Source organism: Fibrivirga algicola, assembly GCF_011742925.1.
GTDB classification, from domain to species: domain Bacteria; phylum Bacteroidota; class Bacteroidia; order Cytophagales; family Spirosomataceae; genus Fibrella; species Fibrella algicola.
This window is the reverse complement of the sequence record NZ_WAEL01000002.1, coordinates 1-230,686: the sequence shown is the minus strand read 5'-3', so window position 1 is coordinate 230,686 and position 230,686 is coordinate 1. Positions and strand designations below refer to the sequence as shown.

At 54.0% G+C, this 230,686-nt stretch carries 174 protein-coding genes (1 of these 174 cut by a window edge); 97 read left to right on the top strand and 77 right to left on the bottom strand.

What is annotated here, in order from left to right:
* A protein-coding gene (locus F7231_RS06200; RefSeq protein WP_085412360.1) for a hybrid sensor histidine kinase/response regulator crosses the window boundary here: on the top strand, window positions 1-949 show its 3' portion. It extends 536 nt beyond the left edge of the window; 949 of the gene's 1,485 nt are visible here — the last part of the coding sequence; the start codon falls outside the window, past its left edge; its stop codon occupies window positions 947-949.
* A 113-nt stretch (window positions 950-1,062) separates the two neighbouring features.
* Here the strand turns inward: F7231_RS06200 and F7231_RS06195 are convergent, their stop codons facing one another.
* Both F7231_RS06195 and F7231_RS06190 read right to left on the bottom strand, forming a co-directional pair.
* Window positions 1,063-1,590, bottom strand: coding sequence for a hypothetical protein (locus F7231_RS06195; protein ID WP_166691307.1), 528 nt, complete (start codon window positions 1,588-1,590; stop codon window positions 1,063-1,065).
* Window positions 1,591-1,599: 9 nt separating this feature from the next.
* Window positions 1,600-3,009 carry a BamA/TamA family outer membrane protein gene (locus F7231_RS06190; RefSeq protein WP_085412362.1) on the bottom strand — a complete coding sequence of 470 codons (1,410 nt, stop codon included), beginning with the start codon at window positions 3,007-3,009 and terminating at the stop codon, window positions 1,600-1,602.
* A gap of 252 nt (window positions 3,010-3,261) precedes the next feature.
* Between F7231_RS06190 and F7231_RS06185 the strand changes: the two genes are divergently transcribed.
* On the top strand, window positions 3,262-4,764 hold the full coding sequence (locus tag F7231_RS06185) for an MFS transporter (RefSeq protein WP_085412363.1): 1,503 nt from the start codon (window positions 3,262-3,264) through the stop codon (window positions 4,762-4,764).
* Window positions 4,765-4,837: 73 nt separating this feature from the next.
* Here the strand turns inward: F7231_RS06185 and F7231_RS06180 are convergent, their stop codons facing one another.
* From F7231_RS06180 to F7231_RS06170, 3 genes are read right to left on the bottom strand one after another with little or no spacing between them, the layout of a single operon-like run.
* Window positions 4,838-6,055 carry a hypothetical protein gene (locus F7231_RS06180; RefSeq protein ID WP_166691306.1) on the bottom strand — a complete coding sequence of 406 codons (1,218 nt, stop codon included), beginning with the start codon at window positions 6,053-6,055 and terminating at the stop codon, window positions 4,838-4,840.
* Complete coding sequence (locus F7231_RS06175) at window positions 6,036-6,614, bottom strand: RNA polymerase sigma factor (protein WP_166691305.1); 579 nt, start codon at window positions 6,612-6,614, stop codon at window positions 6,036-6,038. Before F7231_RS06175 ends, F7231_RS06180 begins: the two co-directional genes overlap by 20 nt.
* On the bottom strand, window positions 6,607-7,710 hold the full coding sequence (locus F7231_RS06170) for a hypothetical protein (protein WP_166691304.1): 1,104 nt from the start codon (window positions 7,708-7,710) through the stop codon (window positions 6,607-6,609). Before F7231_RS06170 ends, F7231_RS06175 begins: the two co-directional genes overlap by 8 nt.
* Window positions 7,711-7,879: 169 nt before the next feature.
* Here F7231_RS06170 and F7231_RS06165 point away from each other — a divergent pair, with 169 nt between their 5' ends.
* Window positions 7,880-8,818, top strand: coding sequence for a carbohydrate kinase family protein (locus F7231_RS06165; protein ID WP_085412367.1), 939 nt, complete (start codon window positions 7,880-7,882; stop codon window positions 8,816-8,818).
* 70 nt (window positions 8,819-8,888) lie between these two features.
* Here the strand turns inward: F7231_RS06165 and F7231_RS06160 are convergent, their stop codons facing one another.
* Both F7231_RS06160 and F7231_RS06155 read right to left on the bottom strand, forming a co-directional pair.
* The gene (locus F7231_RS06160; protein ID WP_166691303.1) at window positions 8,889-9,731 is read right to left on the bottom strand and encodes a hypothetical protein; all 843 of its coding nucleotides are present in this window, start codon (window positions 9,729-9,731) and stop codon (window positions 8,889-8,891) included.
* 410 nt (window positions 9,732-10,141) lie between these two features.
* Complete coding sequence (locus tag F7231_RS06155; RefSeq protein WP_166691302.1) at window positions 10,142-11,344, bottom strand: PQQ-dependent sugar dehydrogenase; 1,203 nt, start codon at window positions 11,342-11,344, stop codon at window positions 10,142-10,144.
* 191 nt (window positions 11,345-11,535) lie between these two features.
* Here F7231_RS06155 and epsC point away from each other — a divergent pair, with 191 nt between their 5' ends.
* Entirely contained in the window at window positions 11,536-12,354 is an 819-nt protein-coding gene (gene epsC / locus F7231_RS06150) for a serine O-acetyltransferase EpsC (RefSeq protein WP_085412371.1), read from the top strand.
* A 103-nt stretch (window positions 12,355-12,457) separates the two neighbouring features.
* Here epsC and F7231_RS06145 read toward each other — a convergent pair whose 3' ends face one another.
* The 3 genes from F7231_RS06145 to F7231_RS27700 are packed head-to-tail and all read right to left on the bottom strand — an operon-like array spanning window position 12,458 to window position 15,604.
* Window positions 12,458-13,489: a glycosyltransferase family 2 protein gene (locus F7231_RS06145; RefSeq protein WP_166691301.1), complete on the bottom strand. Its 1,032-nt coding sequence runs from the start codon at window positions 13,487-13,489 to the stop codon at window positions 12,458-12,460.
* Between the two features lie 4 nt (window positions 13,490-13,493).
* A complete protein-coding gene (locus F7231_RS06140; protein WP_085412373.1) occupies window positions 13,494-13,844 on the bottom strand; it encodes a YbaB/EbfC family nucleoid-associated protein in 351 nt (116 codons plus the stop codon).
* Window positions 13,845-13,900: 56 nt separating this feature from the next.
* Complete coding sequence (locus F7231_RS27700; protein WP_157510597.1) at window positions 13,901-15,604, bottom strand: T9SS type B sorting domain-containing protein; 1,704 nt, start codon at window positions 15,602-15,604, stop codon at window positions 13,901-13,903.
* Window positions 15,605-16,039: 435 nt separating this feature from the next.
* Here F7231_RS27700 and F7231_RS06130 point away from each other — a divergent pair, with 435 nt between their 5' ends.
* The 5 genes from F7231_RS06130 (at window position 16,040) to F7231_RS06110 (ending at window position 22,273) form a co-directional block, all read left to right on the top strand.
* Window positions 16,040-17,278 carry a bifunctional 3,4-dihydroxy-2-butanone-4-phosphate synthase/GTP cyclohydrolase II gene (locus F7231_RS06130; protein ID WP_085412375.1) on the top strand — a complete coding sequence of 413 codons (1,239 nt, stop codon included), beginning with the start codon at window positions 16,040-16,042 and terminating at the stop codon, window positions 17,276-17,278.
* A gap of 144 nt (window positions 17,279-17,422) precedes the next feature.
* Entirely contained in the window at window positions 17,423-19,540 is a 2,118-nt protein-coding gene (locus F7231_RS06125) for a BatA domain-containing protein (RefSeq protein ID WP_166691300.1), read from the top strand.
* 143 nt (window positions 19,541-19,683) lie between these two features.
* Window positions 19,684-20,490 (top strand): TauD/TfdA family dioxygenase, encoded by an 807-nt coding sequence (locus F7231_RS06120; RefSeq protein WP_166691299.1) that lies wholly within the window; start codon window positions 19,684-19,686, stop codon window positions 20,488-20,490.
* Window positions 20,487-21,482 (top strand): aldo/keto reductase, encoded by a 996-nt coding sequence (locus tag F7231_RS06115; RefSeq protein WP_229369684.1) that lies wholly within the window; start codon window positions 20,487-20,489, stop codon window positions 21,480-21,482. The genes F7231_RS06120 and F7231_RS06115 overlap by 4 nt, the downstream gene beginning before the upstream one ends.
* 26 nt (window positions 21,483-21,508) lie before the next feature.
* Window positions 21,509-22,273 (top strand): glycosyltransferase family 2 protein, encoded by a 765-nt coding sequence (locus tag F7231_RS06110; protein ID WP_085412378.1) that lies wholly within the window; start codon window positions 21,509-21,511, stop codon window positions 22,271-22,273.
* A 44-nt stretch (window positions 22,274-22,317) separates the two neighbouring features.
* Here F7231_RS06110 and F7231_RS06105 read toward each other — a convergent pair whose 3' ends face one another.
* Window positions 22,318-22,752: a hypothetical protein gene (locus F7231_RS06105; protein WP_085412379.1), complete on the bottom strand. Its 435-nt coding sequence runs from the start codon at window positions 22,750-22,752 to the stop codon at window positions 22,318-22,320.
* Window positions 22,753-22,834: 82 nt separating this feature from the next.
* Here F7231_RS06105 and F7231_RS06100 point away from each other — a divergent pair, with 82 nt between their 5' ends.
* Window positions 22,835-23,803 (top strand): YheT family hydrolase, encoded by a 969-nt coding sequence (locus F7231_RS06100; RefSeq protein WP_166691298.1) that lies wholly within the window; start codon window positions 22,835-22,837, stop codon window positions 23,801-23,803.
* Window positions 23,804-23,878: 75 nt separating this feature from the next.
* On the opposite strand, the gene acpP is transcribed toward F7231_RS06100, so the two are convergent.
* The 4 genes from acpP to F7231_RS06080 all read right to left on the bottom strand — a co-directional run bounded on the left by acpP (window position 23,879) and on the right by F7231_RS06080 (window position 28,381).
* The gene (acpP, locus tag F7231_RS06095) at window positions 23,879-24,187 is read right to left on the bottom strand and encodes an acyl carrier protein (protein WP_310589286.1); all 309 of its coding nucleotides are present in this window, start codon (window positions 24,185-24,187) and stop codon (window positions 23,879-23,881) included.
* Window positions 24,188-24,254: 67 nt separating this feature from the next.
* Complete coding sequence (locus F7231_RS06090) at window positions 24,255-25,571, bottom strand: TolC family protein (protein WP_166691297.1); 1,317 nt, start codon at window positions 25,569-25,571, stop codon at window positions 24,255-24,257.
* 115 nt (window positions 25,572-25,686) lie between these two features.
* The gene (locus tag F7231_RS06085; protein WP_166691296.1) at window positions 25,687-27,303 is read right to left on the bottom strand and encodes a DHA2 family efflux MFS transporter permease subunit; all 1,617 of its coding nucleotides are present in this window, start codon (window positions 27,301-27,303) and stop codon (window positions 25,687-25,689) included.
* Window positions 27,304-27,316: 13 nt separating this feature from the next.
* The gene (locus tag F7231_RS06080) at window positions 27,317-28,381 is read right to left on the bottom strand and encodes an HlyD family secretion protein (RefSeq protein ID WP_229365084.1); all 1,065 of its coding nucleotides are present in this window, start codon (window positions 28,379-28,381) and stop codon (window positions 27,317-27,319) included.
* A 194-nt stretch (window positions 28,382-28,575) separates the two neighbouring features.
* Here F7231_RS06080 and F7231_RS06075 point away from each other — a divergent pair, with 194 nt between their 5' ends.
* A complete protein-coding gene (locus tag F7231_RS06075; protein ID WP_085412384.1) occupies window positions 28,576-29,058 on the top strand; it encodes a MarR family winged helix-turn-helix transcriptional regulator in 483 nt (160 codons plus the stop codon).
* Window positions 29,059-29,336: 278 nt separating this feature from the next.
* The gene (locus F7231_RS06070) at window positions 29,337-32,555 is read left to right on the top strand and encodes a T9SS type A sorting domain-containing protein (RefSeq protein WP_166691295.1); all 3,219 of its coding nucleotides are present in this window, start codon (window positions 29,337-29,339) and stop codon (window positions 32,553-32,555) included.
* Between the two features lie 60 nt (window positions 32,556-32,615).
* On the opposite strand, the gene F7231_RS06065 is transcribed toward F7231_RS06070, so the two are convergent.
* The 4 genes from F7231_RS06065 to F7231_RS06050 all read right to left on the bottom strand — a co-directional run bounded on the left by F7231_RS06065 (window position 32,616) and on the right by F7231_RS06050 (window position 39,493).
* Window positions 32,616-33,485, bottom strand: coding sequence for a geranylgeranylglycerol-phosphate geranylgeranyltransferase (locus F7231_RS06065; protein ID WP_085412386.1), 870 nt, complete (start codon window positions 33,483-33,485; stop codon window positions 32,616-32,618).
* Window positions 33,486-33,589: 104 nt separating this feature from the next.
* On the bottom strand, window positions 33,590-34,459 hold the full coding sequence (locus F7231_RS06060) for a hypothetical protein (RefSeq protein ID WP_085412387.1): 870 nt from the start codon (window positions 34,457-34,459) through the stop codon (window positions 33,590-33,592).
* 137 nt (window positions 34,460-34,596) lie between these two features.
* A complete protein-coding gene (locus F7231_RS06055; protein WP_166691294.1) occupies window positions 34,597-37,920 on the bottom strand; it encodes a S41 family peptidase in 3,324 nt (1,107 codons plus the stop codon).
* A gap of 58 nt (window positions 37,921-37,978) precedes the next feature.
* Window positions 37,979-39,493 (bottom strand): amidohydrolase, encoded by a 1,515-nt coding sequence (locus tag F7231_RS06050; RefSeq protein ID WP_166691293.1) that lies wholly within the window; start codon window positions 39,491-39,493, stop codon window positions 37,979-37,981.
* A 242-nt stretch (window positions 39,494-39,735) separates the two neighbouring features.
* Between F7231_RS06050 and F7231_RS06045 the strand changes: the two genes are divergently transcribed.
* Complete coding sequence (locus F7231_RS06045) at window positions 39,736-40,704, top strand: HNH endonuclease (RefSeq protein WP_166691292.1); 969 nt, start codon at window positions 39,736-39,738, stop codon at window positions 40,702-40,704.
* Window positions 40,705-40,919: 215 nt separating this feature from the next.
* Here F7231_RS06045 and F7231_RS06040 read toward each other — a convergent pair whose 3' ends face one another.
* Window positions 40,920-41,981, bottom strand: a complete 1,062-nt coding sequence (locus F7231_RS06040) for an alpha/beta fold hydrolase (protein ID WP_166691291.1) — start codon at window positions 41,979-41,981, stop codon at window positions 40,920-40,922.
* A 169-nt stretch (window positions 41,982-42,150) separates the two neighbouring features.
* On the opposite strand from F7231_RS06040, the gene F7231_RS06035 reads away from it, so the two are divergent.
* The 3 genes from F7231_RS06035 to F7231_RS06025 all read left to right on the top strand — a co-directional run bounded on the left by F7231_RS06035 (window position 42,151) and on the right by F7231_RS06025 (window position 44,242).
* Entirely contained in the window at window positions 42,151-42,429 is a 279-nt protein-coding gene (locus F7231_RS06035) for a hypothetical protein (protein WP_166691290.1), read from the top strand.
* 118 nt (window positions 42,430-42,547) lie between these two features.
* Window positions 42,548-43,438: a helix-turn-helix transcriptional regulator gene (locus tag F7231_RS06030; protein WP_166691289.1), complete on the top strand. Its 891-nt coding sequence runs from the start codon at window positions 42,548-42,550 to the stop codon at window positions 43,436-43,438.
* A 66-nt stretch (window positions 43,439-43,504) separates the two neighbouring features.
* Window positions 43,505-44,242, top strand: coding sequence for an SDR family oxidoreductase (locus F7231_RS06025; protein ID WP_166691288.1), 738 nt, complete (start codon window positions 43,505-43,507; stop codon window positions 44,240-44,242).
* Between the two features lie 60 nt (window positions 44,243-44,302).
* Here F7231_RS06025 and F7231_RS06020 read toward each other — a convergent pair whose 3' ends face one another.
* Window positions 44,303-44,764: a GAF domain-containing protein gene (locus F7231_RS06020; protein WP_166691287.1), complete on the bottom strand. Its 462-nt coding sequence runs from the start codon at window positions 44,762-44,764 to the stop codon at window positions 44,303-44,305.
* Between the two features lie 152 nt (window positions 44,765-44,916).
* Here F7231_RS06020 and F7231_RS06015 point away from each other — a divergent pair, with 152 nt between their 5' ends.
* From F7231_RS06015 to F7231_RS06005, 3 genes are all read left to right on the top strand, one after another.
* Window positions 44,917-45,195 (top strand): hypothetical protein, encoded by a 279-nt coding sequence (locus tag F7231_RS06015; protein ID WP_166691286.1) that lies wholly within the window; start codon window positions 44,917-44,919, stop codon window positions 45,193-45,195.
* An 83-nt stretch (window positions 45,196-45,278) separates the two neighbouring features.
* A complete protein-coding gene (locus tag F7231_RS06010) occupies window positions 45,279-46,751 on the top strand; it encodes an MFS transporter (RefSeq protein WP_310589285.1) in 1,473 nt (490 codons plus the stop codon).
* 74 nt (window positions 46,752-46,825) lie between these two features.
* Entirely contained in the window at window positions 46,826-48,001 is a 1,176-nt protein-coding gene (locus F7231_RS06005; RefSeq protein ID WP_166691285.1) for an acetyltransferase domain-containing protein, read from the top strand.
* An 88-nt stretch (window positions 48,002-48,089) separates the two neighbouring features.
* Here F7231_RS06005 and F7231_RS06000 read toward each other — a convergent pair whose 3' ends face one another.
* The 4 genes from F7231_RS06000 to F7231_RS05985 form a co-directional block, all read right to left on the bottom strand.
* Window positions 48,090-48,476: a DUF779 domain-containing protein gene (locus F7231_RS06000; RefSeq protein ID WP_085412397.1), complete on the bottom strand. Its 387-nt coding sequence runs from the start codon at window positions 48,474-48,476 to the stop codon at window positions 48,090-48,092.
* Between the two features lie 39 nt (window positions 48,477-48,515).
* The gene (locus F7231_RS05995) at window positions 48,516-48,827 is read right to left on the bottom strand and encodes an EthD family reductase (RefSeq protein WP_166691284.1); all 312 of its coding nucleotides are present in this window, start codon (window positions 48,825-48,827) and stop codon (window positions 48,516-48,518) included.
* Between the two features lie 147 nt (window positions 48,828-48,974).
* Window positions 48,975-50,489: an aldehyde dehydrogenase family protein gene (locus tag F7231_RS05990; protein ID WP_166691283.1), complete on the bottom strand. Its 1,515-nt coding sequence runs from the start codon at window positions 50,487-50,489 to the stop codon at window positions 48,975-48,977.
* Window positions 50,490-50,608: 119 nt separating this feature from the next.
* Window positions 50,609-51,124 (bottom strand): OsmC family protein, encoded by a 516-nt coding sequence (locus F7231_RS05985; protein WP_166691282.1) that lies wholly within the window; start codon window positions 51,122-51,124, stop codon window positions 50,609-50,611.
* 523 nt (window positions 51,125-51,647) lie between these two features.
* Between F7231_RS05985 and F7231_RS05980 the strand changes: the two genes are divergently transcribed.
* Window positions 51,648-52,580 carry an AraC family transcriptional regulator gene (locus F7231_RS05980; RefSeq protein WP_166691281.1) on the top strand — a complete coding sequence of 311 codons (933 nt, stop codon included), beginning with the start codon at window positions 51,648-51,650 and terminating at the stop codon, window positions 52,578-52,580.
* Between the two features lie 308 nt (window positions 52,581-52,888).
* On the opposite strand, the gene F7231_RS05975 is transcribed toward F7231_RS05980, so the two are convergent.
* Both F7231_RS05975 and recF read right to left on the bottom strand, forming a co-directional pair.
* On the bottom strand, window positions 52,889-54,289 hold the full coding sequence (locus tag F7231_RS05975) for a glycoside hydrolase family 140 protein (protein ID WP_166691280.1): 1,401 nt from the start codon (window positions 54,287-54,289) through the stop codon (window positions 52,889-52,891).
* Window positions 54,290-54,345: 56 nt separating this feature from the next.
* Window positions 54,346-55,440: a DNA replication/repair protein RecF gene (recF, locus tag F7231_RS05970; protein ID WP_085412403.1), complete on the bottom strand. Its 1,095-nt coding sequence runs from the start codon at window positions 55,438-55,440 to the stop codon at window positions 54,346-54,348.
* 273 nt (window positions 55,441-55,713) lie between these two features.
* Between recF and pdhA the strand changes: the two genes are divergently transcribed.
* The 5 genes from pdhA to serS all read left to right on the top strand — a co-directional run bounded on the left by pdhA (window position 55,714) and on the right by serS (window position 61,258).
* Window positions 55,714-56,763, top strand: a complete 1,050-nt coding sequence (gene pdhA, locus F7231_RS05965) for a pyruvate dehydrogenase (acetyl-transferring) E1 component subunit alpha (RefSeq protein WP_166691279.1) — start codon at window positions 55,714-55,716, stop codon at window positions 56,761-56,763.
* Window positions 56,764-56,904: 141 nt separating this feature from the next.
* On the top strand, window positions 56,905-57,597 hold the full coding sequence (locus F7231_RS05960) for a tetratricopeptide repeat protein (protein WP_166691278.1): 693 nt from the start codon (window positions 56,905-56,907) through the stop codon (window positions 57,595-57,597).
* A gap of 173 nt (window positions 57,598-57,770) precedes the next feature.
* Complete coding sequence (gene ribH, locus F7231_RS05955; RefSeq protein WP_085412406.1) at window positions 57,771-58,262, top strand: 6,7-dimethyl-8-ribityllumazine synthase; 492 nt, start codon at window positions 57,771-57,773, stop codon at window positions 58,260-58,262.
* Window positions 58,263-58,381: 119 nt separating this feature from the next.
* Window positions 58,382-59,725 carry an aspartate kinase gene (locus tag F7231_RS05950; RefSeq protein WP_166691277.1) on the top strand — a complete coding sequence of 448 codons (1,344 nt, stop codon included), beginning with the start codon at window positions 58,382-58,384 and terminating at the stop codon, window positions 59,723-59,725.
* Between the two features lie 240 nt (window positions 59,726-59,965).
* Entirely contained in the window at window positions 59,966-61,258 is a 1,293-nt protein-coding gene (serS, locus tag F7231_RS05945) for a serine--tRNA ligase (protein ID WP_166691276.1), read from the top strand.
* A gap of 61 nt (window positions 61,259-61,319) precedes the next feature.
* Here the strand turns inward: serS and F7231_RS05940 are convergent, their stop codons facing one another.
* Window positions 61,320-61,571, bottom strand: coding sequence for a hypothetical protein (locus F7231_RS05940; protein ID WP_085412409.1), 252 nt, complete (start codon window positions 61,569-61,571; stop codon window positions 61,320-61,322).
* A gap of 123 nt (window positions 61,572-61,694) precedes the next feature.
* Window positions 61,695-62,975 carry a DUF349 domain-containing protein gene (locus tag F7231_RS05935; protein ID WP_166691275.1) on the bottom strand — a complete coding sequence of 427 codons (1,281 nt, stop codon included), beginning with the start codon at window positions 62,973-62,975 and terminating at the stop codon, window positions 61,695-61,697.
* A gap of 70 nt (window positions 62,976-63,045) precedes the next feature.
* On the opposite strand from F7231_RS05935, the gene ettA reads away from it, so the two are divergent.
* Window positions 63,046-64,713, top strand: a complete 1,668-nt coding sequence (ettA, locus tag F7231_RS05930) for an energy-dependent translational throttle protein EttA (RefSeq protein WP_085412411.1) — start codon at window positions 63,046-63,048, stop codon at window positions 64,711-64,713.
* 143 nt (window positions 64,714-64,856) lie between these two features.
* On the opposite strand, the gene F7231_RS05925 is transcribed toward ettA, so the two are convergent.
* The gene (locus F7231_RS05925) at window positions 64,857-66,107 is read right to left on the bottom strand and encodes a chorismate-binding protein (protein WP_166691274.1); all 1,251 of its coding nucleotides are present in this window, start codon (window positions 66,105-66,107) and stop codon (window positions 64,857-64,859) included.
* A gap of 141 nt (window positions 66,108-66,248) precedes the next feature.
* Window positions 66,249-66,647, bottom strand: coding sequence for a DUF1573 domain-containing protein (locus F7231_RS05920; protein ID WP_085412413.1), 399 nt, complete (start codon window positions 66,645-66,647; stop codon window positions 66,249-66,251).
* Window positions 66,648-66,928: 281 nt separating this feature from the next.
* Here F7231_RS05920 and F7231_RS05915 point away from each other — a divergent pair, with 281 nt between their 5' ends.
* The 3 genes from F7231_RS05915 to F7231_RS05905 all read left to right on the top strand — a co-directional run bounded on the left by F7231_RS05915 (window position 66,929) and on the right by F7231_RS05905 (window position 70,367).
* Window positions 66,929-68,254, top strand: coding sequence for a sensor histidine kinase (locus F7231_RS05915; RefSeq protein ID WP_166691273.1), 1,326 nt, complete (start codon window positions 66,929-66,931; stop codon window positions 68,252-68,254).
* Window positions 68,226-68,990: a response regulator transcription factor gene (locus F7231_RS05910; RefSeq protein WP_229369683.1), complete on the top strand. Its 765-nt coding sequence runs from the start codon at window positions 68,226-68,228 to the stop codon at window positions 68,988-68,990. The genes F7231_RS05915 and F7231_RS05910 overlap by 29 nt, the downstream gene beginning before the upstream one ends.
* A gap of 87 nt (window positions 68,991-69,077) precedes the next feature.
* A complete protein-coding gene (locus F7231_RS05905) occupies window positions 69,078-70,367 on the top strand; it encodes a WD40 repeat domain-containing protein (protein ID WP_166691272.1) in 1,290 nt (429 codons plus the stop codon).
* A gap of 80 nt (window positions 70,368-70,447) precedes the next feature.
* On the opposite strand, the gene F7231_RS05900 is transcribed toward F7231_RS05905, so the two are convergent.
* The 3 genes from F7231_RS05900 to F7231_RS05890 all read right to left on the bottom strand — a co-directional run bounded on the left by F7231_RS05900 (window position 70,448) and on the right by F7231_RS05890 (window position 77,819).
* Complete coding sequence (locus F7231_RS05900) at window positions 70,448-75,355, bottom strand: Ig-like domain-containing protein (RefSeq protein ID WP_166691271.1); 4,908 nt, start codon at window positions 75,353-75,355, stop codon at window positions 70,448-70,450.
* Window positions 75,356-75,515: 160 nt separating this feature from the next.
* Window positions 75,516-77,066 carry an ABC transporter permease/substrate-binding protein gene (locus F7231_RS05895; RefSeq protein ID WP_166691270.1) on the bottom strand — a complete coding sequence of 517 codons (1,551 nt, stop codon included), beginning with the start codon at window positions 77,064-77,066 and terminating at the stop codon, window positions 75,516-75,518.
* A gap of 12 nt (window positions 77,067-77,078) precedes the next feature.
* Complete coding sequence (locus tag F7231_RS05890; RefSeq protein WP_166691269.1) at window positions 77,079-77,819, bottom strand: ABC transporter ATP-binding protein; 741 nt, start codon at window positions 77,817-77,819, stop codon at window positions 77,079-77,081.
* Window positions 77,820-77,949: 130 nt separating this feature from the next.
* On the opposite strand from F7231_RS05890, the gene F7231_RS05885 reads away from it, so the two are divergent.
* Entirely contained in the window at window positions 77,950-80,988 is a 3,039-nt protein-coding gene (locus F7231_RS05885) for a hypothetical protein (protein ID WP_166691268.1), read from the top strand.
* Between the two features lie 107 nt (window positions 80,989-81,095).
* On the top strand, window positions 81,096-82,184 hold the full coding sequence (gene recA, locus F7231_RS05880) for a recombinase RecA (RefSeq protein ID WP_085412420.1): 1,089 nt from the start codon (window positions 81,096-81,098) through the stop codon (window positions 82,182-82,184).
* 135 nt (window positions 82,185-82,319) lie between these two features.
* On the opposite strand, the gene rnc is transcribed toward recA, so the two are convergent.
* Window positions 82,320-83,087 (bottom strand): ribonuclease III, encoded by a 768-nt coding sequence (gene rnc, locus F7231_RS05875; RefSeq protein WP_374757370.1) that lies wholly within the window; start codon window positions 83,085-83,087, stop codon window positions 82,320-82,322.
* A gap of 153 nt (window positions 83,088-83,240) precedes the next feature.
* Window positions 83,241-83,480 (bottom strand): acyl carrier protein, encoded by a 240-nt coding sequence (locus F7231_RS05870; RefSeq protein WP_085412421.1) that lies wholly within the window; start codon window positions 83,478-83,480, stop codon window positions 83,241-83,243.
* 265 nt (window positions 83,481-83,745) lie between these two features.
* On the opposite strand from F7231_RS05870, the gene kdsA reads away from it, so the two are divergent.
* A complete protein-coding gene (gene kdsA, locus F7231_RS05865; RefSeq protein WP_085412422.1) occupies window positions 83,746-84,570 on the top strand; it encodes a 3-deoxy-8-phosphooctulonate synthase in 825 nt (274 codons plus the stop codon).
* Window positions 84,571-84,638: 68 nt separating this feature from the next.
* On the opposite strand, the gene thrA is transcribed toward kdsA, so the two are convergent.
* Both thrA and F7231_RS05855 read right to left on the bottom strand, forming a co-directional pair.
* A complete protein-coding gene (gene thrA, locus F7231_RS05860; protein ID WP_085412423.1) occupies window positions 84,639-87,107 on the bottom strand; it encodes a bifunctional aspartate kinase/homoserine dehydrogenase I in 2,469 nt (822 codons plus the stop codon).
* 167 nt (window positions 87,108-87,274) lie between these two features.
* Window positions 87,275-87,925 (bottom strand): oxidoreductase, encoded by a 651-nt coding sequence (locus tag F7231_RS05855; protein WP_166691267.1) that lies wholly within the window; start codon window positions 87,923-87,925, stop codon window positions 87,275-87,277.
* 106 nt (window positions 87,926-88,031) lie between these two features.
* On the opposite strand from F7231_RS05855, the gene F7231_RS05850 reads away from it, so the two are divergent.
* From F7231_RS05850 to F7231_RS05815, 8 genes are all read left to right on the top strand, one after another.
* Complete coding sequence (locus F7231_RS05850) at window positions 88,032-90,551, top strand: TonB-dependent receptor plug domain-containing protein (RefSeq protein WP_166691266.1); 2,520 nt, start codon at window positions 88,032-88,034, stop codon at window positions 90,549-90,551.
* Window positions 90,552-90,688: 137 nt separating this feature from the next.
* Complete coding sequence (locus F7231_RS05845; protein WP_085412426.1) at window positions 90,689-93,190, top strand: TonB-dependent receptor plug domain-containing protein; 2,502 nt, start codon at window positions 90,689-90,691, stop codon at window positions 93,188-93,190.
* Between the two features lie 92 nt (window positions 93,191-93,282).
* Window positions 93,283-94,368, top strand: a complete 1,086-nt coding sequence (locus F7231_RS05840) for a complex I subunit 1/NuoH family protein (protein ID WP_166691265.1) — start codon at window positions 93,283-93,285, stop codon at window positions 94,366-94,368.
* 296 nt (window positions 94,369-94,664) lie between these two features.
* The gene (locus F7231_RS05835) at window positions 94,665-95,912 is read left to right on the top strand and encodes an efflux RND transporter periplasmic adaptor subunit (RefSeq protein ID WP_085412428.1); all 1,248 of its coding nucleotides are present in this window, start codon (window positions 94,665-94,667) and stop codon (window positions 95,910-95,912) included.
* A gap of 123 nt (window positions 95,913-96,035) precedes the next feature.
* Window positions 96,036-96,713, top strand: a complete 678-nt coding sequence (locus F7231_RS05830; RefSeq protein ID WP_085412429.1) for an ABC transporter ATP-binding protein — start codon at window positions 96,036-96,038, stop codon at window positions 96,711-96,713.
* 121 nt (window positions 96,714-96,834) lie between these two features.
* Entirely contained in the window at window positions 96,835-99,207 is a 2,373-nt protein-coding gene (locus F7231_RS05825; protein WP_166691264.1) for an ABC transporter permease, read from the top strand.
* A 208-nt stretch (window positions 99,208-99,415) separates the two neighbouring features.
* Complete coding sequence (locus F7231_RS05820) at window positions 99,416-99,787, top strand: BlaI/MecI/CopY family transcriptional regulator (RefSeq protein WP_085412431.1); 372 nt, start codon at window positions 99,416-99,418, stop codon at window positions 99,785-99,787.
* The gene (locus F7231_RS05815) at window positions 99,784-101,232 is read left to right on the top strand and encodes a M56 family metallopeptidase (protein WP_166691263.1); all 1,449 of its coding nucleotides are present in this window, start codon (window positions 99,784-99,786) and stop codon (window positions 101,230-101,232) included. Before F7231_RS05820 ends, F7231_RS05815 begins: the two co-directional genes overlap by 4 nt.
* A gap of 74 nt (window positions 101,233-101,306) precedes the next feature.
* Here the strand turns inward: F7231_RS05815 and F7231_RS05810 are convergent, their stop codons facing one another.
* Window positions 101,307-101,675 carry a DoxX family protein gene (locus tag F7231_RS05810; protein WP_085412434.1) on the bottom strand — a complete coding sequence of 123 codons (369 nt, stop codon included), beginning with the start codon at window positions 101,673-101,675 and terminating at the stop codon, window positions 101,307-101,309.
* 154 nt (window positions 101,676-101,829) lie between these two features.
* Between F7231_RS05810 and F7231_RS05805 the strand changes: the two genes are divergently transcribed.
* Both F7231_RS05805 and F7231_RS05800 read left to right on the top strand, forming a co-directional pair.
* Complete coding sequence (locus F7231_RS05805; protein ID WP_166691262.1) at window positions 101,830-102,225, top strand: winged helix-turn-helix transcriptional regulator; 396 nt, start codon at window positions 101,830-101,832, stop codon at window positions 102,223-102,225.
* A gap of 127 nt (window positions 102,226-102,352) precedes the next feature.
* A complete protein-coding gene (locus tag F7231_RS05800; RefSeq protein WP_166691261.1) occupies window positions 102,353-104,761 on the top strand; it encodes an ABC transporter permease in 2,409 nt (802 codons plus the stop codon).
* 3 nt (window positions 104,762-104,764) lie between these two features.
* On the opposite strand, the gene F7231_RS05795 is transcribed toward F7231_RS05800, so the two are convergent.
* On the bottom strand, window positions 104,765-105,238 hold the full coding sequence (locus tag F7231_RS05795) for a Uma2 family endonuclease (RefSeq protein ID WP_166691260.1): 474 nt from the start codon (window positions 105,236-105,238) through the stop codon (window positions 104,765-104,767).
* A 59-nt stretch (window positions 105,239-105,297) separates the two neighbouring features.
* On the opposite strand from F7231_RS05795, the gene F7231_RS05790 reads away from it, so the two are divergent.
* A complete protein-coding gene (locus F7231_RS05790; protein ID WP_166691259.1) occupies window positions 105,298-107,697 on the top strand; it encodes an ABC transporter permease in 2,400 nt (799 codons plus the stop codon).
* A 190-nt stretch (window positions 107,698-107,887) separates the two neighbouring features.
* On the top strand, window positions 107,888-109,030 hold the full coding sequence (locus tag F7231_RS05785) for a PA14 domain-containing protein (protein ID WP_229369682.1): 1,143 nt from the start codon (window positions 107,888-107,890) through the stop codon (window positions 109,028-109,030).
* A 109-nt stretch (window positions 109,031-109,139) separates the two neighbouring features.
* On the opposite strand, the gene F7231_RS05780 is transcribed toward F7231_RS05785, so the two are convergent.
* Window positions 109,140-109,925 (bottom strand): hypothetical protein, encoded by a 786-nt coding sequence (locus F7231_RS05780; RefSeq protein ID WP_166691258.1) that lies wholly within the window; start codon window positions 109,923-109,925, stop codon window positions 109,140-109,142.
* A 256-nt stretch (window positions 109,926-110,181) separates the two neighbouring features.
* Here F7231_RS05780 and F7231_RS05775 point away from each other — a divergent pair, with 256 nt between their 5' ends.
* The gene (locus F7231_RS05775; protein WP_166691257.1) at window positions 110,182-111,753 is read left to right on the top strand and encodes a sensor histidine kinase; all 1,572 of its coding nucleotides are present in this window, start codon (window positions 110,182-110,184) and stop codon (window positions 111,751-111,753) included.
* On the opposite strand, the gene F7231_RS05770 is transcribed toward F7231_RS05775, so the two are convergent.
* Window positions 111,720-112,211, bottom strand: a complete 492-nt coding sequence (locus tag F7231_RS05770) for a biopolymer transporter ExbD (RefSeq protein ID WP_166691256.1) — start codon at window positions 112,209-112,211, stop codon at window positions 111,720-111,722. The genes F7231_RS05775 and F7231_RS05770 overlap by 34 nt on opposite strands.
* 50 nt (window positions 112,212-112,261) lie before the next feature.
* On the opposite strand from F7231_RS05770, the gene F7231_RS05765 reads away from it, so the two are divergent.
* Together F7231_RS05765 and F7231_RS05760 are read left to right on the top strand one after the other, a co-directional pair.
* The gene (locus tag F7231_RS05765; protein ID WP_166691255.1) at window positions 112,262-112,999 is read left to right on the top strand and encodes a LytR/AlgR family response regulator transcription factor; all 738 of its coding nucleotides are present in this window, start codon (window positions 112,262-112,264) and stop codon (window positions 112,997-112,999) included.
* 275 nt (window positions 113,000-113,274) lie between these two features.
* Window positions 113,275-115,635 carry an outer membrane protein assembly factor BamB family protein gene (locus tag F7231_RS05760; RefSeq protein WP_166691254.1) on the top strand — a complete coding sequence of 787 codons (2,361 nt, stop codon included), beginning with the start codon at window positions 113,275-113,277 and terminating at the stop codon, window positions 115,633-115,635.
* A 16-nt stretch (window positions 115,636-115,651) separates the two neighbouring features.
* Here F7231_RS05760 and F7231_RS05755 read toward each other — a convergent pair whose 3' ends face one another.
* From F7231_RS05755 to katG, 3 genes are all read right to left on the bottom strand, one after another.
* Window positions 115,652-116,752 carry a medium chain dehydrogenase/reductase family protein gene (locus F7231_RS05755; RefSeq protein ID WP_166691253.1) on the bottom strand — a complete coding sequence of 367 codons (1,101 nt, stop codon included), beginning with the start codon at window positions 116,750-116,752 and terminating at the stop codon, window positions 115,652-115,654.
* A gap of 100 nt (window positions 116,753-116,852) precedes the next feature.
* Window positions 116,853-117,455 carry a Crp/Fnr family transcriptional regulator gene (locus F7231_RS05750; protein ID WP_229369680.1) on the bottom strand — a complete coding sequence of 201 codons (603 nt, stop codon included), beginning with the start codon at window positions 117,453-117,455 and terminating at the stop codon, window positions 116,853-116,855.
* Between the two features lie 162 nt (window positions 117,456-117,617).
* Window positions 117,618-119,894, bottom strand: a complete 2,277-nt coding sequence (katG, locus tag F7231_RS05745) for a catalase/peroxidase HPI (protein ID WP_166691252.1) — start codon at window positions 119,892-119,894, stop codon at window positions 117,618-117,620.
* Window positions 119,895-120,264: 370 nt separating this feature from the next.
* On the opposite strand from katG, the gene F7231_RS05740 reads away from it, so the two are divergent.
* From F7231_RS05740 to F7231_RS05715, 6 genes are all read left to right on the top strand, one after another.
* On the top strand, window positions 120,265-120,795 hold the full coding sequence (locus F7231_RS05740) for an RNA polymerase sigma factor (protein WP_085415101.1): 531 nt from the start codon (window positions 120,265-120,267) through the stop codon (window positions 120,793-120,795).
* A complete protein-coding gene (locus F7231_RS05735; RefSeq protein WP_310589283.1) occupies window positions 120,779-121,630 on the top strand; it encodes a zf-HC2 domain-containing protein in 852 nt (283 codons plus the stop codon). The genes F7231_RS05740 and F7231_RS05735 overlap by 17 nt, the downstream gene beginning before the upstream one ends.
* Before the next feature lie 171 nt (window positions 121,631-121,801).
* Window positions 121,802-122,659, top strand: coding sequence for a DUF4097 family beta strand repeat-containing protein (locus F7231_RS05730; protein WP_166691251.1), 858 nt, complete (start codon window positions 121,802-121,804; stop codon window positions 122,657-122,659).
* Window positions 122,660-122,664: 5 nt separating this feature from the next.
* Window positions 122,665-123,573 carry a DUF4097 family beta strand repeat-containing protein gene (locus F7231_RS05725; RefSeq protein ID WP_166691250.1) on the top strand — a complete coding sequence of 303 codons (909 nt, stop codon included), beginning with the start codon at window positions 122,665-122,667 and terminating at the stop codon, window positions 123,571-123,573.
* Window positions 123,574-123,731: 158 nt separating this feature from the next.
* Complete coding sequence (locus tag F7231_RS05720; RefSeq protein ID WP_166691249.1) at window positions 123,732-126,089, top strand: ABC transporter permease; 2,358 nt, start codon at window positions 123,732-123,734, stop codon at window positions 126,087-126,089.
* Between the two features lie 153 nt (window positions 126,090-126,242).
* Window positions 126,243-128,663: an ABC transporter permease gene (locus F7231_RS05715; protein WP_166691248.1), complete on the top strand. Its 2,421-nt coding sequence runs from the start codon at window positions 126,243-126,245 to the stop codon at window positions 128,661-128,663.
* On the opposite strand, the gene F7231_RS05710 is transcribed toward F7231_RS05715, so the two are convergent.
* From F7231_RS05710 to F7231_RS05695, 4 genes are all read right to left on the bottom strand, one after another.
* The gene (locus F7231_RS05710; protein WP_166691247.1) at window positions 128,646-129,077 is read right to left on the bottom strand and encodes a putative toxin-antitoxin system toxin component, PIN family; all 432 of its coding nucleotides are present in this window, start codon (window positions 129,075-129,077) and stop codon (window positions 128,646-128,648) included. The two genes, F7231_RS05715 and F7231_RS05710, sit on opposite strands and share 18 nt — an antisense overlap.
* Window positions 129,070-129,267: a DUF8507 family protein gene (locus F7231_RS05705; RefSeq protein ID WP_166691246.1), complete on the bottom strand. Its 198-nt coding sequence runs from the start codon at window positions 129,265-129,267 to the stop codon at window positions 129,070-129,072. Before F7231_RS05705 ends, F7231_RS05710 begins: the two co-directional genes overlap by 8 nt.
* A gap of 317 nt (window positions 129,268-129,584) precedes the next feature.
* The gene (locus F7231_RS05700; protein WP_166691245.1) at window positions 129,585-130,514 is read right to left on the bottom strand and encodes a DUF5677 domain-containing protein; all 930 of its coding nucleotides are present in this window, start codon (window positions 130,512-130,514) and stop codon (window positions 129,585-129,587) included.
* Window positions 130,515-130,667: 153 nt separating this feature from the next.
* Entirely contained in the window at window positions 130,668-131,780 is a 1,113-nt protein-coding gene (locus F7231_RS05695; RefSeq protein WP_166691244.1) for a Gfo/Idh/MocA family protein, read from the bottom strand.
* Between the two features lie 307 nt (window positions 131,781-132,087).
* Between F7231_RS05695 and F7231_RS05690 the strand changes: the two genes are divergently transcribed.
* The 3 genes from F7231_RS05690 (at window position 132,088) to F7231_RS05680 (ending at window position 135,026) form a co-directional block, all read left to right on the top strand.
* Entirely contained in the window at window positions 132,088-133,719 is a 1,632-nt protein-coding gene (locus tag F7231_RS05690; RefSeq protein ID WP_229369678.1) for a two-component regulator propeller domain-containing protein, read from the top strand.
* A gap of 462 nt (window positions 133,720-134,181) precedes the next feature.
* Window positions 134,182-134,502 (top strand): ArsR/SmtB family transcription factor, encoded by a 321-nt coding sequence (locus F7231_RS05685; RefSeq protein WP_085412452.1) that lies wholly within the window; start codon window positions 134,182-134,184, stop codon window positions 134,500-134,502.
* Window positions 134,499-135,026: an SRPBCC family protein gene (locus F7231_RS05680; RefSeq protein ID WP_166691243.1), complete on the top strand. Its 528-nt coding sequence runs from the start codon at window positions 134,499-134,501 to the stop codon at window positions 135,024-135,026. The genes F7231_RS05685 and F7231_RS05680 overlap by 4 nt, the downstream gene beginning before the upstream one ends.
* Window positions 135,027-135,309: 283 nt before the next feature.
* On the opposite strand, the gene F7231_RS05675 is transcribed toward F7231_RS05680, so the two are convergent.
* Both F7231_RS05675 and F7231_RS05670 read right to left on the bottom strand, forming a co-directional pair.
* Entirely contained in the window at window positions 135,310-135,858 is a 549-nt protein-coding gene (locus F7231_RS05675) for a hypothetical protein (RefSeq protein WP_166691242.1), read from the bottom strand.
* A gap of 156 nt (window positions 135,859-136,014) precedes the next feature.
* Complete coding sequence (locus tag F7231_RS05670; protein WP_166691241.1) at window positions 136,015-136,728, bottom strand: hypothetical protein; 714 nt, start codon at window positions 136,726-136,728, stop codon at window positions 136,015-136,017.
* 433 nt (window positions 136,729-137,161) lie between these two features.
* On the opposite strand from F7231_RS05670, the gene F7231_RS05665 reads away from it, so the two are divergent.
* From F7231_RS05665 to F7231_RS05640, 6 genes are all read left to right on the top strand, one after another.
* A complete protein-coding gene (locus tag F7231_RS05665) occupies window positions 137,162-139,528 on the top strand; it encodes an ABC transporter permease (RefSeq protein ID WP_166691240.1) in 2,367 nt (788 codons plus the stop codon).
* 68 nt (window positions 139,529-139,596) lie between these two features.
* Window positions 139,597-141,963 carry an ABC transporter permease gene (locus F7231_RS05660; protein ID WP_166691239.1) on the top strand — a complete coding sequence of 789 codons (2,367 nt, stop codon included), beginning with the start codon at window positions 139,597-139,599 and terminating at the stop codon, window positions 141,961-141,963.
* 206 nt (window positions 141,964-142,169) lie between these two features.
* The gene (locus F7231_RS05655) at window positions 142,170-142,505 is read left to right on the top strand and encodes a PadR family transcriptional regulator (protein ID WP_166691238.1); all 336 of its coding nucleotides are present in this window, start codon (window positions 142,170-142,172) and stop codon (window positions 142,503-142,505) included.
* Between the two features lie 12 nt (window positions 142,506-142,517).
* Complete coding sequence (locus F7231_RS05650) at window positions 142,518-145,166, top strand: ABC transporter permease (RefSeq protein WP_229369674.1); 2,649 nt, start codon at window positions 142,518-142,520, stop codon at window positions 145,164-145,166.
* 4 nt (window positions 145,167-145,170) lie between these two features.
* Window positions 145,171-147,885, top strand: coding sequence for an FtsX-like permease family protein (locus F7231_RS05645; RefSeq protein WP_166691237.1), 2,715 nt, complete (start codon window positions 145,171-145,173; stop codon window positions 147,883-147,885).
* 116 nt (window positions 147,886-148,001) lie between these two features.
* Window positions 148,002-148,388 (top strand): VOC family protein, encoded by a 387-nt coding sequence (locus F7231_RS05640; RefSeq protein ID WP_085412460.1) that lies wholly within the window; start codon window positions 148,002-148,004, stop codon window positions 148,386-148,388.
* 117 nt (window positions 148,389-148,505) lie between these two features.
* Here F7231_RS05640 and F7231_RS05635 read toward each other — a convergent pair whose 3' ends face one another.
* Window positions 148,506-149,408, bottom strand: coding sequence for a helix-turn-helix domain-containing protein (locus F7231_RS05635; protein WP_166691236.1), 903 nt, complete (start codon window positions 149,406-149,408; stop codon window positions 148,506-148,508).
* Window positions 149,409-149,610: 202 nt separating this feature from the next.
* Between F7231_RS05635 and F7231_RS05630 the strand changes: the two genes are divergently transcribed.
* The 14 genes from F7231_RS05630 to F7231_RS27825 all read left to right on the top strand — a co-directional run bounded on the left by F7231_RS05630 (window position 149,611) and on the right by F7231_RS27825 (window position 161,764).
* Complete coding sequence (locus tag F7231_RS05630; RefSeq protein ID WP_166691235.1) at window positions 149,611-151,209, top strand: carboxylesterase/lipase family protein; 1,599 nt, start codon at window positions 149,611-149,613, stop codon at window positions 151,207-151,209.
* Window positions 151,210-151,317: 108 nt separating this feature from the next.
* The gene (locus F7231_RS05625) at window positions 151,318-152,166 is read left to right on the top strand and encodes an aldo/keto reductase (protein WP_166691234.1); all 849 of its coding nucleotides are present in this window, start codon (window positions 151,318-151,320) and stop codon (window positions 152,164-152,166) included.
* A 23-nt stretch (window positions 152,167-152,189) separates the two neighbouring features.
* Window positions 152,190-152,645, top strand: a complete 456-nt coding sequence (locus F7231_RS05620) for a cupin domain-containing protein (protein WP_229369671.1) — start codon at window positions 152,190-152,192, stop codon at window positions 152,643-152,645.
* 33 nt (window positions 152,646-152,678) lie between these two features.
* Complete coding sequence (locus F7231_RS05615) at window positions 152,679-153,182, top strand: nuclear transport factor 2 family protein (RefSeq protein ID WP_208295546.1); 504 nt, start codon at window positions 152,679-152,681, stop codon at window positions 153,180-153,182.
* 132 nt (window positions 153,183-153,314) lie between these two features.
* Window positions 153,315-154,484: an aldo/keto reductase gene (locus tag F7231_RS05610; protein ID WP_166691232.1), complete on the top strand. Its 1,170-nt coding sequence runs from the start codon at window positions 153,315-153,317 to the stop codon at window positions 154,482-154,484.
* Between the two features lie 88 nt (window positions 154,485-154,572).
* The gene (locus F7231_RS05605; RefSeq protein WP_166691231.1) at window positions 154,573-155,214 is read left to right on the top strand and encodes an NAD(P)H-binding protein; all 642 of its coding nucleotides are present in this window, start codon (window positions 154,573-154,575) and stop codon (window positions 155,212-155,214) included.
* Between the two features lie 415 nt (window positions 155,215-155,629).
* Complete coding sequence (locus F7231_RS05600) at window positions 155,630-156,289, top strand: flavodoxin (protein WP_208295545.1); 660 nt, start codon at window positions 155,630-155,632, stop codon at window positions 156,287-156,289.
* Between the two features lie 82 nt (window positions 156,290-156,371).
* Window positions 156,372-156,854 carry a (2Fe-2S)-binding protein gene (locus F7231_RS05595; protein WP_085412469.1) on the top strand — a complete coding sequence of 161 codons (483 nt, stop codon included), beginning with the start codon at window positions 156,372-156,374 and terminating at the stop codon, window positions 156,852-156,854.
* A gap of 43 nt (window positions 156,855-156,897) precedes the next feature.
* Entirely contained in the window at window positions 156,898-157,551 is a 654-nt protein-coding gene (locus tag F7231_RS05590; RefSeq protein WP_166691230.1) for a hypothetical protein, read from the top strand.
* Window positions 157,552-157,629: 78 nt separating this feature from the next.
* Window positions 157,630-159,795, top strand: coding sequence for a xanthine dehydrogenase family protein molybdopterin-binding subunit (locus F7231_RS05585; protein WP_166691229.1), 2,166 nt, complete (start codon window positions 157,630-157,632; stop codon window positions 159,793-159,795).
* A gap of 46 nt (window positions 159,796-159,841) precedes the next feature.
* Window positions 159,842-160,567, top strand: a complete 726-nt coding sequence (locus F7231_RS05580; protein WP_166691228.1) for a carboxymuconolactone decarboxylase family protein — start codon at window positions 159,842-159,844, stop codon at window positions 160,565-160,567.
* A gap of 34 nt (window positions 160,568-160,601) precedes the next feature.
* Complete coding sequence (locus F7231_RS05575; protein ID WP_166691227.1) at window positions 160,602-161,096, top strand: cupin domain-containing protein; 495 nt, start codon at window positions 160,602-160,604, stop codon at window positions 161,094-161,096.
* A gap of 58 nt (window positions 161,097-161,154) precedes the next feature.
* Window positions 161,155-161,457: a hypothetical protein gene (locus F7231_RS05570; RefSeq protein WP_229365091.1), complete on the top strand. Its 303-nt coding sequence runs from the start codon at window positions 161,155-161,157 to the stop codon at window positions 161,455-161,457.
* Window positions 161,458-161,617: 160 nt separating this feature from the next.
* Window positions 161,618-161,764, top strand: coding sequence for a helix-turn-helix domain-containing protein (locus F7231_RS27825; protein WP_166691226.1), 147 nt, complete (start codon window positions 161,618-161,620; stop codon window positions 161,762-161,764).
* Window positions 161,765-161,788: 24 nt separating this feature from the next.
* On the opposite strand, the gene F7231_RS05560 is transcribed toward F7231_RS27825, so the two are convergent.
* The gene (locus F7231_RS05560; RefSeq protein WP_166691225.1) at window positions 161,789-162,925 is read right to left on the bottom strand and encodes a TonB family protein; all 1,137 of its coding nucleotides are present in this window, start codon (window positions 162,923-162,925) and stop codon (window positions 161,789-161,791) included.
* 284 nt (window positions 162,926-163,209) lie between these two features.
* Here F7231_RS05560 and F7231_RS05555 point away from each other — a divergent pair, with 284 nt between their 5' ends.
* From F7231_RS05555 to F7231_RS05545, 3 genes are all read left to right on the top strand, one after another.
* Window positions 163,210-163,617 carry an RrF2 family transcriptional regulator gene (locus tag F7231_RS05555; protein ID WP_085412474.1) on the top strand — a complete coding sequence of 136 codons (408 nt, stop codon included), beginning with the start codon at window positions 163,210-163,212 and terminating at the stop codon, window positions 163,615-163,617.
* A gap of 69 nt (window positions 163,618-163,686) precedes the next feature.
* Window positions 163,687-164,331, top strand: a complete 645-nt coding sequence (locus tag F7231_RS05550; RefSeq protein ID WP_166691224.1) for an NAD(P)-dependent oxidoreductase — start codon at window positions 163,687-163,689, stop codon at window positions 164,329-164,331.
* 18 nt (window positions 164,332-164,349) lie between these two features.
* Window positions 164,350-164,751 (top strand): hypothetical protein, encoded by a 402-nt coding sequence (locus F7231_RS05545; RefSeq protein WP_166691223.1) that lies wholly within the window; start codon window positions 164,350-164,352, stop codon window positions 164,749-164,751.
* Here the strand turns inward: F7231_RS05545 and F7231_RS05540 are convergent.
* The 4 genes from F7231_RS05540 to F7231_RS05525 all read right to left on the bottom strand — a co-directional run bounded on the left by F7231_RS05540 (window position 164,689) and on the right by F7231_RS05525 (window position 167,921).
* Complete coding sequence (locus F7231_RS05540) at window positions 164,689-165,399, bottom strand: LamG domain-containing protein (RefSeq protein ID WP_229369667.1); 711 nt, start codon at window positions 165,397-165,399, stop codon at window positions 164,689-164,691. The genes F7231_RS05545 and F7231_RS05540 overlap by 63 nt on opposite strands.
* Window positions 165,400-165,405: 6 nt before the next feature.
* A complete protein-coding gene (locus tag F7231_RS05535) occupies window positions 165,406-166,374 on the bottom strand; it encodes a zinc-binding alcohol dehydrogenase family protein (RefSeq protein WP_166691222.1) in 969 nt (322 codons plus the stop codon).
* Between the two features lie 6 nt (window positions 166,375-166,380).
* Entirely contained in the window at window positions 166,381-167,244 is an 864-nt protein-coding gene (locus tag F7231_RS05530; protein WP_166691221.1) for an alpha/beta fold hydrolase, read from the bottom strand.
* Between the two features lie 98 nt (window positions 167,245-167,342).
* Complete coding sequence (locus F7231_RS05525) at window positions 167,343-167,921, bottom strand: Crp/Fnr family transcriptional regulator (protein WP_166691220.1); 579 nt, start codon at window positions 167,919-167,921, stop codon at window positions 167,343-167,345.
* Window positions 167,922-168,259: 338 nt separating this feature from the next.
* Here F7231_RS05525 and F7231_RS05520 point away from each other — a divergent pair, with 338 nt between their 5' ends.
* The 4 genes from F7231_RS05520 to F7231_RS05505 all read left to right on the top strand — a co-directional run bounded on the left by F7231_RS05520 (window position 168,260) and on the right by F7231_RS05505 (window position 174,413).
* The gene (locus F7231_RS05520) at window positions 168,260-168,550 is read left to right on the top strand and encodes a hypothetical protein (RefSeq protein WP_166691219.1); all 291 of its coding nucleotides are present in this window, start codon (window positions 168,260-168,262) and stop codon (window positions 168,548-168,550) included.
* 122 nt (window positions 168,551-168,672) lie between these two features.
* Window positions 168,673-169,755 (top strand): efflux RND transporter periplasmic adaptor subunit, encoded by a 1,083-nt coding sequence (locus F7231_RS05515; protein WP_085412481.1) that lies wholly within the window; start codon window positions 168,673-168,675, stop codon window positions 169,753-169,755.
* A gap of 28 nt (window positions 169,756-169,783) precedes the next feature.
* A complete protein-coding gene (locus tag F7231_RS05510; RefSeq protein WP_085412482.1) occupies window positions 169,784-172,987 on the top strand; it encodes an efflux RND transporter permease subunit in 3,204 nt (1,067 codons plus the stop codon).
* Window positions 172,980-174,413 (top strand): TolC family protein, encoded by a 1,434-nt coding sequence (locus F7231_RS05505; RefSeq protein ID WP_085412483.1) that lies wholly within the window; start codon window positions 172,980-172,982, stop codon window positions 174,411-174,413. The genes F7231_RS05510 and F7231_RS05505 overlap by 8 nt, the downstream gene beginning before the upstream one ends.
* A 131-nt stretch (window positions 174,414-174,544) precedes the next feature.
* Here F7231_RS05505 and F7231_RS05500 read toward each other — a convergent pair whose 3' ends face one another.
* The 4 genes from F7231_RS05500 to F7231_RS05485 form a co-directional block, all read right to left on the bottom strand.
* The gene (locus F7231_RS05500; RefSeq protein WP_085412484.1) at window positions 174,545-175,945 is read right to left on the bottom strand and encodes a glucoamylase family protein; all 1,401 of its coding nucleotides are present in this window, start codon (window positions 175,943-175,945) and stop codon (window positions 174,545-174,547) included.
* 97 nt (window positions 175,946-176,042) lie between these two features.
* The gene (locus F7231_RS05495; protein ID WP_166691217.1) at window positions 176,043-177,560 is read right to left on the bottom strand and encodes a RagB/SusD family nutrient uptake outer membrane protein; all 1,518 of its coding nucleotides are present in this window, start codon (window positions 177,558-177,560) and stop codon (window positions 176,043-176,045) included.
* Window positions 177,561-177,578: 18 nt separating this feature from the next.
* Window positions 177,579-180,638: a SusC/RagA family TonB-linked outer membrane protein gene (locus F7231_RS05490; RefSeq protein ID WP_166691216.1), complete on the bottom strand. Its 3,060-nt coding sequence runs from the start codon at window positions 180,636-180,638 to the stop codon at window positions 177,579-177,581.
* A 323-nt stretch (window positions 180,639-180,961) separates the two neighbouring features.
* Window positions 180,962-182,686, bottom strand: a complete 1,725-nt coding sequence (locus tag F7231_RS05485; RefSeq protein WP_166691215.1) for a M14 family metallopeptidase — start codon at window positions 182,684-182,686, stop codon at window positions 180,962-180,964.
* 233 nt (window positions 182,687-182,919) lie between these two features.
* Here F7231_RS05485 and F7231_RS05480 point away from each other — a divergent pair, with 233 nt between their 5' ends.
* Both F7231_RS05480 and F7231_RS05475 read left to right on the top strand, forming a co-directional pair.
* The gene (locus F7231_RS05480; protein ID WP_085412489.1) at window positions 182,920-183,393 is read left to right on the top strand and encodes a hypothetical protein; all 474 of its coding nucleotides are present in this window, start codon (window positions 182,920-182,922) and stop codon (window positions 183,391-183,393) included.
* The gene (locus F7231_RS05475) at window positions 183,390-183,935 is read left to right on the top strand and encodes a hypothetical protein (RefSeq protein WP_085412490.1); all 546 of its coding nucleotides are present in this window, start codon (window positions 183,390-183,392) and stop codon (window positions 183,933-183,935) included. Before F7231_RS05480 ends, F7231_RS05475 begins: the two co-directional genes overlap by 4 nt.
* A 69-nt stretch (window positions 183,936-184,004) precedes the next feature.
* Here the strand turns inward: F7231_RS05475 and F7231_RS05470 are convergent, their stop codons facing one another.
* Window positions 184,005-184,493 (bottom strand): hypothetical protein, encoded by a 489-nt coding sequence (locus F7231_RS05470; RefSeq protein ID WP_166691214.1) that lies wholly within the window; start codon window positions 184,491-184,493, stop codon window positions 184,005-184,007.
* Window positions 184,494-184,730: 237 nt separating this feature from the next.
* Between F7231_RS05470 and F7231_RS05465 the strand changes: the two genes are divergently transcribed.
* Window positions 184,731-184,934: a hypothetical protein gene (locus F7231_RS05465; RefSeq protein ID WP_166691213.1), complete on the top strand. Its 204-nt coding sequence runs from the start codon at window positions 184,731-184,733 to the stop codon at window positions 184,932-184,934.
* Window positions 184,935-184,941: 7 nt separating this feature from the next.
* Here F7231_RS05465 and F7231_RS05460 read toward each other — a convergent pair whose 3' ends face one another.
* Complete coding sequence (locus F7231_RS05460; RefSeq protein ID WP_166691212.1) at window positions 184,942-187,818, bottom strand: glycosyl hydrolase; 2,877 nt, start codon at window positions 187,816-187,818, stop codon at window positions 184,942-184,944.
* A gap of 362 nt (window positions 187,819-188,180) precedes the next feature.
* Between F7231_RS05460 and F7231_RS05455 the strand changes: the two genes are divergently transcribed.
* The 5 genes from F7231_RS05455 (at window position 188,181) to F7231_RS05435 (ending at window position 192,414) form a co-directional block, all read left to right on the top strand.
* Window positions 188,181-188,597 (top strand): hypothetical protein, encoded by a 417-nt coding sequence (locus tag F7231_RS05455; protein WP_085412493.1) that lies wholly within the window; start codon window positions 188,181-188,183, stop codon window positions 188,595-188,597.
* A 71-nt stretch (window positions 188,598-188,668) separates the two neighbouring features.
* Window positions 188,669-189,250: a hypothetical protein gene (locus F7231_RS05450; protein ID WP_085412494.1), complete on the top strand. Its 582-nt coding sequence runs from the start codon at window positions 188,669-188,671 to the stop codon at window positions 189,248-189,250.
* A 128-nt stretch (window positions 189,251-189,378) separates the two neighbouring features.
* Window positions 189,379-189,834, top strand: a complete 456-nt coding sequence (locus tag F7231_RS05445) for a hypothetical protein (RefSeq protein WP_166691211.1) — start codon at window positions 189,379-189,381, stop codon at window positions 189,832-189,834.
* 15 nt (window positions 189,835-189,849) lie between these two features.
* Window positions 189,850-190,803: a winged helix-turn-helix domain-containing protein gene (locus tag F7231_RS05440; protein WP_229369665.1), complete on the top strand. Its 954-nt coding sequence runs from the start codon at window positions 189,850-189,852 to the stop codon at window positions 190,801-190,803.
* 240 nt (window positions 190,804-191,043) lie between these two features.
* Window positions 191,044-192,414 carry a DUF3300 domain-containing protein gene (locus tag F7231_RS05435; RefSeq protein ID WP_166691210.1) on the top strand — a complete coding sequence of 457 codons (1,371 nt, stop codon included), beginning with the start codon at window positions 191,044-191,046 and terminating at the stop codon, window positions 192,412-192,414.
* 223 nt (window positions 192,415-192,637) lie between these two features.
* Here the strand turns inward: F7231_RS05435 and F7231_RS05430 are convergent, their stop codons facing one another.
* The 10 genes from F7231_RS05430 to F7231_RS05385 form a co-directional block, all read right to left on the bottom strand.
* Window positions 192,638-196,027 (bottom strand): VCBS repeat-containing protein, encoded by a 3,390-nt coding sequence (locus F7231_RS05430; protein WP_166691209.1) that lies wholly within the window; start codon window positions 196,025-196,027, stop codon window positions 192,638-192,640.
* Between the two features lie 41 nt (window positions 196,028-196,068).
* Window positions 196,069-196,797, bottom strand: a complete 729-nt coding sequence (locus F7231_RS05425; RefSeq protein WP_085412499.1) for a hypothetical protein — start codon at window positions 196,795-196,797, stop codon at window positions 196,069-196,071.
* 130 nt (window positions 196,798-196,927) lie between these two features.
* Window positions 196,928-198,787 carry a RagB/SusD family nutrient uptake outer membrane protein gene (locus F7231_RS05420; protein WP_166691208.1) on the bottom strand — a complete coding sequence of 620 codons (1,860 nt, stop codon included), beginning with the start codon at window positions 198,785-198,787 and terminating at the stop codon, window positions 196,928-196,930.
* A gap of 14 nt (window positions 198,788-198,801) precedes the next feature.
* Window positions 198,802-202,026, bottom strand: coding sequence for a SusC/RagA family TonB-linked outer membrane protein (locus F7231_RS05415; protein WP_085412501.1), 3,225 nt, complete (start codon window positions 202,024-202,026; stop codon window positions 198,802-198,804).
* Window positions 202,027-202,334: 308 nt separating this feature from the next.
* Entirely contained in the window at window positions 202,335-205,022 is a 2,688-nt protein-coding gene (locus tag F7231_RS05410) for a bifunctional YncE family protein/alkaline phosphatase family protein (protein WP_166691207.1), read from the bottom strand.
* Between the two features lie 60 nt (window positions 205,023-205,082).
* Window positions 205,083-206,159 carry a phosphatidylinositol-specific phospholipase C1-like protein gene (locus F7231_RS05405; RefSeq protein WP_166691206.1) on the bottom strand — a complete coding sequence of 359 codons (1,077 nt, stop codon included), beginning with the start codon at window positions 206,157-206,159 and terminating at the stop codon, window positions 205,083-205,085.
* 143 nt (window positions 206,160-206,302) lie between these two features.
* On the bottom strand, window positions 206,303-207,976 hold the full coding sequence (locus F7231_RS05400; RefSeq protein WP_166691205.1) for a RagB/SusD family nutrient uptake outer membrane protein: 1,674 nt from the start codon (window positions 207,974-207,976) through the stop codon (window positions 206,303-206,305).
* A gap of 136 nt (window positions 207,977-208,112) precedes the next feature.
* Window positions 208,113-211,157: a SusC/RagA family TonB-linked outer membrane protein gene (locus F7231_RS05395; protein ID WP_166691204.1), complete on the bottom strand. Its 3,045-nt coding sequence runs from the start codon at window positions 211,155-211,157 to the stop codon at window positions 208,113-208,115.
* Between the two features lie 435 nt (window positions 211,158-211,592).
* The gene (locus F7231_RS05390) at window positions 211,593-213,764 is read right to left on the bottom strand and encodes a carbohydrate binding family 9 domain-containing protein (protein ID WP_310589281.1); all 2,172 of its coding nucleotides are present in this window, start codon (window positions 213,762-213,764) and stop codon (window positions 211,593-211,595) included.
* A gap of 80 nt (window positions 213,765-213,844) precedes the next feature.
* A complete protein-coding gene (locus F7231_RS05385) occupies window positions 213,845-215,329 on the bottom strand; it encodes a circularly permuted type 2 ATP-grasp protein (protein WP_085412507.1) in 1,485 nt (494 codons plus the stop codon).
* A gap of 313 nt (window positions 215,330-215,642) precedes the next feature.
* Between F7231_RS05385 and F7231_RS05380 the strand changes: the two genes are divergently transcribed.
* The 3 genes from F7231_RS05380 to F7231_RS05370 are packed head-to-tail and all read left to right on the top strand — an operon-like array spanning window position 215,643 to window position 218,092.
* Window positions 215,643-216,053, top strand: coding sequence for a response regulator (locus F7231_RS05380; RefSeq protein ID WP_085412508.1), 411 nt, complete (start codon window positions 215,643-215,645; stop codon window positions 216,051-216,053).
* 36 nt (window positions 216,054-216,089) lie between these two features.
* Window positions 216,090-216,896: an alpha/beta fold hydrolase gene (locus F7231_RS05375; protein WP_166691203.1), complete on the top strand. Its 807-nt coding sequence runs from the start codon at window positions 216,090-216,092 to the stop codon at window positions 216,894-216,896.
* A gap of 56 nt (window positions 216,897-216,952) precedes the next feature.
* Window positions 216,953-218,092 (top strand): sensor histidine kinase, encoded by a 1,140-nt coding sequence (locus F7231_RS05370; protein ID WP_229369661.1) that lies wholly within the window; start codon window positions 216,953-216,955, stop codon window positions 218,090-218,092.
* 89 nt (window positions 218,093-218,181) lie between these two features.
* On the opposite strand, the gene F7231_RS05365 is transcribed toward F7231_RS05370, so the two are convergent.
* Both F7231_RS05365 and F7231_RS05360 read right to left on the bottom strand, forming a co-directional pair.
* The gene (locus F7231_RS05365; RefSeq protein ID WP_157510601.1) at window positions 218,182-221,079 is read right to left on the bottom strand and encodes a TonB-dependent receptor; all 2,898 of its coding nucleotides are present in this window, start codon (window positions 221,077-221,079) and stop codon (window positions 218,182-218,184) included.
* A gap of 196 nt (window positions 221,080-221,275) precedes the next feature.
* Window positions 221,276-222,028 (bottom strand): SOS response-associated peptidase, encoded by a 753-nt coding sequence (locus tag F7231_RS05360; RefSeq protein ID WP_166691201.1) that lies wholly within the window; start codon window positions 222,026-222,028, stop codon window positions 221,276-221,278.
* Between the two features lie 198 nt (window positions 222,029-222,226).
* Here F7231_RS05360 and hslU point away from each other — a divergent pair, with 198 nt between their 5' ends.
* The gene (gene hslU / locus F7231_RS05355; RefSeq protein ID WP_085412512.1) at window positions 222,227-223,639 is read left to right on the top strand and encodes an ATP-dependent protease ATPase subunit HslU; all 1,413 of its coding nucleotides are present in this window, start codon (window positions 222,227-222,229) and stop codon (window positions 223,637-223,639) included.
* 29 nt (window positions 223,640-223,668) lie between these two features.
* On the opposite strand, the gene F7231_RS05350 is transcribed toward hslU, so the two are convergent.
* Complete coding sequence (locus F7231_RS05350; protein WP_085412513.1) at window positions 223,669-224,364, bottom strand: LytR/AlgR family response regulator transcription factor; 696 nt, start codon at window positions 224,362-224,364, stop codon at window positions 223,669-223,671.
* Window positions 224,365-224,442: 78 nt separating this feature from the next.
* On the bottom strand, window positions 224,443-225,453 hold the full coding sequence (locus tag F7231_RS27695; protein ID WP_166691200.1) for a sensor histidine kinase: 1,011 nt from the start codon (window positions 225,451-225,453) through the stop codon (window positions 224,443-224,445).
* Between the two features lie 911 nt (window positions 225,454-226,364).
* Between F7231_RS27695 and F7231_RS05340 the strand changes: the two genes are divergently transcribed.
* Entirely contained in the window at window positions 226,365-229,541 is a 3,177-nt protein-coding gene (locus F7231_RS05340; RefSeq protein ID WP_166691199.1) for a beta strand repeat-containing protein, read from the top strand.
* Between the two features lie 161 nt (window positions 229,542-229,702).
* On the top strand, window positions 229,703-230,686 hold a 984-nt coding region (locus tag F7231_RS05335), incomplete at its 3' end, for a putative Ig domain-containing protein (protein WP_166691198.1).

The window sequence follows — 230,686 nt, the reverse complement described above, 5'->3', positions numbered from 1 at the left end:
ATCGGTAGAAAAACTGCTGGGATACAGTCGTGATGAACTGTTGCAGATAAACCCCGCCCGCTTATTCGACCGACTCGATGCGTTGCGCCAACTGCGGTTCTCGGTACGGGAGTTTAATCAGATTAAAGATTTCGAGACTACCATTGTCAGCAAGGAAGGGCGTAAACGCATCTGTTTGATCTCGGTTTGGGCCGTTGACGATGCCGCTGGCCGTCCGGTATGGTACCAGGGCATAGTGCGTGACATTACCGAGCAGAAGAAAGCCCAACAGGAGTTGATCATTGCTGAGAAGCTGACTATGACGGGTAAACTGGCCCGCAGCATAGCCCATGAAGTCCGGAATCCGCTGACCAATCTGAGCCTGGCGCTCGATCAACTGCGCGATGAACTGGGTGACAATCAGGAGGAGACAGAACTGTACACAGATATCATCGGTCGTAACGTAGAGCGAATCAGCACCCTGATCACTGATATGCTCAATTCGTCGAAGCCCCGTGAGCTGGATCGTAAGCCGCAGGATTTGAACGATGTAGTAAAAGATACGCTCGGGTTTGTAACCGATCGGATTAAGCTGAAGCAAATGCAGCTGACAACTAACTACTCAACCGACGACTGCACTGCCCCGCTCGACCTCGAGCAGGTACGTATGGCGTTGACCAATATCCTCATCAACGCAGTAGAGGCAATGGAACCTGGCCAGGGTAAACTCTGGATCGATACTTCCTGTATTGACGATACGCAGGTTTGCGTGGTTATCCGCGATAATGGCAGCGGTATTGCTCCCGAAAACATTCAGCGGCTGTTTGATCCCTTCTTTACGGGGAAACAAAGCGGCATGGGGCTGGGTCTGACCGCCACTCAGAATATTGTGACCAGCCACCGTGGTCATATCGACGTTGATAGCGAAATGGGGCAGGGTACCACTTTCCGGATCACGTTCCCAAAATAGAGAGTTAAGAAGAGGCGCTATAACACAGAGGCCCAGCGAGTGGTATTAAGTGCTTTCATTTCTTCAGAAGCACTTAGTACCACTCGCTGGGCCTCTGTGTTATAGCGCCTCTTTTATCCTTTGATCACTAGTTTTAGCCCAAAGTCTTTCCCTTTCGAGACGTCTTTCAGCGTTACGCTGCCGTTTTTCCAAGACGTACCTGTAACAGGGGCACCGTAGCGCGCTGTCAGGTACGTGGTCAGCTCCTGCTGATACGTTTTCACGGCGGCAGCACTGTTCAGGTAAAAATCGACCTGGATGCTGCTAACTTTATTTCCCGACTGAAAATACTGGTGGTCTACCGATTCGAGGTTATCAAATTCCTGCGAGTAGCCAACGTGTTCGGCATCCTGCTCAAACGGGGCTGAAGTTTCGGTGGCTTTAGCGGCGGCGAAATCATCACCCAAATTAACCTGCCGCCAATCGTGGTTGCTGGTGAGACCCAGGTTCGTAAGTGTGGGTGAAAGTGTTGCGGCGACCGGCGTTTCCGTAGGTACGGTGCCGGTGCTGGCCGAATCGGTGCTGGTGGCATCGCTGGTTTGGCGGCTTGTACAGGCAGCCAGAGAGCCAATAAGGCAGACGGAGACAAAAAGGCGTTTCATACCGCGAAACTACAACTCGCGCTGGATGTTGAGGAAAAAACCCGTTTCCCGCTGTGCATTCATGACCGTGCTGAACCGAAATACCATGTTATAATACGTTACCACATCGAGGCTAAGGCCAGTGCTGTAGAGCCATCGGTTGGCCAGGCGGCTCTGGTACTTCTCGGCAATGGTACTGTTAATGTACCCTGCGTCGGCAATCAACGATAGGTAAGCAGCAATGGGAACGGTGCTAAACTGCCGAATCGGAATCCATTTCCACTCCTTTTTTACGTCGAATAGCCGGAAACGGATGTTATTGCGAAATACTCCATAGCGGTTACCCTCAATGACATAAAGCTCGTATCCCCGAATAACGTCATCGCCCACGCCCAACCCCCGAATCCCAAAATACGGTTGGCGAGTTGCCCATACGTTTCGCAGGCGCAACGTATTAGCGGCAAAAAAACGTTTACCAAGAGGATAGTACCGGCTCAGACCAACAAGCAAATCAGTTTGAGTGAGGTCGGCATTTGGCAACCAGCCCGAGTGCGACAACGAAGCCGTCAACAACGTACCCTGAAGGGCATAGGCCACATTATCGCGACGGTCGTACCGGTAATTATAAGTCAGAGTAAGGAATTGCTGCCGGGTGCGTCCATCCAGAAAATAATCGGGATTAAGGTGGGCTACCGTGTCGGCAATGGTATTGTTGGTGTAGCGGGCTTCCAGCTCATGGAAATTATAGAAGCCATCGCGGCGCGTTACGGCGATGCTGGTCGTGAGACGGGTACGTAGGGTGGTCAGTCCCGCCGGTCGAATGTATTCCCATTTGTCGAGGAACGGGCGGTAAGCAATCTCGCGGTTGGTCGCGTAGTAGAAATCAGCATTGACGCCAATTCGTTGGGCCTTGTCGATGTAAGGGCGATCATAGGCCAGAATGTATTTCGGAGTGAAGCCCGTCTGGGCTACAGCCGTCAGTTTATCGTTGCGGCCGGTAAAGTTCTTCCAGTCGAGACGGAGGCCGTAGTTGGTTCGGCGCAGGTCGCGGCCGCGGTCGTACCACCACTCGTTCAGATTACGGTCAGCCAGTTCAAAAATGGGCACCACAAAGATGTACCACCGTTCTTTCATGGTCACCGTTACGTCGACAGGCCGATGCCCCAGTGGGCCAGTAGTATCTTCTACGGCTACTATATCAACAGAAATGAACAGATTGGTATTCCAGATCTTGCGCTGATCCCAGGCTACTTTTTTGTCCAGTTCTGTGCGGCGAAGTGTGTCGCCGGTGCGAAGGGCCATTTCGCGCAGCACAATACGGTCGCGAGTACGTGCATTGCCCACCAGTGTCACCGACCTGACCACCACGGCCGAATCGGCCGGAGACGGTACAGCCGTAGTGAGCTGCCAAAGTGAGAAAACGAACGTAAAAAGCGACATAATGAGCAGGTAAACAGGCCGTAATTAGGCAGTAGGCTATCAATAAACGAAATTCGGCAGCGATTGGATTAAACCTGTCACCAGACAATAGAAAACCTCATTAATACCCTCTAAGGTAAGAAAATAACCCAACTCCTTCGCCGAATCATGCAATGGTCTGTGTATTATTGTTCTTTATTTCGTTACCATATTGGCACGGCCAGACAACCTATTTCCGGTTACAATGTAACGTGCTGATCAACACACAGACCTATGCAAACTGAACGCGCACCGTCTACCGCGCAAGCACCTGCTAAACCGACCCTAAGCTTCTGGCAAATCTGGAACATGAGTTTCGGATTTTTAGGCATTCAATATGGTTTTGGGCTGCAACAAGCCAACATGAGCCCTATTTACCGCTATTTGGGTGCTGATGAATCGTCTATTCCTGGTTTGTGGCTCGCTGGGCCACTTACAGGTCTGCTACTACAGCCAATCATTGGGGCAATATCTGACCGGAGCTGGTCACCAACCTGGGGGCGGCGGAAACCATTTGTGTTGGTTGGCGCGCTGGTGGGTAGTATCGCCATGATTCTGATGCCCAACTCGTCATCGATCTGGATGGCCGCCGGTCTAATGTGGATGCTCGACGCCGGTCTGAACTCGGCCATGGAACCATTTCGCGCCTTTGTGGGCGACATGCTGAATGATAAACAGCGACCAACAGGTTTCGCCGTACAGTCATTCATGGTGGGCTTCGGGCAAACGCTGGCTAACGTAATGCCTTACCTGCTTCCTCTGATCGGTATATCAATGGTCATGTCTGAATCACAACTGACTAATGGTATTCCTAACTCAGTACGGTATCCATTCTATATTGGTGGCGCATCGATCCTGATTTCGGTGTTCTGGACCATGCGCACGACCAAGGAATACCCGCCCGTTAATGAGGATTACAAGAAAGCGCACGTTTTTACGGACGAAGAGAGAAAGTCGATCTCGTTCTGGCATCTGGCGCTAACAGTCGGAGCGGCTGTGTTGGCGTTCTTTTTTGCCTACGGCGCTGGCGGGCTGGCCAATGGACTGAAATGGGGCCTAGGCGTCATGGCTGGTGGATACCTGGTGCTGATGCTGCCCGTTTTCAAAGAAGTGCTGGCCTCGCTGTCGTCGATGCCCACAGTAATGAAACAGCTATGGTGGGTTAAATTCTTTACCTGGTACGGCCTGCCGCTGATGTGGCAATACCTGTCGCTGGCGGTCGCCAAATACGCGTTCGATGCGCCCAATGCCACGTCGAACCCGGCTGGTTTTGAAGCGGGTACCAAGTGGGGCGGCCTCTGCTTTGCCATGTTCAGCATCACCTGTGCCATTATTTCCGTCTTTATTCCGCGTATCGCCAAAGCGATTGGCAGCGCACGGGCCACTCACGCCCTGTTCCTATGTCTGGGTGCGGTTGGCTTCTTCCTGACGCTGACCTCAAACGATAAAATGATCTACCTCATAGGTATGTCGGTGATTGGGTTGGCTTGGGGATCCATTATGTCGATGCCGTACCTGCTGCTGGCAAGTGCTGTTCCCAAAGAGCGGATGGGTGTGTATATGGGCATTTTCAACGGCTTTATCTGCGTGCCGCAGTTCATCGGTATGCTCACGGTGCCACTCTTTTATAAAACGCTGCTGGGCGATGACCCCCGGAATGCGTTGGTGCTGGCTGGCGTATGTATGCTGGCTGCGGCGGCCTCCTGTTTCCTGGTGAAAGAGAATCGCGCGGTCTAGTTGTTCGTCAGTGGGTCATAAAAAAGGAGTCTGGTCGGTCGATCAGGCTCCTTTTTTATGACCTATCGAAGACTTACCAGTTGATACCAAACAACCGTACCGGGCGGTGTTGGAAATTGGTTTTCACGAATCGTTTTTTTCGGGAAACGTACCTATAATAGGCTGAGCCTACCCGTACAAAGTCGTTGTTTGTAAGCTGATCCGGCACCACATCATCATCAAGGGTATGCAGGCTGCCATTGGTCTGTTGAGCAATTTGAAACTGGCCCGGCTCAAACGCGTACTCGTGCCCGGGCTCCGTATCGCAGGCGATGACGTGGACAGGTACGTTAAGGCCCGGCAATAGAGCCATGTCTTTCACGCTGCTTGCATTGTCTGCAATGAGAATCAGGTGCTGCGCCTTGGGAAACTCCCGATGCGCAAATTGCAGGGCCTCCACGACATTCTCCGGGCCAAACTGGTTGTTGAGCGTGTTGCGAGCAGCGGCCAGTAGCGTGGGTAGAGCGCGGCGGGGATCACGTTCGCGGGTAACGAAGAACATTCCCGGTAGTCCGTTTGGTCGGGTCTCGTGACCTGAACTATCGCAGTCTGTGAAGAAGACCGTGCCCTGTATCTGGGGACTCTTACTGTTGTGACGGAACCAGGCATAGATCTGCGCCGCAAAAGCGTCCATGCTGGTTGTAAGGTCACAAACAACGACTGCGTTGGGCCAGCGCCGCAAATTGCGGGTCAGCGCCGCAAACACGGTCGAATCGGCACCAATGTCGCCTGATAGCAACTTTTCCTCCAGGGCTATTTCAACTGGCGACAGCGTACGAAAGGTAACCGCTGGCCATTGCAAATCGGGCTGGACGACTTGCTGAATGGAACGTATCTGAGTAACCATTGGGGACCTTGTTGCAATTTGTTCATGGTGGGTAGTGGGCTCTGCTGACCGCGTTGTGCTTGGCGGCCTCTGTGCTGTTTTCGCCGGGGCCACGCTGGCCAATTGCCGTCTTGGGAAAGAGAGACTAGTATGATTTCCCCGGCTTGGTGAGCAAATGGCGCCTAACGTACCGGAATGCCGAACGGTTAGCCGAGTCTTGGCTGGCCTGTCAACAGAATGTAGGCCGATGAAGTATCCGGTTCCCAGTAGTAGCAGCAGACAACTTGCGAGTAGGCCAGTACGCCACCGCCGCCGCCGAAGTTGTCGACGCAACAGCAGCCAATCCTCCGGGTTATAGGCTGGCTGGTAGCCTTCCAGCGACTGACGTACCCAGTCGTGCAGCGGTTTATCGTCGGTGTTGTTCATGGGGGAGATTCGTTTGTGAAAGCAGTGCGCGGCGTAGCAACCGGTTTGCTTCGGTGAGGTGGGCACGCGAGGTACTTTCGGCGATGTGCAACTGGTCGGCAATGTCGCGATGCGAGAAACCTTCCAGCACGTACAAGCTGAACACCATGCGGTAGGCTGAGGGCAGGCGGTGAATTACGGCCAGAATATGTTCGGCAGAAAGCTGCGCCAGAATAGCCTCATCGTTCTGGTAAGGCTCGGCAACAACCTGCTCAATCTGTTCGGTCGAAACGGTAGGGGCCTGCTTTGTTCGCCGGTATTGGTCAATGGCCGTATTCACCATGATCGTGCGCAGCCAGGGATTCAGCGCGGCTTCATTTTTCAACTCACCGATCCGCCTGAACACCTTCATAAACCCATCATTGAGCAATTCGCGGGCGTCTTCACGATTATCGGCATAGGCCAGACAAACCGACAACGCATACGGATAGAAGCGTTCATAAAACGCGCTCATAGCTGCCTCTTTTCCCCGGCGGCATCCGTCAATCAGGCTCTCGGTTGTGGCTTTGGCGTTAGTCACAAGATCCGTCGTACGTGTAAGTCGTGGTGGTTGCTAACTGGTTCAGGATTGTACCGGCCTCATTCTGGTAGGTAGTGGTTACCTGATCGGATGATTGTAGATACCCCGCACCCGTCAACTTAGGCTGAACCTGCGTACTGCTAGACTTCATAAGCACTCCCGTGGGCGAGAGGTTGTAATTGACCGACGTGTTCATGACGCCAGCCACGCCGGCTATGTCCGCTACCGCTGGAAATCCTTTGAAATTATCAGGCTTCAGGCCAGGGGGTAACTTGACCTGAGCATAGGTATAATCTGTAGACGAGTATAATTGGCCATTCACCCAAAACTCCTGTTTCACCCAGTGCCCCTGGCTATCATATGTGAAAACTGACCGATAATTAGACCCCGTTTGCGTTTGCAGAAGCCCGTTCTGAAAGGTGTATGGACGTACATCGGTACCACCCTGCTTTTCTACAAAATCAACCGCCTTACCATTCTGATATGTCCATACGGCGGTGACGCCAGCAGGGAAAGTGGGTTTTTCGGGTGCGGTCGCTGGAATTGCCGGGTACGTTGTTTCGTCTGTTTTTGTGAGCAACGAGCCAGTTGCATCATACGCGTAGGTGCTGACGATTTTGGTCTGCAGGCCATACTGATTTGTCCGGTTCGTAACCTGCTGAGTTAGTCGGCCATTTGTATAGGCGTAGGTAAACTGCAACGTGTTTGTATTGGTGCTTGTCTGGTTATCGCCGGGCGACCAGCGGGCTTCTGACGATTTCGCCGTCATGAACCCATCAGCGTCATAGACATACCTGGCCGTTTCGGCATAGCTGTACACAACGGCAGACTGCCCAGCTAGCCGTTTTTCATACCGGCGGGCCACCTGATTAACCCGACCCTGATTATCATAGTCATAGATGGTCTGATCAGTCGTTTCTTCGAGTGTCTTGTTCGCTTGCTGTACCGTTGCTTTCTCATCAATCTGCCTAATCCGGCAGGGGCCATCGGCTTGTTTATCCACGGCCTGTTGTGTGCAGCGGCTGCCCAGCCCCACCAGCACGCTCAGTAAAATCACCCGCTGAATAGCTGTCAGTACTTGGTTTGTCGTTTTCATAATCTGTCGAGTAAATCGTAATACAGACAGAGACGACTTCTTACCTGAAAACGCTGGGTACGTTGCCGTTTATTTTTTCGGAACGAGGGTAGGTACGTTAAAAACAAGTCTATTTTCGTACCCTCAACTTCATATATCCGCATTCAATGGCCTTGTTCCTGCTATACCTATGATCCTTACGTCAAAGCAACTTATTCTGTCAGTCGGCGAATTACTGGCCGATTTTATCGGACAAACGTTCTCAGAAAGCCTGTTTGATGCCGCTGAATTTACCCGATTTCAGGGTGGCTCCCCCGCTAACATGGCGGCGAATATGGCTCGCCTTGGCAATCAGGCGGCGTTGGTAGCCTGTGTTGGCAACGACAGCATTGGCCGTTTTCTGGTGCAGAAAGTAGCCGAAACGGGCATCGACGTGAGCCATATCAGCGTGCACGCCAGCCAGCCAACGAGTCTTGTAGTGGTCTCGCGCACCAAGAGCACCCCCGACTTTGTGGCTTACCGTACCGCCGACTGCATGATTTTGCCTGAGCACCTGCCCGACCAGTTACTCGATCAGGTAGCGCTGTTTCACACTACCTGTTTTGCGCTTAGCCGTAGTCCAGCCCAGGAAACGATTATTGATGCCGCTCGTCGGGCTTCCATTGCCGGAGCCCAGATCAGCATTGATGCTAACTATGCCCCTAGCATTTGGCCCGACCGCGACAACGCATGGCAAGTGCTAACCAACTATTGTGCGTCGGGAGCCTTGGTGAAGCTTAGTGAAGATGACGCTGAGCGGCTTTACGGCTCCCCACAGACGCCCGAGCAGGTACGTCAGGACTTTCATAAGATGGGAGCCAAACTGGTTTGCCTGACGCTGGGCGCTGAGGGTAGCATTGTCTCGACTAACCAGGGTGAGAATGTGGTGCGTATACCAGGTAAACCACTGTCTGTTGTGGATGCTACCGGTGCCGGGGATGCGTATTGGGCCGGTTTCCTAACTGCCTGGCTCGACGGCTGCACGCCTGCTGAATGCGCAGGGGCAGGTGCCAATCTGGCGGCCCTAAAACTAATGCGACGTGGATCGCTGCCACCAACTGTGGATCGAAAACTTCTTTACGAAGCTTGATCTCTGTTGACAGCTTGTCTGTACGGTAAACTGGATTCCGCTTCAGAACATGAAGGCACTGTGACAAAACTCATTCATTGCTTAGTCCCCTGACTACCTCCACCACAGGAGTTGACAGTTCCGCTTCCGGCCAGGCGTAGAGTACTTGTTCTTCGGCTAGCTCGTGAATAGGATTGACAAAAGCACGTATCTGTGAATGTACCCCAATATCTGCCTTATCTGAACTTCCAATGTAAATGACGCCCCGCCACGAATGATCATCATTGACGTCGATGGGCCGTTGAACCCAGTACCGTCTACCGCCTACAGCACGGACCACTATCCATACTTTACGGGCATTAGACACTCTACCGACAGCAAGCACTTCCCGAGACACTATTTTCCCGTGTAAAGGATCGTCAATCAGTAAGTCGCTCGGAGGAGACATACGAGCAAAAAATGGTCTGGCTGCATACACTGCGGCAGCAGCAGACAGGACGATACCGGCTAGCCAAGCCTTGTTGCGTAGTATCCAGCTTACAGTAGGTGCAGCAGGCTTATCGGTATATGACGGTACTAGCGGGGTTGTCGATGTGGCTGTAGTTATAGTATGGCTGGACTCAGTGGTTGGTGGCGTTGGGCTACCCCACGCATATAAACAGCAAGTCGTGATGGCTTTCTCATCTTTAAGAACGTACCCATCATGGAAAATCTTGGCAAACGTTTTTATACTGGGGATTGTGGTAAGTGCCTCCTTCATTTCGGCTTGCCCCTGACTGAGCAACTCTTCTTTAAAGGATGTACGGAGGTATTCATACGGAGCAGGATAACTATTAAACTTAATTGGTGGATACTTACCGGGTTTTGCAAACCTATATCCTTCATATTTCTTCCTGATGGCATCTCTAAGATCAACCATTTCATTGTCAGTCATATGCGTCAATTTGTTGGTGTGGGACACAAAGAAGGAATAAATAAGGAACAAAATAGGGATATGTCACTCAGAGTTACCAACGAACAAGTGAATAGTTTTGCTTGGACTTCGACGGATCCCAACGCCTTGCGTAGTGGATCAATTGCTTTCCGCTTCTATATCCACATCAGTTACCTGTATGGGTGAGTAGCTGCGTTACCGGCCGACTAGTTACTGGTAGGGCCTTGGTTCGTAGCACCTTCACTATCGGAGAAGCAACTCAACAGAGTAGCTACGAGTAGCAGGAAGGTTACTACCCTACAAAAAACGCCCCTATTGCTGCCAGTACGTTTGGCAATGCAAAAGGGGCGTTTGTATTAAACTGACAAAATAAGATCCGAAACTACCCAATGGGTAGGCAGATTCGGATCTTATTTTGTCAGTTTAAGGATTTTTCCATCGGCGTGATCACACAAATACAATTCGCCTGTTCGGTCTTCGCCGAAGGCAGAGATTGTGCCAACTCGCTCGGAGATAAGCTGGTTAGTTGCCTTGTTAGTACCAGTAGGAGTTAGGGCCCAGACACGACCACTCACATAGTCGGCGAAAACGTATTTGCCAGCCAGAGCCGGAACAGCCTTTCCTTCATAGACGTACCCACCCGTTACCGACAGGTCACCGTTAGCATGAGTGTAGGTGTGAACGGGTTCTGTTACGGGTGTGGCCGCTTTTTCGCCGGGTTTAAAGTCCGCATTTCCTTCGCGAATCCGCCAGCCATAATTACCGCCTTTCGTGACGATATCGATTTCCTCAATTTCATTTTGGCCAACGTCGCCTGTCCAGAGTTTACCTTGCTTGTCGAAGCTGAACCGCCAGGGATTGCGCAGGCCATACGCATAAATTTCTTCGCGGAAACCGTCTTTATTGCCTTTATAAGGATTATCGGCCGGAATGCCATACTGTCCTTTGTCAGTACCGTTCACGTCGATACGCAGCATTTTACCCAGTAATGTGGTCCGGCTCTGACCATTATTCTGTGGGTCACCACCGCTGCCGCCGTCACCTGTGGCAATGTATAAATACCCGTCGGGACCAAATGCCACTTTGCCGCCATTGTGGTTTGAATAGGGCTGTTTAAAGGTAAACAGCACAACTTCCGAAGCGGGGTCGACCTGATTGGCGTTGGCAGAGCTGGCCTTGAAGCGGCTGATCACGGTTTCGCGGGGGTTATTCTTCGTATAGTTGACGTAGAAAAAACCGTTTTCTTTAAACTTGGGGTGAAAAGCCAGACCCAGCAGGCCCATTTCACCACCGTACCCTACCTTATTCTTAATGTCCAGGTACGTATCCGCTGACTTAGCACCTGTGGCCTGATTGACTACCTTTATTTTCCCGGCCTGTTCAATAACGAACATGCGGTTGGTGCCATCGTTGGCGTAGGTGTATTCAACAGGTGCCTCGAACTTCAGACCGGGGTGTGCATCAACAGTTGAGATCGTTATTGCTGTTGGTTCTTTTGTCACCGTGGTCGACGTGGCTTCGGTAGGCGACGAGCACGCCCACGAGATCAGGAACGAGAAGCCAGAGGTGGCGGCAAGCGAATAAATTAAGGTGATAATCGTTTTATAAATCATGACAATGATAGCTGAATTGCACTTACGCGATGACAAAAGGCAGGCCAGTTCCGGACGACGAACTATTTGGAATGACATTTGTTCGCCAATCAGTTGATTAAGGGTATTTTGCCCTCTCTAGCATGCCTGCTCCGCACAGTGCGGATTGTTGGGTTGCTACCCCATATTGGGGCAGATTAACCACTATACGTATGTCTACCCCGCTCATCGCTTTTTTAAATCGCCTGTCGGCGCAACAGCATAGTTATCAGTACCGATTGCCATCGCGTCCCGACGCGGGGCGATTCATCGACCAGCTGATGCGATTGCTTTTTCCCGTTACGCAGGATTGCCAGTCAGTTACGGCTAACGTTGGCGAAACGTACCAGCGGCTTCACGATCAGTTGCTGTGTTTGCTGCATCCATTGCAACCCAACCTGGTGAACCGGTCTGAAGCAGTGGCGATGCGCTTTTTCGATGAACTGCCCGCCATTCACGATAACCTGCTACTCGACGCGCAGGCTATTGCCGACAATGACCCGGCGGCGGTGAGCATCGAAGAAGTAATTGCTGTGTATCCGGGCTTTTACGCGATTGCCGTTTACCGGATCGCCCACGCGCTCCTCCACGCCGACGTACCCCTGTTGCCACGCATGTTGACCGAGTATGCTCATGGGCAAACAGGGATTGATATTCACCCGGGCGCCAGTATAGGCCCCTCATTTTTTATCGACCACGGCACAGGTGTAGTTATTGGTGAAACAACCGTTATTGGCGAAAATGTGCGCGTGTATCAGGGCGTTACCCTGGGCGCTACGCACGTAGCCAAATCGCTGGCGCAGAAAAAGCGCCATCCGACTATTGAAGACAATGTAGTGATTTATGCCAACGCTACCATTCTCGGCGGGCATACGGTGGTGGGGCACGATTCAATCATTGGCGGCAACGTGTGGCTAACCGAAACAGTCCCTCCGCATTCACTGGTGTATCATCAAAGCCAGATTGACGTAAAGCCAATTTTACAGCAATAAGTTGAAGCTACTGCGTCCGCAGCTGATTCCGGGAGGTACACGACGATTCTTGATCAATGCCAGAAAAGCCCAACGTACCTCCGTGTGTCAGCTGCGAACCACTTTATAACGCGGAGAAACGGCGCACACCTTTGGCGAAATACTGCCAGACAATGCTTTTGGGGAAAAGTCGTACTTCATTGGTTGCCAGCTGAGCCAGGTTGCGACGTTTAATGCGCAACGCCGAAGCGTCGGACCGACCCAGCCAGCCGTAAAACGCGAAATGCGCCCGAATGATCGCCCAGATCGCCGCCCATTCGCCGCGAAGTAGGAGCGGACCCGCCGAGAGGCCGTCGACCACCAGCCTAATCCCCAATACCCGCCACAGGCTGTGATCCGGCAGGTTCTTGTAGAGCATGGCCAGGCTATTGCGGTAATTCAGGTACGTCTTTTTCGGATTCGACTTGGCCAGCGTACCGGCGCCGACGTGCTGTACTACTGCTTCGCCACAGGTCCATACTTCGTAGCCCTGCCGCTGTACACGCCAGCACCAGTCAATCTCTTCCATGTGGGCAAAGAAGTCAGGGTCGAAACCGCCCGTCTGGTGAAATACCGAAGCCCTCACAAACAGACAAGCCCCCGACGCCCAGAAAACAGGCCGGTTATCGTTGTATTGACCAGTATCGGTTTCGAGGGTATCGAACAGGCGGCCCCGGCAAAAGGCAAAGCCCAGCCAGTCGACGTACCCACCAGCCCCGCCCGCGTATTCAAATTGGGTTGGCTGGTGGTAGGCCAGTAGCTTAGGTTGGCAGGCAGCAACGTTGGGATGAGTGTCAAGCAGCGCCAGCACAGGCCGGATCCAGCCGGGGGTGACGGCTACATCCGAATTCAGCAAGCAGTAGTACGTAAACGGGTCCGACTCGTGACGAATGTGCTGAAGGGCCGTGTTATAGCCTCCTGCATACCCCTCATTACGGCTCAGCTGAACCAGCCTGACCGTAGGAAACTCGTCCCGGAGCCAGTCGATCGACCCGTCTGTGCTGCCGTTATCGGCTACGTAGATCGTGGCACCATCGGCATAGGCTACAACGTCGGGCAAAAATTGGGCGAGGAATCCCCGCCCATTATAATTCAGAATAACAACGGCTAAAGACATAGAGCTAGCCCATCATACTACCCAGATCGAGACCGGGAATATTGGGTAAAAGGCCTTCGGTAGCCTGTTGCAGATGCGTTTTGATGATCGGCTCAATGTTTTCCATTGCCTTATTGGTCGCCGCCACAATCAAGTCCTGAAGCATTTCGCGGTCGTCGGCCGACTTCATTAGGTCGGGGTCGATAACCAAAGCGGTAAGTTGTTTCTGGCCGTTCACGGTGGCCCGTACCATTCCTGCTCCTGACTCGCCAGTGGCCGAAAGGGTAGCTAAACTGTCCTGGGCGGATTTCATGCGGGATTGAATTTCCTTCATTTTTCCCATCATGCCCATCATATCTCCGAGGTTGCCAAACATAATATTCTGTTCAAGGTCTGTGTATAGCTACCTAACGACAAAGTGCCTAAACCAGTTTACCGAATCAGCAGTACCTGGCCAGTTCGTTCAAATGCTCTGCCCGACGCATCTGTCAGCCGAATGCGGTAACTGTAATAACCGGACTGGGCAGGATTGCCATTTATGTCGCCATTCCAACCGGTTGTCTCCTTGTCGGTTGTGTTGAACACGACATCGCCCCAGCGGCTATAGATGGTCATCTCGAAGGTGTTCCAGAATGCCCGAACTCCTTCGGCCATGAATGACCGATTCTTCTCCAGTGAACTGCCCGGCGCAAACGCATTGGGCATGAACAGGGATAGGCCCAGCTCCACATCAATTGGGTTCGAATAGCTTTCGATACCGGCACCGTTGAGCGCGGCGATCTGGTATTGAGTCACCTGACTCTGGGGACTGGGCTGAAAAGTTGTTTGGTTACTGAGCGGCTTTTTGTCAGATACACCCGTCGACGGGTCAATAGAAATGACCTGGTACGATTGGGGTGGGCCGTTCGAGTAGGGCGATGCCTGTGTCCAAGTCAGCGAACCATCGCTTGTCTTGGTCAGTAAGATCGTGCAGGTCGGAGGGGTGGGGGCCGACACATTGCCGCAGCCGTTTCTGATGGCGGTCTGGTAGCAATAGCTCTGCCTGTTGGTTTGGGCTGTCTGGTCAACAAAGGAGCGGTCGTTGCTTTCGCCGATAGGGTTGAAGGCACTTCCATTCCCGTCAGAGCGCGTAACGATCAGCGTATAGGGCGATGGCAGGCCAACAGTCGGCAAATTAGACTGCACTTTTACTCCGTCTGTTTGTACCGACACGTAGGCCGATACCGGCGAAACAGGAACCCCATTGTCTTTCCCCGACGTGCAAACAGTAGATGAGCGAATGGTAGTTGGCCCCACAGAGGCTTCTATCACGTAGCAGTCGGTTTTACCGCACGTAATGTCAACGTTGTCCACATAGGGTGAAGTTGGCCCTGCCCAGGCGGGAAATCCATTCTTATAGGCTCTGTACAGCCGCACCGGACCTGTGCCCGTATAAGCTGGCCAGCTGATCGTATTCTGCTTATCTTCTGACTGAGCAACGGGGGCCAGGCTACACACCTCCGACGACCGGCGTTCTGAGCCACCGCAGACATCCGTGGCAACGATTTGGTAGCAGCTGACTGCAAAGGGTGAGGCCGGAACCGCAAAATACCCGCCCGACGTACCCGAAAAGCTGGTTGGCTCGTAAATTCCCGTTCCCGATTTCCGATACAACGTCATGTTATACCCGGTAGGCCCTTGAAACGTAATGGTTGCTTTAGTCGCGTCTGACACCAGCGAGGCAATAGTGGGGTCAGCAGGTACTGTATTCCGAATAGTGACTGGCTGGGCTGAGGTATTGCCTGAACAGCCACCTGTATACGATCCGGTAACTTTGATTGTGAAATTAGTTGCCGTGCCTGCGTAAACATGCCTAAAGGGAGTTGCTGTCGTTGTGCCCGGAGGTGGATAAGCCAGCGTTGTTATGCCGTCGCCCCAGTCAATGGTCACCTGATTGTAACGGCTTGTTTCTGCATCCAGGGTGTAAGTCAGCAGTACTGTTCTATTTGAGCATGTAGTGGTGACAAACGAGATCTCTTTCGTAGGCATCACCTCAATTACCCGGCAAGCCAGCGTACCAACGGAAGTGGCGCTGCTTGATCCTACTTGAAGAATTGTATAACTGCCCGGAGCGGCGTAGGTGAAGGTAGTGGTCACAATACCCGTGTTGGGTATGCTGTTATCTGTACCTCTGTAATTGTACGTATACCTGCTGCTACTACCCAACGCCCCGGGCACGCCTGTAATTGTAAAGGAGTTGCCCGCGCATACCTGAGCCGGGACTGTAAATCCGCCCGTTTCTGATGCGCGTGTCGGACAAACGCCAGGCTGCGAATACGCTGATAATCCATTGATTAACAAACATAAAGCTAGCCAAATGGCCCGCCGTTGTTTGTTCCAGAATCCATTCACGGTGTAATGTTGTTTCGTAGCTACTCCTTTGTTGATCTGATTCCTTAACGCAATTCCCGGCGTTTTCGCACATCCAACGAAACGTATCTTGGCCGGACTGAGTTTTGTGAGTGGATGGATAGCGGTGATACAAACTGGAGCAAATAACTCGCCAAAAGCACTGCCAATTCCAATTATATTATGAACAAAGATACGGGCACCGATTCGGGTAGCAACCAGTTAGATCGAATAGAAGATGCCATCGCCGATATCCGTGCTGGTAAAATTGTGCTGGTGGTCGACGATGAAGATCGTGAGAATGAGGGGGATATGATCTGCGCAGCAGAACTCGTTACTCCCGAAATGGTCAATTTTATGGTAAAAGAGGGTCGTGGCCTGATGTGCGCTCCCCTCACCGACGAACGATGCCATGAACTGGGCCTTGATATGATGGTGTCCAGCAATACATCGGTGCATACCACTCCATTTACGGTATCGGTCGATTTGCTTGGCCATGGCTGTACGACAGGTATATCGGCCTCAGACCGGTCAAAAACAATTCGTGCATTAGTTGATCCCGCCACCGTTCCCGACGATTTGGGGCGGCCGGGTCATATCTTCCCGCTTAAAGCCGTCGATGGGGGCGTTATCCGTCGGGCGGGACATACCGAAGCCGCTGTTGACCTGGCTCGCCTCGCTGGTTTGCAGCCTGCTGGCGTGCTGATCGAAGTGCTTAACGAAGATGGTACCATGGCTCGCCTGCCGCAGTTGCGTATCATGGCCGATCGGTTCGACATGAAGCTGGTTAGTATTCAGGATCTGATTGCCTATCGCCTGCGTACCGAGAGCCTGATCAAGCGGGAGATTGGTGTTGACATGCCCACCGAATGGGGGCACTTCGATCTGATCGCCTACAAACAGAACGATACCGAAGACACCCACCTGGCGTTGATTAAAGGCCAGTGGGAGCCGGGTGAGCCGGTGTTGGTTCGGGTCCACTCATCCTGCGTTACCGGCGACATCTTCGGCTCATGCCGCTGTGATTGTGGCGGTCAACTGCACGCGTCGATGGAAATGGTCGAGCGCGAGGGCAAAGGCGTAGTGTTGTACATGTTTCAGGAAGGCCGCGGTATTGGGCTGATCAACAAATTAAGAGCCTACAAACTACAGGAAAGCGGCCGTGATACGGTAGAGGCCAATCTGGACCTGGGCTTGCCTATGGATGCCCGCGACTATGGCGTAGGTGCTCAGATTCTGCGCGATCTGAACGTACACAAACTCCGGCTTATCTCAAATAATCCGAAAAAGCGGGCGGGCCTGATGGGCTACGGCCTGGAAATTGTAGAGACGGTACCGCTCGAGATGCCGAGCAATCCGTTCAATCAGCGCTACCTGGCCACAAAACGCGACAAAATGGGTCACACCATTATGAAGGGGTAAACCGGTAGAAAGGCAGTAAACGCTCAATATCTGATGGTCAGGAGTACGGTGGCGGACCGGCCTGAACATCAGATATTGCTCTATAAACGTTAACCATTCAACAACCCTGTGCCTTAACTTACGGCCTGAAAGCGTTACGCCTCTATGAGTTTCCTATTTCCGTCGTTTTTGTGGGGATTGCTGGCCCTTGCGGTTCCGATTGCCATCCATTTATTCAACTTTCGGCGTACCCGTCGGGTTTATTTTACCAACGTAGCCCTGCTGCAGACAGTACAGACCACCACGCGGTCGTTTCGGCGGCTGCGCGATTGGCTGATCCTGCTGGCGCGCTGCCTGTTTCTGGCCGCGCTGGTAGCCGCCTTTGCGCAACCGTTCATTCCGTCGAAAAGTAGCCTCGGCCTGTCGCGTCAGGGGGCCACGAGCCTCTACGTTGACAACTCGTTCAGCATGCAGAACGAAGAAGCCAACAACGCGCCCCACCGCCGCTATATCGATATCGCCGTGGGGAAGCTTGATCAACTGCTGACGCTCTTCCGCAACGCGACATCTCTGCAACTGCTGACCAACGATTTCTCGGCCGATGAGCAGCAGACCGCTACGGCTGAAGCCATCCGTGACCGACTGGCCTCCATCAAACTGGCACATACACCGCGCACGCTCGAAGCCGTATATCGGCGGCAGCGCAATCTGCTGGCCAGTACGGGCCGGGGAGGCACGCACCAGCTATTCTGGTTCTCCGATTTTCAGAAAAGTACCGCCGGTGATCTCAGCCGGCTCAAGGTCGACACGGCCGACCGTGTTTTCATCGTTCCCATCACCGCGCAGGCCGAGCGTAACGTCGCCGTTGATTCTGTATGGCTTACCACGCCGTTTGTGCGCGAAATGCAGAACAACAGCCTCAATGTCCGGCTGCGGAATAGTGGCCGCGAAGCGGTACAGAACCTGCCTATCCGCTTGTTTCTCGATGACGTGCAGGTGTCTACCGCTTCGGTGAACGTACCTGCCAACAGCACGGGCGATGTGACGCTGACGGTAAACGTGACCAAAAAAGGATTTCACCGGGGCCGCGTCTTCTTCGACGACCAGCCCATCACGTTCGATAACGACTATTACTTTGTCATCGAAGCGTCGCCTGCTATTCGGGTGCTGCATCTGTACGGCCAGAAACCAGCCGGCCCTGATTACATTCAGGCCGTTTTTGATAACGACAGCCTGTTTGCGTTCCGGCAGTTCTCGGCGCAGAACTTCGACGTTGGGCAGCTGAAAGGTACCGATCTGGTTGTGCTGGAAGGGGTACCTCAGGTGTCAGGTACGTTACGTACTGAGCTCGATCAGTTTGTGAAGCAGGGGGGCAGCATGGTGGTAGTACCGCCTGCCCGGCCCGATGCCGGTAGTTACGGTTCGTTTCTAAGCAGCCTGAACGTACCCGGACTACAGGTAAATCCCGTTGATGCCGCGCCGATCCCGGTCGCTGAACCCGACCGGCGCACGCCATTTTTTGCCGACGTGTTCCAACAGGGCTTTCGGCAGGAAGTGCTGAACATGCCGCAGGCCACTGCGGTCTGGCAATGGAACGGCGGCGATCGGTTATTGGCACTCCGTAGCGGGCAGCCGTTTCTCACTCAGTCGCGGGTGGGGGGTACAGATGGTCGGCAGGGGCAGTTGTATATCCTGGCCAGTCCATTGAGTGCCGATTACGGCAACCTCGCGCAGCATGCTCTTTTCGTGCCGGTCATGTACAAGATGGCGGCACTCAGTGTGCGGCCCCAGCGTACTGCCTATTCATTTGACGATAACGTGCTGACGTTCCCGGCCACCGCCAACGCCGCTAATGCGGCCGACCGGGCGGTGTATAAGTTGAAAAACAAATCGCTGGAGATTATTCCGGTGCAGCGGCTGGTGGGTAACCAACTGGTTCTTGAACTGCCTAAAGCGAATCAGTTATCGGCGGGCCAGTCCGTCGAGGCGGGGTATTACGAGTTGCAACGTACGGCAACGGATGGCTCGTTGCAAACTGAGCGTATCATTGCTCTAAATCATGGACGGGCCGAGTCGCAGATGGCTTTTTACAGCCCCGCCGAACTGCGGCAGGTGTTTGCCAATCAGCCCAACGTCGAGGTGTTTGACAGCATCAAAGACAGTGATTTTGGGCAGGCTCTGGAGCGGGAAAACCTGGGAACCAACCTCTGGCCTTACTTTCTGGTAGCAGCGTTGGCTTTCCTTTTGCTCGAAATTTTGCTTGTTCGCTTCCTGAAAGCCTGATTCCGGGAACAGGCTGTACAATAACTCAGTTTGTTTTTTACCTGCCTCTTCCATTACTTTCAACTATAAAATAAAGTTAGAAGTGGCTTGTAGGTCAGGGATTTACCATATGCCATTTATTACAAACGAAACGTAAGCGTATTATGAACTTCTTTGCTACGGTAGCGTATACCACGCTCGATGAAACTATTCAGAATGTAAAGCAGGCTGTTTTAGCGAATAAGGTTGTCCATCTATCTGATTTCAAGCCTGATCTGCCAGTACACGATTTCTATAGCCGCCTGTCAGAAACCATCGGGAAAATTCACGCCGCCGATGAAGATATCGCAACGGGCCAGCAAACAGGAAACCGCTGGATCGACATTACCTATAATCCTGAAATTCCCGATCGGTACCGGTCGAGCAATACGCGGCAGCCACTGCATACGGATGATTCGTACGTCGAGCTATACGATGAAGTAGCCGTGAATTTCTTCTATTGCGCGTCGAAAGCGAAGCTGGGCGGTGCAACGACCTTTATCGACCTGCCAATGCTGGTAGAGTGCCTGAAGCTGGATGGCGAAACGGAGTTGCTCGATGAGTTGCTGCGCACCGACATTGTTCACTCGAAGGGTGGCCTGCGTAAAGTGAGAAAGCCCCTCGATCAGGACGAAGAAGGCTTCCTCGCCAACTGGAACTACTACTGCCTCGACCGGACGGAAAATTCAGCGGAGGTGCTTGACCTTTGCGAACGGTGGCAGAAATTCCTGGAAACACGCATCATGGAATCGGGCATCATCATGCCTGTTGTGTTGAAGGAGGGGGAGTGCGTGTTCTTCCACGATGACCGTGTAATGCATGGTCGGAATGCGTTCTTCGCCGAATACCCAGGCCAGCGCAGCCTGATCAAAGGTAAAATCATTTTGGCACCCGCCGGGCAGACGACTGACTCGGCAGCGGTAGCAGCATGAGTGACCCGGAACTAACCAACATGGCCTCGTCGGGTTTAGCCCGGCTGGGCATAGGTACGTGGCAACTGGGCGGCCCCAACTACGTTGGCAACAAGCCAACGGGTTGGGGCGCTGTTGACGAGCGCGCAGCGATCAAAGCCATACACCGCGCCCTCGACGAAGGCATTCGTTTTATCGATACCGCCGATAGTTATGGGGCTGGTCAGGCCGAGACCCTGATCGGTCAGGCGCTGGTTGGCCGAACAGAAGAGACAGGTACGTTGCCTATCGAAATCTGCACTAAATTCGGCAACCGCCGCGATGCAAACGGGCAACCTACGCAGGATTACAGCCCTGCATACTTAACCGAGGCCGTTGAGGCTAGCCTTCGCCGCCTTCAGCGCGACTCCCTCGATCTCCTCTTACTGCACAGTCCCCCCGATTCGTTCGATTGGACTACCTATGATCCGGAGCCGTTTGAGGCACTGGTGCGGGCAGGCAAACTGAAGGCCTACGGCGTTAGTTCGCGGTCGGTATACGGAGCTAGGCGAGTGATGGACGCGGGCTTTGGCTCGGTTCTCGAAGTCATCTATAACGCGCTGGATCGACGGGCCGAAACCATATTGTGGAACGACCCCGCCGCATCAGCGTACCGGTTTATCGCGCGTGTACCCCTGGCATCGGGCTTTCTGAAAGCAACGTACCTGGACAAAGACCCCATTTTCCCGCACGACCAGTATCGGCACTACCTGCCCGATCGTGATCGTGACTGGTTGGTGGCCAGTACCCGCCAGCTTGCTTTTCTAAATGAGTTGGAAGGCGGCATCAGTGCCTCGGCACTCCGATTTTGCCTGAGTCATCCGGCGGTGTCGGTCGTGATTCCTGGGGTTCGTTCCGACGAGCAAGTACTGAATCATATAGAAGCCGCGCGGCTAGGGCCGTTACCTAATGAACTAATTGACCAAATAAAAGTGGCTGTACCCGATGTGCCTTCGCACTGGAAACCAGCGTAACTTTGCGCATCACCCAATTTCCGCATATGAAGCTAAGTGTAGTTATACCTGCTTACAACGAAGAAGAGTCGATTTCAGAGACCCTGCGTGCCCTCTATCAGACCCTCGCTAAATACGGTATCGACCATGAAATCTGCGTAACCAACGATAACTCGAAGGATAACACGCTGGCTGTTTTACAAGGATTACAGGCCGAAATTCCCACCCTGGTTATTTTCACCAACCTGGGGCCCAACGGGTTTGGTTATGCCGTTCGGTATGGTCTGGAGCGCTTTTCGGGTGATTGCGTCGCTGTGTTTATGGCCGACATGTCCGACGATCCGGAAGACTTGGTGAAGTACTATAACAAGATGCGTGATACCGGTACCGATGCTGTCTTTGGCTCACGCTGGCAGAAAGGCGGACGCGTAGTAGACTATCCGGCGGTGAAGAAAGTGATCAACCGCGTGGCCAACCTGATTATCCGGGTGATGATGGGCATTCGGTACGACGACACCACAAACGCCTTTAAACTGTACCGTCGCGAGACCATGGAAGGGATCAAGCCATTCCTGTCGCCGCACTTCAACCTTACCGTTGAACTGCCGCTAAAAGCAATGGTGCGCGGCTACAGCTACGAGGTAGTACCCAATAGCTGGACTAACCGGAAATACGGTGAGTCGAAGCTGAAAATCAAAGAGATGGGTAGCCGCTACTTCTTCATCCTACTCTATTGCCTGATCGAGAAGCACTTCTCGCGTGGCGATTTCCGCAAAAAGACAACGAAGCCTGTTGTGGAGGTGAGTCGGTAACACGCCAGTTTCATTCCTTCCTCGTGAGGGGAGGGAATAAGGAGTCACCTGAACAGCCCCGGTATCTGAAATGCGCCCCAGGAGATAACCGCTCCCCAAAAGCTACCGCTCAAGAGCATGGCGACAATGATGCGGAGGTTAGGTACACGAAAAGAGAGGGCCAACGCAGTGCCGCCAATGGGTGTAAGCAAAATGGGCGTTAGAACGGCGATACCCGCTAAGCCTGCGCGCTGCCAGATGCGCACGGCCATCCGGGTACGTTTCGTAAATAGACGTGGTTTCACTTTTCGATAGCGATCCCGAATTTGGTTGATAGCCGTACCGGCGAAGAGTACCAGAAACACACTGGTCATCATGCCAAGTACGGAGCAAATGGCCGTTTCACGCCAGGTTAGGTTCAGCGCCATCCCGGCCAAGGGGCCACCGACGAACTTAAGCATACTGGCCAGCGCTACTGAAATGTATTTGGCGTAATTCATAAAAGGTGGGATTGGGCATTGAACTGCACCGTCACTGGATAGTATTGGTCTGCTGTAAACACGGATTTATCACTAGAAGTTAATGCCAGTTATCGCATCAACCTACCCCGGTCCACCGCGTTATCAGTATAACGCTCATCTACAAACGATTATACCCAGTCTTACGCGGCGCATTCCGGGTATTACGTACATCCGTGAACGGCTGACCCTGGCTGATGGTGACTTCGTTGATCTCGACTGGCTTCGGCAACCCCGCAATAATCGCCTGGTAGTACTCACGCACGGGCTCGAAGGCGACAGCCACCGGCATTACATAATGGGTACAGCCCGGCTGTTTCACGAACAGCAATTCGACGTGCTGGCCTGGAACTGTCGGTCGTGCAGTGGGGAGATGAACCAGGCTTTCCGGCTCTATAATCATGGTGAGATTGGGGATATTCACGAAGTGATTTCCCACGCCCTGCGTTTAAAAGCGTACGAGGAGGTAGTACTGGTTGGCTACAGCATGGGCGGCAATATTTCGCTCAAATACGCCAGTGTGCAGGGAACTGCCTTACCGCCAGCTGTCCGCTCAGTAATCGCTGTTTCTGCCCCGGTTGATCTGAAAGCCAGTGCTTTGCTGCTCGATCTGCCCAGAAATCGATTCTACCGAAACCGGTTTATGAAAAAGCTGCTGGTGAAGATCACCCAGAAAGCGGCGCGCTTTCCGGGGCGGCTCGATATGAGTCGCTTACCGCAGGTACGTGTCTGGAAAGATTTTGACGATTGGTTCTCGGCCCCGGTTAATAGCTACCGCGACGCCGACGATTTCTACGAACAGGCATTGGCTCTCAACTTCATGCCGGGCCTCACCATTCCCGCTCTGCTCCTCAATGCGCAGAACGATCCGTTACTGTCGCCTGAATGTTCGCCGGTCTGGCTGGCAGACGAGTTGCCCCATTTTTTTCTTGAAACCCCCCGTCTGGGTGGACATGTTGGGTTCATGACGCCCCGCAGCCTGTTTACCTATGCCGAACGCCGGGCCTTATCGTTTGCTTTGGGCGAGTGCTGACGTAAACAAAAAACGGTTCCCAGCTTGGTGCTGAGAACCGTTCAGTCAAGGTATGTATTCTGAAAACGAGGTTGATTAGGCGGCAACGGAAACGTGTTGGTCTTCGAGGTAATTCAACACACCCTGAAACGTCAGTAGTTTGGGATAGTCTTCGTCGGGAATGCGAATGCCAAACTCCTGCTCCAACTGCATCACCAGGTCAACCGTGTCCAGGCTGTCGAGGCCAAGATCGCGGGTAAAGTGAACATCATTGGCTACTTGTGACTCCTGAATACCAAAGTTGTTGAGGATCGAAATGACCTGGTTTTTCATAACGCTGCGTTGCTTTTTGTAGTGATAGAAATAGTACGTCTTGAAGAAGGTGTATACTGATTCAACGCTCAAATGCCTGATTTTGTTGCTCCTATACGCTACCGATCAATCACAATTTAGGAGTTTTTAAGGAATTGCCTTAGAGGCTCCCCCCCAGTAATCGCTTCAATTCCAGCTGGTTCAGTACAAGTTGATATTGAAAGGACAATTGAGCCAGTTGAGCTTCTTCAATGCCCGTTTCCGCACTTTGCAATTCCACCGCCGTAATCACCCCGTTACGGAGGCGGGTTTGGGCTAGCTGGAGTGCCTGGCGGGCCTGCGCTACCTGCGTGCTCAAGTTCTGCAGACGCGTCTGATTGGCCGAGATATCGGCATTAAGTTGGGCCAACTGCTGGCGAAGTTGTGCATTGGCATTATCAACGGCGTAGCGGCTGGCATTGAGGTTGATTCTGGCGGCCTGCTGCTGTAGTTTATACCGACCACCGGCGTAGAGCGGTGCCGAAAAGGAGACGCCCGCCGCCACGTTGAATCGCGGATTGTTTACGTCAGGTACGTACCCGTTCCGGAAACCCGTTGACCCAATCGCAACCAAGCTTGGACGCCCTGATAACGCATCGACAAGGATATCTGTCTGGGCCAGTTGAACCCGATCCTGAGCGGCTAGTAGCTCTTTATTGCCAGCCTGCGCCTGTTGGACCTGCCCCTCAAGGTTAAAGGGCTGAATCAGGCCGCTGAACTGCTGGGCATCGGCGCCGATAACCGGATCGGTAGTGCCGGTCAGGTACGTTAGGTAAGCTCGCTGGCGGTCCAGCTGATTCTGCAGATCTATTTTCCGGTTCTGCGCTGTCTTTAACCGGACCTGCTGGGTCACCACATCGTACTGTAGGGCATCACCGTTTTGGAGCCGGGCACTCAGAATGGTCACGTTATTGGCGGCCGTGCGAATCACCGAATCCTGCACAGCCATGCTCCGCTGAATAAAGCCGATGCCGTAATAAGCGGCTGCTACCTGAAAGGCCAGGTTGTGGCGGGTCAGTTCCTGGTTTCGCTGCGCAATACGGAGGTTATCGCCGGCTCGCTGAACCGCCGCGCCTGTCCGGCCAAAATCGTAGATCGACTGCGAGACCGACACGTTGGCGTTGAGGTTGTGGTTGGGCTGAAATTGCAGCTCTACATTCCGGCCATCAACGGGAAGCGTTGCTTTCGGAACGGGGTTGATGTACTGATAGGTACCATTGACAGACACCTGCGGCTTTAGCCCGGTGCGGGCCAGATCGGCCTGCAAACCAGCCGCCTGAATCTGCTGCTCCTGTTGTTTCAGGAGCGGAAAATTGACCGCTGCCTGTTGAATCAGCGTGGCAAGATCGCTGGGTAACGTCTGCGACAACGTCTGTGGCTGCTGCGCCATCAGCAGTGAAGGAAATAGCAGCAGGAAAAAAGTATGGAGTGGTTTCATGAAGACTATGTTTGATGGTCTGAGGTTTCACATTTGACGTTGCCGGATAGCTCACCATACGGTTTATAGAGTGGAGCAACGGCAAACGCGAAACCTCAAACCCAAAACTTATTTGTTAGTGGGCGGCGTCGGCAGCGGCTTTGGCGGTCGCGGCGTCCATTTTTACTGATCGTAGCAGGAATAATAGTGGGAACGAAACGACGAAGAACATCCCTGCCAGCCGGAATGCGTCGAGGTACGCCAACAGGAGCGACTGCTTCTGAACGGCCAGATCGAGCGTTCGGTAAGCACCTGTAACGGCATCGATGGCGTTCATGCCCTTTGCTGCCAGCATTTGCGTCATGCCGTTGATACGCTCAGTAGCCAGCGGATTCTCAGCCGTGATGTTCGAAACCAGATCCACGCGGTGAGCAGCAACGCGCTGGGCCACGTAGGTGTTGGTAATAGCCACCCCAAAAGCACCACCCAACTGCCGCATCATATTGGTGATGGCGATACCCATAGGCAACTGGCTGGGTTTCATGCCTGACACTGACGAGTTGATCAGCGGCACGTTAACGAACGCCAGACCAACCCCCCGGATAAGCAGCGCCTGAACATAGTAGCCGTCCGACGTCTCGGTGGTAAACGTCGACATGATGAAGCAGAACGTGGCAAAGGCAACGTACCCAGCCATAACGACATAACGCGGCGAGACTCCCTTTGCCAGGATGCGGCCCACCAGCGGAAAGCAGATCGCCGCAATGGCACCACCCGGAATCAATAAGCGACCAGTTTGGGTAGCCGTAAACCCCGCCACCCGCTGAACCATCAACGGGTAAAGCAGGACTGAGGTGAACAGACCGTAACCCACAATGAACATCAGTACGGCACCCACGGCCAGGTTTCGACTTTTGAGTACCCGCAGATCAAGCACCGGCGACGAGGTGCCGCGTAGTTGTGACCAGATAAACCAGGGCAGCGTAATGGCAACGGCAATGGTCAGGTACAGAATGGTATTGTTGTCGAACCAGTCGTCTGACTCGCCGCGTTCGAGCACGTACTGCAGGCTGCCCACGCTGACCGCCAGCAGCATAATTCCCAGCCAGTCGATGTTGATGGCTTTACGGTCGATCCCAAACTCGTCGGCTTTTTTGTCAATAAACCGTAGGCTCAATACGGTGGCAGCAATACCCACCGGAATATTGATGTAGAACATCCAGCTCCAGTGGTAATTGTCGATGATGTATCCGCCCAGCGTTGGTCCGAAGGTTGGTCCCAGCACGATACCCAAGCCGAACAGTGCTGAAGCCAGCGCCCGTTGCTGAGGGGGAAATGCATCGAACAACAACCCCTGCGACGTTGACAGCAGCGCGCCACCACCTACACCCTGCAGGAAGCGAAAGAAGACGAGCGTCCAGAGGTCGGGGGCTACACCGCAGCCATACGACGCTATTGTAAACAGGATGATAGAAGCGATGTAGTAGTTCTTTCGGCCAAAATAGCGTTGCAGAAAGCCCGTCATCGGAATCACGATCACGTTGGCGATGCCGTAGGAGGTAACCACCCACGACGCATCTTCAATGGTAGCGCCCAGGCTACCGGCAATATCGGTGAGGCCCACGTTTACGATCGACGTATCGATCAGTTCCATAATAGCCGCTGTTACCGCCGTAATCACGATGATCCAGCGCCGAAGGCCCGTAGGCAGGGCGGGTCCGGGGGCGGGCGGAGCCTTTAGTGTTGTTTCCATGAAGGCGTTGGGTTTACTCAGCAACCCGTACGGCCACATCCACGCTCAGGCCGGCCCGTAGCTTGTCTTTGAATTTCTCGGGGTTCAGAATCTCGATTTTTACCGGAACACGCTGGGTGATCTTCACAAAGTTGCCCGACGCATTATCGGGTGGCAATAAGGCAAAACGAGCACCGGTAGCTTCCGACAATGAGGCTACCCGGCCTTTAACATCCAGGTTTGGATAGGCATCGATCTTGATATCAACGGGTTGTCCAACTACCACTTTCTCCAGCTGCGTTTCTTTCATGTTGGCAATGATCCAGAACGTGCTGTCGTTCACGATGGTCATCAGCGTTTGGCCGGGTTGTACGTACTGGCCAACCACGGCGTTCTTCTTGCCAATTTTGCCGGTAATCGGCGCGGCCATGTTGGCGTAGCTCAGGCGGAGTTTAGCGTTTTCAACGGCGGCAGCTTTCACTTTCAGGACTGCCTGCATTTTCTGAATAGCCGACTGCGCTTTTAAAATGCCCGCTTCGGCCACGCCCTGCTGGGTACGTGCCAGGTTAATCTGTTCCTGACTGCTCTGGTAGGTCTGCGTCTGCACGTCTACGTTGTTGCGCGAATCTTCCAGTTGTTTGCGCGTCAGCGATTGGTCGTTGAATAGGTTTTGATCGCGTTGTAAATCAGACTGCGCTTTATTGCGGCGAACCGCCTGTACAGCGGCCGATGACTGGGTTACCCGCAGGTTTTGCGCCACGTTGCGGCTGTTGGCCCGGGCCGAAGCCAGATCAGCCTGCGCCGTGTTAATGTCAGCCAGCGTCGACTGATAATCGGCCTCCGCCTGTTGCAGGGCTACTTCATATTCTTTGGGGTCGATGGTGAGCAACGGCTGACCACGTTTTACCGTAGCGTAATCGTCGACGTTTACTGCCTGAACGTACCCGGCCACCCGGGCCAGAACCGGGGCAGAGGTGCCTTCGATCTGGGCGTTGTCGGTCGATTCATATTGCTGTCCGCGACGGTAGGCTGTAAAGCCCCAATAGGCGGCGGCTACAAGGACCACCAGACCGATGAGCCTGGGGAGGTATGTTTTCAAAGGAGATGTTGATTCAGATGCCATAGGTGTTAATTGGATGAAGAGACAGGTATATTTCCGTAAATAGATTCGTTTCTGTCAAATGAACGGCTCAAAGGTAAACTTGGTTGACTATAAAAGTCAAACAGGTTGACTATATTTGTGTATTAATTATTCGTTAATCAGTTTGCGAGCCGTACAGGATCGCCGCGACGATGAAATCAGTAGATAGTAAAACCTTCACTTTCGAATTGTTCCGGGAGATTCGGGGGCGTTCAATGGGACGGCTTGCATGGCGATTAAAGCGCTATTTGGATGAGTTTATGGAGCCCCGCCTGCATCAGCGCGGTTTTACCGATTTCAAGCTCAGTTACCTGCGTTTGATCGCCAACATTGAGGAGAACGGCATTACTAACAACGAATTGGCCCGTAAAGCCGACGTAACCAAGCAGATGATGAGCAAGGTGGTTAGTCTGCTTGAGGATAAGGGATACATCTACACCAGGAAAGACGAAACGGATTCACGCGCCAGCCGGATCTTCCTGAATGAACGCGGTTTTGCACTGCTGGTAGGCGTTCACGAATGCATGGAAGAAGCCCACGAGCACTTCCGGAGCATTATTGGTAAAGAACGCCTCAATAATATGATCGACGATCTGAAGGATCTGGTAAACGGCCTTGACGGTGGCGACTGTTAGGCGAGTTCACTGTTTTTGGCGGCTCAGCGTAGGAGTCAGACCCTACGGAACTTCAGCAAGATGGGCCAGGAAAACGCTCTTGTCAACAGGCGCTAGTTACTGAAGAAAGCAGTTAACGGTAGGGTGCATCTGCCTGCGGGCCGTGTACCATCAGTTATTCACTCTACGGCCGCGAGCCAACAAGGTAGAGAAGAGAACAGAACTATGCAACTAACTAATAGGTATCCGTATTATCAGCAAGACGTAGTATATTAGTGACATCACGCCATTGGTTCACTATGCTGCTTCGGTACCGAATTAGCCTCGCGCTGTTTTTCCTCTATTACACGTCGCCTATTCAGGCGCAGGAATGGCATCAGGCTATTCAGGACCCCAACGCCAAGTACGGACAGGTTCGTCGGGCATATGATAAAGAGCAACGACGTGAACAGCGGCGGGCGCGTTGGCGCGTAGTCGGCCGGTCTGAGCCAGAATTAGACGAAAGCAGCGATAACCTTTATTTCCGCTGGGAGGCGTTGATGCGTTTGCGCGGAGCCGACCATCAACCGTATCAGCCAGCGCAGGTGGCTCAAACATACCGGCAACTCCAGCAGTCGGCGGTGATGGCGCGACGAGCGGCGTACCCCGCCTGGAAGAACATCGGTCCTAACGTTCACACGGATAAATACAACGGGTTAGGTCGGGTTGACCGCATAGGCTTTCACCCCACCAATACCAACGTGTTCTACGTTGGCTCGCCTACAGGTGGGCTTTGGAAAACAACAGACGGGGCCAAAACGTGGAGCGACATCAGCACCGACTGGCCCAACCTGAGCGTAGCCGACCTTGTTGTGGATCCGACAAATCCGAATACGCTTTACGTGGCAACCGGCGACCGAAACTCCTATACACTGCCTTCGGTGGGGATACTGAAAAGTGTAGATGGTGGCAACACCTGGACGAATCTGGGGCTTTGCAACGCGCAAAACCGAGCATACCGATTGGTTATGGACCCGGCAAATTCGCAACGACTGCTGGCAGCCTGTGACGATGGGCTGTACGTGACAACCAACGGAGGTCAAACCTGGAGGCTGACCGACTTTCCCAAGCAAAAAACAAACAGTTCATATGTGGCCGTTACCGACCATATCTGGGATCTGGAATTTAAGCCCGGTGACTCTAAACTCGTTTACGCCACCACACCCCAGCGAGTAATGGTTTCAGTTGACGGTGGCCTGACCTTCACCGCGCTGAACCAGGCGTTGAACGATGCCTTCAGGAATCAGGAAACACAACGAATTGAACTGGCTGTCACGCCCGCCGCACCCAACAATCTGTATTTGCTCATCGCCAGCAGAAACCGGCAGTATGGCGGCTATTACGTGTCGACAGACGCTGGCAAAACGTTTGAGATGCCACTGCCGAGGTCGAAGCAGATGATGAGCCAAGAAAAGTTTGTAGATAGCAATGGTACTTATTATACGCCCACCGTTGAGAGTCAGATGCAACAAACCGATTACTGCCTCGACATTGCCGTGTCGCCTACCGATGCCAATCGGGTTTATCTGGGACCAGTGTCTCTGATGCGAACAAACCTTAAAGCAGATAGTGTCTGGGCGGATCGGGCCTTGAACAATACGGTGTTGGCTGGCGAAGTGCAACCCCACGTGGATACACACGCAATAGGCTTTCAGCCGGGCACCAATGCCCTTTTTATCGCTAACGACGGGGGCTTTTACCGATTGGATAAATCAGGTAACCGGCAGTATTGGAAAGCGTTGAGCGATAATATAGCGATTACGCAGGTGTATCATTTAACGAGAGCCGCCTACAACTCGTCGTTGTTGGGGGTAGCCAACCAGGACAATGGCTTCTATCGTCTCGTGAACGGTACCTGGGAAAGTATTATCGTTGGCGATGGTATGTACACGCTGTTTGATCCGGTAGACCCAAACACGGTATACTGCGTTCAGGCCCGCTGCTCCGCCATTGAACGGTTAACCAGACAGAATATCGGTGCGGCAAGTCTGTACACTAATGTGGCCCCCAAGACAGACGAGTCACGGAACTGGGATATGCCATTCTTATTCGACGAAACCAAAAACCGACTTTACGTGGGGCTTCAAAATATCTGGTACTCTGACAACAGGGGCGATCAGTGGCAAAAGCTGACGGATTTCGATCTAAAGAAAGTGCCCTACGGCTTGCAGGAAGTGGCTGTCGCTCCCAGCGATCCAAATCGAATCGTAATCAGCCATTACACTGAATTGATAAGTGTAAACACGGACGGTACCATCAAAAATGACCTGCTCTGCTTCCTGACACTCGATGGTGGTAAAACATGGTCACCGCTGGGCAAGAACCTGAAGAATTTTCTGTTTCACCCCACCGACCCAAACACAGCCTGGGCAAGCTGGGGCAGTAAGCTTTATCAGACTATTGACGGTGGTAAGACATGGAAAGACGTTTCGGGCAACTTGCCCAACCTCGTCATTACCCGCCTGACGCATCAGAGAAATACGCAGAATGGCCTCTATGTAGGGTCAGTACGCGGTGTGTTTTATAAAGACGATCTGATGCCTGAATGGGAATTATTCAGTGAAGGATTACCTAACGTGGAGATTACAGACCTCATTATTGACTATAATCAAAGCAAAATTCGGGCGGCAACATACGGGCGCAGCGTTTGGGAAAACGACTTGATTCGCCCTGTACCCATTCCGAAACTGGTAAGCCTGACTGCCGAAAAAACGGTTTGTAAAAGCCAGCCACAGACAGTGCAGATCAAAGCCGAAAATTTTCCCGTAGGTACGCTGTTTCGCCTTCAACTCTCCGATAGCAATGGTGGGTTTGCCTCGCCCATTGAGTTGGGAACGTCAAAAACCACCGAATTCTCGTACAGCATTCCAGCCTCCGTTGTGGTAGGCAATGGCTACAAGCTACGCGTTATAGCCGACAACGTACCCGCCGCTTCGGTATTGAGCGAAGCCATAACCGTTACCGACCGAGCAACCGGTACGTTGTCGGCCACCGCCACGAGCCTGAGCCTGCTGGCAGGGGAGCCGGTTACGCTCAGGCTGACCTTTACAGGATTGCCCAACTGGACCTATGAGTTAACTGATGGCACAAGGGGTGAAGCTACCACTACACCGCATCTGGTTGTAGTAAAACCAGTTGCCAGCCAGCAGTATGCGCTGAAATCAATCTCCAATGGCTGTGGAGCTGGAACACCGCAGGGCAGCGTAGCCATTACGGTGCTCACGATCACGGCCACCAGCGAACCCGCCGATTGGGTGATGGTATACCCCACACCTACAACAGGGCGATTAGTTGTCAAGCTCAACGTACCGACCGCTCGCCTGGCTATTCGGGTGCTGAATGTGCAGGGCCGACTCATGTTGAATCACACCTCTACTGCATCAGCGGTACTTGATTTGGGCGACTTGCCGGACGGACAATACGTACTGCAAATTGAAGCGGATGAACGTAGAACAACGCGGAACGTACTGAAGCGGTAAGTGTCCACTTATTCGAAGGGTTGCCTGGAGGCCGATCGGGCAGCGTAATGCCCTATGCCGTTATGCCCACACCATCGTCAGCACGCCCATGAGCATGATGAGTTTACAGAGATTGCTGAGGTAACTGTATTCCCGGCGGGTGTCGGCCAGCACAAGGCGGTACACTAGCCATGAAACGGGAATGAGCAGGAGCATAAAAATCCAGCTAAGGCGAGGGTTATTCCACGAGTCGGCGGTGAGGAAGAGCGACATGATAAAGGCCGCAATAATGACGTACAGCAAGGATTTCGTGCGGCGAATTCCCCACACAATGGGTAGTGTGCGGCAGCCATACCGGGCATCGCCCCGTACATCTTCCATGTCTTTGATTACCTCCCGCACTACGGTCACTACAAACGCGAATGCGGCATACATCAGCAGCAGGTTTTCGTTGTGTTTGTAATACACCGCCATCACGATCAGCGACAGGGCCGTCAGGAACGACACCACCAGGTTGCCAATGAAGGGTTGCCGTTTCAGGTTGGCCGAGTAAAACCAGAGCAGCGATACCGACAGTACATCGACGGCGAAGACCCAGCGGCTCAGCAACAAACCCAGCAAGCAACCAATGACGTTGAGCACCTGATGCGCCGTAATGGCCCAGCGCCGTTTCAGGTACCGCCCGATAATGACCCGTTCGGGCTTGTTGACGATGTCTATTTTGACGTCGAAATAATCATTGATGATATAGCCCGCCGCCGCAATACAGACCGTCGAGAGAGTTAGAATGATCATCCGGCCATCGAGCAGTAGTTGAGGCCACTCTTCGCGCGGACCAATCAGCGCGATCCTGGCCAGGTATTGCGTACCAACGACGATCAACAGGTTCTGCACCCGAATCAGGCGTAGAAATCCTTTAATGTAATCGGCAGTTGGAATTGGTCGGGTCATGTGCGGTTGACCTCATTCCTGGCTTGTTCCTGCAAGTAGAAGAAGGAAATAACTTACTTCAGCGGAGCTTCGCCGATGCAGCGCATTTCCTCCTTTTCTGGTTTTCAGAAGAGGGACCGGGGGTGAGGTGAGATTTTTACAAACTTATAGCTGCCCGTGTTATAAATCGGGATATAGCCTAACTCAATAACATTTGTTTGATTAAGGGGTAACGGTAGCCGACTGGGTACGTGCCTGATGCCTTCCTGGGGGTGGAGCCAAAACTGCTGCGGTGCGGTTTCGCCTCGTTGCTCGAAGCCCAGCTTTCGGTAACTGGCCCCGTCCGACCAGTCGCGGTCGGCATAGGTCATCAGATCGTCGGCGGGGTGGTTGGTCAGGTACGTCTTCAGCAGCTTGTCCAGCCCACCCACAACGGTGGTGCCTACGTGGCTGGCTACGCGCAGCAATTCGGCCGAGCGATGGGGCAGACCGTCACGAATCTGGCTCCTTGGTTGGGCAAACGTAGCAACCGCCAAAAGTAACTCACCGGCGGGGCGGTTGGTCAGGTACGTATGAGATGGGTCGGCCGGAAACGATCCAACCGGGGGAAGTATGCGGTAATAGCGTTCGGGCAGGAAAAGACCGTAGCGGATTTTGCCGGGTAGGGAAGGTTGCAAATGATGCTCGTCCAGAAACGCCGTGGCTGTTGCTTTGTCGATGCGCCGAACCTGGGTAAGTCGACCCGGAATTCGGATGGATTGGCCCTGTAAGGCAGCCAGTCGTGAAGCAACTACGGCGGGTTTTTGACGCTCCACATCTTCCCACAGGTGAATGATGCGTTCACCCTGCCGGGCAAACTGGTCAGTCAGGTCACGGAAGAAAAACGTAAAATCCTGTTCCCGCCACAACGACGCATACGTACCCAGATCGATCCGGTGCAGGTACAGGCCCGGTGCCAGGTACGTTAACGTAAAGGGTGTGGGGTATGAGGGCAAGGGGCTTGAGGCTTGGGGTGTTGCTTTCGCCGGCGTAGCCCCCCGCCGGAATGCTGGACCGCCTATAGGGGGCTCGACATTCCGGCGGGGGCTATGCCGGTACCAGTAAATAATAGCGCAGTATAATGACCACTACGTCACTCCCCAACGGCCCGCTGGTCGCCTTTGGGCATAGGACGCGATTGGACCGGCGATTTTTTTAGCTGTTCCTGGACTACTTCAATGGCTTTTTCCAACTGCGGGTCAGCGCCGTTCTGGCTCAGTTTAGGCGTCATCTCTACTTCTACGTCGGGTGCCACACCTTCGTTCTCGATTTCCCATTTCCCATCCGGGCTGTAAATGCCGAAGCTAGGCGACGTGACCGAACCGCCATCGATGAGCGGCGGGTAGCCCGAAATGCCAACCAGACCACCCCAGGTACGTTTCCCGACGATTGTGCCGAGATTCCGGCGACGGAAAAAGGCGGGGAGCGCATCACCACCCGAGCCGGCGTATTCGTTCACGATCATCACCTTAGGGCCGTAGATCGACGCGGCGGGGCTGGTAAAGGGTTTGCCCTCGCGCGGTGCCCAATAGCTGAGCAACGGCCGGTCGAGCATGTCTACAATATAGTCGGCAACGAGGCCACCGCCGTTGAAGCGTTCGTCGACAATAACGGCCTGCTTATCGACCTGGCTGAAATAATACCGGTTGAAATTATCGTACCCTTGCTGGCCTGTGTTGGGCAGGTACACGTAGGCCACTTTCCCACCAGTAGCCGCACTCACCTTGCGGCGGTTGCCTTCAACCCAATCCATCATCCGTAGCCCCGCTTCGTTGGCAACAGGCACCACCGTCACTTTTCGAGAGCCGGTCATGTTGGCATTGGGACCTACCGTGAGCGTGATTTGGCGGTCGACGGTATTTTCCAGTTGCTGGTATACGTTGTCATTGTCGGTCAATGGACGACCGTTGATAGCCAGCAGGTATTCGCCCGCTTTCACGCTGACGCCGGGTTCGGTAAGAGGTGCGCGCAGGGTTGGGTTCCAGTTTTCGCCATTGAACACTTTCCTGAAGCGGTACATACCGTTGGCCAGTTCATAGTCGGCGCCAAGCATGCCAACGGGAACGGGCTTACTGTCGGGAATGTCGCCACCGCTGACGTAATTGTGCCCAACCACCATTTCGCCCATCATTTCACCGATCAGGAAATTCAAGTCAGACCGGTGCGCCACGTGCGCCAGAAAAGGGGTGTACCTGGCTTTGATGGCGTTCCAGTCGGTGCCGTGGTAGTTGGGTACGTAGAAATAATCCCGTTCAATGCGCCAGAACTCGCTGAGCATCTGCGCCCATTCGTGACGAGGATCAATCAGGGCCTGTAACGTGCTTACGTCTACTTTGCCTTCCGTCACGCTGGGTTTGCCTGACACATCGGCGATGTTAAGTTTGTCGGAACCGGTCATGAACAGCAGCTTTTTACCATCGGCCGATACTTCATATTCGGTCACGTCGGCCAGTAACGTTTCGGCTTTGCGTTCCTTGAAATCGAACCGGTAAAGCGTTGGTTTGGCGGCGGCGGGTGTGTAGCCAATGTAAAACAGCCGGTCGCCATCTGCCGACTTCAACTTGTCGATGCCACCCGCGGGAATAGGAAGAGCCACAATGCGCTGGCCAATGTTTTCCAAGTCGATCACCACCTTAGGCGCCTTGCCAATAGCCACGGTCGTCGTGGTTGTTGAGGTAACGGCTGGCTTCTTTACCGGTGCTTTGCGAGTGGTATCGGCCGTTGGTGGAGCGGGGGCATCTTTCTCGTCGTCTGATTCAGGGGCGAACGGGCTCGGGTCTTTGGCGTTCAGTACCACGGCGTAGAGATTCTGCGTCACCAATCCGCGCCGATCCAGACCAGCCATATCGAGCCACGCGAAGGAGGGTCCCACGTTGGTGCTGGCCGTGAAGATCAGGTATTTGCCGTCGCGGCTAAAGGCGAGCGCGTCGGTATGGCTGGCTCCGTCGGTCACGGGTGTAGTGGTGCCCGAAGCTAGTTCGTACAGGTGAATCCGGTTCAGGTAATTGTCCATCTTCCGCGAAAAGCCAACCCATTTCGAGTCGGGTGACCAGTCGGCCTCAATCGTCGAGTTAGGCCCGAATGTGTCGGTGGTGATCTTCACGGGCTTGCGGGTGCCCGCCGACAGGTCCATGTACCATAGATTCAGCTTCTTGTCTTTGTACAGGATCTTTTTTCCGTCGGGCGACCACTTGTCGAGCGTATAAAACGACGGTTCACCCAGCGAAATGGCCTCAGCAGCTTTCTCCCCTTTGGCGTCGCGGACCATCAGCATGTACTCGCCCGTAGCGTCGGATACGTAGGCAATTCGCGCACCATCGGGCGACCAGAGCGGGTTGCGCTCATGTACCCCGTCGGTCAGGGTCAGGTTGCGCCAGTCGCCTTTTTTGGCTGGTAGCGTATAAATGTCGCCGCGCGCTTCAACCACCGCCCGAACGCCCGTTGGCGACAGGTGAAACGAGCGCATCATGCTACCCACCGGCTTCCAGGTTGGGCGCAGGGCCAGTACATCGATGTTGCCCGCCAGTGAAAGCTTAATGGGTTGCCCTTTTCCGGTCGAGGTGGCGGACGGGTCAAGTAAGTGTAACCGGCCGCCCTGTTCGTACACGAGCGTCTGCCCGTCGGTCGCCAGATTCTTTACGTCGAAATCGGTGTGGTTCGTCACCTGACGTACCTGCTTGGTGGCGCGGTCATACGCAAACACGTTCATGGTTCGGGCGCGGTCCGACAGGAAGTACACGGTGTTGCCTGCATACACAGGCTGTACATCCGATGCGTTGACGTGCGGAATCTGCTCGGCATCCAGCGTTTGCAGGTTGAGCAGCCGAATGGGTGTGGTCATACCACCCCGGTACCGCTTCCAGGTAGCGAAAGCGTCGGTAATAATGCTGTAGGCCAGTTCCCGACCATCGGGCGATAGGTTGGCCCAGCTACCAGCCATCGGAACAGGGAGTTGCTGGGGTAATTCGCCCTTCGTCGACACCGTAAACAGCTTGGGCGATCGTGTTACTGCCGATCCGCTGTTCGACAAAAAGAGTACCCGTTGCCCATCGGCCGACCAGCCTTTGGCGGTTTCGGGACTAGGGTGGAAGGTCAATCGCTTTGGCATGCCGCCGTTGATACCCACCAGATAGACGTCAGTGTTTCCATCGTAGGTAGCCGTGAAGGCAATGGTTTGACCATCGGGCGAAAACTGCGGCCCACTTTCGGCACCCGGCCCTACCGTGAGTCGGCGAGGTGATGAGCCGTCGCGGTTGGCTACCCACAGGTCGCCGCCGTAGCTGAACGCCACATGCGTTTTAGAGAGCGACGGTTGCCGCACCAGCAGCGTTTCGCCCGTGGCGTCGGTCTGTGCCTGTGCCACCAACGTACCCAGCCCAAAGGCCAGGAGCGTTGTTAGTTGAGAGAGAGCGTTCATTGAGAAGAAAGAAGAGTGGTTTTGCATAGAGGCTTTACGTGGTAGACCAACTCCCACGCTATTTCCGATAATCCAGTGCGGGTTTGCGGTCGCCGAGCAGGGCTTCGTATTTGAAATCGGCACCGCGTTTCTGTAGCCATTCGGCGCGGGCTTTTTCGATCAGGGTAGGGGTGGTAAAGAGGTCGAGCGCGGTTAAGGCCAGCGTTTTGGCGGCGACCAGCATCCCTTTCTGCCCGATGCTCATGCCGCTGGCGGCCGTCGACTGCCAGCTGTGGGCCGATGAACCCGGTACCCAGGTCGCTGTTTGCAGGCCTACGGTTGGCACTGTCCAGCTCACGTCGCCCACGTCGGTGGAGCCGCCGCTGGTGGCGCTTTCCGAGGCATCGCGGAAATCTTTGATCAGGGTAGCGTTGGTGATGGGCACTTTCTGGTCATCGGCAAACGTCGTCTGAATTTTCTGGGCAAAGGCCGTTTCTTCAGGCGTGTAGGTGATGCCGCCAACGGTCGTCAGATTTTTATGCATCACCTCGGCCAGCGTCACGTTGGGCAATAGGTTGAATACCCCACCCAGCACTTCCCACTCTACTTTGGTGCCCGTTCCTTTGGCGGCTCCTTCGGCGGCATTCTCAATACGCTTCCAGACACTTTGCAGAATGTCGCGGTCTTTGTGCCGGGCGTAGTAATACACTTCGGCAAAGGCAGGCACCACGTTGGGGGCTTCACCGCCTTTCGTGATCACATAGTGAATGCGGGTGTCCTGCGGCACGTGTTCGCGCATCATGTTCACCATGTAGTCCATCGCTTCAACGCCGTCGAGGCCCGACCGGCCGCGTTCGGGTGAAGCGGCGGCGTGGGCGGCAATGCCCCGGAACCGGAACTTGGCGTTCTTGTTGGCCAGCGACGTACCGGCATCAGCGGCGTTCTGCGAACCGGGATGCCAATGCAATACCACGTCGACCCCGTTGAACAGGCCTTCGCGTACCATGTACACCTTACCCGCGCCACCCTCTTCAGCCGGACAGCCATAGATCTTGATCGTACCAGCGTGCCCCGCTTTCAACCAGTTTTTTACTTCGATTGCTGCCGCCATCGACGCCGTACCAAACAGGTTATGACCGCAACCATGCCCGCCTTTCTGCCCGGCGATGGGTGTGAAATCAGGTTTGGCCTCCGTAGCCAGGCCGGGCAGGGCGTCGTATTCGCCCAGAATGCCAATGACGGGTTTGCCGGTTCCGTAGGTGGCCACAAAAGCCGTGGGAATACCCGCTACGCCCGCCTGTACGTCGAACCCTTCTTTTTTCAGCTGTTCCTGAAGCAGCAGCGAGCTTTTTTCCTCCTGGTACCCCAATTCGGCAAAATCCCAGATTTGCTTGGAGATCCCCGCCAACTCCGGGAAACGTTTGTCAAGGTCAGCAATGATCGCCTGTTTGTCTTTGTCGGGCCGCGTTCGGTCGGCGGGAGCGGCGCCCGTCCGATTCGGCGCGTTACCCGCCTTTTTTGATTGGGCCGCACCAGGCTGGCTGAATACCAGCGCGGGCAGAAGTAATGCTACAGCAAGGAGTTGTTTACGCATACAGGTTGTGATGAGTTGGGTACGTGTTGTGTCGGCGAAAACCATCCGGCTACCGTAGAGACGCAAGATTTTGCCGCACCGGCGGACCGGTCTCTACACGCGGTAAGCAAGACGATCCCCCAATGCCTAAAAATAGAGAAAATGTAGCCGTATGATACCGTCAGGCAATTTTTGCAACAACATAGGGCGAAACACGAACATATGAACAATACGCTAACTTGGTAGCGAAATACACTCACGTTATGCCTAGCCCGATTAATCAGGAACGCCTTGCTCACTACGCCCGAAAATTTACGAAGCTAAAACGGGGTGGTACCCAGTATGGACCAGCGCCCCACAAACCGATTTTCCTGCTGACGTTGATCGACCTGATCGACAGGCAGTTCATTAGCGAAAACCGGATCGGTGTTTCGCCGGAACTGGTGGCTACGTTCAAAGAGAATTTTGCGCTGCTGGTGAACACGGCCAATCAGGACGATTTTACGCAGCCGTTCTTTTACCTGAAAAACGAAGGGTTCTGGTTCCTGCAACCTAATCCCGGCTATCTGCTCGATAGCCACATCCGCAGCGTACAAACGCTGAGCGACCGATTGTCTTACGCCTATTTCGCCGATGATCTGTACACGCTTCTGCTGGATGCGCCGGCGCGAACGTACCTGAAAACGCTGTTGCTCGACACCTACTTCCCTGCCACCAAAGCAGCTTACCTGGCTGTGAAAACCGCCGGAAGAAGCTACGTGCAGGATATGGCGACGTACCTGCTAAACGAGAAAGCGGCTCCCTACCAGACCACCCTGTCGCTCACCACCAACGATGACGAAACGCGTTTTGTGCGCGGTGGTCTGTTCAAAAAGCTGGTACCAAAAGTCTATGATTTCACCTGCGCCATTTCAGGCCTGAAAGTAATTGCCACGGACGGGTCCACGCTGGTCGAAGCCTGCCACATCATCCCGATCAGCGTCTCCGGCGATGACCGCGTTACCAACGGCATTGCCCTTTGCCCAACCCTGCACACCGCCTTCGACCGGGGCATGATCGGCGTAGACGACCGGTTCCGCGTCCTCGTGTCCCCCGCCATCGCCGAAGACCTCAACAGCCCCTACAACCTCCGTCAGTTCCACAACAAACCCCTCCGTCTACCCTTCGGCGAAACTTACTACCCAAACCGCGAAGCCTTCACGTGGCATTTACGGGAGAAATTTAGGGGATAGGAACCAATCATTCACTACCGAGCGTGCCGTAGGTATTCGACAATAATTTGGTTGATTACGTACCTACGGCACGCCGTAAGTGGAAGGGGTGATGTCGGTATCTAACGATGCTGCTCTGTTATGGCCCCGATAGGCATTTGGGCTTGGTGTTATGTCATTTCAATGCGGGGAAGACAGGGCACGGTAATCAGTTTTTGGCTTTTCTTGGCGGAGCTTTATTTCAGATTCTCTTTACCACTTCCTGATGCTAGCTTTTCTTTTACGAGGGCGTTGAATTTTTGCGGTTCTTCCCAGCATAGGAGATGGGCCGACTCGTCGAACCAGATGAGCTCTTTGTGAGGCGCTTGCAGGGATTCATAGTAATCGGCTGCCAGGGTAGACGGGCAATTGGTATCGTAGCGCCCCAGACAGAAATAAACAGGTACGTTAACGGCCGGCACCTGTTTTTTTAAGTTGACGGTTGGCCAAAGCGCCTGTATCATTGGCGAATGGAGCTGCTGGATCTTATTGCTCTTCAGAAGAGTAAACAGGCTGTACTCTTTGGAGCGTAAATAGATTTGTGAGCCGGGCATTCTGAGTGACGTGTGCACCACGCCACCATACTTCTGTACCAGCGCCCGCTGCTGTTTCAGGGCGCTTAATCCCTCTCTATATAAACCGTTGTCGGGCGGGCCAATTCGTTGCAGCGTTTCCAGTGCACTTGCATCCTGTTTTTGCTGCGCGTTGGTGAGTGCAAATGCATAGGACAACTGTTCGCTTTCGGGGCCGTTCGGCATGGGTGATACGGCCATGAACGCCTGGTAGTCGTCGGGGTGTTTGGCGATGACGTGCATGCCCAATAGCCCGCCCCAGGAATGGCCTACCAGACTTATTTTGGGTTGATTGAAGCGCTGTTTAAGCCACTTCGTCAATTCATGCGTGTCGGCAACGAACTGATCCAGGGTCATCGTTTCCGGAGGAATCCGCGATGAATAGGACTTCCCCGATCCGCGCTGATCCCAGTAAACGACCGTAAACTGGTCTTCCAGCGCTGCATTGTAATACATGTAAAAGGGCGTCGAGGTACTTCCGGGGCCGCCATGCAGCCAAAGCAGCACCGGATTCCGCCGGTCTTTCCCGCGTATGGTTACGAATTGCCTGACGCCATTGATGCGGACCCGTTGAATCTCGGCAACACTGGTGGTCAGTAGCTGTCCATCGGCATTTTTGAAGGGGCGGGTTGTGCTGCAGGCTCCACAAAATAGGAGCAGAAAAAGGCAAAGGGCTTTCGGGTGCATAGTAGGTAACAGGCAGGATGGTAAAGCCAAGATGGTAAAAGCAGGACATAGGTTGCTTCGGGACAACAAGCGCGTAAGCGTGTACCGATCAACCGGTTAAGGCATAGCCGAAAGTAAACAAATTGCCGGGTACGTTGTCTTAGCTGCACAACACAAACTGACTACGGTTATGAAAACGAATACGATTGATCTGAAATCGTTTTGCTTTGGCGCCATGACGATGGGCGCAGTGCTGTTAATGGCCAATAAACCGGCTAGCCAGCCAGTAGCGCAACCGCAGCCATGCGAAGACAACCGGCGCTATCAGGCGGTTGGCGTTGATAAGTATGCGCTGATCCTAGATACAAAAACGGGCCGGTTCATGTATGAGTACCCAACCAAACCCCGCTGGCGGACCGAAGAGTTTGAAACTGTTCTGGAGGCCGAGCAACGCAAGAAAAGTAACTAGCGCGTGCGGGTAGTCGTGACGTTCTGTTGAGCAACTTAATTGTCGATTTTCGGTTTGTGCCTACAGATTACACCGACCGCAACGGCTGCGGGCCGACAAATATCCCAGGTTTTAGCTTATGAATTTGGTTACCGCCGACCAGCCAGTACCCATCTATACACTCGAGCAAGATGCGCTACTGGCGGGTAAACTGTTTAGCATGGCTCGGTTTGAGGGAACACTGACCCACGAGTCGGATGTGCTGATTCCGCACCGGAAAGACTACTTTCTCTTCGCTTTTGTCCGGCGCGGCGAAAGCCGTCATTGGCTGGATATGACGCAGTACACAATCAGAGAGAATACGTTCTACTTCTTCGTCCCCAACCAACTGGTGGTGAAAGAAGAGCCCAAACCGATGTGGGCCACTGCCTTTGCGTTTACGAAGGAGTTTCTGGCCTTGCAGGAGAACGCGTCGCTGAGCGGGCTGCCGCTTATTCAGAATCCGCATAATGGTCACGAATTGTTACTTACGGATACCGATGTAGCCTTTGTAGCCGATATGATGGATAAGCTCTACGCCGAGCACCAGCGCCCCGGCGAGTGGCAACAGCGCATGCTGACGGCTTACCTGACCGTATTGCTAACGTACCTGAGCCGACTGTATACCGAACAGTTTGTGAGCAAGCCATTTTCGACAGATAAGCTGTTGCTGAAAAACTATCAGGCCAACATCAACGACCACTTTCGCGAGCTGCACCAAGTAAGCGAGTATGCGTCGCTGATCAATGTGTCGGCCGGACATTTGAGCGAGGTCGTGAAAGCCCAGAGTGGCCGACCAGCCATTACGCACATTCATGAACGACTGGTGCTGGAGGCCCGGCGTTTGTTGTTTCATACGCAGCATTCGCTGAAGGAAATCGCCTTTGAGCTTGGCTTTTCGGACGCTTCCTACTTCAATCGCTTCTTTAAGCGCGAAGCAGGCGTGACTCCGGCCGAGTACCGGGCCGCCATCCGTGAAATGTACCAGTAATGCCGGTATATGTGTGTCATCTGCCGGGCGGGGCGGCGGTAGTTTTGCCCCTCAAACAGATGAACTATGAAAAACGTACTTATTACTGGTGCTAACAAAAGCATCGGATTCGAAGCCGCCAGGCAGTTATTGCAACAGGGTTACTACGTGTACCTGGGTAGCCGGGATGAGCAAAAAGGTCAACAGGCGGTCGATCAGCTGAAGGCGGAAGGGCTGACCAATGTGGAGGTACTCGTCATTGATGTAGACAGTATCGACTCGATTAACGCCGCCCGTGAGGCGCTTGGTCAGAAAACGGCTGTGCTGGATGTGCTGATCAACAATGCGGGTATTAGCGGCGGTATGGCGCAACCGGCACTTGGCACAGACAGCAGCGTATACCGGGAAGTATTTAACACCAACTTTTTTGGGGTAGTTGACACCACACAGGCGTTCATCGACTTGCTGAAGCAATCAGCAGCGCCAAGAATCGTTAACGTCACCTCGGGCCTGGGCTCACTGACATTGCATAGCGACCCAAACTGGAAGTACTACCCAGTTAAAACCGCCTGCTATGGCCCGTCTAAATCGGCGCTGAATGCCTACACGATTGTGCTCGCTTACGAACTGCGCGATACCCCGTTCAAGGTAAACGCCGTCGATCCAGGCTATACCGCCACCGATTTCAATCACCATAGCGGTCCCGGTAGTGTGCCCGATGCCGCGGCCCGCCTGGTCAAAGCCGCTACGCTCGGCCCGGATGGCCCAACGGGACAATTTTTCAGCGATGACAATGCACCGGAGACGGGTATCAGTCCGTGGTAAACGCTAATAACGACTGGTTTCACTTACGCCGTATCTCCAGGATACGGCGTAAGTGGTAGTTTATAACTTCCGGCTGATGGCTTCGCCGAGTTGCATCAGGGCGGCTACTTCGTCGTCCGTAAAATCGTAGGGAACGGGTTTGGCGATGCCCAGGGTACCGTGAAGGTCGCCGTTGAGCAGCAGAGGTACGGCAATCGATCCTTCCACTTTGGTGTCGCGGGCAGCAGGCCGGGCCACCCCCGACTCGTCGGTCTGCAGGTTGCAGAGTTGAACGGCTTCGCGGCGCTCGGCGGCAATACCCGCCATGCCTTTGCCAATGGGAATCTGGCTGATTTTTGGCAACAGGAACTCAGGCATACCAGCGTAAGCAACCAGCGTCAGCAGGCCCGACGCGGGGTCAATACGGTGCAGGGTGCCGGTGGTGCAGTCGAACTGGGCGAGGGTCTGAGTCAGCAGCGCAGTCCAATCAGGCGTGTCGGTAGCCACCAGGTCGAGTAGCGAGTGGATGTTGGTCGTTGTCATGAGTTGAAAGTGATTTTAGAGGAAACGTTCTGTGGTCAGGTACGTTCCGGATGTTGAGTCAAAGGTATAGGACGGTAATTTGTGTTGAGTTGATTCAAACCATATTCAGGTACGTTGTATCTTAAGTCGTATTAACTAATCAACGTATTATCATGAAATCACTCACGTTTTCGATCGACCTCAAATCTGTAGCGCTTGGCGTTGTACTCACAGGGGGATTACTCACCCTGGTTAACTTCAAACCATCGGACAACCCCGCACAGGAGCCGGTGAGCCAAAACCGTCGATACCAGGCTATAACAGGTGACAAGGGAACGATTATTCTGGACACTCAGACCGGAAAATTCCTGACGTATCCTTATTCGCTCGTGAAGGTCAAATGGGATAAAGGTGATTTCAACACAATCCAAGAGACGCCGGAGAGAAAGTAGTTGACTAATGCACCCCGTTGCTAATAAGCCAAACAACGGGGCTGATTGGGGGGTTACGAACTAACCCTTTATGTTATCGCTCTGTGGTATCCGACACAACTCTTTCTCTCCCTGCTACACCCAATAAGTGGCTGGTGCTGGCTACGCTGGCTTTTGGCACCTTCATGGCAACGCTCGATAGCAGCATTGTCAATATTGCCCTGCCTACTATCCGGCGCGAACTCACCGCGGGCGACAACGTAGAATGGGTGGTGCTTAGCTACCTGCTCACCACCACCAGCACGCTGCTGATCATGGGGCGACTGTCTGACTGGCTGGGCCGCCGACCCATGTACATTACCGGCTTCGGCATATTCGTGCTGGGGTCGCTGTTGTGCGGGTTGTCGTGGAATGTGCTTTCGCTGGTTTGTTTCCGGGTGGTACAGGGGCTGGGCGCGTCGATGATTTTCGCCATTGCCCCCGCTATTATTTCCGACACGTTTACCCCCAAAGAACGCGGTCAGGCCCTGGGGCTGATGGGTGCTATTGTGGCGGCGGGTTCCAGTACGGGGCCGGTGGTGGGGGGCTTGCTACTGGGAAAATTCGGTTGGTCGAGCATCTTTTTCGTGAACGTACCCATTGGCCTGATCGCCATCTGGCGTGCTTCGGTGGTGCTGCCCAAAAGCCCGAAGTTACCCCGCCAGCCGTTTGATCTGGTGGGTGCCGGGCTGTTTCTGGTGGGCGTAACCACCCTGCTGACCGGTCTCGATTTTGGCCCCGAAGCCGACTACGGCTGGCGACATCCGCTGGTGCTGGGTTTGCTGGGCACTGGCTTTGTGCTGCTGGGCCTGTTTTTCTACTGGGAGGGTCGCACGCCATCGCCCATGCTGCAACTGAGTTTGTTCAGGGTTCGGCCCTATACCACCGCTATCCTGTCGGCCTGGCTGGGCTTCGTAGCGTCGGGCGGCAACCTGTTTATCATCCCCTTTTTCCTGCAACAGCTGCTGGGCTTTTCGCCGCAAACGGCTGGTCTGGTGCTGTTGTCGGGGCCGCTGACGCTGAGTATCGTTGCACCGATTGGCGGCTACCTGTCGAGCCGGGTCAGTACCCGCTGGCTGGCGAGTACCGGGCTGGTGTTGGCGGCAGCGGGCTATTTTTCGTTCTCGTTCCTGCAAACTGACTGGAGCTGGCATAACGTAGTGTGGCGGAGTGCATTGGTCAGTTTCGGCTTTGCGCTGTTTCAATCGCCAAACAGCAGTAGCGCGCTCAACGCGGCGCCACTGGCCCAGCGTGGTATTGCCAGCAGCGTTATTGCCTTTATGCGAAACATGGGGCTAGTAGTTGGTATCGCGCTCTCGGCGGCAGTTTGGTACAGTATCCGGAACTACTACGCGCAAACAAACAACGTTGATCCGGCTAGCCCAATGGCGCAGCTGACGGGGATGCGGTTCGTGTATTGGGTCATGACCGGTCTGGTGCTGACGGCCGCGGCCATTTCGTTTTCGCGGGGAAAAGCCGTTTGCACACCCGAACCCGCCGACGTACCCGGCGAAGGCGTGTCGACGCTGGCGGGGTAATCAGGGCAGTCGTAACCCGCAACAACGTACTGTAGTCAAAACTTTCGCATCTTGTCGGTGCTATTCCTATCGACATGAAACGACTCGCTACCATCGACACGGTACGTGGGCTGGTTATGGTGATTATGGCCCTGGATCATGTCCGTGACCTGCTCCATAGCCCCGCCCTCACCCAAGACCCCACCAATCTATCCACGACCACCGCGCCTGTTTTTCTGACGCGCCTCATTACACACCTGTGTGCCCCGACGTTTGTATTTCTGGCAGGTACATCGGTGTATTTGTCGACGCACAAAGCGGGCAAACCGACAGGCGAGGCGCTGACAGAACGGAGCCGGTTTCTGCTGAAGCGGGGATTGGTATTGATTTTGCTCGAGCTCACCCTGATCAATTTTGCCTTCTGGACTGATCTTCAATTCCGGACAATGATGCTGCAGGTGATCTTCGTGATCGGTGTGGGGCTGGTGCTGCTGTCGTGGCTGATCCGCTTTCAGGTACGTACCCTGCTCATTGTGGGGATAGCCATCATCTGTTTGCACGACCTGTTGCTGCTGGTGCCAACGTTCGCAAGCCCGGCGGCGCGCCTCGGCTGGGCGTTGCTGTTCAGATCTGATTTTCTGCCGATCAGCCCCCAGTTCGGGTTGCTGGTTGCGTATTCCATCGTGCCGTGGTTCGGTATCATGCTGGCTGGCTACGGATGCGGTCCTTTATTCAGCAAATCGTTGGCCGACCGAAAAGCACAGCTTGTCAAACTCGGACTGGGTTCGTTGTTGCTGTTTGCTGTCCTTCGCTTCATCAACGTGTATGGCGATGCAGCGCCATGGTCGGTGCAGAAGAGCACCCTGTTTACAACGTTGTCGTTTTTGAACGTCAGCAAGTACCCGCCGTCGCTACTCTACGCAGCTTTGATGCTGGGCGTCATGTTTTTATTGCTAGCCCTCTGGGATGGGGCCGACAACTGGCTGACCCGGCGGCTGCGCGTTTACGGAAAAGTGCCGCTGTTCTATTACCTCATCCACTGGTATCTGGTGAAAGGGGCTATGATAGGCATGGTACTGATGCAGGGCTATGCCATCAGCGATATGCCCATCGGCACGCTGAGTTTCGGCCGGCCGGCAGGGGCGGGGGTAACGTTGCCCGTTGTGTATGCCGTCTGGCTGGGGTTAGTCATCGCACTCTACCCGATCTGCGCGTGGTATGGCCGCTACAAAGCCGGACATCCGGACGTAGCCTGGACGAGGTATATCTGATTAGTGTATTGGGGATTGGTTGCTGACGCACGTGTTTGGTCCGGCGTCAGCAATCAAGTTCGCACTCTTCTAATTTCCCTCTCTATGATCAATTTCCGCCAAAATGCGTGGGTGTGAGGTGCGCCAGTTCGTCGTCTTCGAAGAGGCGCGAGCGGATCAGAAACCGGATGCCCATCGGAATTTCAAGCGAAAAACTCGCGCCGCGGCCTGGCGTAACGTCGATGGTAAGGTGCGTATGTTGCCAGTACTCAAACTGACTCTCGGCCATCCAGAAGTCGCAGCCCTCAATGTTGCCCAGCCACACATCTGACTGCCCCACGATGAAGTCGCCTTTCTCGAAACACATGGGCGACGAGCCATCGCAGCAACCGCCGCTCTGGTGAAACATCAGCTCGCCGTGGCGCTCCTTAAGCTGGGCAATTACATCAGCCGCCGCCGGCGTAACGTCAATGCGGGATATGGTTTTGGTTGTCATAAGATACTGGGGGCTAACTTCAGCCTGCTTGCTTACTAATTAACGTACCTGGCAAATTTGGGTTTGCGGCTCTACATCGGTGAAATTAGGAATATCACCCAGTAGTTCGGCGCCGTGCTGGTCCATCCCTTTCTGTAGCTCATCCATTGTGTTGAACGTCAGGCTAGTAATCATGGCGTAGGGCGGGAGTGTGCCCGGTGCGCCACCAGCCAGCCCTTCACGCATATCAACGCTGAGCAGACCCATCGTCGAGAGGCGCGCTTTGACCAGTGGCGTATGGGTGTTGAGGTAATACGCCATGTCGAATTGACTATCGGCGGTTTTCGGGTATAAAACAGTGAGCGAGACCATGGGTCAGGATGTAAGGGGTGAACGAACTAACGGGCAAAGTAACACAGGCTTCAATCTGTTTACTGGTGCGAGCGCAACTGATGCTACTGGTTCAGGCTATCGCGTCAGTAAACAGGCTGAAGCCTGTGTTACATACTGAATTATTCGTTAAAAGAAGCCCAGCTTCTGTTTGCTGTAAGAGATCAGCAGGTTCTTCACTTGGCGGTAGTGGTTCAACATCATCAGGTGGTTTTCGCGACCGAAACCTGATTTTTTATAGCCGCCAAACGGCGCGTGGGCTGGGTAGTCGTGGTAGCAGTTCACCCACACACGACCCGCCTGAATCTGCCGGGGAATGGTATACAGCTCGTGCGCATCGCGTGACCAGAAGCCCGCGCCAAGACCGTAAAGCGTGTCGTTGGCGATGGCAACCGCTTCGTCGGCGTCTTTAAACGTCGTTACCGACAACACCGGACCGAAGATCTCTTCCTGGAAAATCCGCATTTTGTTGTGGCCTTTGAAGATCGTTGGCTGAATGTAGTAACCACCCTCAACGCTATCGGCGGGGCCGCCACCGGTCAGCACTTCGGCGCCTTCCTGCTTGCCAATGTCGATATACGACAGAATTTTCTCGTACTGGTCGTTGCTGGCCTGTGCACCCATCATGGTGTCGGCGTCCAGCGGGTGACCCAGCTTGATCGCTTTGGTGCGGGCAATAACGCGCTCGATAAACTTGTCGTAGATGTCTTCGTGGACCAGTAACCGCGAGGGGCAGGTACAGATCTCACCCTGGTTCAGGGCAAACATCACGGCACCCTCTACGCACTTGTCGAAGAAATCATCGTCGGCATCTCCCACTGATTTCATGAAAATGTTCGGCGATTTGCCGCCCAACTCCATCGTTACCGGAATCAGGTTCTCCGAGGCGTACTGCATAATCAGGCGGCCCGTCGTAGTTTCGCCGGTGAACGCCACTTTGTTGATCCGCTTGTGCTGCGCCAGCGGTTTGCCTGCTTCGGGGCCGAAGCCCTGGATGATGTTGATCACGCCCGCCGGAACAATGTCTTCCAGCAGTTCCATCAGTATGGTCAGTGATGTTGGCGTTTGCTCGGCGGGCTTAATCACCACGCAGCAACCGGCTGCCAGCGCCGGGGCTAGTTTCCAGGTAGCCATCAGCAGGGGGAAATTCCAGGGAATGATCTGGCCTACCACGCCAACCGGCTCTTTAATAATCAGGGACAAGGTGTCGGCATTGAGTTCAGTAGCCGATCCTTCTTCGGCCCGAATCACCCCCGCGAAGTACCGGAAGTGGTCAACGCAAAGTGGTAAGTCGGCTGCCATCGTTTCGCGCAGGGCTTTACCGTTTTCAACGGTCTCCACACGAGCTAGGAACTCCAGATTTTTCTCAATTACATCGGCAATCTGCAGCAGCACTTTGCTCCGCTCGGTGGCCGACGTTTTGCCCCAGGTGTCGAAGGCTTTATGGGCGGCATCAACGGCAAGATCAACGTCTGCCGCCTTTGAACGGGGCATTTTCGCGATCAGGCTGCCATCGACAGGCGAGGTATTCTCAAAATATTCACCATCAACGGGTGGTACCCATTTGCCACCGATATAGTTGTCGTAATGTGACTTGAATTTGGGGCGATTAACGTGAGTTTCTACTTGCTCAAGGGTTTCCATGTAGACGATTGAATTTAGTTGATAATTGAATCGTCACAAAGTTTGCTTGAATTGTTCAAAGAAAGTTGAGCGATTGTATCGCCTGTATGCACAATCCTATCAATGTGCAGACCTGCCAATCAAGATGCTGACAGGGTCTCAATGCATAAGGCCAGGGCGGGTGGCTGTTGGAGTGTCTGGTAAATAACGCAGTATTGTTTGGTCAGGCTCACCAGCGTCTCGATCTGTTCCGGACTGGCGTCGGTGTCCAGTTCAAACGTAAGCCGAATGGCCTGAAACCCAACCGGCGCTTCATTGGCAACGCCCAGCGTACCCCGAAAGTCAAGATCCCCCTCTGCCCGCACCACCCCGTAATCGATGGCGATAGTCATAGCTGTGGCTACTGCTTTGAGGGTCACGCCCGCACAGGCTACCAACGCTTCGAGCAGCATATCACCCGAACATGCCTGATTGCCCGTGCCGCCGGTAGCCGGATGCAGCCCTGCTTCAACAAGCGCCCTAGCCGTCGATACGTTGCACGACACTTTGTTTCCTACAGTTCCCTCGGCCCGAAGCGTAAGCAGGGCTGCCTCGGGCTGTTGCTGATACTGCTCTTTTAAGGGTGCCTGAATGGCTCGAAGCTGATTGGTTGTCATGGATTAGAAATAGGTTAGGCAAATCGAGTTTATTAAAACACGGATCAACATGCTGGTTGGTTACCGGGGCTTACTTGGTGTGGTAGAAGCCGTAAGTCGTTATGGTCTACCCCATTACCGGCCATTTTTCTGTTGGTCAGCGCTATTGGAGAAATATTTTGTATCGATAGTATTACTTTCAAAAAAGTATTTAATACTTTTGATGCAGGTTTTACTACTTTCATTTAGGTGGAACACCGCACGAAAACAAGCAAACAAGTAGGGCTGGTATGAACAGGATCGGTCATACCAGCTGGAAATAAGCTTTCTCAAATAGGTTAGTTGTACAGACAAAAGCCATCTTCGTTGAGGATGGCTTTTTTTATACTTGCGTGTTGAACCAGGCAGGTGAATGGGCGACTGGAAAAAGACTTTACATATAATAAATAGAAATATAATGGTAAAGTCGCACGCTTAAACCCTTATATTTCAAGTTATCATCCTAGACGAACAACGCTTCTAAGCCCTTAGTATACGGATATTTATGAAAAGCACACAAGTAGCTCCGTTCGATATTTCCCGTCACTTGCACGCCCGGCGGCTTGAACAGGAAGTAGAGAACCGGACTGCCTATACAATAGATACTGCTGAACTGAATATCTACGAAACCCACCACGTTGCCGAGAAAATTGAGCTGACGTTCAATACGCCGGTGCTGGCGAGCATGATTCGGGGCAAAAAGGTGATGCACTTATCAGGGACGCCCTCGTTCGATTTTTTCCCGGGCGAATCCGTTATTGTGCCTGGTCAGGAAACCATGCGAATCGACTTCCCGGAGGCACGTACCAACAACCCGACACAGTGCTTGGCCCTGGCCATTGCGCCCGATAAAGTGAAGCAGGTGACTGATATGCTCAATGACCGTACGCCCCTGATCGACAATGCGCAGGGCTGGCAGTTTGGGCAGCGCAATTTTTTCCTGACTAACGACGAGCCGATTCACCAACTCATTGCCCGCCTGATTTATATCTTCACAGAAAACAACAAAGCCAAAGAGGTCTTTGCCAATTTCGTATTACAGGAATTAGTGGTCCGCCTGATGCAAACCCAGGCGCGAACGCTCCTGCTGGGGCCCGACACGGCGTCGGCGAGTGTAAACCGGCTGGCCTACGTAGCGCAGTACATCAACAAGCACCTCAACCGGGCCCTACACATTAAGGAACTGGCCGATCAGGCTTGCATGAGCGAGCCTAACTTCTACCGGATTTTTAAGCAGACATTCGGTATAACGCCGGTCGATTACATTAATCAGCAGCGTATTGCTTTGGCTTCCAGGTTGTTACGGACAACTAATCGTTGTCTGGCCGATATAAGCCTGGAATGTGGCTTTAATAACCTGACGTACTTTATGAAGCTATTTCGCCGCGAAATAGGTACGTCGCCCTCGCAATACCGCAAACAGATTCCGTTGGCCTGAGGCCTGGAATGGCTCCGCAGGCTTGTTGAAAAAAGGTGGTTGGGTAGGTACCAATGAAACAGGCACGCAGTATGACTGTGTGCCTGTTTTGTAGTAATCTATAAAGCAATAGTCTCAGATAAACAGATAGTGGTTTGACTCAGCTATCTGTCTCTGATGGATTATGTAGCCAGTTAAGTAGTCGACACAAGATGCGCCTATGTGTATGTACTTAACGGTGGTAAAATTGCTTTTTATCAAGATAAGTTAGACTGGTATAAACCCTAATTTATTGCCTGCTGGGGTTTACACTAGGCTTCGGTTAGGTGTCAGGGAGCCAGGCGCGGAGCGGCGTACTGTTTAGCTGCATCATCGAGCACCAGCACCCAATCTTGCCCGTAACCGGATGAAGGCGGACTGAAACGATACTGCCCTTTGTTGGGCAACGTACCCGCCGCTTTTACCTCGCCCTGCCGGGGGTTAACCCAATAAGCTGTCAGTTGATTACCCGACAACGTACCCAGTTTCACGGTGAATGGTTTGCCGGCCGCTGTGTAGATAAAAGCATAGTCATTGCCCCGCGTTGCCTGAATGCGCTCAGCAGCCGGGTATGTGGCCTCAATGATGAGCGATTGGTCGGGTACACGGTCGAGCAGCGGGCGCGACTCCATCAGTTGCCTTACGAACCGCATCTGGTTGGCGGCGGGTAACTCCAGCGCTTCGGGCCAGTACACATGGGGTCCGTTCACCGCCGGGCGGCTGGCGCTGTACATTTGCCAGATGTCGTGGCAGCCATACGTATGCCCATGTGCCCCCGCAAATAAGTCAAGGTAGGCGTACTTGCGTACGTCGTAGGCATTGGACGTACCCAGGTCTTTGGCATTGAAACAGACCGGATGGTCTTCGTAAATCGGTTCCGCGTCCATCGTTGGGCGGGTAGGTTTCCGGTTGTACGCTGCCGTAATGTGATCGTAGACCGGGGTATCGCGGCAGTGCCCGTTCTGGTGCATGTTGAAATCCAGCCAGTTGTCGTTGGCGAACCACTTCACTGCCCCTCCGTCTGTACCGTTTGGCTGGGGGTGGAAACTAATCAGTGCCCTGTCGGCTCCACCCACGCCTGCCTCGATGCCCTCGGCCATAGCCCGCCAGATCGCCACGTCCTGCGACCCGTCGCGCGGGTTACGGTCGCCGCCAACGATCCAGATAATGTTCCGGCGGTTTTTGTAGCGTTCGCCGATCCAGCGCCCGTAGGTTCGGGCATTTTGCGGGTTGAAAATCTCGGGGCCATTCCCCCACGAGTTTTTGAATACCTTGTCGCCCCAGGTTGGCAACAGACCAATGACCAGTCCGTTTTCAGCGGCTTTGTCAATGATGTAGTCAACGTGCTTAAAATAAGCCTCATTAGGCTTCGTCGGGTCGTTGTTGAGCAGCGGTGTTTCGCCGTAGGGATTTGGCTCTTTCAGCCCGTCGAATTCCGCCAGTGCCACTGCCTGAATAACCGTGAAGCCCTGCTCGGCCCGCCGTTTCAAATACCGATCAGCCTCTTCGCGGTTCAGCCGGTGAAACAGTTCCCAAGCCGTATCGCCCATGTAAAAAAAAGGCGTGCCGTTAGCCTGAACCAAGTATCGCTTGTTGTCCGACACTTTCAGCGGTCCGTTGATCCTGTTTGTCTGCGCAACAGCAACAAGCTGTAAGGCCAGCAACCCAGCCAGAAGAATAGAGCGTTTCACGATAGGAGAAGAGGTCTGGTACACGGCTAAAAGCAGCGCCGGGCCTGTCAATACTACTAGCTAACTTCCTTCCCGATTCGAAAGTAACGAACATCGCTCTGTACCGATGCCAGCAGGTGCTGGGTACGTTCGGGGCGGGCGTCGGTAATGAATAGCTGCCCAAACGCACCTTCATCGACCCGTTGGATGAGTTTGGCAATCCGTCCATCGTCGAGTTTGTCGAATATATCGTCGAGGAGCAGAATGGGACGGGTTTGTTTTTCAGTTTGCAACTGGTCGAACTGGCCGAGTTTGAGAGCGATAACAAATGTTTTTTGCTGCCCCTGCGAGCCAAATCGTTTCAGCGAAATGCCATCGATCAGAAAATCGAAGTCGTCGCGGTGAACGCCCATCGTGGTGCGTTGCATGGCTACATCGCGGCTGCGGTTCTGGACAAACAGGTCGTCGAAGCCCATCTTATCGAGGTCCGAGTCGTACAGGATAGTTACAGCTTCGCGGCCGTCGCTCAGGTACGTATAGTGCGCCTGCACGCTGGGCAGCAGATCGGCGATGAACCGTTTGCGCCGGTCGTGAATCCGCTGACCAATATACAGGAGTGGTTCATCATAAGTATCGAGCAGGTCGTGGTCAACGTTGCGGCGGTCGGCAAAGAGTTTCAGCAGGCTGTTCCGCTGCTTCAGCACGTGCTGGTACTGTAGGTAATCCTGCAAGTAATCGGGATCGAGTTGGGCCAGCACACCATCGACAAACTGACGGCGGTCTTCGCTATGTTCGCGCACCAGGTCAGTATCATTGGGGGCCATCAGAACAACCGGAAAACGGCCAATATGCTCACTGACACGGTCGTACGGTTTTTTGTCGGCCAGAATGGCTTTGCGTTGCCCCCGTTGCAGGCTGATAGTGATCTGCGTAGGCCGGTCGTGTTTCACGAAGGTGCCATCGAGGATAAAATAATCTTCATTATGGGTTACGCTTAGGGCATCAAGCGACTGAAAGGCACTTTTCGAAAGCGCCAGAAAGTAAATAGCGTCGAGAAGGTTGGTCTTGCCGCTTCCGTTTGGCCCCACAATTACGTTTACCTGCCTGCTGAACGTGAAGAGTGCATCTTCGTAGTTTTTAAAATTGGTCAGGCTCAGTTTGTCGAGATACATAGAATGAATCGAAGGAAGTCGGAAGAAGTGCTAAAGCAGGAAAGGCAAATACAGTGGTCTGTAGTGAGTTTGGTAGGGTAGCAGTGTGTTGCGTATCGTCGATACGCGGTTGGATAGCCTTACTTCTGACTTTCCATACTTAGCACTCGGCACTTCTTCCGACTTCGTCCATTTATTCGTACTTTTGCGAGCATTTTGCCCGGAAATAGCAACAAAGATACGTTCCCTTTGTTCGGCAGATAACCGGGTAGCTACCCTCTACTAAGGATACACATGGCAACCGTCAAAGACAAGGCTCCCGCCGCAAAAAGCAACGGAAAGGCAACTCCAACCAAAACACAGCACCCCAAAGAGCGGTACATGTATTGGTACGAGTCAATGCAACTTCAGCGGAAGTTTGAAGAAAAGGCCGGGCAGCTCTACGGGCAACAAAAAATCAAAGGCTTCTGTCACCTCTACATTGGTCAGGAAGCCTGTTCGTCAGGTTCATATTCAGCCCTGACCCCCGACGATAAGTGGATCACCGCATATCGCGACCACGGCATCCCACTTGCCCTTGGCTCTGATCCCAAAGCCGTAATGGCCGAATTGTACGCCAAGCAAACGGGTTCATCGAAAGGAAAAGGCGGATCGATGCACATCTTCGATAAGTCAGTCAATTTTGTGGGCGGACATGGTATCGTTGGCGCACAGATTCCAATGGGTGCTGGTATCGCGTTCTCCGAAAAGTATAACAAGACAGGCAACCTATGCATCTGTTTCTTCGGTGACGGAGCGGTGCGGCAGGGTGCCCTTCACGAGGCGTTCAACATGGCCATGCTGTGGAAACTGCCCGTGATTTTTGTGGTGGAGAACAACGGCTATGCCATGGGTACGTCAGTAGCCCGCACGTCGAACGTAACGGAACTGTATACGATTGGCGAATCGTACGACATGCCGTCTGAGCCTGTCGATGCGATGGAAGTAGAAGCGGTTCACGAAGCAGTTAGCCGCGCCGCAGAACGTGCCCGTGCCGGTGAAGGCCCCACGTTCCTGGAGTTCCGTACGTATCGGTACCGGGGTCACTCTATGTCTGACCCACAGAAATACCGGAGCAAAGACGAAGTTGAGCAGTACAAGCAGCGTGACCCGATCGAAAACGTTCGTCAGCACATTCTGACCAATGGCCTGGCTACTGAAGAGGAGTTGACCGCCATTGATCAGAAGATCAAGGCAACGGTCGATGAGTCGGTGAAATTTGCTGAAGAGTCGCCCTACCCACCTACCGAGGAAGCGTTTAAAGACGTGTATGTACAGAAGGACTATCCATTTTTGATGGAGTAATCAGAAACCTGTATTTCTGGTCTGTTAATTGATAGTATCCTCTTTACGGAGCAATGTGAAAAATAGGGTGCGTTAAGGTCAACTCATTGATACAAAACGTCAAACTTATTTCTTACTTTTGCCCCTCAAATTGCAATTTGTATGAGCAAGAAGAACGCGGGTTTAGAATTTATTGAAGATCCCGACGCACTGGCAGGCCGCCTGGAAAAGGCCGAAGATTTTTTTGAGATGAACCGCAACCTCATTTTTGGGGTGGTTGGTGCGCTTGTACTGGCTGTTGCCGGGTACTTTGCCTACCAGTACTTCCAGGGTGAGAAGAACACGGAGGGGCAGGATAAGCTGTTCAACGCCGTGTACAAATTCGAACAGGATTCGCTGCAACTGGCCCTAAACGGAAAAGGTGCCATGCCTGGCCTGCTGGCCGTTGCCGATGATTATAGCGGAACGAAAGCCGGTAATCTGGCCCACTTCTACGCAGGAACTGCCTTACTGAAAGAAGGAAAGTTCGATCAGGCAATTGAGCAGTTGAAAGATTTCAGTTCATCTGATTTGCTGGTGCAGGCCCGTGCCTACGCGCTGATCGGCGACGCCTACTCTGAGAAGAAAAGCTACGCTGAAGCTGCCGAATATTACGAAAAGGCGGCTGAGTACAAGCCAAACAAGTTTTTCAGTCCTGGCTACCTGCTGAAACTGGCTATTGCCCAGGAGAACGCAAAGGTCAACGATAAAGCCATTGACGCGTATCAGCAGATTCTGGACAAATATCCAGAAACGGCTGAAGCTGTTAGTGCCAAGAAATATAAATCCGTGCTCGAAGCGCAAAGCGGCGAGTAGTCAACCGGGTACGTATTAGTATGAATACACAAAGGGACGAAGCCGTAACAAGGTTCGTCCCTTTTTTAGTTTGATGTTTATGGTTTGAGGTTTGATGTTGCGCTGCCTAGGCACGTAACCAGACCCAGGCAGCGCAACATCAAACCTCAAACCATAAACATCAAACTAGTAAAATGTCTTCTGCCGATAAAAACCTCAGCGTCTTTGCCGTCAATAACCTACCCGACGTTAGCGGACGTCGCTTTGCCCTGGTGGTAGCCGAATGGAACAGTGAGGTGACCGAGGCCTTGTATCAGGGAGCCTACGACACCTTGATCCAGTATGGGGCCACCGCCGATAACGTGTTGCGTGGCAACGTACCTGGCAGCTACGAGCTGACGACAGCCGCCCAATGGTTCGCCGAGCGGACCGACATCGATGCCGTTATCTGTATTGGCTGCGTTATTCAGGGCGAAACCAAGCACAACGACTACATCAATCACGCGGTAGCGCAGGGGCTGACAAACGTGAGCCTGAAGACGGGTAAACCCGTAATTTTTGGGGTACTCACTCCTAATAACCAGCAGCAGGCCCTTGACCGGGCGGGCGGCGTGCATGGCAACAAAGGTGATGAAGCCGCCATGACAGCTATCAAGATGCTGGGATTGAAAGAAACCATTAACTAATAAGAAGTCTTCGAGCTTCTATCTTCCCGTTTCTGTTGCGCTGAAAACGGAGCAATACGTGCCTTTTCAGGGTATTAGGAGACGGAGGAAAGAAGACCAAAGACATAAATTTAACTTTCATGCACGTTTGGAAATTTGGCGGCACCTCGGTTGGAAAGCCGGAGCGGATGCACTCGATTCGTAATTTGATTACAGCCGATTCTACCCGGAAAGTAGTCGTGTTGTCAGCACTGTCGGGTACAACCAATGCGTTATTGTCGATTGGCGAGTCGCTGAAAAGCAACGCCGAAGAAGAGGCATTCGAGAAAATTGAGCATCTGAAAGCGCATTACGACAGTTTTGTGCGGGAACTGTTCAACACGTCGGAAGGACTGGCTGCTGGTCAGCGGATCATTTCGAACGAGTTCTCGTTCCTGCGGTCGCTGACCCGGATCAAGCCGTTCACGCTGAAGCAGGAGAAAGAGCTGGTGGCTGAAGGCGAACTGCTGAGCACTCAAATTTTTGCCGCGTATCTGACCGAAGAAGGTGTACCATCGGTGCTGCTGCCGGCGCTGGAGTTCATGCGCATCGATGCCGACAACGAGCCCGAACTGGGCGTGATCGACCAGAACCTGCGGGAGATGCTGCCACCTCATGCAGATAAGCAGATCATTGTTACCCAGGGTTTCATTTGCCGGAATCCACGCGGCGAAGTTGATAACCTAAAGCGGGGCGGCTCTGATTATACCGCGTCGCTGATTGGTGGGGCTATTCGGGCTGAGGAAATCCAGATCTGGACAGACATCGACGGGATGCACAATAATGATCCACGCATTGTGAAGAAGACGTTCCCGATTCGCGAACTGACCTTCGACGAGGCGGCTGAGTTGGCCTATTTCGGGGCTAAAATCCTGCATCCGTCGACGATCACGCCCGCCAAGATGCGCGGTGTACCCGTTCGGCTGAAAAACACAATGGCTCCCGAAGCCCCCGGTACATTGATCACGGATAAGCTCAGTGAAGGAGCTCAGAACGGGCAGGTATTTAAAGCCATTGCGGCTAAGGATAATATTACGGCCTTGTACATCCATTCAACCCGGATGCTAAATGCCTATGGGTTCCTGCGGCGTATTTTCGAGATTTTCGAGCGTTTCAAAACGCCAATCGATCTGATCGCTACCTCGGAAGTGTCGGTGTCGGTGACGATCGATAATATTGAGAACCTGGCTGCTATTCAGGCTGAGCTTGGTCAATTCTGCGAGATGGAAGAGCCTGACTACGATCAGACGATCATCTGCATTGTGGGTAATTTCAGTTCCGACCATCCGGGCATTGCGTTGAAAGTGCTGAAAGCACTCGAAGGCATTCCGATCCGTATGATTTCGTATGGTGGTACCGAGCATAATATTTCGCTGCTGATTCATGGTCAGTACAAAGCCCAGGCCCTGAATGCATTAAACGACAGTCTGTTTGTAAACGTATAAGTTCGTCAGGCCAACAGGAGTGCAGGTGTTCCGCAGATGCCCCTGTTGGCCTACTCGAACCCATACCCTGACTGGGATTTATGATCCTGACGGCTGTGGCTGTAAGCAAAAGGCAACTGCTGGGATTTTAGCAATCCCCTGACAGCATTCGTTGACTAGACGGCCGACGGTATATTGCCGCTACTTCCCTCAAAATGAAGAATTTATCGACGTGGTCAAGCGTCTGATTACCATAAGCTAATGCTACAAATTCCATTCATCCGCGAGAATAAAGACCTGGTATTGGCCGGGTTGCAGAAACGTCATTTCGCCGGAGCCGATACGGTTGTCGAGCAGTTGCTGGCGCTCGATCAGCAGCGCCGCGATACGCAGAAAGAGCTGGACGATACCCTGGCCCGGCAGAATGCCATCGCCAAAGAGATTGGTCAGCTAATGAAGACCGGTCAGAAAGAAGCCGCCGACGCCGCCAAGGCCGAAACGACCACTCTCAAGGAGTTGTCGAAAGTACTGGGCGAGCAGTTGACCGGCTTTGAACAGCAGGTGCAGGCCATTCTGGTTACGGTACCCAACATTCCCCACAGCAGCGTTCCTGAAGGACGTACCCCAGATGATAACGAGGTGGTTCTGGAATGGGGCAACAAGCCAACATTACACGCTGGTGCCGAGCCGCACTGGGACCTGATCAAACGGTTTGGCCCCGGTAGCAGCCCCATGATCGACTTCGACCTGGGCAACAAGATTGCAGGGGCTGGTTTCCCCGTGTACAAAGGACGGGCGGCCCGTTTGCAACGTGCGCTGATCAATTTTTTCCTGGACCAGGCGCTGGCCGCCGGGTACGCCGAAGTACAGCCGCCGATCGTTATCAACGAAGATTCCGGCTTTGGGACTGGACAATTGCCTGACAAAGAAGGGCAGATGTACTACGCTGATGCCGATAAACTCTATCTTATTCCTACGGCTGAGGTGCCCATTACCAACCTGTATCGTGATGTGATGGTAGCCGAAAGCGATCTGCCCATCCGGAACGTGGCCTATACGCCCTGTTTTCGGCGCGAAGCAGGATCATGGGGTGCCCACGTGCGTGGGTTGAACCGGCTGCATCAGTTTGACAAAGTAGAAATCGTCCGAATCGAGAAGCCGGAGGATTCGTATGCAGTACTCGAAGAGATGAGCCAGCATGTGCAGGGCTTGTTGCAAGTGCTTGGCTTGCCTTACCGCGTGTTGCGTTTATGCGGCGGTGATATGGGCTTCACGTCGGCTCTTACCTATGACATGGAGGTATGGTCGGCCGGGCAGGGGCGCTGGCTGGAGGTAAGTTCGGTGAGTAACTTCGAGACATATCAGGCAAACCGACTCAAGTTGCGCGCAAAACTCGATGGCGCTAAACCAACGCTCTTGCACACCTTGAATGGTTCGGCGCTGGCACTGCCACGTATTTTGGCCGCCATTCTGGAAAACAACCAAACACCCGAAGGCACGATCCGCATCCCTGCGGTGCTGGTACCATACTGCGGGTTTGACGTAATCGATTAACGTAATGCGGACTTTAACCCGTACTACCGCACAAGGAGTACAGGCTGAGGCCCGCGTTATGTCAGCAATCGCATGAATAGTTGGCGTAGCCGGGGTAATTTGGCGAAAGCCGTCCGGCGATGCTGATGACGCGGTCGAGGGGAATGTGTTGGCCATCAGCCAGGTCGAGCGTATCGAAGTCATTTTCGTGACTAACGCCCAGTACCATCGCGTCTGTCTTAATGAACTCGTTCAGATCGGTGAGGTATTCAATGCGGACAAATTTCCGTGGCTCAATGGCGGCGCGGAAATCAGACAGATCAGTGGTTTTCATACCAGTACATGTTTACACTAGCTTCAGGCTTTGTGAAGCCATTCATAGAGTAAACAAAGAGAGCCGGTCGGATAGTTGCGAAGACTATCCGACCGGCTCTTGTATTAAAGTAGCGTACCCAGCCTATTCTGCAGCAGCAAGGGCCCGGTGAAAATCGCGCAGGATCACCTCCTTCATGGCAATTTTCCGTTTCTGGGTATTGATCTTGTTCAGAATCTGCTTGTCTTCGGGGTTCTCGGGGTCAAGGCTGTCAATGTCCTGCATGGAAAACTGGAGGTCGCTTTTCTCCCGCTTGACCAGGTATTCCAGTTCGCGGATTTTGGTCCGTAGCTGTTCGGCCTGGCTCTTCAGGCTGAAAGCCGGGTACTTCCGGTCTAGCACCCGACCGAGGTAGCTAAGCTCAAAAATCTTGTCGCAGGCGGCCCGGAACTTCTCGTTCACGGCTTTATCCTGCATCTTGAATGGCACCTTGATTTCCTTCCAGGCGTTGAGCAGCTCCTTAGCCCGGTTGGCCGAAGCGAAGATCTGCGAATCAGGTACTTTCGATAGCTGTTCGGCCTCATCGGCCATCTTCATTTGTTGCTCAATCCGTGGGTCGATCCGTTTCTGAATAACGATACCCTTCGCATTGTTATACTTCTCGAAGACGTACTGCACCGTGCGCTTGAATCGCTTATGGAGTTTGCCACCTTTCTTGATGGGCACTTCGCCAATGTTTTTCCAGGCGTTGTTTAACCGCCTAACTTCTTGATAAACAACATCGAGGTCAGGGTTGCGAACGGCCCGCTCAACCAGTTTGATCATCTCCTCGTACTGGTCGAGACGCTCCTGGATAACCTTATTCTGCTCGTTGAAAAACTCGCGGCGACGCTGGAAAAAGCCATCGAGTAACCCCTGAAATTGCTCTTCTATTTCCGCCTCGATACTTTTATCTACCGGTCCGGTTTTGATCCATTTCGTTTTGATTTCCTGGAGTGCTTCAGCGGTTGGCTTCCAGTCATCGCTGCTGGCAATCACCTCAGCCTCACCGATTAGCGCCCGCTTAATCTCCAGATTCTTCAGTTGGTTGGTGTGAATCAGGCCCGATAAAATGTCTTCGAGTTGGTCGAGACGATCGAGCAGGGGAGGGAAGTCGCCAATGGCATCAAAACTGATTAATTTGCGCCGTAGCTGAAGCAGTTTGGTCAGGTATGAGCCTTTGTTTTGCGCCTCGGTAACCTCTTCTTCAAGTTGGGCAACCTTACTCTGGGCGATAACAAAGCGGTTTTTAAAGTAATCGAGCGCTTCCTGCTCTGTTCGTTTAACTTCGCCGATCTGGCGGTCTGGATAGTCGAGATAGCCCTTTAAAAATACCTTTCCGTCTTCGACGTAACCGTATTCGTCTACCAATGAAGCATTTTCCATTTTTCCTTACTGAAGGGTTCTTGCGAGGGTTAATTAACGATATTTGCCCAACCACAAACATAGTCAAAAAATGAGCCAGGAAACGATTATCTTTTCTATGGCGGGTGTAAGTAAAATTATTCCCCCCAACCGACAAATCCTAAAGAACATCTACCTTTCATTCTTTTACGGGGCCAAAATAGGCGTGCTGGGACTCAACGGTTCTGGTAAATCTACTCTCTTACGTATCATCGCCGGCATCGATAAAAGTTACAACGGAGAGGTCGTCTTCTCGCCCGGTTACTCGGTCGGAATGCTTGAGCAGGAGCCCCAGTTAGACCCCACCAAAACGGTGCGCGAAGTCGTTGAAGAAGGGGTGCAGGAGATCGTTGACCTGCTGAAAGAATTTGATCAGATCAACGAAGCCTTTGGCGACCCCGATGCCGACTACGAAAAGTTGGGTGCCCGCCAGGCCGATGTGCAGGAGAAACTGGATCATTTCAACGCCTGGGAACTGGACACGCGCCTCGAGCGGGCGATGGATGCCCTGCGCACGCCTCCGTCTGATGCCCTGATTGCCAACCTGTCGGGAGGTGAAAAGCGGCGTGTAGCGTTGTGCCGCCTGCTGCTTCAGGAGCCCGACGTCTTGCTGCTCGACGAACCAACCAACCACCTTGATGCTGAATCGGTGTTGTGGCTGGAAGAACACCTTCGGCAGTATAAAGGCACGGTGATCGCCGTAACCCACGATCGCTACTTTCTGGATAACGTGGCGGGCTGGATTCTGGAGCTCGATCGGGGTGAAGGGATTCCCTGGAAAGGTAATTACAGCTCGTGGCTCGATCAGAAGCAGCAACGGCTGGCGAAGGAGGAGAAAACTGAATCGAAGCGGCAGAAGACCCTTCAACGCGAGTTGGAGTGGGTACGTATGGCGCCCAAAGCGCGTCAGGCCAAGTCGAAAGCGCGTTTGGGGGCATATGAGAAGATGCTGGATGAAGATGCCCAACAGCGCGAAAGCAAGCTGGAAATCTTTATTCCACCAGGACCCCGGCTGGGTAGTAAAGTTATTGAAGCGCAGGACGTGGCGAAAGCGTTTGGCGACCGGCTGTTGTTCGAACACCTTGAATTCAAGCTACCGCAGGCAGGCATCGTCGGTATCATCGGGCCTAACGGCGCGGGTAAAACGACCCTTTTCAAGCTCATCACAGACAAGTACAAACCCGATGCTGGTACGTTTGAAGTGGGCGAAACGGTGAAGGTAGCTTATGTAGATCAAGAGCACGACGGACTCGATCCTGAAAAGACCGTATACCAAACGATCGCTGACGGTAACGACTGGATTATGCTGGGCGGCAAACAGGCCAACGCCCGGGCGTACTGCAGCCGCTTCAACTTTGCCGGGGCCGATCAGGAGAAGAAAGTAGGTACGTTGTCGGGAGGTGAGCGTAACCGCGTTCACCTGGCCATGACCCTGAAAGAAGGGGCCAACCTGCTGCTGATGGATGAACCAACCAACGATCTGGACGTGAATACGTTGCGGGCGTTGGAGGAAGGTCTGGAAAATTTTGCCGGGTGCGCCGTTATCATCAGCCACGACCGCTGGTTCCTCGACCGGGTAGCTACGCACATCCTGGCTTTTGAAGGCGATTCGCAGGTGTACTGGTTCGAAGGTAACTTCTCGGAGTACGAAGAAAACCGCCGAAAACGCCTGGGCAACGATGCCACACCGAAGCGCATTCGGTACAAGAAACTGGCGTAGTCGGGCAGCTAGCCCTATTGCAAAGAGAGCCAGCGCATGTGCGCTGGCTCTCTTTGCAATAGGGCTAGGCCATTGTGTGTAGCCGAGTCATGTCTATGTCAACAGCTCAGGGTAAATCCTGCATTTAGGCTATCCGTGACGTATTACCCGCGCATGCCGCGCAGGAGCGTTTGGCACTTCATTTCTGTCTCGAGCCACTCTTTCTGAGGGTCTGAGTCTTCAGTGAGGCCGGCACCAGCGTAAAGCGTCGCCGTTTTTCCTGCCAGCGCTAAACAGCGGATATGCACGTATAATTGGCTGGCTCCGTCGATATTGACCGGGCCAACGAAACCGGCGAAAAATCCGCGGTCGTGCTGTTCATGGGTTTGAATAAAATCAAGTGCCTCAGGTCGGGGCATGCCGCATACCGCCGACGTAGGATGTAACAGCCGCAACATAACCGTGCCCAACTGCGGGAAATTAACTGCTTTGGTATCGACGGTGTACTGCGTGCAGAGGTGCATCAGATTACCGGCCTGTGCTGTTTTTGGCCCTTCCTCCAGGTATTCGCGCAGCCGTATTTTTTTGAAACAGCCAATAATATACCGGCTTACCAGAGCCTGTTCTTCAATCTCTTTCTGCGACCAAAGGGCATCAGCAGTCCGTTTCATCACCCCGTCCGGCGTGTAGGCAGACTGGGTTCCGGCCAGCGCCACGGTCTTAAAGATCCCTTCCGGATCAACGCTTACCAGCCGTTCAGGTGTGGCCGATAACCAGACCTGAGCCGGGCGACCACCAGTACCTTCCGGAAGCCAAACAGCCGAGACGAAAGCGGTTGGGTAAGCTGCGCACAGCCGGTCAAACAACGTAACGACGTCAGGTTCGTCAGCAAACTCAATAGTTTTGGTGCGCGACAGCACCACTTTCCAGAAACGGCCAGCTTGCATGGCTTCGACGGCCTGGGCTACCGTGTCTTCAAAAATCGCCTGTGCGTCGGGGCTTGGCAACTCGGTGAAGCTACTGGCCGGGCTTGTTGTAGCGGGTTGTCGGGCGGTTAGGTACGTTGCTTCGTCGAAAGCGCGGGTAGCCTCGGTGTCGGGCGTAGGGCAGTATGTGAGCTGATCGGCGGCGTCGAGCACTACATGGCGGTCAGCATGCAGGTAAAACGCGCGGGCAAAATCGCTGGCTGGTGCATCGAAAAGACCGATGGCGAAACCGGATGGCCGCTCGTCTAAATCGATTGGCTGCTGCTCGGTGAGCGGGTCGCCCAGGTGAACGATCAGGTGTTTTTCCGGTTGATTCGGTAACCGCCACAGGGCAGCAGGATTGCCGGTGGTCCGGGCGGTTTGCCAGAGTTGGGAAAGCGTGTATGTTAACGGAACCGTAGTAACAGCGTTGGCAGATGAAGCAGTCATGAGCGCAAATAGGTGCAAAAGGACCTGTCTGCTTTCTTAACAGTTTGCAACTGGGTTTGGTGCTAAAAATAAACCCAGTCCTGTCCGAAATGGCTAGAGCTGGGTTTTAAAGCAGGAACGGCGGAATAACCGCATCGGTCATTACCGACCGCTTGTTGAATTGCTTTCGGCAACCACTTCGCCTTTGAAGGACAACGTAACCGGACCACCTTCGGCGTTTGATTCCACGTAGACGGTTTTGCTGAACGTACCCAGGCTGGCCGCGTTGAAAGTCGCTTTGATTTGCCCCGTAGCTCCTGGCAATACCGCTTCTTTCGGCCACTCAACGCCGGTGCATCCGCATGACCCCTTGGCGTAGGTCACCACTAAGGGGGCTTCGCCTTTGTTGGTGAACGAATACGAGACAGTCACCGGTTTACCCTGTCGGATTTTGCCAAAGTCATGCGTGGTGCTGGTCCAGCCGAAAGCGGCGGCCAGCGTGTGGGCCATTACGGTACCGGCCAGCAAAAGGGCCGAGAAAAGAAGCATAGTCTGTTTCATAAAAAACTGATTGATAGGTGATTGCCTGCCGGGCAGGTTGTCTGCTCAGTTGCTGCATCAAAGGTATTGACTAGTCGATGCGTTTCTTGTTAATGGCTGGTTATCAGTTGTTAATGAAATGTTAAAGGTGAGCCTTAGGCGATAAATAGAAAACGCAGAATGACCGAAAAGCGTACTTTCGTGGACAGGTGATCAACTGATAAAACCGATTTGCTTTTGTATTGACAACCTGGTTCAGTAGACACAGACTACCTGACTCTCATACTTAGACCCGTTCCCTTGTGTCCCGCTCGCTGATCCGTCTTCTTGTTGTGCTCTCCGTGATGGCCATCGTGGGGATTCTCACGGTGCAGGGTAGCTGGCTACGGCGGGCCTATGCGCTGGGCGAGCGTCAGTTTCGCCAAACGGCCTTCGTGGCGCTTCAGGAAGTGGCTGATGAGGTGGCCCGGCTGAATAACATCCGGCAGACCCGCTCAGCCGTGACGCAGCTCTCCCCCGACTATTTCGTGGTTCGTACGGATGCGCCGATCGATCCTGTTCTGCTGGAGCATTATTTGCAGAACGCTTTCCGACGACATCGCCTGCTGACTGATTTTGAATATGGTATCTATAATTGCGAGGACGAACAGATGGTCTACGGCGCTTATGTCAGTTCGCACGGTACCCGGCCCATGCAGGCCGAGCAGCTTGTAAGTCGAAAACAGGTGCTACCAAAAATTCGGGGGTATACGTATTATTTCGAGATCCGCTTTCCGGGGCAGGTAGGCGTAGTGGCCGGTCAACTCGATGGCTGGATTGCCTCGTCGGTAGCCGTGGGGCTGGTGGTGCTGCTTTTTGGGTATACGCTTTGGGTGGTGCTTCGCCAGCGCCGCCTCACCGAAATACAGCGCGACTTTATCAACAACATTACCCACGAACTGCAAACACCCGTATCTACCCTGCGCATTGCGGCGGGCGTATTGCAACAGCCCGATATGGCACAGCAGCCCGATCGGCTGCGGCAGTATGCCCGCATAGTGAATGAAGAGACCCTGCGCCTGCAACAGCAAATTCAGAACGTGCTGCAACTCGCCCGCCGTCGGCAAACGGGTTTCGCGGAGGTACGTACCCAACTTGACCTCAATGAGGTCATGACCTCGCTGGCTCACGAGTATACGCCATCCCTCCAACTGGATCTCCAACCCGACCCCGCGCTTATCCTCGCCGACCGGTATGCACTCGAGACGCTGTTACGAAATCTGGTCGATAATGCCCGGAAATATTGTACCGTGCCCCCTCATATTGTCTTGCAGACACGTACCCAGCAACAACGGCTGATCTGGTCAGTGACCGACAATGGGATTGGTATCGCCAAAGTGCACCAACGCGCCGTTTTTCGGCAATTCTATCGCGTGCCAACAGGCGACGTACATAACGTAAAGGGCTTCGGGCTGGGTTTGTACTACGTTCGGCAGGTGGCCCGCGCGCATGGCTGGCGGCTTCGACTGGTCAGCATGCCGGGGCAGGGGAGTACATTCGAGTTCAGTAGTCCCCTACGCACATCTGCCGGAACCGAATTGCCGCGTAAACAGACCGTAGATGGTACTGTCACTGATTATCGTGTATAACATTTCGATGCTTACAGCCCTGCCACCACGCGCCCGAATTTTATACGTTGAAGACGATATCAACCTCAGTTTCGTTACCCGCGACAACCTTGAGGCCGCCTGTTTTGCCGTGCATCAGTGCACAAATGGGGTCGAAGGCTGGGCAGCTTTTCAGACCCAACCGTTCGATCTCTGCCTGCTCGATGTTATGTTGCCGCACACAGACGGCTTCACACTGGCCCGGCAGATTCGCGCCGTCAACACCGACGTACCTATTCTCTTTTTAAGCGCCCGCATCGATCGGGCCGACCGCCTGACTGGCCTACGCTTAGGGGCAGATGATTACTTAACAAAACCATTTAGCATCGACGAGTTGCTCCTGAAAATCGACGTGTTTCTGAAACGGAGCAGGGCCACAACGTCGTCTGTAGCCCAGGTACGCTCTCCGCCAGCGCTTCCTGCTCTGGGTACGTACCTGTTCGACCCGGCTAATTTGACTCTCCAGCGCGCTGGTCGGGTAGCTACGCTCACGCAACGGGAGTCCGATGTGCTGGCTTTCTTGCTAGCCCGGTCAAATGTCGTTGTCAGACGAGAGGAACTCTTACGGGCCATCTGGGGAAATGATGATTACTTCATGGGTCGTAGCCTGGACGTGTTTATTTCCCGGCTTCGAAAACGATTAGTCAGTGATCCTGCCGTTCGTATTGAGAGTGTACACGGCGTTGGATTTCGGCTGGTGCTTCCAGCTGTTTTATAGACGAGATCGCGGCCGGAATCGTTAGGGAATGTGATGCCTGCGGGTATCTTTGTCAGTCACCTAAACATTGTTTCTTGCCAAGTACACATGAAAAAAGTTAGTTTTCTCGCTGCGTGGCTGATGCTGGCGGGCATCGGTACGCATACTGCTTTTGCGCAGGCTCCTGTTCAATTCAACGCCCGTGCGCTGGTTGCCATTTCAGATGCCGATCTGTCGGCGTCGGCCCTTATTGATGGTAATCGGTATACGACACAAGGCACCCGCGACCAGCTGACCTACGTCAGTTTTCCGCTGAACCGCACCGGGCAAAACATGGGAGCCGTCAACCTGTCTAACTCCATGAGCCTGACCGATAAGGCGCTGGCCGTAACCAGTAGCGGCCGCGTTGGTTTTGTGATCGAAGGGCGCAGCTCGCTCGGCGATAGCCTCGGCACAATTAAGGGCCTTGCTGATTTTCCGGCGACAAACACGCTGTTTGTGCTCGATTTGAGCAACCCTCAGAAACCTGCTGTGAAGTACCGGGTACCTATTGGCGCCAGTGCCACATTGATGGCCGTCTCACTGGCTCCCACGGGCAACAGCGTGGTGGTGGCATCGGGCGAAGCGGGAAAAGAAATTAAACTCGTTGAGGTAGATGCTACCGGCAAGCCAACGCGCATTCTTACGGCCGGCTCCCCCGTGCCTGATGTGGCGATTACCGACGTTACCTTTCACCCCGGCGGGCAGTTTATTGCGTACACAACGGCAAACGGCGAAGTGGGCCTGATGAAGTACGCGATTGACGACAAGACAAAGAAACCGTATGTCATTCCCCACGGCAAACCGGTGAAAATTGGTGCTGCCGTAGGCGGTGGGAAATTCACCACCAAAGGCGATTACTTCATCGTTGCCGATAGCAAGAAGGGCCCGGGTGCCGGCGGTGCTGGTGCCGGTGAACTGGTCGTGGTTCAGTTTGGGACCGACGATACGCCCACCGATGCAAAAATTGTGTCGCAGGTGGCTACTGGCGAGAGCCCTGAAGCGGTAGCGATCAGTCCGGACGGTGCTACGGTAGCCGTGGTGAGCGCTGGCCAGTCTTACCAGCCGTTTGCCAACGCGGCGGCTGGCAAAAGCGAAGTAGCCCTGTATAGCCTGAAAGAAGGTAAACTGGTGGCGGCCGGTAAAGCGGTTATCAATGGCATTATGCCACAGGCCGTTGAGTTTGATAAAACGGGCGATAACCTGGCCGTGGGCGTAGCCGAGTACCTGGATTATGGGCTACGTACCGGCGGTATCGAGTTCTATAAAATCACCAAAGGCGATCAGCCCAGCCTGACCAAACAGCCGGGCCGCATCAGCGTGACGCGTGGTGTGCACGCTATTCGAGTCGTCAACTAACGCAGGCAACGTACCTGAACCATAAAAAAGGGTTGGACTCGTCATGGAGGCCAACCCTTTTTAGTTGTTACCGGAATGCGTTACAACTTCATGACCTTCCGAACCAGTCGATGCTCGCCAACCTGAATGGTTAGCAGGTACAACCCGGCGGGTTGCTGGCTGAGATCAATCGTTGTTTGGCGCGTATCGGTCTGCCGGTTTAGTATTGGCAGGCCGGCCATGTCGCGCAGGGTGAGTTGAGCGGGTGCCTGTGGCGTCAATGGCAAGTCAATCGCTACTGTCAGCAGGTTCTGTGTAGGTACCGGATACAGCGACACCGTATTCAGCAACGGATTCTCAACCGCCAGCAGGGGGAGCACCGTCACAATGGCCGTTCCCGACACGGGACCTGTTCCGCAATTGTTGCTGATTGCCGTCAGGAAGTAGCTGGCCGTTTTGAGGGGCTGCACCGATAAGGAGTGTGGATTGGCATTGGTTGAGAAGGTGGCGCTCGTCGACTGAACCCCGTCTACTACAGAGGTGTAGCTGATAGTCCAGGGACCATCGCCGGTTAAGGCCAGGCTAAGGCTGGCAGCACTACCTTCATAAATGTTCTGCGTACCAGACAGCACCGCCGCCGGTAACCCCCGAACCGTGAGGATGGTTGGGCTACGCTGCCCCACTACTTCAGCACCAGGATTGGTTGCCACGACTCGTACAAAGTAAACCCCGCCTTTTAGGCTGGCTGGCAGGGTGGCCGTCAACGTACTGGCTGTACTGGTTGGCGACACGTCGACATAATTTTTCGACGTTGTATCGGCTACCTGTACTTTGAAGGCATTGCCCGCGTTGAATACACCCGTTGTGGTATAGGTCACCGCAAAATTACTGCCTGCACAAGCGACAGAAGTCGCCATTGCCTGCGTGCTGATCGTTGGGATATTGACGAAAATAGTGGCGGTTGCCGGATTACCAGGCAGACCATTTCCGCAGACGTTCGAGACGCTTTCTACCCGGTAGGTCGTTGTTTGCAGGGGCTTGACGGCAACTGTCGACACGGTATCATTCGCTACACCTGAAGTACCATCAGTGAGGGTGTAGGTGTATGGCGGCGAACTGGTAAATACTAGCTTGAGTTGCGCCGACTGACCGTAGTTGACGGTCGTGGAGCCCAGCAAGCCTAACGTTGGATTAGTGTTGACGACCAACCGGATCGTACTGCGCGGACTCACACAGCCAATATTGGAAATTGAGTACACCTGATAGGCTTCACCACCTTTGGTAGCGTTGAGGGTCTGCGGCGTCGGTGTCTGGCTGCTCAACACACCGGCGGGGTCGATCCAGCGCAGGTTTGTCCCAGTGGCTTCCAGTGGGCGGGCCACTTCATTCCGGCAGTAAGTTACCAGTGATGTAGACACGACGGGGGCCGGGTTGGCCTGTACCGTTACCCGTAGCAACGCCTGATCGCTGATGCAGCCGTTGACAGTCTGCGTAACGCGGTAATCCATGGCGTAGGTGTTCGACACGGCAGGCACCGGCGTAAAGTTTTCCGGGAAGGCATTACCATCAACGAAGTACCACCGCAGGTTCTGACCCTGGGCTGTCAACGGCTGTACAGTCTGTTTGGGCTGATCGGGGTTGTTACTGCTTTCGAGGCAGTACGTAACTGCCTGTGTAGCTGGTGGAGTCGGTTTAGGCTGAACGACAATCGCATAATCAATCTTCGGCCCTTCGCACCCTTCCAGCGACTGTGACACCTTGTAAGTTACTGTTCGGGCGGCGTCGGTGTTTACTACCGGTGCCGTGGTGCCAAGAAACGTGTTGTTGCTGTCGTAGTATTTCAGGTCGCTGCCGTTAGCCACGAGCGCACGACCCGGGCTAAGCTGGCAGAGCTGAAACGGCGTAATACCTGGCTGCCCCGGCGTTTGTTTCACGCGCACGTTCACCGTTGCCTGGTTACTGCGGCAGCCGTTAAGCTCCTGCAAGACCTGGTAGGTGTACGTCTTTGCCTCGCTGTTTTGCGGAGTTGGGCCAGTAGCACTTTCACGACCATCAATCAGCCAGATGATCGAGGCGCCGCTTTCGGGCGTAGCCGTCAAGGTTGGTGCGCTGTATGTCTGGCAAAACTCAACGTTGGGTGTAGTCGTGGGTAGACTTGGTTTCCGTTTCACGGTTACGCTAATCGCCTGGCGGGTGCTTTCGCAGCCCAGTACTGTCTGGGTCACATAGAAGGTCTGATTCGAACCTACGTTGGAAGCGGCTGTATTTGGGGTTGGGGCTTGTCCGCTGCCAGTGCCTGTGGTTGCACTGGTGTACCACAGCAGGCCTTGTCCATTAGCCACCAATGGAGCGGCGGCTTCTTCGGCGCAGTATTCTTTGGGCTGGGTGAAGCCGGGATTGGCCGGAATCGGGTTTACGGCTACGTTATACGTGATTTTGGGCCCTTCGCAGCCATCAAGCGACTGTGATACTTTATACGAAACCGTTGTCGCTTGCGTAGTCGATGGTGACGGTGCCGTAGTGCCGAGCAGGACATCGTTGGCGTCGAAGTATTTCAGTTCTGTGCCGACAACCTGCAACGGCCGTGATTCGCGGCCCACGCAGAGCGTGTAAGGCGTGATCGTGGGCTGACCGGGCGTAGGCTTTACCGTCACTGTCACGGTAGCGGCGTTACTGCGGCACCCGTTCAGGGTCTGCAACACCTGATACGTGTAGCTGCGGGCAAGGTTGTTAGGCGTTATAGGGGCTGTACTGGTTTCAACGCCGTTGTTCACCCAAATTAGACTAGCACCACTTTCGGCTTGAGCTGACAGGGATGAAGGCGCATAAGTTTGGCAGAAAGCCGTGCTGCTGATAGTCGTGGGCAAACCTGGCTTGCGCTTTACCGATACGCTGATAACCTGACGGCTGCTTTCGCAACCAAGTACTGTCTGCGACACGTAGAAGAGCTGGGGCGTACCGACGTTCGAGGCAGCTGTGCTGGGCGTCGGTGCCTGACTACTACCCGTGCCGCTGGTTGAACTTGGGTACCAGAGTAGGCCCTGGCCGTTGGCGGTCAATGGCGTGGCGGTTTCTTCGGCGCAGTACTCTTTGGGTTGCGTGAACGTTGGGGCGGTGGGAGTACCGTTGATCGTTACAGTCATAGCAATCCGGTCGCTGGGGCAACCATTTACTACCTGCCGGTAGTAGACCGTTTGCGGAGAAGCCGTTGCCGTAGAGACTGTGAAGCTATTGCCCGTGGCCGAAACGGTGTTGGTGGTATTGTTCAGGAACCACTCAATGGTGCCGGTACCGGTTGCGCTGATCGTCTGCACATTATTGGTGCCCGAGTTTTGGCAGAACGGACCAGTCACGTTTGGCGCTGGGTTACCCGGTTTGGGCGTAACGTTCACCGTGAAAATGGCGCTGCGTGGTCCTTCGCAACTACCGATAAACTGGCTCACCTGATATTGGGTAGTAGTGGTTGGGGCCGGAATGCTGACACCATCAATCACTGCGCCACCAACCGTATACCAGCGGCCGGCTGTGGCACCGCTGGTTAGCGTCACAGACAACGTACCTGGTGTTGCGTTGGAACAGTAGGTAGTAGGTGGTGTAAAGGTAGGAGCGGAAGCAGGCGTTGCGTTAATAGTAACGGTGCTTGTAACCCGGTTACTGGCGCAGCCGTTGACTACCTGCCGGAAATATACAGGTACGTTGCCACCCGCGGTTGAAATCTGGTAACTACTGCCTGTTGCCACTGTGGTGCTGGCTGTCATCGATGTGAACCACTCGATATTCTGGCCAGCAGCTGTAATGGTCTGCGTGGCGTTGGTGCCCGAATTCTGGCAAAATGGCCCAGCACTTGCCAAAGTAGGGTCGGCGGGTTTGGGATTGACCGTTACCGTGAAGATGGCACTGCGTGGGCCTTCACAACTGCCAATGAACTGACTAACCTGATATTGCTTTGTGCTGGTTGGGGCCGGAATGGTCAGGTTCGTCGATATCGTATTATCGGTGAGGTTGTACCAGCGCAGCGAAGTGGCACCACCCGTGAGCGTAGCTGACAATGGACCGGGAACGGCGTCGGCACAATAAGGAGCAGGTACGTTGGGCGTTGGTGCGCTGGCGGGTGCTGCATTGACCGTGACAGATGCCACCGTTGAACTGGTACCAATGCAGTTACGGCTATCGAACTGGTTGATGGTGTAGGTATAGACGCCCGTAGTTTGCGGGGTCGTTATGCTGTTTCCTGTTTGCGCACCTGTTGCCGATGTCCACTGAATGGTTGTGCCGGAGTTGGTAGGCGTAGCGGTTAGTTGCGCAGGCCCCTGACCCGGGCAAAAGGCAGCTGGAGGTGTGAAGTTGGGTCCACCCGTTGGCGAAGACAGGGTTACGGTAACCGGCACTTTGGCGCTCTTGCAGCTATTAACCGTTTGGCTGGCGTAATAGGTAACTGGCGAGCTGGTAGTAGGTACGTTGTAGGTGCTGCCTGTGAAAACAACAGGGGCGTTAGCGGCTGATCCATTATACCATTCTATTGTGCCCGTGCCCGTAGCTGTAATCGGCTGAAGGCCTGAGCTAGGGCAAAATGTATACAGGCCTGATTGCCCCGGTGCTGGTGGAGCTGTGCCAATGGTTACGGCAGAAGTTATGTTGGTGCTGGTCTTTACGGGTGTGCTGGAAACAACCCGAAACCGGTAGCGTGTATCGTAAGTTACCGCTCCCAAGGACCCCGAGACAGTCAGTGTCGTGGCACTGGTTGGTGCAGCGGGCAGATTCGCAACAACCACCGGGCTGGCGAAATTGCCAGTTTCGTCAGATTGCTGCAACGTGAATATATTCCCCGCAGTGAATACCCCCGTCGTTGAAAAGGTCAGCGAGATCGTTGAGTTAGCGCAGAGGTTGGTGGCTGGCGACACGTTTGCGCTGACAGTGATGGTTTGCGCCTGTACCAGACCGGTAACAGTTAGCGTCATCATCATTGCCACCCACACCGCCAGATTACGGCTAGTAAAGAACCAATTCATACAAGACATTTATGAGTGAAAAGTAATATGTTGCCCTAAAGGTAGCGCATTTAACTGGAGCCGAAGTCAAGGAATTGGCTTAAATCGCCCCTTAAATCGTCGTTAAATCCAATTCCTGATTGTAAAAGCATCTTTATCAAAAATCACACCAGAGCTTGTTCTAGGGTTTGTCTATGTAGGTGGTCAGGTTGGAAATGGAGCGGATACCGAGCGACTGGGCTTCCGGTCGCCGTAGCATCAGGCAATAGGCATTGTTGAAGCCCAGCGGTTGCTGCCAGCGTAGGGAATAGCGCCGTCTGAACTCCTGATCCACGTAGTGATATACAGCCTCAGGCTGCCCGTTCAGCGAGTCGAGAATGGCGGCGCTGGGTTGCAGAATAACCAGCAAACCGGTACCCGTGTATTCGGGGTAAAAGTCGATGGCACCGGTACGAAGGGCATCGAAGCAGAGCTGCGTGCCGCCAAAGCCCGTTTTCGACGCTACGCTGAGCGCGGTGTAGCCTTCGATCAACTGCCGGTAAATTTCAGCCAGGATGTACTGCTCTGTAAACACCTTTGACCCCATCACGACCCGCCCCCGCCGGTCGCCAGTGGGGGCTCTTAGTAGCCCGTTTCGGGCCAGGAATTCCCGCGCAACCCGCTCTGGCGATTGGTGCAGGTAGTCGGCCCGGTAGTTCAGGTCAGTCATGATCGAGTCGGTGAGTCGGCCAGCCAATCGGTCGAGGGTGGGACCAAGGTCGGGGTACGTTCGCAGCGTGGACTCGCGCACAATTGGGGCGGCGGCGTAAGGCGGGAAGGCGTGCTTGTCATCGTCGAGTACCAGGAGGTTGAATGCCTTAATGCGGCCGTCGGTCGAGTAGCCGCTGATCACGTCGACCTTGCGGGTACGTATCGCTTCGTACATCAGATTCTGATCGAGCAGGCGATTCGAGATGTTGAGGCCATACGTCTTTTGCAGTCCCGGATATCCGTCGGCCCGTCCACCAAACTCGTGCGCAAAGCCCGCCAGCAACTTGGTTTGCCCCGTTTTGGGCAGTAAGTAGGCGGAAGACAACACTGGTAGCAGCAGGAGCCATAGGCCGGCGCGGCTTCTCAACTGGCCCCACTTCACCGTCTGAAGACGAGCCAGCGCCCAGTCGAAGAGAACGGCCAGCAAGGCCGCCGGAATAGCTCCGGCCAGCATCATGGTGGTATTATTCAAGGCAATGCCACCGAAAATAAACTCACCCAGTCCCCCCGCAGCTACGTAAGCCGCCAGGGTAGCCACACCCACGTTGATGACTGTCGCCGTGCGAATGCCCGCAAAAATGACCGGCAACGCCAGTGGCAGTTCGATTCGACGCAGTACCTGCCCGTTGGTCATCCCCATGCCCCGTGCCGCTTCCGTCAGGGTAGGGTTCACTTCGGTGATACCAACGTAAGTGTTACGAATGATGGGTAGCAACGCGTAGAGAAACAGCGCCATCAGGGCGGGCCCTGCTCCAATGCCCAGTAAAGGGATCAGGAAGCCCAATAGCGCGATGCTTGGCACAGTCTGCAACACGCCCGCCACGCCCAGCACTACCGAGGCCGCCCGCTGCCGTTTGGCAATGACGATGCCCAACGGCAAGCCAATCAGTAAAGCCAGTAGTAAAGAGCCAAACGTGAGACCGATGTGGGTCATCGTCTGTTCCAGCAGCTTGGCTGAGTTTTCGCGTATAAATGTGAGCATAAGTCGTTACCGTTAACTGTCCATGTAGGTCCGCACAAACTCGGTAGCTGGTTGGTGCTGTAATTCATCGGGTGGGCCCATCTGTACAATCCGACCAGCATCCATCAGGGCAATCCGGTCGCCCAGGTTCACCGCTTCGCGCACGTCGTGGGTGACCAGCACAATGGTTTTCTGTTGCAGGGCCTCCAATTCTCGAAATTCCCGCCGGATAGCCGCCCGCGTGATGGGGTCGAGCGCACCGAAGGGTTCATCCATCAGAATGATGGGCGGGTCGGCGGCCAGCGCGCGGGCCAGGCCAATTCGTTGACGCTGACCGCCGCTGAGCTGATCGGGGAAGCGGGTTAGCACAGTAGCAGGCAGGCGGAGCATGGTCAGCAATTCCTGGGTACGTTGCCTGATGCGCTCCGGCTCCCAGTTCAGCAGGCGGGGCACTACCGCGATGTTATCGGCTACGGTATAATGCGGAAACAGACCGGCATCCTGAATCACGTAGCCAATACTGCGCCGGAGTTCGTGTGGCTCCTGTTGTCGGCTGTCCTTTCCATTGATGGCGATGGTACCGGCATCGGCGTCGATCAGCCGGTTGATCATTTTCAGCGTGGTTGTCTTTCCGCATCCCGACGTACCCAGCAGTACCAGCGTTTCACCCATTGGGATAGTCAGGGTCAGGTCGTCGACTACCGCCCGGTCGTGATAGCACTTGGTTACGTTGGTCAGGCAAATAGCGGCGGGTGCGCTGTCAGGTCTAGGCATTGTGTAAAGAACAGTTTTCTACCCGGATTGTATAGGTAGCAGATGCATTCAGTAAAAATAGCTGGAACAACGTAAATAGGCTACGCGGATAGGGATGTACATTGCCACCGAACCCGCCACTAGTCGTAGTATGGCCTGGTCCGTTACCATGAACCTACGTACTCGCTTCATTCAGTTTGTGCAGCAGCAGGCGCCCAACCGGGTATACTGGCTGTTGTTTACGGGCGTGGTAGCCCGGCTGATCGGGTTTATCAGCAATCAGTTCGACGGACAGGATATCCACACGCTGGCCGCCACGTATGTGGATACCCGGCTGAATCCGATTGATCTGGTTCAAAATTGGGAAGCAGCTCAGAAAAAACTGGCCTGGCTGGAGATTGCAATCGATACCTGCCTGTTCATTCCAGCCTACGCCATCACCTTCGCCACCTGGTGCTGGTATTTCGCCACCCGATCGTTGTTTGTTACCAATCCCAATCAGCCAACTATCAGCCGGTTCATGGGCCGGCTGGGGCGGGCTATTGCCTGGGGTGTTTTAGTCGGGGTATTGTTTGACCTGATCGAGAATGTAGCCCTGATGAGCTGGTTGTCGGGAGGCTGGTTCAACCTATCTTACGTGGGCATGGGTGTAGTGCGCGTGCTTAAGTCTCTGTTTGCCGGACTGGCGGCGTTTTACGTGTTACTGCATCCGCTGGGAATCGTTTTTTCGGTGCGCGAAGCTTTCTTCCGGTTAATCAACTCGACGCTGTATACGCAGGAAGCAAGTCGACAAAACCTGCTGGGTCATATTACCGAACGTCGGGAAGCACAGGCGAAAATCGATAAGGCACTGGTCAACTACCTTCGGATAAAAGCACCCGTCCCGTCCCGAAACCTCACCTTTCGCGATTACCTGCAAACGGGCTGGCGTGGTTTTCTGAACGTGCAGTTTGTGGTGTACCTGCTGGTGTTCATGGGCGGCATTTTTCAGCTTGATCAGTTCGACGAGCTGTTTTATTTCCTGCTGACTGAGCCGCGCGGCCTGTCAGTGCTGCTGGCAACGCTGGTCGCCCTGGGCCTGTGGGGGGGGATGGTGTATGTGTGCAGCAAAATTCTGCTGTTTGTGCAGCCCACGTATTTCGGCGAACTCGACCCCGGTAAACCCGATACAACCGCCCGCCTGCTCGATCATCATCAGCCTGAACTTCGGCTGCTGCGCAACACACCTGTCTGGCTGGCTCACAGCCCGTTCTGGCTCATGGCCCTTACGCTGGCCCTGAACTTCAGCCGCCTGAGCGCGGCCAATCAACGGACCCCCACCTATGCCTACAAGTATGTGTTGATTCTGCTGATGCTGGCGGCGGTGTACGTGCTCTTCACCAGCATTATCCGGTATTTCCACCGCGCACTCGACGAGCGGGATATTGTGCTGTTCAAGTCGACCAATCCGGCGGGTGATTACGCCCTGCTGCTCGATCTGGCCCCGCGCAGCATTCTGTTTGGGCAGGGCCTGCTAGTGACGATTGTGCTCTTGTTTTTGCCTACGGCAACGGGACTGGTGCTGGCGCAAACTATTGGCCTGTACGCCGTAGTGATGCTCTGGCTGGCCGGACTGGCGTACCTGGGCACGATCCTGTACCAGTTCAATCGCCTGCCCGACTATCCGGTATTGGTTGGGTTGATACTGGCCGTGATGCTTTTTTCGCGCTATAATGACAACAGCGATATCCGGTTCAGTCCCCAGTCGGTGGTGTCGCCAACGGGAGAGAACCCTGATTCATCGCTCGCCTTGCGGCGTCCGTCGGTTGAGGCGTATTATACGCGCTGGCTGCAAACCCGTTTCGCCACTGCGTCGGCCCGGCCCGATTCGGTTGCTTCTGCCGATACCCTTCCTGTCGTGGTCATTGCCACTGCAGGCGGGGGAATTCGGGCTACTGCCTGGACAACCGAGGTGCTGTACCAGCTCAACCGGCAGATACGGGGCTTCGATCGGTACGTCTTTGGCATCAGCGGTGTGTCGGGCGGTGGGGTGGGAGCAGCTACCTACGTGGCTACGCTGGGCGGTCATCTCGATTCGACTATTCGCCTGACACGCGAACCTGGCGTTCAGCGTCGGATGGTCGCCGGTACGTATACCTACGACAGTGCGCGCTTTCTGGGGCCCCTGCGTAGTGTGGTGAGCGAAGACCTGATCTCGCCCATTGCCGCGTCGATGCTATTTCGGGGTGGCCTGCACAATTTTATGCCGTTCCCTATTCGCTCGCTTGACCGGAACCGCTGGCTTGAAGATGCGTGGGAACGCCGGCTACTGGCCGATGGCAATACCCTGAATGCCAATGTGCGTGGGTTGCTGCCTCAATCGTTTCTGAGTCTGTGGCCCTCACGAACAACGCTGGCTACCGATTCGTTGCGGCTGCCTGCCTTGCTACTCAACGGAGCAGTGCCCGAGACAGGGCAGAAAATTATCATGAGCAACCTGATGCTGGGTAACACGGCTGACCCCCGAAATCCGTTTTACGATGTTGCCGACCTGTTTGCCAGCACCCGCCGTGATGTGCCGTACAAAACGGCTACTTTTTTATGTGCCCGTTTCCCATTCGTTACCAGTGGCGGCAAAGCCAGTGGCCCCCTGCCCAATATTACCGGCGACTGTGCCAACGGTGATTACCACATCATCGACGGCGGGTATGCCGAAAATACGGGAATCCTGACGGCTGTTCAGCTGATTAAAAACCTGCAACGGGTCGAAAAAACTATACGAACCGCGCGACCATCGTTGCTGGGCAACCGGGTGGTTCAGTACTATTTACTGTTTCTGCCTAACTACGCCGCCTCGGAAGCCAAAGGCAGTGTGGCCACGTTCCGGTTCCTTTCCGAACCCGTCAAAGGGTTCCTGAATACCTGGGATCGTAACGGCGTTGGCCTTGATCAGTTGATTGGCCGTACCCTCCGCCGCGACGAGGGTGGGCTGAGTTTTGCCTACACCAGTTTAACCCTCGATACCAAAAAACACCGCTACCCGTTGGGCTGGTATATCTCCCCAACGGCCGTTGAAACGATGGGTCAGCAGGCCACCGCCAACATACGCGACAGCCTGCGGATGAAGACCACTTTTTTTAGTCAATTACAAAAACAAATTCAGGTAAATAAACAGCTTCGAAGGCCTAAAAAGGTCGTTTTGAGGCCGTAAGCCCCCCTTGCACACGTACCTGTACAGGGCACCTATTATCTTGGCGCCAGGGCTTGGAAAAGCCGCAAAAAAGTTGTAATTTTATTGAGTTAAACAACCCCGTAAACATGGCAAAATCCGATTCTGCTACGGCCACAGCAACTGCTAATGACAACAAGCTGAAAGCCCTTCAGACCACTATTGAAAAACTAGACAAAGCGTTCGGCAAAGGAACCGTTATGCGGCTGAGCGAGAGCAAAGTCGTTGACGTACCTGTGATCTCGACAGGCTCGCTGGGCCTTGATCTTGCTCTGGGCATTGGCGGTTTACCACGCGGCCGGGTCGTTGAAATATACGGTCCTGAATCGTCGGGTAAAACCACATTGACGATGCACGCCATTGCCGAAGCACAGAAAGCGGGTGGCCTGGCTGCCTTCATCGACGCCGAACACGCCTTCGACCGTACCTACGCCGAGAAACTGGGTATCGACGTAAATAACCTCCTGATTGCCCAACCCGACAACGGTGAGCAAGCTCTTGAAATCACTGAGCATCTGATCAGCTCAGGTGCCATCGACATTATCGTTATCGACTCCGTAGCGGCCCTCGTGCCGAAGGCTGAGATCGAAGGCGAAATGGGCGAGAGCAAGATGGGTCTTCAGGCCCGTTTGATGTCGCAGGCCCTGCGGAAGCTAACTGGTACAATCAACAAAACCCAGTGCTGCTGCATTTTTATCAACCAGCTTCGTGAGAAGATCGGTGTGATGTTCGGTAACCCCGAAACAACAACTGGTGGTAACGCCCTGAAATTCTACGCATCAGTACGCCTCGATATCCGTCGTATCGGACAAATCAAAGAGGGTGCCGATAACGTAGTGGGTAACCGGACCAAAGTGAAAGTGGTGAAAAACAAACTGGCGGCTCCTTTCAAAGTCGTTGAGTTCGACATCATGTATGGCCAGGGTATCTCGAAAGTAGGTGAAATTCTTGACCTCGCTGTTGAGATGGAAATCGTGAAGAAGTCAGGTTCATGGTTCTCGTATGGTACCAGCCGTCTGGCGCAGGGCCGTGATGCCGTGAAAGACCTTATCCTCGATAATCCCGAGTTGATGGCCGAACTGGAAGGTAAGATTCGTGCGAAAATATCTGAAGACCAAAACGCCCTCCTCGATCCAATGGGAGCCGTTGAGGAAGAAGACGAAGTAGCTGAACTGTAATTCTCGATCGTCTGATATTAAAGGCCGTTTCATTCGTGGAACGGCCTTTTTTTATACTACAGACTTGAGCCAGAAACGCCTCGTCTGCGTGTCTGGACTACCTGCGATACGGGACAGAAAAAGCTGTCGTACGGCTTACTTCAACGCCAATTTCTTGAAGGCATCTTCAGCGGCTGCTTGTTCCGCTTTTTTCTTGCTGTAGCCGCTGCCAGTCGCAAATGGCTCGTCGTTGACGATGACCTGGGCGATGAACTCACGGAACTGGCTGCTGCCCTGTTCCGAAATAATTTCGAAGCGAAGTTCTTTGCCTTCGCGCTGCGCCCATTCGATCAGGCGGCTTTTAAAGTTGCCATTGTTGTTCACTACGGCGTCGAGGTCGTAGTGGGTCAGCAATTTTTTGAGGATGAAGCTTCGGGTAAAATTGAAGCCTTTGTCGAGGTAAACGGCGCCGACGAGGGCTTCGAGCGCATCGCCGTACATTGAGGTCCGGGCAGGCATCAGCCGACCCCACTGACCGTCGTATTCGATCAGGTTGTCGAGACCGATTTTGCGCGAAATGACGTTTAGCATTTCGCGGTTCACAATCCGTGAGCGAATCTCGGTCAGGAAGCCTTCGTCTTTAAAGGGGTATTTTTTGAAGAGGTATTCGGCGATGACCATACCCAGCACGGCATCACCAAGGTATTCAAGCCGCTCGTTGGATTCACGAAATCCAGTCACCGTCGATTCTTTCGAAGCCGAGGTGTGCAGGACGGCTAATTGATAAACACCGATCCGGGAGGGAGATTCGCCGATAATATGTGCAATAGCCTGACGCAGTTGCCGACGCCGGTTTTTCTCGTCAGAAGAGCTAAACCAACTGGCAAAAGGTTGCTTAATGAAGCGGGGCAATGCGAGATCCACAAAAAAAGCGGAGAAATGAGTCGAAGGGAGCTGGCGGCGAAGCAGGGGCCGGAAGTCGGCTGGGTAGTGTAAGAGGCCGGAAGCAATGGGGAAAGCAAGGATGGCCGGGATCAGGAATTGCCTGATACCCGGCCATAACTTAATGCGTTGAGCTTACTTGCCCGTGTTCTCGTCCAGGTATTTGATCGCCTGACCTACCGTGGTGATGCTCTCAGCCTGATCGTCCGGGATTTGTACATTGAATTCTTTTTCAAATTCCATAATCAGTTCGACCGTGTCGAGGGAATCGGCACCAAGGTCGTTTGTAAAGCTTGCTTCCGGCGTAACTTCCGACGGATCAACACCTAATTTATCAACGATGATTTGCTTTACTTTTTCAGAAGTCTGAGACATTTCGGTAGTCCTTTTGTGTTAAAAAACTTCGCAAAGAAAACACTTTACCAATGGAAAGCCAAACAATTTTTGTGGACCTGTACCGTTCATTTCACGCGCTATTTCGGTACTAACAAGCTTTACGTTAGGGCGTTAAGTGCTAAACGTGATGCTGCCCTATTCACGGATATAATAAACTCTACTAATTGAATAGTGTATCTTTTGCCCGGCTTGCACTCCTAAGGCTTGTACCTTTACCGGGTAATGTCGTCTTAATTTGCCTGTTATGCAGCTCCCAAAACTCAAACATACTGACAGTGGCCTGACGAGGCCCGACCGCTTTTTCCTGATGGCGGGACCTTGCGCTATTGAAGGCCGGGACATGGCCCTGCGCATCGCTGAGCGTATTGTAACCATCACCGACCGGCTCCAGATCCCCTACATCTTCAAAGGGTCATACCGTAAGGCGAATCGCACTAAACTAAATTCATTCACGGGAATCGGCGATGAACTGGCCCTGTCGATCCTGGAGGAGGTAGGCCGCACGTTCGATATTCCGACCGTGACCGACATTCATGAATCGCATGAGGCAGCGATGGCAGCCCCTTATGTCGATGTGCTGCAGATTCCGGCGTTCCTGTGCCGCCAAACCGAACTGCTCGAAGCGGCGGCTAAAACGGGACGGGCGGTCAACGTAAAGAAAGGCCAGTTCCTGTCGGGCGAGAGTATGGGCTTTGCCGTTGAAAAGGTGAAAGCGACAAACCCCGATGCGGTGGTCTTACTAACCGACCGGGGAAACTCCTTTGGGTATGGCGATCTGGTGGTCGACTACCGCAACCTGCCTGCCATGCAGGCGCATGGTGCACCGGTGGTGATGGACTGCACCCATTCCTTGCAGCAGCCCAACCAGGCATCGGGTGTTACGGGTGGGAAACCAGCCCTGATTGCTACTATCGCTAAAGCGGCTATCGCCGTGGGCGCAGACGGTCTGTTTATTGAGACGCATATGAATCCGGCCGAAGCAAAATCAGACGGAGCCAACATGCTGCCGCTCGATCAGCTGGAAGCCCTGCTGGAGCGCCTGATCCGCATTCGGGAGGCTATCATGTAAGCTACCACCCTGCATACCAAAAAGGCACGCCCTGAATAAGAGCGTGCCTTTTTGGTATGCAGAAACGGTTACCCCAAATAACTACCGATGCTGACCATGTCGGCGAACACACCAGAGGCTGTTACTTCGGCACCTGCGCCGGGACCTTTGATGACAAGTGGCCGCTCTTTATAACGCTCAGTCGTAAACGAAATGATGTTATCAGCGCCGGTGAGCTGGTAGAATGGGTGCTCTGGACCAACTCCGCGCAGACCAATCACGGCTTTGCCGTTTTCGAAGGTGGCAATCATACGCAGCTTTTCCCCCCTTGCGTCGGCCGCGTTCAGCATGCTTTCGAAGTAGTCGTTCTCGGCTTTCAGCGCGTCGAAAAAGGTAGGAATCGTGGGTGCGTCGAGGCAGGAGGGGGGCAGGATATTTTCTACCGTGACATCCTCCGGCTCCAGAGCGAAACCAGCTTCACGAGCCAGAATCAGAATTTTACGGGCTACATCCTGGCCGCTGAGGTCATCGCGCGGGTCGGGTTCGGTGTACCCCTTTTCTTTGGCCTCACGCACCACATCGACAAACGACGTACCCGGCTTGAAGGTGTTGAAAATGTACGACAACGTACCTGACAGAATCGCTTCGATCTTCAGGAACCGATCGCCCGACGTGAGCAGGCCCTGCAGCGTATTGATGATTGGCAGACCTGCCCCCACGTTGGTTTCGTAGAGGAACTTCACGCCCCGGTTCAGCGCCGTGCGTTGCAGACGGCGGTACTCAGCGTAGGAACCGGAGTTGGCCACCTTATTGGGGGTTACCACCGAAATGTTGGCGTCGAGCAACGATTCGTAGTACTGCACAATATCCTTGTCGGAGGTGCAATCGATGAAAACTGAGTTGGGCAGGTTATATGATTTGATCTTGTCGAAAAAAGCGGGAAGCGAGGTCGTTACGCCGTCGGTCTGCTGAAATTCTTTCCAGGTATTGAGGTCTAATCCGTTCGGATTGAGCACCATCTTTTTGGTGTTCGTCAGACCAACCACGCAGATTTTCAGCAGCTTCTCCTGCCGCAGGTATTCGGCCTGCGCGTGTATCTGACGAAGCAGCGTTTGCCCGATCAGCCCGGTACCCACCAGAAATACGTTCAGCACCCGCGCTTCCGACTGGAAAAACACGTTGTGCAGTGCATTCAAGGCCTTCGAGAGGTTATTCTTCGTGATCACCACCGAGATGTTGATTTCCGATGAACCCTGCGCCACGGCCACGATGTTGACCCCGTTTTTACCCAGCACCGAAAACAGTTTTCCGGCAATACCCGACGACTTCCGCATGCCTTCGCCCACGGTGGCGATGATGCTCAGGTCGCGCTCGATGCTGATGTTATCGACATGGCCGCTGGCGATATCGGCGGCAAAGGCATCGTCGAGAATCAGCTTCACCCGGTCGGCCCCTTTCGGGTCGATGGCAAAACAGATCGAATGCTCTGATGAAGCCTGCGAGATCAGAATCACACTGATTTTGTGTTGGGCCAGAATGCCGAACAATTTGGCCGAAACCCCGGCTACACCGATCATGCCTGAGCCCTGCACGTTCACCAGCGCCACGTCGTCGATGCTCGAAATGCCCGTGATCGTGTACTGACGCCGGTCGGCGGTGCGACTGACTACTGTGCCCGCATGCTCAGCGTTGAACGTGTTGAGCACCCGAATGGGAATGTTGCGGGCAAAGGCGGGTTGCAGACTGGGCGGGTAAATTACTTTGGCCCCAAAATGGCTCAACTCCATCGCCTCGGCGTAGGTGATCGTTGGAATGTTGAAGGCGTTGGGCACCTTACGCGGATCGGCGGTCATCATGCCATCGACGTCCGTCCAGATGTCGATCACTTCGGCGTTGAGGGCCGCGCCTAGAATGCTGGCGGTATAATCGGAGCCACCCCGGCCCAGGGTTGTCGTTTCGCCTTTTTCGGTTGAGCCAATAAAGCCCGTAACAAACTGAACGGGCGACGACGTACCTGACAGCTTTTCGAAAAAGCCCTGAACGAGCGGATTGGTCAGCGTGTAATTCACTTCAGCATGGCCAAACTGCGCGTCGGTTTTGATCAGGTCCCGGGCATCGCAAAAAGCAGCCGGTACCCCGCTGGCTCTGGTGCATTCGGCCACCACGAGGTTGGAAAGACGCTCGCCGAAGCTCATGATCAGATCCATGGTGCGGGGCGTTAGTTCGCGGATGAGCGATACCCCCCGAAGCAGGTCTTCGAGTTCATTGATGGTTCCGCGCACGGCCGCAAACACCCGACCTTGCTCTTTCACCGGAATGATCGCCTTCACCACATTGAAATGCCGGTCTTCAATGCGCCGAACCAGTTCCATATAGTCGATCTGGCCATTGGTGGCCATCCGCCCGATCTCGATCAGCTGATTGGTGACGCCGCCCATGGCCGATAAAACAACGACAATGGGTGTTTCCTGCTTGCGGTGGGTGTCAACGATGCGGATAACCTGCCGGATGCTCTCGACCGAGCCAACCGACGTACCGCCGAATTTAAGTACGTGCATGAATGCGAAAGAGTAAAAGACCGTAGGCGTGACGACGTGAATAGACTCGGTTCAGCTGGCGAACACCGATGGGGAACGCGCCGACGAGTTACAGGGTCACTCTATAAATTCCTGGCGATGAAGTGAGGACAAATATAAGGCCAGGTGACGGTTTCCGGGCGGAATTATCAATACTCTTGCAGGTCGTTAGATGCGAATACGTGGTGGCCCACATGGTGCTGCTGCATCGTAGTGAGCATGGCGTTGGCTACTTTTTCGGCCTCTACGGCCTTGTATTTAGCCGGAATCAGCGGAGCAAACAGGCGCATGACGCCACTGCCAATGCGTTCGCCAAGCCGTTTTTCGCTGCGGTTCCCTAGCAGAAGCGACGGCCGGAAGATGAGCAGAGTAGGGTAGTTGAGAGCTGTGAGGGCACGCTCTACGTCGCCTTTAACCTGGTTGTAGAAGATAGACGATGACGGATCGGCGCCCATTGCCGTGACGATAGCGAACTGCGTGGCCCCATTTTCGAGGCCTAGCCGGGCAATATCGAGGGGGTATTGGTAATCTACCTTTCGGAAGGCGTCTTTCGAGCCGGCTTTCTTGATGGTGGTGCCCAGGCAGCAATAGATATCGTCGGCGCGCACCAGCAGTCCGTTAGGATGGTCAAAGTCGAAAGGTATTTCCTGAAGCCGGGGGTGTTGCCAGCCCAGCGGTTTACGTGTGAGCACCTGAACACGGTCGTAGGCCGGCGACTCAACGAGGCGATGCGTCAAGGCGTCACCGACCAGGCCGGTTGCACCCACAATTAACGCAGTTTTTAGGCCGGATATAGTCATTTGCGTTTGAGGAAATCAATCATGAAATCATTCGCCGGGATTTCGCTAATTTACCACGTCGGGCCACCTGTAAAAGCTCGCGTGCCGGAAATCGTAGCCAGTTAATATGTCTCAGCAACCTCTTCGTAAAGCGTTCTTAGTTACAATATTACTATCTGTAGTCACGTTGCTGGCCGCAATAAGCCGTGTTTTCGACGATCCTATCGAACGGGTACTAACCCGAATTGGTGCGTACGAACGTCAATACCCGCATGAAAAGGTGTACTTGCACACTGACCGTACAACGTACCTGCCCGGCGAAACGATATGGATCAAGAGCTATCTCTTTTACGGGGCCACAAAAGGGGCCGATTCCAGCAGTGGCGCCATTCTGGTTGACTTGGTCAATCCCGCTGGGGCCAAGGTCATGCTCGACACCCGCTTGAGCTCGAAAAGTGGGTATGGTGAAGGCTATTTGCCGCTACCAGACTCACTCCCGGCAGGGCGCTACACGTTGCGGGCTTATACGAGCTGGATGCGTAATTTTTCGGAGGAATGGTACTTCAATAAACCCATCGACGTAGTACAGGCTGGTGGGGTGGCGGCCGTTAATCGGCCTACTGGCTCGGCGATAGACCAGACGAAGCCCGATCTGCAGTTCTTGCCCGAGGGCGGTCAACTGGTGGCCGGCATTGCCAATCGGTTGGCGTTTAAAGCAGTTAGTCCAACGGGAGTGAGCGTAGATGTAGCAGGGTTTGTGCTCGATTCCAGGAAAGATACAGTTGTTGGTTTTCAGAGTCAGCACCTGGGCATGGGTACGTTTCCATTCATTCCGGAGGCTGGTCAGGTATACACGGCCTTTGCTCAGATTCCCGGCACCACCGGTTTTGCCTCGTACGCCATGCCCACTGCCGCCGCTACGGGCTATTCGCTGCAGGTCGACAACCTGAGCAATAAGGAGACTATTCGGGTGTTCGTCAGTAGTACCGTGCCAGTCGAGGCCGCAAAACCGGAAGCAGGGTCAGCCAGTACTCCGATGCTCACGGTGTTGGCCCAGGTAAATGGGCAGCCTGTCCATGCAGCGAAGGGGCCCATGAGCCGGAAGTCATTCATGGTGCCCATTCCCCGAGCTAAATGTCCCGAAGGCATTGTTCAGATCACCCTGCTCAATCCGGCCGGACAGCCCGTCTGCGAGCGGCTGGTGTACTCGGAACGGCAGGAGCAGCTTACCCTCACTGTAACACCCGCTACACCCACCGCTGGTGTTAGAAAGCGCGTCGACCTAACGGTAACCGCAACCGATGCCGACGGAAAGCCCGTGCTGGCTGATCTGTCGCTGGCCGTTACCGACGCCACCCAGCAGCCCAAAGCCCGCCCATATGCCAGCTCGCTTCCGTCGTACCTGCTGCTCACCTCCGACCTCACCGGGTACGTTGAACAGCCCGGGTATTATTTTGACCCAAAAAATACCGACCGGCAGGCTAAACTCGACCTCTTGCTGCTGACGCAGGGGTGGCGACGCATCACCTGGGAAAAGGTACTCGTTGATTCACTGCCACCCACTCCCTATTTCTTCGACCCCAGCCTAACACTATCGGGCAGCGTATATCGGGGTACGTCGCGCCAACCCGCGCCGGCTATTCCGCTCACTGTTCTGATTCAACGACAGGACTCAACGCAGGATTTGTATTCCCTTAGTTCGGACGAAAAAGGCCGATTCTTCTTGGGTAATGCAAACATCATTGATACCGCGACTGTGTTTGTGCAAGCCTTGAAAACAAATGGCAGCCGCAACTTTACTATTTCGGTCGATAAACTCTTTACACCGCAGATACGGGTAGTCCGTCCGCCACTGATGCCCACTGATATTGCCTATGGTGAATTGGCCGAGTTCCTGAAGCGGCAGAGCGAATACGCGGCTATCGAAGCGCAGATCAGGCGAAACCGCGAAGTGCAGTTGCAGACCGTGGTGGTGAAAGCAAAGCGAGAAGATCCCTATGCCTCGCAGCGGGGTATGTTTAGTAATGCCGACGCCAGTTTGAAAGTCGACGATATGAACTCAGCGGGGGCTGTCAGTGTGTTTGACATCCTACGGGGCCGGGTAGCGGGCGTGCAGGTAACGGGCAGTGGCCCTAATGCCAGCGTTCAGATTCGGGGAGCGGCCAACTTCTCCGGACCTATTGCGCCTGTGTTCATGATTGACGGTATGCAGGTGAGTCAGGAGGCAGTGGCCAGTATATCGCCGCGCGATGTAGCCTATATCGACGTGATTAAAGGGGTGGGGGCAGCCCTACTGGGGTCGCAGGGGGCCGGTGGAGGTATCAACATCATTACCAAGCGGGGCGGGCCCGACAATAACTATGTGAATGAAAAAGTGCCCGGTGTCCGGGTCGAGAAAGTGGTCGGGTTTGCGCCTAAACGCGATTTCTACGCTCCGCGCTATGACAAACCAACGCCTGAGGAAAAAATCCGGCCCGACTACCGCGCAACGTTGCTTTGGGCCCCGCGTATTAAGACTGACGCTACGGGTAAAGCCACCGTGTCGTTCTATACTTCCGACGCCAAAACATCGCTGCAACTGGTTCTGGAGGGCGCTACCGTCTCAGGTCTGCCGGGTCACACCGAAGCAGTGATGAAGGTAGAATGAGCCGTAACCCGGACTTTAGTCCGCAGTAGTTGAGTTTGGCTTTAATAAACCTGGGAGAAGCAAACTGCCGTGGTACAGCTCGGCTGAATTAGACTATTTTCGTGAAAAAATGAATCTGCTTATAAGTGTCCTGCCGTATGCGTTATGATTTCCGTCGTGCTTCCCGTTTCAGCTACCTGATCGTTGTGGCTGTTGTGGCCCTTGCCGCGCTTCGATTTGCCGTCGATGATCCGCTAACGCGCGTCCTCGACAGTTTTAGCCGGTATACCGAACAGTATCCGTATGAAAAAGTGTACCTGCATACTGACCGGACGACGTACCTGCCGGGTGAAACAATCTGGCTGAAAAGCTACCTCTTCTACGGCGAAAACCGGGCCGTCGACTCCACCAGCGGGTCAGTATGGGTCGATCTGGTCAGTGCATCTGGCCGGAAGATCGTGCTCGATACCCGAATCCGGTCGAAGGGTGGTTACGGCGATGGCTACCTGCCCTTGCCCGATACGCTCTCGACAGGTCGTTATACGCTGCGGGCCTACACGAGCTGGATGCGCAATTTTTCGGAGGAATGGTATTTCAACCAGACTATCGACGTGGTGAAACCCGGTGCGCCGCCTGCTCCACGGCTAGGTAGTGCGTCAACCGCGCTGGATGTACAGTTTATGCCCGAAGGCGGGCAGTGGGTAATAGGTTTGCCGGGTCGACTGGCCTTCAAGGCCATTAGTTCGGCCGGCATCGGGATCGACGTAACGGGCTTTGTGCTCAATACTAAGAAAGATACTGTTGCGGGCTTTGTCAGTCAGCACCTGGGTATGGGTTCGTTTCCTCTAATGCCCGAAGCCGGGCAGACCTACACGGCTTTTGTCCGGATGAAGAATGGCGACGCGTATACGCCTGTCCCGTTGCCCGCCCCCAAAGCAACGGGCTATATCCTGCAGGTTGACAACGTGACCAGCAAAGAAAACATCCGGGTATATGTGATGCATAACCTGCCTGTTTCGACCGAAGCCACGGCGCAGGCATCGCAACCCGGTTCGTCGACGGCACCGGCTGCAGCCGGGCCCATGTTGTCGATGGTGGTTCAGGTAAACGGAACGCTGGTGTATGCTGTGCAGGCTCCCACCAACCGCCCCCGGTTTCTGGTATCTATTCCACGAAGCAAATGCCCGCAGGGAATCGCCCACATCACGCTGTTCGACGAACGTGGTCGACCTGTCAGCGAGCGGCTGGCCTATTCGGATAAGAACGAGCCCATCAACATAACCGTAAAGTCATCTAAAGTCAGCACGGGTGTTCGTCAGCGCGTTGACCTGACCGTAACGGCCACCAACGCCGAAGGTAAACCCGTGGCTGCCGACCTGTCGCTGGCTGTGACTGATACTCGTCAGCAGGCTACCGTTCGGCCCTACGCCCGGTCGTTGGTGTCGTACCTGCTGCTCACCTCCGATTTGACGGGCCATATTGAACAGCCCGGCTACTATTTTGACCCAAAAAATGCCGATCGACTGGTTAAACTCGATCTGTTGCTGATGACACAGGGCTGGCGGCGATTTACCTGGGAAAAAGTCCTGTCGAACAACTACCCGCCCACCCGCTTTTTCGTTGATACCAGCCTGACGCTCAGCGGAACAGTATTTCAGGCAACGTCACGCATACCGGCTCCAGGCATATCGCTCACCGTAATGCGGAGCCGCAAAGACAGCAGCCGCGAAATGGGCTCGGTCACTGCCGACGAACAGGGCCGTTTTTACCTGCACGGCATGGAACTGGTGGATACTAACACGATCTTCATTCAGGCCATGCGGGGTACCAGCCGCAATTTCAACGTAGTGCTCGACAAGCTGTATTCGCCGCAGGTACGGTTGATTCGTCCGCCGCTTAACCCGCTTGATCTGGATTATGAGCAACTGGCCGAACTCCTGAAACGCCAGAAGGCTTACCTCGACATTGAGCGGCAGATCAGCCTGAACAACGAGATCCAGCTACAGACCGTTACGGTAAAAGCAAAGAAAGCGGACCCCTATGCCCAGCAGCGATCGATGTACGGCACGCCCGATAACACGCTGGTTGTCGACGACATGATGGCCGCCGGGCAATCGTCGATTTTCGACCTCCTTCGCCGTATTGCGGGTGTTCAGGTGAGTGGTGGCGGCGCTACTCCTTCCGTAACTATCCGCAATAGCCCGCCCTTGTTTATGATCGACGGGATGCGGTCAGACATTCAGGCGGTTGCTGCGCTATCGCCGCAGACGGTTGCTAATATCGATGTGGTAAAAGGAGCCGGTGCCACGATCATGGGGGCCAGTAGCTTCATCAACGTCATCACCAAACGGGGTGGCCCCTCTAAACAAAACTTCTCGAATGTGGCCGCTCCCGGCGTGCTGATCGAAAAGGTAGTCGGCTACGCACCCAAACGCGAATTTTACGCCCCCCGCTTCGACGCCGCCACCCCCGACGAGCGGGTACGTCCCGATTTCCGGGCCACGCTCTGGTGGGCCCCCCGCCTCCGCACCGATGCCACGGGCAAAGCCACCACGTCTTTCTTCACCTCCGACGCCAAAACCACACTCCGTTTCGTAGTCGAAGGCGTCACCAAAGCCGGCCAACCCGGCTACGGCGAGGGGACGATGAAGGTGGAGTAGGAGGCGAGAATGTCGGCTATACAGGAATGCAAGCAAGGGGTGTAACCCGTACCTTTGCGGGGTCAACTCTTGTTCATTAACGTACCTGCGCTTTGCTACTTGCTCTTCCTATCTGCCTTCTGCTTGCTACCGGTTTTGTGGTGGTGGGCGTGTATTCCGAACGGAAAGTGTCGGCCTTTATTCAGGACCGGCTTGGGCCGATGGAAGTGGGTAAATGGGGCCTCCTCCAGCTTTTCGCCGATTTGCTGAAGTTGCTTCAGAAAGAGGATATTGTGCCCCGGGCAGCCGACAGAAGGCTGTTTCTGATGGCTCCGGCTATCATCTTTGCGTCGGTGTTTGCGGCCTATGCCGTGTTGCCGCTGACGCCCGATTTGCAGGGCTCCGGTGCAGCAGTGGGCGTGTTTTACCTCATGGCTGTGCTGTCGTTCGAGGTGGTCGGTATTCTGATGGCGGGCTGGGCATCGAATAATAAGTACTCGCTGTTTGGGGCTATCCGGTCGGTGGCGCAGATCGTTTCCTACGAAATTCCGCTGGGCCTCACCATTCTTTGCGCCGTCATGATCGGGCAGACGCTGAACCTGCAGGAGCTTAGTTTCCAGCAGGGGATCTACTCCGTCCAGACCAACTACCTGTTCGGTATCCGCGCACTGGGGATCGACGTGACGGACTGGGGTGGCGTTTTTGCCTGGAACATCCTGCGCAATCCGTTCCTGCTGATCGCCTACGTTATTTTCTTTATTTGCACGCTGGCCGAATCCAACCGAGCGCCCTTCGATTTGCCGGAGGGGGAATCGGAGATCGTGTCGGGTTTCCAGACCGAGTACTCGGGTATGCGCTGGGCACTGCTGTTTCTGTCGGAATACGCCATGATGCTGCTGGTCTCGTTTCTTGGCGCTATCCTGTTTCTCGGGAGCTGGAACACACCCCTGCCTAACCTTGGCCCCGTGCGGCTGGCCGACTGGACAAGTGGTGAACCGGGCACCGCCTGGGGCAACATCACCGGCGCGTTCTGGCTCATTAGTAAAGCACTGCTGGCGGTACTGGGGCAGATGTGGGTACGGTGGACCCTTCCGCGAATTCGCCTCGACCAGATGATGTACCTCTGCTGGAAAGTGCTGACGCCCATCAGTCTGCTTCTGTTTCTAGTTTCTGCCGTCTGGCGCTTATTGATGGTATAACCTTACGGCTTCTGCGGAACGCCGCCCGGTCTGCTGTTGCGCCACCATTTAGCAGGGGCCATAATGTAGCAGAAAACCAAGCAGCGTTCCGCAGAAAATGGAGGACTGATGACTTTGAAAGCCTCGTCCACATCTGGACGGAGCTTGTCCGATACCGGACAGGGATAGGGAGGTAAGTAGCCAAAAATGATTGATAATCAGCGGTTCATGTACTTTGGCACGTCAATTGGCTTAGGATAGGTACTAATTGGTCGGCCGGCTGCCGGACCGTCGACACTACTTAACCGCATTGACTCATGGATCGCGCCTTACCTAAACGTTTCTGGACCCAACAACGACTACTCTTATCGGCTGGTGGCATACTTATTCTCGGTCTGATTGCCTATGTCGCTTTCTTCGCTGACAAGCGTTCTAAACTGAACGTCGAACGGGAGAAAATCACCGTTTCGCCTGTATCGGTTGGCCCTTTTGAAGAGTTCATCGTCGTGACAGGCGTTATTCAACCGCTAAAAACCATTCGGCTCGATGCCATCGAAGGGGGATATGTTACTCAAAAACTGGTCGATGGCGGGGTACAGGTTGCCAAGGGACAGGTGCTGCTGAAGCTGGAAAACCAAAGCCTGAAGCTTAGCTTCCTGCAATCGGAAACTGAAGCGAACCGACTGGTGAATGATCTGCAAAATACCCGGCAACGCCTGCGTGTCGAACGTTTTGCCCTTCGGAAAGCCTTGGCCGACCTCGACGCCCAGATCGATCAGGCCAAAGATACCTACGATCGGCAGGTTAAACTGTTTAAAGACAAGGTGGTGTCGGAAGAAGAATACCTGAAAGCAAAACGAGCCTACGAACGCCTGACTAGACAGCGGGAAATCGAAGCTGAATCTCAGAAATACCAGGAAGAAAACTCGAAGTTGCAGATTCAGCAGTTGGAGGGCACCCTGGCACGTACCCAGCGTAACGTGGCGCTCTGGCAGGAAACGTTGAGCAACCTGGTGGTGAAAGCCCCGGTGTCGGGCCAACTGTCGAGCATTGACGTGGAGGTGGGAAGCAACATCAACCGAGGCCAGAATATCGGCCAGATCGACGACCTGAATGGGTTTAAGATGCGGGTTGGGGTAGACGAACACTACATTAGCCGCGTGTTTCCCGGCCTGAATGGCTCGTTCGAATTCAACGGACAGGAGTTTCCGCTGACTATCAACCGGGTGTATCCGGAGGTGCGCAATGGCCGGTTCGAGGTCGACATGACATTCCCCAAAGGTGCACCATCCGGTATTAAACGCGGTCAATCGTCGCCGATCCGTCTTGAATTGGGCAAAGCGGCCAAAGCAACGCTGTTACCGGTGGGTGGTTTCTTCTCCGATACGGGTGGCAACTGGGTCTATGTGCTCGACAATTCGGGTAAGCGCGCTACGAAACGGAACATCACGCTGGGCCGGAAGAACCCCGAGTTCTACGAAGTGCTCGAAGGGCTGCAACCCGGCGAGCAGGTGATTACGTCGAGTTATGAGAATTTTGGCGACAACGAAGTGTTAGAATTTTAAAAGAAAATAGCCCAGCATCACACGGAGCTAGACGGAGTGTCACAGAGTTTTGCTAATTCTGTACGCTAAAAACGACCCTGCAACAGTCCGTTTATCTCCCTATAATGCTGCGGCCCAACCCTTATGATCCAAACCATTAATTTACAAAAACTCTTCGCTACGGAAGAGGTCGAAACCACCGCCCTGAACGGGATCAACATGGAGGTGAAAGACGGTGAGTTCGTAGCCATCATGGGGCCATCGGGTTGTGGCAAATCTACGTTGCTCAACATCCTGGGCCTGCTCGATAATCCCAGCGACGGAGCGTACAATTTCTACGGTACTGAGGTGGCTAAGATGACCGAACGGCAACGCGCCCAACTGCGTAAAGGCAGCATCGGCTTCGTGTTCCAGAGCTTCAACCTGATTGACGAACTGACGGTATACGAAAACGTAGAGCTGCCCCTGCTGTATCTGAAAACGCCGCCCGACGAGCGGAAAGCGCGCGTTGAAGAGGCCCTGAACCGCATGAACATCATGCACCGCCGTAACCACTTCCCGCAGCAGCTATCGGGTGGTCAGCAGCAGCGCACCGCCATTGCCCGCGCCGTAGTAGCCAAACCCAAGCTGATCCTGGCTGATGAACCGACCGGTAACCTCGACTCGAAAAACGGCGAGGAAGTGATGAAGCTGCTGGGCGAACTGAACGATGAAGGCACCACGATTATCATGGTAACTCACTCCCCCTACGACGCCGGGTTTGCCCACCGTACTGTGAACCTGTTCGACGGAAAAGTGGTAACCGAGAACATCCGGGTCTGAGTTTCAACGAATCAATACAGAGGCGCGGAGGGCACAGAGGGCTAAGGTGAAAATCCTTATCTCCGTGTACTCCGCGTCTCTGTGTTTGTTACTTTCCCTACTCCTTAGCCTAATAAACCGTATGTTCTCCAATACACTCAAGCTTGCCTGGCGCAATCTGAAAGCAGGTGGCTGGTATTCAGTGCTTAACGTAGGCGGTCTGGCGGTTGTGCTGGCGGTAAGTGTGCTGCTGCTCTGGTGGGTGAACGATGAACTCCGCTACGACCGGTTTCACCCCGCCGCTGATCGGATCTACCGGGTCAATTCGCGGCATGGTACTGGGGCCGATGAGCAGTTCTGGCGGTCGGCACCGGCCCCTATTGCCGTAGCGGCCAGTAATAACGTACCTGGAATCGAGGCCGTTACGCGGGTAGCTGGCTTGTACGATTTCAAAACGTTTCTGATTGACGGCAAAACGTTCTCAGAGAAGGGGGAAGACCTGGTGTATGTCGACGAGAACTTCCTGAATGTGCTGGGCGGTTTTCGGGTACGTTACGGTCAGGCGAAGCAGCCGTTCCCAACACCAAACTCGGTGGTGCTCACAGAAGACATTGCCAAGAAGTATTTCGGTACGCCAAACGCCGTGGGGAAACCAATTACCGTTATCGACTCAAACCGGGTATTCACGGTAGGGGCGGTGGTGGCTAACCTTCCTGATTACAGCACGTTTCAGAAGAAGATCATGTTTCCGATGGCGTTACGCAAACGGCTGTTTGGTGGCAATGGGCAATGGAAACGCATGGACGATGACTGGGGTAACTTCTCATTCTCAACGTATGTGAAGCTGGCCCCCGGCGTTGATCCTGTCACAATTGGCAAAACGTTAACGGCTATCCAATCGGCAGCTCGTCGGAAAGATGGCGTCGGCGAGCTGGGCGACTACCGGCTGCAACCATTGTCGACCATTCATTTATACGAGCCCGACGGTACCAACCCCGGTATGCAACAGGTGCGGATGATGGGCCTGATTGCACTTTTTCTGCTCAGCATCGGCTGCATCAATTACGTAAACCTGACCACGGCGCGGGCTACTCGTCGGGCGCGGGAAGTGGGCGTTCGTAAAGTGGTAGGTGCCGAAACCGGGCATCTGATGGCCCAACTGCTGGTGGAATCGTTGCTCACGTTGGGCCTGGCGCTTGGGCTGGCTATCGGGCTCATTCAAGTACTTGGTCCGTTCTACCGCGATATGACGGGCAAAACCAACGGCCTGTCACTGCTCGATCCGCAAGTGTGGCTGCTCATGTTGGGTACGTTGCTGGTCACGCTGTTGCTGGCGGGGGGGTATCCGGCACTGGTCATTGCCCGTTTCGACCCGCTGAAATCATTGCGGGGTCGTGGCGCATCGGGTGGTCAGGCGCGGTTGCGGCAGGTGCTCGTGGTAACGCAATTTGCGTTGGCAACGGGCCTGATCATCAGTACGCTGGTGATCGGTAATCAGCTTCGGTTCATGCGTGAACGGGATTTGGGCTTCAACAAAGACCATACCTTTACGTTCTACGCGGACGCCAAAAGTCAACAGTTTAAGCGCGAACTGGCAGGCGAAAGCAGTATCAAAAGCGTCGCCACAGCTACCGTTGAACTGACTAACGGCATGGGGTCGACCAGCGATACCGAATGGGATGGCAAAACGCCCGGTCGCACATTCATGGTCAACCAGATGAGCGTCAGCGCCGACTTCATACCCAATATGGGTATGAAGCTGGTCGAAGGCCAGAACTTTACCGGCACCCCCGCCGATTCCACAAATCTGATACTCAACGAAACCGCCGTGCGCGAGTCGGGGATCACGAACCCAATCGGCAAGCGGTTCAATTTTCACGGCACCGACTGCCGGATCATCGGTGTGGTTAAGGATTTTGTGTTCGAGTCGGCCCGAAACAAGGTAGCGCCCACTGTACTGATGAGCATCCCAAACTGGAACGGCACCGTGTATGTCCGCACCAGTGGGCAGAACACATCGCAGGCCATTGCTGCTGTTGAACAGCTCTGGAAAAAAATCTATCCGCAGTACCCCTTTGAGTACGCGTTTCTCGACGAAAACTACAACCGGCTCTACCGCGATGAGCAGCGTACGGGCAACCTGTTTATTTTCTTCGCGGGGGTAGCGATCGTGATCTGCTGCCTCGGCCTGTTCGGATTAGCTGCCTACACGGCAGAACAGCGCACCAAAGAAATTGGCGTGCGCAAGGTGCTGGGCGCCAGCGTACCCAGCCTGATTGGGCTACTGAGCAAAGATTTCCTGGCGTTGGTGGCCGTGGGTATTCTATTGGCTGCGCCTATTGCCTGGTGGGCGATGGGCAACTGGTTACAGGGGTTCATCTACCGAATTGATCTCCAGTGGTGGATGGTGGCGCTGGCAGGGCTACTGGCCGTCGGCATTGCTTTATTGACGGTGAGCTTCCAAAGTATCAAAGCCGCCCTGATGAATCCCGTAGAAAGCCTCCGTAGCGAGTAAGTCAACTAGTCAATAGGCCATAGCTGGTAATCAGCGCATTACTTCACCCTGTGGGCCATTCGGCAAGGTGGAGTAATGCGCTGATTACCAGTTATAGACTGTCCAGGTAATTCTTGTGTCCCACTGATTACCCAGCAAAAAAGTAGACTATAGGTTGCACGGTTGATTTTTACTTCTACATTTGTAGAGTAAAAACTACAGATATAGAATGAAGTTATCGCCTGCCGAGGAAACCCTGATGCAACACCTGTGGAGCCGTGAACAGGCCTACATGAAGGATCTCATCGATGCCTATGATGATCCTAAGCCCGCGTCGACAACCGTGGCTACGTTGCTCAAACGCATGACCGATAAAGGGTTCGTCGGCTATCGGGAGCGGGGGAATTCGCGCGAGTATTACCCGCTGGTGAGCAGCCAGGTGTATTTCGCCAAGCATGTTAACGGGTTAATCAGGCAGTTTTTTAACAACTCGGCGGCCCAGTTCGCGTCTTTCTTCACGACCGAAACTAACCTGTCGGCCGACGAACTGGCCGAACTGCGAAAGATTATCGATGATCAGATAGACCGGAAAAAGCCATGACTACGTTCCCGCTCGAATCGATCCTCGACTGGCTGATCAAGTCAACCCTATGCCTGCTGGTACTGCTTGGCGTCTATCGACTCTGGCTGGAGAATCAGCCGATGCACCGGCTAAAGCGGGCATACTTGCTGGGTACGTTGCTGCTCTCGCTGGCAGGGCCATTTGTATCCCTACAGGTACCAACTGGCTGGCTGTCCTTGTTGAAACCCGTACAACTCGTTGAAAAGCAAGTATTAATAGCTAATGAAGCCGATGACGGAAGTAACGTTAAGGGGCTGTCGACAAGTCCAGGTAGAAACGTACCCACGATTAACGTACCTGAGCCGACATCATCGGTACCGTACTGGCTGTGGCCCTACGGTGCCGTCACAACGCTGATGCTGGCGCGGTTCATCCGGAATCTGTATGTGCTGCTTCGCCAGGTCTGGACCAGCCCGGCCGAGCCGTACTACGGGGCTACGCTGGTGAAGCTCCCTGGCAATGCACTGCCGTATACGTTTCTGCACTACCTCTTTGTCTCATCCGATGCTTATGAGCGGGGCGAGATCGAGGCCGAGTTGTTGGACCACGAACTAGCCCACATTCAGCAACGGCATTCGCTGGATGTGCTGCTGGTTGAAATCGTGTTGTGCTTCTGCTGGTTCAACCCGCTGGTGTTCTGGCTGAAACGGGCCATGCAGCGCAACCACGAGTTTCTGGCCGACGAGGCTGTGAACCAGACGTACCTGAACGTACCGGGCTACCAGCACCTGCTGCTGAGCAAGGTCGCCTCTGCCTCCCCGAAACTGTCGCTAACCAGTACCCTGACTTTCGATACTACCAAACAACGCCTGCTCATGATGACCAAACAAACCTCGCCCGCCCGCGCTTGGCTAGCCGGAGGCAGCACAGTCGTATTTTTTGTTGCCCTTACTATCGTATTGACAGGGGCGGCACCGGCACAGCCGCCGATATTTCCGCTGAAATCGGAAATCGCGTATCGCAAACCAGTTCCTCTACTATCTGTGGTGGAGCTGGAAAGCCGCTTTGGCAACGTACTGGTAAACGCTACGAGCCGTGAACTGGGAATTGGGCAAAAGGTACTGTTCAAAGACTTAACGCCTGAACAGAAAACGCGGGTGATTCATCTGGAAGGGCGTTTACCCGGCACATTCACCGAAGAAGAATTTAACGCCCTAAAGAATGCCAAACGGTACAGCATCTGGGTCGATGGGAAGCGGGTACGTCACTTTGAGCGGACAACCCTACAAGCCACAGATATTGTGACGTACAACATCATACGCGCTTACAAAAGCAACCGGCGACCAACTGCGTTTCATTACAAAGTAGACCTGCTGACCGACAGCGCGGCGAACGCATATGCAAAAGAACTGCAGGCCAGTCCAAGATTGCTTTTGCTAACTGCAGAACAAATGGAAAAGCAGCAAGCCAGGGCGGCCAAGTAAGCGTTGTATCGCTTCACGTACAGGCTGAAACGTCGGCCCGCACGCGAAGCGACACAGCACTCCAGACGAACTACCTACGCCACCTGCGTCTTCTCGGACAAAAACGCCGTTTTGTCGCGGAGGAACGTGGCGATCCAAACCAGAACGATTGGCAAAACAGCGTTCAGCGATGACCCGTGCGACAACTCGGTCGCGATGGCGCCGGCAAAATAGCAGGATAGTAAAATGAAGCCCAGCTTCATGGTTTTTGGGTAAACGAACAGCGCCGCGAAGACGATTTCCATTATCCCCAGCATCGTAACATGGTCGGCTACCCCCACTTTGCCAAGCGTCTCCACCACTTCGGGCGACTTGGTTAATTTCATGACACCACTCATGATCGGCATGGCAGCGGCCAGCACGGTGAAAATGAGGGTGATAATGCGATATACGTTCGGACTCATGATTCGGTAAAGTTTAGGCAACTCAACGCTGCCGTGATAGACTGGCACAAACGTACTTAAGCGTGCTATCCTTTTGTTAGTAGTATCCTGGAGGATACCAGTATCTTTCGGGATACCGCGTGGCCCGTTGCGCAACAGAAAGTACCTTTAATCCATGAATACAGTGAGCCAACCACCCCAGCTAATAAGCCTGCACGTGGCGCATTCCTCTGCCGAGTGTGCCCAAAGCCAGCAGGGTATTCAGGATGCGCTTTATGTGCTGTCGGGAAAATGGAAGCTGCCAATCATTCTGGCCCTGACGGGTCAGCCGAAACGGTTCAGGGAGTTACAGCGCCTGGTAACGGGTATTACTGCCAAAGTGCTGAGCAAAGAGTTGAAGGAGCTGGAAATGAACGAGTTCGTTATCCGGAATGTCTACCCAACTACGCCCGTCGCCATCGAATACGAACTGACCGAGTACAGCCAATCGCTGAACAGCGTTATTCAGGCCCTACGCGATTGGGGCCTTCAACACCGCGAACGAATCATTGGCCAGCACAAAACAGCGTAGTGCGTTCGTCGTCATGAAGCGCCGCCAAATAGATTGGTAACCCGGCCATTAGCAAGGCTTAACAATTATTAACGGGCTGTCTGCTAGATCGATACGTACCTTGGTGGCTTAACTCATGGACGTACCAATGCTTCAGAATTACCTTAAAATTGCCTGGCGAAACTTGCTGCGCCGTCGCTTCTACTCACTTCTGAACATCGCTGGGCTTGCTGTTGGTATCACCTTCGCCCTGCTGATCGGTGCGTATAGCTGGGGAGAGTATCAGGTGAATCGAACGCTTCGTAACGCCGCACAGCAATGCATTGTGCAGAGCCGCTGGACCGAAGCGAACCGGGGGCTCGAGTTCACCTCGCTAGCTCCGATTGGCCCCGCGCTGAAAGCCGAATACCCCACGCTGGTAGCCAATTACTACCGCTTCTACGGCGTCAGCGCTACACTGTCGAAAGGCACAAACCACTTCCGGGAGTCGATTCAGATCGGTGATTCAATGTTGCTGACCATGTACGGTTTCCCGATGCTTCACGGCGATCCCCGTACCGCCCTGACTGGCCCCAATTCGGTGGTAATCACGGCCGATAAAGCTGTGAAGCTCTTCGGGAAGACAGACGTCCTCAACGAGTCACTGACCATTGAAACGCCCATTGGTGGTAAGCAGCAATTCCTGGTGACGGGCGTTTTACTGGCCCTCCCCAATAACTCGGTGTCGCATTTACTGACCGATAACAACGAGGTGTTTATGTCGATGGGCGGCGTCAGTTTCTTCGGAACGGATGTGTTTTCCTGGCAAAATCCGTACATCGTTACCTACGTAGAACTAAAACCGGGTGTAACGCCAGAGGCGCTGGAAAAGCCAATGGCCCAGCTATTAGCGAAACATACGCCACCCGATGTGCAGAAAAGCCTGACCGCCTACGTCACACCGTTGCCCGATTATTACTGGCAAAGCAACAACGGCCTCATTCGTAAATTAATAACTACGCTGGCCGCCGTGGGACTGTTTATTCTGCTGATGGCGGTGGTCAACTTCGTGAACCTGTCGCTGGGTACGTCGGCCACGCGGCTGCGCGAGATCGGCGTTCGGAAAGTGCTGGGTGGCCTCCGCCAACAGTTGACGATTCAATTCCTGATCGAAGCGCTGACGTTGACTGCTCTGGCAACGGGGCTGTCGCTGGGGCTGTTTGTACTGCTGCAATCGTCATTTGCGGGGGTGGTGGGTAAGCCACTGCCTTCGCTGCCGGGTCTGCTGCTGACCCACGGCTGGTGGCTGCTTGTGTTCGTGGTAGTGGTTGGCACCCTGGCCGGTACGTACCCGGCCCTGTATTTGTCCGCTTACTCGTCGGTAGATTCGCTGAAGGGGAAAGCCAGATCCGTACGCGAGGGCTTGTGGTTTCGGCGGGGTTTGGTTACGGTGCAGTTTGCCATTGCTGTCTTTGTCTTTGTTGGGGCCGTTATCATGTCACGCCAGATCAACTGGTTTTTCAATGCCGATCTGGGCTATCAGAAAGAAGCTGTACTCACGGTGTCGTCGTTGCCACGTACCTGGTCGAGCGAGGGCGTGAGCCGAATGGCGGCCGTTCGTGATCAGTTTGTCCGATTGCCCGGTGTCGAGGCGGCGAGTTTATCGTTCGAGATTCCTAACGGCAACGTGGGGAACACCGGAAAGCTCTATCCGCAAGGCCGGGATTCAACGCAGGCAGTGGGCGTTTCGGTCATGACCACCGACGAACAGTATGCCCAGACTTACCAGCTGAAGCTCCGTAGTGGCCAGTATTTTCACGTCGGTCAAAGCGCCTACGATTCCACCAGCCTGGTCTTGAACGAAGCGGCCGTTGCCTCGCTGGGGTTTGCCTCGCCCGAGGCAGCGGTGGGGCAACTGGTGCGTTTTCAGGGTGGGGCGCGTACGTACCAGATTCGGGGCGTGGTGCAGAATTTCCACGTCGGCAGCATGCATAAGGCCATTCAGCCGCTGGCGATTGGACAAGTGCAGGATGCCCGGATCTACCGGTTTTTCTCGTTTCGGTTAGCGGCTGGCAACAGTCACCAAACCATTGCCCGGCTGGAACGTACCTGGCAGGCACTGTTTCCTGATGCGCCGTTCAACTACGCGTTCATGGACGAAACCCTGCAGACGCTTTACCAGACAGAAGTGCAGCTGGAAAAAGCATCGTATGTCGCCACGGGTCTGGCCTTGCTGATTGTGCTGTTGGGCGTAGTGGGTCTGGTGTCGCTGAGTGTGGCCCGGCGCACCAAAGAGGTAGGCATCCGCAAAGTGCTAGGCGCGTCGGTTCCCGGCATTGTTGGCTTGTTTTTGCGCGATTACGCCTGGACAATGGTGCTGGCCAACGCCATTGCCTGGCCTCTGGCCTACTGGGCGCTCTCGACCTGGCTGGCCGACTACGCCTACCACCTGCCGGTTACGTTGTCGCCGTTCGTGCTGGTAGGGGCGGGGCTGGCCCTCATTACGGCCGTTGTGATCAGCCTTCAGGTAGTGAAAGCCGCGCTGGTCAACCCCGTGACGAGCCTGCGAAGCGAATGATAATCAGGCAAAGATAGCTGCTAGTGGAAGTTCAAAGCCGGTGTTAGCGTCGCGCAGGGTATCGTCTTCATAGAAGAAGGTGTAATGCCCCGGTCTGTCGAATACCATTACGGCACGCAGACTGGGCAAAACTACCCAACAGGAATGTACGCCAAATTGAAAGTAAACATGCGTTTTAGCAACCATCTCTTCATTGGACTGCGAAGGTGATTGAATCTCAATACAGGTTAATGGGGCATCGGTACGACAAGCAGGTTCGCTCTCGTAATTCAACTTGAAAGCGGGATAGATAACAACATCGGGTGTAGTACCATCAGGCTGTGTAGCCAAGGAGACTTCCGATATAATCCGACAGGTGTCACGGTAACGTAGCTTCAGTTCAAACACCAGATTGGCTTGAATAGAACCATGAATCGCATTAGGCATGGGTTTTCCTCTTTCGAGTTCGTAATCCGATACATCAATGATTGCTTCCATATCCGTCATGCCGCAGTTGCGAACGAGTTTTTTTCAAATATAACCGAAACAAAGTCAAAATGCTTCGTGAAAACCTCAAAATGGCCCTGCGCCAGTTACGTACCCAACGTACCCACACGGGGCTGACTATCATTGGTTTGTCGGTTGGACTGGCGGGTGGGTTCTTGCTGTTTCTGTTCGTCGAACACCACCTGAGTACCGACCGGCACCACGCTAAGTTCAACCGGACATTTCGGGTCATGACCGACCTGTACCTCGACGACGGTACCGTTGAATACAACGCCGAATCGGCCCTGCCTATGGCCCAAACGCTTCGTCGTGACTATCCGCAGGTAGAGCAGGCGGCGTTTCTGATGATGAACCGCGAACTGACGGTCAGCGTCAGGCGGAGGGGGCAGACCACGCCCCTGCGTTTCCAGGAACATACCGGCACCGGACTGGTTGAACCCGACTGGTTTGCCATCCTGGACTATACCTGGGTGCAGGGAAACCCGAAAACGGCCCTCCGCGAACCCAATACGGTGGTGCTAACCGAATCGTGGGCGAAGCGGTATTTCGGCGATCAAAATCCGATTGGCCAAACGCTGACGCTGAACAACAAAACAGAAGCAACGGTAACCGGTCTGCTGGCCGAACCACCCACAACGACCGACACGAACCTGGGGCTGTTCATCTCGCTGGCCACCCTGAAAACGCTCGACCCCACCTATGACGAAACCAGTTGGTATTACCTCAACAGTACCAACCGGGTCTACGCCACGCTGCGCGATCCAAACGCGGTCACCAGCCTTGCCGCCAGTTTTCCGGCCTTGTCGAAGAAGCAGTACGGCGATATGAGCAAGGTATTCCGTTTCTCGATTCAGCCCCTGCGCGATGTGCATTTCGACGTGGCGCGGGGTGGCGATACCATCCGCAAATCGCTGGTGTGGTCACTGGGAGCTGTCGGTTTACTGCTGATCGTGGCGGCGTGCATCAACTTCGTGAATCTGGCCACCGCGCAGGCACTTCGGCGTAGTAAGGAGGTAGGCATCCGTAAATCGCTGGGCAGTTCGCGGGGGCAACTGATGGGTCAGTTTCTGCTCGAAACCGCGCTGATCGTTCTGACCGCCACCGCACTGGCGTTGTTGATTGTTGGCACTACGCTTCCGCTGTTCAACAACTGGACGCAGCTTAGTCTCTCGATACGGGCCGACTGGCAAACGGTTGGGTTTATCGGCTTGCTGTTGGTGGGCGTGGTGTTGGCGGCGGGTGTGTATCCGGCGGTTGTGCTGTCGGGCTTTTCACCGTTGGCGGTATTGCGGGGTAAAGCAATCGGCTCATCGATAGGGCGGGGCGTTACGGTCAGGCAAGCACTGGTGATCACGCAGTTCGTAATCTGTCAGGCGCTGATCATCGGGGCGCTGGTGGTGGCCCGGCAGGTACGTTACGTGCAGCAGGCCGATCTGGGATTTCGAAAAGACAATGTCGTTATGGTCAGACTGCCCGACAATACGACCACAACACTCACAACGTTTCGGCAACAGCTGTCGCGCTACCCTGCTGTTCAGTCGATCAGCTTCAATCATCGGTCGCCGGCGAACGACCAGCTATTTGGTGGCTCATTCAAATTTGACAACCGGCCCGACTGGGAGAAATTCCCCGTTCGCGAACGAATCGCCGACTCCGAGTACCTGCGTACCTACGGCCTGACGCTCGTAGCTGGTCGAAACATACTGGCTAGCGACACCATCCGCGAATACCTCATCAACGAAACGCTCCTGCATCAACTCGGTTTTAACAACCCCAAACAGGTGCTGGGTAAGACCATGCAGTATCATCTGTCAGCGGTGCCAATGCCGATCGTTGGCGTGGTAAAGGATTTTCATCAACGATCGCTCCGGGAGTCAATAGGCCCCTGCATCATTGCCAGCAAGGCCGACCGCTACGCCCAGGTCAGTATCCGCATCGCCGGACAAGACCCGGCACATACGTTGGGGCGAATCCGGCAAACGTGGCAGCAACTGTACCCCAACGACGTGTTTGAGTACACGTACCTGGACGAACAACTGGCCCGCTTTTATCAGACCGAAACGCTGGTGGGTCGCCTTATCAACGTCTTCACCGGCATCGCCATTCTGATCTGTTGCCTGGGTCTGTACGGGCTGGTTTCGTTTGTGGTGGTTCAGCGCACCAAAGAGATTGGTGTGCGCAAAGTGTTGGGTGCCAGCGTAACCAGTATCGTAGCGCTGCTCTCGTCCGATTTTCTGAAACTGGTGTTCATTGCGCTGCTGATCGCGTCGCCCATTGCCGGGTACGTGATGAACGGGTGGCTACAGGATTTTGCCTATCGGGTCAGCATTGGCTGGTGGGTGTTCGCCCTGGCCGGTACGTTAGCCATTGCCATTGCCCTGTTGACGGTCAGTTACCAGAGTGTCCGCGCCGCGCTGGCGAACCCGGTAAACTCGTTGCGGGCCGAGTAAGTGGAGCCAACCATTGCGAGGCTTCACGAAATAGCGCTGAATCACGTCGGCAGAACGACCCATCGGCGTAGGTAAAACGCCGTTTATCAAACATCGCGTGCCTGTTGCTGAATTCACACGGATTATTGAGCGTGTCTTGACGAATAAGTTTGCGCAAGGCATCAAGCTAAACAATCAACGTTAGTCGACAATGAAAGGAGCGGTCATGTTTGGAGGTGGGTTGCTGTGGCTGTTGGCGGGGCAACTACTGGCGCAGCAGGGCGTGAAAGCTGGCCTGAAAGCTGGCCTGAAAGGCGAGTATTACAACGGAACCAATTTCGAGCGGAAAGTGATGACGCGCATCGATCCGCAGTTGAATTTCACCTGGAAAGCGAAAAGTCCGGGAGGCGCCGTAGAGCAGTCATACTACTCGGTGCGCTGGACGGGAAAGCTGCTGGCACCGGTGTCGGGCAAGTACACGTTCAACGCTAAAGTAGACGATGGTATACGCATCTGGGTAGGCAACAAGAAGGTGATGGACGTCTGGAAACTCAACGACTCGGGTAAGTTCACCGGCAGTATTGTGCTGGAGGCCGGTCAGGTCTATGACCTCCGGGTCGACTACTTTAACGATCTGCTGGGCGGGGTCATCGAGCTGTATTGGGTACGTCCCGACGCCGAAAAGCCGTTTCTGAAATTCGGCGACCCCATTGGCGAGTTAATCTCGGCGCGTTATTTCCAGCAGGCTGCGCCGCCCGTTAGCATGCCTCCCAAACCAGTTGCAACAGTCCCGGCTGTGGTGTCGGCTCCCCCGGCCAAGCCAGTGCCCAAACGCCCGGCTGTTGTAGCAACGGCAGCTAAACCGGTCAGCAGTTCGTCAGCCTCGGTGCGGCAGTTAAAACCCATCGTGCTAACGCCCCTTGCCACGCCGCCCGTGTCGGCCTCTTCATCGGTAGCCAAAGCCGCCCCCGAAGTCGCCCCGTCGTCTGCATCGGCGGTGGCAGTGCCGACCGACTCGAAACCGGCAACGTTACGGCAAGTGCAGTTTGAGCAAAGTAGTTATGTGCTGCTGCCGCAATCCTTTCCCGAATTAGACAACCTGGTGGCGACCATGCGCGCCAACCCGACGTGGCGCATCGAGCTCCGTGGCCACACTGACAATGTGGGCGATGTGCGGGTAAACCAGACCTTGTCGGAGTACCGAACCCGCATGGTGATGCTGTACCTGACCCGCCACGGTATCGCCGAAGACCGGATCGACACAAAGGGCTATGGCGGTGCCAAACCCATTGCGGGCAACGACACCGAAGCAGGCCGGGCCATGAACCGCCGTGTCGAGTATGTAGTGAAATAAACGAGGGGTGATCGCGGCTTATAAAAAGTCGTTTAGATCCAGGTTACGAATCACTGATTGTGACGAAGGCAAGCGCCTCGAGCCCCTTGCTCTCAGCCCTGGCTCCATGCTATTTCGGCCGCACGGTGTACTGTTCGAAACGGAATACTTCCTGCCGAACCACCTCGAAGGTGCGGGTAAACTGCTTTTGGGCGGGTGTAAGTTTGGGGTCTGCGGGATCGGCCAGCACGTTCAGGTTTGATACGGGGCGGGTCATGGCGAAGCCGTAGCCTTTTTCGGTGCCATTGGGGACCATCAGCGTTGAGAAGCTCCAGGCCCCCAGTTTTTTGTCGCCGATCTGCGTAGCGCGGGCCTGTTTCACCGCCGCCACCGTACTTGACCAGTCGGCCAGAGGGTCGCGGAGTTTCAGGAACTCGACAACGACGGTGTTGGCTTTGCCGGGGCCGAAGTCAACGCCGAACAGAGCGTCGGTATTTTCCCAGATTTCAATTTTCACCACGGGGGCGGTCAGGCGGTCGCGGCGGTTGAGGTCGGCCATACGCACCTGAACGCTGTCGCCGTAGATCTTCGCCATGCCAGCCGGTGAGGCCCCGCCGATGCCCATATTGGGCGATACGATGCAGGTGACGTAATCGTATTCGCTAGTGTTGGGATTCGAGCTGAACTGCTTCACCATCATGTGCCAACCAATGAGCTTTCCTTCGTCGACGGCCGCCTGATTTACCACTTTCCATTCCCGTTCGACAGGCAGCGCATCCTGAATAGTTTTGCCGGGAGCCAGCTTATGAAAGATCAGGTAGGTGTAGGTTTTCGGAGTGGAAGCTGACTGCGCAAAAACAGGAGCAGCGGCGACAAGACTAAACAGGAATAGGCAGGTACGTAGGTGGTGTTTCACGGGTAAGGAAGTTTGGCTGTAAAACCCCTTTTGCGCTGGCTTTCTACTTGTCTGGTGCGGTGCTTTCTGGTGGGTATGGTAAGCTATAGGCTTCGCCTGCTGTGTTGCTTCGCCAGTCGAAGGGCCTGCGTCAGCAACGCAGCAGGCGAAGCTGTACAGTCCTAAGCTACTTCACCCCATTTTTCGGCTGGTTTACCCCATTTCCCACCCGCACCTGACCAAGCCGCCTAGTTTTGGTCAACAATCAGAAAATACGATGCAGGAAAAATCACTCATCAATCGGTTCGAGCCTTGGTTCATTGTCGGCGCAGCCACCATTTACGTCATCAGGCGGCTGGTGGAGGAAATACATAATTACAACGACCTGATCGAGAGTGCCCAGCGTAGCGGGGTACCGTCGGCTACTATCTGGCGTAATCTGGCTACCTACGATCACACGCTGAATAACAACGTGCCGCTTATTGCAGGTGTCTGCTTCTTTCTGCTAGCCTGGTATGCATTTCACAATGTGGCCTTCCCCCGGCTTCAGGAAGAGATCGACGATCGGCAGGGCTGGCTGTACGGTGGTGCAGCGGTGCTGTTGCTGCTGGCGAGCACGTTGGTGTACCATTACCTGAAACTTCACCTGCGTTTTATGGAAAGCAGCACTGGTGAACTTATTGGCCTGAAGGCGTACTCGGTTTACCGGAAACGAACTGTGCTGGCCGATGCCATTGGGCTGGGAATTGTGCTGGGTACGTACGAGCTGGCGTATCAGTATTACCAGTTTCTTCATCGACGCATTGCGCAGGAAACAACCATTCACTTTCAGCTCGTCAGCTATTTATTGTTGGGAGGTATGGCGATGCTCGTGTTGACGTTTGCGCTGAACGGCTACGTGACACCGATATTGTGGCGGCCCGGCTTTGGCGATCTGCTGCTCACCCTGGGGCTGTTTATTCAGATCATGCTTTTCCAGTCGTACGTATACACGTACCTATTACCCTTACTAAGAACTAATCAAACGTCGGGTGCAGTACTAACCAATCGTATCGGCACGTACCTGCTGATGATTGTTTTGGCGAATACCATCCTGTGGGGAGCCAGAACGAATTTCCACTACTATACCAGTAGAGAAATGATCATGGTGTTCTCCGTCATCGTACTGATCGCTTCGGTAGCTTTTGCGTATCTACGGCGCGTACTGACCAAAGAAAAAACGGTGTTGCAAACCCAGGTGTCGGCGGGCGAGGCAGAACTGGCGAGCCTGCGCGCGCAGATCAACCCGCATTTTCTGTTCAATGCGCTCAATAGCCTGTATGCTACGGCGCTGAAAGAGAAGAGCGAAAAAACGGCCGACGGTATTCAGAAGCTCGGCGACATGATGCGGTTCATGTTGCAGGAAAACAACCGCGACCGCATTCCACTTGACAAGGAAGTGGAATACCTGCACAACTACATCGAACTACAGCGCATGCGGATCGATGAGGCGCACGACATCGAGATTCGGGTAAATATCCAGGAGCCGGGGCGGGCCATTTACCTCGCGCCAATGCTGCTGACGCCGTTCGTTGAAAACGCCTTCAAGCACGGCATTAGCCTGCGCCATGCATCGTGGATCTACATTACGCTCACGCTCGACGATACCCGGCTGTATTTCAAGGTACACAACTCCCGCCACGCCAAGTCAGCTGAATCGGGCCTCCACGACCCCGAAGAACACAACTCGGGTGTGGGCCTCGACAATGTGCGCAAACGCCTGGAACTGATTTACCCCGGCCGCCATCAACTCGACATTCAGCAGTCAGAGCAGGATTACTTCGTTGCGCTGACCTTGGTGTACTGGTGATACGCCGCGATCAGTTGATGCGCTTCGGGCCATAGCTCATCTCCTAGCACAAAATTGATCCGTTTAGTCAACACAAACTCGTCGATAACGTCTACCAGATTTTTGACGGTAGATTGCGGCGTTGGAACGATCAGAACGACAGCATGGCCATTGGCGTTTAAGCGGGCTAACTGGGCGCGTAATCCGCTGATTGAATAGTCGACTTCTTGGTAGGTAGCCGTTGCCTTGCCCGGACCATAGTGAAGAAAACCAATTCTGTTTTGATCGAGCAAAAACAGCGTAGCACTTGCCATCTCGTAGTAATCATATTTGCCCTGACTAACGAAGTGAGGGGCCAGCATAACCGGTCGCTGTATCTGCTTAACCCACACGAAAAACACGATCAACAAAAGCGCAATGTTGACCAGCGGTGTCATATCGATGCGCGGTAACTGGCGGATGCGGCGAGTTAGTCTCATATTGATGGCCGGTTTACGTCAAGATGCCCTTAACCCACAAAATCCACACGATGCTGCTGACTGCTATTGCCATTGATGACGAGCCCCAGGCGTTGGCCGTTATTCGCTTACACGCTGCTAAAGTGCCGTTTCTGGAGTTGAAAGCCACATTTACCGACGCCTTCGAGGCCATTGCCTGGCTGCAAACCAACCACGTCGATCTGCTTTTTCTTGATATTAAAATGCCCGACATTTCGGGTGTCGAGGTGGTGAAATGCCTTCCCGGACCAGCACGCCGTGGGCCGGCATCCCGGAACGGTGGGACTGTCGTGGGGCCGATGGTGATCTTTACCACCGCCTATTCCGACTATGCCGTGCAGGGCTTCGAACTCGACGCCGTTGATTACCTGCTAAAGCCTTTTTCGCTGGCCCGTTTCCTGAAAGCCTGCACCAGGGCCCTCGATATGCATATGCTCCGGTCAGGCAACGTACCCGAGTTTATCTTTGTGAAGACGGGTTACGAAGATGAAAAAGTGATGCTCGATGAACTGCTGTACGTCGAAGCCGATGGGAACTACCTCTCGCTGGTGTTGCCCACGCGCAAGCTGCTCACCCGCCAAACCATGACCGAGTTCATGCAGCAGGTACCGCCCGACCAGTTTGTTCGGGTGCATCGCTCGTATTGTGTGGCGGTAAATAAGATCAACAAACTCTCACGCCAAGATATCACCGTGGCTGGATACGCTATTCCTATCGGTGCATCGTACGAAGAGGCGGTGGCTACGATCAGGACGAGATTGGCATTGTAATGAAGCCCTTACACCCTGATATCTTTACGTTGTAGGGACTTCGCGTACAAATTATGTGGCAGCTAAGCAGTCGCTATTCGCTGCGTAAACCCCTGACCGGGTTGCGCAGGGCGGTAGTGATTGATTGGAAGCTGACTGACGGTCAGAAAATTTCTGGCGAACGTACCTGGGCGCTTTCGGATAGCGGCCGTTCAAAGATGGGCGGGGCGGTCGCGGCGGTGGGGAGATATAAGAGCGCGTTGCTTTTTAGCTGAAATAGCCCCTGCCGTATTCCCATGAAAATCATAGCACTACTCACTGGTATCTCGATTTTTTATCTACTTTCTTATCCGGAATTAATCGCGCAGCAGCGTGTGCAGAAGCCGAAGTTAGATGCTCATGCTGGGGTGTTCACGAAGAAGCAGGTAGAGCAGGGGGGCGTTTTATTTACGACACATTGCGCATCCTGTCACGGGCGGGATCTGCGCGGCACCGAGGGGGGGAATGCACTGATGGGCGATCGGTTTGTGGCCAAATGGAGCGGTAAATCGCTGGGACAACTGTTCGAACTGACTCGGTCGACCATGCCGAAAACCAACCCGCATTCGCTGGACAATGCCTCGTATGCCGCGCTGGTCGCTTTCATCCTCAACACCAACGGATTTCCGGCGGGCGACCAGCCGTTAACGGCCGACAAAGCAGCTTTGGCGCGGGTGCAGATGGGCACGCCGCCGCCCGTGTCCTCGCGGGTCAGCATGCGGTTCACGCCCGCGCCCTACAACGCCAAACTCACCACGATCGAGGGCGACTGGCGGCAGCACCGGGGCGATTATGCCAGTTCAAACTACTCGCCGCTGGCGCAGATCAACAAAGAGAACGCCAAAAACCTGAAGATCGCCTGGCGGTGGAAAACTGATAATTTCGGCCCTAGTCCCGAGTTTTATTTCAAGTCGACGCCCCTGATGGTCAACGGGGTCTTGTTCACCACGGCCGGTCTGAGTCGGACGGTAGCCGCCATCGACGCCGAAACCGGGGAAACGCTCTGGACATTCCGGTTCGACGAAAAAGAGCGCAAGACCTACGTACCCCGCCAGAATTCGGGTCGGGGTGTAGCCTACTGGACGGCTCCCGATAAGGGACAGGACCGGGTCATCTACATCACACCCAGTTTTCAACTAGTGGCGCTGAACGCGAAAACCGGACAGCCGATCCCCGATTTTGGCGATAGCGGCGTGGTTGATCTGAAGAAAGGATTAGACCAGCCGGTTGACCCGCTCACGACCACGATTGGCTCCACATCGCCGCCCATTATTGTCAACGATGTGATCATCATGGGCGCGTCGTTTCCGGTTGGGCTGGCGCCCGTCTCCAAAAATCAGGCGCGGGGCGACATCATGGGGTATGACGTGAAAACCGGGAAGCGCCTGTGGATTTTCCATACCATTCCGCAGCAGGGCGAGGCCGGGAATGAAACATGGGAAAAAGAAAGCTGGCGCTATACTGGCAACACCGCCGCCTGGGCACCCCTCACCGCCGACCCTGAGCTTGGTTACGTGTACTTGCCACTCGAAGCCGCCACGGGTGATTTCTACGGTGGCCATCGACCCGGCAACAACCTCTACTCGCAGAGCTTGGTTTGTCTGGATGTGAAAACGGGCAAAAAAGTCTGGCATTACCAGCTTATTCACCACGACATCTGGGATTATGACCTGCCCGCACCACCCATTCTGGCCGACATTCGGGTGGATGGTAAGCCCATAAAAGCGGTGGTGCAGGTCACCAAACAGGCATTTGCTTTCGTCTTCGACCGGGTAACCGGCAAACCTGTCTGGCCTATCGAAGAGCGCCCCGTTCCGAAAAGCGATGTGAAAGGCGAATGGACCTCACCCACGCAGCCGTTTCCGACGAAACCCGCCGCCTTCGACCGGCAGGGCTATTCAGACGATATTCTGGTCGATTTTACGCCAGCTATTAAAAGGGAGGCGTTGAAAATTGTCAGCCACTACAAGAGAGGGCCGCTCTTTACGCCCGTCAGTACCTACAAGCCGCCTCATAACCTGGGTACATTGCAACTTCCCGACGCGGTGGGTGGCGCGAACTGGCAGGGCGGCGTGGTTGACCCAGAAACGGGTATCCTTTACGTGTCGTCGAGTACGGTTATCCGGCCCATGAGTCTGGAAGCCGCGCCTGATCTGTCGGATATGGATTACGTGGCCTATATGGGTAACGCCCGCATCGGCCCGTATGGACTACCCCTGGTGAAACCGCCCTACGGTCGCATCACGGCCATTGACCTGAACACGGGCGACCACAAATGGATGGTCGCCAATGCCGACACGCCCAAGTGGGTAACCGACGTACCTGCGCTGAAAGGCCTGAAGATTCCCCGCACCGGTTTGCCCGATCGGGTGGGCATGCTGGTGACCAAAACGCTGCTATTCGCCGGTGAAGGAGCGGGCCTATACGGGTCTGATGGCGGGGGCGGCAACAAGTTCAGGGCCTACGACAAAGCCACCGGTGCCATCGTTTCCGAACTTACCTTACCCGCCAATCAGGCTGGCTTACCCATGACGTATTCGGTGAACGGCAAACAGTACATCGTGGTAGCCGTCGGCGCCATCGGCCACCCCGGCGAACTGGTAGCGCTGTCGCTTTAAAAAGAACCAGTGAACACTACTTTTTATGGGTCGGAAGTAAAATCACTTTGCCGTATACCGTTCGGGATTCAGCCAGCTCCATGGCCACGCGAATCTGTTCCAGCGGAAACCGGGCGGCGATTTTAGGGACCACCACGCCACGGGCAAGCAGGTCCATCAACTGGGCGAAGTCTTCCTGCATGCGGGATAAAAATGCCTTGCTTCCTTTGCCACTCCAGATATTGTAGAACGTAGCCCGGCGACCGTTGGGCAGTATGTTATACCAGATTACCTGCGCCACTAGCCCAATGAATTTCAGCACAACTGAATCTGTACCGTTTTTGGCTGAAGCAATGGCCAAACAGATCAACGTGCCCCCGCGCTTCAGCAATCCAAAGGAGATGGTGGCACTCGTTCCACCCACATTGTCAAAGGCGGCATCGACGCCGTCGGGCACCAGTTGCCGAAGGCGCTGGGCCAGATTGGGGTCATTGTAGTCAACGGGCTCCACGCCCTGCGCCCGCAGCGTGTCGTGATGGCGGGGCGATGCCGTGCCAATGACCCGGACGCCCGCATGCAGGGCCAGTTGTACCAAGATGGTCCCCACTCCGCCATTGGCACCGTGTACGAGGATGGTTTGTCCGCGCTGAATTCTGGCGTCGCGGTGGAGCATCTGCCAGGCCGTGATGCCATTCACCACCAGCGTTTCGGCTTCAGCTGGGTCAATGCCGTCTGGAACGGGCAACAGGATATCGGCCGACAGCAGCGCATAGGTGGACCAGCCCCCGGTTTTGGTCAACGCGGCGACCCGTTTGCCGATTAGTGAAGGGTCAACATCAGGACCAGCCAGCACCACCACGCCCACCAGGTCGTAGCCTGGCACAAACGGAAACGCGGGTTGGCCAGGGTAGCGGCCCCGGCGCATAGACTGCTCGGCAAATGAGATACCGGAGGCTTCTACCTGAATGAGTACCAGACCGGCTCCCGGGGCGTCGAGCGTGCGGTTATGAAGCATAAATCCGGCTGGCTCGACCACGCCTGGAAGCACAACTTCCCGGCTGATAATGGCACCGCAATGAACGGTTGAAGGGATCGCTGCGGAGGCAGCTTTTCGGGGGGCTTCTGTGAGCGTCGACATAGCATTGTATGTTTGTATGCTACAAAGCTACCGGCTGGCCAACCCCCGAAACGATAACAAAAGATAAGAACGGCGCGGGCTGTCTTGCCCCGGTCAAAACTCACTTTTGGCTAACGCGGTTGCGAATGCGACTCAGGCTAACGGGCGTAATACCCAGGTAATTGGCGATATAATGCTGCGGAACCTTCTGGAGAAGCGCTCGTTGGTTACCAGTCAACAGATCCAGGTAGCGTTCTTCGGGGCTACGCGTCAGCAGGCCTACCATCCGTTCTTCCAGCGAAACCATGATGTACTCGGCAAACCGTCGGCCAAACAGTTGCCAGCCATCATACTGACTAAACAGTGTAGTTAGCGCCGTGTAGGGGAACGCAAGACAGGTACTATCGCTGAGGGCTTCGATGGTAACGAGCGACGGCTGGCCGGTCACGCAGCTCATGTAGGCACCCACCAGTTGGTCGTCAAGAAAAAAGTAGGTCGTTCGTTCGTCGCCATCCTTCATATAGAACTGACGGAACAATCCATCGAGAACGAAGGCTACCTGACTGGCCATTTCGCCCTGTTGAATCAGGCATTGATGTTTCCTGAACGTACGGATAGACAGGTGCGGAACCAGGGCATTCCACTCATCATCGGTTAGCGGAGCAAAGTAGCTGATTTGCTGACGTAGCCGTAAAGCTGCCTGGCTGAGCGCATCGATCATCATAGAAATTATTGATAGTCAACGTATATTGATAGTATTCACTGGCTAAATACGTTCTTGAGTTGCTGTAGCCAACATACTAACACAACAAAAGAGGTGGCCTGTTACCAGACCACCTCTTTTTACTGCACAATGAACGTAGTACCTGAATGGTCAGGTGGATAACTAGACTAAATCATAGCGACCCAGGTTCATTACTTTAGTCCAGGCGGCTACGAAGTCACGCACGAATTTCTCCTGCGAATCGCCGCATCCGTACACTTCTGCGATAGCACGCAGTTCTGAGTTCGACCCGAAAATCAGGTCGACACGGGTACCTGTCCATTTGAGTTTACCTGTCTTCCGATCGCGACCCTGGAAGGTATCCCTGGCGTCTGAGGTTGGGTTCCAGGTAGTGTTCAGGTCAAGCAGGTTCACAAAGTAGTCGGTCGTGAGCGACTCCGGACGTTCGGTGAACACACCATGCTGCGAGTGATCGAAGTTGGTGTTCAGTACGCGCATACCGCCGATCAGCACCGTTAACTGAGGCACGGTCAGCGTCAGCAGTTGGGCCTTGTCGATCAGCATATCTTCAGCTGGCGACTTGTGCGAAGCGTTCAGGTAGTTACGGAAACCATCGGCTCTGTGTTCCATCGCCTGGAACGACGTCACGTCAGTTTGCTCCTGCGACGCATCGGTCCGGCCGGGGGTAAAGGGAACTGTCACGTCGTGACCGGCATTCTTGGCTGCCTGCTCAACGCCAACACCGCCAGCCAGTACAATCAGGTCCGCTATCGAAATCTGCTTGTTGCCAGTCTGCGCGCTGTTGAACGATTGCTGAATGCCTTCGAGGGTCTTCAGCACGGTAGCCAGTTGAGCGGGGTTATTGACTTTCCAGTCTTTCTGAGGAGCCAGCCGCACACGACCGCCATTCGCGCCCCCCCGTTTGTCGGAGTTACGGAACGTCGAGGCTGAAGCCCAGGCCGTTGATACTAACTGCGATACCGTCAGACCCGAAGCCAAAATCTGGTCTTTCAGCGTAGCAATATCTTCATCCGTTACCAGATCGTAGGTACGGGCTGGCACAGGGTCCTGCCAGACCAGTTCTTCAGTTGGCACTTCCGGACCAAGGTACCGTTCAATGGGTCCCATGTCGCGGTGTGTCAGTTTGAACCAGGCACGGGCAAACGCATCGGCAAACTCATCGGGGTTCTCGTGGAAGCGACGCGAAATTTTTTCGTAAGCTGGATCGACCCGCAATGATAGGTCGGTTGTCAGCATAGTTGGCTGATGCCGTTTGCTTGGGTCATGGGCATCGGGTACGGTACCGGCACCTGCTTCATTTTTCGGTTTCCACTGATGGGCTCCGCCGGGGCTCTTGGTGAGTTCCCAGTCGAAGGCAAACAGGTGGTCGAAGTATTCGTTGGTCCACTGCGTTGGCTTGGTGGTCCAGGTAACTTCCAGACCGCTCGTGATGGTGTCGGCACCGTTGCCTGTACCGTACGAGTTTTTCCAGCCAAGCCCCATTTCTTCGATAGCAGCACCTTCCGGCTCGCTGCCAACGTATTTGCCTGGGTCGGCGGCTCCGTGGGTCTTACCAAACGTGTGACCACCAGCGATCAGGGCCACCGTTTCTTCGTCGTTCATGGCCATCCGGCCGAAGGTTTCGCGGATGTCATACGCGGCGGCCAGCGGATCAGGATTTCCTGCCGGACCTTCCGGGTTTACATAAATAAGGCCCAGGTTGGCAGCCCCCAGCGGTTGCTCCAGATTCCGGGTACCATTGCTGCTGGCATAGCGAACTGTGTCGCCCAGCCACTCCGTTTCCGAGCCCCAGTACACATCTTCTTCGGGTTCCCACATATCTTCGCGGCCACCACCGAAACCAAACGTTTTGAAGCCCATCGACTCCAGGGCGCAGTTGCCGGTCAGGATCATTAAATCGGCCCACGAGATTTTTTTGCCGTATTTCTGCTTGATGGGCCACAGCAACAGCCGAGCCTTGTCCAGATTGGTATTGTCGGGCCAGCTGTTGAGCGGAGCGAACCGTTGCATGCCTGAGCCGCTGCCACCCCGGCCATCGCCGATGCGGTAGGTACCGGCGCTGTGCCAGGCCATCCGAATAAAGAACGGACCATAGTGACCAAAGTCGGCAGGCCACCAGGATTGTGAATCTGTCATCAGATTGACGATGTCCTGTTTTACGGCGGCCAGATCGAGCGACTTGAACTCCTCGGCGTAGTTGAAGCCTTCGCCCATCGGATCAGATAGCGACGAATGCTGCCGGAGGATATTCAGCTTAAGTTGGTTAGGCCACCAGTCACGGTTTCTGGTGCCTCCACCCGCACTTTTATTCAGTTCACCGCCCAAAAACGGGCATTTGCCCACCGTGTTTACATGGCTATCGTCATTAACGTCCCATACTGATGGGTCCTGCGTTTCCTGACTTCCGATTTTTTCCATTGTAGTTAAATTATAGTGTTTCGACTCTCAAACTTACGTTAATCTTAGCTATAGATTTTATTTATAGTTTTTATGCGCTAATAAAGAAAATCTATAACGTCTTATTCGCACCGCTAACGCGGTAATTGTCAATGGGTACAGGAGCCGACTTGCAGAAACAGATTAGCGATTTCTAAGCTGTTGCGATAGGGCAACCTCGGCCTTATACGGACGGATAAAAGATATAAAGGTGCGCAGTCAGCGCCTTTAATCCAGTCGTTGTAAAAATAATCGCTTTCCTCTGTAACCTTGCTCAACTTCGGCGGTTTCCACGTCAACTTCCTAAACACCACCCTGTACTCGCTTGAACGCACTGACGGACAATGCACTGATGCTCAAGGTTAAATCGGGCGATCTGAGCCGGATGGGCCTGCTCTTCGAGCGGTACCACCGTGAACTCTTCGGATTCCTGTACCACATGAGCAGCCACGCCGACGCCAGTGAAGACATGGTGCAGACGGTGTTCTACCGGATGCTGAAATACCGCCACACGTTTACCGGCGACGGCGAATTCAGAACCTGGATGTACCACCTGGCCCGCAACGTGCTGATCGACTCGGCGAAGCAAAACAAACGGTCGGCGCAGCAGTACGATGTGCAGGTCTACGCCGAACGAATCGGCGGAGGGCCACTGGCCGACGAGTCGTTGCAGAAAGAACAGGAGGTGGCGCTGTTACAGGAGGCATTGGGTCGGCTAAGCGCTGATCATCGGGAGGTGCTGGTGATGAGCCGGTATCAGGAGTTGACGTATAATGAAATTGCCCGGATTCTGGACACTACGGAAGGGGCCATCAAGGTTCGTGTGCATCGGGCCATGAACGAGTTAAAGAAGATCTATCTGAACAGTGAATACGAACGATAAACCCATTTCCTGCGACGTGCTGATCAGCCACCTGCCGGGCTGGCTGACCGACGATCTGTCGACAGCCGATCGGGCGGCCATTGAAGCGCACCTGGCTGGTTGCCCTGCCTGTCAGCAGGAACTGGCCACCAGTCGGCAGCTCTGGCAGCAGATGAGCTACGTACCTACGCCCCAACCCGGCCCCCAGGTACGTACCCAGTTCTACGCCATGCTCGACCAGTTCGAAGCCGACGAAAAAGAAGCGCAATCAGGTGCTGGCAGTAAGTGGTCAGGTACGTTGGCATGGATTCAGGCGCAGTTTTCGCCGAAGCTGGTTCTGCGGTTAGCGTACAGTGTATTGCTGCTGGGCGCTGGCATCGGGGTTGGCTACTGGGCACAGCGCCAGCGAACGCCGGAGGTCGCCTATCAGCAGCGGGTCGACACGCTGACGGCGCAGGTGCAGGAAATGCGCCAGATGATGATGCTTTCACTGCTCGAAAACCCGTCGGCCACGGAGCGGCTGCGGGCGGTGAGCTACACGAAAGATATTGACGATGCAGACACGCATGTGATCGATGCGCTGCTGATGACGCTGAATAACGACCCAAACGTGAATGTACGGTTGGTGACGCTCGAAGCCCTGGCTGATATGGCCAAAGATGCCCGGGTTCGGGAAGGCCTGGTGCAATCGCTATCGAACCAGGAATCGCCGCTGGTGCAGGTGGCCCTGGCCGATGTGATGGTGAAGTTGCAGGAAAAGCGCTCGCTGAAACCGCTTCGGCAGCTGCTAAAACAGCCGGGCACCAATGAACTGGTGAAAACCAAACTGGAAAAAACAATTCGACAATTATCGTAGGCGGGAGGCAGGGGGCTTGGAGCTTGGGGGTGCTTCGCGTGCGGTCCCTGAGCCTGTCGGGGACGCCTAGTCGAAGGGCCGCGCGTCAGCAACCTAACTCGCGAAGCAACCCCAAGCTCCCCGCCCCAAGCCCTACGCCACTCTTTCATTCATTTTTTAACTCTCTGACTCATGATCAATCTATTTTTCCCCCTGCTTATGGGGCTCGTGATTTCCTGTGCCCAATCGGTGGCGCAGACGACTGAAGACAAGGAGCATATCAGCAAGGAATTTTCCCTGCCAAACAGCGCCAACGCCAGCGTGCTGGCCATTTACAACATCAACGGCTTTATCAAGGTCGAGGGCACGTCGGGGAGCAAGGTGGCCTTCGAGGTCGATAAGCGGATGACGGCGAAAACCGCCGACGTGCTGGCGGCGGGCAAGAAGGAATTCAAACTCCAGTTCGAGCAAAAGGGCGATACTGTGTTTGCCTACATCATCGAACCGTTCGATTCGCGGCCAAACCGGAACAGAGAACGTAACAATCATGTCGACTATGACTTTACGCTCGATTTTACGGTGAAAATTCCGAAGGAGATGAACATCATTGTCTCAACCATCAACCGGGGTGATGTCACGGTGACCGATGTGGCGGGCGCCTTGAAGGTCAGTAACATCAACGGTGCCATTAAAATGACCAACGCCCGTGGCAAGACCGAAGCGCGGACGATCAACGGAAACGTGGACGCTAACTACCCGGCTACCCCGCCCGACCAATCGTCGTACTACACGCTGAACGGCAACATAAACGTGACGTACCCAGCCAATCTGTCGGCCGATCTGCGGTTCAAAACCTTCCAGGGCGAGTTCTACACGGATTATCCCGAGACGACCATGCTGCCGGTCGAGGTGACGAAAAACAAGGAGCAGAAAGGCGATAAGACCGTCTACAAACTCGATAAATCAACGGCCATACGGATTGGGAACGGAGGCAAAGTCCTGCGATTCGAGACGTTCAACGGCAATGTGTACATTAAAAAACAATCATGAAGTCAATGACTAGGCTACTAACCACACTTGCGTTGCTTGCCCTGACGGCCACAGCGCCCCTCTTTGCCCAAAGCGACCTAAAAGAGCAACTTGTTGTGCCACTGACCGATCCCGGCAAACCCGGTTCAATGGAGGTTACGCTCATAAACGGATCCATTCACGTGGTTGGCTATTCGGGAAAAGACATTGTCATCGACGCTACCTCAGGTACGGCAGGGCGGGCAGCATCCGGCAAAAATCGCCAGGGGCAGAATGAGCGGCTGAACGAAAACCTGAACATGAACTTAAATGTGAACGTCAACACAAATCGTCGGGATGATGGCCGTTTGTCTGAAGGAATGCGGCGTATCACGCCCAACAGTGCCTTTGATCTCACCGCCGAGGAAAAGAACAATGCCGTGAAAGTGAATTCGGGAAGCCTCCAGAAAGCCGTGAACCTGACGATCAAGGTGCCCCAACGGTTTTCGTTGAAACTGCACACGATCAATAACGGCGACATCACGGTAGAAAACGTAACGGGCGAGCTGGAAATCAGCAACATCAACGGTGCTATTGAATTGACGAATATCAGCGGATCGGCGGTGGCGCAGACGGTGAATGGTGATCTGAAAGCCATATTTCGGGATGTCGACAACAAAACGCCAATGGCCTTTTCGACCCTGAATGGCAAAGTAGACGTGACCTTTCCGGCGTCGGTGAAAGCCAATGTGAAGCTGAAATCAGACATGGGTGACGTGTACAGCGACTTCGATATCGACGTTGACAAGAGCCAGCCCAAAGCTACGCGTTCCAACCAGTCGGGTATGTACCGCGTCACGGTCGACGACTGGGTATACGGCAAAATCAACAACGGCGGCCCTGAGGTAATGATGAAGACCATGCAGGGTAGTATCTACGTCCGCAAAGCGAAATAGGAGTAGGCGCGGGCACCCCTACGCAACGTCCAACCGGATTTCTGCATCCTTGTAATGAATTGCCTGCTCAATCGTCTTGGTGAAATGGATGGAAACACAGTGGTGGATCGCCGCTGTGTTAAGCCTTCCTTCTCTCTTTCCTAAACCTCCTCTACGTTATGTTCCGTAATTACCTCAAGATCGCCTGGCGCAACATTGCCAAAAGCAAGACGTTTTCGTTCATTAACGTGCTGGGACTGGCCCTGGGCATGACGTGCAGCCTGCTGATTCTGCTATGGGTGAAAGACGAACGGAGCATCAACAAATTCCACGAGAACGGCCCGCGTCTGTACCAGGTATTTGAAAATCAGAAGTGGACGGGTAACGAAGTCAGCACTACCTCAGCCACGCCGGGACCGCTGGCCCCCGCGCTGAAAGCCGAGATTCCGGAGGTTGACAAAACGGTAAAGATCACCTGGGAAGAGGAACACCTGCTGGCGGTGGGCTCAACAGCGTACAAAGAGAAAGGACGCTACGCCAGCGCCGATCTGTTTCAGATTTTTACGTTTCCGCTCAGCCACGGTAACCCGAAAACGGCCATTACCGGCGCTACGTCCATTGTCATTTCGGAGAAAGCCGCGCTGAAATTATTTGGCAAAACAGACGTGCTAGGGCGCATCATCAAGTTCGACAATAAGGAGAACAGGCAGATAACGGGCGTCATGCGCGACATCCCCGAAACGTCGACGCTGAAGTTCGATTTCGTGTTGCCGCTTGGTCCCTATGAAACGAAAAACGAATGGCTGAACAAATGGGACAACAACGGCATCCGCACGTTTGCGCAGCTGCACCCAACCGCCAGTCTGGACCGGGTGAACGCCAAGATTCTGAACATGGTGGAGCAGCACAAGAAGGAGGTGACCACGATTACCACCTTCCTGTTCCCGTTTGAGGACACGTACCTGTACTCGAAATTCACCAATGGGCAGCGCGACGGCGGGCGCGTTGAATACGTGCGCCTGTTCACCATCGTGGCTATTTTTATCCTGATCATTGCCTGCATCAATTTCATGAATCTGGCCACCGCCCGGTCGGCCAAACGGGCCAAAGAAGTGGGTATTCGTAAAGTGGTTGGAGCTGAACGCATGTACCTGATTGGGCAGTTCGTGGGCGAAGCGGTGCTCACGGCGGGCATGGCGCTGGTGTTTGCCGTAGTGCTGGTACAACTCTTGCTGCCCGCCTTCAACCGCCTGACCGAGAAGCAGATCGCCATTCAATACAGCAACCCGTTTTACTGGCTCACCCTGCTGGGACTGGCGCTGGTTACGGGCATTGTGTCGGGTAGTTATCCGGCCTTGTTCCTGTCGTCGTTGCAGCCGGTCCGTATCCTGAAAGGCACATTGCGGTTCAACGCCGGGGCTATTCTCTTTCGGCAGGGACTGGTCGTTTTCCAGTTTGCGCTGTCGCTATTGCTCATCATCGGTACGCTGATCGCTGGTCGGCAGGTCGATTTTATTCGGACCAAAAACCTGGGCCTTGACCGCGAAAATGTGGTGTACATGGCGTTGGAGGGCGATTTGCCGAAACGCTACGAGTCGTTCAAACAGGAGCTGCTGCAATCGCCCGGCATTCAGGATGTGAGCGCATCGGGCTCTGACCCGATGGATATTGGCAACTCGACCATCGGTGTGGAATGGACTGGCAAAGACCCGGCCGACAAGACGCTGTTTACCCAAATGCCGGTCGGCTACGATTTTCTGAACACCATGAAAGTGAAGCTGCTCGACGGACGCGATTTCTCGAAAAGCAACGTTACCGACACCACCAATTACCTCGTCAATGAAGAGGCCGCGCGGCGGATGGGCATGAAAAATCCGGTTGGTCAGTACCTGAAGTTCTGGCAGAAGCCGGGTAAGATCATCGGTCTGGTGAAGAACTTCCACCTCAACTCCCTGCGCGTGGCTATCGAGCCGCTCATTCTGCGCCTCGACACCACCTACAGCAGCACCTTGCTGGTACGTACCCGCGCTGGCCAAACCGAGAAAGCGCTGGCCAGTATGCGGCAGCTGGCGAAGAAGTACAACCCGGCCTACCCCTTCGATTACCAGTTTGCCGACGACAGTTTCGAGAAGCAATACAAAAGCGAAACGCTGATTGGTAAGCTGGCCAACTATTTCGCTATCCTCGCCATTTTTATCGCCTGCCTCGGCCTGTTCGGATTGGCCATGTTCACGGCTGAGCAGCGTACCAAAGAGATCGGCGTTCGTAAAGTGCTGGGGGCCAGCGTACCAAACATCGTGGCGTTGCTGAGTAAAGATTTTCTGCGACTGGTACTGATCGCTATTCTGCTGGCCTCGCCCATTGCCTGGTACGCCATGAGTCAGTGGCTGCTCGACTTCAAATACCGCATCAACATCGAGTGGTGGGTCTTCGCCCTGGCCGGTACGTTAGCCATTGCCATTGCCCTGTTAACCGTCAGCTTTCAAAGCATCAAAGCCGCCCTGACCGACCCCGTGAAGTCGCTGCGGAGTGAATAGGCTGAGGGCGTGGGGCTGAGGGCTTGGGGTGGCTCCGCGAGCTCGTTGCTCAGGTACGTTGTCTGCGTTGTCACTCGCCACAGGCAAGCGACAACGTACCTAACCCCCCCCCGCCCCAAGCCCTTCGCCCCCTCCCCTTAAACCCCTCCCCTCATGCTCCAGAACTATGTTAAAATCGCGTGGCGGAACCTGCTGCGCCACAAGGCTTTTTCGGCCATCAACCTCGTTGGGCTGGCTATCGGTATGGCAGCCTGTCTGCTCATTTTGCAGTATGTTGCCCTTGAACTTAGCTTCGACAATTTCCATGAGAAAGGTGACCGCATTTACCGCGTCCGGCAGGATCGGTACGACGCCGGAAAGCTGAGTACCGAGTGGGTATCGGGTGCGTATGCGGTTGGTAATTCGTTTAAAGATGCCTTCAACGAAATCGAGGAGTATGTAAAGGTAGTCGGAAGCGGGTCGGTGGTGGCCGAGGTGCAGGGCGGCGAGCAGGTGAAAATCGAGAAGGTGTATTTCGCCAGTAAAGCGTTCTTCACCGTGTTTTCGTACCCACTGATTACCGGTGACGCGCGCACCGCCCTCACCGAGCCCAATACGGTCGTGCTATCGGAAACAATCGCGACCAAGCTGTTCGGGACGGCCAACCCGCTGGGAAAAACCGTGCAGGTAAATGGGAAGCAAGCCGTGAAAGTGACGGGTGTGTACCGCGACTTTCCCGTCAATTCGCACATGCGGCCCGATCTGCTGCGCTCCTATGCCACGTACATCAAGGATATGGGCCCCGACAATAATCCAGAAACAGCCTGGACTTGGGACGGTTGCCTGACGTACTTGCTGCTCCGCCCCGGCACCGATCCGCAGGCGCTGTCGGCCAAGTTCCCGAGGGTTGTCGACAAGCTGGTTGGCGCTGAGCTGAAGAAATACAATGCGGCGGCGATCTACACCCTGCAACCCCTGCGCGACATTCACCTGTATTCGCATTACATCGGCGAAACGGAACCGAATGGCGACGGCAAAACAACGTACCTGTTGCTGGGCATCGCCTTTTTTATCGTCATCATTGCTTGGGTAAACTACGTGAACATCGCCACGGCGCGAGCCATCAACCGGGCCAAAGAAGTAGGCGTTCGGAAGGCCGTGGGCTCGCAGCGAAGTCAGTTGGTAAAGCAGTTCATGATCGAATCGCTGCTGCTCAATGGGCTGGCCGTGGTGCTGGCGTTTATCCTGGTGCTGATCACTATTCCGGCGTTTAACAGTTTGTCGGGTCAGCACCTGACGTTTTCGTTGCTGGCCAGTGCCCGCTTCTGGCTGGCGTTGCTGGGCCTGTTTGTGCTGGGTACGTTCCTGTCGGGCATGTACCCCGCTTTTGTGCTGTCGGGATTCCGGCCGGTAGTGGTGCTTAAAGGCAAGATGGTCAATACAAGACAGGGTATTCTATTGCGGAAAGGGCTGGTCGTTTTCCAGTTTGGGGCGTCGCTCTTTTTGCTGGTGGGCACCATGGCCGTTTTTCGGCAGATCCAGTTCATGCGGGAGCAGAAGCTGGGGCTTAATATCGACCAGACGCTGGTGATCCGTCCGCCGATTGTCCGTAATGATTCGACCTATATGAGCCAGATGAAATCGTTTAAAGACGAGCTGCTGCGGCAGTCAGCCATTCGGAGTATCACGGCCTCCACGTCGATTCCCGGCGAGCCGGTAGGCTGGAACGCGGGCGGTATTCGCCTGAAAGGGCAGGACGAAAGCAAGGCCAAACAATACCGCGTCATCGGCGTCGACTACGATTACATGAACGCCTACGGCCTGAAACTGGTGGCGGGTCGCAACTTCGCCAAAAGCTTTGGCACCGATCCGGCGGCGGTGATCTTCAATAAAATGGCCATTGCCCAGCTCGGCTTTCAGAACCCGACCGACGCCATCGGCAAAGAGATCGAGTTCTGGGGCAAGACCTACACCGTCGTAGGCGTGGTGGATAATTTTCACCAGCAATCGCTGCGTGAAGCGTTCGAGCCGCTTATTCTCCGCCTGATCCCCGACGTGCAGGGCTTTTTCTCTGTGAAGATGGTACCCGCCGAATCCGCCAAAACCATCGCGACGCTACAATCGGCCTGGAACCAGTTTTTCCCCGGCAACCCGTTCGAGTACTTCTTCCTCGACGAGCATTTCGCCGACCAGTACCGCGCCGATCAGCGATTCGGACAGGTGTTTGGCTTCTTCACGGCGCTGGCCATTCTGGTGGCCTGTCTGGGTTTGTTCGGGCTAGCCTCGTTCACCACGGTGCAGCGCACCAAAGAGATCGGCATCCGCAAAGCACTGGGTGCGTCGGTGGGGGAGATCCTGCAACTGCTCTACCAGGAATTCGCCGTACTGGTTGCCATCTCGTTTGTCGTGGCGGCACCACTGGCCTGGTTTGCTATCACCAACTGGCGATCAAGCTACGCCTTCCGGGCCAACCTGAACGGCTGGCTATTCATCGTTCCGTTCGTAGCCGTGCTGGTCATCGCCTTGCTAACGGTCAGTTTCCAAACCATCAAAGCCGCCCTGATGAACCCGGTCAAATCATTGCAAAGCGAATAACGACTTGCATTGATTCTCGAATTCCTCGTATTTAAGGACTGAAATGGGCGGAAACTCATTGATTACCAACCCGCGTAGATGCCGATCGTTACTGATGATGTGGTCGGATTGGCTGGCGAAATAGCAGTCGACGAATTTGTTGTCGTCTTTGTCATTTTCTACCAACTGCCAGAGAAACGATGGGTTGATCAGCGTGACATTGGGAAGCAAAAGCAGGTAGTCGAGTGACACTTCCGTTCGCTCGATACCGTATCGTAAGACGACCTGCTCATGGTATTCTGTCAGTATTTCATTCGATAACGCCAGATCGAATTTTCCCTGAATCAGTGCCTCATATATCCAGTGGTATTTATACTGCGGAGCTAGTGAGACCATAAACACGTTCGTGTCCAGAATCAACCGTAGCTTATTCATTCAACCAACGGTCAAGATCAGCTTCAGTAATGCCTTGCTCATCAACCGCTTGCCGAACCTTGCTGACGACCTTATCGGAGAAAAAGGTAGCCAACAACGTCCGTACTGCCAGAAGATCTTCATCGCTGGGTTGAAACGAGTACACCTTGAGCAGTTCAAGTTGTAGCGGACTCAATTTGGAGGTTTGCATACGTATTGACCGTTTATCAAAGATAACCAAAATGGAGATTCATCCTGTTCCTGCTTGTATCGCCAGTCGCCTGGCGCGATGTCAAATACCGCATCGACATCGAATCGTGGGTCTTCGCCCTGGCAGGACGTTAACAATCAAAGGGGGCCTAATGAACCCGGTCAAATCATTGCAGAGCGAGTAAGGGTAGGGCAGAGCAGAGCAGAGGGGGTGGGGCCTGGATAGCTCTGCAACAGATAATCGTCATAACCGTCACCGCCTGCACCCACCCCCAAATCGACCTGATTAAGTAGGGGACCTTGATTTAGTTAATTCGGTTAAGAAAGATGTATAAGTGGATCTTTACTACATATCCTAAGGTAAGGCTCTCTTATTGTCTTGTACCAATTTAAGAAATCACTTTTTTTATTCGATATTCTTTTATCAACATAAAGCTCAAACATCATTAAAGAAAGAGTAAGGACCCACTGACTAACCGCTTGAATATTTTGCGGTGTTCTCAATTGGTGAATTTCAGACGTTCCGTCTTGAGCTACGCTAACTTTACCTTGAAAAATATCTGTACTATGAATTGGTCCTGACCAATCACGGTAAAAAACATCGTACATGACCATCAGATTTAAATGATCTGCCATTCGTTCCATATCCTTTGGACCGTTGAAAAGCCTATACCAAGCAGGATTGGCCGTTCCCGCTGTTTTTAACAGCTGATATTCTCGCTCTGCTTTCTGATAATGAGGTTTTTGAAATACTGATTCAAGGCGAGCTTTTTCAACTTGCAGTTCAGGGAACGTTTGTAATTGAAGACTACTGGCTAATTTGTCTTTGCTCAATTTACTTTTGAAATGCTTACCTATTGCGCTATCAGGGTCGCCTCGTTCAAGTGCTTTTATTTTTTTATGCATTGTCCAGACCATAAAAGCCATGCACCTATCTTCTGTATCTGCCTCGAGCATGTATGCAAGGCTGAAATAAGATTCTAACATACCTCTCAGAAGAAGTTTGCAAGGGTCAATAGATGACTTTCCTATTAGGATTGCTGTTGAATCGGCTAGTTCTAAAAAGTGCCGATAAGTCATCATAATGGGTGCATTAAATTCTTCAACTCTTTTTACATCAATATCCCACTTTAAAATATTAGTCCCAAAATCAACGAAATTATCAATAATCCTGCTCAATTTCTTCACCAAATCTTCAACGTTTGGGTCAAGAGTTCTTGGTATAATGTCTTCAACTGCTTTATACATATTGGGGTTAAGTATATATATTAAATATAAATGTAATATGAAAGGATAACGTTCTGTTTACAATATCCTTCATGGTCGTATAAGTGTGTGTATCTTCCTAATCGGTAAATGACTGAATGGAAAACCCAACAATCCTCAGCAGAACGTACCTAGCTATCCGATTAACACTTTCTTGCCGGTGTTGGCGGCGCGGTATATGGCTTCGATGACGCGCATGTCTTTGCGGCCTTCTTCACCCGAAATGTGCGATGGTATTGGTTTGTTGCTCAGGATGTGGCTGGCGATATCGTCAAGTTGGGCGGCTTGCTGGTTGATGACAGGGAAATTGAACACGTTCTGGCTGGTTTTCCCCGCAAACGGGCCGTAACTCAGGGCTGGGCTTAGCTCAAACGTACCTTCATCGGCCGTGGCAAAGAAGCGGTCGATGTTGCAGTTCGCGGTGGTGGCTGAGGTGCAGACGGCCCCACTCAGGAAGTACAATTGCCACATGATGTTCTCCTCCACTTCCTTGAATCGGTCGGGCATCGTCACCGGGCCGTATTGCGCGGTTACCGCTATGGGTTCTTCGCCCAGTACGTACCGGCTGCTCTGCACGCAATAGACGCCCAGGTTCATCAGGGGGCCGCCACCCGCCATGGCTTTGCTTAGATGCCAGTCGTCGGCGGGGATGCCCGCCAGTCGGTAGCCAAGAGCCGCTTCAATGAAACGTACCTGGCCAAATACCTTTTCCTGTCCCAGTCGTTTAAGCTCCATGTGGTGCGGTTCGTAATGCAGCCGGTAGCCAACCGCCAGTTGTACGCCCGCTTTCTGGCAGGCGGCTATCATTTCCTGGCAGTCGCGTTCCGTAAACGCCATCGGTTTTTCCACGATCACGTGCTTGCCGGCGTTGGCCACCCGAAGCGTGTATTCCTTGTGCATCCCGTTGGGCAGGGTGATGTAGACCAGATCAATATCTGGGTTATTGGCCAGTTGGTCGAGCTGCTGATACGAGTAGATGTTTTTGTCTTGCAGGCCAAGTTCGGCTTTCCATTTCGCCGCTTTGGCCGGTGTACCCGTTATTACGCCGTTGAGCTGGCAATAGCGCGAAGCGGCAAATCCGCTTTTCAGCACGTTGGCGTAGCGTCCCAGTCCGCAGACCGCCACGTTCAGTTTTTTGGTCGGCTCCGGCTGGTCGAAGGCCGACGCCATGAGGGTAGGAGAGAGCGCCGAGGCGCCGATGCCGAGACCAAGATTGCCGATGAATGAACGTCTGGAGAAAGTAGCCATGTTGCCGCGTTTAGGCCCCAAAGTAGGCGAGCCCGGCTGCTTCATCCAATGAATAAAAGGCCTAAAGGCGATTATGGCCGGTGAATGGCAATCGTGCTGTAACAGGTAGAGCGCGAGGTCAGGCGAAGGCACTTTTGGGTGCTTGCATAAAACTCGCTCCGCGCTGTACCGTATAGCCAATTAAAGGCCGAAGTTCATAGCCGTCTGTAAACGCAGATTTTACGTTTCGTTTACATTCTTTTACAGGCCGCCAACACACCTCAATCAAAAGACGTGTAGGTTTGCTGACATCCTTACAAAAAGAGAAATGGCTACACTCATGCACGTATATGCTTTGTTCCTGGTGTTTGTTTTCTGCACTTCCTGTGGACAAAATCAGGCAAGCGTACCAAAAGATACCATCAAGTCTGAAATTAAAGATATAGGGCCTAACATAATGGCTCGTACTATAAAAAAAGGCAGGAATGGCACCATGTTGATTGCTGGCCCGAACAACGCATCATTTGGCGATGTTTTTCGATATGATGGAAAATCGTTTATTAATCTTACCCGTAAACTAGGTCAGCACAGATTCCTTGATGTTCTGGAAGATCGACGGGGAAATACCTGGTTCGCTTCTACTGATTCAGGCGTGTACTATGACGATGGAAAATCCGTTCAACATTTTACGACCACGGAGGGTCTTGCCAATAATCGAGTTACGTCTATTTATGAAGACAAGGCCGGCATTATTTGGTTCGGTACGGCACGTGGACTAAGCCGTTATGATGGGAAATCGTTTCGCAATTTTACATCGCCGAACGCCCCGCTTTTTTTTAAAGAAGCGGAGTTGAATAATGATATTAATACGCTCATCGAAGATAAAACAGGGAAATTGTGGGTTGGCACCAGGGGCGATGCTTTCGTGTATGACGGGAAGAAATTCACCACGTTAACCAACAAGGGCGAACCCTTTCTCCAGGTTTCAGCTATACTGGAAGATAGCAAAGGCGCTATTTGGCTCAGCGGTGCCAATGGCTACAAAGTAGGCCGAACCGCTGGCCTCTGGCGCTACAACGGTGGTACCTTTACGCAGGTATCGTATAGGGGTGCTTATGCGATAATCCAGGACAAAAAAGGAAATATCTGGACTACTGGTCCGGTAAACCCGGCTAATCCGACGGTCCAGGCAGTTTCTCGTTATGAGGCAGCGTCCTTGTCTATTGATAAGCCTACTGTAACCGAAATCAGGTCGGGAAGGGCTTTTTTCGGGATTTCGGAAGCGAACGATGGAAGTATTTGGTTTGGCGATGCGACCGGCGTGTATCGGTTTGATGGAAAGACCATCACGGACTTTTATAATAAAGGAGGGCAGAAAAAATATAGCATCGATACGAAGCAAAGCGTTGTAGTATGGAAAGGGTCTATGCTGCTTGGTGGATGGGACGGTTCGAAGTTTCTTGGCGATGGTACCACTACAGGAGACGTTGACTTAGTAAAAGGAGACCTGTTGATCGAAAACCGTCAGCTGGTGGGCGGCTCAGTTGACGTCGACATGAATACAATTGAAAACTTTGACGATCAACGTTCACGCAATAGAGTACCACCATTTTTTGATGTCAAAAAATTTCCTGTTTCTACATTTGTCATTACGAAGGTTGACACAGGAAATGATGGAAATACGAAAGTTCCAACTGATGGAAGTATACGAGTTACAACTGAAGGCAATATAAAAGTTACAGGGAATCTGACTATGGAAGGTATCACGAAGGCAGTTACTTTTCCAGCCCAAATGTATTTTTTGGACGGAATGGACGGAACTGTCGAGATGAATGGAATGCTGGTCGTTGATCGGACAGATTGGGGTATCGATAATGGATCAGAAAAGCACTTTTACAAGTCTGGTAATGCAATTTTGGACGACATTAGGCTCTTTATAAAAATTGTAGCAAAAAAATAATAGCTGAATTAGGTAGGGATTCTATTGCCGGAGGAACCGCCCGGCGGCCCGGAAAGAATTACGCTGAGGTTTTGAGTTACCTGTTGGCCGACGGCTTTTCTCATAAAAATAGGCAAGAACAAAAAAAGCTGACACCGGGCGCTTCGACAGGCTCGGCGTCAGCTTTTTTTGTTGCTAGCGACGATGCCTACGCTGATGAAACTGACCGCGCGGGTGGCCCCGTTTGAGCACCAGTCACTGACCCGTTTTGCCCAAGTCAACCGGCTGGCCCTTACATCGTTCCACCTGCCAAGTGATCGGTGCGGTCCGTCTAGGAAAAAGGGCCCCGTTTAGGGACGCACTGAGACGGTTACATTCGGGCTCGCTTTTTACCGAATAGAAAATACTGAGAATTTATTGTGAAACCGATTGGTTGCGCGTATATTTGCAACCGATCGGTTTCGTTAATCGCGCACTATACCAATGAGGAGAGACATTTTTCAGGCAATCGCTGACCCAACGAGGCGGGCCATTATTGCCTTGATCGCTTTACAGGCAATGACCCCGAACGACATTGCCGACAACTTCAACACAACCCGGCAGGCGGTGTCGAAACACCTGCGCATTCTCACGGAATGCGAATTGGTAAAACAGGAGCCTCAAGGCCGAGAGATCTACTATTCGCTGGAGATCGACAAACTGAAAGAAATAGACAACTGGCTGGCCCAATACCGGACAATCTGGGAGACCCGGTTTAATCAACTTGACGAAATATTAGCAACAATCAATCAACAGAAACAATGAACACCAATCTACTATTCGATTTTACCGTTGACAAGCCACAAAAAACGGTATACATCAACCGGGAATTTGCGGCTGAACTCCCGCTGGTTTGGGATGCGTTCACGAAACCCGAATTACTGGACCAATGGGTAGCCCCCAAACCCTGGTCATCCAGGACAAAGTACATGGATTTCAAGGTGGGTGGCCGACGGTTTTACGCGATGGTAAGCCCGGAAGGGCAGGCCCGCTGGTCGACTCAGGAGTTTACATCCATTACTCCGAAGACCAATTATAAAATGTACAATTCGTTTGCCGACGAAAACGAAAACCCTGAACTGCCGGGTTCTGAATGGGATACGACGTTCAGCGAACGAGACGGTATCACCACCGTGCGTATTGTCATAAAAAATGAATCGCTGACCCGCCTGGAGCGCATGATTGAGATGGGCTTCGAACTAGGCTTTAAAATGTCTATCGATAACCTGGAACAACTGCTGGCCGACCTATCGAAACAGCCGCAGACGGAAAATGCCCGGTCCCATTGATCGTAGGGTGGCTGCAATTGAATCCGTTGTCTACTTTAACAGAAAGGCGGAGGTAGCAGCAGATGCTGTCGTTAATTCGTAGTTGGTGAATGTCAAGCCAGAAAACAGCGGAAATCTACGATAACGTACCTGAACCCAAGAAGGGGTTGGCCACGGTGGGGCTCAACCCTTCTTGGGTTCAGGTGGGCTAAACAAATGTAACGTGCCAGCCGAACTATGGACGGGGGCTGTTAGGCTGGTTACGTGTTGCTCCAGACCCTTCTACAGCGGAGCAGGAAATGGACTACCAGCTCGATGGCTTGAAGAAATCGCTGCCGCTGTCATCGGCACTACGGTCAAACTTAGTGACCAGGTACTTCTGTCCGTCGCGGGTTTCCACATGCCAGTAGAGTTTGATGACCTGCTGCTGTACTTCGGCGCTTGTCATGGCCCGGTCGAAACCGCTCCGGCTGCCACAAGCCCCACTGTAGGCCCCGCGGTACCGCCCCGACGTACCTGTAATGGTCAGCATGTCGCCATCGACTGTTGCCTTGCCTTTGATATACGTAAACGCGTGGGAATGGCAATAGCCGTCGAAGGTGTGAAAATACAGATACAGCTCGGCCTGACCGTCTTTGGTGATGTTCAGCGCGCGTGAGCTTTCGTAGCCGCGTCCCAGATCCTGACCATCGTAGGTAAAGAAATTGACCATCGAGAAAGCGCCTTTCAGCCATTTCCCTGTCAGTTCGGTGGGTACGTTGCCGCTGCTGCCGCCGGGCAGGACATCGGCGTTCTGGGTGGTGCAATTCACGCTGATGAGCGCGAGGGTGAAAAAAAGAAGAATAGATTTCATGGTATTTGTTGTGTGTTTACTGAGTTTACGAGCGTAAAGGTGGGGGGGCAGGAAGGCCAGAACAGGTGCCGGAATGCGCAGGTCGATCGAACCGGACGTGGAGGGGTCGTCAGGCAGCTGAAGGGAGTTCCGACAGGCTATTGCCCGGCGTGTACCTCAGGTGTTGGGCAACTGGTCGAGATAAACCTGCGTGCTGGGCTGCACCTTGCCGTATACCTGTATATCGACAACCGCAGCCCCAACAAAGTCCAGTTGTTGCCGCTCAGCATAAGTTGGCTCCCTGGCGTAGTCTTCTTCGTTGATTTTTTTGGTGGTCATTTGTTGGGCCAACGCCTTTATACCGGGGTGGTTGCTCAGAATTGGCTGGGCCTCGAACGTGTCGCCGGGTCGGGTACTGCTCCGATCGAAGTTGATGCAATATGCCACAAGCCAGGTGGTTTGAACCGTATGCGCAGGGACCAGTATCGTCACAGTCTTAACGAGGATGCCGTTTTGCGAGACGTCCCGGGATACCTCGCTCTTTTCGGCTACCCAGATCAGACCCGGCGGCAGTTCAACCCGAATGGGTGCGTTGGTACTGTTGCTGAACGACACGCACAAGGCTACGTCATTGCCCGACCCTTTAACCTGCTTACTTTTCCTGGCATCGTACCGGCAATCCTCATCAAACTGCGGTTTACTCACTAGGGTGATGCCGGCCGGAAACGTGAACGGCGTGCCTTCCGGACGTTTGTCGGACCTACCGAAGCCCGGTGCCGACGAACCGGTTGGCGGCTCATCCGGGACAGGAGTGGGGGCAATGTCATCGTGGACAGGCGCATTACAGGCCAGTAGCCCAGTAAGCAGCAGGAGACAGATTGAGTGGCGCATCGTAGTTGTCGTTTACTAGTCCCAAAATTGATGACCCCCTGCCAACAGCCCAGCGGGTAGTTCAGTCAAACGGAAAAAGCGACCTGTGAAACGACCATGACCAACCGCTTAGCGGTTTGGAGGTAAGCTGGGTAACGTACCTGCGGCATGTTGAAAAGCGACTTATTTTACTGACGCTGCGCTGCCAAATTTTAATGGGATGAGTAGCTCGGGTGGACCAGAAGATCAGCTCAGGTACGTACCGGGGGAGCGGACGACAGGCGCTGTTTTTTTAGTCCGTCCCCGTACGGATGATGTCCGGTAGTGGACAAATGAAGGCGGGCAATAGCTCGAAAAACTGCCTTACGGAGCGCTGGGTGAGCTTTGGAGAGTCTGGCAAGGCGTTTGACCAGAAAAGAGCAGATTACCACTACGCTTTCTTCTCAACCCAGTTATGATACGGAATTATGTCACTGTCGCCTGGCGAAATCTAATTCGGAACAAGACCTTCTCGCTCATCAACATCTCGGGGCTGGCATTGGGCATCGCCTGTAGCCTGCTGATCGGGCTGTGGATTCGGGACGAACGGAGCGTCGATGCGTTTCATGCCAATGGCAAGAACCTGTATCAGGTTTACGAACGCCAGTATTTCGATGGCAAGATCGAAGCCAGCTACTTCACCCAGGGCCTACTGGCCGACGAGCTCAAGCGGGTCATTCCCGACGTGGAATATGCCAGCAGTCTGGAGCAACCGATTGTCAGTACGTTTCAGGTAGGCGACGAGGTAGGTAAAGCCACGGGTACGTTTGCCGGGGCCGATTTCTTTCAGATGTTCAGTTATCCGCTGTTGCAGGGAACGCCCAAAACTGCGCTGGATTCGCCCATTGGCGTGGCTATTTCCCGCAAAATGGCCGATCAGTTTTTTGGCAGCCCGGAGAAAGCCATTGGTCAATCGATTCGCTACGAGAACAAGGACGATTTGCTGGTAACAGCCGTCTTCGAGAACCTGCCCGCCAATTCGTCGAAACAGTTCGATTTTCTGAGAACCTGGAAAGCCTATGTGGCCGACAATAAATGGGTCAATAACTGGGGAAACACCAATCCATTTACGCTCGTGCAACTGCGACCGGCGGCTGACCCGGCCAGGGTGGAAGCTAAAATAAAGGATTTCATTTACCGGTATCAACAGCGGATAGAGGGGTACAGGGTGGAATTGGCCCTGCAGCCGTACCCTGACACGTACCTGAATAGCCACTTCACCAATGGGCAGCTCGACGGGGGGCGCATTGAGTACGTACGGCTGTTCAGCATTGTGGCCGTATTTATTCTGCTCATTGCCTGTATCAATTTCATGAACCTGGCTACTGCCCGCTCAACCAAACGGGCGAAGGAAATTGGCATCCGGAAGGTGATCGGGGCGGTGCGGTCGGCGCTGATCGGGCAGTTTGTGGGCGAGGCGCTGCTGCTTACCCTCTTCGCCACGGGCATTGCCGTTCTGCTGGTGACACTACTCTTGCCCGCCTTCAACGACGTCACCGGAAAGCAGCTGGCCTTGCCCGTTGGCCAACCGCTGTTTTGGGTGATCATTCTGGGGTTGCTGGCAATGACCGGGCTGGTGGCGGGCAGTTACCCGGCCATTTTTCTGTCGTCGCTGAGACCCATTCGAGTGCTGAAAGGTCGCTTGCAGTTTAGCAGTGGCGCCACCACATTCCGGAAAGGGCTGGTGGTGTTTCAGTTTGTGCTGTCGATGGTGCTGATCCTGGGCATGATTATCATGTACCGTCAGACCGGCTACATTCAGTCGAAGAATCTGGGCTACGAGCGCGAAAACCTGGTTTACATCCCCATTGAGGGCGATCTGATTAAAAATTACGCGCTATTTAAATCCGAAGCAGGTAACCTGCCGGGAATTCGGGCAGTCTCTCAGATGCGCGAAACACCCACGATGATTGGCCACCATACGGGCGACATATATTGGGCGGGGAAAGACCCAAACTTGCGCATTTCGTTTGCCAACGGCGTAGTTGGCTACGACTTCACCAAAACGCTGAAACTGACGGTAAAAGAAGGGCGCGACTTCTCGAAAGACTTCAGCACCGATACGGCTGGTTTCATTATCAACGAAACGGCGCTGGCCAAGATCGGGTACAAGCAGCCCATCGGTCAGCCGTTGACCTGGGGTTCACACCAGGGGAAAATCGTTGGGGTTCTGGCCGATTTTCACTTTACGTCTATGCATCAGGCCATTGAGCCGCTGGTGCTCCGGCTGGATGACCAACTGAACTGGGGCACCATCGTTGTGCGTACCGAAGCGGGCAAGACAAAAGAAGCACTGGCTGGTCTGGAGAGAATCTGCCGGGAGATGAACCCGAAATTTCCGTTTACCTACCAGTTCTCTGACCTCGAATTCGAGAAGCTGTATCGCAGTGAACAGGTCGTTAGTCAGTTGGCTACCTACTTTGCGCTGTTGGCTATCTTTATTTCCTGCCTGGGTCTATTCGGACTGGCTACGTTCACTGCCGAGCAGCGCACAAAAGAAATTGGCGTGCGCAAGGTGTTGGGCGCATCGGTAGCAAGTGTGGTTGCGCTGCTGGCCAGTGATTTCCTATTGCTGGTGCTACTCGCGATCGTGATTGCCTCGCCACTAGCCTGGTACGCCATGCACCGCTGGCTGCAGGGCTTTTCCTACAAAATCGATATCGAATGGTGGATGTTCGCCCTCGCAGGTACGTTGGCTGTGACCATCGCCCTGCTGACGGTCAGCTTCCAGAGCATCAAAGCCGCCCTGACGAATCCCGTCAAATCACTCCGATCCGAATAGACCGTAACCCGTATTACTCATTCACCTCCGGCACCGCTTAGGCTAACCGGATTATTTTTTAGCCGACTATGCTACGCAACTACATCAGAACCGCCTGGCGGAACCTGTTCAAGAACACATTCTACTCGCTGATCAACATTACAGGCTTAACGGTTGGCCTGTCGGTTGGTATCCTGATTCTGCTATGGGTGCAGGATGAGCTGAGTTTCGACCGTTTTCATAAGCAGGCTACGTCCATCTACCGACTCGAAAACTGGGCGGGAACCGGCAGCAGCCGACAAATCTGGACAACGACGGTAGCACCCATTGCCGGCTTTGCCAAACGTGAGGTGCCCGAAGTGAAAGACGCCGTTCGGCTGGCGCGTAACTACGCCTACACGCTGCTGAAGCATCAGGACAAGGTCTTCACCGAAGAACATTCGTTCTTCACCGACCCGACCTTTTTCTCGGTCTTCGATTTCAACCTGATTCAGGGCAATCCCGCGAAACCGTTTCCAGACAACAACTCGGTGGTGTTGACGGAGACCACGGCTAAACGGTATTTCGGCGACGCGAATCCGATTGGTAAGGTGTTGACAGCCAATGGTAAGGTGTCGTTTACGGTCAGCGGCGTTATTCGCGATCTGCCCAAAAACTCGTCGATCACCGGCGATCTGTTTCTGCCCATATCGCTGCTCTTCACCGATATGTACGCCAGTAAGCCGGGCGGCAAAACCGCAGATTCCGATTTCTCGCAGTTCATGTACGACACGTACCTGCTCATCCCCCAGAGCGCGTCGATTGCCAGCGTAACCGATAAGCTGCGGACCATTCACCTCCGCAACAAACCCGACGATACCGACCTGACCTACCTGTTGCAGCCGCTACCCAGCATGCACCTCTACCGCGCCGACGGTTCGGAAGGCGGCATCGAAACCATCCGGATGTTCGCCATTGTGGCCCTGCTCATTCTAGTTATTGCCTGCATCAACTACGTAAACCTGTCGACGGCCCGCTCGATGCTTCGCTCGAAGGAAGTGAGTATGCGTAAGATCGTGGGCGCCGCCCGGTCGCAGTTGTTCACGCAGTTCCTGGTCGAAACCGCCCTGCTGTTTGCACTGGCTACGGTGTTGGGCCTCGGGCTGATGGCGGGCCTACTACCCCTATACAATCAACTGTCGGGCAAGGCGCTGGTGCTGGATGTTACCAGTTACCAGATCTGGCTGGTGATTGGCCTCACGATTGCCGGCACCCTGGTGGCGTCGAGCATTTACCCGGCGGTGTTGCTGTCTTCGTTCGAGCCGTTGAAAGCGCTGAAAGGAAAAGTGTCGAACCGGCTGAGTGAGGCGTCGTTCCGGAAGGCGCTGGTGGTGGTTCAGTTTGCGGTGTCGGTGATGCTGATCGCAGGTACGTTCATCATTAGTAACCAACTGCAATACATCCGCTCGAAAGAACTGGGCTACGACAAAACGCACGTGTTCGCTTTCTTCATGCGCGACATGACGAAGCAGTACGATGTCCTGAAAGCCGATTTACTCAGTCAGCCGGGGGTAGCGGGCGTTACACGGTCGAACGCCAACATCGTTGACAATGGCATGCAGACGGGTGATAATGCCTGGGATGGCAAACAGGCAGGCGAAACCATGATGATGCGGCCCATGGCGATCGACAAGGACTTCATTCCGTTCTTCAACATGAAGCTGGAACAGGGAGCCAACTTCACGGGTGCCGTGGCCGATTCACTGCATTTTATCCTGAACGAAACCGCTGTAAAAGCCGCCCGCATCAAGAACCCGATCGGGAAGCGGTTCCGGTTGTGGAAGCACGACGGCACCATCATCGGTGTGGTGAAAGACTTCCATTTTGCGTCGATGCGGCAAAAGATCGAACCCGCCGTCTTCTATTACAATAACAAAGACGCGGGGTCCATGTACGTTAAAACTACCGGTAAAGACGCCGCCCAGGCCATTGCCACGGTTGAACGCGCCTGGAAACAATACAACGGCGATTACACGTTTGAGTACTCGTTTCTGGACGAGGTGTTCAACAACCTCTATAAGTCGGAGCAACGCACCGGACTGCTGTTCACCATCTTCGCCTCGATCGCCATTCTGATCTCGTGCCTCGGTCTGTTTGGGCTGGCGGCCTTCACGGCACAGGTACGTACCCGCGAAATTGGCGTGCGTAAAGTGCTCGGGGCCAGCGTAGGCAGCGTCATTCAACTGCTGGCCAAAGACTTTATTCAACTTGTCATTATCGCCATCGTCATTGCGGTGCCGGTAGCCTGGTGGGCCATGAACCTATGGCTCCAGGATTTCGCCTACCGGATCGAGATACGCTGGTGGATGTTTGCCTTGGCGGGTACGTTGTCGCTGGTTATTGCCCTGTTCACCATCAGCTTCCAGAGCATCAAAGCCGCCCTAAGCGACCCCGTAAAGAGCCTGCGGAGCGAATAAGCTTGTTTATGTATGAGTGAAAAAGCACTGCCTTAAGAGCAGTGCTTTTTTCGTGAACGGCTGTCCGGATCGCACCGAAATTGTCCGTTTCTGGACAGCAGTAAACTGCAAAAGTGCCCTTTAAAGCTTACCAGGGCCTATTTGCGCAGTTGGCAAGGCATTTGACATACTGAAATAGATGATATCAATCCTGGTAGTTGAACTCTATGCGACGAAGTGATTTAGGTGAATTTGAAGAGGTGGTCTTACTGGCCGTGGCCGTTCTGGTTCCCAAGGCCTATTCGGTAGTGATTGCCGAGGCGCTTGAGCAGGAAACGGGGCAGACCGTGAGTACCGGCGCGGTTCATGCGGCCCTGCAACGGCTCGAACAGAAAGGCTACCTCCGGTCTGAACTAGGCGAGGCGACGCCCGAACGCGGTGGTCGTCGGAAGCGGCTGTTTACCGTAACGGCTCTGGGCGGTCGGGTGTTGAGCGAGGTGCGCGCTGTGCGGAATAATCTGTGGGACCGTATTGTACCGCAGATGAAGCTGGAATGGAATTAACCCCGATCCGCCATGCACGCTGACCCATTACCACGACCTGACAAACCTAAGGGCGTCGGCCCGCCCCGCTGGCCCGAGAAATTACTCGGCTGGCTGGTAGCGCCCCACCTGCGCGAAGAGGTGCTGGGCGATATGCACGAACGCTTTTGCCGACGTACCCAGCGGCTGGGGCTGGTCCGCGCAAAACGGCGTTACTGGCGTGATGCAGTAACGTACCTACGACCCAGATTCATCAGACGAGAACAATCCCAGGAATACGCTAATCCATCCGTTATGGACATCATACAGAACTATTTCAAAATTGCCTGGCGGAGCCTGGTGCGCGCCAAAGGGTACAGCGTCATCAACATCTCCGGGCTGGCGGTCGGCATGGCGTCGTCTACGCTTATTTTCCTGTGGATTCAGAGCGAGCTGCAATTCGACCGTTTCTTTCCGAAAACAGACCGGCTTTATCAGGTCTATAATCAGGATTCGTTCAACGGCGTGGCGCAGGTGTGGGGCACTACGCCACGGCCGCTGGCTCCTGAGCTGAAGCAGAACTACCCCGACATTGAGGCCGCCGCCCGCTACCACCCAAACACGTTTCTGCTAACCGCTAACGATACGAAGCTAACGAGCGACGGTGCCTTTGCCGACCCTGCCTTTCTGACTCTGTTCGATCTGCCGTTCATCGCCGGTAATAGGGAAGCGGCACTGGCTGGCAATAACGGCATTGTGATCGCCAAATCGCTGGCCGAGAAGCTATTCGGCACCGCCGATGCTTTGGGGAAAACCGTTCGGCTCGATACTAAAGATGCTTTCCAGGTAACAGGCGTACTGGCCGATCTGCCCAACAACACGCAGTTCAGCCAGCTCTCGTTCGTGTTGCCCTGGACGTATTTCACAACATCCGGCGGGGACTCTGACGGGTGGGTGTCGAATAACCAGTATACCTTTGTGCTGCTCAGGGATCAGGCCGATCCGGCGGCGGTTACTGCCAAGATAAAGCGCGTCACGGCCGAACACCTCAACGGCGTGATAGACGATGTGTCGCACCGGCAGATTTTTCTGCACCCGGCCAGCCGCTGGCATCTGTATTCGAAACAGGAGAACGGACAGCTGGTTGGCGGGCGGATCGTTACGGTGCAACTGTTCGGGGTTATTGCGGCGCTTATCCTGCTGATCGCCGCCGTTAATTTCATCAACCTGAGCACGGCCCGGAGCGAAAAACGCGCTAAAGAAGTTGGCATCAGAAAGGTGGCTGGTGCCCAGAAATCGGCGCTGGTGTTTCAGTTCATCAGCGAATCGGTGTTGTTCGCTTTTGTGTCAGGCCTGGTGGCCTTGCTGATCGTTGTTCTTTGCATTCCCACGTTCAACACTCTCACGGGTAAGCAACTCTCGCTGGATGTTGCCTCCGTTCAATTCTGGGCGGGTGCGCTTGGCTTTGTCGTCTTCACGGGCCTGCTGGCTGGCACGTACCCAGCTTTTTTCCTGGCTAGTTTCCAACCGGCCACCGTTGTCAAAAGCGGCGTACGGTCGGCAAACACGGTGTTCTCGCTGCGGAAGGGGCTGGTGGTGACGCAATTCACGGTTGCCATCGTGCTCATCATTGCCACGGTGGTGATCAGGCAGCAGATCAATTATGCCCAGAGCCGGGAGAGTGGCTACGACCAGAACAACCTGTTGTTCACTTGCCTACCAGACGAAGTAGCTACGCAGTATGGCTCGTTGCAGCAGGAGTTGATCCAGAGCGGTGCGGCGGTGTCGGTCAGCAAATCGCTGGGGGCCATTACCAACCTCAATTCCCGCCAGTGGGGGTTGTCGTGGCCGGGTAGTACCAAAGCGGAGAAAGACATCGAATTCGACCGGTTTGCGGCCGATGCCAACTTCGCGAAGACCACCGGCACCCGACTGCTCGCCGGGCGTGACATCGACGTTCGCAGCTATCCGACTGATTCAACGGCGGTACTGCTCAACGAAACGGCGGTGAAAACGATGCACCTTAAAGAGCCACTGGGCACCCTGGTCCATTTTGATAGCCGCGACTGGCAGGTGGTGGGCGTGGTGAAGGACTTCATCTTTGCTTCGCCCTATGACCCGATCAACCCGGTTATCGTGGGTGGACCGGGTGGGTCAATGCCGCTGTCGTGGCTGAGTATCCGGCTGAATCCCGCCAACACCACAGCCCGGAATCTGGCAACTATCGAAGCGATCTTCAGGACCTACAACCCGGCTTACCCCTTTGCCTACACCTTCGCCGACGAATCGTATAAGGCCAAGTTTGCCGAAGAACAGCAGACCGGCTCATTGACCAGTCTGTTCACCGTCCTGACCATCTTTATTTCCTGCCTCGGCCTGTTCGGGCTGGCGGCCTACACGGCGCAGCAGCGGACTAAAGAGATCGGCGTCAGGAAAGTGCTGGGCGCGTCGGTGAGCAGTATTGTGCAGCTGTTGACCAAAGAATTTATTCAATTGCTGCTGGTCGCTTTTGTCATTGGGGCACCGCTGGGCTGGTATGCCATGGAAAAATGGTTGCAGGACTACAATTATCGCATCGCCATCGGCGTGGGTGTTTTTGCGCTGACATTGGTGTCGGCCGTTGCGATCATACTGGTGACGGTCAGTTTTCAGGCGATCAGGGCGGCATTGACAGACCCGGTGAAAGCCCTGCGGGCTGAGTAAGGCCATGAAAGCGAACAAACCCGGCTCTTCGTCTCAGCGTCCCCAACCGCCCCGCTGGCCCGAGAAATTACTCGGCTGGCTGGTTGCGCCCCACCTGCGCGAAGAGGTGCTAGGCGACATGCACGAACGCTTTTACCGACGTACCCAGCGGCTGGGTGTGGTCAAAGCAAAACGACGATACTGGCAGGATGTGCCGGCCTATATGCGGCCCCGATTTATCAGACGGGAACCACAGGAATACCCCAATCCAACCTTCAGCGATATGATCCGCAATTACCTTACCATCTCGTTCCGGACGCTAAGCCGGAACAGGCTCTATACGACACTCAACGTGGCGGGTCTCTCGTTTGGCATCACGTGCTTCCTGCTGATCGGGCTGTACGTATTCGATGAACTGACGTTTGATCGGCAACACCGTAAAACGGATCGGATCTACCGGGCCATTCAGCACAAAAAGACACCGGCCGAAGACCTGACCATTGCCGCGTCGAGCTTCAAGGTGTCTGAAGAAGCGAAAAAACGGATCGGCGAAATCGAGAACTCCGCCCGCATTGTCAGAACGGGACGGGCCAATATCTCGAATCCGGCAAACAAGAATTCGTTTCAGGAAACCATTGCCTTCGGAAACGCCGGTTTGCTGGAGGTGTTTGATTTTGAGGTCGTTGACGGGGTCATCAAGTCGGCGTTGACTGAGCCGAACACCATCATCATCGTGGAAGAACTGGCGCAGTGCCTCTTCAACAGCACGCAGGTGGTTGGTAAAACGATTGATTTTGAATTGGATAAGCCGCTCAGAATTACGGCTGTTCTGAAAAACCACCCCCGCAACTCGAGTTTCACCGTCAACGCGGTCGTTTCAGAAGCCACCATCAGCAGCGACAGTGAGTTCGCCGACTGGATAGCCAATTGGGATTCGCAGACGTTTCAAACGTTTTTCCTGCTGAAAGAAAAAGCCAACCCGGACGTAGCGGCGGCGAAAATCACCCAGTTGCTCAACGCCAATATGCGCCACGAGCCAGGTACGTCGGTATCGTATACGCTGCAACCCCTGGCCGATATTCACCTGTTCTCCGAACACATTGTGGACGGTGCCCGCAACGGAAACGTAGAAGCGACAGGTCAGGGAGTGCTGCTGTATATCAAACTCTTTGCCATCGTGGCCTTGTTTGTGCTGCTTATTGCCTGCATCAACTACATGAATCTGGCCACGGCCCGGGCGTCTAACCGGTCGAAAGAAATCGGCGTTCGCAAGGCTAGCGGTGCGTTTCAGAGCCACCTCATTCATCAGTTCCTGACCGAGTCGCTGGTGGTTACCGCAATCTCGTTTCTGCTGGCCATCGGGCTGGTGAACCTGCTGTTGCCTGCGTTCAATGAATTTACCAACAAAGAACTCTCGCTTGGGTTTCACACCGACTACCGCATCTGGCTCTACAGCCTGCTGGCGCTGGTTGTTACGGGGCTGGTGTCTGGGAGTTACCCGGCTTTTTTGCTGTCAGGGTTCAGTCCGCTGTTGTTGCTGAAGAACCTCAAGCTGCAGAATCGGGGTGATCTGTCGCTGCGGAAAGGGCTGGTCGTGTTTCAGTTCACGATCTCGGTGGTGATGATCATTGCCACCATTGTGCTCTTCCAGCAAGTTCAGTTCATGAATACCAAACAGTTGGGCTTTACCAAGGAATTGCTGCTGGTGGTCGATATCAACAGTGGCAAGGTGCGGGCCGGGGCCGAAACGATTAAGCGGGAATTCAGCCGTATTCCTACGGTCAAACAGGTGTCGACAACCTCACGGGTGCCGGGCGAATGGAAAACGATTCCAACCGTTCGGGTCAAGACGGAAGGTAACGCCGACGAGGGGAAGGTAGCCTACTGGCTGGGCGTCGACGAGAATTTTACGAAGACCTTCGAGGTGCAACTGGTCAACGGCCGCAACTTCACGGGTATGCGCGATTCGTCGTCGGTGATCCTCAACGAAACGGCGGCTAAACTGTTGGGCATTACCCAAGCCTCGGCGCAGCAGGTATCTATTCCGGCCCGGGCCATGGGCGGCAGTTTTCGCTCACTCAACGAGGCAAATACCCCTTTCAACGCCCGGGTGGTCGGGATCGTGAAGGACTTTCATTTTCAGTCGCTGCGCGAAAAGATTGCGCCGATGGTGTTGGGGTATGAGCATAACCCGGTGCACAACATCGACTATTTCACCGCCCGAATCGAAGGCAAGGACGTACCTGCAACGCTGGCCAGCATGAAGAATATTCTGGCCGGTATCGACCCGACGCACCTGCTCGAATACCATTTTCTTGATGAACAACTGGCCCGCTTTTACGCTGAAGACCATCGCCGAGAAACGCTGCTGATCTGGGTGGCACTGGCTACGATTGTCATTGCCAGCCTGGGCCTGTTCGGACTGGCGACCTACGCGGCCGAGCAACGCATCAAAGAGATTGGCGTTCGCAAGGTGCTGGGCGCATCCGTGGGGAGTATCGTGGCCCTGTTGGCAAAAGATTTCCTGAAACTGGTGGTCGTGTCGATCCTGATCGCTTCGCCCATTGCGTGGCTGGCCATGGGGCGCTGGCTCGATGAGTTCGCCTATCACATCACATTCCCGTGGTGGTCGTTTGCCCTGGCGGGGTTCGTGGCGCTGGCCATTGCGTTCCTGACGGTCATTTTCCAAAGCCTGAAAGCCGCCCTAATGAACCCTGTGAGAAGTTTGCGGAGTGAATGACGGGTAGTTGGGAGAAAGTTTAGCTGAACCGGCACAACGTAAGAAGGTTACGTTGTGCCGGTTTTATTATTACAGCGAAATACAACAACCATCATTACAGGGAATCAGGAAACCGAATGAACGCTACCATCAACCAGGTCTGGCCTTACCAGCAAGACCAGATGAACCTACCTGTCGCGAATCTCGACGCGGCATTACCCTTCTACCAAACCGTTCTGGGTTTTCGGTTGGTATCTCGAAGGGACCTGCCTCACAAGTCGGCCGTCATTACCCGGGACGGTATTCAGCTGGGCCTGGCCGAAAACGGCGGAGACCCCGCCCAGGATGGCTGTTTCTTAGCGGTCGATAACCTGGATGCTGCTTTTGCCGAGTTAAAAGCTAATGGACTGCCAACAGACCGCCCAACATTCGACTACCAGAAACATGGCGAAACGGTTTGGAAGGTCTTTTTCGTCGTAGCTCCCGACGGACTCTGCTATTGCTACGGCGAACGCCAACCGTAGCGCATCTGCCTGGCCGCAGCCCGGTACGATGTTGCACGCTGTGTTGGTGCCACGAGCCGGGTTGCTTTCACGTGACTAGGGCAAACAGTGCATTGACAACGCTACCAGTAGCTCCTGTCAATTCTCGTGTAGCGTTCGGTATTCGTTGGGCGACTGGCCAACCCGTTGCTTGAACAGCCGGTTGAAATGCTGAGGGTATTTAAACCCTAGATCGTAGGCAATTTGGCTGACCGATTTGCTCTGGTCGAAGATGCGTTCTTTCGCCACATCGATCACCTTCGCCTGAATGTATTCCTGCGCCGTTTTGCCGGTTTCCTTTTTGATCAGGTCGCCAAAATAGTTGGCCGACAAGTTTAACTCGCCCGCGCAATAGGCCACCGAAGGCAGGCCAACTGTTTGCGGTTTATCGGTTTGAAAATACGCATTCAGTAACTTCTCGAACCGCTCCAGAACGCCCTGGTGCACATGATTCCGGGTAATGAACTGGCGGTCATAAAAACGAACGCAATAATTCAGGAATAGCTCGATACTATTGACAATCAGTCTTTTACTGTGCTTGTCGATAGCGTGTTGTAATTCGTACTCGATTTTTGCAAAGAAATCCAGCACCATTTCCCGTTCCCGCTTGGATACGTGCAGCGCTTCGTTCGATTGGTAGCTGAAGAAGGTGTAGTCCTGCATGTGGCGGCCTAATGCCGTGCCGTGAATCAGATCCGCGTGGAAGACCAGCCCGTATCCTTTAGGCTGATAGGTCTCTCCATTGCTGTTCATGCCGGCCACCTGGCCTGGTGCCAGAAAAACCAGGGTCCCTTCCTGATAATCATAGGTATGACGACCATACACCAGATCGCCGCACTTCACATCTTTCAGCAGAATGGCATAGAAGCCAAAATACATACCCGAGCCTGTTCTGGGGGCTGCTTTCGAGAAGTCGATGACACTGATCAGCGGGTGTAGCGTTTCGTGGTTATTGAATACGTTGTAATCACTGATTGTCTCGAAGCGTCGCAGGGTGTCCATTGCCTTGTTGGTTTATCTACCTCAAAATTATCACTTTACGAACACACCATCTGAGGCGTGTTGGCGAATCAGTAATAGTGGTAATAACTCCCGTAATCTGTATACCAGTCAGCCTGAGAAATAGGAAAACCTTTGTACAGGCGGGTACAACTCCAGATTTAAGTGCGCGCGCTATCAACCGAATTACCTAAACCAGAACGCTGTGAAACAACTACTCCTGGCAGTAGCCCTCCTGGCTACCAACGTCTTACAGGCGCAACAATCCATGCCTACGGTTCGTACCGCATCCGGAATCGTCCGTGGTGTAACTGAAGGTGATGTCGCCAGTTTCAAAGGAATTCCCTACGCCGCTCCACCAGTCGGCGCCAATCGTTGGCGTCCACCCCAGCCCGTTGTTACCTGGCAGGGCGAGCGGGATGCAAGCAAGTTTGGCGCGGATGCGCCGCAACGGGGATTTGGACCGGGTGCCGCTGCCATGTCGGCCAACTCATCAGAAGATTGCCTGTTCCTCAATTTGTGGCGGCCCGCCAATGCCACCGAGAAAGCAAAGCTTCCGGTCATGGTCTGGATTCATGGCGGCGCGTTCGTATTTGGTAGCGGTTCCCAGCCCGACTTTTCGGGTGTTCAGTTCGCCAAACAGGGTGTCATTCTGGTTACGTTCAACTACCGGCTGGGCCGACTGGGCTTCTTTGCGTTTCCTGCCCTGAGTAAAGAGAATCCGGGCGAGCCAAAGGGCAACTACGCCTATATGGATCAGATTGCCGCCCTCCAGTGGGTACAGAAAAATATTGCTGCGTTTGGCGGAGACCCTAAAAACGTGACCATTTTCGGTGAGTCAGCGGGTGGTGTTTCGGTGCTTTCACTGTTGTCTATTCCGGCGGCAAAAGGTCTTTTCCAGAAGGCAATCAGTGAATCGGGTGGTGCCCGCGATGGTGTGCTGACCGGTCGGCCAATCAATAAAGAAAACGCGGATGTACATTATCCGATATCGGCTGAAACGATCGGCGTCAACTTCGCGAAACGGTATAACATCGACGGTACGGATGCAACTGCGCTGGCTAAACTCCGGGCGCTTTCTGCGTCAGAGATTGTTGACGGCGGACAGGAAACCGCCGGTCAGGGTGGGCCGCCAACGTACCCAGGGCCGATTCTCGATGGGAAGCTCGTGGTTGAAACGGCCGAGAGTGCTTTCAAAGCCGGCAGGCAGGCAAAGGTTCCGTTACTAATTGGATCGAACAGCGCCGAAGTACCCGCTGGTTTTGTCAATGCGACCTCGAAGGAAACGTTGCTGGCTCAGTTCGCGCCACTGAAGGATGAACTGGTTAAGGCCTATGATTCGGAGGGTACTACAGATTTCGCCAAAATGCTGTCGCTGGTCAACACCGACAAGGTGTGGGCCGAACCCGCCCGCTTCTCGGCAAGGTCTTTCGTTGCCAAGGGTTCACCGGCCTACTTATACCTTTTCTCATACGTGCCTACCGCTATGCAACAGTGGATGCGGTTTGGGGCCGCCCACGCGTCAGAGATTGGGTATGTGTTCGATAACCTGAGAGGCCGAAATGGCGTTACGGTTGCGCCCAAAGACAAAGAAGTCGCTCAGATGATGAACACCTATTGGGCCAACTTCGCTAAGAAGGGTAACCCCAACGGCAAGGGACTACCTCAATGGCCGGCGTACGATGCCAGCAAGAATGAGGTATTTGAATTCAAATCGGATGGGTCAGCCGCTAACACGCCCGATCAACGAAAAGCCAGGCTGGACGTGATGGAGAAGGCAGCCAACTCGACGAAAGTAAACTAAGGCAACCGGGTCTGGACCAGATGGAATATTGGTAGCAATACCTGTAATCTATATACCAGCCGACCAAGGAAAAGGCGAGACCTTTGTGCTGTAAACAAAATTGACACCATGCAACAAGTGACTTTGAACAACGGGGTTGACATGCCCATCCTTGGCTTCGGCGTTTTTCAGGTACCTGATCTGGCCGAATGTGAACGAAGCGTATTAGATGCCATCGCCACGGGCTACCGCTTGATCGATACGGCAGCTTCGTATGGTAATGAGGAGGCCGTAGGTCAGGCCATCAAAAAGAGTAACGTACCCAGAGAAGAACTATTCATTACAACCAAGCTCTGGATTCAGTCGGATGGCTACGAGGCTACAAAGAAAGCCTTCGATGCTTCCATGAAGAAGTTGCAACTGGATTACCTGGATCTGTACCTCATTCATCAGCCGATGGGCGACGTGTATGGCGAATGGCGGGCTATGGAAGAGATTTACAAATCGGGGCGGGTTCGGGCCATTGGCGTGAGCAACTTCCAGCCCGACCGGCTCATCGACCTGATCGTTCATAACGAGATTGTTCCGGCCGTTAATCAGGTTGAAACTCATCCGTTTCACCAGCAGATCGACACGCAGCAGTTCATGGTCGATAATAAGGTGCAGATCGAATCGTGGGGGCCTTTCGCCGAAGGGAAAAACGACCTATTCCAAAATGAGTTATTAGGCTCAATCGGCGCCAAATACAACAAAACCGTTGCGCAGGTTGTGCTGCGCTGGCTGACGCAGCGGGGCGTGGTGGCCATTCCCAAATCGGTTCGGAGAGAACGCATGGAAGAGAATTTCAACAGCCTCGATTTTGAGTTAACTGCTGAGGACATGGAAGCCATCAAAGGGCTGGACACGAAGGCTAGCCTGTTCTTCGATCATCGTGATCCGGCCATGGTGAAATGGTTGGGCGAACGGAAGCTGAATTAAGACAAACATTAACATTGAAAACAATGCGTATCAATAAACTGATTCTGGGTTTAGCCGTCGCTGCTCTGTCGTCGCAGGCCCTGGCACAAAATGCACCTATCTTTCCCAAAGGGCCACTAGCTACCACCAAAACCCACGTTGGCGATGTTTGGCTAAGCGAAGTGAGTGGCCCTGACAGCACCTTCGCGTTCAGCATTGCACAGGCCATTTTTGCCCCCGGTGCCCGACTCGACTGGCATTCGCATCCGGGCGGTCAGGTGCTGATGGTCACCGATGGGGTTGGGTATTACCAGGAACGGGGCAAGCCAAAACAAACCGTCCGGAAGGGCGAGGTGATCAAATGTCCGCCCGGCGTTGAGCACTGGCATGGTGCAACGCCCACAAGTGGCTTCGGCTACCTAGCCACGTCGCCAACCCAGAAAGGGAAAACGATCTGGTTCAAACGGGTAACCGATGAAGAATACGGCCCCACGAAATAAGCAGGTAACACATCGCATAAACCCCAATCGACCATGAACGTACCCAGTGATCTCAAACGCGTAAATGCCTTTTTGACCGCGTCCATTATTGGCCTTTGCTTTCTGCTGGTAAGCGGACAGGGAGCCTTCGCCCAGGCCAGCAAAGCAGGTGCTGGCTCCAGCGCGGAACAGGAAGTCATTGCGCTATCGAAAGACAAATGGCAATGGATGTCCGACAAGAATGTCGATAAACTGACTGCCTTGTTCGACGATAAATCGATGTTCGTTCACATGGGTGGAACCTGGGGCAAGAAGCAGGAGCTGGACATCATCAAGAGCGGAAACATCTGGTACAAGAAAGCCACTGTCCATTCAACAACGATCAATATGATTGGCAACACGGCCATCCTGTTGAGCGATCTCGACCTCGTTGCCGTAGTGGGTGGCAATGAAGTGGTCAATCCGTTCATGGTGACGGAAGTGTATGTGAAGGAAAACGGCAAATGGACCATGGGGCAACTCTCATTCTCCAAGCTGATGCGGCCGGTTAAAAACTAGCCGCAAAATCGTTGTAAGCGTCATTCTGGAATCGCCGTTGGTACGGCGTACGGGATACGCATGTCAATAAACATCAGCGAGTTATCTGTATTTCCCCTCCGAAGTGCAACAGTAAGCTCAACTACTAAGACGATGGATCACTCAACTGACAAGTCAACTACCGGCGTTAGCCGACGCAATCTCCTGAAAACCGGACTGGCAATGTCAGGTGTGGCCCTGCTCCCTCGCGTGTCAAACGCAAAACCGGTGATGTCAACAGGTGATCAATCGAATGCGCAAGCAACCGCCAAGCCCGGTCGTCGTAAACTGGGTACGTTGGAGGTTTCCAGCATCGGGCTTGGAGTACAGAATATGAGTCGTACCTACCAGACGACGATTCCTTCCCGCACCCAAATGCATACCATCATTCGGACGGCGTTCGACCAGGGTGTTACCTTATTCGATGCTGCCGAGGCGTACGGGCCTTTCGAGGTGGAACGCATACTGGGGGAAGCGCTGGTGCCTATTCGGAATAAAGTGGTAATCGAAACCAAATTCGGCTGGAACATCGACCAGAAAACCGGTCAGCGTCTTCCCGGCTTGAACAGTCGTCCCGAGCACATTAAAGAGGTCGTGGATGGTATGTTGACACGTCTTCGCACCGACCGGATTGATTTGCTCTACCAACACCGGGTCGATCCGGCCGTTCCGATTGAAGACGTGGCGGGGGCCATCAAAGACCTGATCAAAGCAGGGAAGGCACTGCACTACGGCCTGTCTGAACCGGGGCCGCAAACCGTACGGCGTGCCCATGCCGTTCATCCGGTTACGGCCATTCAGAATGAATACTCGCTTCTCTGGCGCGGACCGGAACAGGTCATTCTTCCGCTCTGTCAGGAACTCGGTATCGGTTTCGTGCCCTGGAGTCCGCTGGGCGTCGGTTTTCTAACCGGAGCCATCGACGCTAACACCCGGTACGCACCCGGCGACATTCGCGGCATGGAGTCCCGGTTCTCGCCTGAGAATATAACCCACAACCTGGCCCTGCTGGACGTAGTAAAAAGCTGGGCTGCCAAAAAGAAAGCAACGCCCGCGCAGGTATCGCTGGCCTGGCTGCTGGCGCAAAAACCGTGGATTGTGCCTATTCCGGGTACCACGCAGATGGAGCACATGCTCGAAAACGTCGGGGCCGCTGATGTCCGGTTTACGGCCGATGAGCTAACCCAATTCAATGCCGAAGTAGTCAAAATCGAGGTCAAGGGCGAGCGTCTGCCGCAAATGGTGCTTGCGTTTTCTAATGTAGAAGCTCCCGTGAAGAAATGAAGCGGGAGTGAGCTGATCCAGCCTAAAAGAGAGAAAACGCCAGGTACGTTACTGGAAAGACTCTGGCGCAGACCAAAACCATAGCCGCATGAAAATACTGATTTTAGGGGCTGCCGGGCAGATAAGTAAACTGCTGACCGACGATCTGTTGGCCCGAACGGACAATGCGCTTGTCCTCTATGGTCGGAATGCCACAAAAAGGCTCAGGGTACATGCTGCGTCCCGCGTACAGATCGTCGATGGTGATTTCAAGGACCGGAAACTCCTGAAGCTGGCCATGCAGGATGTGGATGTCGTGTATCTCAATTCCATGCATGATTCGGACGGTATCGATGCCATCATAGACACCATGCAGGAACTGCATGTGAAGCGGATAATCGTCGCTTCCATCCTTGGTATTTACGATGAAGTGCCCGGTGCCTTTGGGGCCTGGAACAAAAGCATGGTGGGTGTTAGTGGGATAAAAAAACAGGCCACGCATGCCGCCAAGCTTGAAAAAACGGACCTCGACTACACCATTCTACGCCTGACATGGCTTTACAACCGGACAGGCAACCGTACTTATATGCTCACCCAAAAAGGCGAACCCTTTGTTGGGGCGCAGGTGACCAGGGAGGCCGTCGCTCAACTTATTGTCGACATAATCGCCGATCACACGGGCCAATACAACCGGACAAGCTTAGGCGTTAGTGAACCCAATACCAACTGGGACAAGCCGTCATTCTACTAATGCCCCATAGGTGCACGAGCCTGCTCTAACCTGTAATATTGGTAGTGCATGCCGTAATCTGTATACCAAACAGACAGGCAATCGGTCAGACCTTTGTAGAGCAAAGACGGTTCGTTCTCATCATCAGTATTGTTTGAACGGATACGCTGCCACAGGAATGTTTTGTTTAGGTGGTCGGCTATGATTACGCTCGCTCAGCACGAACAGTCAGTTATCTGACGTGGACTGAAGATCGCTACCCTTTCTTCGCTCGGCCTGAAACTCGGTGTTGGCCCTCTTTCGTGAAGCCCACCGGGTGTGAGTTGGCTAATCAACGCTATAGCCGCCGATACCCGATTCACTCCGGACGATAGCTGTGGAGTCATGGTACTCACCAGAGCAAAGCAAGTCAATATCAAATTAGCTTCAGCACGTTATGAAAATGACCTTTTTGATAGTACACGGACTGGTAACGTTCCTGCTGTTGATCGGTGCTTGTTCTTCTCGAACGGAGAATGGTCAGGTTACAGAGAATGTTACCGTTGACCCGAGCAACGGGTTACCAAGCAACGCGGTGCCCGGCAAGGTGTTAATCGTGTACCTGTCGCGGACGAACAACACGAAAGCAGTAGCCGACATGATTCACAAGCGGGTAGGGGGAACGCTGGTGCCGCTCGAATTGGTAACTCCTTATCCGGAGAATTACCGGGCAACGGTGGAGCAGGTGGTCAAGGAAAATGAGACTGGTTTCCTGCCCCCATTAAAAACGAAAATTGACAACATTCAGCAATATGACGTGGTGTTTGTGGGCTTCCCGACCTGGGGGATGCAGCTTCCGCCACCCATGAAAAGCTTTTTACGTCAATATGAGCTAAGGGGCAAAACCGTCGTTCCATTCAATACCAATGGCGGTTACGGCATTGGTAGCACGTTCCAAACCGTGAAAGAGCTTTGCCCTAACAGCAGCGTACTGGAAGGTTTTACCGTCCGTGGCGGCTCAGAACGGGATGGCCAATTGCTGGTTATTCAGGGTAGTAAGGCAAACGAAGTTGAAACGGATGTGCTGAACTGGTTAAAAAAGATCAAGGTGATCTAATCTATCGCCAGTCATTACCCGGCACGTTTGACGTGAATCAGTGACCCGGTAGTTTAATACTCATACGTTAACATCAACAGTTATGGCAATTATCAAGTGCACTATCAATGGTAAGGAGTATTCGCTCGACCTCGACCCGCAAATGCCATTGTTGTGGGCCATTCGGGATGTAGTGGGCCTGAAAGGTACCAAGTATGGCTGCGGGGTGGCCCAGTGCGGCGCCTGTACGGTTCACCTCAACGGGGAGGCGGTACGGTCCTGCGTAACCCGCGTTAGCCGGGTGGCCGGGCAGAACATCGTCACGATCGAAGGCCTGTCTCAGCACAATGATCACCCGGTTCAACGGGCCTGGCAGGAGATCGACGTACCCCAGTGCGGCTATTGCCATTCCGGGCAAATCATGTCGGCGGCTGTGCTGCTTCGCGAAAACCCAAACCCGACCGATGCCGACATTGACGCGGCGATGGCTGGGAACATTTGCCGCTGCGGAACGTACCTGCGCGTACGCAAGGCCATTCACCTGGCCGCTGGTATGGAACCCAAGGTGAGCAGCAGTAACGAATAAACCGGCTGGTCAACGCCACCGGGTACACTCTCAACGTTATCCTATGAAGAAGCAAGCAACCAAGTATATGCGTCGGTTCCTGACTCGAAAAACGGCAACCATACTATCGGTGGGCCTATTTACGACGACTGTCATTACGTCGGCCTTTACCGAATCGGCAGAACCAGCGCCTCAGCCGCTGCGGTCTGTGGCAGAGCCAATCAAAAAAGACAGCGTGGCCTCAGTGAAAGCCTTTGCCAGCGTCTATAAAGTCCTGATGAGCCCGCGTTGCATGAATTGCCACCCGTCGGGCGATGTACCGCTCCAGGGCGACGATAGCCACCTGCACACGATGGCTCCCCAGCGCGGTACCGATGGCAAAGGCATATACGCCATGAAATGCGCCAACTGCCATCAGCCCAGCAACGTACCTGGGTTGCACACCCCACCGGGTAATCCCGACTGGCACCTGCCTCCCGCCACGGCACGCATGGTTTTTCAGGGCCGTAACGCGCATCAGCTAGCCAAGCAACTGGTTGATGTTAAGCAGAATGGAGGAAAGGATACGAAGAAGCTACTGGAACACGCCGACGACGGATTGGTGCTGGCGGGCTGGAACCCCGGCGAAGGCCGCACGTTGCCCCCGATGAGTCACGCTGCCTTTAAAAAAGCCTGGACAACCTGGATCGAAACAGGGGCCTTTGCCCCGGCTCCCTAAGCAGTAGCCGCCGACACTATATTGGTGGCTTTCCCGTATCTAATCGACTGATTCCGTACACGTATACTCAACTCACTTATGGATTCGCAAGCATTCACCCGACGCAATTTCCTTAAAGTATCGAGCCTGACCGGGGCGCTGCTCTCGCTGGGCTTTTACCTCCCGACCAACGCCGAAGTCGCCGAAATTATCAAGACCGCCGAGGCGGATAACTTCGGGGTGGCCATGAACGCCTGGATTCACATCGACACGTCGGGCAAGGTGACCATCTTCTCGCACCGGGCCGAAATGGGGCAGGGTGTTTACCAGTCCATTCCTCAGATGATTGCCGAAGAACTGGAAGTCGATCTGGACAAAATTGACATCGTCTTTGCGCAGGGCGACCAGAAGAAGTTTGGCAATCAGGTGACGGGCGGCAGTTCCACCGTGCGGACTTCGTATAAAAACCTGCTCAATCTGGGCGCAACGGCCCGCGAGATGCTCATTCAGGCGGCCGCTGCGAAATGGAACGTACCCAAAGCCGACTGCTACGCTCAATCCGGGTACGTTATCTATAAACCAGCAAGTGGTGCCGAGAAACGTATGCACTATGGCGAACTGGTGGTCGATGCACAGAAGCTGGAGACGCCAAAAAACGTGGTGCTCAAAAAACGATCGGAGTATAAGCTGATCGGCAAACCGTTGCGTCGGCAGGATACACCGTTGAAAACCAACGGCACCGCCACGTTCGGACTCGATAAAATGATTCCGGGTATGCTGTATGCCGCTGTGGAGCGCAACTCCCGGCTGCGCGGTAAGGTCAAAAGCTTCGACGATACCGCCGCTCGCAAAATTCCCGGGGTGAAGCACGTGGTGAAAACCCGAATGGGTGTATTCGATACCTACCGCGAAGGCGTAGCCGTGGTGGCCACCTCAAGCTGGGCGGCCATTCAGGGTAAGAAAGCCCTTAAAATCAACTGGGACGACAGCGGTTTTGAACACCTGAACACGGACGAGATTTTTCGGCGTCAACGAGAAGCATTGAAAACCAAGGAAGGTCTGTCGTTCAAAAAGCAGGGCGACCCTGTGTCTGTTCTGGCAAAGGCGTCTCAAAAGCTGGATGTCGTCTACGAAACGCCGTATCAGTACCATAGCTGCATGGAGCCGCTCAACTGCACAGCGCATTACCAGGCCGACAAGCTCGAAATCTGGGGCCCCATTCAGGCACCCGACTGGGTACAGGACTACATCAGCAAGGAGATGAACATCCCCCGCGACAAGGTTATCGTTAACATGACGTTTCTGGGCGGCGGCTTTGGCCGGAAAGCCTTCATGGACTATCCCCACGAGGCTGCTATCATCTCAAAAGCAATCGGAGCCCCCGTTCAGGTGATCTGGACACGTGAAGACGACGCCACGCAGGGCCCTTACCGGCCGGGCATCTCGTATCGGTGCGAGGGGGCGCTGGAGAATGGGCAGATCAGCGCGTTCAAGATCAAAATGGCCGGGCAGAACACCAATCACTGGCGGGGTGGCAAGAAAGATGAACCCAACCGCAGCACGTCGGAAGGATTCCTGAAACCGTATACGGAGAGCATCAAGAACCTGAGTATCCAGGATATTCCGTTCGAAACCCCGATTCCGGTTATGTGGTGGCGGTCAGTGTATGCGTCGACCAACGGGTTTGCCTACGAAAGTTTTATCGACGAACTAGCTCATCAGGCCGGGAAGGATCCGATGACGTTCCGGCGCGATCACCTGCCCGAAGAACGCCTGCACCGGCTCATCGACAAAATGGAGGCCGTGTCGGGCTGGAAGAGTCGCCAGAAAGGTGCCGGTTACGGAGTGGCTATTACCGAATGTTTTTCGAGCACGGTAGGGCAAATCGTGAAAGTATCGAAAAGTGCAACGGGCGGGGTGAAAATCGATCAGGTATGGGCTGTCATGGATTGCGGCTGGTACGTGAATCCGGACACGATCAAAGCCCAGGTCGAAGGCTCGATTGTGATGGCCATCGGCGCGGCAACGCAGCATCAGGTGACGTTTAAAGACGGTATTCCGGTCGACAAGAATTTTTACTCGTACCAGTTGCCACGTATCACCGATATTCCACCCATCGAGGTGTTCATCATGGAAAATGAAGAGGCGGCCGGTGGCGTTGGTGAGCCGGGTTTGCCCGCCTTTGCTCCGGCGCTGACCAACGCCATTTTCGATTTAACAGGTAAGCGCATCCGAACGCTGCCTTTCAGTCTGGCCTCCGTTTAACAGAATCCAAACCAGTACTTTCTTTATCATCATAACCTGCACCCACATGCGCATTTCGTTGCTCCTGCTAGTCGTTGGCTCCTTGATGGGAATCGGTCGTCTCAACGCGCAAAACCGACCGAATCAACCGGCTACCTTGTCAGTGAAGCAACAACGCATTGTCAGTATCGCGGCCCTGACGGCGAAGGGAGACTTGCAAAAGCTACAACCGGCTCTGGCTGCGGGACTGGACGAGGGGTTGACTGTCAATGAGATCAAGGAAGTGCTAGTGCATCTGTACGCCTATTGTGGATTCCCCCGGAGCATTCGTGGTTTGCAGACATTGATGGCGGTACTGGACGAGCGGAAGAAAAAAGGCATTTCCGATAAAATGGGCAGGGTGGCTTCGCCCATAACTAGTAACGTACCCAAATACGAGCGCGGCAAAAAAGTACTCGAGCAACTGTCTGGCCAACCTGAAACCGGTCCAAAGCGGGGCTATGCTGCGTTCAGCCCGGAGATTGAGGTTTTTCTGAAAGAACATTTGTTTGCCGATATCTTCGAGCGGGACGTGCTCAGTTATGCCGACCGGGAACTGACAACCATTTCGGTGCTGACCAGTATCGGGGGCGCCGAACCCATGTTGCAGAGCCATCTGGGGCTCTGTTTGCATGTGGGCCTGACCGGACCCCAACTGGAGCAGGCGATGGCGGTGATTGAAACCAGCCTTGGCAAATCGGAAGCCGACGCTGGCCGGGCGGTTTTGACCCAGGTTTTGGCGGCAAAACTGTAAAATGAAAGACGAAGGGTATTTGACAGGTAAATTCATGAAAAACAACGTGATTGGCCTGATGGCTGTTGGTTTATTGGTCTCGCTGATCGGTGGTCAGGTAAGCGCCCAAACCCGAAAAGAGCCTGTGACGGACGCGGGCGCTATTTTCCCGAAAGGACAGCGGGCGCCGGCTACCAACTTCACCGGCACCGTCTGGGTGCAGCAATTGATCGAGGCCGACAGTGCGATGAATGTTCCGGTTGGGTACGTCACCTTCGAGCCAGGGGCACGCTCGAACTGGCATCGGCACGCGGGCGGTCAGGTGCTGCTGGCACTGGGTGGCATTGGGTACTATCAGGAGCAGGGAAAACCCATCCAGATTCTTCGAAAAGGCGATGCGGTAAAATGCCCCCCGAACGTACCCCACTGGCACGGTGCATCGCCAACGGTTAGTTTCATGCAGGTCGCTATCACCCCCAATACCGCTACCGGTCGGGTAGTTTGGATGCAGCCGGTGACCGATCAGGAGTATACTAACCTGAAACCATAAGGACACCAATCACCTAATGCTAAATGGGCATTTTGACTGTTTGGTGATTGGTAAGCCAGTGAAACAACAATCCGTAAACCGTTTACTTCTCATCACGGTAGTAGTATCGGTTGCAGTGATGAGCGGACAAGTTGCCATATCGATGCATATCTTAACCTTGTTGGTCACAGCGAATGGGGATCGGCTCACGTCTGATTTTATCGCGGGTAGCAGTAGCATTAATGCTGTGCCGGTACACAAGGAAATCCGTGGCCTGCGTAACAAAGGGTTGGTAATCAGCCGCGAAGAGCGCCCGCACCGGCTCATCGATAAATTGGAAGAAGTAACTTCTTCGAACTGCTCGAGAAAAAGACGAACCTAGCCAATCTCGATACCCCTATTCGAATGCGCTCGGCTACAGCGTATGTGGCGAAATTAAACCAGAATCCGAGCTGCCTAAATGGACTAGTGAAGAAGCATACCAGATAACCCGTTAACACGCTCATCACAAATCGCCTGCTGGAAGAGAGTAAAGCCTGCTGGTGCAGACCGACTGGACCTTGCAGGAAATAAGACGCATCATTGGCTTTGCCGATCAACCGAACTTCAGCCAGTTCTTTAAAAAATACGTAGGCATCGCGCCCGCTGAATTTCGGCGCTCACCCATCTCGCCAGACTATGAGGGGTGAGTCAGTTCAGTGCGTGTCAATAACTCACTTATAAAACCCCCACACCTCTCTGATAGTAGACACGGGTTTGGCAACCTTGATTGGTACAACGAATTCGGTGAGCAACACCCGGTCGGCATATCGTTCCGGGGTTAGTAGATTCACAGGTAGGTAGGCGTCTCGCGTATCCTGCGTATGGTCGTAGGTGAACGCAACCGGTAGGACATAACGCCCCTGGTAAGCGGGTTTGAGCGTGCCTGTCTGCTGTAAGGCGCGCTTCGCCGCCTTATCCAGCCCGTAGCCGACGTTCTCCGGACTGAGGGTGGCCACGTCGCCGATCTGCCCTTGCTCGTTAATGGTAAAGCCCACGTACACCCGCCCATACACCCCCGCCAGCCACGCCTGATTGGGGTAGACCAGTTCTTTGGTTAGTTGTTGGTTGAACAAGGCATCCGCACTCAACGCTGGTTTAGTCCGGTTGGCAACCGCCGATGCAGCATCATAGACCATTACCAACCGAATAGCTTCACTGATAGGGAGCTGTTTGGTAGACGCGTTTGTGGCAAGCGGAGTTTGTCGGCCGTGCAGCGTCTTGAGCAGCGAGGCTTCGTCGAGATCCGTCAATTCGGGTTGGGCATCTCCCTTCTGAATGTAGTAAGTCTCTTTTTGTTGGTAATATCCAGCGAAGACGCTGCGTTTGTCGTATCCGTTGGTCGTCAGCGTGGGAATCAGCCGCGAGGCTATACTTTTCGTGAGTTTGGTTGGCCCCTCATAGAGCACCGTCGTGTAGCGTTTTGCCATCCCGGCCGACAGGCTGCTGAGCTGTCGAACAAAGGTCAGGCCGCCGATGGTGAAGGCGTAGGGTGTTAACCGGGTGAGCGACGAATTTGCCTCAAAATGGCACAAGACTTCGTTAGCTACCAGGTCGTAGGCTAATTCGCAGGTAATCTCCTTCCCGCCAGGCTCTATCTGCACCCTGCCCATTTGCCAGGCAGGATAGGTTAGAAAGGGACTTCCCAGGTACGTTTCCTGCTTGTGGCTCGGCGCCGTCGATGAGCCTGACTCGTACACCTCACAGGTCGTCACGATTTGACCGTACACATCTTTACTAACTACGCACTGCGCCAGAGACGCATGAACGCCGCTGATTAAGAGAACCAGAAGCACGATAAACCGTCCCATTCTGCTAGTCAATACCTTTAAATGATAGTATTGTCATTAAAAAGAGATGATCCTTCGTTACTTACTTCAAGTAGCCGTTCAAAATTCCAGTTTAGCGGCGGCGGTCTGTGGGTAAAGCTATTCTTCTTTCTGTGATAAACTATTTGATAAGAAGTTGCCCGAAGACGCTTGGATTTTCCCTGTAAACCACCTGCTTTACCCTCGTTCCCAGGTTTATCCCGCCTGTAAATTTCACAGTAGTGAACTTTTTAATTCTTGAATCTGTAACTACTAATATTACAGTTATGAGCGGACAATTTGCCATATCGATGCATATCTTAACCCTGTTGGCCAAAGCGAACGGGGATCGGCTCACGTCTGATTTTATCGCGGGTAGCATCAACATTAACCCTGTTCTGGTGCGTAAGGAAATCAGTAACCTGCGTAACAAAGGCTTGGTAATCAGCCGGGAGGGCAAGCATGGTGGAAGCGAACTGGCCAAACCAGCCAGCCAGATTCGGCTTTCCGACGTGTTTCTGGCAACCCGACAGGGGGCCTTGCTGGGGAAGTCCCAGAATGTTCCGAATCCGGAGTGCCCAGTGGGTCGCCAGATCAACCAACACCTTGACTCGCTGTATGAGCAGGCCGAATCAGTTCTGATTCACCAATTAGCCGATAGTACCCTGGCTGATTTCAGCCAACAGTTTGACTGAATTTTTTTTGCCTAAAACTGTAATAAAAAATAGTACAGTATTATTCATAACCAACCAACAAGTACCCTTATGAAATTAGCACTTATTGGCGCTTCTGGCTTTGTAGGCGCGGCGCTCCTCGACGAAGCAGTCCGGCGCGGTCATTCAGTAACGGCGATTGTTCGGCATCCCGAAAAAATTAGCGTGACTGATTCCCTGACCCAGGTTAAACAGGCTGATGTACAAGCTATTGAAGCCCTGGCACAACTGCTGACGGGGCATGACGCCGTTATCAGCGCCTATAATGCCGGGTGGACAAACCCCAATCTCTACGATGATTTTCTGGCGGGTTCCAAAGCCATTGATCAGGCTACCCGGCAGGCATCTGTCAGCCGATTGCTGGTCATTGGTGGTGCTGGAAGTCTGGAAATAGCCTCGGGCGTTCAGTTGGTAGACACCCCCGAATTTCCTGCGGAGTATAAAGCAGGGGCAACGGCTGCACGGGATTACCTGAACACACTTCGCCAGCAGTCAACGCTGGACTGGACGTTTGTGAGCCCAGCTATTAATCTTTTTCCGGGCGAACGGACCGGGTCATTCCGTTTAGGCACCGACCAGCCCGTTTTTGATGAACAGGGCAACTGTAGCATTTCAGTGGCCGACCTGGCCGTTGCCGTGCTCGACGAAGTGGAGCAGCCGCAATTTATCCGTAAGCGGTTTACCGCAGGCTATTGATCAACGGCAGGCCGGGATGTGCGTTCCGGCCTGCAGAAACAACGTACCCACCCACGGTTAAATCCCTATGGCATGAAGGTCGAGACGATCCACGTCATCATTCAGGGGCTGAAGATTCTGGGTGCGCCCGTTGTTGAACACCCCAAAGAAGGACAAATCTTCCGGGCGTACCCAATCAGCCGCGTCAACCCCGAGCTGGACGATCTGGAAATCAGTCAGTGTCTGTTTGCGGGCAACGAGGCTGTCAAACTGAACTTCGACGAGACCAGTAAGCTGTTTTTGCATCCAATGGTCGGTACATTCGGAGCCGATAAAGGCGTAGGCTTATTTAAAAATGAGGCGACTATAGCTGTTATGTCAATACTGCCTGGTGATTTTCAGGTCGGTGAAGTAGCCTTCAGTGCCTACTTCGACCCATAGACCAATGCCTCCTGAAGCGCCCACGCCATGCTTCATATCCTTGACCAGCAGGTTGGGTTGTTTCGCTCCGTTCAGGTAGAGTTTGGCTTCTGATCCGTTCACCACGATCTTCATTGTAATCCATTCGTTCAGGGCCATGTCAGCGTACGACTCGTACCGCTCCGGGGCTTCTTTCCGCAGGCGATCAAATTTGTAGTCGGGGTAAGAGAAGTACTGGATGGAGTGGTTACGACGTACCTGATCGTCGGCGCGGCCATTGGTGGGGCGGATGTAAATACTCTCAAACTTGGCATTGGCCTCGTTGATCCTAAACGCTATGCCGATAAAGCCACGGGCCGTTTCCGGCGCGTTCTTCAGCAGTCGACTCAGCACCTTCACCTCGATGGTTCCGTTGGTGAAATCGACGCCCTGGAGCCGTACAAACGTCGGCTCGTCTACCTGTTGTATTGTCGAATCCTTCACGGCTCGGAGGGCCTCTTTACCCATTACCCGCGCAAACGACATGGATACCTGATTGGGTACCAGCCTGGCTTTCGTTAGCTTAATGGACTGAGCGTTTACAGTTGTTGAGCCGAGTAACGAGCAAATTACCAGCGCAGATAAGGCGCGTTTCATGCAATAAATTGGCGTTTGGGTTAACGGATTCATGGTCAATTAAGTCAATACGACAATCTTGCCGGTTCCCTGATTCTGTTTCATAAACCGGTGAGCATCTACAATCTGATCTAACCGAAATACCTGACTCACGGCGAGTTTCACCTGCCCTGTTTCAACCTCGCGGATAAACTCCTGACATACCGGGACTGAACTTCTGATCTGGCCGCTATCGAAAATTGTGAGTCGGACGGTGGCCGGAATAAACTCCATCGGGGCAAAATCGGCAATGGACCAGCTTTCAGCCAGCATACCTGTCATGCAGCCCGTTCCGCCCGGTTTAATACAGTGCAGCGAATCGCCGAGGGTAGACGTACCTACCAACTCCAACGTCTTATCGACGCCTTCGGGAAAAAGTGCCCGTACCTTATCGGCGAGGTGACCATCATCGATGAGCACATGCGAAGCGCCGTTGTCGAGTAAGGCCTTTTCTTTTTGCGGGTTCCGGGTGGTGGCAATGACCGTCAGCCCGGCGTTTTTAGCCAACTGAGTAGCCAACATCCCCACTGACGACGTACCTCCGCGAATGAGCAACGTTTCGCCGGATTTGATGCCTAGTGCCAGATGCAGCGAGCCATACACCGTCTGGAACATTTCGGGAATGGCCCCGAGTATCTCCCAGGGAAGCGTGCTGTTAAACGGATACGTAATGGCTTTGGGCACGACGGTGTATTCGGCATAGCTCCCGTCGAAATCACGGCCCATGCCCCCCATCATAGCCATTACCCGCTGGCCTTTGGCGTACTGGCCTGACGGGTCATTTTCGACCTCGCCTACGCACTCGATGCCCAGTACACGCGGAAACCGGACGTCGGGCGATAAGCCTTTGCGGGTCATCAATTCAGACCGATTCAGGCCAAAGGCTCTTACCCTAACAAGTACCTGCCCGTCGGCCGGAGCGGGAATGGGCCGCTCGTCAAGAATAAGCTCGTCGGCAGAACCGGGGCGGTAGAGAACGGCAGCTTTCATAGTAATTTACTGGTTTAAGAAGGGAGAGACGCTGGCCCAGACTGCCGGAAAATTAACCAGGAAAACCGGATGGGGTGCGTTGGGAATAATACTGAGCTGGCTATTTGGAATCATCTGATACGCCGCTATGACTGTTGCCAGAGGTGCATTCTGATCCCGCTCGCCCGACAGCACCAATACCGGACATTTGATGCTGGCAAACAACGTTTTACTGGCGGTCATGGTGTTGTAGAAATCGGCCAGTTTGGTCCAGTATTCCTGTAAACGGCCGGGCTCCGGCATCAGGGACAGCTGCTGTTTCCAGTACAGGCTATCCAGTCTGAAGGCTGTTCCGGTGTCTAAAATCACTTTGCGAAGCCCCGGCACTTGCTCACCGGCCCCAATAGCGACCAGTTTCCGAACCCGTGCCGGGTACATGCTGGCTAGTTTATAGCCTGTGTAGGCTCCATCGCTAAAGCCTAGCACCGTGACACTGTCGCTGGTCATGGCCTGAATGACCGCATACACATCGTTGGCCTTTTGCTCATACGTCATAGGGGTAGAACCAATCTCCGATCTGCCATGCCCTCTGGTGGAAATCGCTATGACCTGATAGGTCTTGGACAAACTATCAACAAAAGTGGCCATCTCGTACGTAGAACCATAGCCACCGCCGTGCAGCACAACCAATGGCCTGCCTTTTCCATACACCTCAACATAGATCCGGGCATCACCCGCTGTGATATAACGGCCTGCATTGGAATTATTGCCGTAGGGTATAGACCCTGAAGGTGAAGGCGTTGCCTGTGCAAAGTGACGCATCGTCGTCGACTGCTGCCCAAATGAGGTTGATGTACTAACTAGTAATACCAGGAGAAATCGCAGATGCATAACCGTGTGAGTTGCGACGGCAAAAGTCTCTCTTTACTAGTCCCCCAGGAATAAACTAGATTAAGAAATAGGCTTAAACTGGTTTAAGCCCAATGCGCTCAGGTGGCAATGGTTTTTCGGATTTTGCTGAGAAACTCAGGGGTGATGCCCAGGTAAGAGGCGATCTGCGTGTTGGGCAGGCGTGAGGCCAGAGCAGGGTATTCGTCAAGAAAAGCCAGGTACCGTTCCTGAGCGGTTGAGCTAATGGTTTGTAGCAACCGGTTCTGTAACTCAACGTACTTATCCTCGATAATGACTTTGAAGATCCGGTCGAGTTTAGGTACGTTCCGATAAAGAAAGTACAGGTCTTGTTGCTCAATCTGTAATACCACAGACGGTTCAACAGCTTCGATGAACAATTTACTGGGCTTTCCGGAATGGAAGCTGCCAATGTCGGCAATCCATTCGTTATCAGCGGCAAACTGGATGTTATGCTCAACGCCATTCCGGTCAATGGCGTACATGCGGAAGCAACCGGCCACCACAAACGAGTAGTGTTTGCAGGGAAAACCTTCCTGCAAAATAGCTTGCCGACGTTTAATGGACCGTTGGCTCACCCGCCCTTCAAAAAGTTGTTTTTCGCCCGTTTCCAGTGGAATAAACTGCTCGAAGTGGCTGATTAATGGCAGTAAAGTCAAATTGCTGGACAGATCCTGTTAACCACTGTCTGGTTGGCCCTTAAGACAAAGTAAACCCCAAATTTACCCAATATCCATAGGTACAGGCTAGTTTTCTGACAGGCCACCGTGGCAGACGCTGTAGCTGCCAGCATGTTGAGTGTACATAAAGGCTATTCTATTCATCGGCCGTTGGAATTGCCTGTTTTGATTCTAACGACTATTAATTATAACTATTCCCAGTACATAGAGGCGATACACTAGAGTGAGCCGTTCGATTTTACACTTTTCTAATTTCCTTTTCACGCGGTTATAATGCCGGCGAGGCTGTTTTGTATCACTCAACACGGATGCAATTAATGAAACGCCGACATTCTCCCTCGATTTTACTCTATAGCCTTGGGCTGGCACTCGCTTTCTCACTCGTCTTCAATGGCTTATTGTTGCACGAGCACAGCTTGCTACGGAGCGGCCATGGGTACGAAGTAAGCGGAGCTTCGTTTCCGGTTGGGTACGTTACGTGGCAGCATCAGTTTACAGAATGCCAGCGAGCTAATCAGCAGAAGGACAGCCTCATCTGGCAGTTGGAACATGCGGCCAATGCGCCGCCGGGCCGAGCTATCACCCTCCATCATAGCCATTTCAATTAAAATTTCCCATTTCACTCTACCACCTGGGTAAGTCATTACCGACCTGGCGCCAACCCGGGAACCGCCGTTTCTGACCAGAACAGGCAACGTGGCTGGTGCTCACTTATTTCCACAATAGTTATATGAAAAAAAGTCATGTGCTCATGGGCTTGTTTGCCCTTACTTGCCTCACAAGCTGCACGAAAGAAGAAGAAAAGAAAGAAGAAGAAGTTAATTACCGGGTGACCAGTCCATTGGTGAAAGATACGACGATCACCAAAGATTATGTGGCACAGATAAAGGCTATCCGTCATATCGAGATGCGGGCTCAGCAGCGGGGTTACATTCAAAACATTTACGTCGATGAAGGCCAATCGGTCAGGCAGGGCCAGATGATGTTTCAGATCATGCCCAAGCTGTATGAGGCTGAACTCCAGAAGGCACAGGCTGAAGCTAACTTCGCCAATATCGAGTATCAGAATACCAAAAAGCTGGCCGACAACAAGATTGTGGCGCCCAATGAACTGTCGATGGCCGATGCTAAACTCGACAAAGCCAAAGCAGAAGTGGCGCTGGCGCAGACCCACCTGGGATTCACCAAGATCAAAGCCCCTTTTTCGGGGATGATGGATCACTTTCAGGTTCGTCTTGGCAGCCTGGTCGACGAAGGTGATCTGCTGACCACCTTGTCAGATAACAGCCAGATGTGGGTCTATTTCAACGTGCCGGAGGCCGAGTACTTAGATTTAAAAACCAAGGCTGCGTCGGGCAATTTGACCAACGTACACCTGATGCTGGCCAATAACCAACTTTTTCCTTACAATGGTAAGGTTGAAACCATTGAGGCCGACTTCAATAACGAAACCGGGAATATCGCGTTTCGGGCCACGTTCCCGAACCCCAAGGCTATTCTGCGGCATGGCGAAACAGGTACGGTGCAGATGACACTGCCATTCCGGAACGCCATGATCATTCCGCAGAAAGCCACCTTCGAAGTTCTCGAGAAAAAGTATGTCTATGTGATAGACAAAGACAACAAGATTCGGTCGCGCGAGATTGCCGTGGCCGCTGAGTTGCCGCACATTTTCGTGGTTCGATCGGGACTTAAAAAAGAGGACAAAATCCTTCTGGAAGGCTTGCGCCAGGTGAAAGAGAACGAAAAGATACAGTACAAATTCGAGCAGCCGAGCAAGGTAGTTGCCAATTTGGGGCTGTACGCCGAGTAATCAACGAGTCTAAAACCAGCAGGAAGACATGTTTAGTAAATTCATACGCAGGCCCGTATTCGCAATTGTCATTTCGGTGATGATCGTGTTTATCGGTGTGCTGGCTATCAAGAAGTTGCCAATTTCGCAGTTTCCGGATATTGCCCCCACTACCGTCAATATTTTTATCGCATACCCCGGTTCCAGCGCCGACGTGCTGGTGAAATCAACGCTGATTACGCTCGAACAGGCAATCAACGGGGTGCAGGATATGCGCTACATTGCCACCGATGCTACCAGTGCTGGTGAAGCCACTCTCCGTATCATTTTTGAGCCGGGGACAGACCCCAACGACGCCGTTATCCGGGTAAAAACCAGGGTCGATCAGGTGATGCCGCTGCTGCCCGAACTGGTACAACGCGAGGGGGTGGTGATCACGCCCATTCAGCCCAGTATGCTGATGTACGTCAACCTTTATTCGAAGGATAAGAGCATTGACGAAAAATTCCTGTTCAACTACGCTACCGTGAAAATGATCCCTGAGATTCAGCGGACCAAAGGGGTAGCCAGAGCCCAGATTCTGGGTAGCCGCCGCTACGCCATGCGCGTATGGCTGAACCCCGAGCGCATGCGGGCCTACAACGTGTCGACCGAAGAGGTGATGAAGGCCATTGGCGAGCAAAGCATCATCGGCCGACCGGGCCGGATCGGACAAAGCTCGGGTATTGCGGCGCAGTCCCTGGAGTATGTGCTCACTTATAAGGGGCGCTATAATAAGCCGGAAGAGTACGAAAGCATCATTGTGCGGGCCAACTCCGCCGGCGAAAGCATTCACCTGCGCGACATTGCCAAAGTAGAACTGGGTAGCGAATTCTTCGATATCTACTCCAATCTGGATGGCCATGCCTCAGCCGCCATTGTGTTGCGGCAGAACTACGGCAGTAACGCCAGCGACGTAATCGAAGAAGTGAAGGCCAAGCTGGAAGTGATGAAGGCGTCGTTCCCACCGGGAGTTGATTACAAAATCAGCTACGACGTGTCGAACTTCCTGGATGCGTCGATCGAACAAGTGATCGATACCCTGCGCGATGCGTTTATTCTGGTGGCGTTGGTGGTATTTATCTTCCTGGGCGACTGGCGGTCTACACTGATTCCGATTCTGGCGGTGCCGGTATCGCTGATTGGGGCCTTCTTTGTCATTCAGGCGTTTGGACTGTCGATCAACCTGATCACGCTGTTTGCCCTGGTGCTGGCCATCGGTATTGTGGTCGATGATGCCATTGTGGTGGTAGAAGCTGTGCACGCCAAGATGGAAGAAGAGCCGCATCTGACGCCGTTTGGGGCGGTTAAAAAAGTGCTGGGCGAAATCAGTGGTGCCATTATCGCTATTACGCTGGTGATGGTGTCGGTGTTCCTGCCTATCTCGTTCATGACGGGGCCGGTGGGTACGTTCTACCGGCAGTTCTCGATCACTATGGCCAGTTCGATCGTGATTTCGGCTCTCATCGCCCTCACGCTGACGCCCGTATTATGCGCCATGCTGCTGCAGAACCATCACGGACATGCCCGGAAGAAGAATCTGCTGACCCGGGCCCTCGACAGTTTCAACCGGGGCTTCGATAAGCTGACCGGTCGTTACGTGGGCTTACTGCGAGCGATCGTAAGCCGCCGGGTAGTCACGTTTGTTGTGCTGGCGGCATTCTGTCTGGGCATCGCCTATGAAAACAAGATTCTGCCCGCCGGTTTTATTCCGAATGAAGACCAGAGCACCATCTACGCGATCATTCAGACGCCACCGGGCTCGACACTCGAAAAAACGAACGAAGTGTCGCGTCGGCTGCAGACAATCTGCGAAGAAGTGCCGGGCATTGAATCGATCTCATCGCTGGCTGGCTACGAGATTATGACCGAAGGGCGGGGTTCCAACGCAGGTACGTGTCTGATCAACCTGAAACCCTGGTCTGATCGCGACAAGAACGTGAAGGAGATCATGGAAGAACTGGAGGAAAAATCGAGGGGCCTCGGCGCGACGGTCGAGTTTTTTGAGCCACCAGCTATTCCCGGATTCGGTACATCGGGTGGTTTCTCAATGCGTCTGCTGGATAAAAATACCGACACCGATTACAGCGAGTTCGATAAGATCAACAAGCAGTTCATGGAGAACTTGAGTAAGCGGAAAGAGCTGACCGGCCTGTTTACCTTCTTCGCCGCCAACTACCCGCAGTACGAACTGGAGATCGATAATAACCTGGCCATGCAGAAAGGCGTATCCATTGGAAAAGCGATGGATAACCTGAACATCATGATTGGCAGTACCTACGAACAGGGCTTCATCAAGTATAATCAGTTCTTCAAGGTATACGTACAGTCAGACCCAAGTTTCAGACGCTTGCCATCCGATCTATTGAAGCTGTTTGTGAAAAATGACGCGGGCGAAATGGTGCCTTACTCAGCCTTCATGAAACTGAAGAAAGGGCAGGGACCAAACGAGATTACCCGCTTCAACCTGTACAACTCGGCCGCTATTCAAGGTCTGCCTGCCAAAGGGTTCACAACCGCCGACGCCATTCAGGCCATTCGGGAAGTAGCCGCCACAACGTTGCCGAAAGGGTACGACATCGCGTTTGAGGGCCTCTCATACGACGAATCGATCCGGGGCAACGAGTCGCTCTACGTATTCCTGATCGTGTTGGCGTTTGTATACATGGTGCTGGCGGCTCAGTACGAAAGCTTCATCATTCCGCTGGCCGTGGTGTTCTCGCTGCCGGTGGGCATATTTGGCTCGTTCATGCTGCTGAAGCTGATGGGGCTGGAGAACAACATCTATGCGCAGATTGGCCTGATTATGCTGGTTGGTCTGCTGGGTAAAAACGCCGTGCTTATTGTCGAGTTTGCCGTTCAGAAACGCCAGCAGGGCGAAACGATTCTGAACGCAGCCATCGAAGGAGCCCGGGTACGTTTCCGTCCCATTCTGATGACCTCGTTTGCCTTCGTGGCCGGTCTGATTCCGCTGATTACAGCTTCTGGTGCCGGCGCTATCGGTAACCGGACCATCGGCGCATCGGCGATGGGTGGTATGCTGTTCGGTACCATTTTCGGGGTCATCATTATCCCGGGCCTGTACTACATATTCGGCAGCCTGGCCGACGGCCGGAAGATGATTCGGGATGAAGAAAGCGAATCGCTAACCGAAAACCTGGTGCATCAATTAGATGCTTTTCCTGAAATAGAAGAAACGCCTAATCATGTTTAAAAAACTCATAACCGGGTGCTTGGGGGTTGCCTTCCTGTCAGTAGCGTTAACGGCCTGCAAAACCCCTGCACTGATTACCCGAACTGAAAACCGGAACGTACCTGTAAGCTTCGGTACGTCGCTCGACTCGACCAATACGGTTAGCCGTCGGTGGCGTTCCTTTTTTACTGATCCGAACCTGGTAGCCCTGATTGATACCGCCATTCGAAACAACCAGGAACTGAACATCACGGCTCAGGAAATTCAGATTACCCAGAACGAAATCCGCGCCCGGCAGGGTGAATACATGCCATTTGTAGGGATACGCGGTGGGGCAGGTGTCGATAAAGTGGGGCGCTATACGCTGTTGGGGGCCGCCGAAGCGAACTCTGAGATCAGACCGGGTAAAGAAGTGCCCGACCCGCTGCCCAACTACATGGTAGGTGCTTTTGCCAGCTGGGAGGTTGATATTTGGCACAAGCTGCGGAATGCCAAAAAAGCCGCGATAAACCGGTATCTAGCCAGTGTAGAGGGCCGAAATTTCACGACCACGAACCTGATCTCTGAAATCGCTACGTCATATTACGAGTTGTTGGCGCTCGACAATCAACTGGCTATCGTACAGCAGAACATCGAGATTCAGAACAATGCGTTGCGCATTGTCAGGTTGCAGAAAGAAGCGACCCGCGTAACTGAATTGGCCGTGCGCCGGTTTGAGGCGCAGGTGCTGAACACGCAAAACCTGCAATACGGCTTGCAGCAGCGGATTGTGGAAACCGAGAACCGGATCAATTTCCTCGTCGGTCGCTATCCGCAGCCTGTTGCCCGAAACTCAGCGGCGTTCAACAGTACGGTCCCCGACAGTATTCAGGTTGGTATTCCATCACAACTGCTGGCCAATCGCCCGGATATTCGGCGGGCTGAGCAGGAATTGGCGGCCGCTAAACTGGATGTACAGGTAGCCAAAGCGCGTTTTTATCCATCACTAGCTATTTCGGCGGGTATCGGCTATCAGGCCTTTAATCCGGCTTATTTCCTGAAGACACCCGAGTCGTTGATTATGTCGCTGGCGGGTGACCTGGCGGCACCGTTGGTCAATAAAAACGCGATTATCGCCACGTACAACAGTGCCAATGCACGGCAGATTCAGGCGGTGTTCAACTACGAACGGACGATCCTGAACGCTTATATTGAGGTGGCTAATCAGCTCTCGAACATCAGCAACCTGCAAAAGAGTTATGGCGTGAAAGCAAGGGAAGTACAGGCATTGACGCAGTCGATTGACATTTCGACTACCCTCTTCAACTCAGCCCGGGCTGAATACACGGAGGTATTGTTTACCCAACGTGACGCGCTGGAAGCCCGATTTGACCTGGTTGAAACCAAGATGCGGCAACTGACGGCCACGGTCAATATATACCGCGCTCTAGGCGGCGGCTGGCAGTAGGAGTTTGCTCGGCTCAACCCGAAACGTTGGATTGCCCTGGAGGGGGCTAATGCGCCGCAAGTTCAGGCAAGCGGCGCATTAGCCCCCTCCAGGGCAATCCAACGTTTCGGGTTGAGCCGAGCGAATGACGGTTAATTCAACCATCCACCGGTAAAGCCCGCTTTCTGTAGACCACGGCGAATATGTGGGTTCTTCTTCATCAAGTTCCAGACAAAGCCCGTTCGCAGGTTTTCGGCCATGATCAGAATAGGACCCTGATCGATACCCAGGTAGTCAATATCGAACCAGCCGTTCTCTGTTGACCCATTGGCAAAGGATGACCGGTAGCGATACGTTGGATTAAAAGCATCGCGGAAACCGTACTGACCGTATAACTTGGCCCCGTAGCGTGTTTTCATCGCGCGTAAGGCCGGAATACAGATTTCGGGGGCAAACGCCATCGACCCACCGGCGGCCGTAGGGGCAATGGTGCCATCATCCACAATGCCGGTAGAAGCAGCCCCACGTGCCCGGTACGAGAAGAATTTTCGGCCGTTAGCGGTGGTGTCTTTCGGTCCATCGCAGGCGGTTAATCCCCAGATGGTTGCGCTGTAATCGGTCCACTTTCCTGGATTCGTCATGCAGTAGGCCCGGTTAGCGTAGGTAGCCCGGCGTGAGTTCTCGAAATAGTCGATTCCTTTAGCCCGCATGTAGTCGTCGCGGATCCCTTTAAAATCGATCCAGCAGTGCGAGTACTGGTGCCCGAACAACGGGTCGAAGTTGACGTGCTCCTGTCCGTGAAAGGTTGCCCAGGGGTATGATTTGGTCCAGGCGGGCCACACGTCGGCGCCGACCGGATGCGTAGGTGAAGCCAGGGCGAGTACATACAGGAGCATGCCTTCATTATAGCCGGTCCAGTCACTTTTGATAAAGCCTTTTTCGGGATGCCAGCCCATCGAGATAAATGGCCGGGACGTTGACGCACGCCCTGCCTGAAACCACGCCCAGTCGGCACGGCCGTAGATCTGATCGGCCAATTGCCGGATCTCGGTTTCGACGGGTGTTTTCCGATCAAAATAGGACTGCGCGCTCAGGATGCCGCCCAGCAGCAGCGCTGTATCAATGGTTGACAGCTCGACCTGCTTGAACCGCTCACCCGTCTTCATGTCGAGAAAATGGTAGAAGAAACCCTTGTACCCCGCCACGCCCGTTGCTGCGTCGGATTGAGGCGCTTTGGCAAAAAAACGCAGTGTACGTAAGGTCCGGTCGGCAGCCTGCTGGCGGGTAACGTACCCACGCTCGGCCCCGATCAGGTACGACGTAAGGCCAAAGCCCACAGCCGCAATGCTGGAAAACGAACGGGAAGGAGCCCGGTCGGGAAGGAGACCATTGTCGGGGTTCGCTGTTTCCCAAAAGAACCGGAACGTATCGCGCTGGAGGCTATCCAGAAAAGCTTCATCCGCTTTTGACAGACGAGTGGTAGGTTGCTTCGACTGGCTAAAAACAGTTAATGCTGCGGGGAAGAGGAAGAATATGATGAGGAGTTTTTTCATGGTTGTTGACATGTCATTGGCCTTTACCCCAGCCCCGGCCCCTCCCCTCAAACAAGGAGAGGGGCCGGGACGGTCCGACGTTTCAGTGAGGTGGCTATCAATACCCCGGATTCTGCGTCAGCGCGCCTCCGCTTAACTGGATCTGATTTTGCGGAATTGGGAACACCTCATTCTTGCCTTTCACAAAGGTTTTGCCGTGGGCAGTGAACGCCTGTGTGGCCCGGCCCGGTTGAAGCTCTTCCTGCCGGATAATGTCGAAGAAACGGTCATGTTCCATCGCCAACTCAACCCGACGTTCGTGCCAGATAGCAGCCTGCGTAACAGCCGTAGCTGCAGGCAAACCTGCGCGGGTACGTAGCCGGTTAATGTCGATTAGCGCATCGGCGGGGCGACCCAGGGCCAGTGCGGCTTCGGCATGAATGAGCAGTACTTCACCCAGGCGCAAGATGCGGAGGTTCTTAGGCAGTCGGTCGTTATTGCCGCAGTTGCGCTCGGCCGTACGGCTGTGGTACGACTTGTAATTGTACCGGTCATTTTCGACCGAATCGCGGCTTGGTATGCGGAATCCATCCCAGAGTACTGTACCTCGGGGAGCAGGGTTGATAAAAATAATGGTGGCCGCCCGCCGTGCATCATTGGGTTCGTACTCGTTCAGCAAACTTTCGGACGGTGTGCCAAACCCGAAACCCAGGTCTGACCAACCCCGCTTGCCCCCCGCTCGGGGTCCCTGACAAACGCTATAAATATCGATGGCTGCATTACAGGCCAGATTGATACCTGTCTGCACTTCAAAAATTGATTCGACACTGTTGGCACCTACTTCACGCCAGATGTTGGCATAGTTGGGCAGCAAGTCATACGCACCTGCCTGATTTTTGATGACGGAATCAGTCAGGTTGTAGGCCTGCTGCCAGTTGCGCTGATACATGTATACCTTAGCCAGCATGCCCATTGCTGCGGCTTTGGTGGCTTTACCGGTCTGTGTCTGGGCCTTAATGGGCAGGTTCGTGGCGGCGAAGCGCAGGTCACTCACGATCAATGCGTATACCTCTTCCCGACTGGCCCGCCTTTGCAGCGACGTGTTATTGATATCCTCAACCGGCGGTACCCGGTCAATAAGGGGCACCCCGCCAAAAAAGCGGACGAGGTTGAAATAGAAGTAGGCCCGCAAAAACCGGACTTCGCCTTCTAACTGGTTACGCGTTGCCTGATCGGCAGCGCTGAGCGGAACGAGTGCCAGGGCCTGATTGGCGCGCGCAATTGCTCTGAAGTAGGTAGCCCAGACGTTGTTGAGGTTACCTACCCCTGGTGTGGGGTTGAGGTTGTCGAGCGTGCCGAAGGTGTTGGCGCCATCGGTGGGTGAACTCCCCTTGTCGGCATCATCCGACGCTATGTTGGTCATGCCCACATAGTCGAAACCGTGCAGGCCACCTTCCCACATGCTGTTGTAAATGCCGGTCACCAGGCTTTGCGCGGCCGCTGGGTCGTTGCGAACGGCGGCTTCACCGAGCAACCCTTGTGGCGGCGTATCTAAGAAATCAGTACAGGCTGCCATACCTGCACCAAGCAGGAGTACCGACAGCGGCAAACGGAAGCGTGTTAGACTAACATTCATGGTCGTAAGGTCGAGTAGTTAGAAACCCAGATTAAGCCCGGCAGAGAAAGTGCGGACGGTAGGGTAGGAGTTGAGTTCAATGCCGGAATCGAGCGGTCCGCCCGGTAGTTCGGGGCTAAATCCGCTGAATTTCTGGAAGGTGACCAGGTTCTGGGCCGTCACGAAAAGACGTGCCGTGCGGAGTTTGATCTTGTCTTTCAGGACTGACGGGATGGTGTAGCCTAACGTTAGGTTGTTGAGCCGAACAAAGGAGCCCGATTCTACGAAATAGGTCGAAGCAGGCGTGGCGGAAGTAATCAGCCGGGGATCGGTTTGCGAAGGCCGAGTGGATAGCCACCGCGCGTCGGCATAGGCAGCTTCGATGTTGTCGGTGTTCTCGAAACGAAACGCCTTTTTACCGTTATACACCTGATTTCCCGCGTTCCCGTAGATATCAGCCGACAAATCAAAGCCCTTCAATGTCAGGCCAAGGTTGATGCCGTAGTACAGTTTGGGCTGGTACGAGCCCGCATAAATCCGGTCGTTGTTATCAATGACACCGTTGCCATCTACATCGCGGTATCGCAGGTCGCCCGGCCGTACGTTGGCTCTGGTGCCAAACACGGGTGACCCGTCAATCTCGGTCTGGTTCTGAAAGACCCCAATAGCGTCGAGCACGTAAAAGCTGCCTACGGGTTGCCCATTGTCGCTACGGGTTGTGAACCCCTGTTGCCCAACACTACCGGCCAGCAAGGCCTGTCCACCATTAAGACCCACAATCTGGTTGCGGTTGAGGGTCAGGTTACCACCAATGGTGTAGCCCAGTCCGCTTTTTGTGGTTTCGCGCCAGTTAAGGCCAAGTTCAAAACCCTGGTTTCTGAATGACGCGATATTGGTCAGAAACTGGTTGTCTGGGTCACCAAAAATGGCCGGAATGATCTGAAAAGCCAGTGCGTCGCGGGTAGTTTTGTTGTAATAATCGAGTTCACCTGTGAGTCGGCTGCCGAAGAAAGCAAACTCCAGACCGGCGTCGACCTGCTGGGTACGTTCCCACTTCAGTTGTTGGTTCTTAATGTCCTGAATGGCGGAGCCAAGTGTGAGGCCGTTGTTATAAAAATACGGAATATTGACTGCGGCCGTCAGGATATATGCGTTGCTGGCAATGTTGTCGTTGCCGAGGATGCCCCAGCTTGCCCGGAATTTCAGGAAGTCGAACAGCTTCTGCTGTTTCATGAACGACTCGTCGGAGATTACCCAGCCCACACCCGCTGTAGGGAAGTAGCCCCACCGTTCGCGGAATTTGGAGCTGCCATCGGCCCGTAGCGAGGCATTGAACAAATATCGATTATTGAAGCTGTAGGTCACGCGTGTGACGAACGACTGCCGGGTCTGGAGGTCGCCGCCGCTGTTGTTCGAGAGTTGCTGATCGGGGTTACCCAATCCCAGATACCACAGGTTAGGGTCGTTGGGGATGTTAATGCGGGCCCCTTCGATGAAATCGGAGGTAAACTGCTCGGTCACCGCGCCCAGCAGGAAGGAAACATTGCTTTGCCCAAATGCCTTATCGAAGGTGGCGGTGTTGTCGATAATGTACCGCACCGATTTGCCTTCGTTGAGGCTAAGCTGGCTGTTTTGCTGCCGCTGGTTACCGCCCGCGGTGATAAAGGTGAGGGCATCGTTCTGGAACTGCCGCAGGTACGTCTGATTCCGGTTGAAAATAAGATCGGTGTTGAACGCCGAGCGCAGCGTGAGCCATTCAACGGGTTTATAATTCAGAGCCAGATTACCCTGCAAGCGGTTGTTGATGATCCGGTTGGTGCGGGCATCCAGGCTAAGAATAGGGTTGCCCACGTTACCGAACGCCGACAGGTTGCCGTACTTGCCGTCCTGGAAAGCCGGTACGATAGGAGCCGCCCGGTAGAGACTCTGATACACGCCGTCGAGGTTGACGCCCCGTTCGTTGCCGCGCGAAAACGAAAGCTGGTTGCTGAACGTCAAGTTATCGGTGATCTTTACTTCGTTGTTCGACCGGATGGTCAGGCGTTTGAAATCGTTGGTATTCACCACACCCAGGTCGGTAAAGTAACCGGCGCTGAAGAAGAATGTGTTGCGCTCGCCCCCGCCTGAAATCGATAGGTTCTGATTCGATTGTGCACCCGTACGTAGGGCTTCGTTGAACCAATCGGTGGTGCCGCCGTAGGTTAATGGCGGGTTGTTGACGTTCTGATTTGGGGCCGCATCGGTCAGGTAGCTGATGTATTGATCCCGATTGGCCATTCTGACCAGGTTGGCGGGCTGACGAATGCTCACGTTGGCGTCGTACTGCACCTGGGTAGCCCCCGATTTACCCCGGCGGGTTGTCACGATCACTACGCCGTTGGCGGCACGTACCCCATAAATAGCGGCCGAGGCATCTTTCAGGACTTCGATACTTTGAATATCGTTGTTGCTGATGTTGCGGATATCGTCGGTCAGTACCCCGTCGACCACGTAGAGCGGGCTAACCCCAGCCAGCGCTGAGCCCACGCCCCGCACCCGTATCTGTGGTTGCTCGTTGGGTCGTCCCGAGGCAATGATCTGTACCCCGGCTAGTTTACTTTGCAGAGCCTGGGTAGGCGTTTGAACCGGGTATTTCGTGATCTCTTCCCCTTTCAGCTGTGCCACCGATCCCGTCAGGTCACGTTTGCGCTGGGTCCCGTAGCCTACCACCACCACCTCGTTGAGGGTTTGGGTGTCTTCGCCAAGCTTCACGTTGATCGACGTCTGGTTACCCACCACTATTTCCTGCGGTGCAAAGCCCGTATAGCTGAATACCAGAACGGTCTGCCTGTCGGGGACACTAAGTTGAAAGGTGCCATCTACATTGGTAGTGGTGCCGCGGGCTATGCCTTTGACCTGTACAGTAACACCGGGCAAGGGCTCCGACCGGGCATCGGTCACTACGCCCGAAACAGTAACGCCTGTCTGACTGCTTGCCGCCGTAGTGGCTGGCTGAGGCGAGGCTGGTGGCGTAGTCGTTTGGGAGGTAGTAGGAGTCTGAGCATGAGTGGTATACCCACAAACCACACTCAGATAGAGCAGGTAGCCGGAAAATTTCATAAGCGTTGAATTTAAACTACAGAATTACTATGCTAAAACAACAGCAATCGATCCTGTTTGTTCTTCGGATAGTCATAAGTAGCCCTTTGGTCACTTACAAAAAAGGCTGTGCTCTATGTATGTCTATTGGCAATCAGGTCATTGCGGTAATCGGAGAACCATGGCTATTTTTTAGCAGAGTGAAAGAGCTGGATCCTATACATAAGAGCAGCCAACAGGCGGTTGCCTGCTAATCGTGAACAGCCACAAAAAAGCCATAGTCGGTGTCTCCCCAGCCAGTTTAAGGGGAGACACTGACTATGGCTGACTTCGTTTTTTACCTTCTAGCGCCTAGTTTCTAATCGGTACACCGGGTAACGGTTGAAGGTCTTCTCGAAGTAGGGCGTTTGCTTGTAAATAAACTCCAGTTGCGCGTTGGCACTTTCGGCGAAGGCTTTATCGGTGGCGCGTTTGTCGGCCAGCTTCTGGCGAAGGGCGGGGTTGGTGCGGAGCAGTTCGGCGGCGGTGTCTTCGAAGATATAATCGGAGAAATATTCTTTCTGGTCGAGGATGCTGTCGAAGAAATTCCAGGCAAAAAACGAATCCTGCGCCTGCGGTTCCAGCGTTTCGATCAGGTACCGATTCACAGGCTGGTTGGTCAGAATGAGGTAATCTCCTTTGTAAAACTGAATGCGCTGAGGCTCCGTTCTGAGTTTTACGCCGGTATGCAGGTAGTGTCCCTCGTAGGGGCGCTGGCTGGTTTTATAGTCGTCCAGGTAATAGGCCGATACAGCCATAAGCGTGTCTCTGGGGAGTGTTTGCATGTTGACGCCGTTGCGCTTCAGTAGCCTGATTACTTCGGCCCATGCCTGAGGGATAACGTACCCAGCCGGTTTAGTGAGTTGCAGGTCGGCCACAAACGAATTCATATAGGGAACGCGCTTGGTGAATGGCTTGGTGCGGTCGTAAAACAACCGTTTCAAGCCCGACACATCGCTGGGTTTGTAGCTTGCTTCGTAACCTAGAAACGTTACCGAGTCGACCTTGCTGCGGTCGAGGCGGTAGTTAAGGGCGAAGGTGGTTTGCTGACTTACGGCGGCATCGGCGCGCTGTTTGTTGGCCAGAATCAAACTGGCGTCGCGCTCGCACAGGCGCAGCACGGCCTCATCGAACGCATAACTGCCTTTTACGCGCGCCGGATAGTCTTTCCACATATGCGTTTCGAGTGTGAAGCCGAAGCAGTTGAACATCGCCGCGTAACCTGTGGTGTAGCGTGGCGAATCGTTATAGCCCAGCAGTCCACTTTCGGGCGTGTCTTTCGGGTGATTCACGTAGGGTGCTATCGGGAAACCTTTATCGGCAAGGGCTTTGTCGAGGGCGGGCTGGAAGGTTTGCGTCATATAGCCCGAAACAGCGGGGTGCAGTTTGTCTTTCTGCGTGGCGAAATACGTGACCACGTGTTGGTAGTCGGCCCCGTCGCTGGTGTGATTATCGATGAACACCTGCGGCTTCAGCTGCTGGTACATGGCCTGAAACGCCCGCGTGTTTTCGGCGTCGGCCTTAATAAAGTCGCGGTTGAGGTTCAGGTTGCGGGCGTTTCCCCGGAACCCATACGTTATGGGTCCGTTCTGGTTGGCCCGCGATACACCCCGGTTCAGGCTGCCGCCCACGTTGAAGACCGGCACAATGGCCAGCAGCACGTTTTTGGGCAGTTTATTGCTTTGCAGCAGGTCACGCGCTATCATCATGCAGGCGTCGATGCCTTCCGGTTCGCCGGGGTGAATGCCGTTGTTGATCAGCAGCGTTACGCGGTTGGGACGGGCGGTGAAGTTCTTGTCGGCTGCCAGCAAAAAGAGGTGCAGCGGTTTGCCCACGTCGGTTTTACCCACCTCGATCAGCTTTGCCTGGTCAAACTGCTTGTCGAGCCGCTGGTAGTAGTCGATGATTTCCGGGTACGTTGCCGTCTCTTGGCCCTGGCTGCGTTCGTAAGGGGTAACAAGTGAGGGGTTTGTTTGGGCAAAAACGGGACTAGCCAAGAGGCAGAACAGCCAGTAAAGGTGTTTTTTCATGATGACGGTTGTATGACGCCCCAAGTTACCCGGAAACCGACTGCCTGACCAATAAGGATCCGGAAAAGGGCTACAGAAACTGCCCGATGAACCACGCCTGAAACGACTACGACTTTTTGGCTACGGCGGATGGTCGTAGGCCTGCTGGTCACCGGCAGGTGAGTAAGCTTTCTGTCAGCCGGACTTTATGCATAATAGCCCTGTTTGTGATACACGGACGGTGCTAACTAGGTATGAACCAGTATCTCCGCGTATGTTTTGTCCTCCTGGCCGTTGGCTTTATTCAGGCAAGCCGATCCGCCCCTGAGCCGGCTACCTTTGTTGCCAGCACCCCCTGCGATCTTATTCCGCGGGTGTTGCTGACCATTCCAACCGATACCGATTGTGAGTTTATCAAGTGGAAGCTGACCCTGCAAGTCGACGCTGCCACAAAAACACCCGGTAGGTTTACGCTCGACTACACCTACGGCATGACGCTGGCCAACACAACCGGCTTTGTCAACGGCGGTGGCAGCAAGCAGAAAACCGGCGTTTGGCGCATTACTCAGGATACTCGCAACCGGACGATTTACCAGTTGGTACCCGATTCATCCGGCGAGGCCATTGCGCTGGTCAATCTCGATAATAAACTGCTTCACCTGCTCGATCAGCAAGGCCGGCTCATGATTGGGCACGGTGGTTGGAGCTATACCCTGAACAAGCAATGAACACCACCTGCACCACACGAGCCATACGCGTTTCCCTGCTGATGCTGACCTGCCTGTTGGCGTCCTCGTGGGGACTACGGGCGCAGCCACCCCGTAGCCAGAATGTACCGCTCAAAGCAACGGGTCGCCTGTTAGTGCCCACAGGGCCGTCGGTGCTGGGAACGTTCGATGGCCGCTTCCCCTGCGCCGACATCGCCCGTGACTGGAAATTAACGGTTAGCCCCGAGTGCTGGAAAGTAAAATGGCGCATTACCCTGTTTCAGGACCCGGTCACGCATGCGCCCACGACTTACAAGCTACGGGGCGTTTTGGGTACTGCCCGTGAGCGGGAGGGGAAATGGACACGCGTGCAGGGGTCGCAAACGGACCCGAATGCCGAGGTGTATCAGTTAGACTCAGAAACGCCGGGTATCTACGTGTACTTGCTGAAAGGAGACGACAACGTACTGTTTATTCTCGATCAGGCGAAGGGTTTCCGGGTTGGTACCGCCGACCTGAGCTATACGCTCAATCGCGTCGACAGTCAGGCGGCGGGCAACTGATTGGCATTGGCTCACCTGATGACCAGGCTGGTTGGTGGCAACCAGAGTGTGAATTGCCGTCGAGCTAAACTAGGTACGTTGCTCTTGGTCGATCAGTCGGAAGAGAATTAACGTACCCAGTTCGGCCAGCAACAGGCTGAAAAACGTAGCCGAAAGGCCGGGGAACTCGTAGGCCAGAAACACCTCGTCGATAACGATGAACATGGCCCATAAGCCAAGGGTCACACCCAGCGCCAGGTACGTTGCCGATTGGCTAAGGCTGGGCTGCCGAACGGTATCGATCAACGCTTTCCAGAACAGAAAAGCGCCGAGTCCTTCCCAGAGGATAACCCCGGCGAAAAATAACCCCGCCAGTCCCGCCGTAACGTCATAGATGCCAACTACTTTACTGACCAAGCTGTAGTTGCCCGACACGAACCGGAAGTCGGGCGGGAGAAGGCCCAGGGCTTTCAGCGCGTCGGTGCTGTTGCTGACACAGATGATGGAAAAGTAAAGCGCCCAGAAGATCAGAATCCCAGCTTTGATTCGCTGGTCGGTAGTTTGGTGAGTCGATTGCATGGTCGATGGGTTGACTCACCAAAGTAACGTGTTGAGGTTGATTATTGATAATCTGCTGACAGCTTACGAGTTAGCTTATTCCAGATGACCGCTAATTGATTGTTTAGCCATAGGTCTAGCCTAGTCATCCCGCTTTTGCTTGTCTCTACGGAAGCGAAGCTTTTTACCCCGTCAGGGGCTTGATAGCGCAGCGTTGGTAGAATAAGATTGACTACCCAGTTTTTCAGCGTGCCGTAGGTGCGCCACAACCTTGCAGGTGACGTACCCACGGCACGCTACGGACGTGAGGCCGATTTAGCTACTACCGACGCTACGCTGCGAAATCCCGACGGGATAAATCGCGTTGCTTTGGCATGGAGTACAATGCGTCAATGGATTGCTTTTACTCCAGGCTTTTCGACAGGCAAGCGAAGCAACACACCACCAGGCAACACGCATTGAACATGACCTACTCGGAGGCTGAAAACAACTGCACCGGGCCGAGCAGGCCAGACGGTTGTACTTTCCAGTCGGGGCGGACGGTGATGTTGGTGTTGGTGAGCCGTTGCTCTTTGGGTTTGGTCCGGTCGCCGATAAGTCGGTTGCGCCACGAGTTGACGACCTCGATTTCCAGTTGGTTGCCCATTGGCTTCAGCGCGTTGCCGACCGACACGCGGAATGGTGGTGCCCAGACAATCCCCAGGTCCTGCCCGTTGAGCCGTACCCGTGCCACGCCCACATCCTGCACACTGCCCAGGTCGAGAAATAGATTGCCGGTGTTGGCGGGGGCATCAAACGTGTTGCGGTAGGTGGCAGTGCCCGAGTAAAAATGAATACCCTCTTCCGGTCGTGAGGTCCAGTCGACGAGGGTTTCGAATGTGACGGATGAGGGGCCGCTCGATATCCATTTCGGGTCAAATGACACCTGCCAGGGGCCTTCCAGCGTCGATACCGGTTTATAGGTTGGGGTGTTTCGCGCTGTGGTGGTACCCTGCTGCGTGGCCGAAATGGGTTTGCGGAACACGACGAACACTGAGCCGTAGGGCGTTAGATCGAGCGGAAGGCTGATGCGTCCGTCTTTCTGCTGAAACGCCGTAGCCGGTTTGATGCGACCGGTAGCGGGGTCCCACAACTCGGGCTGGCGACCATTTACGCGGAACGAGGCCGTCAGTTGGGTCGCCACAGCATTCTGATTGCTGACGAAATAGTAGTCGACATTGTTCAGCGTTTTGTGGAAATAATCGAATACCTGTCCGGCGGTGGTACTCGTCAGCTCAGCGTCGGGTTTTACGCCATCACTGAGCAACAGTTCACGGGCTGTTTTGCCCCAGATTACGCGACCTGCACCCGTTTTGTGTTCACCCACGGCCGATTTGCCCGCGCCCCACAGCCGGTCGGCCAGGGTTTTTAGCTCGGTTTCGCTGGCCGGATACCCTACCAGACTTGCCGTTGATGTTGGCTTCAGCCCAATCACCGTTCCACCGGCCTGCACCAGTTGCGCCACTTTACGAAGGGCCGCCAGCGAGAGCACCTGATGGTCGGGCAATACCAGCACCCGATACGACAAGCCGTGGGGCAGCATGATCAGGCCATTTTTCACGCTTAGTACCTTCAGCCGGTCTTCGTTGATCACATCGTAATCGAACTCGGGCAGGGCGTGTCCCGGATCGTCGGCTTTCTGGCGGGCAATGTTGGGTACGTGGTCGCCATAGTAATACAGCACGTCGGCTACCGATTGGCCTTGCTGCAGGATGTACTGGCAGCGGGTCAGGTACTGAACAAAGCCCGTCGAGTAATCCCACCAGGTTACGTTCGGGTTGAAGTGCGTACCGGCAAAGTATTCCTGACCGGGCAGGCCCATTTCTTTGGGCGAGCAGGTGAACGTGTGGAGATATACCAGGTTCAGACCGGCGCAAAATTCATGGTCGGCGCTCGATTTCATGGCCGACCAGATCACGTCGTTCCAGTGCGGCCCGATCGTTGTAAACGATTCGGCACCCACCAGCGGTTTGTTATAAATGTGCGCGGCACTGGCGGCCTGTTTCACGAAAAACCGGTTGACAGGCGTTGGCCGGTGCGGCGACGGCGACCAGAATTCGCTCATCATGATGTCGCTGTAGCCGTAGTTTTTCAGTCCGTCGAACGGCCCCGCGTGCGGCCCCGCCGATTCGGGTTGCAGTCCAATGCCGTATTTAGCTGACCGCTGGGCAAAAACAGCGTAATGATTCTCGGCTACACAGTCGCTGATGGTTTTGCGGAGGTCGGCCAGAAAGCGGTTGCTCTCGTCGCGGCTACCCACGATTTTTCCGGCCACCACGGGCAAATACGGCATTATATCGTAGCGCCGTCGTTTCCGGAACTCCTGCGCAAAGGTTTCGGTCCAGTTGCAGCCACCTGCTTCCCAACTGTCGGTTTGCAAGTATTTCAAGGTCTTGCCCGCCATGGGGCCGATCAGCTTGAGCAACGGCTCCACATTGGTGTCCCAATAACGGTTGAACGTTTTGGGGTTCAGCGGATCGAGTACGCGCCCCTGCCATTTCCCGCTCGACGTTGATACCTCAGCACCGGTTGGTGTGTAGCCAAAGCGCATGATTGTCCACTCGCCCGCGGGCACTTGCCACGTCAGCACGCCCTGCGCAGTCATGCTGGCGGTCAGGTTCTGAACAGCCGTCGGTGGGGTGTCGGTTTCGCCCGGTGTGGCAGGTACGTCGGTTAGCAAAAACCGGGTGTCGGGAGCCGAGCCACCCAGTTCGATGGTGCCTGCTTTGGCCTGCAAATCGCGGATTGCGGCGCGCTTTGTTGTGTTTTTCGGGAACGCCAGCACGGCGATGTCGTTGTACAGCCCGTCTTTCATGGCTGGGCGCGGTACGGTTTCGCGGTACGTCATCGGTCCCTTCACCGTCACTTCCGACCAGGTTAGTTGTTTGGCGGCTTCGGCCGGGGTAATGTCTGGTCCCCCAAGGTTCCAGCCGCTTTGGATGCTCATGCTCAGGACCAGTCCCAGCCGGTTGGCTTCCTGAACGGCATGCAGGTACAACTCGCGCCAGGCGGGTGACCCAAACAGGGGGCCTTCCGGCACCTGCGCGTTGCCGCGCTGCTCGGCCCCGCCTGCGTCGAAAATGCAGGCCCCGCTGAAGCCCTTCGCTTTCATGGCCTCCAGGTCGCGGGTGATCACCTCCTTAGTTACGTTGCCGTTGAGCCACCACCACCAGCAGCGGATGCCATAGTTGGCGGGTGGTGCAGCAAAGGTGGCATCCGAAATACCTGATCGGGGTGGGGTGGTTTTCTGGGCAACAGTGGGTAAAAATAGAAGCAGGCTGAACAGGCAAAAAAAGGCAGTGCGCATTGAGAGGAGTGAAGCAGTTATTGAAGTAAAAGGCTACGCTGTTGTCGATTGAGCGAACGTTGCCCCCAGGGGCGGCGAACCTCCAGCCAACAAAGTAACAATCATTCGTTCATTACCCACAACTTCGCCAGAACATGGGCTCAAGCCCACACGCAGGCAGCACCCAGCCCCGAAAGGAGCCCATTTCTCAACTTTTACATTTCGTTTACAATGTTTTACCGCCGTTTGACAACTGCCTGCCGGTTCGGCCCCTACTTTGTTCCATCAATACCGAATGCCGATGCCAGCCGTTGAAGTATGTTACCAGAGGCCAATTGTCAGTCCAGTGTCGGTAGTCAGTAACAGTAAAGCCAATCATAAGCATGAAAAAGCGAATTACGTCGGCCCTCCTGGTGAGTAGCCTGTCTGTTGCGCTGGGTACGTCCTGCCTGGCTCAGTCTCCGTTCAATAGCTGCTCGGCGGCCTTCGTTGGGGGCAGGATGGTCGTTGATGCCTATACCCCGGCGGGTAAATGCCAACTGCCCGCCACAGCCACCGGTACGCTGACGGTACAAACGGTAGCGTTAACGCCTACATCGGGTAAAGCAGTTGATCCAATCGATTTCAGGGTTGCGATTCGGGATAAATCGACGGGTACGTTGCACCAGTTTTCCAACGAAACGTACCGAAAGGTGCCGGTAGAGCGTGTGCTGTCGCGTTGCAAAAAAGGCGACAGGATCGTGCTGCTCACCATAGACGACCGCTACGCTTTGCCGCATAACGAGATTCTGGTTCGGTAAACGTTGGGTGGTGTTACTGACGCTAACCTCGGCGCTAATCAATGTAAAAAGTTCTAAACAAACCATATTCCATGAAAACGAAACTAATGCTCTTCATTTTGCTGCTTTGCCCGTTATGCCTGCTCATTGGGCGGAGTGTATCAAAAACGACGCCTGTCAAAACGTCGCTGACCGTTAATGGTCGCCCGGTCAATTATGAGCTATTTACGCTCAACAACCCTGGTGTATTAGGCGTCATTGAGGGCGATCTGAAAATGCTGGACGACCGGGCCATGCCGTATCAGTCGTTGCTGCTCCAGGGTGGTTCAACCGCATCCGTTGGTGCTGACTCCGTCTTTCAGGCAGCCGAATTGTGGCCGGGCTCCTGGCTTCGTGGTGAAGTCGCCGACGAGCAAGCCCTGAAGCATAAGCTGGTTCCTTTCCGGGTATCGCTGCGGCGAAATGGATCGGTGATGAAGCAGTGGCCGACCGATGCCGCAGAAACTGTTGAGTCGATTCAGCTAAAAGAGATTTGGCCTTCAGCGCGCATCGGCGATGAGTTAATCGTTGAGCCAACGGCCGGTTCCGGTGCTCAGTCGGTTTCGGGGAAACAAGTTATTAAACTAAAAAAAGTGGACCCTGCTTTGCTTAAGGCGTTGCAGGAAGGCTGTTAGTAATTGCCCGTTTCGTTGGTTGTTGCTAGCGTCTGTTTGTCAGTTGCTTATCTTTGATACACAGTCAGTGAATCCGAATTAATTCTACCATTAAGCAGGCCTCGGGTCTGCTTGAACAAACATAGATCATGAAAACGAAAGCAATTCTGGTTAGCCTGCTCAGTTGCCTGTTTATTATGGTGGCTAGCCGGAGCGTCGCGCACGATACGCCCCGGTATAGCGCCATGGAACTGACGTTGAATGGGCATCACGTTTATGAGTATAACTCGATCTGGCTTACCAGACAGGGGGTGCTGGCTCTCGTTGAACGCGATTCGCAGACGAAAACTAACAAGCCAGTACTGTTTCGTGTGGCGCTGCGGCGGGCTGGAAAAGTAGTGAAGCAGTGGCCTGCCAACGAAACGGGAGGGCAATATTCGGTACAACTTGAAGACCTTTGGCGGGATGCCCGGCTAGGCGACGAACTCCTGGTTGTGCCGTGTGATCCTGCCGTACCGCAACCGGCCAATCACCCTGGCTTGCGGGTGATTCCACTGCGGGGTTTCAACTGGCTGTCGCACTGCCTGCCGGTCGATAAATGTTAACTCATGATGAGGCCGTTGACAACTAAATCAGTGATGGCCATTCGGCTGGTCGCGGGCAGTAGTTTGCTACTCCTGCTGGGCTTGCTGTTTGCCCGATTCAGCAGCAACGTACCCAGTGGCGTGGCTACGGCGGGCAATCGCTCCGATAAGATTAACCTGGCGATTCGCCGCACGGCTGATCGACTGCTTAGGGCGGCAGGGGATTCAACGTCGCGGATTCCGGCGGTGCAACAGCCAAACCCGCAGACGTTCCGTGTCGCGTTGGGGCATACCTTCGATTATGATCGGTTGCCCGCGTTGCTGCAGCAGTCGCTGGCAGTGCACCAAATCAGCGATACCTACGACGTAGCGGTGCTCGACTGTGCCACGGGCGAATTGCTGCTAGGGTATTCGGCGGCCGATCTGTTCGGAAAAGATGCGAAAGGTGTTGCGTGCAGCGGCCGATCAAAGAGCGCCGGTTGTTATATGCTTCAGGTCATATTTGCTTCGGCTTCGTCGGGCGAAAAGCAACCGCCAGTCTGGCCTCTGCTGGCCGTTGGCAGCCTGTTAGTCGGTGTACTTTTTGTGGGCTGGCGTTGGTCGGGTCAGGTACGTTCGCAAGCCGAGCCGCCAGCTGCTGAGTTGCCCTTATCTGCCAGTACCCCCCAGCCGACCTCGGATCAGCTTTATTTCGGTATGTCACGCCTCGATGTAGCTAATCTGACGCTTATAGCGGGGGAAGAGCGGCATACGTTAACGTATCGAGAGACCAAGTTGCTCCGATTGCTGGCGAATCATCCCAATCAGGTGCTTGAACGCGACCAGATTTTAAAGCTTGTCTGGGAAGATGAAGGCATTACCGTTGGCCGAAGTCTCGATGTGTTTATTTCGCGGCTTCGTAAGCTGCTGGCCACTGATTCTACCCTCAAAATTGCGGCCGTGCATGGCGTGGGCTACCGGCTGGAAGTACACGAACTGGCCAACTCCTAGCGGGTGAGTTAAGTTGCGGATGCCCATCAAAGGGCCTGCCTCGCGAAGCAACGCATGCGCGAAGCAGTTCACGCGAACATGCTGTTTGTTTTAACCAATGGTTAACTCGTTGGCGTACTAAATCCGGGTGGCTTTTTGTTATGTATATAGTCGCCCGATTGGTTATGTGAACAGCTTTTACTGGTCGTTCGCGAAGCGAATCGGGTTCACCCACGATCACGTTAAAACAAGCTTTCACTCATGAATGCGTTTCCCCGTTTTTTAATGGCAAAGGCCCTGGTGCTGGGCATGGGGTTACTGCTTGTACAGGGTCATCCTGTGCTTGCGCAGGTGCCTGCCAATACGAACCAGCCAGCAGCACAGGCCAACGCCAATCCGTCGCTGTTTTCGTCGCTGGCTACCTACCGCGATGATGTGCGCCGGTCGGCATTGCTCGCCAGTCAGGCACCTACCGTACTCGATAAACTCGTTCAGCAACAGGATAACAGCCGCGATGCTTTCGAGCGGTTGATTCAATCGTATGGCCAGACTAAGCAGGGCTGGTTTTACGAGTTGGCACGTTTCCCCGATATTCAGCATGCGCTGGCTCTTTTACCCGTTGGTGCCGATCAGTCGACGGTGCAAGTGGTAACCAAATCGATGCCAACCGATTTACAGGAATCAACCTGGAAACTCTATCGGCACCACCACGATGACCTGGTTCGGGCCGACGACCTGAACCAACAGGCCAATCAGGCTTTTGAGAACCTGATCGCCCCACTTGACGGATCCACCCAGTCGGCTTTTCGCCAGTTGATCACGATGCCCGATGTGCTGTCGCTCCTGACGCAGCACCTCGACCAGACAGCACAGCTGGGCCGCGACTACCAGAATGACCCGCAGGGAATCGCGACGCAATTGGCTGATCTGCACGCTAACGTGGAAACCCAGAATCAGCAGGAGCTGGCCGATTACCAGAACCAGTTGAATCAGGATCCGCAGGCTCGTCAGGAGTTGGCGCAGGCGGGGCAGGAGTATGCCCGGGCCAATGGGTACAACACCAGCGGTATTAATCCGAATCCGGCCTGGCCCGCTAACTCGCCAAACTACTACGCCAACCCATATTCATACTGGTTTGGCTACCCGTACTGGTACGGATCGCCGGTCTGGTATCCGTCGTTCGGATACGGCTTTGGCACTGGCTTTTACTATGGCCTTGGTGGTAATCTGCTGTTTTACGGACTGCCTTCGTATGGCTTCTCGAACTGGTTTTTCAACCGTGGATATTACAACTATCCGCATCTGTATACTCGGTTCAACACGTATTACACCAATCGCATTGCCAGCGGCCGTGGGTACGTTACCTACGGTAATCGGGGCTTTGTTGGGGCGGCGCGGCAGGCGTTTGGTCCTGTAGCCAGGGGGTATAGCAGCCGGGGTAACAGTTATGGTGGCTACACAAACGGTGGTGCCAGGGTGTCCGCCCCCATGGGACGTACCCAGAACATGGGCGGCCCATCGTACCAATCGCGCTCCTATGGCGGTGGTTTCAGCAGTGGCCGTTCATACGGTGGTGGCGGTTTTGGTGGTCGTTCCTACGGGGGCGGCGGAGGTCGCGGAGGCCGTCGGTAAACGATATAAGTTAACGCAGGAAGTCCCGAACCAGTACTGGCTCGGGACTTCCTGCGTTATGGAGAGTCTTTGTTTGTGTATTGCTTTTACGCTTACGGACTGGTTTTCTCCGTAAACTCAGAGCCTGTCGGGGCTGCCTAGTCGAGGGGCCACAAGCGCGAAGCAATTCACAAAATCAACACATAGCGAACAGCCGTTCAGAACCCAAATACATTCTGTCGGGCTAGAGTTTAACGGGCTGATAGGCGCGGACAGGCTGCTGGTTGATGCCAATTAACAGTGTATTGCCAATCGGAAGCACGCTGCGTACATCGCCTGTTAAACCGAAGCCAGCCTGAGCAGGTGCCACCGCCACAAAGCCGCCCCGACCATTACCGCGTAACAGGGTACCACTGTTAGCATCGGCCCGGCCGAAACGCAGACGCGCCTGCGTGGTGTTACCACAAAGTAGCAAATCTTTATGTCCATCGTGGTCGTAGTCGAGCGACGTGGCGGTGAAGATGGGGGCTAGCTGCGCGGCGGTGGGTAGCGGAACGGCGGTATATTTTCCGGTGGACGAGCTAATGAACGACATGGTGCGGAATTCGTTGGCCGTTAGTCGTTTGGCGTCGCGAAGTTCGTCGCTGGTAAATACGTCGGTCAGGGTAGCGTTTGAATAGGTATCGTAGCTGGTAAAACGCTGCCGAAGCATGCTCATCTGGTCGAGGAGTTCGTCGCGGGTGGCGTGCGGGTAGCTTTTACCCTGTACGTACAGACAGAGGACCGGATCTATTTTTCCGTTGTTATCGAAGTCTTTGTAAACCAGTTCGGCAGGTTCGCGGTCGCTGGCGCGGCACTGGGTATTCAGACCCTGATTGCCCACTACCAGATCAGGTCGGCCGTCGCCGTTCAGGTCATCGACCAAAAGTTTGTTCCACCAGCCCCGGTAGTCTTTACCCAGAAACGCCGTGGTCTGATCGGTCAGTTTTCCGCCGCTGAGGCTGAGCACCGTCACGGGCATCCATTCACCCACTACCACGAGTTCGGGTTTGCGGTCGCCGTTGAGGTCGGTCCAGGCGGCGTCAGTGACCATGCCAATCTGCGCCAACATAGGGGCTAGCTGCGCGGTCTGGTCGGTGAATTTGGGCTGGCCATCCGTTCCTTTGCCTGCGTTGATCAATAAGTAGCTACGGGGTGTTTCGGGATAACGGCCCGGCACTACCCGACCTCCAACAAAGAGATCGGGCCGACCATCGCCGTTCACATCGGCGGCCCGCACACAACTGGTGCTGGTTCGCATGGCGGGTAGTGCGGCGGGGCTCTTTGTAAACCGACCTTTACCATCGTTTAGGTACAGCCGATCCTGCAGGCGCGGGTCGTCGGGCTGAAAATTGCCGTAGCCGCCGCTACACACGTAGAGATCAGGAAAACCATCGCCATTGGCATCAAAAAAGGCCGCGTCGGTATCTTCCGACGCAGTATCGGCAACGAAAGCGGGCTGAGGTAAACGGCTGAACTGGCCCGAGGCCTGCTGTACGTAGATTTCGCCGACTTTTCCGCTGCTGCCCCCCACAAACACGTCCTCCCGACCGTCGGCGTTCACGTCGGCCTTAACCAGGCAGGGACCGCTAAACGACAGCGCATTGACCAGCAACGGCTGCCGCTTGAAATCGTTGATCGTTGTAGTAGGATGGCTGTAGGCCAGCGGTGATTTCGTGGCACGGAAAAGGGCAGGGCCGGGGACCGGTACGCGGTATGTCGCTGTCGCGTCGGCCTCGCGCAGGGTGAGCAGTTGCCCCGCCTTCACATTGGTGAGCAGTTGCTGCTTGCCGGTTGGCCACACCACCAGTAGTGAATCGATGATGGTATTGGTGCCCAGGCCAAAATGCAGCCGGGGCGATACGCTCGACTGGTAGCCCTGCGTGGGCATCTGCTCAGCATACTGTTGTTTACCCTTGCGCGAAACGGTTACTTTCGCCCCGATGCCCTGTGTGTTGGCGCCGATGCCAACCAGTTTCAGGCCAATGAAGTTACGCTTCTTATCTGTTCCGTTACGGAAAACATAGGCGGGTTGATTCGTGTTGTTGACAACCAGATCAAGATCGCCGTCATTATCCAGATCGGCGTAGGCGGCTCCGGTGCTGTTCGAGACCTGCGTGAGCCCCCAGGCCTGTCCGGCATTTTCGAAGGTCACGTTTCCGTCCTGTTCGCCCCGGTTGCGGAAGGCGTAGTTGGCCACGTTCGACGATGGCATCCGGTGTACCAGCTCAAGAATATCTTCGCGTTGTGGGTTAGAGGGCCGGTTTTGCATGAAATCAGCCATGTATTTCAGGAAGTCCTGATTCGTGTAATCGCGAACGTACCCATTGGTCACGTACAGGTCTTTCCAGCCATCGTTGTCGTAGTCGGCCAGAAGGGGTGCCCAGCTCCAGTCGGTGTTCGACATGCCTGCCAGTTGCCCGATTTCGCGGTAGGTACCATCGCCGTTGCTGATGTGGAGCATGTTACGCATGATCTGGTGATGGAAACCCGATTCTACACTAAGCGCGTATTTCTCGTAGTTGTCGGGGGCCATCAGCAGTTTTTGCCGCCGGTTGTCTTCGGGCAGCATATCCAGCGTCAGAATATCAGGGCGGGCGTCGTTATTGACGTCAACCACGGCATTGCCCATCGAGAAGTTGGAGGTATGGCCAACGCTGGTTTTGAGGGCATCGCGGAAGGTGCCGTTGCGGTTGTTGAGGTATAGATAATCGGGTACAGCGTAATCGTTGGAAATGTAGAGATCGGGCCAGCCGTCAGCGTTCAGGTCCGATACGCCCACGCCAAGCCCGTAGCTCAGCACCGAACTGCTCAGGCCTGATCGGCTGGTCACGTCCTCAAACCGCTTGCCGGTGTTCCGAAATAGCCGCATCCCGATTTCTGGATTTTCCTGCTTCCGTAAAGCGGCCGTACTGGTTTTGTCAAGGACAGGCAGCGATTTTGGGTTGTGGTTCAGCAGAAACAAGTCCAGATCGCCGTCGCGGTCGTAATCAAAAAAGGTGCCCTGCGTGCTTTGGGACGGGTTGGCTAACCCATACTGCGTTGTCTGATCGGTAAAGTGCGGAACGCCCTGCGCGTCGGGCCCATCGTTGATGAGGAGTTGTGGTGTGCGGTTTTCGGGGCGTACACTACCCGAGTAGCACAAAAACAGATCGAGTCGACCGTCGCCGTTTACGTCGGCCATAGACACGCCGGTGCGCCACGGACCTTCGCGTCCGGCCACGCCCGCCGCCGCCGTGACGTCGGTAAACGCCATATTGCCTTTGTTGAGATACAACTGGTTGGGCACCATGTTGCCGCTAAAGTAAATATCGTCGAGCCCGTCGCCGTTCAGATCGCCGACAGCCACGCCGCCACCATTATAAAAGTATTCGTACATCAGTACGTTGGTATTCAAGCCCTCAGAAAGGTTATTGGCGAACGTAATGCCGGTCTGATCGGGCGATAGTAGGGTAAATAGCGGCGGTCCGGCGGGCGTTGTGGCCTGTGCTTGGGTGGCCGATTCGCTGGTCGATGGCTTGTCCTGGCAACTTAGGGCAACGAGACAGGCGGCAATCAGTAGTAAACCAGGTAAACGTTGGAAAGGAACTATCATGGAACGGGGATACAGAAAATGCACTACAAAAATCAGCTGATTTACATCAGTTTGCTACAATAAGCCAGCAGGCGTTTCAATTGATCTTCCCGGCTGAAATCGACGGGATCATTTTCCAGGTACGTGTCAATCTGCTGGCGATGATTGCTGAAGAGTTTACCTACACTAGCCCGGGTAGCCGGGTGAAACCGGTTGTTTTTATCGACAATGAAAAATGTGGTCTGCTTGCTGAAGAGCAGGTCGCCTTTTGCATCAAGTTTACTAACGCCCATGTTGCCTCCCGAGTAAAACTGATAAGTGGTTATGGCTCCCGCACCCGACGATTGGCCGTAGGCGCTCATCTTCTCTCGTTTAGTGCTTCGAAGTCCTTGTTTTGCCGCCAGTTTGATACCGTCGTAATCGGCGACTACCTCGGTGTAACCCCGTTTCCGGTCAAACAGAAACAGTACGTTCCGGGACGAGCCGTCGGTGGGAGTAGGGTTGCTAAATTCGACCAGTTTCACAATGGGTTCGTCGGCCAGCGCCATGGTATCGCCGCGTGCCGTAATGAAGTGCATTTCGCCCAGCATGACGTGGTAATTGAACCGGGCATCGACCGTAGTGCCGTTCAAAAATGATACGGTACCGTTGCGGAACTGACTATACTGATAGCGATCCCGATACGAGATGGCCTGCTCGCCGCCCTTCACCCGAATCGTACCCGGTGACTGCGCCAGACAGGCGACATCGGCAAGCAATCCAATCATTCCGATAAGCAGGGCTGTGTTCATGGCCTATAAACAGACTAGTGTTAAAAGACTAATGCCAGCGTAAGTCACGCTGGCATCAGTTGAAGATAAGAAGCAACGCGGACTTTTCATCCGCTTACTCCCGGTAGTATGTTCCGTGCTGGTATAGGGACTAGTAGCCCGGATTTTGTACCAATTTGCTGTTCCGGTTCATTTCGTCGCGGTTGATCGGCAGGAAGTACATCTTGTCGGCCCATGAACGGTTTTCTTTACCGGGGTCAGCCTCAACAACCTTGTAGGTGTAGTCGTAGCTGGTTGGGTCGTACTTATAAGTAGTCACCGTTTTGCCAGGTTTTAACGTACCCGTGATGTTGATGTAATTGGCTTTACGTCCTAATGTAGTAGGAGCGATCATCCAGCGACGGGCATCATGATAGCGTTGCTCTTCAAACACCATTTCAACCCGACGCTCGTTGCGGTACCGCTCTTTCAGCGCCGCACCTGATTCGGTGATAGCAGGCATACCGGCGCGGAAACGTACTTTGTTCAGCCAGGTACGTGCTTCAGCGTCCAGACCCAGTTCAATACAAGCCTCAGCGTAGTTGAACAGCGCTTCGGTGTAGCGGAAGAACGGCCAGGGAATTTGCTGATACGTGTTCTGGTCTACGATAGCTGGGTTCGGATCAATGAACTTACGCATGTAATACCCTGTGTAGCTACCATTCCAGTCTTCCACTGAGCTCTTGCGCGTGTCGAGACCGGGAATCGCTACCTTGGCACCACCCGAGATCACTTCATACTGGCCCGTCTGAATCTGGTTGGCTGGATCTTTAGGTGCTACGTCGGCCGTACGTGGTTTCCAGGGAGCACCATCATACAGAATAGAGCTGTAGAAACGTGGATCACGGTTGGTGTAAGGTGCGGCAGCTTTTGCCGGATCGCTCCAGCTAAACTTCGAACCATCCATCATTTCGTAGTCGTCAACGAGCAGCGAAACCGGCGTGTTACCCGCCCAGTTATGGTAGCCGTTTGGTCCGTTGAACAAACCCTGCTGACCACCCGCTTCCTGCTTGCCATTGATAAATGAGCGAGAGAACAGCACATCTTTCTCACCACCATTCTGCGACAAGGCAATGTTCATGTAGTTAGCCATGCCCTGCTCTTTGCTTACGGGAGCCGACAGGTTCAACTGCGATCCGTAGGCGGTCAGGTCAAGTACCGCTTTGGCGGCATCTTTAGCTTTCTGCCAGCGCTCAGTGCGGTTGCTCGATACGTACCCGAGGAGTTCAGGCTTCGCGAAGGCAGCGTGCGCCGTCGATTTGCTTTTGGCGGTCGTTACGTCGTACAGATCACTGGCGGCGTAAGTCAGCATACGGGCTTTAAGGGCCAGGGCAGCACCTTCGTTGGCGCGGCCTTTAGCCATCGATTTACCTTTGAGCAGCGTCGCAGCGTCGTCACAATCCTTCACGATGAAGTTGATACACTCTTCCATCGTATTGCGTGGCATGGTGTAATCGGCCTGACCTAAGTCATACGCCTTGTCCACGATGGGTACCCCGCCATAATACCGCACTAACTGGTGGTAGTAGTAGGCCCGCATGAACTTGGCCTCGCCCGTCAGGCGCTCCACGATGCTGTTGGTGTTAGGAAAGCCCGGCTTTGCCAGGTTTTGCAACGCCAGGTTAGCCGCCCGGATGCGGAGGTACATGTTGTTCCACTCAAGGGTGTTGTTCACCCAGCCCTGGTCAGCAGGGTTAGTACGTGCCTCGGTAATGGTCGTGATGCCACGGCCAGGGTGAGTAAACATGGTTTCGTCGGTCAGCGAAGCAAGTTGCTGCTCGTCGAAACCGCCCTGGCCCAGGCCAGCGTAGATACCCGTTACAAAGGCTTCGGCCAGCGATGCATCTGCCCATACTGCCGTTCCACCCACCTGGTCGAGGGGTTGGGTGTCTACAAAATCGTCGTTACAACCCGTCACAGCCACTGATGCTATGAGAAGAGCCAGACCGATGGTTTTAAATTTTTGTATCATGGTAACTTAACTGATTAGAAACGAAGGGCTACACCCGTGTTGATGATGCGCGACTGTGGGTAATACTGGCCTGTTGAGTTATCGGCTTCAGGGTCGTATGAGCCTAGTTTGTTTACGATGGTAAGCAGGTTCAGCGCGTTTACGTATACACGTAGGCTGCTAAGCCCTGCTTTCCGACCAATTGCCTCCGGGAGGGTGTAACCCACTTCCATATTTTTCAGGCGGATGTAATCAGCCGAACGGAGCCAGTAGGTGTTGCCTCCTGAGTAGTACTGATCGCTCCGGTTAGCAATACGTGGGTGCACGCTGCTTGGGTTGTCAACCGTCCAACGATCGGTGTAGAACTCTTTCAGGTAGTTACCAATGTTGCCCGATTCGCCGAGGCTGATGTACTGCTGTGCACCGGCTGAACCCTGGAACAGGATAGTCAAGTCGAAGTTTTTGTAACCGGCCGTGATGTTCATACCACCCTGGAAAAGGGGTAGGTTGGTGCGGTTATTACGTACCCGGTCGTCAGGGGTGATTTTACCGTCACCGTTGTAGTCCTGGTATTTCATGTCGCCGGGACGGATGTTCTTCACAATCGCCGAGTAGTCGATCTTGCTCGTCGTTGCGTCGATGTCAGCCTGATCCTTGAACACACCGTCGTACAGGTAAGCGATGTACGCGTTAATGGGGCGACCGGTGGTACGCTGCCATTCAGGTGCGCCCGGTGCTTCGTCCCAGAACACGATTTTGTTCTGTGCGTAACCACCATTTACGCTGACACTATACTTGAAATCACCAGCGCGGCCGTTGTAACCGATTTGGGCATCGAAGCCCTGGTTACGCACTTTACCGATGTTCTCAGGAGGCAGAGTCAGGCCCGTAGTACGGGGAACAGAGGCGTTACGTGGGTACAGAATCGAAGTCCGGAAATTGTTGAAATAATCGAATTCGAAGCTGATCTTGCCATTGAACAACTGACCTTCGATACCGATGTCAGCGTTGTTGGCCACTTCCCAGGTAATGTTCGTGTTTGGAATCCGGCTTTCGGACAACGTCTTCTGCTGGCCATCATTGATGATGTACGTATTGAAGCCGTAGGTTGGCAGATACTGGTATGTGGCCAGGGTCGACGTGCCAGGCAGGTAAATCTGGTCGTTACCCAACTGCCCGTACGACGCACGCAGTTTCAGGTAATTAAACACCGGGGCACTTGTCTTCAGGAAGTTTTCTTCTGAAATGACCCAGCCCGCCATCACGCCGGGGAAGAAGCCATACCGTGTTGCTTCCGGGAAGATGTCAGAACCATCGTAACGACCCAGGAACTCGAGCAGGTACTTGTCTTTGTAGTTGTAGGCAAGTCGGCCGAAGTAGTTCAAACGAGCCCGGTTGAAGGCACCACCCCCGTTGTCTTTGCTGAGGTCACCACCGGCGAAGAGCTGGTCGATAGCGGGCGAGATGAAGTAACGACGGAAGGCGTTGAAGTTGTCGCCCGTGATTGTCTCGCGGTTTACACCGGCCAGTAAGGTGAAGCCATGATTACCGATTTTGCGTTCGTAGGTACCGATGGCACCCAACAGAATGTTGAGCTGCGTGTTGTTACCAAGGGTCAGACGAGGCTCGGCTGGGCCACGTACACTGGCAATCAGGTTTGGGTTGCCGTTGGCGTCAACGCCCGATCCTTTTTCGTACAGCGTCCAGGGAGTCTCCCACCGCTTGTTATTCTGGTTCAGCTTATCAATAGCGGCCGTACCCGAAATCTTCAGCCCTTCAATACCTGGTACTTTGAAATCCAGCTGACCATTGGTTTGAATGTAGTCGCGCTTGTCGCGGTCATAACCCGTTGCGTTGGTAGTGATCACCACTGGGTTTTCACCGTTCTCAATATCAGGACCCGGACGTCCGTCTGGCCAGAAGGCTGGCTGGTTTGGCTTGCCGCGCATCTGCATCCGGAAGATAGCGCCAGCACCCCGCGTTGGGTAGTACCGGAATTCTTCGCGGCCCAGTACGCCCATGCTGAAGTGGAGGTATTTATTGATGTTCGCATCAATGTTTACCCGTAGATCATACTGCTTATAGCCCGTTGCCGACTGCTTGTAGAACGCATCCTGATTCTGGTAGCCCAGCGACGCGATGTACTTGAAGTCTTCGGTACCGCCCTGCAATTGTACGTTATGGCGAGCCTGTGGCGACCAGGTTTTCAACGTCGACTTATACCAGTCGGTGTTTGGGTGGCCCCATGGGTCAGACCCATCGTTGTATTTCGTGATATCAGTAGGTGTGTAAGGCGCCTTCCGGATCGAACCGTCGGGACGGGTATATGAACCCGTTGTCTGGTACGCTTTGGTGGCGGCAGCCCATTCAGCTACTGGTAGCTCGTATACGCTCAGGTCATTGAGCATCGTTGCATACTCGGCTGCATTAGCCAGACTCGGAATAATCGTTGGCTGCGCATAGCCTTGGTTAAACGAGTACGAGAGCTGTGGCTTACCACTTTTGCCTCGCTTGGTCGTGATCAGGATAACCCCGTTGGCAGCCCGTGAACCATAAATGGCAGCCGAGGCATCTTTCAGTACAGAAATGGTCTCGATATCGGCTGGGTTGATCCGGTCAAGTCCACCTGCCCGGTCTGGAATACCATCGACAACGACCAGGGCGCTGTTGTTCCCTAACGTGTTAGTACCACGAATACGAATCGTCGATCCGTCATAACCTGGCTCACCACTACGGTTAACCGCCGTTACACCCGGCAGACGGCCCGCCAGCGAGTTAGACAGGTTGGTAGTTGGCGATTTCACCAGATCACCCCCCTTTACGGCTACTACAGAGCCCGTAATGGTTTCTTTGCGTTGAACACCGTAACCTACAACCACTACCTCATTGAGGGATTTGGTGTCGGCGGCCAGTGTGATGTTAATGTTCGACTGGTTGTTGATCGGCACTTCCTGAGATACAAAGCCGATGTACGAGAAAACCAGTGAACCGTTTCTGTTTGGGGCGTTCAGCGAGTAGTTCCCCATCGCGTCGGTGACCGATCCCTGCGTTGTGCCTTTTACGACTACGCTTACGCCCGGTAGCCCCGCCTGTTGTTCGTCCAGTACACGCCCAGTAATTTTTGTCTGAGCAAATGTACTTGCTGCGCATAGCAGTACTAATACCCATGATACGCACAGGCGGCTTCTGGTAAGCCAGCCCGGTGATGAGTGCTCCCGCCGTATCTGGCTCTGGAGTTCTCTCGTAGAAATTGTTCGCATAGATTACTTTATCTTTTAGTACTAATCCTGCATGGAAATGAGCTTTACCCTGTTATCTACTAGCCAATTATTAAATTATTTTAACTAATCGGTGCGAACGGCATTAGTTTGGTATTGGCATTTTGAGTATTTTCCCGGAAAACAGGCTTGGTAACTGCTTATCCTTGACATTGCTATCAAAATGGTAGGTAGCAACTAGTTAGTCCAGAAAAATCGGTTCTACTCAGACCAGTATTAGACCAGTTTCGGTAAACAAAAAGCCCGGATCTTGGGGATTCGGGCTTTTGATCTGGTCAATACCAATGAAACTAGTGAGGGGTAGAAGAGCTTTTGAAGCGTGGGTAAGGGGTGTTGCCTCGTGCCCAGAACCATAGAATCCGGTTGTTAAGCTCATCTTCCCCAGTGTCAATACCTTCTTCTGCTTCCTCAACTGACTCTTTGGCGTAACGCAGGGCTTTACCGCGCAATGCCGTCAGTGGCTTATTCATTTCGTTGAGTGGCACCCGATTAGTCAGAGATGTGTAGGTGTTCAAATCCGGTTTGTTAACAAAACAATCGAACATAGGCAGGGCCGTGGCGTCGATGACATTCATAGGTGGTAAACCCAGAATCTGCTCGATCGTGCGCAGCATCGACGTCTGGTTGTAATTGGTCGTCACCGTGCGCTTCAGCCGCGAATACGGACTGACCACAAAACCCGTTGTGCGGTAAGCCGATATATGGTCCCAGCCCGATTGGGAATCATCTTCGGTAATGAAAATTACTGTGTTGGCGGCAAACCGGCTTTTCTGGATGGCTTCGACAATGCGGCCAACGGCCAGGTCGTTGTCGGCTACCATAGCGCGGGGTGTCGGAAACTTCGGGCTCATACCCGAGGTGTGGTCATTGGGCAAGGACATCACCATCAGGTTGGGCCACTGATCGCCGGGTTTGGCAGCATATTCGTTCAATTCGCGAATAAATGCGTCGGCACGCATCTGGTCATTGATCTTCTCGTCATCGCAGCCCGGAAAGCTCTGCGACAGAATGGGACGTACCCGCGAGATGGTAGTGGTATTGGTGAACGAAAACGGCTGACCCGTTTGCCGCATGTTGTACAGCTTGGTCCAGTCGTGGGTCGATTCATCGAACTGGCAGGTACAGGCTTCGCCGTAGATCCTGACGGTTTTGCCGTGATCGAGGGCGTTGTTCCAGATCATGCCTTTCTGGTTGTACACCAGCGCGTCGTACAGCACGTGTGGGTACGACCGAAACCAGCCCCGAACGCTTTTCTCGGTATAGTCGGTCACGATTGCCGCATCGACCCAGGAGTGCCCCTCGGCCGATGATTTTCCTGATGCGTAATAGTTATCCAGCAACACAAAATCCCGAGCCAGTTTATGTTGATTGGGCGTAATGCTGTCGCCAAATATGCAGAGTTCGGGCTTCCCGCGGCCTTCGGGCATATCGCCCAGCACCTGGTCGTAGGTTCGATTTTCCTTGATGATATAGACCACGTGCTGAAAGACAGACGGCTCGCCGATGCGCTCGGGAACGGGACGCGGCGGAGCGTCGCGGCGGGGAAGTTTCGCCGCCAGCGCCAGTCGAAATTGCATGCTCAGTTTACGAACCCGTTCGGTATACGTGGTCAGTTCGTTGGCATTGGGTAAGGCGATGATCGAGAGTGAAGCGAGCTGTCGGTGCGAATTATAGGCGGGTTGACTGTCTTTTCTACCCCCTTGGCTGGCTTGATCGGCCGGGGTTAGCGCCCGTGCGCCGGTTGCTTCCAGATTGGTTACGTAGAGGGTGTTATCGAGCAGCAAAACCCCACCCGGATAGGCCTGTGTGGGTATGTAGCCGCGTACCGCTGAGGTACGTACCTGAGTGGTCGGGGCGCTGAGATCCACAACCGCCACGGCGTTATCATGTCCGTTGGCTACGTAAAGGGTAGATCCTGTCGCGTCGAGGGCCAGCGCGTTCGGGGTGCTGCCAATGTAGGTGTCGCTCATGCCGAATAAGCTCACCGGTATGGAGTCGGTCACCTGCCGCGTGGGTACGTCGATCACTGAAATGTAATCACTGTTTCCATTGGCTACGTACAGGCGCTTCTGGTCAGGGCTTGCTAGAATGGCATTGGGGTGCAGCCCAACGGGAATTTCGGCATCAGCGCGGCCCGTTGTCAGGTCAATGACCGAGACCGTTCCTTTGGCAACCGCACCGGTGCGCGGATCGATGTAAGCCTGCCCCCAGGGAACGCCCGCCGTTTCCAGCTTGCCGGCCGAATCGGGTTCGTTGGTTGGCTGGGGGCCAGCCCAGTTGGTCACAAACGCCCGGTCGCCAGCCAGCGCGATGCCATAGGGAGCCACGCCGGTTGGGGCGGTCCAGACGGTGCTCCGGTCGGCGAAACGAACTTTCGCTAGTTGGTTATTACCATTCAGGGCTACGTACAGAAAGCACTCGCCACCTTCTAGTCGCACGGTCACGTCGTTAGGTAACGAGAGGGGCGACGGAGCCACGGGGGCAAAGGAGAGGAACTCAACGTTACCTACCTTGCCGCTTACCCAGGTGGCGATCACTACGCCCGATTTGCCCCGCTCACGTTCTGAAGCCCCCCACGCCAAGTACGTCTGCCCGTTGACAGTGAAGGCCTCGATTCCCGAGAACGTGCTCATCAGCCCTCTGGTTATGGCAGCATCGCTCAGGCTCCAGCGGTAAACTATTTTCTGGCTGGCCCGGTCCAGTACGGCAATACCATACCGATCCTCGACCACAAGCTGATTGCCGCCGGGCAGCGCGGTGAGGTCAAGGGCGTGGTTTTCGAGTTTGGGATCACCGAAAAAAACGGCCGTTCCCGCTGCATCGATGAGCCGGTTGTAGGGCATGGCTGTTGGTTCACCGGCAACTGGGTCGGTCAGCGTTTGCTTATCCGAGGCGTGGCGGTGTTTCCGTAGTTCCGACGGGCCAGCGCACGATAACGTCAATAGGAGGAGAAAGGCAGAAACGAATTGGTTACGCATAAACGGAATTTTTTGTCAATAGCAGCAGCACGGAATAACGGTCATTGGCAACGTACCCAGCTACCGAACCACCGGATTTGGGCGTAGGTAGCCGCCATCCGGGAAGCGAATGAGGTATGTTGACGGAAAGAACGTGCTTTTGGCGTAATAATCGGTGGTAATAAGCTGGGCGCCGGATTCCTGCGCTGCCGTGAAATTACGATAGTCGTTGGTTCGGGCCTGCCTGGTGTCTGCATCGGCGCGGGTTCTGACCAGATAGCCTTTCTGTACATACTCCCGGATGGTGGCGCCATCGTCAATTGAATTGTTCAGGATGACAACTGCCGCATCGGGCGAACCGGGAGACGCGTTGGTGAACAGCACCCGGCCTTGCAACGATGGGTGCCCTGCCCGGTAAGCATCGCGTTTACGCCCCTGTTCATCGAGAATAAACATAAACTTGCCCCGTGCAGCCTTCATTGTGGGCCAGTTTTTGGCTAGTACGGCAGCTTCCAGTGTTTTGTAATGGCCCCGAACATCATCCGGCACAATGAGTTTATTCCGCCCCATTGTAGCCAGCAGGACACTGTCTAGCTGGTTGAGGACGGGTGCCGTGAACGCTTCGGGCGGCGAAAAGCCGGGCCGACGAATGGTGTCGTCTTTGGCATTCATGGTGATGAATACCGGGTAATGGGTGGGGTGAGCCGCCGACCAGCGCTTGAGTTCATCGAGGCAGCGCCGAAAGGTGAGGCAATTGCTTCGAAAGTCAATTTCCTGGATGTGCAGCACTTTAAAGCCCGGTTCATTCATGACACCGTCTGGGTCGTAGGCTGGCTGGCCTTGCGCCCACTCGAGGCCTTTGGGGTGCGCATATTTCCCGCCCTTAGTGTCGGCATACACATCAATTTCCAGGTTTTGCAGGCCCAGATTCAACTGATCGGACAGGCTGCTGTGACTGTAGTCAATGGCGTTGTAGCGCGTTGAATCCATCTGTTTCAGCATGGCCATTAACACGGGGGCAATCGCTTGTTTATAGCTGTTATGTGAGCCGATGCACTGAATCTGGTTCAACCTCAGCGTATTTAGATCAGGTACGTTGCCGGGGACGAGGAGGGCCGTTGAGCCGACCAACAAGCAAAGCAGGAGTAGGTTTTTCACAGAGTAAAGAAGAGAAACAAACAAAGAGAATAAACCAGTAGAGCGAATAGGTGCCGGGATCAGTACACTTAAAAAAAGAGTTGTCACGCCCCAGTATTCGAAGAAAGAATACCGAGACGTGACAACCTAATTAGAGTGGACAATTAATAGCCTGGGTTTTGTACTAAATAACCCGGTAAGTTAGACGCCCCGTCGATGGCCGTTTGCGGAATGGGAAAGAGGCGTTTTTGTGGATTAGAATCCGTTTTTTCTGTCCAGGCGCTTTCGTATTTTCCAAACCGGATCAGGTCTGTGCGGCGCACCATCTCCCAGTATAACTCGAACCCGCGCTCGCGCAGCAGCAGGTCCAGGTTCATGCTGGTCAGAGCAGGGGCGGGGGCTGTGGCCGTCCGGGCGGCTCGCACCGTGTTTACATCGGCAAGGGCACCGGCGGCGTCATTGCTCTTGCGCAGTTTGGCTTCGGCGCGCATCAGGTACACGTCGGCCAGGCGTACAATTGAGATGTCGGCATCGCCGAGATTCCGGCCCGATACCGATTTCCGACTGAACTCGTATTTCAGTACTCGATACCCCGTGTTGTAATCGCTACCAGCCACCGTGTAGTTGACCTGCTCGGTGAACGTAACGGGCAGAGTGGGGCGGTTACGCGAGATGTTGAAGAGCCGGCCTACGCGGTAGTTGGCACCACAGCGGACAAAGGCCCCGTTTACCCGCACCAGGCCATACTGTTGCCCACGCAGGATACCCCGATCCATGTTGAAATTGGCCTCGGCAATGCATGAGTCGGCCGGAATAGTCCAGTTCTTTTTGTAAAAACGCGGATCAACGCCAGCCGGATCGCTGGCGTAAGCATTGACCCAACTGCGGTAAAAATCAGGCGTGATGGCCGGGCCGTCGGTGCCGTTGGCGCCGGGGAAAGCTGGCAGCGGATACTGGTCGCCCGAGAGCGAGAAATAGGCCAGACGATTATGTCCATTTAGTTCGGCGCGCTGGTCAACGGCAAATACCAATTCCTTATTGCTGTTGTTGTTGGAGTCGAAAATAGAGAAGTAATCGCGCGACAGCTGGTACTGCCCCGAGTTGATGATCTTATCGCAATACTCCACCACTTTGTCCATGTCTTCGGGCTTAAAGGTAAACTGAGTGGCGTAGCGATCGCGATAGACTGCGGCGTTCAGATACAGACGCGCCAGCAGCCCCCAGGCTGCCCCTTTGGTCATACGGCCAGGGCCAACCGTGGTCAGCAAATCAGGTTCAACGGCCATCAGTTCGGCCCTCAGGTAGTTAAGGGCGGCTTCACCCCGCAACACGTCTGAAATAGCCTGCGGACTTTCTTTCAGGAAGACTACGCCAAACAGGTCGAGCATCACCATGTTGTAGTAGGCCCGCATACCCCGCGCCTCCGCCATGTACACTTTCACATTGGGGTCGTTGATGGTCGGGAGGGCGCTGAGGGCCGTAATCGACCGCGAAATACCCTGCGTCAGCAAGTTCCAGGTGTTGCGAATGTTGGGGTCTGTGTTGGTCGATGTGTGCTGGTGCAGGGCAATGTAAATGCCGTTATCACCCCAGTCTGTGCCACCCCGGTAGGGCAGAATGGCCTCGTCTGTCGAGATCTCCTGAATGGCAAAGTAGTTGGTGTGCAGGAAGATATCGGGCAGGCGGGCGTATACCGGGGCCAGGTTGCCATCGGCCGCCTGCTTGTCAGTAAGCCCCGACGCCGACGATTCGTCCAGCACGTTCTCGGTAAGGTCCGTACATCCGTTCAGCGCCACCAGGCTGAAACAGGTCAGTGTAAGAAGAAGTGTCTTTTTCATTGGTTATGTGGGTGACCCTCACCCCCAGCCCCTCTCCCACGTTGGGAGAGGGGAGCCGTTCTACAGTAGCTTCGCCGTCAGCGGAGCATTATCCCCCTCTCCCAACGTGGGAGAGGGGCCGGGGGTGAGGGTACTGTTAAAACGTGAGATTGAGACCAAGCAGGTAAGTACGTGCTTTCGGATAACTCAGGTAATCAATGCCGTACGAGGAAATGCCGTTGACCGTGCGGTCAGTGCTTACCTCAGGGTCATAGCCGTTGTAGTTGGTGATCACAAACAGGTTCTGCCCCGTTGCCGACACCCGAATACCCTTCACCCACCGGTTGATCCCCAGCTTCTGCACATCGATGTTGTAGCTGAGCGATAGGTTGTTGAGGCGGGTGAATGCGCCGTCTTTCAGGAACCGGGTCGATACCGGTGCTGCGTTGTTGATCGACTCGGTTGGCTCGCCAATGGCTTCCGACGGGCCGTTTAGCCCTTTCACCAGCCTTGCCTTGTAGAAGAACGCGTTGGCCGTGTTGTCATACAGTTTATTGCCCGACACGCCGTTGACGTTAGCCACCAGGTCGAAGCCTTTGTAGCCGACCCCGAAATTCAGGTTGAACTGCTGCGTGGGTAAGGCACTGCCGGCTGCAATACGGTCTTTGTCGGAACCACCAATGCCGTCACCATCTACATCGCGGTATTTGCTGATGCCTTTGTCGTCGATGCCGATATACTCACGCAGGAAGAACGTACCGATCGGTTGCCCATTCACGTAGCCATTGACCGTGGCCGACGTGAGGCCAGCTCCCGATGCCGACCCGGAGGTGATGACCGAATAGGGCGAGTTCTGAACGATATTTTTGATGAACGTAATGTTACCGCCCACATCGAACCGGAAACCGCCTGTGCTGGCGTAGCGGTAATTCAGGTCCAGCTCAACGCCCTGGTTGGTGATGGTCATGTCAGGTACGTTGGTCCAGTAAGTCGACGCTGGTTGAATGGGGTCGGCCGGGATTACTTCGAGCAGAATCTTACCCGACACTTTCCGGAAATAATCGACTGTGCCCGTCAGTGCGCCGTTGAACAGGCCAAAATCAAGACCCAGGTCGGTTTGGGTCGATACCTCCCACTGAATGTCGGGATTGGCCAGTCGGGTGTAGGTCGTACCTGCCGGATACACTGTGGTGCCGTCGAGTGGGTAACTGGTGGCCGCCGAGGTGCTGGAGGTAAACAGCGCCTGGGTAATCTTCGACGGGATCTCCTGGTTACCGGTCTGTCCCCAGCCAGCGCGCAGTTTCAGGTCGGAGAACGGGCCTGATTTCAAAAAAGCCTCTTCTGATAAGCGCCAGCCAGCCGAGAACGACGGGAACACACCGTACTTATTGTTGGCGCCGAACTTGCTCGATCCGTCGGCCCGCACGGTTGCTGTGAGCAGGTAACGGTTGTTGTACTGGTAGTTTACCCGCCCAAAAAACGATTGCAGCTCGTTCTCAATGGCATAGCCACCCGGCCGGTTATTGGCCAGAGTTAAGTCTTGCCCAAGGCCGGGGTTATTGGCGGGTTCAATAGGCGACAACGGGAATTTGTTGATGCTCCAGTTGCGGCCCGTCAGCGAGAACGTCTGGTATGAATGCCCCGCCAGTGCCGACAAGTTATGCTTGTCGAAGTTACGTGTGTAGGTGAAGTAGTTCTCGATCAGTACGTTGCGGTTAGTCAGGTACGTGGCATCCAGGCGGCCATCCTGTTGCGGAATGGCACTGGCAAAGCTCTGCTGGTCACGGGTCGAACTCGAATTGTCGACGCCCAGGTTGAGCTTGTAGGTCAGGTCCTTGGTGATCTTGAACGAGGGCGACACGCTGGCCACGACCCGGTTAATGACGGTTACGTCTTTCTGCAAATCCAGCGACAGCAGCGGGTTGGTAAACGCCTGATAGCGGGCCGGAGCACCGGCCGCGTCGCGGGCCGGGTACGTTGGGTTAGCCGAGAGCGCCGCGCCGATGATGCCTTCGATAGGTGGACGTGTATTCTCTGTTTGCGAAGCCGTCAGGTTTACGTCGATCGACAGGCGGTCTTCCAGAAATTTCTGTGAGGCATTGAACCGACCTGTGTACCGATTCAACTGGCTGTTTTTCAGGACGCCCTGCTGATTCTGCACGCCCACCGAACCGTAGTAGGTCAGCTTTTCAGCCCCGCCGCTGAACGACAGGTTGTGGTCCTGCGTAACGGCTTGGCGGCTGATTTCTTTCTGCCAGTCGGTCGATGCCTTCTGGTCGTCTACGACACCACCTACAGCGGCTACCTGCCGTTTGTATTCATCAGCCGAAAACAAGGTGATTGGATGCGCTATGTTCGAAATACCGACGCTTGACGATAAGGTCAGATTGCCAGCTCCGGCTTTTCCTTTTTTGGTCGTGATCAGAATAACGCCGTTGGCTCCGCGAGCTCCGTAAATGGCGGTTGCCGACGCATCCTTCAAGACGTCGATGGCTTCAATATCCTGCGGATTCAGGAAGTTGAGCGGGTTGGTGGCGCCGCCCGTGCTTGAGTTATCGAGCGGAATTCCGTCGAGTACAAACAAGGGTGTGCTTCCCGTTCTGACGCCGCCCGGTCCCCGAACGGTGATGTTCTGCCGCCCGCCGGGTTCGCCACTGGCCGCCGTTACATTGACCCCTGCTACTTTACCCTGCAAAAGTTGCTCGGGTGAGTTGATGATACCCCGGTTGAAATCGGTGCTTTTCAGCGATTTAACCGAGCCGGTCGCGTCCTTTTTGGTGCTGGTACCATAGCCAATCACCACGACCTGCGACAGATCGGACGCCGATGATTTTAACGATACATTAATAATTGTCTGATTACCAACGTTTACCTCCTGCGATTCAAACCCGATGAAGCCAAATACAAGCGTTGCCGGTCCGTTGGGTACTACGATCCGGTATTCGCCATTGGCATCGGTCGTGGCTCCCTTCTGAGTTCCCTTTAATACCACCGTACAACCGGCCAGCGCCTCGTTGGTGGTTGCATCCGTAACCCGTCCGGAGATGGTAATGTCGACTTTTGGTTGTGACGTCTGTGTTGAGGAAGAAACCGCCTGATTTTTCCCGACAACAGGCGCTGCAATCGCGATCAGGGAACAGAGCAGTACTTCACGTAAAGGCAGATACCGGCATGTTGTGCGAAAACGATAGAGATGGGTCATAAAAAACGATTGATTTTGGGTGCAAAGGTCTGTTTATGCGAAATGCCGGAAACGAGCATTCACGTATTTAAAAAAATGATAATAGGCATATTAATCCATCCAGAGCAGCGTAGAAAAACGCATTGCATTAAGCCAGGAACGATGTTCATAAATACGATAAAATTAAAATTTATACTGGTATAATTGTATTTATTAGCTAAATAAGTCAATTATGATGTTAATAGCATATGATGAAACGCTGTACATGATCATATACAGTTAATACAGTCAGACTAGAGCAAATGAAATTGAGTAGTTACTGCACGAAGCCGCTGGATGGCCTATATGGCTGGCATGTGTTTACTGGGCCGTTGTTAAGCCGAAGAAACCTGCTTACGCTAAGCCAAGCCCCGCATAAGCAAGTCGCAGTACAGAAACCAAGCTGAGATAGCCCTTCTATACGTTCCACCAGTAGGTGAATTTCATCACCAAGGCACGGGTTTTTACGGCGAAATTATCGGGCAGGTAGTTGTCGGTGTAAACAATAAAGAGGTCAGAGGCTGGTTTATAGCGCCATTGCACCCGCGTATTCAGGTTTACGTTTTTGGCCTGTTCGTTATACTGCATGAAAGCCGTCAGAAACAGCGTATTGGTCATGGTGATATCCAGGCGCGGGCCAACGAGCCAGAACTGGGTAAGCCCCGATAGGGCGGGCAGATCGATTCGGTTGTAGCTGGTACTCAACGCTAAGCTGGCAAAGGGCTGAACCCGGTAGCCCAGATCGGCAGTCAGGTTCAGGCGGGTGCCGTTGTCGTAGAAGCCGCCGTAACGCGAGGTGAACCCATAGGTAAACAGGGCTTGGGGGCGCGAAATAAACTCGGTGCCCCAGGCTTGCCAGTAGTGCAACGTACCCGCCGCCAGCTTTGCTTTTCCCGAGTTGGTGGGATCAAGGTCGGACAGGAGTCGGACAAAATTGGAGGCGACCCAGCCATTGAACGTACTGCGGTTGCGAAAGGCAATGCCGTAACTCAGGTAGTGCTCGTTGTCGAGTTGCCGCGACAGGCTTGTGTTCATGAATGTAGTGCTGCCCACCGATGGGCCGTGGCTGAGAATAGACGTACCCGTCGGGAAAAATAGATAGCCGGCCTGCAGGTTCAGTTTCTGGTAGCCGCGCCGGGGAACGTACCCAACTTCGGGGTTGTAGTTTTCGCCCACGTATTCGTGTTGTCCGCTCACCAGCCAGCGGCGGTTGTTGAATTGCAGGTTTCCTGCTACCACATTGTTGTTGGTCGCACCTCCCGGCGAAAACGATTGCAGATACATCACTTTTCCTGTCCATAAATTATTGGCCGACAGTAAGTTGTACTCTGCGCCGATGTTGCGGTTGTACTGCGAATAGGCGGGTTTGCCTTCCGCAGGTACGTAGTCGAGCGACTCTTTGTTGACAAACAGCAGCCCGATGTTCGAGCGGGCACCTACCCGCCGTTGCAACGCTCCTACGGTAAAGTTCTGACGGGGCAGGCCAGTTTCCGGTACGTCGCCGGTTTGCATCTGCATCAACCCGATACGCCAATCTTTATTCAGCTTTCCGCTCACCCGAGCCCCGTAGCGAATGGGAACGCCCAGCCCGATGCGGCGGCTGAAAAACGGCCGGATAGTCGCGTAGCCAAAGTTGGCAAAAAGGTCACCGTTTTCAAGAAAGAACTGGCGCCGCTCGGGAAAAAACAGCTCGAACCGGTCGAGGTTGGTCACCTGCCGGTCAACCTCGACCTGCGAAAAATCGGGGTTGATCGTCAGGTCCATGTTGATTGATGAACTCAGGGCTATTTTGGCATCACCCCCAAAGGCGGCCTGGCTGGCAGTGGCTTCCGTATTCGAGAAGTCGCGGTTGGTGCTGACCAGTGCGTACGGAATCAGCGACACGTTTGGCCCGGCCGCTGGCGGTGGCTGATCCCAGACCAGCATTCCTGTGTAGGCCAGCGATGCCGTAGGAAACTGGCGCGGAATAGGGGTCCACGACGATTTCTCGGTGCTGGTCAGGTCTTGCCGGCTGAAGTTAAGCCCCCATTGGCCGATGCCTTTTTTGTAGCGGATCGTTTTGAACGGGATAGCGGCTTCAAATACGTATCGATCACCGTAATTCTTGACCGCCGATGTCCATTTGTTATCCCAACTCAGGTTAATCTTGTTGCCGTCATACATCAGGCCGTCCCACTGGGCTCCGGCGGCGTTGGCCCCAAACGCAAACCCGTTGGTCTGGTCGTCGAAGGTGTCGAGGATGAGGAAGAAGTTATCGTTTTTGCCAAAGTTCCAGTCGCGGCGCAGCGACTCAACCACGTAATGCTGGCCTTTCGGATAGTAGCAGATGGCAACGATGTAGATGTTCTGATCATCGTAAGTCATCCGCACGTCGGTGGGTACGTTGGCGCGGCTGGTGTCCATGGGTAACACCATCCGGAAATCGGACGCCAACTGGGTTTGCTGCCAGGCGTCGTCGTCGGCCACGCCATCCACCCGAATCGGGGCGGTGGTCCGGCGCATGTTATATTGAAACGATTCGTTGATTTTCTGAGATAACCCCGGCAAAGCAACCAGGCAGAGAGACACTAAAAGCAGTAGACGATTCACAAGCGGGGTACTCAGTTGATATATATCAACAAAAGTACGCCCATGAATCGGTCTACCGCTCTAAACTTGTTGCTGCTACGTCAATATAATACCCAGGTATCTTTGCCGCCCCCGCCCTGCGACGAGTTCACCACCAGCGACCCCTTTCGTAAGGCTACGCGGGTGAGTCCGCCGGGAATGACGTTGATCTGATCGCCGTAAAGAATGTAGGGTCGCAGGTCAACATGCCGCCCTTCGGCTTTACCATCGATCAGGCACGGCACGCGCGAGAGCGAGATGGTGGGCTGGGCGATGTAGTTCCGGGGGTTCTCCTGAATCTTTTTGCGGAACAGGTCGTGGTCTTTCTTTGTGGCTTTAGGGCCAATCAACATCCCGTAACCGCCCGCTTCGTTGGCTTCTTTCACTACCAGATCGGCAATGTTGTCGAGCACATACTGGCGGTCTTCGTCTTCGCCGCAGATATAGGTCTTTACGTTCTGAATCAGTGGTTTCTCGCCCAGGTAATATTCAATGATGCGGGGCACGTAGGCGTACACCACTTTGTCATCGGCTACACCGGTACCCGGCGCATTTGCCAGGGCGACGCGTCCTTTCTTGAAGACATCAAAGATGCCCGGCACCCCAATCAACGAGTCGGGATTGAACGTCTTGGGGTCGAGGAAAGTATCATCGATGCGGCGGTAAATCACGTCGACGATCTGGAAGCCTTTCGTCGTACGCATCTTTACGTATCCACCCGACACTACCAGGTCACGTGCATCGACTAATTCAACACCCATTTGCTGGGCGAGGTACGAATGCTCGAAATAAGCCGAATTATAAACGCCCGGCGTTAGTACCACCACCGTTGGGTTGGGCCGGTCGGCAATGTGTTGCAGCATCTGGAGCAGGCGCGTGGGGTAATCCGATACGGGCCGAACGCCGGTGTTGGCCAATACTTCGGGGAAGGTCTGCTTGGTCAGCTCCCGGTTTTCGAGCATATACGACACCCCCGACGGGCAGCGCAGGTTATCTTCCAGCACCATAAATTCACCATCGTCGCCCCGGATCAGGTCGGTGCCGGTGATGTGACACCAGATGTCTTTCGGCGGACGAACGCCCAGACAAGGTTGTAGAAAGCACTTGCTCGACTCAATCAATTCACGGGGTACTACGCCATCATTCAGTACGCGCTGGTCATTGTAGATGTCGTGAATAAACATGTTCAGCGCCTTGATTCGCTGAATCAACCCCTTTTCCATCTGATCCCACTCGGCGGCTTCAATAATGCGCGGAATGATGTCGATGGGCATAATACGCTCGGTGCCTTCACCTTCCGAATACACGTTGAAGGTGATGCCCATGCTCATCAGCGCCTTGTCGGCAGCCTGCTGGCGGCTGGTCATATCCTGGCTGGTCAGTTGCTCTACACGTTTCCGGAAGGGAACGTACCCGTGGCGGACTTTCCCATTAGCACCAAACATCTCGTCGAAAAAATTTTCGGTCTGGTACTCGTTAAAGGAGAAGCTGGCCGAAGCAGCACTCTGCGTCTGCTTCATGCCGTTGAGCGACTGACGTTGTTTCATTGGAGTGGGGTATATTCTATGATCTGGCAAACAAGATACTAACCAACGCCATCAAATCAGCCGTAAAAGGGCCTTACAGAGCGAAAAGAGCAAATTATCTCTGTTTACACCGGTTTCGACCCGCTGTGCTTATTGCCCGTTCAACTGGTGTTTAGCGGTTTTGAGCGTGTAGCAATGTGGTTGTTTTGTTGATAAATACGTACTTATGTTCTTATATATATGAGTAGAAAACCACTAACATTTAGTAGATAACGCGCATCGACATTGCGTCAAATCCATATATTTGTTTGTGCTCACCATTCTTTTATAGCCTATGAATGCGCCAGCGGCCAGTATTTGGCTAGTAGATGATGATGAGGACGACCTTGTGCTGATGCAGGCGGCTTTTGGCCAGGTAGTACCGGACGTACTAATCGAACGATTACAGGATGGTGAAGACCTGCTTATCCGGCTGGAGGCCACAGCGACGATGCCCAATCTGGTTCTACTCGACCTGAATATGGCCCGTACCGGCGGCTTCGATGCGCTAAGTAGCCTGCGCGCCTCCCAGCGGTTTGATCAACTACCCATTGTCGTACTGACGACATCCACCAATCCGTTGGACAGGAAAAAATCGTCGTCATTGGGGGCCAGTGACTACCACACTAAGCCTGACAGCTACGCCGAACTCACCATACTGGCACTGAAACTGGTGCAGCAATGGCTTCCACAATCAACTCCCTGACCTTACCTTATCGCGTACCATAAACTGCTCCCGGTCATGAAGGCATCTATTCCACACCGCTACAACGTAACCGTTCAAGGTGAAGAGAAACAGCCAATGCTGTTTGCACACGGCTTTGGCTGCGACCAGACCATGTGGCGATATGTGGCACCAGCGTTCAACGATGACTATCAAGTAATCAAGTTTGATTACATCGGTCATGGGCGAGCCGCCCTAGACGCTTATAATCAGGAGCGCTACGCCAGCTTGCACGGTTACGCACAGGATATTCTGGATATATGCCATGACCTCGACCTGCATGACGTTATTTTGGTGGGGCATTCTGTCAGCAGCATGATTGGGCTATTGGCGTGCATCAAAGAGCCACAGCGGTTCAACAGGCTGGTCATGGTGGGGCCCTCAGCCCGCTACATGAACGATGAGGGGTACTATGGTGGGTTCGAGCGCGACGATATTGAGGGACTGCTCGATATGATGGATAACAACTTTTTCGGTTGGGCCACGTCGCTTGGGCCATCTATCATGGCGAATGCCGACGAGCCCCAACTCAGCACTGAACTGGTGACTACCTTTTGCTCAACCGATCTGGAAGTGGCGCTTCAATTTGCCCGGGTTACTTTTTACAGTGACAACCGCCAGGAACTGCCTAAAATGCCAACGCCATCGTTGGTAATTCAATCGCTCGACGATATTATTGCGCCTGTTGAAGTAGGCGAGTACATTGCAAAACACACGCCCAACAGCACGCTGCGTGTGATTACTGCCACCGGCCATTGCCCGCATCTGAGTGCACCAGATGAAACCATTGAGGCTATTCGGCACTTCCTTTTAACCGAAAACTAACCGCTTTCGCCCGAAAAACCATGCAGGATACGATGGCTCTGTTGCCTTGTGGAATTATGGTTTTGAACCTGGAAAGCTTCATCCTGTCGTTGAATCCGTATGCCTGTGCTTTACTGGGTTATCAGGAAGATGAACTCGTGGGAAAGCGCGTTGACGTCATTCTGACATTACCCAGTCGCATCTATTTTCAGACGCACCTATACCCGCTCATCGCCCTCAAAACCATCGCCAACGAACTGTACCTGACTCTGCAAACGAGAAGTAAGGCACCAATTCCGGTGTTGATCAATGCCGTGCGGCAGGAACATAATGGAGAGACATTGACCTTCTTTTCGTTTATGTCGGTCAATCAGCGGCACCAATATGAACAGGATTTGCTGAGTGCTAAGCGAACAGCCGAAAATGAATTGTTGCGTAATGAGCGACTACTGGCTATTCAGAAAAAACTGGAAGAACATCAGGCCGAGTTGGATCGCAAGGTGAGTCAGTTAAAACAACGGAACGATGAGCTGGAGCAGTTTGGTAAAATTATTAGCCACGATTTGCAGGAGCCACTCCGAAAAATTCTGGTCTTTGCCGATCTCCTACAACAGAAGTCAACCGAAGATCGGCTGGATATGGCCAAAATGGCGTTATCCGGCATTGGCAAAACAAGCACCCGATTACGGCAACTCATCCGGGACCTGCAACTTTATTTCAGCCAGTCGACCCATCTGCCACAAACAGTCCCTGTCTGTCTTAATGAAATTGTACAGCAGGTTATTCAGGAATATGAGTCAGCCAGCGTTCGGTTCGAGGTGACTACGCTGCCCGATGTAATTGGCGTGGAAGCTGAACTGGTCAGCCTGTTCAAGCACCTGATCGACAATGCTGTCAAGTTCCGGCGGGGAGGTGCCGGGGCTGTCGTGCATATCAGCGGTACGGTTGCAGGCCATAATAGTTTTCGTATTACACCCGATAAATACAACTATGTCGATTACGCCCATATTGTAGTGAGTGACAATGGGATTGGGTTCAATCCCCGGCAACGGAAAGAAGTTTTTTTAGTCATGAAAAAGCTAAACCCCAATACACCGGGTATTGGCCTGGGGCTGGCGCTGGCTAAGAAGATTGTGGAACGCCACAACGGCCAGATCACCGCCGAATCGGCCGAGGGAACTGGCACTACCATAACGGTACTATTGCCAGTCCGGTAACAAACGGAGTACCATAGCACACAAAAGCCGAGGGGCTCTGCTTTTAGCTAAAAGCAGAGCCCCTCGGCTTATACACAAAAGCGGATTAACTACCGTGGTCGGCGGCCTCCGCCTGCTGGCGTGCTGGTAGCAGGGGTTGCGGCTGGCTGCTGACCACCACCGCCGTTGTCGCCACCACCGTCTTTCACGTCGTCGTTGTTTACCGAGCGCTTCCGGCGGGAGCCACCATCGAAGCTCAGTTTACCAAAGCGATAGCTGAAGTTCATGCGGACACCGGCGTTGAACAAATTCTGAATGCTGGTCTGCGAGAAAACGGCCGATCTAGATTCTGACCGTTGCGTAAAGGGGTGGTTAAACACGTTCTCGCCGGATACGCCGAAGCTGCCGCGCTTCTCATTGAATTCCTTCCGAAGGCCGAAGCTGTAAAACATAAATCCGCCCTGATAACCTTGGAGAAGAATCTGCCGTCCGCGAGCAAACATATTTGCCTGGATTCCCCAGTTGTTCTTCAACTGCAGGCTGGCGTTTAACCGGCCCGATACCACAAAGCCAGAGTTGCTGGCTTGCAGTGCTGCGTTTGAACTGTTATTAGCAATCGTAGAGTAGTAGATGTCGCCACCGCCACCAAGTTGCAGTTTCGAGAACAGCGTAACATTACCAAACAGGTTCATGCCGTATGAGTTCTGCTGACCAATGTTCTGGTAAGTCGTTTGCAGTACCCGCTGTAGTACCGGGTTGGTTGGATCACCAAACGGCTGCAAAATCGTATCACGTACGCTTTCGATAGAGTTATTGGTAAAACGCGCAAAGAGTGAAGTATTCAGGTAGACCGTTTTGATGGTCGTGCTGGTGCTAAACTCGAAATTGTCGGTCAGTTCAGGGCTTAACAGTGGGTTACCAACCGTAATGTTCTGGGGGTTAGCGGCGTTTACGTTAGGGTTCAGGAATTGAATACCCGGACGCTGCAACCGGCGGTTATACGCCAGCTTTACCGTTTTGCCGTCTTTCAGGCTCTTTGATATGTTGATGCTGGGTACCAGGTTACCATAATTGGGAATGTTAGCAACCTGTGAGGTCAGGGCATCGCCCGTAGCAGAACGGAAGCTGGCATCGATAAACGTGTATTCATAACGCGCTCCTGCTTTCACCGTTAGTTTGCTTCTGGTGTTGTAGGTATACGACAGGTAACCAGCCGTAACGTTTTGGTTATAGTCAAGGCCGTTCGGCGAACGACTTGGGTTGTTGGTAAAGCCACCGCCGTCGCCCGAGGCGATCAGGTAGGCGTAATCGCTGGTTACCTGACGAAGAATGCCTTTACCACCTACTTCCAATAATTGATTATTGCTGATAGGGGTCTGGTAATCGATCTGGAACGTCGACTCCTGGTTGCGGCTGTTGTTGTCGTTACGCTCCCGGCTGAGAATACTCAGGTTCGAAGGGCTGTCGAAAATGCTGGCGGTGAAGTTGTTTGTCCGGTTGTTCTGGCTGAACAGGGTCAGGATGCTCAATTCCTGCTGGGGCTTAAAGGTCTTTGTGAAATCAAGATTCACGTCGACCGTACCCGATAGGTCTTTCACGTCCACGTCCCGAACTCCTACCCGCGTGCCAGACGTCAGGTACGTTGTCGTAGTCAGTTTGTCCTGAAAATTCATCTGGTTACGTGCACCGTAACGAACACTGGCAGTTAGGGCCGTGCTTTTGTTGATGTCGTAATCCCAGCCAAGCTGATATTGGCCAAATGCACCCTGATTGCGGGTGTTGGCTGCCTGTGTGGTCAGGGTTGTACCGGTGGTCTGGCGGTTTTCGAAGCTGCCTTTCACGTTGTAGCTGGCCCGGCCAAAACCGCTGAGCGAAAAGCCCATATTGCCCGTACGCAGGTTCCCCTGTAAGCCGAGGTTAGCGCCCCGGTTACCAATGCCCGTGTCTACATTCAGGGTAGCTCCTCTGAGGGTGTTTTTCTTGGTAACGATGTTGATGATACCGGCTGATCCTTCAGCGTCGTACTTAGCCGACGGGCTGGTAATCACTTCAACGGTCTTGATCATGTCGGCCGGAATTTGCTTCAGGGCGTCGGCTACGCTACTCGCTACAATAGTGCTGGGCTTGTTGTTGATCAACACTCGCACGTTGCTGCTGCCGCGCAGGCTTACATTACCGTCAAGGTCAACCGAGAGCAGGGGTACTTTCCGCATCACGTCGGTAGCATCGCCGCCTTTAGACGTCAAGTCCCTTTCGGCATTGTATACGAGTCGGTCTACTTTTTCTTCAATCATCGCGGCCTGTCCCGTTACCACTACTTCTTTGAGGTTACGTACTTCCGGCGCCAGGCTAATCGAGCCCAGATTCACGTCCGATCCGCGGGCCTCAACTGTTACGCGGGGTATGATCTGGTTGCGGTAGCCCACAAACGAGACCAGTAGCCGGAACGTACCTGATACTACCCGGTTCATAGTAAAGCGGCCCTGCACGTCGCAGACAGCCCCGTCGACCGGGCGGTTAGTTTCAGTGTTTATCAGCGCAACCGATGCAAATTCAACGGGTTGTTTGGTGAGTGAGTCGATGACAATACCCGATACCTTGCCCGTACCGCGTGGTGCATCTTCGGGGCCAGCTACGCCCTGTGCCGCAGGAGCGGTGCGTGGCTGACCGGCACCTGCGCCAAAACCTGGCCGCGTTGGGGCGGTCTGGGGTACACTACCAGTTGGCGCAGTAGTCGTGCTGGTTGGTACAGCCGACGTGGCTTGTTTGCGCAGGCTGTCTACTTTAGTGGTGTCAACGCCTGGTAAGCCAGAAATGGGCGTGCCTGCCGATGGCAGGCCAATGACCGTAGGGTCTGAGGCAGCAGGCGCAACGGTACCGCTGGCTGGTGTCGTAGACGCTGGTTGTTGACCGCCGCCCGGTAGGGTGGGGGTTTGTGCGAGGGCGGTTTGAAGATGAAGTGTGGTTAAACAGACGCCGAGCAGTGCAGGGAGTATTCGATTTTTCATGAAAGTTGGTTGTATTGTCGACAACAGACAATAGACTGTTAGTCACATAACTAGATAGATGTGAAAACGGCTCATCCGTTGCGCGGAAATGAACTAAACTGCAAAGGTAAACCGGGTTTGTGCCGACGAACAATTTAATCGACACATTGCCGGAACGCGTGACAGCCTGAAAATGGGACAGGAAAACCGGTTGTGGCTAGGCTGTCAACTCCTTTTTACCCGCCAATTCGGAGTAGCTAAATGGGGTTAGTACCTCAGGTACGTTCGTATCTTCAGTTCGTGAGGTGATACGTTTCGTGATTGAGTAACTGTGCATGTGTTCGGCTGGGTACGTTGTTGCCAGCAATTCCAGAGCATCACGCTCGGTCAGATCGTCGTCCAGCCAGGCACGCTCGGCGTCGGGGGTAAGCACACAGGGCATACGCTTCTTCTCGTTGTGAACGGCCGCCAGCAGTGGGTTGGCGTCGGTGGTGAGCAGTGAGAACGTGGTGTATACTTCGCCGGTCTCAGGATCGGGCCATTCGTCCCACAGGCCCGCAATGCTGGTAATGGGCTGATCGGTAGAGAGATAAAACGGGTACTTCTGCTTTTTTGGGTTGCTGGCGTCGGTATGCCACTCAAAGAAACCCGTGACAGGAATGATGCATCGTTGCGCCCGTTTGGCTGCCTGCCGGTACGACGGCTTTTCGTAGATCGTTTCTGAGCGGGCATTGATTGTCTGCACCCGCAGCCTGTCGGCATCCGCTTTTGACTTCACCCAGTGCGGAATCAATCCCCAGCGGATGGCCCGAAACTGGTCAGGCTGCTGGTGGGTGATGATCGGGTAGGCCGGAAACGAATACGCGTTGATGTGGAAGGCCGGCGCCAGCGTAATGGCGGCGGGCATACTGGCCTTAAACCTGGCTTCGAGCGCAGGTACGTCGGCCGCCAGAGACGTGTGAAAGCACATAGCTAATTATCAATTATCAGTGAACAATGATCAATTATCAGCGTTGCTCAGGTACGTTCGCTGACGGACGTAGTGACAACTGATAATTGATAACTGTTTATTGATAACTGAATGTTTTACCGGTTCAGTTGTTAGTTCATCAAGAGCCATAACCGGAGAGACGCTTTCTCTCCGTTAATTCCCGCCCCTTTATTACTCATGTCTGAACTCATTCGTGATCTAACACCACGGCAAATAGTTGCCGAGTTAAACCAGTACATTATCGGCCAGCATGAGGCCAAGCGTAACGTGGCCATCGCCCTGCGCAACCGCTGGCGGCGGATGAACGCCCCGGCCGACATGCAGCGTGAAATTACGCCCAACAATATTCTGATGATCGGCGCGACGGGCGTGGGTAAAACCGAAATTGCCCGTCGGCTGGCCAAACTGGCCGAGGCCCCGTTTGTGAAGGTCGAAGCCTCGAAGTTTACGGAGGTCGGGTACGTTGGCCGCGACGTTGAGAGTATGGTCCGCGACCTGGTTGAACAAGCCGTGAACATGGTGCGGGCGGCCAAGAAAGAGGCCGTCAAGATCCGGGCGCAGCAGATTGTTGAAGACCTGATTCTCGATATTCTGATTCCGCCGGTGAAAGGGGTGACCGGGGGGAACCTGGTCGGCTTCAACAACGAGAAAAGCGATCAGAACAACGATGGTCTGCCCGACTCTGATGCCGAACTCAACGAACGTACCCGCGAACGGTTCCGTCAGAAAATTCAGTCAGGTGAACTCGACGACCGCAAGATCGACATCGACGTACAGCAGAATGCCACGCCGAATATTGGGGTTATGGGCGGCTCAATTGATGAGATGTCGATGATGAATATTCAGGAGATGATTGGCGGAATGATGCCTAAAAAGGGCAAAAAACGCAAAGTGACCATCGCCGAGGCCCGCAAGATCATGCTCGACGAAGAGGCTGCCAAACTCATCGACATGGATGAGGTGAAGGAAGAGGCTATCCAGAAAGCGCAGAACACCGGTATCATCTTCATCGACGAAATCGACAAAATTGCCGCCAATCGGTCGGGTGGTTCGGGTGGTCCCGACGTAAGCCGCGAAGGAGTTCAGCGCGACCTGCTGCCGATCGTTGAAGGTTCATCGGTGAATACCAAATATGGTATCGTGCAAACCGACCACATCCTGTTTGTGGCGGCGGGTGCGTTCCACGTGTCGAAGCCTTCCGATCTGATCCCCGAATTACAGGGCCGGTTCCCTATCCGGGTCGAGCTGCAGAGCCTCTCGGAAGATGATTTCTATCAGATTCTGCGCGAACCCAAAAACGCCCTGACCAAGCAGTATGAGGCGATGCTAGCGGCCGAAGGGGTAATCCTGAACTTCACCGACGAGTCGATGCGGGAGATGGCTAAAATTGCTTTCGAGGTCAATGCGGAGGTAGAAAACATTGGTGCCCGTCGTTTGCAAACGGTGCTGAGCCAGTTGCTCAACGAGTTTATGTTTGACATCCCCGATAGCATTCCGGCCGGCTCTACCGTTGAAGTGACCCGTGAACTGGTGCAGGAACGCCTGTCGGGATTAGTGAAGAACCGCGATCTGAGCCAGTATATTCTGTAGCTATGCCCGTATCGGGGGCAACGGCCCGTTTACCCTACCAGATTATAAAGGTTGGGCAGTTGCTCCCGGTACGACGTACCCAGCGGAATTTTAGCTTCACCAATAAAGAAGTTGTTCTGGTTATAGCTGGTGATGTGGCTCAGGTTAACGATATACGATTTGTGTACGCGTCGAAAGAGGTGTTTGGGCAACCGGTTTCCAAGAGTCATGATAGGTTCGTTGACCACGTCGCACCGGCCCTGGAAATGAATTTTGGAATAGATACCATAGGCTTCGATGTAGTCAACTTGGGTGAAGTCGAATTTTTGCAGTCGTCGGCCTATCTTCAGGAAGATAGCCTCGTTGGTTACCACATTCTCTTTGGTGGCCGAAATGCCGATTGCCCGGTCGATACTCCGGATTAACCGCAATTTGCCAAATGGCTTCTGCAGGTAGTCGGCTACATTGAGATCAAAGCAGGGAATGGCATATTTGTCATGGGCACTCATCACGATAACTGGTGGAAGATCGTCGATCGCTGAGAGTAAATCAAGTCCGTTTTGGCTGTTCAATTCTACGTCCAGAAATATCAGATCGTAGCGCTCCCGCAGCAGGGTAGTGATAGCGTCAGATAGGGTCAGGCAGGGAGTGAGTTGACTGAAGAGGGAAAGCTCAGTCAAATATTCGATTAGAAGCCTCGACGCAGGCTCTGAATCTTCGATGATCAGGCATCGGAAAGCGTGCATGGTTGATTAGCGGGATAGGTGATGTATAATTGGATAAGTCGTAATTGGTAGGCGGGCTATGCTTAAAGTGGCAAACTACTAACTCAGCGGTAATTTAATCTGAAAGATTGTGCCGGTATCGGGTTGGCTGCTTACGGAAAGATGCCCCCCATTCCGACTGACCAACTCAGAACAAAGTTGAAGTCCCAGTCCCATGCCCCGCTCGCCATGGAGACCCGGTGATGGCACAGCCTGCGTAAACAGCGCAGCCAGCCGGTCTGGCGTAATGCCAATGCCAGTATCCTGAACGCAGATAGTCGCCCAGCTTGCCTGCGTACCGCCCCAGATCGTAACCTGACCACCGGCAGGTGTGTATTTCAGCGCATTGTCGATCAGGTTACAAAGCACCATTTTGTATTGATGTTCATCAACCAGCAGGTGCAACGAGCCGGATAGGGAATTCGTCAGGTTAATTTGCTTTTGTGAAGCCCTGTGACTGGATAGCTCCACCACATCGTCGGCTAATTCCCGGGCATTGACCAACTCGGGATGGGTCGAAATCTCGTTTAGCTGCGTCAACGACCACGCCAGTAGGTTCTCCAGGTTTTTATACAGCTTTTGTGTCGATTGGCTGAGTTGCTGAGCCAACATTGTAAATTCTGCCTGACTTAATGAATGGTGCTCCAATAACGTCAGAGAATCAATGATAGAGGCTATCGGGCTGCGCAAGTCATGGCTTAATAGTGAAAACAGCCTGAGTTTGGTTTGATTAGCCGCATTGATAGTGGCGGTTTCCTGAGCAATCGACCTGTCAATTTCAGCCCGCTGGGTGCTTAAAAGGTGCGCTATGCTGGCTGCCAGACGGGCTTTTTCGGCCTCACTTTCTCGGAGACGAATTTCCAACTGGTTTTGGTTGTATCGCTGTTGAGCAATAATACCAGTAAGGAGGACAGTTACCCCGATAGCCCAGAAAGCCGCCAGGCGACTGCCAGAAAGCCCCCAGTACCACACCACAGCTTGGCCGGTAGCTACTACAAGAACCAGACTCAGTGAAGCCAATAGCGCAGGCCGGTGTTGCCAGTGATCGGTAACGGTTACGTTCTTAAGCACGGCTGGTGGTTCGCTGCTGGTCTGGTTAGTTGACTAGGTAGGTCGGTTGACGAGTAGGGAAGGTTGCGACTATGCTGCAACGACGCTGAGCAGGTAAGTACTCAAGTTCCCAGCATTATTCTTGCCAAAATTAGTAAAATGTACCTTATAAGTTAATACTATTTTTCTATCGTGTATTCTTAATAGGTTAAAATAGAGTTTTGTGTAGTTATAGCTTCAGTTCATGTGATTTTGAGGCCAAGTTGGTGAAAGATTTATTCCGAAACCCTGTTTATGGTTTTTTGATCCACAAAAAAAGCGCTTACAACAAGTTATAGCTGCCATACATAGTACTATGCTGCCTGTAATGGCTGGGTTAATGCACACTGGAAAGTTTGTTGCTATACGGAAATTGTAACAGTGAGTTAAATGTCTGGAGTAGCACAAGCTGAACCAGGGTGATTCTATGATCGCTGCCGGTAAGTGGTACTACTCTTGGTTGCAGGTGAGTAACTGGTTAAAAAAGATAAGCCCGCAGTTGGCGCTGCGGGCTATCCGGAATTAAGCCAACACCCGAGGGTACTGACCGGTATCTTAGTGTCCTTTCGGACGGCTCTTTCCTCTCTTCTTCTCTCCCGTGGGTGCAATTGCTCCCCAACGTAGCACGAATCACACGTGCTGTAGGCCCGATGATGTCACTGGCAGTAGCCTGTGGCCGGGTATGTCGTCTGGTTCATCGTTGTGACTTACCAGTAACGAGGTGGTCACTGCTCGAATTGCCCAGTCGTCCTCTTTTATGTGCTTTCGCTTTGGTGGTGAACAACTACGAGTTGCTCTACTGGTCAGACTATGCCATGTCTGGCTGGCTTTGTCTGCATACCCGTTCACCTGACTATTGCTCCATTACCATACAATCACCAGCGTGTATCACTATGAATAGATTACTATCGTCTGTTTACAGCTCTATTTATTACCAGCTGTTAAGGCCTGTGCTGTACTATGTAAAAACATACTTTTTGGTGGGTATGCGGCCGATTGTATTAGTTTGGGCATTACTCTTTGGTCTGCTGAGTACCGCCCAAACGAATGCCCAAACGCTACCCTGCAATTACCGTACCTTAACGACCAATAACTACAGTGGGGCGTTCATTGTCAACAGCCGGACAGGCGGTACGGGTGGCTTCCTGGGTATTGGAGCCGGAAATGTAACCAACGAAGGCCGGGTTATCGACGCCGACCTGAACAACTTTGCCTCGATCAACACAACACTGACACTTGCCAGTGGAGGCGAGATTTCGGTAGATGCTGGTGGCACAGTTGTATTTGGTGCCGGTGCTACCGCTGGTTATGTAGTAGATGGCAGCAGTGGGTTGGGAGCTAACCTATTAGGATCGGTGACCATCGTTACGTACCTGAACGGAATAGAACAGGAACGTTCGAATTCATCGTCGCTGCTGGATTTGGTCCTGCTATCGGGATCGGGTCGGCGGACATTAGGCTTCGTAACTACCAAAAACTTCGACGAGGTACAAATCAGGGTTAGCTCGCTGATCAGTCTGTTGACCAGCTTGCCTGTTTATTACCCGTTCGTACAATATAAAACCCTGGGCGCTACCGCCACGGCAACGAGCGCCAGCGGATTAACAACCGCTGATGGGTCGGTGGCACTGGCCGTTACAGGCGGGCGCGCTCCCTTTACTTATCTCTGGAGCAACGGCGCTACCACTGCCAACCTGACTAATGTCTTACCCGGTACATATTCAGTTACCGTAACTGATGCCAATGGCTGTACCACCACCGCGTCGGCCACAGTGGGCATTAAAGTAGCCGCCTGTCCGGTTCCGGGGCAGAACGGATTTACAAAATTCTCGTTTGCAACAGCTCCAACTATCACGGGGCAAGGCGTTGGCCGTAAAGGCAGATACGTTAACGTGGCAAGCATTGGCGGTGTAGCGGTCGATGTGATAGGTGAAGTAATCACTTACTCGGGTACAGCCGATGCCACGTTCCCCCGTTTCGATAACTTTTCGAGTACGTCCGGCGCTTTTCTTGCCAGATACGCCATTTCCGGTGCTTCAACTGCCCCAGCCGGGCTAACTTCGACAGTACGCTGGTCCGTAGTGAAGACTGGCACAAACTTACCTGTACCTTTTCAAGGCGCATTCACAGTTGGTGATATTGATAACGATGTCACGTTGAATAGCACAACGCTCGAATCAATAATTGTTAACAAGAGTGATCTGTACTCGTACAAGCTAAGCAGCCCGACCAACACGTCTGTTATCTCTAGTTCGGCATCGCCGACGATCAAATTTCAGGGTACGCTTAATCAGGTAGGTATTGATGGGGTCGACCCTGCCTTCACCGTGGCACTTGCTTATGTGGGTGTTTCTTCATTCGAAGTGACTTATGCTAAGGTTGGTAGCAGTTCCGGTACCGCCAACTTTCCTTTCGATGGCGAGGGTGGTATCGTATTTATAGCGAGCACATGTACGCCAGTGCTTGATACCGACGGCGATGGCGTTGCCAATGCCATTGATACAGATGATGATAATGATGGCATATTAGACGATACAGAGGGAGGCGTATTTGTGGACTCTGATGGGGACGGTATTTCTAATGCCCTCGATTTAGACTCAGACGGTGATGGTATCCCCGATAATATTGAAGCACAGACAACCGCTGGTTACATTGCGCCGGGTACGGCTGTCGATGCAGCAGGCTTATTGACTTCTTACACAGCGACCAATGGGCTAATTCCAGTAAATACCGATGGCACCGATACAGCCGATTACCTGGACTTGGATAGTGACAATGACACCCGAACTGACACCGTTGAAGCAGGCATAACCCTGGCGAATGCCGATGACGATAAAGATGGTCTGGATAACTCACCGGACACTAATGATAACTTGTTTGGACCGGTCAATGCAGGTATCACCAATCCGTTAACTTTTTATCCGAATAACGGAACGGAGGTGCTGTGGCGAGTAAAGCGAGGTGCCTTCACCTACGGCAACTGCGCGTTGGCCACCTTCTCCGGGCAGTTTGTAGTGGGTATTCCGTCATCGGGCGTACTAACTATACCGATCACAACGAGCATCGACGGAGCCATTACCATCACGTCGGTGAGTGGTTCGGGTATTAGTTCGGTGCCAGCATCCGTAACAGCCATTCTGATTGCCGGTCAAACCACGCTGTCTATTCCGATTGCGTATGACGGATCTGGAGTCATTGGTACCCGTAACCTAACGGTGAGTTCAGTTGATGCTACCGGGACTTGCGCGCCTATAGTTGCGGTTATTGGTTTGGCCGATCTGACTACGTCAATTGGAATCCCCGTGCCAACCTTGATTGGCGCGCAAACCAGCAGCCTGCCCATCAGCGTAAGTAACATTGGCTCGGCGGCTACTACCGGCCCAATCACTACTACGCTGACGCTTCCGGCCAGTGTAACAGCTCCCGCTACATTCACCAGCAACGGGTTTGGGTGTACTACAACGGGCACCAGCGTTTCCTGCACCAGTTCGGCTATACTGGCTAATGGGAGCAGTACCACATTTGCCGTGCCTATCACGCCCCCGCTGGCTACAGTTGGTACGACTCTGAGCTTTACCAACACAGTGATGACCACGCAGGAAATCAGCGTGACCAACAATACAGGTACTAGCACGGCCCTTGTAACCGGCGCTCCTGATCTGGCCGTATCGATTGGTCAGCCGTCGCCTGCACTTGTCGTGGCCCAGACCAGTACAATTCCGGTGAGTGTGAGTAACGTTGGTACTATCCCAACCACTGGCCCGATCACCGTTACGCTCACAATTCCGGCTAGTGTAACGGCCCCCGCCACGTTCACCAACAATGGATTTGGCTGCTCAACAAGTGGAGGTACAATAACCTGCACCAGCGCAGGGCCTATTGCCAATGCGGCGAGCCTGACGTTCGGGATACCGGTAACACCGCTCAGTGCCGCCCTCGGAACAACCCCAACGTTTAGTGGCCTTGTGGCCACAACCGGAGACATCATCACGGCTAACAACTCGGCGACAATGACGGTGAACACGGCTGTAGCCTGTGCCGTCGGATCCGCCATTCCGACACTTAAATAGCTGTACGCTCGGTGTTTATAGCTATCTATCTATAAACACCGAGCGCCTAGTGATATCCTATTACACGCATCGGTAACAGGCGGCTATTGGTTGTCCCTGACCGAACTATCCATCGCAATCCCGGCCTTTGATTCGGTATTCAAAAACAGAACGAGCGTTACATGAACAGGTATACCAAAAACGGTACTGTAGCTTTCCTGATCAGACTACTTCTTGTAGCTCTGTTAGGAAATAGCTACGCGTATGCACAGTTAACGGCCAGTAACGTGTGCCCTGCTACAACGGTCGACTTGACCACCCATCAGGCAGACACACCGCCCCCCGGTGCGCAGATCACCTGGCATACGGGAACCCCGGCATCACTGGCAAACAAAGTACTTAATCCAACCACGGTGGTGGCAGGCGTATATTATGCGGCCTATTACGATATAGCGGGCAATTGTTATAGTGCAACATCAGAGCCACTGACGGTCAGCATTATACCGTGTGCACCAATCAACAATGTTTGTCCATCAAACACTGTCGATTTAACGGCCCTGTTATACAGTGCTCCCTCTACTGGCACACTGATCACCTGGCATACGGGAACCCCTGCCAGTCAGGCAAACCAGGTATCAAATCCGACGTCGGTTACCACGGGTACTTACTATGCGGCTTATTACGACGTGGCCGGCAATTGCTACGGCAACACAACGGCTCCTATAACAGTAGTGACCACTCCGTGCCCAACGCCACTGCCCGATAACGGCGTAGTTGCTGCTGGATTTAGCAGTACGGCTGTAGCTGACGTTACGGCAAATGACCTGATTGGGGGCCAACCGGTTGTACTGGGTAGTGGTGGTAACGCAACCATTGCCGTTGTGGGGAGCTACCCGGCTGGTATTACGCTGAATACCACGACAGGGGCCGTGACGGTTGCACCTACCACCGCTCCTGGTACGTACACAGCAGTCTACCAGCTTTGCAACGTAGCCACCTCTCCTTCCTGTGAAACGGCCCTTATAACGGTTACTGTAAACCCAAGTAGCATTGCCAACAACGATGCAGGCCTAGCCTCAGCAGGTACGGGCGGAACAGCCATTCCAGCTGTTACCACTAACGACTTGATCAACGGGTTGCCAGCTATATTAGGAAACACAGGTAAT

Excerpts from the sequence above, each read along its gene's own strand:
- F7231_RS06030 (WP_166691289.1), top strand. The coding sequence starts at position 42,548 with ATGAATTTGGTTACCGCCGACCAGCCAGTACCCATCTATACACTCGAG.
- F7231_RS05520 (WP_166691219.1), top strand. The coding sequence starts at position 168,260 with ATGAAACGCCGACATTCTCCCTCGATTTTACTCTATAGCCTTGGGCTG.
- F7231_RS06015 (WP_166691286.1), top strand. The coding sequence starts at position 44,917 with ATGAAATCACTCACGTTTTCGATCGACCTCAAATCTGTAGCGCTTGGC.
- F7231_RS05715 (WP_166691248.1), top strand. The coding sequence starts at position 126,243 with ATGCTCCAGAACTATGTTAAAATCGCGTGGCGGAACCTGCTGCGCCAC.
- F7231_RS06155 (WP_166691302.1), bottom strand. The coding sequence starts at position 11,344 with ATGATTTATAAAACGATTATCACCTTAATTTATTCGCTTGCCGCCACC.
- F7231_RS05785 (WP_229369682.1), top strand. The coding sequence starts at position 107,888 with ATGAAAGGAGCGGTCATGTTTGGAGGTGGGTTGCTGTGGCTGTTGGCG.
- F7231_RS06185 (WP_085412363.1), top strand. The coding sequence starts at position 3,262 with ATGCAAACTGAACGCGCACCGTCTACCGCGCAAGCACCTGCTAAACCG.
- F7231_RS06055 (WP_166691294.1), bottom strand. The coding sequence starts at position 37,920 with ATGAACGCTCTCTCTCAACTAACAACGCTCCTGGCCTTTGGGCTGGGT.
- F7231_RS05755 (WP_166691253.1), bottom strand. The coding sequence starts at position 116,752 with ATGTCGACGCTCACAGAAGCCCCCCGAAAAGCTGCCTCCGCAGCGATC.
- F7231_RS05510 (WP_085412482.1), top strand. The coding sequence starts at position 169,784 with ATGTTTAGTAAATTCATACGCAGGCCCGTATTCGCAATTGTCATTTCG.
- F7231_RS05680 (WP_166691243.1), top strand. The coding sequence starts at position 134,499 with ATGAACACCAATCTACTATTCGATTTTACCGTTGACAAGCCACAAAAA.
- F7231_RS05420 (WP_166691208.1), bottom strand. The coding sequence starts at position 198,787 with ATGATACAAAAATTTAAAACCATCGGTCTGGCTCTTCTCATAGCATCA.
- F7231_RS05485 (WP_166691215.1), bottom strand. The coding sequence starts at position 182,686 with ATGAAAAAACACCTTTACTGGCTGTTCTGCCTCTTGGCTAGTCCCGTT.
- F7231_RS06105 (WP_085412379.1), bottom strand. The coding sequence starts at position 22,752 with ATGAATTACGCCAAATACATTTCAGTAGCGCTGGCCAGTATGCTTAAG.
- F7231_RS06040 (WP_166691291.1), bottom strand. The coding sequence starts at position 41,981 with ATGCACCCGAAAGCCCTTTGCCTTTTTCTGCTCCTATTTTGTGGAGCC.
- F7231_RS06090 (WP_166691297.1), bottom strand. The coding sequence starts at position 25,571 with ATGAAACCACTCCATACTTTTTTCCTGCTGCTATTTCCTTCACTGCTG.
- F7231_RS06115 (WP_229369684.1), top strand. The coding sequence starts at position 20,487 with ATGAGTGACCCGGAACTAACCAACATGGCCTCGTCGGGTTTAGCCCGG.
- F7231_RS05610 (WP_166691232.1), top strand. The coding sequence starts at position 153,315 with ATGGATCACTCAACTGACAAGTCAACTACCGGCGTTAGCCGACGCAAT.
- F7231_RS05645 (WP_166691237.1), top strand. The coding sequence starts at position 145,171 with ATGAAAGCGAACAAACCCGGCTCTTCGTCTCAGCGTCCCCAACCGCCC.
- F7231_RS06195 (WP_166691307.1), bottom strand. The coding sequence starts at position 1,590 with ATGAAACGCCTTTTTGTCTCCGTCTGCCTTATTGGCTCTCTGGCTGCC.
- F7231_RS05365 (WP_157510601.1), bottom strand. The coding sequence starts at position 221,079 with ATGAAAAATCGAATACTCCCTGCACTGCTCGGCGTCTGTTTAACCACA.
- F7231_RS05460 (WP_166691212.1), bottom strand. The coding sequence starts at position 187,818 with ATGCGCACTGCCTTTTTTTGCCTGTTCAGCCTGCTTCTATTTTTACCC.
- F7231_RS05580 (WP_166691228.1), top strand. The coding sequence starts at position 159,842 with ATGCGCATTTCGTTGCTCCTGCTAGTCGTTGGCTCCTTGATGGGAATC.
- F7231_RS05725 (WP_166691250.1), top strand. The coding sequence starts at position 122,665 with ATGACTAGGCTACTAACCACACTTGCGTTGCTTGCCCTGACGGCCACA.
- F7231_RS05445 (WP_166691211.1), top strand. The coding sequence starts at position 189,379 with ATGAAAACGAAAGCAATTCTGGTTAGCCTGCTCAGTTGCCTGTTTATT.
- F7231_RS05775 (WP_166691257.1), top strand. The coding sequence starts at position 110,182 with ATGCAGGAAAAATCACTCATCAATCGGTTCGAGCCTTGGTTCATTGTC.
- F7231_RS05900 (WP_166691271.1), bottom strand. The coding sequence starts at position 75,355 with ATGAATTGGTTCTTTACTAGCCGTAATCTGGCGGTGTGGGTGGCAATG.
- F7231_RS05515 (WP_085412481.1), top strand. The coding sequence starts at position 168,673 with ATGAAAAAAAGTCATGTGCTCATGGGCTTGTTTGCCCTTACTTGCCTC.
- F7231_RS06190 (WP_085412362.1), bottom strand. The coding sequence starts at position 3,009 with ATGTCGCTTTTTACGTTCGTTTTCTCACTTTGGCAGCTCACTACGGCT.
- F7231_RS05925 (WP_166691274.1), bottom strand. The coding sequence starts at position 66,107 with ATGACTGCTTCATCTGCCAACGCTGTTACTACGGTTCCGTTAACATAC.
- F7231_RS05600 (WP_208295545.1), top strand. The coding sequence starts at position 155,630 with ATGAAAATGACCTTTTTGATAGTACACGGACTGGTAACGTTCCTGCTG.
- F7231_RS06085 (WP_166691296.1), bottom strand. The coding sequence starts at position 27,303 with ATGGAAACAACACTAAAGGCTCCGCCCGCCCCCGGACCCGCCCTGCCT.
- F7231_RS06005 (WP_166691285.1), top strand. The coding sequence starts at position 46,826 with ATGAAACGACTCGCTACCATCGACACGGTACGTGGGCTGGTTATGGTG.
- F7231_RS06140 (WP_085412373.1), bottom strand. The coding sequence starts at position 13,844 with ATGTTTGGCAACCTCGGAGATATGATGGGCATGATGGGAAAAATGAAG.
- F7231_RS05395 (WP_166691204.1), bottom strand. The coding sequence starts at position 211,157 with ATGACCCATCTCTATCGTTTTCGCACAACATGCCGGTATCTGCCTTTA.
- F7231_RS05895 (WP_166691270.1), bottom strand. The coding sequence starts at position 77,066 with ATGCTCACATTTATACGCGAAAACTCAGCCAAGCTGCTGGAACAGACG.
- F7231_RS05620 (WP_229369671.1), top strand. The coding sequence starts at position 152,190 with ATGCGTATCAATAAACTGATTCTGGGTTTAGCCGTCGCTGCTCTGTCG.
- F7231_RS06050 (WP_166691293.1), bottom strand. The coding sequence starts at position 39,493 with ATGCGTAAACAACTCCTTGCTGTAGCATTACTTCTGCCCGCGCTGGTA.
- F7231_RS06110 (WP_085412378.1), top strand. The coding sequence starts at position 21,509 with ATGAAGCTAAGTGTAGTTATACCTGCTTACAACGAAGAAGAGTCGATT.
- F7231_RS05400 (WP_166691205.1), bottom strand. The coding sequence starts at position 207,976 with ATGAAAAAGACACTTCTTCTTACACTGACCTGTTTCAGCCTGGTGGCG.
- F7231_RS05685 (WP_085412452.1), top strand. The coding sequence starts at position 134,182 with ATGAGGAGAGACATTTTTCAGGCAATCGCTGACCCAACGAGGCGGGCC.
- F7231_RS06035 (WP_166691290.1), top strand. The coding sequence starts at position 42,151 with ATGAAAACGAATACGATTGATCTGAAATCGTTTTGCTTTGGCGCCATG.
- F7231_RS05760 (WP_166691254.1), top strand. The coding sequence starts at position 113,275 with ATGAAAATCATAGCACTACTCACTGGTATCTCGATTTTTTATCTACTT.
- F7231_RS05700 (WP_166691245.1), bottom strand. The coding sequence starts at position 130,514 with ATGTATAAAGCAGTTGAAGACATTATACCAAGAACTCTTGACCCAAAC.
- F7231_RS05910 (WP_229369683.1), top strand. The coding sequence starts at position 68,226 with ATGGTACTGTCACTGATTATCGTGTATAACATTTCGATGCTTACAGCC.
- F7231_RS05655 (WP_166691238.1), top strand. The coding sequence starts at position 142,170 with ATGCGACGAAGTGATTTAGGTGAATTTGAAGAGGTGGTCTTACTGGCC.
- F7231_RS05750 (WP_229369680.1), bottom strand. The coding sequence starts at position 117,455 with ATGATGATCGATGCGCTCAGCCAGGCAGCTTTACGGCTACGTCAGCAA.
- recA (WP_085412420.1), top strand. The coding sequence starts at position 81,096 with ATGGCAAAATCCGATTCTGCTACGGCCACAGCAACTGCTAATGACAAC.
- F7231_RS05660 (WP_166691239.1), top strand. The coding sequence starts at position 139,597 with ATGCTACGCAACTACATCAGAACCGCCTGGCGGAACCTGTTCAAGAAC.
- F7231_RS06170 (WP_166691304.1), bottom strand. The coding sequence starts at position 7,710 with ATGAAAACGACAAACCAAGTACTGACAGCTATTCAGCGGGTGATTTTA.
- epsC (WP_085412371.1), top strand. The coding sequence starts at position 11,536 with ATGTCTACCCCGCTCATCGCTTTTTTAAATCGCCTGTCGGCGCAACAG.
- F7231_RS06025 (WP_166691288.1), top strand. The coding sequence starts at position 43,505 with ATGAAAAACGTACTTATTACTGGTGCTAACAAAAGCATCGGATTCGAA.
- F7231_RS05690 (WP_229369678.1), top strand. The coding sequence starts at position 132,088 with ATGGCTACACTCATGCACGTATATGCTTTGTTCCTGGTGTTTGTTTTC.
- F7231_RS05375 (WP_166691203.1), top strand. The coding sequence starts at position 216,090 with ATGAAGGCATCTATTCCACACCGCTACAACGTAACCGTTCAAGGTGAA.
- F7231_RS05350 (WP_085412513.1), bottom strand. The coding sequence starts at position 224,364 with ATGCACGCTTTCCGATGCCTGATCATCGAAGATTCAGAGCCTGCGTCG.
- F7231_RS06165 (WP_085412367.1), top strand. The coding sequence starts at position 7,880 with ATGATCCTTACGTCAAAGCAACTTATTCTGTCAGTCGGCGAATTACTG.
- F7231_RS05435 (WP_166691210.1), top strand. The coding sequence starts at position 191,044 with ATGAATGCGTTTCCCCGTTTTTTAATGGCAAAGGCCCTGGTGCTGGGC.
- F7231_RS05640 (WP_085412460.1), top strand. The coding sequence starts at position 148,002 with ATGAACGCTACCATCAACCAGGTCTGGCCTTACCAGCAAGACCAGATG.
- F7231_RS05980 (WP_166691281.1), top strand. The coding sequence starts at position 51,648 with ATGAAAAGCACACAAGTAGCTCCGTTCGATATTTCCCGTCACTTGCAC.
- recF (WP_085412403.1), bottom strand. The coding sequence starts at position 55,440 with ATGTATCTCGACAAACTGAGCCTGACCAATTTTAAAAACTACGAAGAT.
- F7231_RS05695 (WP_166691244.1), bottom strand. The coding sequence starts at position 131,780 with ATGGCTACTTTCTCCAGACGTTCATTCATCGGCAATCTTGGTCTCGGC.
- F7231_RS05500 (WP_085412484.1), bottom strand. The coding sequence starts at position 175,945 with ATGAAAAAACTCCTCATCATATTCTTCCTCTTCCCCGCAGCATTAACT.
- F7231_RS05805 (WP_166691262.1), top strand. The coding sequence starts at position 101,830 with ATGAATACAGTGAGCCAACCACCCCAGCTAATAAGCCTGCACGTGGCG.
- F7231_RS05820 (WP_085412431.1), top strand. The coding sequence starts at position 99,416 with ATGAAGTTATCGCCTGCCGAGGAAACCCTGATGCAACACCTGTGGAGC.
- F7231_RS06125 (WP_166691300.1), top strand. The coding sequence starts at position 17,423 with ATGAGTTTCCTATTTCCGTCGTTTTTGTGGGGATTGCTGGCCCTTGCG.
- F7231_RS05590 (WP_166691230.1), top strand. The coding sequence starts at position 156,898 with ATGAAGAAGCAAGCAACCAAGTATATGCGTCGGTTCCTGACTCGAAAA.
- F7231_RS05530 (WP_166691221.1), bottom strand. The coding sequence starts at position 167,244 with ATGCATCTGCGATTTCTCCTGGTATTACTAGTTAGTACATCAACCTCA.
- F7231_RS05905 (WP_166691272.1), top strand. The coding sequence starts at position 69,078 with ATGAAAAAAGTTAGTTTTCTCGCTGCGTGGCTGATGCTGGCGGGCATC.
- F7231_RS05835 (WP_085412428.1), top strand. The coding sequence starts at position 94,665 with ATGGATCGCGCCTTACCTAAACGTTTCTGGACCCAACAACGACTACTC.
- F7231_RS05870 (WP_085412421.1), bottom strand. The coding sequence starts at position 83,480 with ATGTCTCAGACTTCTGAAAAAGTAAAGCAAATCATCGTTGATAAATTA.
- F7231_RS05475 (WP_085412490.1), top strand. The coding sequence starts at position 183,390 with ATGAACACCACCTGCACCACACGAGCCATACGCGTTTCCCTGCTGATG.
- F7231_RS05470 (WP_166691214.1), bottom strand. The coding sequence starts at position 184,493 with ATGCAATCGACTCACCAAACTACCGACCAGCGAATCAAAGCTGGGATT.
- F7231_RS05370 (WP_229369661.1), top strand. The coding sequence starts at position 216,953 with ATGGTTTTGAACCTGGAAAGCTTCATCCTGTCGTTGAATCCGTATGCC.
- serS (WP_166691276.1), top strand. The coding sequence starts at position 59,966 with ATGCTACAAATTCCATTCATCCGCGAGAATAAAGACCTGGTATTGGCC.
- F7231_RS05430 (WP_166691209.1), bottom strand. The coding sequence starts at position 196,027 with ATGATAGTTCCTTTCCAACGTTTACCTGGTTTACTACTGATTGCCGCC.
- F7231_RS05385 (WP_085412507.1), bottom strand. The coding sequence starts at position 215,329 with ATGAAACAACGTCAGTCGCTCAACGGCATGAAGCAGACGCAGAGTGCT.
- F7231_RS05555 (WP_085412474.1), top strand. The coding sequence starts at position 163,210 with ATGAGCGGACAATTTGCCATATCGATGCATATCTTAACCCTGTTGGCC.
- F7231_RS06075 (WP_085412384.1), top strand. The coding sequence starts at position 28,576 with ATGAAATCAGTAGATAGTAAAACCTTCACTTTCGAATTGTTCCGGGAG.
- F7231_RS05710 (WP_166691247.1), bottom strand. The coding sequence starts at position 129,077 with ATGAATAAGCTACGGTTGATTCTGGACACGAACGTGTTTATGGTCTCA.
- F7231_RS06120 (WP_166691299.1), top strand. The coding sequence starts at position 19,684 with ATGAACTTCTTTGCTACGGTAGCGTATACCACGCTCGATGAAACTATT.
- F7231_RS05425 (WP_085412499.1), bottom strand. The coding sequence starts at position 196,797 with ATGAACACAGCCCTGCTTATCGGAATGATTGGATTGCTTGCCGATGTC.
- F7231_RS05495 (WP_166691217.1), bottom strand. The coding sequence starts at position 177,560 with ATGAATGTTAGTCTAACACGCTTCCGTTTGCCGCTGTCGGTACTCCTG.
- F7231_RS05595 (WP_085412469.1), top strand. The coding sequence starts at position 156,372 with ATGGCAATTATCAAGTGCACTATCAATGGTAAGGAGTATTCGCTCGAC.
- F7231_RS05450 (WP_085412494.1), top strand. The coding sequence starts at position 188,669 with ATGAAAACGAAACTAATGCTCTTCATTTTGCTGCTTTGCCCGTTATGC.
- F7231_RS05665 (WP_166691240.1), top strand. The coding sequence starts at position 137,162 with ATGATACGGAATTATGTCACTGTCGCCTGGCGAAATCTAATTCGGAAC.
- F7231_RS06020 (WP_166691287.1), bottom strand. The coding sequence starts at position 44,764 with ATGACAACGACCAACATCCACTCGCTACTCGACCTGGTGGCTACCGAC.
- F7231_RS05995 (WP_166691284.1), bottom strand. The coding sequence starts at position 48,827 with ATGGTCTCGCTCACTGTTTTATACCCGAAAACCGCCGATAGTCAATTC.
- F7231_RS05810 (WP_085412434.1), bottom strand. The coding sequence starts at position 101,675 with ATGAGTCCGAACGTATATCGCATTATCACCCTCATTTTCACCGTGCTG.
- F7231_RS05560 (WP_166691225.1), bottom strand. The coding sequence starts at position 162,925 with ATGGGACGGTTTATCGTGCTTCTGGTTCTCTTAATCAGCGGCGTTCAT.
- F7231_RS05360 (WP_166691201.1), bottom strand. The coding sequence starts at position 222,028 with ATGTGCTTTCACACGTCTCTGGCGGCCGACGTACCTGCGCTCGAAGCC.
- F7231_RS05410 (WP_166691207.1), bottom strand. The coding sequence starts at position 205,022 with ATGCGTAACCAATTCGTTTCTGCCTTTCTCCTCCTATTGACGTTATCG.
- F7231_RS05605 (WP_166691231.1), top strand. The coding sequence starts at position 154,573 with ATGAAAATACTGATTTTAGGGGCTGCCGGGCAGATAAGTAAACTGCTG.
- F7231_RS05935 (WP_166691275.1), bottom strand. The coding sequence starts at position 62,975 with ATGGAAAATGCTTCATTGGTAGACGAATACGGTTACGTCGAAGACGGA.
- F7231_RS05635 (WP_166691236.1), bottom strand. The coding sequence starts at position 149,408 with ATGGACACCCTGCGACGCTTCGAGACAATCAGTGATTACAACGTATTC.
- ettA (WP_085412411.1), top strand. The coding sequence starts at position 63,046 with ATGAGCCAGGAAACGATTATCTTTTCTATGGCGGGTGTAAGTAAAATT.
- F7231_RS05850 (WP_166691266.1), top strand. The coding sequence starts at position 88,032 with ATGTCTCAGCAACCTCTTCGTAAAGCGTTCTTAGTTACAATATTACTA.
- katG (WP_166691252.1), bottom strand. The coding sequence starts at position 119,894 with ATGGAAAAAATCGGAAGTCAGGAAACGCAGGACCCATCAGTATGGGAC.
- F7231_RS06100 (WP_166691298.1), top strand. The coding sequence starts at position 22,835 with ATGCCAGTTATCGCATCAACCTACCCCGGTCCACCGCGTTATCAGTAT.
- F7231_RS05720 (WP_166691249.1), top strand. The coding sequence starts at position 123,732 with ATGTTCCGTAATTACCTCAAGATCGCCTGGCGCAACATTGCCAAAAGC.
- ribH (WP_085412406.1), top strand. The coding sequence starts at position 57,771 with ATGTCTTCTGCCGATAAAAACCTCAGCGTCTTTGCCGTCAATAACCTA.
- F7231_RS06180 (WP_166691306.1), bottom strand. The coding sequence starts at position 6,055 with ATGAACAACACCGACGATAAACCGCTGCACGACTGGGTACGTCAGTCG.
- F7231_RS05380 (WP_085412508.1), top strand. The coding sequence starts at position 215,643 with ATGAATGCGCCAGCGGCCAGTATTTGGCTAGTAGATGATGATGAGGAC.
- F7231_RS06145 (WP_166691301.1), bottom strand. The coding sequence starts at position 13,489 with ATGTCTTTAGCCGTTGTTATTCTGAATTATAATGGGCGGGGATTCCTC.
- hslU (WP_085412512.1), top strand. The coding sequence starts at position 222,227 with ATGTCTGAACTCATTCGTGATCTAACACCACGGCAAATAGTTGCCGAG.
- F7231_RS05540 (WP_229369667.1), bottom strand. The coding sequence starts at position 165,399 with ATGAATCCGTTAACCCAAACGCCAATTTATTGCATGAAACGCGCCTTA.
- F7231_RS05740 (WP_085415101.1), top strand. The coding sequence starts at position 120,265 with ATGCTCAAGGTTAAATCGGGCGATCTGAGCCGGATGGGCCTGCTCTTC.
- F7231_RS05575 (WP_166691227.1), top strand. The coding sequence starts at position 160,602 with ATGAAAAACAACGTGATTGGCCTGATGGCTGTTGGTTTATTGGTCTCG.
- F7231_RS05490 (WP_166691216.1), bottom strand. The coding sequence starts at position 180,638 with ATGAAATTTTCCGGCTACCTGCTCTATCTGAGTGTGGTTTGTGGGTAT.
- F7231_RS05855 (WP_166691267.1), bottom strand. The coding sequence starts at position 87,925 with ATGACTATATCCGGCCTAAAAACTGCGTTAATTGTGGGTGCAACCGGC.
- F7231_RS06160 (WP_166691303.1), bottom strand. The coding sequence starts at position 9,731 with ATGACTGACAATGAAATGGTTGATCTTAGAGATGCCATCAGGAAGAAA.
- F7231_RS05675 (WP_166691242.1), bottom strand. The coding sequence starts at position 135,858 with ATGAAATCTATTCTTCTTTTTTTCACCCTCGCGCTCATCAGCGTGAAT.
- F7231_RS05730 (WP_166691251.1), top strand. The coding sequence starts at position 121,802 with ATGATCAATCTATTTTTCCCCCTGCTTATGGGGCTCGTGATTTCCTGT.
- F7231_RS05480 (WP_085412489.1), top strand. The coding sequence starts at position 182,920 with ATGAACCAGTATCTCCGCGTATGTTTTGTCCTCCTGGCCGTTGGCTTT.
- pdhA (WP_166691279.1), top strand. The coding sequence starts at position 55,714 with ATGGCAACCGTCAAAGACAAGGCTCCCGCCGCAAAAAGCAACGGAAAG.
- F7231_RS05825 (WP_166691264.1), top strand. The coding sequence starts at position 96,835 with ATGTTCTCCAATACACTCAAGCTTGCCTGGCGCAATCTGAAAGCAGGT.
- F7231_RS05890 (WP_166691269.1), bottom strand. The coding sequence starts at position 77,819 with ATGCCTAGACCTGACAGCGCACCCGCCGCTATTTGCCTGACCAACGTA.
- F7231_RS05985 (WP_166691282.1), bottom strand. The coding sequence starts at position 51,124 with ATGACAACCAATCAGCTTCGAGCCATTCAGGCACCCTTAAAAGAGCAG.
- F7231_RS05845 (WP_085412426.1), top strand. The coding sequence starts at position 90,689 with ATGCGTTATGATTTCCGTCGTGCTTCCCGTTTCAGCTACCTGATCGTT.
- F7231_RS06065 (WP_085412386.1), bottom strand. The coding sequence starts at position 33,485 with ATGACCCGACCAATTCCAACTGCCGATTACATTAAAGGATTTCTACGC.
- F7231_RS05940 (WP_085412409.1), bottom strand. The coding sequence starts at position 61,571 with ATGAAAACCACTGATCTGTCTGATTTCCGCGCCGCCATTGAGCCACGG.
- F7231_RS05815 (WP_166691263.1), top strand. The coding sequence starts at position 99,784 with ATGACTACGTTCCCGCTCGAATCGATCCTCGACTGGCTGATCAAGTCA.
- F7231_RS05770 (WP_166691256.1), bottom strand. The coding sequence starts at position 112,211 with ATGAGACTAACTCGCCGCATCCGCCAGTTACCGCGCATCGATATGACA.
- F7231_RS05830 (WP_085412429.1), top strand. The coding sequence starts at position 96,036 with ATGATCCAAACCATTAATTTACAAAAACTCTTCGCTACGGAAGAGGTC.
- kdsA (WP_085412422.1), top strand. The coding sequence starts at position 83,746 with ATGCAGCTCCCAAAACTCAAACATACTGACAGTGGCCTGACGAGGCCC.
- F7231_RS05585 (WP_166691229.1), top strand. The coding sequence starts at position 157,630 with ATGGATTCGCAAGCATTCACCCGACGCAATTTCCTTAAAGTATCGAGC.
- F7231_RS05950 (WP_166691277.1), top strand. The coding sequence starts at position 58,382 with ATGCACGTTTGGAAATTTGGCGGCACCTCGGTTGGAAAGCCGGAGCGG.
- F7231_RS05535 (WP_166691222.1), bottom strand. The coding sequence starts at position 166,374 with ATGAAAGCTGCCGTTCTCTACCGCCCCGGTTCTGCCGACGAGCTTATT.
- F7231_RS05920 (WP_085412413.1), bottom strand. The coding sequence starts at position 66,647 with ATGAAACAGACTATGCTTCTTTTCTCGGCCCTTTTGCTGGCCGGTACC.
- F7231_RS05670 (WP_166691241.1), bottom strand. The coding sequence starts at position 136,728 with ATGCGCCACTCAATCTGTCTCCTGCTGCTTACTGGGCTACTGGCCTGT.
- F7231_RS05790 (WP_166691259.1), top strand. The coding sequence starts at position 105,298 with ATGCTTCGTGAAAACCTCAAAATGGCCCTGCGCCAGTTACGTACCCAA.
- F7231_RS05625 (WP_166691234.1), top strand. The coding sequence starts at position 151,318 with ATGCAACAAGTGACTTTGAACAACGGGGTTGACATGCCCATCCTTGGC.
- F7231_RS05550 (WP_166691224.1), top strand. The coding sequence starts at position 163,687 with ATGAAATTAGCACTTATTGGCGCTTCTGGCTTTGTAGGCGCGGCGCTC.
- F7231_RS05650 (WP_229369674.1), top strand. The coding sequence starts at position 142,518 with ATGCACGCTGACCCATTACCACGACCTGACAAACCTAAGGGCGTCGGC.
- thrA (WP_085412423.1), bottom strand. The coding sequence starts at position 87,107 with ATGCACGTACTTAAATTCGGCGGTACGTCGGTTGGCTCGGTCGAGAGC.
- F7231_RS06045 (WP_166691292.1), top strand. The coding sequence starts at position 39,736 with ATGCCTAGCCCGATTAATCAGGAACGCCTTGCTCACTACGCCCGAAAA.
- F7231_RS05885 (WP_166691268.1), top strand. The coding sequence starts at position 77,950 with ATGGCCTGGTCCGTTACCATGAACCTACGTACTCGCTTCATTCAGTTT.
- F7231_RS05990 (WP_166691283.1), bottom strand. The coding sequence starts at position 50,489 with ATGGAAACCCTTGAGCAAGTAGAAACTCACGTTAATCGCCCCAAATTC.
- F7231_RS05415 (WP_085412501.1), bottom strand. The coding sequence starts at position 202,026 with ATGCGAACAATTTCTACGAGAGAACTCCAGAGCCAGATACGGCGGGAG.
- F7231_RS05615 (WP_208295546.1), top strand. The coding sequence starts at position 152,679 with ATGAACGTACCCAGTGATCTCAAACGCGTAAATGCCTTTTTGACCGCG.
- F7231_RS05705 (WP_166691246.1), bottom strand. The coding sequence starts at position 129,267 with ATGCAAACCTCCAAATTGAGTCCGCTACAACTTGAACTGCTCAAGGTG.
- F7231_RS05765 (WP_166691255.1), top strand. The coding sequence starts at position 112,262 with ATGCTGCTGACTGCTATTGCCATTGATGACGAGCCCCAGGCGTTGGCC.
- F7231_RS06130 (WP_085412375.1), top strand. The coding sequence starts at position 16,040 with ATGAACAAAGATACGGGCACCGATTCGGGTAGCAACCAGTTAGATCGA.
- F7231_RS05340 (WP_166691199.1), top strand. The coding sequence starts at position 226,365 with ATGAATAGATTACTATCGTCTGTTTACAGCTCTATTTATTACCAGCTG.
- F7231_RS05800 (WP_166691261.1), top strand. The coding sequence starts at position 102,353 with ATGCTTCAGAATTACCTTAAAATTGCCTGGCGAAACTTGCTGCGCCGT.
- F7231_RS06000 (WP_085412397.1), bottom strand. The coding sequence starts at position 48,476 with ATGACAACCAAAACCATATCCCGCATTGACGTTACGCCGGCGGCGGCT.
- F7231_RS05455 (WP_085412493.1), top strand. The coding sequence starts at position 188,181 with ATGAAAAAGCGAATTACGTCGGCCCTCCTGGTGAGTAGCCTGTCTGTT.
- F7231_RS05960 (WP_166691278.1), top strand. The coding sequence starts at position 56,905 with ATGAGCAAGAAGAACGCGGGTTTAGAATTTATTGAAGATCCCGACGCA.
- F7231_RS05505 (WP_085412483.1), top strand. The coding sequence starts at position 172,980 with ATGTTTAAAAAACTCATAACCGGGTGCTTGGGGGTTGCCTTCCTGTCA.
- F7231_RS06070 (WP_166691295.1), top strand. The coding sequence starts at position 29,337 with ATGCTGCTTCGGTACCGAATTAGCCTCGCGCTGTTTTTCCTCTATTAC.
- F7231_RS05795 (WP_166691260.1), bottom strand. The coding sequence starts at position 105,238 with ATGGAAGCAATCATTGATGTATCGGATTACGAACTCGAAAGAGGAAAA.